The following is a 228,686-nucleotide window of genomic DNA, read 5'->3' on the forward strand; positions in this document are numbered from 1 at the left end:
ACATAAGGTTCTCAGTCCTCCAGCTGCTGCGGGGTCCCGATGTTTTTCCACAGCCCGCGGAATACTTCGCCCGTGACCCGCCCCTGGTCGCAGAAACGGTAGAGCCAGGGAAAGAGCTTGCAGGGGCGAATCTCGACGTCCCTGAAGATTCTGGGCGAGTAAAGCCCGATGCTGGCGAAGGTGTACTGCCGCGGAGTGCGCCGCACCAGCCCGGCTGTGAGCGCCATGTCGCCCTGCGGGTGGAAGCTCGGGTTATCCACGAGCACCAGATGCGCGTCGGCCTCGCCCCGGGCGAGCTTGCCGGCGCGGGCCGCGAGGGCCCCATAGTCGAAGTCCGTGACGATGTCGCCTGCGGCGACGATAAAGGGGGTTTGGCCGTCAGGCGAGAGAAGCGGAAGCGCCCGCGCGATGCCGCCCAGGGTTTCGAGCGCGTCGGCCTCCGTGTCGCCCTCTCGGGAGTACTCGATCATCAGGCCGCGGTCCGATCCGTCTCCCAGCGCGGCCGGAAACTGATCTGCCAGGTGGGCGGTGTTCACAACGAAATGCCTCACGCCGCCCCTGGCCATGGCCTCTATCTGCCAGTCTATCAGGCGCTTGCCGTGGTACCGGAGCAAGGGCTTTGGGGTGCGGTCTGAAAGCGGGCGCATCCGCTTCCCTCGGCCCGCCCCCAGGATCAGGGCCCGTACGGGCGGGTTCAGTAGGTCCACTGTTCGCTCCCCGAGGGACCTTCAAGACGGTCGAAGATTGTGAGCAGGGGGCGCAGTTGCCCGTAACGGCCGGCCACATGCCGAACGTACGCCACGAACCGGGGCGTGTCCTTGAGGTAGCGGGGCTTGTGATCCCTGTAATTCAGCCGTGCGAAGATGCCCAGAACCTTGAGGTGGCGCTGCAGGCCCGACCATTCAATCTGCTGCCAGAACTGCCTGAAATCGCGGGGCACGGGCAGACCAGCCCGCCTCGCCTTCTCCCAGTAGCGGATTGAGACGTCGAGAGTAAAGGATTCGTCCCACGAGATGAAGGCGTCGCGCATGAGGCTCGCGATGTCGTAGGAGACGGGGCCATAGAGCGCGTCCTGGAAGTCAAGGACTCCGGGCATGGGATCGGAAACCATCAGGTTGCGCGGCATAAAGTCGCGGTGGACGATGACGCGGCCCTCCGAGAGCATGCTCGAGACCAGTCTGTCGCAGACTCCCTGCCAGATTTTTTCCTCGGTTTCGTCAAAGTCGCTGCCGCGGTGCCGCCGCACGTACCACTCGGGGAAAAGCGAGAGCTCGCCGCGGAGCTTTTCCTCCGAGTATTCCGGGACGATGCCCGGTTCGCTCACGGTCTGCAGCGCGGTCAGGGCTGTGGTGGCCGCGTCGAAGAGGCCCGGAGCACAGCCCCGGTCTTTGAGAAGGCGGTCCAGGCAGGTTTCCCGCCCAAGATCGGAGAGCAGCATGAATCCCTGCCGGGGATCGGCCTCGTAGATGTGCGGTACGTTCAGCCCTGCCCTTACGCAGACAGCGTCCATGCGGATGAAGGGGGCGATCGGTTCTTTTTCGGGCGGTGCGTCCATCACGATGTAGGACTGCGGCTGCGTCCCGGAGGCGATGCGGAAATAGCGCCGGAAGCCGGCATCTGACGAGGCCGGGGCGATGGTTTCCAGCCTGAGGCTGTAACGTTGCGCGTGGCCCGAGAGCCACCCTTTCAGCAGTCCGAGACGTTCATCTGCGGTTTTTATATCTTCTGGCATGGCTCCTTTGCGCCTTCTTGCTTTCGTGATTCTGAAATTCTACGAATTTGGGACTGACAGTGGAACTTCCGGCCCGCCCGAATCGCCGGGGTTCCGTGTGAGGCCCGCCTTCAGCCCGTATAATCCACTTGTTTGCTTACAACGATCCGGGTTTACCGGCAAATGGGCGCTAGCAGCTTGAATCAATCAGCCAAAATCAGATTCCCGCGGGGAGGCGGCCTGGCCGCAGCTGTGGCCGCGGCGTGCATGGCCCAGCCGGCTTTCGCCGCGCTGCAGCTGCACTCCATCTCGGAGCTCGATGAGTCCCCGGCGGGCGTCGTGGAAAACCCTTCGACCTATGCACGCGCCAACGACGTCACCGGCAGTCCCCAGGACGTGCTCCACCTGATCGGCAACGCGGAGATCCGCCGCGGGGGCGCCACGCTCAAGGGCGACCGCCTCACCTACACGCAGGAGACCGACGAGGTGGTGGCAAGGGGCGGCGTGCTGCTGTCCAAGAACGGCGCCACTTTTACCGGTCAGGAGGCAAACTACCGGATTGACGCGCAGTCCGGCAGCATGCCCGACGCGGACTATACCTTCGAGGCCCGGGGGCTGCGGGGCTGCGCAAAGCAGGTGGAGTTCATCGACGGCAGCCATATCTCAATGGCCGATGCGCTGATCACATCGTGCCCCAAGGGCAGCAAGTCCTGGTGGGTGTCGCTTGATCAGCTGGACCTCGATCAGGGCGACTCCTCGGCCCTGGGCCGCTGGGCATCGCTCTATCTGGGCGGCGTCCCCGTCTTCGGCTTCCCCTGGTTTGACTTTCCCATCGGGCAGGAGCGCAAGTCCGGGTTCCTCACCCCCAGCATGACGATGAGCACCAGCAAGGGCCTGCAGATCAGCATCCCCTATTACTGGAACATCGCCCCCAACTATGACTACACGCTCATTCCTGACATCATGACCAAGCGCGGCGTGATGCTGGAAAACGAGTTCCGCTATCTGCAGCCTAATTACTCCGGGAAGATCAATTACAACTGGATGTACCACGACCGGGACCGCGACGAGCGCCGCTACGGGCTGCATTTCGAACACCGCTACAGCCGCAGCGGCTTCTATGCGGGTGTGAACTACAACCGGGTTTCCGACGACAAGTTCATCGACGACTTCTCGGGCACTATCCGCGAATCGTCCGAAAAGGTGCTCAACCAGGATGCCTGGATGGGATACGGGCAGGACTTCTGGAATTTCAACGCCCGCGTCACAAAGAACCAGACGCTTGAGAACAAGGGCTACTGGGAGCCGTACTCGCGCGTCCCGCAGTTCACCTTCAACACCTACAAGGGCGACCTCTACGGCATAGAGTACACGGGGAAGATCGAGGCAACCCGCTTCACCCACCCGAGCAGGCAGCGCCCCGACGGCGACCGCTTTGTGATCGACCAGGCCGTAAGCTACCCGCTTCGCGGCTCCTGGTGGTTCATGGAGCCCAAGGCCCGGTGGATCGGCACTTGGTACAACATGAAGGACAGCCACCCGGTCATGGGCGCAACTCCTCTGGACAGCAGTCCGAGCCGTACTCTGCCGATATTCTCTATCGACTCAGGGCTGATTTTCGACCGCGAGACCTCCTGGCTTGGGCACAACGCCGAGCAGACCCTGGAGCCGAGGCTGTTCTATTCCTACATTCCCTACCGCGACCAGAGCAGGATGCCCGTGTTCGACACGACAGTGTCGGATCTGAACATCGCGCAGCTTTTCCAGGAAAGCGTCTTTTCGGGGTATGACCGCATCAGCGAGGCGAACCAGCTCACCGCGGCCCTTACGTCGCGCTACCTGGACTCCGCTTCGGGCATCGAGTGGTTCCGCGGAACGATCGGCCAGCGCTTTTACTTCTCCGATCAGCGCGTTGCGCTCCAGGATTTCTACACCGGGGCCCGCGGGGGCGTCCGCACGGATTCCCACAGCGACCTGCTGGGAAGCGTGGGGGTCCGCTTCACGAAAAGCCTGACTGCCGACGGCACCATCCAGTACTCGTCGTCTGACAAGCGCATCTCGAGGGCCTATGCGGGGTTCCGCTGGAATCCCCGCCCGTCTTCCACCCTGAGCCTTTACTATCGGTACAACTACGCTCCCGGTGACTACTACAACAACATCAAGCAGGTCGATTTCGGCGTGCAGTGGCCGCTCACCGGCAACCTTTACGCAGTGGGGCGCTGGAATTACTCTTTCCGGGGCAGTCACATCATCGAGGCCCTTGGCGGCGTCGAGTACCACGGGGACTGCTGGACGCTCCGGACCGTCCTCCAGCGCTACGTGACCTCCACGGACAAATACGACAACACTTTCTTCATCCAGCTCGAGCTGAATGGCCTGGGTTCGATTGGCACCAGCCCTGTCTCAGAGCTTCGCAACGGCATCCCCGGTTATCAAAACGCAAGCCCCGTTCCCAGTGCAACAGGGCGCTATGAATACTATGACTAAAAAGATCTTCGCTCACCTTCTTCTGACCGCGGCGCTTGCGGCTCCTTTTGCCGCCGGGGCGGCGGATCCGGCTCCTGCGGCGGGCACGGCGCAGCAGCCTGCCGCCGCGCAGCCCGCGAGGCAGGCCGAGGGCCGTCCCCTTGATGAAATAGCCGCCGTGGTCAACGATGACGTGATCACCGAGTACGAGCTCCAGCAGCGCATCCATATGGCCGCGCTCAACCTGCGGCGCCAGAACATCAAGCTGCCGCCCATGCAGAGCCTGCGCAGCCAGGTGCTCGACCAGCTCATCATCGACAAGGCCATCCTGCAGCGCGCCCATGAAACGGGCATCCGTGTCGATGACCAGATGGTAAGCGCCGCCATAGAACAGATCGCGGCCAACAACAAGGTGACGGTCGAGAAGATGCGCAGCGAGCTTGCAGCTGACGGTGTTCCGTTCCAGGCCTTCCGCGAGCAGATCCGGCGCGACATCATCGGCCAGCGGCTCAGGGAGCGCGAAGTGGACTCGCAGATCCATATTCCTGAGTCTGAAATCGACGCTTACCTTGCCGAGCAGAACGGCTTTGCGGGAGGCGAGGGCTCGGCCACGGAGTACAAGGTGAGCCACATCCTGATCCCGCTGGAGGCGGGAACGGACGCGGCCAAGGCCCAGGCCGAAGCTGAGTCGGTCCTGAAGCGGGCCAGGGCGGGAGAGGACTTCGCCTCGCTGGCGGCCTCCTACTCCCGGGCGAGCGACAGCATGCAGGGCGGCGAGCTCGGATGGCGCACGAGCCAGGCCATGCCCACGGTGCTCTGGGACGCCGTGAAGTCCAACCCCGCCAAAGGCGTCGTAGCGATGAGCCGCAATAGCTCGGGCTTCCACATCGTGAAGATCAGTGATGTCCGAAACGGCATGGCGGCCCGCGCGGCGGCTCATACGGTGCAGATGACGCATGCCCGCCACATCCTCATGCAGGTCTCTCAGCTCACCCCTGAGGCCACGATCCTGTCCCGGCTCAATGACATCCGCAGCAAGATCGTCTCCGGACAGGCGGATTTCCAGACGATGGCGAGGCTGCATTCCGTCGACGGCACCTCCACCCGCGGTGGCGATCTGGGATGGCTGCAGGCCGGAGATACGGTTCCGGAGTTCGAATCGGCCATGAACAAGCTGAAGATTGGCGAGATCTCCCAGCCGGTGAAGTCCCGCTTTGGCTATCACCTGATCCAGGTCGAGGAGCGCAAGCAGGCTCAGTCCGACCCCAGGCGCGAACGGCTCGCGGCCATGCAGGCCCTTCGCGAAAAGAAGCTCGGCGAGGCGGTGAACAACTGGCGGCGCGAGCTGCGCGACAAAGCCTATGTCGAAATCCGCCACTATGACGACTAGCCTTCCGGGCCGCTGAGCAGCCTGAAGCCGGTTTTTCCAAAAGGCGTCTTTTTATGCCGCTTAAACTCGAGGGCCATCACGCCAGAAAGCGTTTCGGCCAGAACTTCCTGAATGACCGGCACTGGATCGGCCGGATCATCGACAGCATCGATCCCCGCCCGGGTGAGGCACTGGTGGAGATCGGTCCGGGCCAGGCCGCTCTCACGAAAGAGGTGATCGGGCGGGCCGGGCACGAGACCGCCGTCGAGATAGACCGGGATCTGGCCGCGTGGCTGCGCGGTCTTTTCACCGAGGCAGAACTCACGCTGATTGAGGCTGACGCGCTTGTGCTGGACTGGAGGTCGATCCTTCCGGGCCGTAAGCTGAGGATTTTCGGCAACCTTCCCTACAACATCTCAAGTCCGATTCTTTTTGCTCTCGCGGCAGTTGCGGACCGGGTCGAGGACCAGCATTTCATGCTCCAGAGAGAGGTCGTCGAGCGGATGGTATGCCCGCCGGGCAGCAGGACCTACGGGAGGCTCTCTGCCATGCTGCAGCGCAGCTACAGGATGGAGAAGCTTTTCGACGTGCCGCCCGGGGCTTTCACCCCGTCCCCCAAGGTGACATCCTCTGTCGTGCGCATGGTGCCGCTCGCGAGAAACCCCGGGGTGGACGACGAGCTGTATGCCGAGGTAGTGGCGGCAGCGTTCGGCATGAGGCGGAAGACTCTTCGAAACGCGCTCTCGAAACTGCTGACGGCCGAGCAGATCGAATCCGCAGGAATCGACCCGGGGGCCCGGGCCGAGACTTTGTCAGTCGGCCAGTTCGAGGCGCTCGCCGCTGCTCTTGGGCGGACCAGGGCCTAGGACGGGAGCTGACGCAGCCTCACGCGGGCCAGCTCGCGGCGGGACTGCTCGTAGTTGGGCTTGATCGCCTTCACCTGCTCCCAGAAGGCCCTGCTGTGGTTCATCTCGATCAGGTGGGCGAGCTCATGGGCCGCCACGTAGTCGATCAGGTCATTGCTCAGGTAGATGAGTTTCCAGTTGAGCCTGATCGTGCCGTCGCTTCTGCAGGTTCCCCAGAGTGTCTGGGCTGAGGAAAACCTGAGCGCTCTCGCGCGGCGCGGAGCGAAGCCCTGCATGAAGGCGAATCTTTCGCTGATCACCCGCTCCGCTTCGGATTTGATCCACTCGAGCGCACAGGCCCGGATCCGCTCTTCGGAGCTGCCGGCGGCAAGAGGAAGTTCGAGCACGCAGGGGCCGCCCGGCTCCTGGGGCGTCTCCATCCGTGCGAACGCGGCGCCAGGCCGGAGGGCAAGGCGTAGCAGCCTGCCGCGGAAAGGGAGCGTTCCCCCGTCCTGGAAATAGGGTTGCCGCAGGCCGTTGGCGGTCCGCCAGCCGCGCACTTCCTGGAGTTTTCTGTAGATCCAGTCTGCTTTCTGTTCGAGCATGGCCTCAATCTGCCGCCGCGGCACCCAGGCAGGCGCCGTCACGACCAGCCCGCGCTCGTCCAGCCTGAAGCCAACGCTGCGGCGCCTGCGGCGGATCAGCCTGTAAGCGATCGCCTCAGCTGCGTCGCCGGAACCGGGCTGGTACAGGCACTCCTGCACGGCGTCGCCCGAAGAAGGCCTGCCCATGTTCCTCAGTTCCTGCCGGAGCGCAGCAGCCTCGTGCTTTCCGCCTCTATCCAGGCTTCAGCTTCTTCGTTGACTTCCCTGGCCGAGCGGCCGCGGGTTTCAATGGGTCTGCCGATGGAGACGGTGACTACGCCGGGGCGTTTGGCGATTGAATTCTTCGGCCACACAAGGCCGGAATTAAGAGCGACAGGGACAACCGGGACGCCGGCCATGACGGCGAGTCTCGCTCCGCCGCTCTTGTATTTGACATGAGAGCCGGGCGCAACGCGCGTGCCCTCGGGGAAAATGACGACGCCCCAGCCCTGACGCAGGAAGCTCACGCCCTTGGTCGCGAAGGTTTGGAACGCTCCCCGGCCGTTGCTGCGGTCGATGCCCAGCAGTCCGACGGACCACAGCGCCCAGCCGAAGAAGGGGATCCGGTTGAGGGACTCCTTGTATACGTACGCGCACCGGAACGGCAGTTCGCAGCCCAGCCAGAAGCATTCCCAGGCCGACTGGTGCTTGCTCAGCACCACGGCGGAGGATGCAGGGCAGTTCTCCATTCCCAGCACCCGGGTGCTGATGCCGCAGGTTCGACGCAGGACTGTCAGCATCAGGCGGCCCCAGGCGCGGATCATGTCATAGCGATCCGCACGGCTGGTGAAGGGGATGGAAAGTAGAAGCAGAAGGGACAGAGGGATCACCGTGAGTCCCAGGACAAAATAAAACAGCAGTCCGCCGGCAAGCGACATGACCTCTCCTCCTTTCTGCCCGGGCCTTTACTTCGCGAGGCGCGAAAGCTCGGCCACCTGGTTCATCAGCCCGTGGAGCTTCTGCAGCAGGGCGAGCCTGTTGGAGCGGAGCTGCGGGTCTTCGGCATTGACCATCACCTTCTCGAAGAACTCGTCGACCGGGGCCTTGAGAGCAGCAAGTCTCGAGAGCATTGCTTCATAGGCTCCGGAGGCGAAGTCTGCCTCGGCTTTGGGCCTGACCTCCTCGATGGCCGCGAAGAGCTTCTTTTCGGCCTCATCGGCCAGCAGCTCCGGGCGCACCTCGGGGGCGGCGGCGCCCTGCGCCTTCTTCAGGATGTTGCTGATGCGCTTGTTGGCTCCAGCCAGCGCTTCGGCCTCCGGCAGAGCCTCGAAGGAGCGGACCGCCTTGAGCCGTGCGGGAATATCCATGATCAGGTCGGGCCGCGGTGCGAGCACGGCCTCCAGCTCCTGCGCCGTGTAGCCGGCGTCCTTGAACATGACGCGCAGGCGGTCGTAGAAGAAGGACGCGAGCTCGGACCGGAAATCGCCAACTCCCTGTACGTGGCGCTCGACCTCGTAGGTGAGCTCCAGGATCTTGGTGAGCTTTGCGGGGATCTGTTTTTCGATCAGCATGCGCAGCACACTGATCGCGTGGCGGCGCAGCGCATAGGGATCCTTCTCCCCGGTGGGAGCCTGCCCGATGCCAAACATGCCTCCCAGGGTGTCGAGCTTGTCGGCCATAGCCACGGCAATCGAGATCGGGGTCGACGGGAGTCTGTCGCCGGCAAAGCGGGGCAGGTAGTGTTCGCGGATCGCGAGTGCGACCTCCGCGGGCTCGCCGTCGTGCAGCGCGTAGTACTGCCCCATGATGCCCTGCAGCTCGGGGAACTCCCCGACCATCTGCGTGCGGAGGTCGGCTTTGGCGAGGTAAGCTGCGCGGGCAGCTTTCTCAGCGTCGGCGTGCAGGAACATAGCGATGAAGCCCGCGATCGCGCGGACGCGCTCCATACGCTCAAGCTGGCTGCCGAGCTTGGCGTGGTAGACCACGTTGGAAAGTCCGGGGACCCGGCTCGCGAGCGTCTCCTTCTGGTCGGTTTCATAGAAGAACTTCGCATCGGCCAGGCGGGCGCGCACCACGCGGGCGTTGCCGCTGCTGATTTCCTTGCCGCCGTCGCGGGCGACAAGCTGCGAGACCAGCAGGAACTGGTTCATAAGACGGCCAGAAGCGTCGCGCAGCGGGAAGTACTTCTGGTTGAGCTGCATGGTGAGAATCAGGCACTCCTCGGGGACGCTGAGGAATTCCTTCTCGAAGGAGGAGGAATACACCACGGGCCACTCGGTAAGCGCCGTCACCTCGTCGATCAGTCCTTCGGGCATGATGGGGGTGCCGCCGAGCTCCTTCGCTTTGGCGTGCAGCAGCTCGACGAGCTTCGCCCGGCGCTCTTCGTAGGACACCATCACAAAGGCTTCTCGCATCTGCGAGGCGTAGCTGTCGGCCGAGGCGATCTCCATCTCCGGAGGAGCCATGAAGCGGTGGCCGCGGGTCGTGCGGCCGCTTTCCAGCCCGAAAAGTGAAATCGGCACGATCTGCTCGCCGTACAGGGCCGTGAGATAGCGCACCGGCCGCACGAATTCAACCGTTGTCACTCCGTCGGGGAGCTGGTAGCTCATGACTCTCGGGATCGGCAGGTTGCGGCAGGACTCCCCGACGGCCTTTTCCAGGCCGGCGGCGAGCTCGACGCCGGGCAGCTTCCCTTCGACGTAGAGGAACTCTTTGCCGTTTTCCTGTTTCGTGCGCAGCGAGGACAGATCCTTGCCAAGGCCGAGGGCTTCCATCTTCTTCAGGAGCGGGGCGGAGGGCTTTCCGTCTGCGGAGAAGCCGATCGCCTTCGGCATCAGCTTTTTGCTGAAAGGCTTGTCCTCGGAGCGGGGGAGCACGTCAGTGATGTGCACCGCGAGCCGCCTCGGGGTCGCGTAGATTTCGGAACGGGATCCCCCGCTGAGCAGCCCCTGACCGCGCAGGCTCTTTTCAATGCCGCGGCCGAAGGCCTCAGAGAGTTTTTTCAGAGCCTTCGGGGGAAGCTCTTCGGTCTGCAGTTCTACCAGTAAGCTAGTCATTTCAAGCTTCCTCCTTCTGTGAGTTCTTCTTCAGCATGGGGAAACCCAGCCGTTCGCGGGAGTCGTAGTAGGACTGCGCCACGGAACGGGAAATGCTGCGGATGCGGGAAATATAGTGTGCGCGCTCGGTAACGGAGATTGCTCCGCGGGCGTCGAGCAGGTTGAAGGTGTGGCCGGCCTTGAGCACGTGCTCGTAGGCGGGCAGCGCAAGCTGCAGGTCCATCAGGCGCTTGGCCTCGGACTCGAAGTAATCGAAGAGCTTGAGCAGCTTGGAGGCGTCTGAATACTCGAAAGTGAACTTCGACTGCTCCACTTCGTTCTGGTGGAATACATCTCCGTAAGTGAGCGTGCGCCGGTTCTGCTCCTCGCCCCAGCGCGTGTAGACCAGATCAAAGACGTTGTCGCAGTTCTGCAGGTACATGCAGAGCCTTTCCAGACCGTAGGTGATTTCTCCGGTGATGGGCTTGCAGGCAAGACCGCCCACCTGCTGGAAGTAGGTGAATTGGGTGACTTCCATTCCGTCCATCCAAATTTCCCATCCAAGGCCCCAGGCTCCTAGCGTCGGGTTCTCCCAGTTGTCTTCCACGAAGCGGATGTCGTGGATCGTGGTGTCGATGCCCAGCGCCCGCAGGCTGCCCAGATACAGGTCAACGATGTTCATCGGCGCGGGCTTGAGGACCACCTGGAACTGGTGGTGCTGGTAGAGCCGGTTGGGATTTTCGCCGTAGCGCGCGTCCTTCGGGCGGCGGGAGGGCTGCACGTAGGCGGCCCGCCAGGGCTCCGGCCCTAGCGCGCGTAGAAACGTGGCCGTATGGGAGGTACCCGCGCCCACTTCAGTGTCGATTGGCTGCAGAAGCGCGCAGCCTTGCTTATTCCAATAGTCCTGCAGACGCAGGATCACTTCCTGAAAGGTAATCATCTTTTTCCATCAGACCCTTGTATGAAGGGATCGGGCAGCCGTCATGCAGCCGCGTTTCGAACAAACAGGTTTGACATTTTAAAGACTTGCGGTCTTTTTGTTTTTTCTGAACCGCTCCCGCAGGGCGAGCCATAGGGCTAGGCCGAGCGCGGCCAGCACGGCAGGCAGGCTGCCGAACCGGACATAAGGGGTTTCAGAACCGAGGGCCGGGCTTACGGATACGGCAAGCGAGGCTGCTCCCGGGCCGGCCTCCAGCAGGATCTCGCCTCGGCTGCCGACCAGGGCCGAGGAGCCGTTGTTGTTGACGGAGACAAGGGGTCTGGCCGTCTCCCGCGCCCTCATCCGGCTGAACTGCAGGTGCTGGAACTGGATGGAGGGCGAGAACCAGGACAGGTTCGAGGAAACAAGCAGCAGCCCCGGGCCCGGGGCTGTTCGCCAGAACTCACGCAGCTCGGCGCCGAAGAGGTTTTCGTAGCAGATCATCGGTGCGATTACCATGCCGCCCAAGCGGAAGGCCGGCTGCGAGGCCGCCCCCGGCTTCTGATCGCTCATCGGGATGCCCAGTGCGTCGACCAGCCAGTGGAATCCCGCCGGTACGTATTCTCCAAAAGGCACGAGATGGCGTTTGTCGTAGCGCTGCAGCCCCCGGGTTGCTGAGAACAGGAACAGGGAATTGCTGATCTCCCCGCGGGCCGACTCCGAGAAAGCATTGAAGGCTAGGGACTCCCCGCGCTCGACAAAGGGCTCGAAGAGCCGCTCGAGCAGTGCGGGCGGGATCCGTTCAAGCGGGGCTGCAACCACTGACTCGGGCCAGACCACGAGCGTGCCCCGCGGGTCGTCCCCGCTTAGTGCGAGCGCCCTCGACACCCTTGCCCCTAGGCTGAGCGGGGGCGCTCCAGGGACGCCGGCGACCGGAAGATCGGGCTGCACGAGCCTCACCCGCAGGACCTCTCCCGAGGGCTGGGACCAGGTCAGGCCGTCCGCGAGGCACCCCGCTGCTATAAGAACTGCGGCCGCGGCAAGGCAGCCGAGCCTCCCCTTTGGACTTTGCCGGAAGGCAGCGGCGGCTAGGCAGCCGAGGATCAGCAGAGCCGCGAGCTCCACCCCGTAGGCCCCGGCAAGCGGGGCGAACCCGGCAAGCGGCGTGTCGGGCAGCGCGTAGCCGAGCGAAATCCAGGGAAAGGAATTGACGGCTTCCCCGCGGATCCAGTCGGCGAGCAGCAGCAGGGCGGGCAGCCCCGCCGCGCACCGCAGGGCGGGGGACGGGATCCGAGAGGCGGCCGCAGCGGCCGCTGCGGGGAAAAGCGCGTTCACTGCGCCAAGTGCCAGAAGGGCGGCAAGGGCGAGAGGCGCAGGCAGCCCCCCGTAGTAGTGGATGCTGTGCCAGACCCAGGACAGCCCGGCGCCATAGGCTGCGAGTCCGAACAAAAAGCCGCAGGCTCCGGCAGCAGCCGCGCCGCGCGCACGGGAGGCTATGACGAGAAAAAGAGCAGTCCCGAACAGCCCGCAGGGCAGGCCCAGCGCCCCGCAGTCCGGGAAAAAGGCGAGTGCGAAGAGCCCCCCCGAAGCTGCGGCGGAAACAAGGCGCAGGCAGGAAGCGTTCATTTGCGATCGGGGGCCGGGGGCAGCGCCGGGGCGGACAGCCGCTCGGCCTGCAGCAGCTTCACCTGGCGATCATTGGCCGAAAGGACCGTGAAGCGGAAGCCTCCGGCCTCTACGCTGTCGCCGCGGCGCGGCATCCGCTCCAGCCGGTCGGCCACGATGCCGCCGATGGTCTCGCAGTGCGGGTCCCTGATCGAGGTGTGGAAATATTCGTTGAACTGCTCGAGCAGCGTGACGGCCTTCACGCGCCATCTGTTCTTCCCCTCGGGAACTATGTTTTTGGCCTCGGAGTCCTCGGTGTCGAACTCGTCGTCGATGTCTCCCACAATCTGCTCGATTACATCCTCGATCGTGAGCAGCCCGGCTATCTCCCCGAACTCGTCCACCACCAGCGCGAGGTGCTGCTTCTCGGTCTTGAAGTCCTTAAGGATCTGGTTGAGAGCCATCGTCTCGGTGACGAACTTGACCGGCCGCAGGTGCTCTCTCGGCTTGTAGTCGGGGTCTAGCAGGGAGTAGAGGAGGTCTTTCGCGTGCAGCAGTCCGATCACGTTGCTGAAGTCCCCGTCTATCACCGGAAAGCGCGAATGCCCGCTTTCGCGGGCCTCGCGCATCCACTGCTCCCGCGGTTCGTCGAGGTTGATCGCCTTGATGCGGCTGCGCGGGATCATGATGTCCGAGGCGCAGAGCTCCGAGATCTTGAGCACGCCCTCCATCATGCTGAAAGAGTCCTCGCCTATCACTCCCTTCGCCCGGGCGTTCTGCATGGCGGACTGAAGCTGCTTGGCAGCGTCGCCGTCCTCGCTCTCGTCACGGAAGAAGGCACCGATCCGGTGAAAAAAGCTGCTGTCCGCGGAGTCTTCGGGCCCGCGGCCGCCGTTGTCTTGTGTCATGGGAGGGGACGCCTCTGAGAGTCTTCCGGTTGTTCGCCGCGGTCCTGATAGGGGTCCTCGAAGCCGATCTTCTGGAGAATTCGGATCTCGAGGGGTTCCATGACGTCAGCCTGCTCCTGGGTCACGTGGTCGTAGCCGTGGGCGTGGAGGGTGCCGTGCACGATCAGGTGGCAGAGATGAGCGAGAAAAGTTTTGCCCTGCTCGCGCGCCTGCCGTACGAGAACCGGCACGCAGATGGCGAGATCCGCCCTCACCACAGGCTCATGCTCGTAGTCGAAGGTGAGGACGTTGGTAGCGTAATCCTTGTGGCGGTAGCGGCTGTTCAGATCAAACCCCTCAGCCTCGTCGACGAATCGGATGGTGATCTCCACGTCGCGCTCGGCTGCGGCCGCGACCCAGGCGGTCATTGTCTTCTCATCGGGGAGCTCGGGGAAGAGTTCGCGCTGCTGGAACTCGACGCTCACTCGGGGCTCAGTCATGGTCCTGGTTTTCTCGTTCATGGTCTTTTGAATACTTTTCATATGCCTCGACAATTCGGGCGACCAGCGGGTGCCTCACGACATCCGCCGCAGTGAAATAGGTAATGGAGATGCCGCGTACGCCGGCGAGCACGTGCTGGGCCTGGATGAGCCCGCTTTTCGTGCCGCGCGGCAGGTCGATCTGCGTCACGTCTCCGGTAATGACGGCCTTTGAGCCGAAGCCGATGCGCGTGAGGAACATCTTCATCTGCTCCGGGGTCGTGTTCTGCGCCTCGTCCAGGATTACGAAGGCGTTGTTGAGGGTTCTGCCTCGCATGTAGGCAAGCGGCGCGATTTCGATGGTCTGCCGCTCAATGAATGAACGCGTCTTCTCAAAGCCCAGAAGGTCAAAAAGGGCGTCGTAGAGGGGGCGCAGGTAAGGGTCGACCTTCTGCGCGAGGTCTCCGGGCAGGAACCCGAGCCGCTCGCCGGCCTCGACCGCCGGGCGGCACAGGATGATCCTCTCGACCGTGTTGCGCTCGTAAGCGTCCACCGCTGAGGCGACTGCGAGGTAGGTTTTTCCGGTTCCCGCAGGGCCGATCGCAAAGGATATGTCGTGGGCTTGAATCGCGTCGATATAGTCTTTCTGCCGCGGCGTGCGTCCCTGGAGGTCGCTCCTGCGGGTCTTCAGGACCGCGCCCCGGGCCCCGCCGCCCTCGGCCTCCGATTTTTCAGAGACGAAGAACAGCTGCAGGTCCTGTACGGACAGTTCCCGGCCTGTCGAGCGCACCTGCGTAAGCAGCCTCTGCAGAGCGTGCACCGCCCTGCGGGCCCGGTCGGACTCCCCGCTTACACGAAAAAGGCTGCCGCGCCTGCTGATGGCCACATCAAGAATGGTTTCAATCTGGCGCAGGTTTGAGTCAAGCGGGCCGGTGAGGTTGGCCAGCGACGTGTTGTCCGCGTCTGCAGAGAACTCGATGCGGCGCAGGCCTGCGTTTTTTCCCTTGTCTTTCGTTTCCATTGAATCTCTTCTTAGGCTCCGGCAGGCTCCCCGGCGAGTTCGCCGGCGAGAGTGTGGACCCGGACCTCCGTCACGAGGACCTCCACCATCCTGCCGAGCAGATCGAGGCTCCCCTTGAAATTCACAACGCGGTTGTTGTCCGTCCTCGCGGCGAGCATTCCGCCGCCCTTGCGGCTCATGCCCGTGACGAGGACCCGCTGCCGGGTGCCGACCATCGCCTCGGAGATGGCGGCCGCACGAGCGTCGTTTGCCTTCTGGAGCCTCTGCAGCCTCTCGAGCTTCACGCTCTGGGGCGTGTCGTCCTTCATTGAGGCCGCGGGAGTGCCCGGGCGCGGGCTGTAGACGAAGGAAAAGCTCGCGTCGAATCCAACCCGCTCGACCATTCCCATTGTCTGTTCGAAGTCCTCCTCGGTCTCGCCGGGGAACCCCACAATGAAGTCCGAGGTGATGCAGATGCCAGGCCGCGCCTGCCTCAGGCCCTGGACGATTTCCTCGAAGCGCTCCGCGGTGTAGCCGCGCTTCATGAGTCCGAGAATGCGGTCGGAACCGGACTGCACGGGCAGGTGTACGTGGCTCACGAGCTTGGGCAGCCGCCTGAACGCGTCGATCAGCCTCGGGGTGAACTCCGACGGATGGGAGGTCATGAAGCGGATCCGCTCGATGCCGTCAAGCGCGGAGATGAGCTCAAGCAGCATCGCAAAGTCGATCTCCTCGCCGTCAGGCAGCGTCCCCCGGTAGGCATTGACGTTCTGCCCGAGAAGGGTGATTTCGCAGACGCCCTGGTCGGCTAGCTCCTTGATTTCCCGGATCACGTCTGAGACCGGGCGGGAGAGCTCCTGGCCGCGCGTGTAGGGAACCACACAGTAGGTGCAGAACTTCGAGCACCCCTCCATGATGGATACAAAGGCGGCTGCGCCATCGACGTGCGGCCGGGGCAGATAGTCGAATTTCGCGATGCCCGGAAAGCTCACGTCGACCTGAGAGCGGCGGCAGTGCGCGCACTTGTCGAGCAGTGCGGGCAGGCGGTGCAGGGTCTGCGGCCCGAATACCACGTCCACAAAGGGGGCGCGCTCGATGATTGCACGGCCCTCTTGGCTTGCGACGCAGCCGCCCACGGCGATCCTGAGACCGGGGTTTTCTTCCTTGAGGTGTCTGATGCGCCCGAGCTCCGAATACACTTTCTGCTGCGCCTTGTCACGTATCGAGCAGGTATTGAAAACAATGAGGTCGGCGTCCTCCGGGGTTGCAGTCTTCTCATAGCCGCAGCCGCCCGTCATGAGGTCCACGATTCGGTTCGAATCGTATTCGTTCATCTGGCAGCCGAAGGATCTGATGTAAATTTTTTTCGCAGTCACGGTTTTTATCCGGTGGCGGCCGGGCTTCCCGTCCGGGAGCCCGGTGAAATTGTGGATTTTATAAAAATATATAATTTTAAAGGTTTTAATTATTTAAGGGGAGCCGGAGCGGGCAAATTTGTGACACTGACCCGCGATGGTCGTCTCCCCGGTTCCGGAGCGAGTCCATTCATGCCGGTCAGCTGTACGCTTTGCCCCCGAAAGTGCTGCGTCGACAGGGGAAATCCATCCCAGATTAAGAGAGCCCTGTGCCGGGCGGGAAACCGGGCGGAAGTCTCACTCGTGTCGCTGCACAAGTGGGAGGAGCCCTGCATTTCGGGCGAGGCTGGCGCGGGCACGGTGTTTTTCGCCCACTGCAATCTGCGCTGCTGCTTCTGCCAGAACTATGAGATCAGTGCTGAGGGCCGCGGCATCGAGGTTTCCGACGAGCGCCTCGCGGACATCTTTCTGGAGCAGCAGGACCGCGGGGCCACCTGCCTGGAGCTCGTGACGCCGACACACTATGCGGACAACATCCTGCACGCTTTGCGGATCGCCCGCCGCGGCGGTCTGCGGCTGCGAGTGGCCTACAACACGAACGGCTACGACTCGCCCGAAGTCCTTGAGAGGCTGAGGGGCTTCGTCGACATCTTTATGCCGGATCTTAAGTACTTCGATTCCCGGCTGGGAGAAAGATACTCGGGTGTTCCGCAGTATTTCGAGCGGGCCTCCGAGGCGATCCGCCGGATGTTCGAAATCACGGGCCCGGCGCGCTTTGACGACAGCGGGCTCATGGCCTCCGGAGTTCTTGTCCGTCACCTGATACTGCCCGGGCACTGGGAGGACAGCTGCAGGTGTGTCCAGTGGCTTTGGAATGAGTTCGGCGATCAGGTGTACCTGAGCCTGATGAACCAATACATGCCTCTTTACAAGGCGAGCCGCCACCCGGAAATCAACCGCAGGCTTCTCACGCTCGAGTACCAGAAGGTGGTGCGCTTCGCCCGGAGCCTGGGGATCAAACACTGCTATATTCAGGTCGGGCACACGGCGGAGTCCCGGTTCATCCCCGTGTTCGACGGAGCCAATGTCCTGCACGGCCCCCGGTCGTGACAGAGGCGGCCCGCTGCGGGCGGCCCCGGTTATGGTAAAACGGCATCAGAGTTTTTTAGGCCGCGCTGCGCGCCGGCGCGGCCTTCCGGCAGAGGCTTTCGGATATGACAGAACAGTCGTTGAAAAACAATTTCCTCGTGGCCATGCCTAGTCTTAGAGACCCCAACTTCTCCCAGACCGTGGTCTATGTGCTTGGTCATGATCAGCAGGGGGCCCGGGGAGTGGTTATTAACCGGCCTACGGGCCTCGCGCTGTCGGAGGTCCTGAAAAAAACGGGAATCCGCGCCAAAGAAGGTGTGGAGATTCCCGACGCGGTCTACATCGGCGGCCCGGTTCAGACGGAAAGAGGCTGCGTGCTGCACGAGCGGGCCCGCACCTACATGCTCTCCGAGCAGGTGACCGACGGGCTTGTCTTCACGATTTCCAAGGACGTGCTCGAGGATATCGCGCAGGGCAGAGGCCCCGCGAAGCGGCTCTTTTTCCTGGGCTACGCGGGCTGGGAGCCCGGGCAGCTCGAGGCGGAGCTTGTGGCGGGGGACTGGATCACGGTGGAGGCGGATCCCGCTGTCATTTTCGACGTGCCGCCGCAGCAGCGCTATGAGGCGGCCCTGAAACTGCTCGGGCTGGACATGCAGGCGCTGCAGTTCTCCAGCGGAAAGGCCGGCCATGCCTGAACAGTGCCCCGCCCTGCCTGCTACCGTGCTCGCCTTCGACTTCGGCCTGGCAAGGATCGGCTCCGCAGTCGGCAATACTTTCACGGCAACCGTGCAGCCTCTGAAGATCCTTTCCGCCCGGACCAACGCCGAGAAATGGCCCGCGGTGACGCGGCTGATCGAAGAGTGGCAGCCGGACGCCCTGGTGGTCGGCGTGCCGCTTAAAACGGACGGCTCACGCCAGGAAATGACCCTGCGGGCCGAGCGCTTCGCCCGGCAGCTGGAGGGGCGGTACCGCCTCCCGGTTTACCGGGTCGACGAGCGCTACTCCTCGGTCGAGGTCGAGCACGGCCGGGAAAAAATCGATGACATGTCGGCCGCCGTCATTCTGCAGCAGTGGTTCGGCGAGAACGGACTTGTTTAATTAAGGGATACAAGATTTCAAGGGCGGGAGCTTGGTTACGAATGAACTACGCAGTGGGACTTTATCGCTTCATCAGGATGATCCTGATGATTCCCTTCCTGGTGGTGATCGCCGCCTATGTTTTTCCTAGAAAGGACGAGCAGGAATACCGCCGGCTCGTGCAGCTCTGGAGCCGCAGGCTCCTCGCGAGCATGGGCATCGGGCTGCGCCTGAAGGGGCCTGAGCTCCGCTATGAGGAGCCCGGGGAAACGGGACTGTTGCTGCTGTGCAACCACACTTCGTTTCTCGATATTTTCGCAGTTGACGCTTTTTTGTGCTCCCGCTTTGTGGCGAAGGCCGAGATCGGCCGCTGGCCGTTCCTTGGCTCCATCGCGAGGGGCGTCCGGACGATATTCATCGACCGGAAGAACAAGCGGGGCATCCTCGGGATCCTCGAGCAGATGGAGCTCGCGCTTAAAAAAGGCGAGAATGTGATTTTCTTTCCTGAGGGCACGACAAGCCCCGGCGACAGGCTGCTGCCGCTGCACTCTAATCTGTTCGAGGCGGCGGTCGCCTCGGGGGCGGACATCCAGCCGCTGGTGCTGCGCTATACCGAGCGGGGTGAAAAAACTACCCGCATGGCCTATGTGGGGCAGATGTCCATTTTCCGGTGCCTGTGGCACGTCGTGACGACGCGGGACGCAGCCATCGAGGTGGAAGTGCTGCCCCGGTTTTCTGTTGACGGGATGAACCGCCATCAGCTCTGCCGCAAGGCCTCCCGAGTGATGTCCGAAGGACTGGGCGTTGCCGACCCGGCAGACGGGGCCTCCCTGCCCCTGGAGACGGCGGCGAACTGCAAGGCAGGAGACTAGGCTCCTCCCGGCTTCCTCCAGAGTGGACTTCTGACGGTGAAAAGCCTCCGGTCCGACATGCGCACCGCCGACAGCGTTCCGCCCCAGAGGCAGCCCGTGTCAACGGCGATCAGCCGGGGCTTCATCATGAGGCCCAGCATGGACCAGTGGCCGAACACGATGAGCTCGCCGCGCAGTTTCCGGTCCTGCTGCTCGAACCACGGCTCGAGGCTGGCCGGAGCCTGGGCAAGTCCCTCGCGCACGCTGAAATTGAGCTCCTTGGTCCTGCGGTCAATGAACCTGATCCGGGTAAAGGCATTGAGGATCGCTCTCATGCGGGCGGTCCCCGCGAGCCCCTCGGACCACTGGGTGTCTCCGTACATGTCCCGCAGGTAGTCCTTCCAGCCCGGTCCCGAAAGCTGCTCCTCCGCCTCTCGGGCGAGCCCGAGCGTCTGCTCGAGGCTCCAGTCCGGATGGACTCCCGCGTGGACGAACAGGGCGCCCTCGCGGTAGAGGGCGAGGTGCTGGCGACGCAGCCAGTCAATCAGTGCGCCGCAGTCCGCAGCCTCGAGGATCGGGGCGATGGTGTCGCGCCCGTGCGGCCGGGCGTGGCCCGCGGCGACGCACAGCAGGTGCAGGTCGTGGTTGCCGAGCAGGCACTGTGCGCGCCCGGACTCCTCGAGTTTTTTGACGAACCGCAGCGTTTCGAGCGACTGCGGCCCCCGGTTGACTAGGTCGCCGAGGAAAATGAGCTGCGGTCGGCCCGGCAGCTGCGAGAGGAGTTGCTGCAGGCTCTCGAGGCAGCCGTGAAGGTCGCCGACGGCATACAGGCTTTCGCGGCAAAAAGGCGCCTCGCGGGTCATTTCTCTGCCCCGCCCCTGATCTTTTTAAGCAGCGCTGTGGTTGAGCGTTCGAATTCGAAGGCGATGGTACAGGATCTGCCGCCCCACGAGGCAACGAGACGGGCCTCCGGGAGGTCCTCGACCTCGTAGTCTCCGCCTTTCACGTAGATGTCGGGGCGGACAGCGGCGATCGGTTCGAGCGGCACCTTATCACTGAATATCGTCACCAGCGAGACGGATTCGAGGGCAGCGAGGACCGCCGCCCGGTCCTCCTCGCGGTTCACCGGCCTGTCATCGCCCTTGCCCAGCATCCGCACTGAAGCGTCGGAGTTCACCGCGACGACGAGGCTCGCCCCGAGCGTGGCCGCCTGGGCGAGGTAGGTGACGTGGCCGCGGTGGAGAATGTCGAAAACGCCGTTTGTCATGACGATGGGGCGGGGAAGCCGCTGCACGGCCTCCCGCAGGCGCTCTCCCGAGACGATTTTTTTCTCAAAGGACGGCGCGGGAAAATGCTTGCTCATGAGGAAATCCTTCTGCAAAACGAATGAAACCAGCTGCTTTGGGCAGCTTCGAGCAGGTTTCTGAAGGACGCGGTCGCCGGCGCTGCGAGCGCAGGACGCTCGGTCCCGTTTTTCCCGAGCAGCACGCGCTCGGCCAGCCCCGCTGCGCAACCGGCCTGCACATCGGAAAGGCTGTCGCCGAAGATGACGCTCCTGGCGGGATCAATCCCAAAGTCCCGTATGGCGGCTTCAATCATGCCGGGTGCGGGCTTGCGGCAGCCGCAGACCTTCCTGTATCGAGGAATCGCGGCCTCGGGGTGATGGGGGCAGAAATAGACCTTTTCAATTTCGGCTCCGGCCCGGGCCATTTCGGCCAGCATCCACTCGGTGAGCTTCGAGAAGTCCTGCTCGGAAAAATAACCTCGTCCGATGCCTGACTGGTTGGTGACAACGAACAGGCGGAACCCCTGCTGCCGGAACAGCCTGCAGGCGTCGAGGGTGCCCGGGACAAAGGAAAAGTCCTCTATGCGGTGCACATAGGCTCGGTCCACATTGATGACGCCGTCCCGGTCAAGAAACACTGCCTTCATGGAATGCTCCGCAGGCCCTTATGGGTTCGGATAGCGCTTCAAAAGGTCCTGCATGTAAAGCGCAGTGCCTTCCTGTACGGACTTGAAGCGCGTGGTGCAGCCCGCAGCCCGGAGCTTGGTCTGGTCAGCCTGCGTGTAGGCCTGATACTTGCCCTTGAGCGCCTCTGGAAATGCGATGTAGCGGATATAGCCCTTCCCGACTGCCTCTTCGAGCGAGAGGGGAGCGCTGATTTTGCCTTCGGCCTGCAGCAGTGTGTTCACGACGGTGAGAGAAATGTCGTTGAAGGGCTGGGCCCGCCCGGTTCCCACGTTGAAGATCCCGGTCGCGGGCTTTTCGAAGAATCCCATGATCGTGGCCACCACGTCGCCCACGTAGACGAAGTCGCGCATCTGCTCACCGTTGCCGTACCCGAGGCAGCCTTCGAAGAGCTTCACAAAACCATCGCGGCGGAACTGGAAGTACTGGTGGAAGGCGACCGAGGCCATCTTGCCTTTGTGCTGCTCGTGCGGCCCGTAGACGTTGAAGTAGCGCATGCCGGTCACCGGGGCGGTGATGCGGCCCGCGGCGATATCGCGGCGGAGCACCTGGTCGAAGAGGTACTTGGAGTAGCCGTAGCAATTAAGCGGCCCCTCGTTGCGCGGATCCTCTACGAAAGTGGTGTGTGCTCCGTAGGTGGCGGCCGAAGAAGCGTAGATGAACGGCACCCGCTCCCTCTGGCACCAGTGGTAGAGCTCCAGAGTGTAGCGGTAGTTGTTGTCCATCACGTAGCGGCCGTCGGATGCCATCGTGTCGGAACAGGCCCCCTGGTGGAATACGGCCTCCGGGCGAGGCATCTTTCCAGCCTTCACGAGGTCAATGAAGTCGTGCTTGTCCATGTAATCGGAGATCTGGCACTCCGAGAGGTTCAGGAATTTGTCGGCACGGGTCAGGTTGTCGACGGCCAGGATGTCCGTGAAGCCCTTTTTGTTGAGGGCGATGGTGTTGTTGCAGCCAATGAAGCCGGCGGCTCCTGTGACGATGATCATTCAATGACTCCTTTGGGAAACAGTTCTTGAAAAGAAACGGTTGCGGTGCCCAGTTTGCCCACCACGATCCCGCCCGCCCTGTTGGCGACCTGCACTGATTTTTCAAGCGGAACGCCGGCCGCCATCAAGGAGGCGAGCACGGCGATGACCGTATCGCCGGCGCCGGAGACGTCGTAGACCTCGCGTGCCTGAGCCGGGACGGAAAAGCGCCCCCGCTCCGTAAAGAGCGTCATGCCTTCCTCGCTTCGTGTGAGCAGCAGCGCCTTCAGGCCGAGCTTTGTACGAAGACCCTGGGCCTTGTCGGTGAGTTCGTCTTCCGAATTCCAGGCACCCACCACCTGCGCGAGCTCCGCCCGGTTCGGCGTAATGATGGAAGCGCCTTCATAGCGGCTGTAGTCGGAGCCCTTAGGGTCGACGAGCACGGGCTTGCCCATCGCCCGGGCGAGCTCGATCATGCGCTTGATGTGGGAGAGTCCGCCCTTGCCGTAGTCGGAAAGGAGAACAGCCGCGTGGCCTGGCAGCTCGCGCTCGTATGTCCCGAGATGGGCCAGAAGGATCTCCTCGTGCGGCAGGTTCTCAAAATCTACCCGCAGCATCTGCTGCTGCCTTGCGATGATGCGCAGCTTCACCGTCGTCTCGAGCCTGGGGTCGAAATGCAGCAGCGGGCGCACGCGGGCCGCTTCGAGCAGCTTCGCGAGATGTTCGCCCGCCTCGTCGCGGCCCACGACCGTGAGCAGCGATGCTTCTCCGCCCAGGGCAGCGATGTTCCGGGCAACGTTGGCCGCGCCCCCAAGACGCTCTTCCTTGCGCGCTATCCGGACGACAGGAACCGGCGCTTCCGGTGAAATTCTCGAGGCGTCGCCGAACCAGTACTGGTCCAGCATGGCGTCTCCGACAACCAGAATTTTCCGAAATCTGACAGGCTCGGCCACAGGGCTCTCCTTTTCTTTAAAACGCGACAGTGCCATTGTAGTGGCAAGTCCGCGCCGGGCGAAGCGCCTCTTCCCTTTGGCTGGCGAAGGAAAGCGGGCCTGCGGGGGCACTGTGGGCGCCGGCCTCAGGCGTTAAACTTAGCTACTCCGGAGAATGGTCTTATAGCGTTTGAATCATGAAGAAACTGGATCCGAGCCTTTTCAAGGCGTATGACATCCGCGGCGTTGCGGGCGATAACCTCACTGCAGAGGTCGTGGAGCAGGTGGGCCTCGTGCTGGGGACCCTGGCTTTTGAACAGGGCGTGCCCGCCCTTTGCGTGGGGCGCGACGGCAGACTTTCGAGCCCGGAGCTTTCCGAAGCCCTGATCCGCGGCATCGCTGGCGCGGGCACCGATGTGTACGACATCGGCATGGAGCCCACTCCTGTGCTGTATTTCGCCACTCACTATTTCAAGACGGGTTCGGGCGTCGCGGTGACCGGCAGCCACAATCCCAGCCGTGACAACGGCCTCAAGATGATGATGGGCGGCAGGACGCTTTTCGGACCGATGATCCAGGACATCCGCCGGAGGGTTGAGCTGGAGGACTGGCGCCGCGGCTGCGGGAAGGGCCGTGTGGAGCGAAGGGACGCGGAGACCCCGTACTTCGAAAAGATTGCGGGAGACATCTCGCTCAGCCGTCCCATGAAGGTCATGCTGGATACCGGCAACGGCGTGACCGGGCCTCTTGCGATGAAGCTCTACAGGAAGATCGGCTGCAGCGTCACGGGGCTTTTCACCGAAATTGACGGACACTTTCCTCATCACCACCCTGATCCGTCCAAGCCAGCCAATCTTCAGGATCTGATCGCAGGGCTTCGGAATTCGGATGCGGAAGTGGGGCTCGCCTTCGACGGGGACGGCGACCGCCTCGGAGTCGTGACCAAGGACGGGGAGATCATATACCCCGACCGTCAGATGATGCTTTTTTCCGAAGATATCCTGAAAAAGCATCCAGGCAGCCAGATCATCTACGACGTGAAGTGCACCCGCAGGCTTGTCGACTGGATCCGGGAGCATGGCGGCAGGCCGGTCATCAGCCGAACGGGACACTCCTTCGTCAAGGCTCGCCTGCACGAGACGAACGCTCCTCTCGCGGGGGAGATGAGCGGGCACCTGTTCTTCAACGACGGGAGATGGCCGGGGTTCGACGACGGACTTTACGCCGGTGCGAGGCTGCTCGAGATCCTGTCGCGCAGCAGCAATCCTTCCGCTGTGCTGCACGCCCTGCCGACGGCGCAGAACACCCCGGAGCTTCAGATCCCGATGGCCGAAGGCGAGAATAAGAAATTCGTCCAGAGGATCCAGGAGGAGCTCCATTTTCCTGATGCCGTTGATGAGATTCGGATTGACGGTCTGCGGGTGGAATGGAAGGACGGATTTGCGCTCGCCCGTGCCTCCAATACGACTCCGGTGGTTGTCGTGAGACTCGAGGGCGACACGGTCCAGGCTCTCGACCGGATCAAGAAGGTCTTCGGGGAAGCCCTCAGGCGCATTTCGCCGGACATCAAGCTTCCTTTCTAAACCTTGAACGGGTGGACACTGCCATGACGGCTGTATCAATGACCATTCTGCCTTTCCTTCGCGACAGCGAGGGAGTGGTCGCTTTTGAGGCCTGCGGACTGAGGCTCGATATCGGGCGCCAGAGGCTCACCCAGGAGGATCTCCAGAGGCTGATCGCCTTTGCCAAGGACCGCCGGCTGATGGAGTCGCACCTCGCCATGATGCAGGGCAAAGAGGTGAATACGACTGAGCACCGGGCGGCGCTGCACACGTCGCTGCGTTCGCCGGATCCGTCCGCGCCTCACTTCGCCGAAGTGCAGAAGGCCCGTGAAAAAATGTACGCGTTCGCGCGGGGAATCCGCAGCGGAAAGATAACCGGCTGCAGGGGCGATACGTTCACGGACATCATCAACGTGGGCATCGGGGGCTCTGAGGTGGGGCCCAAGGCGCTCTACCACGCGTTCCGCGCAGTGAATCCTCCCATTCGGGTTCATTTTCTGCCCGGCGCCGATGGCATTACGTTTGACCGCATTGTCGGTCCCCTCGATCCTTTCAGGACGCTCATCATTGTTTCGAGCAAGAGCTTCCGCACGCGTGAAACTCTCGTCAATGCGGCCGAACTCGACAAATGGCTCGCAGGGGCGGGGATTGCTGGGGCAGACCGCGCCCGCCATGTTGTCATCGCCTCGGCAAACGAGCAGGCGCCCTCGATTCTCGGGCTGCCTGAGGAGAACCTTTTCCCCATGTGGGACTGGGTGGGCGGCCGGTTTTCCGTTTGGGGCTCCGTCGGGCTCGCGGACGTCATAGCCCTGGGGCCCGAAGTTTTCAATGAATTTCTGGCCGGAGCCTACGAGATGGACTGCCATGTGGCGCGCACGCCGCTAGAGCGGAACCTCTCGGCACTCATATGCCTCATTTCATACTGGAACGCCACCCGGCTCGGCATTATGCTGCAGTGCGTTCTGCCTTACGACGAGCGGCTCCGGGTGTTCGTGGCCTGGGAGCAGCAGCTGGAGATGGAAAGCCTCGGCAAGACCCGGGCGGCCGACGGCACGCCCATTGTCGGCTATACCGGGCAAGGCGTCTGGGGCGGACACGGCGACGAGTCCCAGCATTCCTTCTACCAGTGGCTGCGCGAGGGCACCGGCCGTACAAGCGTGGACATGATCTGGTGTGAAAAGCCGGGCCACAAACACATGGAGCAGCACCGCGTCCTCACGGCTAATGCCCGCGCTCAGGCCGAGGCACTGGTGACACGCGATCCTCTGAGCCCATACTTCAACGGGGTGACGACAATCGCGATCGACGAGCTTTCTCCCCGGAGACTTGGGGCCCTGATGGCTATGTATGAACATAAGACGACCATGCTGGGCACGCTTTTCGGCATCAATCCTTTTGATCAGCCCGGAGTCGAGTATGGAAAGAAGCTTTCACTGGAGGCTGAGGGGATCCTCAGCCGCCGTCCTTCCAGGCTCGCCAAATGAAGCTGCTTGTCATTAAATCCTCATCAATGGGCGACGTGGTGCATGCGCTGCCGGTTGCCCAGGATATTGCGGAGCATTTTCCCGAAGCCCAGATAGACTGGGTGGTCGAGGAAAGCTTTCGGGACATCCCGGTGCTCTCGCCCCGGGTGAACAGAATTGTGGTGACTGCTTTCAGGCGCTGGCAGAAGCATCTGCTGGAACGCAGGACTTGGGCGGAAATCGCGGCGGTCCGTCAGCAGGTGCGAGAAGGTGCCTATGACCTCGTCATCGACCTGCAGGGGCTCATCCGCACGGGGATTGTCGCGCACTGGGCCGGGGCTCCGGCGGCGGGGTTCTCCTTTCAGACGGTGAGAGAGAAGCCCGCGGCGCTGGCCTACAGTCCTCAGCTTCGTTTTTCCATCCCGGAAACCGTCGGAGCAGTCAACCGGTACCGCGCGCTGGCGGGAGCCGCTCTCGGCTACAAGCCAGAAGGCAGGCCGAGGTTCGGGCTGAGGACCGCGAGCGAATCTTCGTTCCAAATTGAAGCTCCGTATGCCGCTCTTGCAGTCAACACAAGCCAGAGCAGAAAACTCTGGCCTGAGCGGCACTGGCTGCAGGTGGGCTCCTATCTGTCCGGACGGGGGCTGAAGTGCGTCCTGTTCTGGGGCAATGAGGAAGAGCGCCTGCGTGTGAAGCGCCTTTCGGCCGGAATACCCGGCAGCCTTGTGGCCCCGCGACTGGCCCTCGCGGACCTGGCCGTTGTCCTGCGGGGCGCGGCCATCGTGGTCGGCGTGGATACGGGGCTGTCGCATCTGGGCGCGGCGCTCGGTCGTCCGACGATCGGCATTTTCGTCCAGACTTCGCTCGAGAAGGTTCCGATTGTCGGCGACGGGCTGTACGTCAATGCAGGCGGGCCGGGGCAGATGCCTCAGCCCGATGAAATCATTCGGTATTGTGAGGAGTTTCTTCGGTGAATATCGGGTTGAACGGCTACAGGGTTCTCACACGGCTTGCGGTGCCCGCCGCGATGGGCTACCTCCTGTTCAGAAGCCGCAGACAGCCGGCATACCGAAACTACTGGGGAGAAAGGTTCGGTTTGTCTCAGTATCCGGCTCCCAGAGGCTGCCCCAGGGTCTGGATTCATGCCGTGAGCGTGGGCGAGACCAATGCCGCGCGACCCCTTGTCGCCTCCATTTTGAAACAGTGGCCTGAGTGCGACATCCTCCTCACGCATATGACTCCTACAGGGCGTGAAGCCGGCCACAGGATTGTGAACACTGCTCCCGACCGCATCTGCCAGTGCTACCTGCCTTATGACACGCCCGAGGCGATGTCGGCCTTTTTCCGTGAGACGGAGCCTTCGCTCGGCATTGTGATGGAAACCGAGATCTGGCCCAACATGCTCGCGGAGGCGCAGCGCTGGGGCGTGCCGATGGCTCTCGTTAATGCCCGGGAATCCATGAAGAGTCTCAGGCAGGCTCTGCGCGTGCCGCGGCTGATGGGCGAGGCGGTCAGGCGGTTTTCCGTCATTCTCGCCCAGTCTGAGCAGGATGCGGCTAATCTGCAGCGCCTGGGGGCCGAGCGGATCGCAGTGGCGGGAAGCCTGAAGTTCGATATCCGGCCTGATCCCGCGCAGGTGGAGAAGGCGAAGCGCTGGAAGGCCGCTATAAGGAGGCCTGGCGTGATGCTTGCAAGCACCAGAGAGGGGGAGGAGGCCGCTTTCCTAGAGGCCTATCCCCGTTACAGGGAGGCCTTCAGAAAGCACCGGGCGCTTCTGATTCTCGTGCCGCGGCACCCCCAGAGGTTTTCGGCGGTGAAAAAACTCCTTGAGCTCTCGGGAATCCGCGTTCAGGCGCGCAGCGCGCTGCATTCACCGGAGGATCTCGGAGCGGACACCGAAGTCCTGCTGGGAGATTCGATGGGGGAGATGTCTTTTTACTGCGGGCTCGCTGACGAGGCGATCATGGGTGGCAGTTTCCTTGACTTCGGCTGCCAGAACCTGATTGAGCCCTGCGCTCAGTCCGTGCCGGTCATTCTGGGGCCCAGCGTGTTCAATTTTTCCGAGGCTGCCTCGAACGCTCTGGCGATGCATGCGGCCTGTCAGGTGAAAAACTGTGGTGAGGCGTTTGCAGAGGCTCTTTCCTGGCTTGACCAGCCGCAGCTTCTAGCGGATCTTTCCGCAAACTCGCTCAAATTCGCCTCGAGATATGTCGGCGCAACCCGGGTCACTATGGGTTATCTGGACAAATTATGGAAAAAAGAGCCTCTCGGAGAATTCCAAACGTACTGAGCCTCGCGGGCGTTGATCCTTCAGGTGGCGCCGGGCTGCTTGCGGATATCAAAACAATCAGCGCCCTCGGGGCCTATGCCTGCGGCGTGGTGACTGCGCTGACCGCTCAGAACACGCGCGAGGTGAGCGGCATTCAGGATGTTCCGCCGGACTTCATCCGGCTGCAGATGGAGACGCTTTTCAGCGACGTCGCCATCGATGCTGTCAAGATCGGAATGCTGAGCCGTACTGAAACGATCCTGGCGGTGGCGCAGGAGCTGCAAAAATTCTCGCCGCACCATATTGTTCTCGATCCTGTCATGGTGGCAAAAAGCGGGGCATGCCTCCTAAGCAAGTCGGCTGTCCAAGCCCTCAGAACAGAAATGCTTCCTTTGTGCAGCGTGGTGACCCCGAATCTGCCAGAAGCGATGGTGCTGCTCGGGGAGCAGGCAAACCCGGAAGCGAAAGATATGCCCGAGATGGCAGGGCGGCTTTGGGAGCTTTGCGGAAGGAAAGCTCTTGTTTATCTCAAGGGCGGACATCTGAACGGATCGCAGGTCACCGACGTTGTTTTCGACGGCGTTGAAATGAGGCGTTTCGAGGGCGGGCGCATCTGCACGAAAAACACACACGGAACAGGCTGCGCGCTGTCTTCCGCCCTAGCGGCGCTTCTCCCGCAGTCGGACAGCCCGTGGTCGGCAGCCAGGAAGGCGCACGATTACCTGCGCGAGGCGATCGCCCATTCCGGGAACCTTAGCGTTGGTGAAGGATACGGGCCGGTCGATCATTTTTGGAGTTCCCGCTGAGAGGAAAAGAACAGCACTTGACTTTTTATAATTTTCGGCGCAAAATAATCTCCTCTTTGGCGGGTTAGCTCAGCTGGTTAGAGCAGAGGAATCATAATCCTTGTGTCCGGGGTTCGAGTCCCTGACTCGCCACCAAATGCCTCAAAAAAGCGTCAAGCGATTCAACAGCTTGGCGCTTTTTGTTTGCCCTCTTGTTTATAACTATTTGATTTTATTGAAATTTATAAATTGCTCCGACTTCCTTGATGTTCCCTGACGTTGCTTGCGGAGGCTCTGTGGATGGGTATACTTTTTGGTATACCCTGTGTTCCGTTAAATAAGAACCATCCCCAGAGGGGTAATCCTTCGTACGTTTGACAGGGCAGGCAAATTCATGATTTTGGAAAGTTCTTTTATCTTTCCAACAATTTCACCAAATATCTTGTTACCCTAGGATTCGTTTCTATAAATGTTATTGAACTTAGCCAGAAGCTCGTAATCGTTGTCGAAGAGCAGCCTGAATGGGACGCCGCTGCCTCTGACGCGGTTGTAGAACCTGACGCGCGCGCACACCATTTCGCTGATGGCAGTCGCCAGCATCTGCAGAAAGGGTTTGCCTTCCATGTCTAAGTTGAATGGACTCTGATCCGGTTGCAGGAAAGCCTGGATTCGAGTGTATTGAAGGCATATTCGACTTGATTGCGCTCTTTATAGACCACGCGGTCCTCCACGGCCCTAAATCGCATCGCTCATCAGCATGTACTCGACGGAGAGCCTGGCGGGTAACTCATTTTGCACAGTGACAAGTATTCGAGGAGCTTCTACTACTACGGTGTAGTGAGAAACATCCCCACGCACGTGGGGAAAAGGTTTTCTGAATGAACGATGATTCCACCATTTAGGAAACATCCCCACGCACGTGGGGAAAAGTACGAGAGTAAACGAGCAGTCTGTTTACTCTGTGGAAACATCCCCACGCATGTGGGGAAAAGCAGGAACGGCGTGACCGATCGGATGTCAGCCGGGGAAACATCCCCACGCACGTGGGGAAAAGAGCTAAAAGCAGACCTAGCGGGCGCGCTTCAAAGAAACATCCCCACGCACGTGGGGAAAAGCCGCTCTCGAATGAGAAGAACGCTGACAAGCTGGAAACATCCCCACGCACGTGGGGAAAAGAGCTAAAAGCAGACCTAGCGGGCGCGCTTCAAAGAAACATCCCCACGCACGTGGGGAAAAGGATCCAAGATGGTCGTCGCAGATTACTCAAATAGAAACATCCCCACGCACGTGAGGAAAAGCGGCCCACAGATTCCCAAGGCTCTTCCATAGTTGAAACATCCCCACGCACGTGGGGAAAAGTCTCCTGCGTGAACAAGAGCCTGGAGCAGGGCGGAAACATCCCCACGCACGTGGGGAAAAGGAGTATCGGCGCTTGTCAAAGTGTTCTCTTTTGGAAACATCCCCACGCACGTGGGGAAAAGGGGGCGCCGGCACCTGGCCGGTGCTGTCGTCCAGAAACATCCCCACGCACGTGGGGAAAAGCGCCTGGCGGCGGTCATCGGCCGAGCCGACAAAGAAACATCCCCACGCACGTGGGGAAAAGCTTCCAAACTCGTGAATGAATCCGAGCTCATGGGAAACATCCCCACGCACGTGGGGAAAAGAGCGCTGTCATTTACGGTCGCAGACCTATGCCAGAAACATCCCCACGCACGTGGGGAAAAGCTTCTTTCCTGGACTCAACCGACAGAATGGAGGGAAACATCCCCACGCACGTGGGGAAAAGCTGTGCGCGTACTGCGTCCACGAGGCTGACGAGGAAACATCCCCACGCACGTGGGGAAAAGGGCTTTGTCTCGGGCCGCCAGCGCATCAGCCAGGAAACATCCCCACGCACGTGGGGAAAAGCCTCTGCCTTTCTCGTTCCTGCCTACCCATGCGGAAACATCCCCACGCACGTGGGGAAAAGTGCAATTTACGGTTGTGCAGTTCACGGTCGTACAGAAACATCCCCACGCACGTGGGGAAAAGTGATCTTCCTCGTCGCTGTCGACGTCCTCGGGGGAAACATCCCCACGCACGTGGGGAAAAGTCCGTCAAAAGAGAACCATCAGTGGCTGCCAGAGAAACATCCCCACGCACGTGGGGAAAAGCTGTCGGGCCGCCATATCTCTGGCGGACAAGTAGAAACATCCCCACGTGTCAATATTGAAAACTAAGCACCCCCCAAAAAAGTGAAAACTTGGGGACCACCCCGACGTACGATGATCAGCTGGTTTGAGTGTTTTCTGCCCCCACCTCCTTTGCTTTAGTTTTCTTAAATTTCCGCATCCTGCCTTCGTGGATCCTGTAGCTCTCGCCTTTAATTGCGATGGCGGTGCAGTGATGGAGCAGCCGATCCAGGATTGCGTTTGAGGCCGCTTTGTCCCCCATGAACAGCTCCCACTGGCCGGCTGGCCGGTTGCTGGTCACAATGACGCTCTTCTTTTCGTATCTCAGAGCCACCAGGTGGTACAGCAGCTGCGTCTGCACCGGCGACAGCGGCGTATAGCCGAGTTCATCGATGATCAGCAGCCTGGACTTGTTGATTTCCTTGAGTTTGTTTTCAAAAACGCCTTCGCTGTAGGCCTTTGAAAGAACTTCAATTAAATCCTTGGCACTGAAGAAACGAACCGTCATGCCGGCGCGAACGGCGCTGACTCCCAGACCGATGGCCAGATGCGTCTTCCCCACTCCCGGAGGCCCGACCAGGACGACATTTTCCCCGTTGCCGACCCATTCCAGGCTGCACATTTCACGAAAAAGGCCAGGGTCGATGGACGGCTGAAATGTCAGATCAAAATCCCTCAGTTCCTTAATGACCGGAAAATGAGCGCCGCTCATCCAGAGCGAGCAACGGTTGGCATTGCGCCGCCTGATTTCCTCTCCGAACAGAAACGCAAGGGCCTCCCTGACCGTCATTAATGAGATGGTCAGCCCCCTACAGCGGGGCCTTACTCGCGGTGACCGTCCATCATGAAAACCGTAGCTGAAAACAAAAAGAGCGCCCTTGCTTCTCAGAACATAACCCCGCCCGGGGCTATAACTGAGGTATACCCAACCAAGGAGCGCTCCGCCATGAATTCTACCCTCTCAAACAATCCCGCTGTTGTCATCGGCATCGACCTTGCCAAAACTCAGTGTGATGTTGTTGGTTTTGACAAAGATCGGAAGATAGCCCTGAAGCTGCCCCGCATTTCGAAGGAAAAGCTGCTGGAAAGGCTTGCGAACATGCCCCGGGCCTCCGTTCTGATGGAGGCCTGCGGCGGAAGCCACTGCTTCGTCCGCAAGGTGAAAGCGCTGGGGCACGACGGACGCCTCCTGAACCCCGGGGATGTGAAGCGCATACGGTGCGGGCATCAGAAGAACAACATGCTTGACGCCGCCTACATCGCCTGGGCCTGGTACATTCCAGGCATCAGCTATGTGGTCCCGAAAACCCAGGCGCAGCAGGATCTCCAGTCCCTGCAGCGCATCTATCAGGGCTACATGAAGACCCGCATAGAATTCGGAAACAGAATTCACGCCCTGCTGCTCGAATATGGTTTAAGCAGTCCTCAAACAAGCCGGTTCATAGCCGAACAGCTGCCGGAGTTCATAGAGACGCATACGAAGGATCTGACGCCTTTGGCAGGGGAAGCCCTCCTGATGCTACGGGACTCCTGGCTCGAGGCCTCTGAATGGGAGAAAAAGGCCGGACAGAAATATGACGAACTCGTGCGTGCAAACGAGGCCTCGAAGCGTCTGATGACAATTCCGGGCATTGGCCCCAAATGCGCCGGCGCTCTCCTCACGCACTGCGGGGAAGCCTCCCGCTTCCGCGACAGCCGGCAGTTTGCGGCTTCTCTCGGCCTTGTGCCCCGCCAGAACTCGACTGGAGACAGGGACACCCTGGGCCACATTACGAAGAGAGGACCGAAACACCCCAGATCCATGTTAGTTCAGGGGGCCTCGGCTTTGATGATCATGGCTGACAGGCTCGAGGGAGCTCTTGGCGAATGGGTCCGGAAGATCAAGGCGTCCGGAAAGAAATACGGCGTCAAGGTCTGCGCCATCGCGGCAAAGCTCGCCCGCATCGCCTGGAGAATACTCTGTGAGAAAGGCATGGAATACAGACCTCAGCCCATCAAAGCCGGCAGATCGAGGGCTGCGGCTTAAACCGGAGAACAGCTAAGAATATTTTCTCAGGACCACGAAGGCCAATGATGTAGTGACGATCCGGCTCAAGGCGGCGGGAAAACGCAGGTGAATACAATAGTTTAAGTTTATGAAACTGCGACGTTTATAGTGCGATCCCGCCGCACCCGAATATCACTAGGCGGCGAGGAAGAGAAAACCTTCCTCATGACGACCGCGGACGTATTGCTGTGAAGCCTCCTCATCACACGAAGAGCTGGCGCTACAAGTGCATCGGCAGGGATGGTTATGAGAATCAGGTTGTGGCGGCAGATGGAATTCGGTGCTCGCCGCCGCAATAATGGGCGCGCGCAAGTGTTTTGATCATGCGCGCGCTGGTGCGGCGGCTCGATGCTGATTCTTCGATTTGAGCTTTTTAATTGAGATTTTTAAAGTTGGGGCATGCTTGCGCATGCCCCGTTAGGGAAACTACGCCTCAACAGTTTGGGCTGACCACGTATTTGTTTTCAGTGGCGCTCTTGAGCAGGTCTTCAAGATTGTCCCGAATGAACGTCAGCTTCAAGCGGGCCGCACAGGCCTTAAGCTCTTTGTCTGTTTCCCTCATGGCCGAACTCCTTCGGGTTCAGCCCCAACAAAAAGCAGGTTGTATTGCGCAGAGTTTCCCGGCATGCCCGCACCAGCTGCCTGATACGCCTGATAAACGGGATCTTTCTGAAGGATTTTTTTTTCTTCCTCAAAGGCTTTTGCAGCGTTCCTCGGGGTTGACAACGGCTGCTGGCGAGGCGAATATGCATCTGCGGTTTTATCCAGGCAGATGATCCGTTTCTGTCCACAGTACACCTCGAGGTTTTGTGAGCTTACATGGAGTCGGACCTCTTGCAGCCGACAGGCATCGGGGAGTCGATAGCAGCGGTTTTCCAAATGGATGAAACCGCATTTGTCTGCCTTTCTCGTCACCCAGATCGCTGAATACTGAGGACCGCACGGCAGCGGCCTCAGCGCTTTCTTTTCTTCGGGCCAGCGCTCCAGGGGCGTGTGCTGGAAACTGGCCAGCACACGCCGGTCGGCCGTCTGGCCGCACCAGGCCCGCAGGTTCATGTTCAGCTGTTCAAAAGATTTATAGCGCACCCCCACCAGTGCATTGTGCTTGACGTATCCGACGCTGCGCTCAACCTTGCCTTTGGACCGGGGCTTGCGGACGGCAGTGGCGACAGGGGTGAAATCGTACTGGTCTGCCAGAAACTGGTACCGGTCAGTGAAGCGAACCTCACCCCGGCGTTGGTGGAAAGCCACCAGCGAGGCTGCGTTGTCGCTGATCACCTGCCTAGGAACTCCTTGAAAATAAATAAACGCCTGCTCTATGCCCTGCAGCCAGGCCTCCTGGGTCTCTCTTTCAAACGCCATGGCGAAAATGCGCCTCGAATAGCCCAAAATGGCGACAAAAACATGCACATGCGTCATCTGGCCTGCAATTTCAACGTCTTTTTCGCCAAAATCAATCTGCATCTGGTCGCCTGGCTGGGGCTCAAACCTGTCGGGCGAAGGCATGTTCTGAAGCTTGACCTGATGCCGGAAGCCTCTGATGAAGCGGTTGAAGACGTCCTGCCGCACTTCCACTCCATATTTTTCCTGGATCAGCCGGATGGTCACCGGGCCGCTGCATTCTGCCCTGAGAAAAAGTGCCTGGGCATCTTCAGTATGGGCCTGGAGGAAGGCAAGGCTGGGGCCGGGACGCCGGCCGACTTTCAGTGGAACAACGCCCTTGATGTACCGCCTGATGGCCTTGCGGGACACGCGCAGCGTGCGATGGATGTACCTGATGCTCTGCCCTTGCTCATGCAGAGCCAGAATGCTTTGCTGAATTGATTTTGAGAGCATGAAGTCGGACCTTTCATAATGTGACTTTCTGCTCTGATGTTTTAACGAATTGCGATCCACAACGGAACCCTCTCATAAAAAAAATTGGGAGGGGTGGTCTCTTGGTTCTGAATAATTTGGTGGGTACTTTATTTCAATTCACGACACCCACGCACGTGGGGAAAAGGAAAGCTCGATCGTGTAATCGACACGGTACCCGGAAACATCCCCACGCACGTGGGGAAAAGCGGCTGCTGTGGCAAAAGTGAAGCGCGAACTGGAGAAACATCCCCACGCACGTGGGGAAAAGTACTGGAACTACCACGGACACGAACTGCCGTGGGAAACATCCCCACGCACGTGGGGAAAAGGGCGACTGAGCGCGTGTACACGATTGCGCAGGGGAAACATCCCCACGCACGTGGGGAAAAGGCAACGGCGCCCGCGTCCTCGCGCGAGCCCACAGAAACATCCCCACGCACGTGGGGAAAAGCTGCATGCCGTCGTCCTGATACGCCATACGCTTGAAACATCCCCACGCACGTGGGGAAAAGTCTTTGACCCAAGCGTGGCCCGCCCCGTAGGGGGAAACATCCCCACGCACGTGGGGAAAAGGGGGTCGTCCTTGACATCGGACTTTGGCTGCTGGAAACATCCCCACGCACGTGGGGAAAAGGCGTCGCAGGTCGTCTCAAATACCGAGCAGGCGGAAACATCCCCACGCACGTGGGGAAAAGCCCTTGAACCCCAAGCTAGCCAGAGCATTGGCAGAAACATCCCCACGCACGTGGGGAAAAGCGGCAAGGAAATACCGCCCATCGGCGCTTGTGAGAAACATCCCCACGCACGTGGGGAAAAGCCAGAAACAGAGGCTGTGGTCTCGGACCACTCGGAAACATCCCCACGCACGTGGGGAAAAGTTCCTGCATAAGCGAAGCAAGAACATCTTTAAGGAAACATCCCCACGCACGTGGGGAAAAGCCTGCCGATCGACTTCCGCGAGCCGCCGATGTAGAAACATCCCCACGCACGTGGGGAAAAGCTCGAAGATCGAGACACGCTCCACTTCCTCGGGGAAACATCCCCACGCACGTGGGGAAAAGCGTGCTTCTTTGCCGGTCGATCAAACTGCTGCAGAAACATCCCCACGCACGTGGGGAAAAGCCGGTTGGCTTCAAGCAATGCTGAGAGGTGAGAGAAACATCCCCACGCACGTGGGGAAAAGCCAGGCGAGCGCCTCGTTCACCGGCCCCAGCGTGGAAACATCCCCACGCACGTGGGGAAAAGTACGCAGGCGCAGGGCGGGCCAGTTCCCTTGCTGAAACATCCCCACGCACGTGGGGAAAAGCCTCCCGGATCGTGTCGACCTGTCGGCGCAGCGGAAACATCCCCACGCACGTGGGGAAAAGCCTCTTGGGCTTTATCCCCGCCACTTTTCGTTAGAAACATCCCCACGCACGTGGGGAAAAGCAAACCGAGATCGATAAGTTCCCGTATTGCCTTGAAACATCCCCACGCACGTGGGGAAAAGGCAGCCTGGGGCAGGTCGGGGATCCCCCAGCGGGAAACATCCCCACGCACGTGGGGAAAAGGACGTGGAAACCAATGTCCGGCGTGAAGTAACGGAAACATCCCCACGCACGTGGGGAAAAGCAGTCAAGTCTCTGGTCGATCCTGATCTTCTGAGAAACATCCCCACGCACGTGGGGAAAAGACCTTTTCTGACCTTTCAGGGTCGAGCCTTCTGGAAACATCCCCACGCACGTGGGGAAAAGACAGGGGAGATGGAGGAGAGGAAATGACAGAGGGAAACATCCCCACGCACGTGGGGAAAAGCCGCCTTAGGGCGGCTTTTCTTTTATCTATTTGGAAACATCCCCACGCACGTGGGGAAAAGTGCTCGTCGAGGCTGCGCGCCAGGCCAGGGAGAGAAACATCCCCACGCACGTGGGGAAAAGGGGCTGAGATCGGCAGGTGGACGAAGCTATGCAGAAACATCCCCACGCACGTGGGGAAAAGGCTGTCAATGGCCGTTGGAGCTAACGGTGAATAGAAACATCCCCACGCACGTGGGGAAAAGCCGACGCGCTCGCGCTCACCTTCGCTACAGATGGAAACATCCCCACGCACGTGGGGAAAAGTTACTCACCAGAAGGTCGCCGACGCGCTCGGCGGAAACATCCCCACGCACGTGGGGAAAAGCTTCCGCGGCTTCGTCACCGACTACCAGTGGAAGAAACATCCCCACGCACGTGGGGAAAAGTTCAAAATGTTGTATAAAGTGCAAGATATTAAATCAATATTTAGTGGTCCCAGTTGTTAAAGAGCTCAAGGATTACGTGCCGGCCTTTTCTAAAACAAGTTGCAGACCATTAAAGTCAACCACTTTCTTTGAAGGAATCCCTAAGGTATACAGCCTGTAAAAGGGAGGTTTAGAAAGATCCTTAAATATGATTAAACCGGACTCTGGCGGACAATTTTGCAGAAGATAACTAATAACCTTGTCTGCCACATAATCTGTGATTCCTGAAACAAACACATTAGCTCTTGGTTCTGTAAACCACAGTTTCAGTCTCCCCCTTATTTTCATGGGAAGGTCATTTGCTACCAATACAACCACTGCGTCCTCCTAAAACTTTAGGTATATCGGTGCACATCTTCTGCAAAAGGTTCATATCAATAACTCTTTGCCTGAAATTATTGAGGACTTTAATTCGGTCATATTCACCTCCCAGCAGTTTAGTCAATGAAAAGGCTAAGTCGATAGACACATCAGCTTTGTAAAGATCGGAGATGTCGTATACAAAAGGAAGAGGAGAGCCTGAATGGATGAAACCTATATGAGGCGAATAGCCTAAAGCGTGAATTACTGATGAAGTAATTCCGTAAAGAGCCGCATTGCAAGCAGTTAAAATCTTATTAGTGGTATCAGAAAAACAAAATTTTTCAGGAACAAAAGACCGCCCTTTCCAACCGACGTGATATTCCATCGCCTTTGCAATATAAAGCGCTTTAACTCTCTTTCCCTCCATCCCTCTGAGTTCACTAAGACTTCTCCCGTCAAGATCCGCCTCCGGGAAGCGTTCCCTCAACATATTCACCGCAACCGCAAGTCTTTTTTGAGGGTTGGCGGCGAGTTCCATTTGGAGGCGAAATTGTTTCGTATCGGCTGTGGGGGTATCTCCGAATGCGTAAAACAAAAGAGAATCTTCTCCTGCCCAGCACAGCATACAGTTCGAAGCTGCACAGACCTTCACAGCTTCATGGGTGACGGAAGTGCCAGGGCCTAGAATCAAGCAGCTGATAGTGGCTACAGGAATGCGCACGAGATTATTGTCACTATCAATCCATTTGATGCTGCTGTCATCAACCACTACTCTGCCGTGTTCCAGATATAAAAAGGGAAATTTATCTCGAACTTTGGGCAGAGTATCTCGCGTTATTTTGACGAAAATTCTAGGGCCGGCGGTCATGGCTATTTCCTGATCTACTCCTGTACCCTGTTTAAGGTGACATACCGACTCTGATAAATTTTTTTTATTCCGAATGAAACCGGTACATCCTTAAGAAGGAACACTTCCCCAGAGTCAGGGTGCGCCCCTTCAATTACTTGGAACAGAAGCTGACGCCCTTTTTCTTTTGCTATTTCGTCTGCTTTTGCTTTTGCGTCTTTTACAGATCCAAAAATCCCTTGGAAAATCAACTCAGATGGGACACAACTTCTTCGACCTAAAGATAAAGGCCAAGTAGGTTGTTGAAGTGCCTCGGCAAGTTTTTCAACAAAGGTGTCTTCCTCATAGGTAAGAAAAACAGCAAAGGCTCCCGACTGCAGAAAATAGCGGTACGTTAATTTTGATCCTGTGACTCCTGTTGGCTTTTTCCCATTGCTAGTTTTGGGTATAAATAAAGTGAGCCATGGATTATTAGAGGGATACCCACTCCCCACCATTTGGAAATCGCAGAGCTGAGGGGGTTGCCGGTGGGCGTCACCGTATGAAAAAGCCTCCCATTTTCCAACGGTAAGTTTTTTTAGAAAGTCCTTCTGGGGGCCTCCCAGCCCTAACGCGGCGCAAAGGATCCCGCATACTCCGGAAAGGGTGGGAAAGGGCAACGTTTCCCGGCGATCAAATCGAGAGTTATATCCCCAGCTCTGCAGTGGCCCTTCTAGCCATAGGAATAAGGTTTTCATAACTCGCCTTATAAATTCTTCTGGAGGTCAGAAATTAGATCGTCGATCGAGTAATCGGCGTTTTCTCCCCATTCAAATTCGGCTTTTTTCCCAAACAAAGTACCGGCCATTTTTTCCTTTTTTGCAAGGTTGTTTTTCAGGCTTTCAATGCTAGGTTTAAGGAAACCGTCTTTTGACTTAACGGGTTGCTCGAAAGAAAGCTGCATTCTTTGTCCTTTGCGGATATACACCTTGGCAAAGTCCCATGGGCAGGCTCCAGATTGGGTGCTTTGCCGTGCTGCGGGGACAGCAATGAAAAGCGCTTTTACAAAAGCCTCGACAGCTTTCCCCATCAAACCATTAGAGTTGTCTTCGAGGCCCAAGGTATTCGCGAGAAGTCCAAGATCCAGACTGATATATCGATAGTATGTTGCGGAAGAAAATTCGAGCGTGCCCATGTGAGCACCGCCTCTTTCTCCCTCTTCGGGCAGGTCGTCGAGCGCGGTAAAGAAGTCAATTTCCGGTGATGATTTATGGGTGGAAATCGCATGGGAGAAACTGGCAGCAGCCTGAACGTCGATTTCTGGAGCCTGTGCAACCATGCGGCCAAAAAGAGCTATGTCCAATGCATCGAAATTTTTATTGAGGATTTTTTTCGAAATTGCAGACAAACTTTTTATTAAGTTTTTATCCTCTTTGATGTCAAAATTCTGTTCTTTTGCAAACTTTGCGAAAGCTTCACATTCTGCCGGGCTTATAAAAAGCAAAGTGTCCTTCGTTAATGCATCCCCAATGATCTGTCCGCATTTATCGGCTTTGTCCTGAGTTGCTCCCAGGTTGCAGCACGCAGCAGAAATCAGTTCATTAACATGTTTAGTCCTTACGCCAAGGTGGATGCCCAGTTCCTTTTGCTGGTCATGAAGTGCCATTCGAACTTGACGTTTCCAGCACTGAGAGCTGACGCGGGCTCTTTGAACTCCGCCTATGATGGCAGTTTTCGGGCTGCCAACGTCATCTCGATTAAGGCATGTAACAGGAAAACTTTGAAGGATGTGGAATTCGATAATTTCACCAGCGTACTTATTATTCATAATGAACCTCGTTTAAAAATTAGAAACCGGGACAATTTGAAGAAGGCCGCATCCAAAAGCTTTGCCTCGACCAATTCCAGAATAAAAAGCTCTTGAGAATGCGGTTCGATCAGTTACTTTTAAAGCTCCAGAAAGGTCTGCCTGGAAAATGGTGACTTGACCATCTTTTTTATGAGGAAAAGTCACGACTCTGCGTGGGCCGATTTCAATCCGAAGCGGGTCTACTTCAAACCCCCAACGGGGGCTCTTTTTCACAAACCAGGAACGAATGTCATCGTTGGAGGTTACAGGTCGGATCTTTCCAGATTTTTGAGGGTTCCCTGCGTTTCGGGATCTTACGGTTGGATTGATTCGAACTGTAAATCGGTAGAAATCATAACTAAGGAAATCTTCGGGAATTTCTTTAGTGTCAACTTGTCCTAATTGCTTTTCGGGAAGTCTGTCAGAGAGCAGAAGGATGCGAACCCCTACTTGCGGCTTGTATCCAACCACTCGCCAAAGAATTCCACCGTTAATTGGGTCATCAGGATTTCGCTCGTTTGGATAAAAAATACTGCAGACGATACGGTGTAGGCTGTAGGCGTCCGTAACTTTCAGCCACGCGCAGTCAACGGGACTCAGTGAAACGAGGCTGATGTAATGCTTAAGAGCCATTTGACTTTGTCTCCTCTTTTTTGCGAGTATCTTCTCCGTAAAAGCTATACGCCCAGATCTCCTTTACTCGATCACGGTATGCATCAGACTGGAATAGTTTCAAATCCCAAAGAAGTCGACTATAAGAAAGACTCGCTTTCTCTCGGCTTTGAATTAAATGAATGATTGGGCGGACAATCTGACAGGCTTCGTCTACAGTGTCACACGAGAGAAGTCGACGAAGTCGCGGTTCCCCCTGATTTTCACTATCTTTGTCAAAGCTTGCCCTGAGAGCTTCACCAAGATTCTGAGTTCCGTCTTCCTGTACTTTGCCGCGCGCTAGGGCTGCTGCAATGACAAAATAGGCGTCTCGATCAGGTCGCCGGATGTCAATTCCTCCACGAATTAGGGTCGGCCACGCCTTGTAAGAGGTGACAGGGTTGTCGGCTTGGCGGAGATCGGCAGCAATACCTTTATCAGAAATGCGTTTAATCAGGTATTTGACAGTATCTTCGCACTGTTGCTGGAGAGACTTTTTTCCTTCCATTGTTCAACTCCAAAAATCATTTAAAAAAACGTGACAAATTAGGCCGGCACTGAGCCCAGGCTACGATCTGGCGCGCCGTATTGGAAGGGCAGGCTTCGTTATAAGACTGCATAAGGAAACGCGAAACCCGTTGCTTTATTTCCTTTAATAAGTCGGGATCATCACAGTGATCAATAATCATCTGCTTCAGAGGATCGCATTTTTCCCAGAAATTCCTTTCGGCCCGAGCAGCAAATGAACTATCCTGTATACCTAATTTTTTAAAATAACCGTTCGTGCAGCCATAAAGAATTTTCCCCATGGCTTCGAAATCCTGCATGGCAACCTTGTATGCATTAAACCAGTCCTCATTTGGCTCTATCGTGACCGATGATTCTACGGAGTCATTGGAGGCTGAAACCTTCTGCTCACCTGTTGAATTGGTAACTCTAAGCCCGCCAGACCAGATGCCAATTTCTTCTCGGCTGAACCCTAATTTTGATAAGCAGACGGAAATCTGTTGACAGTCAGTGTCATGCCCGCTTTGCGAGTCTAGGAATGAAGTGATGGCTGTCAGATCACGCCAGGGTTTTCTATCTGGATTCGTCCAGCGCAGCTTGATGCCATCAGGCTGCTTGAGTGTGAGCATTGATGGATCAAATCCTGCTTCTTTAAATCCGGGATATCTGATGCCCTCAGTAAAGTGAACCTCGTCCTTCTTTTCAAAAAGGCAGAAGCGACTGAGCGGGACTAGGCGTCCCATCAAAGAAGATTTCAGATCTTTTGCTACAGAGTCATCTTCACCAGAAGGCATTTTTTCCCAAGGGGGTACTCCGAGTCCCTTAGGAAATTGAGGCAGCCGTGCTATGTCTTCTAAAGTAAATGTGTTCAGCCAAATGGTTTCGAGAAGAGAAGTCCCGAAACAAAAGCTGTGCAACGCCCCCATGAAATCCATTCCTGGCCCCGGTTTCGCAGATTTCTTTATGTAACCAGGGGTTAAGCATATAGTCTTGTCCGGCCGTTTTCCTGCAAGCGCCATACTTTGCTGAATGATTAATATCAGGGCCTTTTCTGCGTCGGAGTGGGGCGGGTGATCCACCTGAATTTGTGTCAGTCGGGCATTATTTCCCATGGCGATTTCGGGAATTAGCACCCCGACGGGTTTTGCGGCTGCTTTTATGACGGACGGAAACTGCAGAAAGGGGCGGTCCCCGTAGAGAAAAAAAGTGTCCCTCCACCGGTTCAGATACTTCAGGCAGTTTTCTCCGAATTGGTCCAAATGTTTCCCTTCCAACAGCCACTCTTCCGTATTCGCAGGCGTGTGAGCTGCCTGTGAAATTGCTTGGAGTAATTTCATCAGTGCAATGTTCTCGACAGGGGTGCCTGCGAGATGCTTAAGGGACAAATCCGAGAAAACATCACGCAAAGATACAAGGCCGCGGTATGCAGTCGGTATCCAAGGGTCATCAATAAGGCAAAAATTATTTCGCATTGCTTTCCTTACACCGGTACCAACCGATTTTTGATGAATAAATTGTATCATGCTTAAGACACGTTTTCAATCCTGTTGTGACAGTCCCGGTCTTTTGGCAAAGAGCCAGATAAAGGCCCCCTGCTTTGTCATCAGCAGCCAGATAAATAAAGTTCCCAAACCCCAATTTTTTTGCTATTTCTGATGGAATTTTTAATTCTTGAGCCTGCGATAGCGGAAGTTTTACTGTACAGTTTCGCGTTTCGGAAGCAGTTTTGCACCATTCCCTTGGCGTTTGGCTGTCATATTTCCATGGGAATTTAATTTTTTCCCCGTCTAAGGTGTAAAGGATGGTCGACGAACATTGTTTAACTGGCTCTACTTCTTTCACCAGAAGGACATCGACTGTTGGCATGTCCGAGTAGCGTGTTTGGGCCGCAGAATCGTCAATGTTGGAAAATTCGGGATTCTCTACCTGTAGCGATGCGCGATTAATGAGTTCGCGGATGCCGATTCGGTGGTGACATTTGTCCCCATTTTCCAGTTCATTTTTCCTAACGGAAAATAAACCGGTTTCATTACGCTCCCCCAACGCAGATTCAATCATTACAGGAATATCGGATGGGATGTTCAGTCCAGATCTATCTTTGAACACTTCGATTGTCCGGCAGAGGATATAAGGGCTGTATACGTAGGCTGAAGCGCCAAAAGCCTGATAGGGCTTTTCTAAAGCATCTTGCAGATTAGGAGAAAGTATCCATATTTCTGCTCGAGCAGCCGCAGATCGAATCGTGTCCCTGTGTCTCCACAGCCGCCCCAGTCTTTGAAACAGCAAGTCGGCCGGTGCAACTCTAGAAATCATGAAATCAGCATCTAAATCTAAGCTTTGCTCTAAAATCTGCGTCCCAATTAAAACTCTTCCTTTTTCATTTCTGAGGGTATGGAAATTCTTGTGGGCGCCCCCTTTAGGTTAATCGAAGAAAGGTGCGATCCTGTCTCCGAACTCAATGGTTAATTCTCGCATGGCAGTTTTCCAATAAGGTGATGGCCTCACCCATCTCCTCTCCACCTTTCGGATCGCCAGGTAAAGCAGCTTCAGCGCAGCGGTCTCGCTTGGGAAAGAAGCTCTTGTCTTGACAACCTTTCGCAGGTCCCGGTTCAAGCTTTCAATGGCGTTGGTGGTGTAGATCAACCGCCTGACGGCGGGTGAGAACTCAAAGAAAGGAATCACGCGATCCCATGCGTCCAGCCAGATTTTTTCGATGTAGGAATATTTTTTCCCAAGTTCCGACTGGGCAAAATCGTTCAGCGCCTGACGTGCTTCCTCGGCGTTGACAGCACGGTAAACAGGCTTCAGCGCAGCAACAACCGCCTTGTAATCCTTGTAGTTGACCATTTTGAGGCTGTTGCGGATCAAATGGACGATGCAGGTCTGCAGCATCGTTTTCGGAAAAGCCGTCTCCAAAGCCTCCTGCATCCCTTTAAGCCCGTCCGTGACGGCGATAAGAATGTCGTTGACGCCTCGATTCTTCAGCTCGTTAAAGACTTTAAGCCAGTATTTGGCACTTTCATTTTCGGCCATCCAAAGACCCAGGACATCCTTCTTTCCATCGGTATCCACGCCCAGGGCGATATGGACTGCCCGGGGAGTGACCACCCCGTTTTCGCCCCTTGTCTTGATCCTGATGGCGTCAAAGAAAATCACCGGATAGACAGGGCTGAGAGGACGGTCCTGCCATTTCTGAAGCTCGGGAAGTATGGCGTCGGTCACATCGCTGATGAACTCGGCGCTGGTTTCCATCCCATATTCGTCGTAAAGATAGCCCTGGATTTCCCGTGTCGTCAGGCCTCGGGCATAAAGGGCCAAAATTTTTTCGTCGAACCCATCCAGCGTCCTTTTGTGCTTCGGAACAATCCGGGGTGTGAAGCGGCCTTTGCGGTCCCGGGGTACGTCCACATGGATGGTTCCAAGCTTGGGAGACTTCAGGGTTTTGGAGCTGTGGCCATTGCGCTCATTGTCACCCGGACGTGCCTGGCCCTTTTCATAACCCAGATGATGGGTCATTTCGCCCTCCAGCATTTTCGTCAGCAGCCGCCCCAGCAGGTGGGCCATGAAATCATCCGCTTCCCCGGAGGATTTGATTTCCCGGCCGGACTTCTTCAGGTCTTCCAGAATCTGTTCCGCGAGTTTGTCAAAAGGATCAGGTGTGCGTCTCATATTTAGGCTCTCCAAGAAGCATTATCTCAGAGCGCCCACAAAATTCTTTACACCCTCTCATTTCTGTCTCGTCTGCCTGATTTGTCAAAATAGGAAACCCATTTATTTTCTATTTTCTGGCGATCGGAAAAAGTGAATCGCGAATGCAAAAGGCCGCAGTCACAATGGAGTTCAGCGCAACGAGCCGCAAGCTCCATATATATCCTTTGACTGGAAGCGACATCGTTTTCTATCCAAATGATCTGTTGCCCTTCACTGGCTCGTACAAGAACTTCATCAATTGCTGTCTGCTCCGCATTTTTCGTACTAAGAAAAGATATTTTTATGGTTCTATCTTTCAGAGCAGGAAGGCTGATATGGTTAGTTTCCCCAGAATGCCGCCGGTAGGAAATTTGAGGGTAGCTCGCAGCCTCGATTTTGGCTCCTCGCAGCAGCGATGTCCTAGTTTTGGAAGTTAAGGTTGCAGAAAGAAGAACAACTGTGCAACAGAGGCTGTCGAGGGTTTCAATTAATTTTTGCAGGAGGTAGCCGGTATATGCATCGTAGCTGTGCACTTCATCGATAATGACAACTTTTCCTGCCAGTCCGAAAGTACGCACAAAGTTATGCTTGACTCCCATAATTGAAAGAAGGGCTTGGTCTAAGGTCCCTACAGCAAAGGGGGCTAGTAGCCCTCGTTTTTTTCCTGAAAACCAGCTTCCACCAGGAGCCGTTTCTCCTCTGCCCATGTTTCGACTTTCAAAAAATGCGTCAGCTCCAGCAAACAGTAGTCGTGGAAGTGATGATCCAGGGACGGCAAAATTTAGAAACGAACAGAACCTTTCATATATTTTTGTAGCAGTAAGCTGAGTTGGCAGAGCAAAATAAATGCCTCTGGCTCTTCCAGTGGATAAAGCTAAATAGGCAGCAAAAAGAGCTGCTTCTGTTTTGCCGGCCCCCATCGGAGCCTCAAGAATATAAACACCAGGCGAAGAGGCTATGCCTGCCAGCGCTTTTTGTGTTTTTGTAGGCTCATATTTGGTGCCATTTATGTCGCTGAAAAGATCGCCGAAGGCCAAACCTTTTGTGATGATCGGGGATATAAATCCAGCCTCTTGAATACTTGCCGAGACCAAAGGTTTCCAGTTTCTCGAAGGGTCGTCAAAAAAAGCGCCGGATCCAAGCCAATCAGCGACGGTTGTTAGGCCAGATAGCAGTTGCATCTGACTTATCGAAATACTTTCTGGAAATTGCGTCCGGAAAATATTTTCTAGCTCTTCAACTAGCCTTTCCCTCTCTTTTTCCCATAGCGGTCCGCCAAAATCTTTTTGATCAGGATTTTGGCTTTCAAGAGATTTAGGCAGATAGCCATGGTGCTGCCCGACAATAATGGCCAGCCTCTTTTGGCCAGTCATTTTTTTGACAGTTGCGTAGCTGACTCCAGGGTGCCCACCCCATCCTGCAGATTCGTAATCGCGAATAGCCAGCGGAGATTTTGGGAAACCCGTTTCGTTGAGAAGTTGGTTGGCGCTGGTTGCGAGTCTTTGGCTCTTTGTTTGAAGGGCGATTCTTAGGAAAAAAGACGGGCTGAGTTTGCCAATATCGTGAGTTGCCGCAATGAGATCTGCACCGTCGGGAAATAAATTCCTTAGCCGCGGCGGAAATAGCTGTATGAGTTCTTTCGCTATTGCGCCAACTATTAGACAGTGATCTTTCACAGATCTGCCGGGTAGAACTTCTCCGGCCGAAACCCATGTTTTTGCTGGGCAGTCCTCAGCTGGTATGTCGACGGTTATCATGAAGCTGCGGGCTTGTTTTGTGCGTTTCATGATCTTTGTTTGAAAGCCGTTGCTGTAAACTTCGACGCAGTCAAGATAACATCAAACAAGGGTAATTACTAGCGCGTTTCCCCTTCATCTCCAAGGGGGTGTTCCCGTGTCATAAGCCTGCAGAGTATGCGACTTGGGTGTTTCCCCACCGTTGTGGGGGTGTGTTTTGGCTAAAACTTATCCTTCTTCAAAACAGGAAAGTTGAGCAGCTTGAACTTTGGTTGGCGTACGCGTCAGAGCTGATCTCACAAATCGCGAGCAATCCTCTGATTAATCGCATAATCGTGAAAAGTAGGGGCCGTCAAGGACGTTGATGCTTAAAAAATAAAAAGAGAATTTCGGTTTCTAAAATTAAGCTTTTCCCGTTGGGCGCGGAAGCTTGCCAAAAGGTTCGCTAATGCTTGTATACCAAAGGTAAGGGGATTTAGATTTTTTACAGATATTTTCCTGTAAGGCTTTGCGGAAGGGATTTGATATAGGACGGCGTTCCCTCCCCGGCCAGCCAACCTCCCTCTGGCCCCCGTCCGCCGAGATCAATTACCCAGTCGCAAGAGGCGATGATCTGTGGTTCGTGTTCAGTCAGCACGACGGTGTTGCCCGCGTCGCAGAGTTTTTGAAATATGTTTGAAAGCACTGCAATGTCCGACATATGGAGCCCTGCTGTGGGTTCGTCAAAAATGTAGAGAGTCCGCCCAACGTCCGGCCGGGCCAGTTCCGCGGCGATTTTGATTCTCTGACACTCTCCGCCGGAAAGTGTGTGGGAAGGCTGGCCCAGATGGATATAGCTCAGCCCGACTTCGGCCAGAGCCCGGAGTTTTCTCATGATGGCGGGCCTGGCCTTGAAGTGCTCCATGGCCTGCTCAACGGTGAGGTCCAGCACTTCAGCAATGTTCAAACCCTTGTAGCGTACTTCAAGCGTCTCACTGTTGTAACGGGTTCCGTGGCAGGTGTCGCAGGGAACGAACACATCGGGCAGCAGCTGCATTTTGATTTGTCGTATGCCCTCGCCCTGGCAGGTTTCGCACCGCCCGCCCGGAATGTTGAAACTGAACCGACCGGCTGTATATCCGCGCTCCTTCGCCAGAGGCATTTCCGCAAACACTTCGCGGATGAGCTGGAAAAGGCCAAGGTACGATGCAGGGATTGAACGAGGCGTTCGTCCTATTGGAGACTGATCGACCATGAGGACCCGGCTGAAATTTTCAAGTCCCTCGATGCCTGTGCAGGCGACCGGGTCCGCGCCATCGGCATGGTTGAGCATCCGGGAAGCGGCCTTGTATAGAACGTTGTTGACCAGAGAAGATTTTCCGGATCCGGACAGCCCGGTGACTGCTGTGACGCAGCCCTCGGGGATCCGCACACTGATGCCCTTCAGGTTATTTGCTCGGGCTTCGCGGATGGTGATCCAGGTCTTGCCCGGGACACGGGGCTTGACCGGGAGCGGCATTTTTTTTCTGCCCGACAGGAAGGCTCCGGTAAGGGACGCAGGTGAGGCCATGACCTCCTTGAGTGTCCCGGCCGCACAGACCATGCCTCCGTGCTCTCCGGCTCCGGGGCCCATATCCACCAGATAGTCTGCCGCCTTCATGGTTTCTTCCCTGTGTTCCACCACGATGACGGTGTTGCCCTGGCCTCGCAGGCTGAGCAGCGTGTTAATCAGCCGGTCGTTTTCAGCGGGATGAAGGCCCGCGGAGGGTTCGTCCAGAACATAAGTGACGCCGGAGAGCCGAGTGCTCAGCTGCGCGGCCAGGCGTATGCGCTGAGTTTCGCCTCCCGAAAGTGTGTCCAGCGTTCTTGAGAGCGAAAGGTAGCCGAGGCCCGCTTGAATGAGGAATCCTGCCCTAGCCTTTATTTCCTGAAGCACGGGGTCGGCGATGGCGGCCCGCGCATCTTCAAACTTCAAAGTTTCAAAGAAAGCCCCGAAATCTGACAGGGTACGGGACAGTAAAGCGGGGTAGTTCGGGCCTTTCGGGGAGCCAAGGAAAACGTGCAGCGCGGCCTCTCGATCCCCTGCGTCCGATTCTGCCGGAGCCGCTTGAGGGCTCAGCGAAGAAAAGAGGGAAGGCTCGAGCCTGGAGAAGGAGAAGTCGCATTCCGGGCAGCTGTAATTCGTGGAAAAGCGCAGCTCTTCGCCCGTCCTGTAGTGCATGACTCCGACTTTGCCGCCCGAGAGGCTGGCGGCGAGCTCCAGGCTCTCACTCAGCCTATCCCGGGAGCCCGGACGGAGTTTGAGGCGGTCGACGACAATGTCCAAGCGGCCGGGAGGCGACGCGGTGAGGCTTTCAGGGTTGATTTCGTCAAGGAGCATGATGGCGCTGCCAACGCGGAATCGCTGAAAGCCAAGTGAAGCCATGCGGCGGAAAAACTCTGAAAAATCGAAGCCGGTACCGAAGGTGACCGGCGAGAGTACAAGCACCGGCGTTTCCTGAGGCCATTCGAGAATGCTGGAGGCCATGGAGGAAATCGGAGTGGCCTTAAGTTCTATGCCGTGGATCGGGCAGCACGGGGTTCCGGCCCTGGCAAAAAGCAGCCTCAGGAGTTCCGCGATTCCCGTGGAGGTTGCGACGCTTGACAAGGGGGAGCCTCCCCTGGTGAGCTGCCGCACAGCGATTGTGGGCGAGAGCCCATCGATGGAGTCGACATCGGGTCGTGGCAGCAGCGTGAGAAACTGCCTGGCGAATCCCGTGACCCCTTCTAGAAAGCGCCTCTGCCCTTCGGCGTAAATCGTGTCAAAGGCCAGTGAGCTCTTTCCGGAGCCTGAGGGGCCCGTGATGACGATGAGCCGGCCCTGAGGCAGGCCGAGGGAGATGTTCTTGAGGTTGTGGGTTCTGGCGCCGGAAATCTGCATGGACGTTCAAGCCTCCCGGGTTCTGGCCTGCCGCTCGAGGATCCGGTTGCGCAGGCATTCATAAACAGGCCGCGTGCCGGTCGCGTCCGCGATCCAGCCGGAGATGAGCGATGCGGCCACAATGACGGGGAAGCTCGACCAAGCTCCGGTCATCTCCAGCAGCAGCGCCGCTGCGCAAAGCGGCGTCCTTACGACGGCGGAAAAAAATCCCGCGATGCAGGCCGCCATTACGGTTCCGTATTGGGGTTCTGAAATGAGCCCGAAAAACAGAAGCGCCTTGGCGCAGGCAGAGCCCGCGACGGCCCCCGCCATGAGAATGGGCATCAGGATGCCGCCTGAAACCCCGGAGGCGAAGCTCAGGCAGGAAAAAGCCGATTTGACGAGAAAGAGGACGGCAAGCGAGGCAAGGGTGAGGCTGGTCATTTCAAGCCCAACCTGCGACGGCCCGAAGCCGACGAGGACCGTGGGGTAGGCGTAGAGAAGGGCACCGGAGAAGAAAAAAGGCAGGGCGAGGCGTTTCCAGCCGGTGAGCCGTGCGCAGCGGTCCTCCCACAGGGTGCAGCCGATCAGCGCCCGGCTGTACGCGGCGCCCAGCGCTCCCATGAGGCAGGCCGCAGGCAGGATGATCCAGGCCTGGCCCAGGGTGAGGATTTCAAGCCGTGAGAAAGGCATGACCAGGGGCAGGTGCAGAATGCCGCTCACAGAAGCCCAGGCCGTCAGGGCGGTGATGGCCAGAAACAGGAACATTCGCCGGTCAAGCACGATGCGCATGTCTTCGATCGCGAAGAGCACGCCCGCGATCGGGGAGGAGAAGGCAGAGGTCATGCCGGCCACGGCCCCGCCGCTGAGATAGCGGTGCATGTCCTGGGCGTGCCGGCCGTGGAAGAAGCTGCCTACTCCGACGCCTATGGCTGCTCCCATCTGAATGCAGGGCCCTTCCCTGCCCACCGACAATCCGGCCGTGAGCGAAGTAAGCGTGGCGAGAAATTTGGCCGCGAGCACGCGGTACCAGATCATGGGGGGGTACTTTCCCGCCTGGGCGAGCTCCACCTGGGGGATGCCACTGCCTCCGATCATGGGTTCAATCCGAAGCAGCAGGCCGGAAAGCAGGCAAAGCGCCGCGAGGCACGCCGTGATGATGGCCAGTCCTCTCCATCCCATGAGGAGCCACTGCGAGGCCCTGAAGACGGAGGTGGCGTTAAGGGCCGAATATGCGAGTCTGAAGACCCCGATGGTGAGGCCCGAGAAGAGCCCGATCGCTATGGCCTGAAGGACAAGCCCTGCGGCTCCGACTGCGCCGAGCAGCTGAGATTCTCGGAACTGGTGCCGTAGCTCTGCGGTGAGTTGCGTGCGTTCGGGTGGGATGGGTTTCATGGGGAAAAGTTGACGGCGGCCTCAGAGCAGGGATGATAAGGCAGCCGCTTCCGGGGCGAAAGGACGGCGGTTTAAAAATCGATTTTTAAACCGCGGGATTTTCCTTGCAACGCTCATATAATTCCCTGCATGGCTCTCCCCGGGCGAACGCAGGGCGGCCTCCTTATTTTTATCACGTGTACGAGAGAAAAAACATGGCATCAGTCAACAAAGTCATTCTGCTAGGCCGCCTTGGCCGGGATCCCGAGACGCGCTACGCCTCTGAGGGCGGCACTCCCATTTGCCATCTGGCCGTCGCTACTTCCCGGCGCTACAAGGACCGCGACGGAAACCGCAGGGAGGAAACCGAATGGCACAACGTCGTGCTCTTCGGCCGGTCGGCAGAAATCGCGCAGCAGTACCTCCAGAAAGGCAGCGAAGTTTACATTGAGGGCCGGCTGCGCACCCGCAGCTATGAAAAGGACGGCGTTAAAAAATATTCGACCGAGATTATCGGAGAGTCCATGCAGCTTGGCGCTCGCGCCAACGCCGGCTCGGCGCCTTCGCAGAGCGATGCGCCCGCGGGATTCGAGTCCGCACAGCGCCAGAACCTGAATCAGCCGCACGCGGCCCCTGCTGCTGCGCCGAAGCCCGCGGCTCCGGCCAGTGATGTGGACAGCCTGGAAGAGGACATCCCCTTCTAAGGAAAGAAGTTTCTCCGCGGCAAATACACCCCCGTCTGGCCGCGGGGCGGCTTCCGGCTGCAGCTTCCTGCAGAGCGGAACGCCCCGCCGGATCAGGACGGGGGGAATTTTTTTCCTGCGCCCGCCGCCGGGAGCGGGCGGCAGGCATTAGGGGCTCAGGCCGCGTCGGGGGTTGTGGAATCCCCGGCCCGGATGATGAGCAGCGGCACGTTGCCTTCGGCAGCGATATGGGTGGCGGTGGAGCCCATGACGGCCGATTTGAACCGGGTGTAGCCGTGGGAGCCCATCACCAGGATGTCCAGCTTGCTCTTCTTGGCGTAAGCCGCGATCTCATCGCTCGGGTTGCCGACCAGGCAGACCTCCTTGGGCTTGATGCCCGCATTAGCAAACAGCGGGCGTAGCGGCGAAACAGTCTCGGCGAATTCTTTTTTCTGCAGCTCGAGGATCTCGTCCTCGGAAAGCGCGGGCAGGGCCATGCCGGCCATGTCGGGCATGACGGCACCCGCATAGTCGTTCACCACGTTGATCAGGAAAAAGCTCGCATCTTTGCCGAACAGTGCACGGTCCTTGAGGACGTGGTCGACTGCAGCCTGGCCGTATTTGGAGCCGTCGACGGCGATGCCGACTCTCAGGGCATCGGTGGTCGGAGATTCTTTGCCGCGCAGCAGCAGCACGGGGCACTTGGTGCGGGCGAGCACGCCTGTGGTGACCGAGCCGAGGAAGAGCCCCTTGAGGGGCGTGAGACCGCGAGAACCCATTACGATAAGGTCGGCGCCGAGCTTTTCAGCTTCGGCTGCAATCTTTTCGTCCGGCGCTCCGACGGCGAAATTCTCCGCCACTTCGATGCCGTTGCGCTTAAGGGATTTCTTCGCGACTTCAAAAACCTTGTCAGCCTCTTCCTTGTAGTACTTGTCCAGTGCCTCGCGGCCCACCAGGCGGCTTGCCCGGGCCGGCAGAGGCACCTGCACGTTCAGAAGCTCGATTTTGGGATTGGTCCCAAGAAGCGTTGTGCGTGAAGCGACGAAGTCGATGGCGTTTTTGCTGTACTCGCTGCCATCAATCGGGAGCAGGATCTTCATAAGTGGCCTCTTTAATCTGTCTGCGGGATCCGTAAAAGGAGCCCGGTAAAGAACAGAACCCGGCCTTAAATCCCTTGCAGCGCCGGGTTCAGGCTTAATATCACTTTACCGCAACTAAAAGCAGTTGCGCTACATTTCTTCCGGCTGCTTTCCGTCCCGGAACGGCATGCCGGCAGCCACAGGAACGAACCCATGGGAACAACAACAGACAAGAGGCGGTTCGGCGGCATCGAAAGGGTGTACGGCCCCGCAGCCGCTCATTATTTTCAGCAGGCGCACGTCATCGTAGTCGGCATGGGCGGCGTCGGATCCTGGGCGACCGAAGCGCTGGCGAGGGCCGGCGTCGGCCGCCTTACCCTGGTCGACGGCGACGTAAGCGAGGAGAGCAACACGAACCGCCAGTGCCACGCTCTCGACGGGGCCTACGGACGACCCAAGGCGGAGCTGATGGCCGAGCGCGTCCGGCTGATCAACCCGGACTGCCGGGTGCAGGGACTCTGCACGGTGCTTGAAGCGGAGCGCATTGATGAGCAACTGCCTCAGGCCGACGGACTGATTGATGCCATCGACTCTCTGCGCGCCAAGGCCGCCCTGATCGCCTGGGGCCACGGCAGGGGACTTTTCACGGTGACGAGCGGGGGAGGGGCGGGCCGGGTTGATCCCGGGAAAATCCAGGCGGCCGATGTGGCAGACGTCAGGTCCGACCCCCTTATCGCGGCGTTAAGGCGCGAGCTGCGGTCGCGGTACGGCTTTCCCCGGGGAAGCGCTAAGGGCCGCTCCGAGCGCTTTCACGTCACGGCGGTTTATTCCACAGAGCCCCTGCGCAGGCTTCCGCCGGAGGAGGCGGCGAAGCTTCCTCAGGGCGCTGGCCTGGGCACCGTCATGACGGTGACGGCCAGTTTCGGACTGAGGCTTGCCTCCCTGGTGCTTGGTGAACTGGCGGCCCGGGCGCGCGCCGGGGCGCCCCGGAACCAGGTCTGAGAAGGAGGAAAAACAATATGTTTAAAAAAATTCTTGCGACAACGGACGGCTCGGAGCTTGCCCAGAAGGGCATCGACCAGGCTATGAAGCTGGCGAAGCAGCTTGGGGCGCAGCTTTTGGTGGTTTCGGCCGAGGAACCCTATTCGTATGCGAACGTAACGGCTTATAGGCCCGAGAGCTTCGAGTCCTACAACGACCGCGTGAAGGCAGAGACCACAGAAAGGCTCGAGGAGGCCAAGCGACTTGCGGAGCGCAACGGCATGACCGCGGAGTTCCTGCCGGTTAAAGGCAATACGCCTGCCGAGGCTATTCTGGAGGCGTGCCGCAGCCGCGGCTGCGACCTCATCGTCATGGCGACCCACGGGCGAAGCGGGCTGTCGGCTGTGCTCCTGGGCAGCGTGACGGCCAGGGTCATCAAGGAGTCTCCGGTGCCCGTCCTCGTCGTCCGCTGAAAGTCCCGCCGGCCGGCCCGGCGGATGTGCGGGTGCTTCGCCGCGCGCCGAGCTCCTCGGCTGAATGTGGGATAATGTAAGCTTTGCGCTACAGGGCCTTTCCTTTAGCTGAGGGGCCTCTTTTAACAGAAAGGATGAAAGAGAACATGGCGGATTTGAGCGGACTCAAGGCAGAGATGGATGCCGGCAACCTTTTCGAGGAAAAAATCATTTCTGACCGCAAGGTAGGAACGATTCGCGTGCTGACGCCCGTCAAGGCTGACGGCACGGCCGACGCCTCGAGGACTCCGGTTTTCATGGGTGAGGTTCAGATCATGACCCACATGGGGGCGCTGCCGATCAGCTTCGAGATCAAGGCCGGCACGCTCGCCGAGGCCGTGGCGTCCTACGGGGAGGCCGCCAAGCAGGGCGTCGAGGACACGCTCAAGAGACTTGAGGATCTTCGCGAGCAGGCCGCGCACCGCATCGTGACTCCCGGTACGGAGGGCTTCCAGGTTCCTCCTCAGGGCGGCAGCGGCATCTCCGGCAGCGGCCTGGTTGGCCTCTGATCGCTGAATGCTTTCGCAGCAGCCTTCCGGCGGCCGCGCCTTTACAAGGGCGGAGATGGAAGCCGGGCCCCTGAAGCTGCTCCGGGAGGGGCATGCGGCCAACGCGCGCGTGTCCCTTTTTTCCTGCCGAGGCAGGGACTGGACGGTGAAGGATTTTTCAAGCCGCTCTTTTCCTGTCCGTGTGTTCCTCGCCCCGTTTCTTTTCTGGCGCGAGTTGAGGGCGATACGGATTCTGAAGGGCGTCGACGGCGTGCCCTCCGAAGGTTTCAGGATCGACCGCAGCGCCATCGCAGTTTCCTTCGTGCCGGGCGAGTCGCTCTCCCGGGTGCTCGCGCGCGAGCCCGAGCGGATGACTGTGGCATTCCTGAAGGCCATGGAAGACCTGATGGAGAGGGTGCACCGGGCAGGACTCGTCCACCTCGACGCCCGCGGAACCGGCAACTGGGTTGTCCGGCCTGATGGAACGCCGGGACTCATTGATTTCCAGGCGGCCGTGAGCACCCGTTGGCTGCCCCGCGGGCTGCGCCGCATTCTCGAGGACATCGACATGAGCGGCGTGCTGAAAAAGTGGCAGGAATGCCACCCCGAGGCCATGGGGCCGGAGCGGCTGGCGCGGCTTCGCCGCGGCAACCACCTGCGCAGCCTCTGGCGCATCAAGGGCTACCTTGGGCTTCGCAAGTAGGACCGCGGCAACGGGCGCCTGCCGCCCGCTTCAAGGCAGGACCTTCTTTTTACAGTTAGTGAGAGACACCGTATGCCTCAGTATGTTTTTTCCCTGAATCGTGTTGGGAAGATCGTTCCTCCCAAAAAACAGATTCTGAAGGATATTTCCCTGTCCTTTTTCCCGGGGGCGAAGATCGGCGTGCTCGGCCTGAACGGAGCGGGCAAGTCCACGCTCCTCAAGATCATGGCCGGAGTCGACAAGGACTTCGAGGGCGAAGCCATTCCCCAGAAGGGGCTCAAGATCGGCTATCTGCCTCAGGAGCCGGAGCTCGATCCCGAGGCGACGGTGCGCGAGGCGGTCGAAGCCGGCATGGGCGAGGTGATGCAGGCGAGAAAGAGGCTCGAAGAGGTATACGCCGAATATGCTGATCCGGACGCGGATTTTGACAAGCTGGCCGCCGAGCAGGCGCAGCTTGAGGCTGTCATTGCCGCGGCGGGAACCAACGCCGAGACTCAGATGGAAATCGCCGCCGACGCGCTGAGGCTGCCGCCCTGGGACGCCCGCATCGGCAATCTCTCGGGAGGCGAGCGCCGCCGGGTGGCGCTTTGCCGGCTGCTGCTCTCCCAGCCCGAGATGCTGCTGCTTGATGAGCCTACCAACCACCTCGACGCGGAAAGCGTCGAGTGGCTGGAGCAGTACCTGCACCGCTTCCCCGGAACTGTTGTGGCCGTCACCCACGACCGCTATTTCCTTGACAACGCAGCTGAATGGATTCTCGAGCTCGACCGCGGCGAAGGCATTCCCTGGAAGGGCAACTACTCTTCCTGGCTCGACCAGAAGGAGAAGCGGCTGGAAGTCGAGCGGCGGCAGAACGAGGCGCGCAGCAAGGCAATCGCCCGCGAGCTCGAGTGGGTGCGTCAGAACCCCAAGGGCCGGCAGGCGAAAAGCAAGGCCCGTCTCGCCCGGTTTGAGGAGCTGTCCTCCTACGAGTATCAGGAGCGCAACGAAACCAACGAGATTTTCATCCCTGTGGCGGACCGGCTGGGCAAGTCCGTGATCGAGTTCGATCATGTGAGCAAGGGCTTCGGCGACAGGCTGCTGATCGACGACCTGTCGTTTGTCATTCCCCCGGGGGCTATCGTCGGTGTGATCGGTCCGAACGGCGCGGGCAAGTCCACGCTCTTTCGGATGATCACCGGCAAGCAGCAGCCCGATTCGGGCCAGATCCGCATCGGGCCGACCGTGAAAATTGCGGCCGTGGACCAGCTGCGCACGGCGCTGCCCAACGACAAGACCGTTTTCGAAGCCGTGAGCGGCGGACTCGACGTGATCCAGGTGGGCAAGTTCGAGATGCCTTCGCGCGCTTATCTCGGCCGCTTCAATTTCAAGGGCCAGGACCAGCAGAAACGGGTGGGGGACCTTTCGGGCGGAGAGCGCGGCAGGCTGCACCTGGCGAAGACCCTGCTTGCGGGCGGCAACGTGCTGCTGCTCGACGAGCCGTCGAACGATCTCGACGTGGAGACTCTGCGGGCGCTGGAAGACGCGCTGCTCGAGTTCCCGGGCTGCGCGATGGTGACCTCCCACGACCGGTGGTTCCTCGACAGGATCGCCACCCACATTCTCGCCTTCGAGGGGGATTCCAAAGTGGTCTTTTTCTCGGGCAACTTCCACGAGTACGAAGCCGACAAGGTCCGCCGCCTGGGCGAGGAGGCGGCGCGGCCGCACCGCATCCGCTTCAAGCCGCTCAAGCACTGAGAAGAGGGCTCTCCTTCATTCTTTGGGACCGGAATCGGGGCCGTCCGGATTCCGGTTGGCGGCTTTTTTACGCGAAATGCGCTAAAGTGGCGGCTTTCACGGGAGGACCGCGTGCGCCCGCCCGGTCAGCGGATTTCTGAAAATGGACGTTTTTTATCTCTTCCAGGTTGTCATGATGGGCATCGTCGAGGGGCTCACGGAGTTTCTCCCCATCTCGTCGACCGGGCACCTGATCGTGGCAGCGGGAGTCCTCGGCTTCCGTCCGCCCGACAAGGACACTTTCATCGTTTCCATTCAGGCTGGGGCGATCCTCGCCGTCTGCTGGCATTACCGCAGCAGAATACTGCTGGTTCTGGAAAACCTCTTTCGTCCGGGCATCCAGCGCAACCTCGCCGTGAACACGGTGGTCGCCTTCCTGCCCGCGGCCCTGGCGGGCGTTCTGCTGGCCGGGTTTATCCAGAGCAGGCTCTTTAACCCCGTCACGGTGTCCTCGGCGCTGGTGGTTGGCGGCGTCATCATTCTCTGGGTGGAAAACAGGATCAAGCGGCTCGGAATCCGCCCGCGCGTTGCCGCCATGGACGATATGACGTGGCGCGATGCGCTGAAAGTGGGCTGCATGCAGTGTTTCGCGCTCATTCCCGGCATGAGCCGCTCCGGGGCCACGATCATCGGAGGCATGCTCTGCGGCTTGTCGCGGCAGGCCGCGACGGAGTTCTCTTTTTTTCTGGCCATTCCCACGATTTTCGGGGCGACGGTCTACGATCTGTGGAAGAGCCGCGCCGATCTGGTGGAGGTCAACTTGCTGGGGCTTTCCATAGGCTTTGCAGTGTCCTTCCTGTCGGCTCTCGTTGTAGTGAAGTGGCTCCTGAGGTTCGTCGCCCACAACAACTTCCGGGGCTTCGGCTGGTACCGCATCGTTTTCGGGCTGGTGGTGCTGGGCTACTGCGCCTTCCTGCCCTGACGGGGCCCGCGCCGGAGACGCGGGGCCGCCCTGCCTTTTGTGCAGGGGCGCCGCCCCCGCCGTCTCAGGGCCTGCGGATGTAGACGAGGTCCCAGATTCCGTGGCCCAGCCGCTCGCCGCGCTGCTGGAACTTGGTGCTCGGGCGCTCGCACAGGGGGTTGGCCATCACCGGACAGTAGCCGCATCCCTTCCAGTCCTGCAGCGCCGGCTCGTGCGAGAGCACGTCGAGCATCTGCTCGGCGTAGTTCTCCCAGTCCGTCGCACAGTGCAGGTAGCCGCCCGGCGCAATGCGGCTGCAAAGCTTCGAGATGAAGGGCTGGGCTACCAGGCGGCGCTTGTGGTGCCGGGCCTTGCGCCAGGGATCGGGAAAGAAAATGTGGACGCCGGCAAGGGAGTCTTCCGGAATCATTTTCTCGACCACGTCAACCGCATCATGGCGGATGATCCGCACGTTGGTGAGTGACATCTCGCTCAGCCGCTTGGCAAGAGCCCCGACGCCCGGCGGGAACACTTCGCAGCCGAGGAAGTTGATCTCGGGGTGGGCCTGCGCGATGGCGGCCGTGGTCTCTCCCATGCCGCAGCCGATTTCAAAGACAAGCGGCGCCTTGCGGCCGAAAATCGTCTCGAAGTCGGCCGGACGTTCCTCATAGGCGACTTCATAGAGCGGGAAGAGTTCGTCGAGGGAGCGGCGCTGGGCGTTGCTGATGTGCCCGCGGCGCATGCTGAAGCTGCGGATGTGGCGCTTTTTCAGCTCCTCGAGCTGCTCCGGAGTGAGGTCTGTGCTCATGGCTCGAAGTTTTCCTTTGTCAGACGAAAAAACCGACGCGTTCAATCTGGCGCGTCGGTTTCGAAACTGGAGCGGGTGAAGGGAATCGAACCCTCGTAGGTAGCTTGGGAAGCTACAGCTCTGCCATTGAGCTACACCCGCATGAGTCCCTAATGATATCAGGGATTGGACATTTTTGCCAATCCCTGACAGGCCGGGCGGGCATCTCAGCGGTGCGAGACCTTTCGGACGGTCCAGTCGCCGAGCGACTGCATGCCCTGCACGAAGAGGATCAGCACGATCACGACGGTGTACATGATCTCGGGCATGAAGCGCTGGTAGCCGTAGCGGATGGCGAGATCGCCCAGGCCCCCTCCGCCGATCGCGCCGGCCATGGCCGAGGCGCCCACCAGCGAAACCAGAGCGATGGTGATGCCGGCGATGATGCCGGGCAGCGCCTCGGGCAGCAGCACCTTGCTCACGATCTGCAGGTCGGTCGCTCCCATGGAGAGGGCCGCCTCGACCAGGCCCCTGTCGACTTCCCGCAGGCTCGACTCGACCAGCCTCGAAATCATGGGGGCTGCGGCGATCGTAAGCGGCACGAGGGCAGCGGCGGTGCCGATCGAGGTGCCCACGATGAGGCGCGTGAGGGGCTGGATCGCCACCAGCAGGATGATGAACGGGGTCGAGCGGATGGCGTTGACGATGATGCCCGTGACGCGGTTGAAGGCTCCGGCGGGGCGGATGCCCTTCGGGGAGGTTGAGAACAGCAGCACCCCGAGCGGGATGCCGATGGCCGCCCCGATGCAGCCCGCGATCGCCACCATCTCGAGCGTCTCCAGGAACGAGTCGAACAGCATCTTCCACATTTCAGGCGACAACAGCATCGTTTAACTCCTCAATCTGAATATGGTTGGCCAGGAGAAAGGCGTGGACCCGATCGTAGGCTTCCGGCGAGCAGGAGGCCACCACGGTGAGGCTGCCGAAGGTTTTTTCCTGGATTTCGGAAATCTGCCCGGCAAGAATGTTGAAGTTGACCCCGTAGTCCGTCGCGCAGGTGGAGATGACAGGCTGCGTGGCCTCCTCGCCGACGAAAGTGAGCCGCAGGGCCTTGTTGCACTGCCCCGGGTGGGCGGCGAATTCGGCGCGGATCTTTTCAAGCACGCTGGGCGGCAGCTCCGTGCAGAGGATGCCGCTCAGCATGCTGCGGGTCGTGGGGTGCTTCGGGCTGCGGAAGACATCGAGCACGGACCCCCGTTCGATGATCTCGCCGTGATCCATGACGACGATGCGTTCGCAGATCTGCTTCACCACCTCCATCTGGTGGGTGATCATCACGATGGTGACCCCGAGCTCCCGGTTGATCCTGCGCAGCAGCGCGAGCGTCGAGACGGTCGTCTCCGGGTCGAGGGCCGAGGTGGCCTCGTCAGAGAGGAGCACCTTCGGGTCGTTGGCGAGCGCTCGGGCGATGCCCACGCGCTGCTTTTGTCCGCCTGAGAGCTGCGAGGGGTACTTGTCGCGGTGCTCCGTGAGCCCGACGAGCTTGAGAAGCGGCTCCACCTTCTGCCGGATCTTGTCCTTCGGCATTCCGGTCAGCTCGAGCGGCAGGGCGACGTTGCCGTAAACAGTCCTCGAGGAGAGGAGGTTGAAATGCTGGAAAATCATGCCGATCTTGTGGCGCACGGTCCGCAGCTGCGCGTCGTCCAGGGCGAGAAGATCCTGGCCGTCGACCAGAACTTTGCCGCGCGTCGGGCGGTTCAGCAGGTTGATGCAGCGCACCAAAGTGGATTTTCCGGCTCCGCTCCTGCCGAGGACGCCGAAGATCTCTCCGTCCTCGATCGTGACGGAGACGTCCTTCACGGCATCCAGGGTGCCCTTGCCGTCCGGGGAGGGATAGGTCTGCCAAATGTGTTGTAGTTCAATCATGTCTTTTTTCTTCCTGAACCGCCGCATGCCGCGTTCCCTTTGACGGGGCGGCCTCGAGTCTGCAAGTTTAAAGGCTGCGGGCGGGCCGCGGGGCGGCCGTGGAGAAGGCTTTTGCCGTATTACCCGGTGGTCCGGGGGAGAAGCGCGGAAAAGTCCGGCGAAAAAGGCGCCGTATGCCCGGCTAATGGACCGGGGCGAGGAAAAAGCCGCAGCGTTCGTGCGAGCCGTCGTCCGAATTCATCCGGGCATGCATGAGAAGCACCATCTGCATGGATCCACGCAGTCTGAGCCCCAGCGCCTTGATTTGCTTCAGGGCAAAGCGCGAGCGCTCTTCAAGCACATCCTCCCAGTCTCCGCGGTCCGGCTCCGAGAAGTGCAGCAGGAAGGCTCTGCCGGGCGGAATGCGCGTGACGGCTTCGTTCAGAGGGATGCCGTAGCGGTGCGCATCGGACTCCTTCACGATGAGCCCCCAGCTCAAGGCCAGCTCCTGTGAGCCAGTTCCTGCGGGGGCGCCTTCGGCCGGAGGTTCGATTGAAAGAGAGGATTTGACAACGGGCATCCAGTCGATCCACCGGGGCAGAATGCCGCGGATCCTGGGATCGTCGAGAAAGGACAGCCCGGTGGAGTGCGGCAGGTACAGCCAGGCCTGAGTTTCGCGGACCTCCCAGTCGCTGCCCCAGCGGGGCCTGCCCGCCGCCTCGGCGGCCCGGGCGGCGTCCCTGCGCCCTGCAAACCAGGCCTTCAGGCGCTCGTGCTCGGCCACGACCGCACTGTCGCGTTCGATCCTGCGGCGAAGAGCCTGCGTTTTCAGGTCGAGCTGCTCAAGAGCCTCCTCGGCCGGAAGTTCGTCGATGAGGGGGCGCATCTCCCGGACGGTGACGCCGTAATTCCGAAGCCTCATGCACTCGAGGATGACGGGAGACTGGTGGAAGGCGTAGAAGCGGTAGCCCCCGCCCCGCTGCTTCGAATAGAGCAGCCCGTTCTCCTCGTAGTGCTTCAGAAAGTCGGGTGTAACACCCATGCTGCGGGCGTATTCGCCGATTCTGTAGATGTCCTGCCCAGAGCTTTTGTCCCTTCCTTCCATTGCAGCGTCCTTCGTGTTTTATAAAACGCTTTGATTTTATTTTTATTTTATTTATGCCACGCCAGGACCGGGCCAATGGGCCAGAAGAAGAATAACGGCTTGGGCCGGTGTCATAAGTGGAAACCCTCATTCAAACGGCGGCCCGGGGCTTCGAGTGCGCAGCGGCGGGGCTTTCGGGTAGTCCGGTAGAAGTGCCGAGCCTTGTCATCCCGACCTAGTCCTTTCGTTGACTTGCGTCCTGCACCCGGGTTCAAGATGCCTGTAAAGAATTCAAGCCCCAGCGGCTTGAGATGAACAACCACAGGAGCATAGCATGGACAAGATCGTTTCCCGAAGGAGTTTCCTGCGCAGCAGCCTTTTCACCGGAGCGGCCGCCGCGGTGCCCTCCGTAGCCTCCGCCAGGGGCCTGTACAAGCCCGGGGTTTATTCCGCCAAGGCTTCGGGCATCGGCGATGTCATCGTCACGATGACCTTCAGCGAGGACCGCATCACGGACGTGGTGCTCGACGTCTCCCATGAGACTCCTTCAATTGGACAGGCCGCCGGAGCGCGCCTGAAGGCGAACCTTCTGAAGGCCCAGTCCGCAAAAATCGATGCCGTCTCCGGAGCGTCCATCACCTCCAAGGCTGTGAGCCAGGCTGCAGCGAAGTGCATCGCGCAGGCAAAGGGCGAGATTCCGGTCGAGGTGATCACGAAGGGCGAGTCCTCCGACAGCGGCGACTGGCTCGGCAAGCCCCCCGAGATTGCCGAGAAGGACATCGCCGCGACCTATGACACGAACGTCCTCGTAGTGGGCTGCGGCACGGGCGGCATGTTCGCCGTGGCCGCCGCCGCGGAGGAGGGCGAAAAGGTGATTGGCATCGACCGCTTCCCCACCGGCACCGGCATCCGCGATGATCTTGGCGCCATCAATTCCAGGTATCAGAAGGCCTACGGCACGAAAATTGACAAGTTCGACTTCGTCACCGCCGCCACCCAGTACGCCGCCGGGCACCTCAGCCAGGACCTGGTCAAGCTCTGGTGCGACCGCTCGGGCGAGGCGATCGACTGGTACGGCGACCGGCTCGCGGAGCGCGGCATCAAGCTCGTGCACGAATCCGGCGACAAGGTGGACCAGTCCCGCTACCATCATTTCCCGACCGGGCACTCGCCTGCCTGGCCCTATTCCATCGGCGGCGGCAAGATCCAGTCCGCTTCCAAGGGACCGGTTCTTACGGGCAACATCATCCTTCACGACTATGCGGTGAAAAAGGGCGCGCGCTTCGACTACGAGACCACGATGGTGAAGCTCGAAAGGAAGGGCGGCCGCGTGACGGGATGCATCGCGAGGAACTCCGAGGGCAAATACGTCCGGTACAACGCCCGCAAGGGCGTCGTGGTCGCCACCGGCGGCTACTCCCAGAACTATCCGATGATGGAGGCCCTCCAGCCCTGGAACCTGCGCATCATCGGCCGCAACGGCTCCATGCCCGGCGCCCGCGGCGACGGCATCCGGGCCTGTCTCTGGGTCGGCGCCAAAATGGATGAGACGCACAGCATGATGATGTTTGACCGCTGCGCGCTGCGTCCCGACCAGAAGGTGGGTGTGGAGACCGCCAAATCCGGCGACAACGGCTTTTTCTGGATGGGCTCCCAGCCCTGGCTCAAGGTGAACGCCGACGGCCACCGCTTTTTCAACGAATCGGGCACCTACGAGGGCATTCTGCACGCCGACGAGTATCAGAAAGGCCACTGCCACTACACCCTTTTTGACAGCAACTGGACCCGCTACGTCCAGCAGTTCAAGCAGCACGGCTGCTCGCGCCTGTATCCGTTCGAGAACGGCGCCGCGCCCAACATTCCGTGGCAGACCGTCGAGAAGATGCTGCCCGGGCTGATCGAGAAGGGGTTCCTCATCAAGGCGGACACGATCGAAGACCTGGCGAGGGGTCTGAAGCTGCCGCCCGAGGAGCTGAAGAAAACTGTTGCCCGCTACAACGAGCTTGTCAGAAAGGGCAAGGACGAGGACTACGGGAAAGAGCCTTTCCGTCTGTCTCCCGTCGACAAGCCCCCGTTCTATGGAGCGAAGAACTGCGGCTACATCCTCTGCACGATGGACGGCATCCAGATTGACACTCACATGAATGCGATCGACACGGAGGGCAATCCGATTCCCGGCCTCTATGTCGTAGGAAATGACTCGGGCTCTTATTTCGCCAATACCTACCCGAATCTCGTGACCGGCATGGCCTGCGGCCGCACGGTGACTTTCGGACGCCTGGTCGGCAAGTACCTTGCCCGGCGCAAGGCCTGAGAGCCGCCGGCAGACAGGGCCGCGGCCCGCTCTCCCTACCCCGCGTGCCCCGTTCTGAAGCCTTCTCTCCATGCGCCCGCGCACCGTCCTCGAAAGGGGCGGGGCGCGGGTGATTTTCTGCCCGGTCCTCTCCCAGGGGCGGCTTTGCCGCGGAAAACACCGCCTGAAGGCGGCCAGCAGGGAACCGGGAAGGCGGGAAAATGCATAAGAAAAAGGGTAGAACGCAGTTGCGTTCTACCCTTCGAATTGGTGGGTGCGCAGGGGCTCGAACCCTGGACCGACGGATTAAGGGTCCGCTGCTCTACCAACTGAGCTACGCGCCCAAATCGAAAAGCCTTACGGCTTTTTCTTTGAATTATGGTGGGTGCGCAGGGGCTCGAACCCTGGACCGACGGATTAAGAGTCCGCTGCTCTACCAACTGAGCTACGCGCCCATAATTCCTTTGCAAGCCGCCCATCGTGGTGGGTCGTGCGAGGCTCGAACTCGCGACCAACGGATTAAAAGTCCGCTGCTCTACCAACTGAGCTAACGACCCAAATCCAAGCTCGTCAAGCTTCACGTTTCGGCTAGCTAGGCCAAGAATTTTAGTACTTTTTATTTGCTTTTGTCAAGAGAAAAAATCAACGGGGGAATCGCCGGCTGTTTTTTTAAAAACTCAGGTCTCGTTTATTAGGGTAACCTCTAATAAAAATGAAATTTTAAAAAACTGATCCCCTTCAGAAATAAGGGCAAGATATAGAAAAAGGCACAGGCGGGATGCGCGGCCTGGAGAAAAAAGAACAAAGGCGGCGTGTTTCGCACGAATCGATTTCATTAACGCAGCAGGGGCCCTTCGGGAGCCCCTTCGGAGAACACTGATATGGCAGCAGACAAGAAAAACAAGGACAAGGCGTCGACCCGCGCGGTCCGGATCGTGGAGAAGGAAGAGCGCCAGAAGGCGCTGAATGCGACTCTTTCCCTCATTGAAAAGCAGTTCGGGAAAGGCTCCATCATGCGGATGGACAGCAGCAGCGTGAACCAGGACATCAGCGTCGTCTCGACGGGTTCGCTCGGGCTGGACATCGCGCTTGGAGTCGGCGGGCTGCCCCGGGGCCGCGTGATTGAAGTCTTCGGCCCCGAGTCTTCAGGCAAGACGACGCTCACCCTCCAGGTTGTCGCGGAGATGCAGAAAACGGGAGGCACCTGCGCGTTCATCGACGCTGAGCATGCGCTCGACCCGCAGTACGCGGAGCGCATCGGGGTGGACCTGCAGAAGCTGCTGATCTCCCAGCCTGACAACGGCGAGCAGGCGCTCGACATCTGCGATGCCCTCGTGCGCTCCGGCGCGGTGGACCTCATCGTGGTGGACTCGGTGGCGGCCCTCACCCCCAAGGCCGAAATCGAGGGCGAGATGGGCGACGCGCTTCCCGGCCTGCAGGCCCGCCTGATGAGCCAGGCCCTGCGAAAGCTCACGGCTTCCATCAACCGCACGCAGTGCATGGTGATCTTCATCAACCAGATCCGCATGAAAATCGGCGTTTCCTACGGCAACCCCGAGGTGACGACCGGCGGGAACGCCCTCAAGTTCTACAGCTCCGTGCGAATCGAGATCCGCCGCAGCGGCTCGATCAAGAAGGGCGATGACATCATCGGTTCGGAGACCCGCGTCAAGGTGGTGAAGAACAAGGTGGCCCCGCCGTTCCGCACTGCGGTTTTCGACATTCTGTACGGCGAGGGCATTTCCCGTGAGAGCGAGATTCTCACGATCGGGGCAGACCTCGACATCGTCGACAAGGCTGGCGCCTGGTACAGCTACGCGGGCGAAAAGATCGGCCAGGGCAAGGACAAGGCCTGCGAGTACCTGAAGGCCCACCCGCAGGTGGCCCGCGAAATTGAAAACAAGATCCGCGCGATCAAGGGCATCCGCAGCCTCGACGCTCAGGGCTCCGGGACGGCCGCGGGCGAAGCGGCGGCCGCAAAGCCCGAGGCTCCGGCCAAGGATGCGGACAAGCCCGCCGAAAAGCCCGAAGCGAAGGAGGAGAAGGCCGGAGGAGCAGAAGACTCCGGCGCGAAAGCGAAGGAAAAGGAGAAGGAGAAGGAGGAGCCCGCTGAGTCGACCGTGGTGCTCGATCCCGAGGAAGACTTTTCGCCTGAAGAGTTCCTGTGATGCGCAAAGAGGAGAGCGGGGCCCCCGAAGACGCCCTGCGGCAGACCCGGTCTGGGAAAGGGAAGACCCCGTCGAGGCGCGGCAGTCTCCTTGCGGAGGCCGTGGCGGCCCTCGCCCGCAGGGAGTATGCGCGGGCGGAACTGCGGCGGAAGCTTCGCCGCCGCTTCCCCGACAGCGCGGAGCCGGAGCTCGAGGCGGTGCTCGACCGGCTCGAGTCGCTGGGTTATCTCTCGGACGAGCGCTTTGCTGAGAAATTCGTGCGTCAGAAAGGCGGCCGCCTCGGGGCGGCGCGCCTGCGCATGGAGCTCAGACAGCGGGGAGTCCCGGCAGAGGCGGCGGAGGCGGCTCTCTCGCAGCTCGGCGGTACCGAGGAGGAGCGGGCCTATCAGGTCTGGTCGAAGAAGTTCGGCAACCTGCCCGAGGACGAGCGGGAGCGGGGGCGGCAGATTCGCTTCCTTCTGTCCAGAGGATTCGGGTATTCTATTATCCGCGACGTCTTCGACCGCGCGCGCCGCGGTCTAGACTAAAAACCTTTAGGCAGGGTTTTGAAATAATTTCATATTTTGCAGCACAACCTCCGTCTCCGTCCGCGAATCCGTGCGGCGCGAAATGATTTCTTCTTATGAAAGTTTACGAATATCAGGCCAAATCAATTTTGGCTAAATACGGTGTCCCGCTGCTGCGGGGCGTTCCTGTGTTCGAGGCCGGGGCCGCGGCGCAGGCGGCTGAAGGTCTGAGCGCTTCCGGCCCCTGGGTGGTCAAGGCTCAGGTTCACGCCGGCGGGCGCGGCAAGGCGGGCGGTGTGAAAATCGCGCGCAGTCTGCAGGAAGTGACCGACATCTCGCGCGCCATGCTGGGCTCGAAGCTGGTCACACGTCAGACCGGACCGGCGGGGATTGCGGTGCACAGGCTCTATATTGAAGAGGCCTGCGACATTGCCCGCGAGCTCTACGCCGCCATTCTTATTGACCGTTCGAGCCAGAAAATCTGCGTGCTCGCCTCAGCCGAGGGCGGCATGGAGATTGAGGAGCTTGCCGAGAAGCGCCCCGAGGCGATCCGGCGCATGCTGATTGATCCCCTGCAGGCTCCCGGAGCCGGCGCTTTCGAGACCTTCGCCTCTGAGCTCGGACTTGAGGACGGGGTGCACGAGCGCTTCGGGGCCGCGCTTCTGAAGCTCTACGAGGCTTTTGTCCACGAGGATGCGTCGCTGCTCGAAATCAACCCCATGGTGATCACCCGCGGCGGCGAGGTGATTGCCCTTGACGCGAAGCTGATCGTCGATGACAACGCGCTGTTCCGTCATCCCGAGACGGCTGTGATGCTCGACCCCCAGGCCGAGGACAGGCTGGAGCTGCTCGCAAGGAAGTCGAATCTCAGCTACATCGATCTCGACGGGGACATCGCCTGCATGGTGAACGGCGCGGGCCTGGCCATGGCGACCATGGACATCATCAAGCTCTACGGGGGCAGCCCCGCCAATTTCCTCGATGTCGGCGGCAGCGCCACGGTCGAGAGAATCACGGCTGCATTCCGCATCATGCTCGAGAATCCCAACATCCATGCGATTCTGATCAACATCTTCGGCGGAATCATGCAGTGCGATATCGTCGCTCAGGGGCTGGTGGAGGCCTCCAGGACGCTCAATCTCAAGCTGCCCATGGTGGTGAGGATGCACGGCACCCATGAGGAGGAAGGCCATCGGATCCTCAGGGAGTCGGGCCTGAGCTTTATTTCGGCTGAAACAATGTCTGATGCGGCGGAGAAGGCCGTCAGAGCGGCAAGGGAGGCGGCGCAATGAGCATTCTTGTCAATGAAAACACCCGCGTGATCACGCAGGGCATCACCGGGCACGCCGGGCAGTTCCATACCCGCGCCTGCCGGGCCTACGCCAACGCGGCCGACCGCTTTGTCGCGGGCGTGAACCCCCGCAAGGCCGGCCAGCAGATGGACGGCATTCCGATTTTCGCGACAGTGCGCGAGGCAAAGGAGCAGACCGGCGGCAACGCGAGCGTGATCTACGTCCCGCCGGCGTTCGCCGCGGGGGCGATCCTGGAGGCGGTCGACGCCGATCTGGATCTCGTGGTCTGCATCACGGAGGGCATCCCGGTGCAGGACATGCTGCGGGTGCGGAACTACATGAAGGACCGCAAGAGCCACACGCTGCTGCTTGGGCCGAACTGCCCGGGGCTGCTGGTGCCGGGGCTGCTCAAGCTGGGCATCATGCCGGCGAGCATCCACCGCCCGGGGCGCATCGGCGTGGTCTCCCGCTCGGGCACGCTCACCTACGAAGCGGTGGATCAGATTACGGCCTGCGGCCTGGGGCAGTCAGCTGCGGTTGGCATCGGCGGCGACCCGATCAACGGGCTCAAGCACATCGACCTGCTGAGGATGTTCGAGGAAGATCCGGGCACGGACGCCGTCGTGATGATCGGCGAGATCGGCGGCAGCGATGAGGTGGAGGCCGCCCGCTGGGCCCGCGACCACATGACCAAGCCCGTCGTGGGCTTCATCGCCGGGATCACCGCCCCTGCGGGGCGCCGCATGGGCCACGCGGGGGCGATCATCGCCGCGGGCGTGGACACGGCCGAAAGCAAGATCCGCATCCTTGAGGAGTGCGGCATTCCCGTGGCGAGGAATCCCGCGGAGATGGGCAGCCTGCTGCTTTCCGTTCTGAAGAAGAAGGGAATCTGCTGACTTTTTTGACCGGAGCCGACTCAATTGATTGACTGGATTGTTGACGTATTTACGACCATGCACTGGGCGGCCGTGGGCCAGATCATCCTGATCGACGTGCTGCTGGGCGGCGACAACGCCGTGGTGATCGCGCTCGCCTGCCGGAACCTGCCGCACAGCCAGAGGGCGAAGGGCATCTTCTGGGGCACGGCCGGCGCCATCACGCTGCGCGTCATCCTGATTACATTCGCCGTGATGCTGCTCAACATTCCGGGACTGAAGCTGGCGGGCGGCCTCATCCTCCTTTGGATCGGCTACAAGCTGCTGCTGCCCGACGACGGCAAGCCCGAGGAGGTCGAGGGCAGCACGAAGCTGCTCGGAGCGATCAAGACCATCATCGTGGCCGACCTGATTATGTCCATCGACAACGTGATCGGCATCGCAGGGGCGGCGCAGCAGGCCCACGAGGCGCACCAGACCATGCTCGTCATTTTCGGCCTGCTGGTGTCCGTGCCCTTCATCGTCTTCGGCAGCCAGCTCGTGCTGAAGGTGCTTGACCGCTTCCCGGTGATCATCCTCCTGGGCGGTGGGCTGCTCGGCTGGATCGCGGGTGGACTGTTCATTTCCGACAGCTTCGTCGCGGACCGGGTTTCCGGGATCGATTCCTGGCATCTGCCGGTATCGCTCTTTTGCGCGCTGCTCGTGGTGGCCGCGGGGCTTTTCGCCCGGCGCCGCTCCGGGGTGGACCTCATCACCGGGCAGAAGAAATAGCCTCTGGCCGTCCCTTTTCGCGCAGAGACGGCCGCGGGCCCTTTTTCAGCGGGCCTCGCCCGTCTCCAGTCCCTCGATGAATCCGCCGCCCAGGCAGACGTCGCCGTCATAGAGCACGGCGCTCTGGCCCGGGGTGACGGCCCACTGCGGCCTGTCAAAGCGAAGCGAGAACTCGTGCTCTCCGGAACCGGTGAGCACGGCGGGGCAGTCGCTCTGGCGATAGCGGGTCTTCACCCCGAAGCGCCCGCCCTGCCGGGGCGGCTTTCCCGAGATCCAGGAGGGCTCCGAGGCGTAGAGGTGGTCTTTGAGCAGCCAGGGGTGGTCGTGGCCCTGCACCACCCAGAGCACGTTGCTGCGGATGTCCTTGGCGGCCACGAACCAGGGCTTTTCCTCCAGGCCCCGGGCGCCCCCTATGCCGATGCCCTTCCTCTGGCCGATCGTGTAGAAGGCGAGCCCGATGTGCCTGCCGACGCAGCGTCCCTGCGGAGTGCCGTCCGGCGTCCGGATTTCGCCCTCATGAGTGGGAAGGTAGCGCTCGAGGAACTCCCTGAAGGGGCGCTCCCCGATGAAGCAGATGCCGGTGGAGTCCTTTTTGTCCGCTACGGGCAGACCGATCCTGCGAGCGAGAGCCCGCACATCCTTCTTGTACATCCCGCCCACGGGAAAGAGCGCCCGGCTCACCTGGCGCTGCGAGAGGCGGTGCAGGAAGTAGCTCTGGTCCTTGGAGGGGTCGACTCCTTTGAGCAGCTCCGTGGTGCCGTCCTCGGCCCTGCGGGTGCGGGCGTAATGTCCGGTGGCGATCCAGTCCGCTCCCATCTCCATCGCCCGGTCCAGGAAGGCCTTGAACTTGATCTCGGAGTTGCACAGGACGTCGGGGTTGGGCGTTCGTCCCGCGGCGTATTCCTTGAGAAAGATGGAGAAGACCCGCTCCTTGTACTCCCGGGCGAAATTGACGGCCTGCAGGTCGATGCCGATCACGTCCGCCGCGCTCGAGGCGTCGATCAGGTCCTGGCGGCTCGTGCAGTACTCGCCGTTGTCGTCGTCCTCCCAGTTCTTCATGAAAAGGCCGATCACCTCATAGCCCTGCTGCTTGAGCAGCCAGGCGCTCACCGCGGAATCGACCCCGCCGGACATCCCCACAATCACTCTAGGCATTTTTCACCACAAACCAAACGCAGCATCAGAAAAGGCCGGAAGATGAGCCGCGGGCCCGCCCCGTCTCATTCGGCTAGTATGATCTTAACGGTTCGGGCACTGCGCTGCTCGGGTCAGGAGGGAGAGGATGCAGGCACAGGAAGGCATGATGAGGGCGGCGGCCGAACGGGCCCGGCGATTCTGCGAAAGGCTGGGCATCGAAATTCCGCTGCTGTCGGCCCCGATGTCCGGCGTGAGCACGCCGGAGCTTGCCGCCGCGTTTTCCTGCGCCGGAGGGCTCGGGGTGCTTGCGGCTGACCTGCTCGAGCCCGAGGACATCGAGCGCGAGGTGAGGCGTGTGCGCGAGATCACGGACCGGCCGTTCGCGGTCAATCTGCGCATCCCGCCGCGCGACCGGGGCGACCGCGGCCAGGCCCTGAAGGTGATCTACGCGCTGGGCGAGCTCAGGCGAGAGCTGGGGCTGCCCGAACAGGTCGACCTGGACGCCTTCCGGGAGCCTGATTTCGAGCGCCAGCTCGAGGCGCTCCTCGACTGCGGAGTGAAGGCGGCGTGCTGCTCCTTCGGGGGCTACAGGGAGGCCTATGAGGAGAGGCTGCATGCGGCCGGGGTCTTTATCCTCGGAGCGGCCACTACGCTGCGGGAGGCGAAGGTCCAGCGCTCGGCGCGCGCCGATGCCGTGATCCTGCAGGGGGCTGAAGCCGGCGGCCCCAGGCTTTATTTTGAAAGCGAGCCGCAGGAGTCTTCGGTCGGGCTTTCCGTGCTGCTTGCGGGCGCGGGACGCGCCGTCAGCCTGCCGCTGGTCGCCTCGGGCGGCATCTCCACGCCGGCAGGCGCGGTCGCGGCCCTGGTGGCAGGCGCTTCCGCCGTCATGGTGGGCACCGCCGTAGCCTGCAGCCACGAGTCGGCGGCTCCCGGACTGATGAAGCGTTCGATGATCGCCGCCTCCGACACGGCTACGTGCCTGAGCGACCAGCTCTCGGGCCGGCTCGAGCGGGTGATGAAAAACGGCCTGATCGAGGCCCTGAAACGGGCCGGCGTGGCCTCCTCGGGCTATCCCTGGCAGCGCTTCATCATGCAAGATCTGATGGAGCGGGCCGCGCAGCTGGGGCGCGCGGATCTGCTTCGAATGCCCGTCGGGCAGGGGGCGGACGTGTTCTGCTGCAGGAAGGCATCGGAAACCATCCGAATCCTGGGGCAGGCTCTGCGGGAGTTCATGAGCGGCCAAAGCGCCGGCCCGGCAAAGGAACAATGAAGGGAAAAAACAATGGAAAAAACGGTTTTTGAGCTCAAGACGGAATTCATCAAGCTCGACTCCCTGCTCAAGGCGGCGGGCGTGTTCTCAACCGGCGGAGAGGCCAAGGAGGCGATTCAGGCCGGCCGGGTGCTCGTGAACGGGCGCAAGGAAACCCGCCGCGGCGCGAAGCTGCGCGGCGGGGAGACCGTCGCCGCGCAGGGCAGGGAAATCGAGGTGAAGGCCGGCGCGTCAGCTTCCTAAAGCGAGCGAAGCTCCCGGCGAAGGATTTTGCCCACCGGGGATTTGGGCAGGCTCTCGACGAAGATGATCTTCCTCGGGCGCTTATAGCCGGTGAGCCTCTCGCGGCACCAGCTTCTGACCTCCTGAACGGTGAGCGAGGGGTCCTTTTTCACGATGACGGCCTTGATGGTCTCATCCGAGGTCTTGGACTTCTCCCCCACGACTCCCACCTCGAGCACCTTGGGGTTGGAGGCGATCACGCTTTCCACCTCGTTGGGGTAGACGTTGTAGCCTGAGACGATGATCAGGTCCTTTTTCCGGTCGGTGATGGTGACCCTGCCGTCCTTGTCCATCCAGCCGATGTCGCCGGTGTGCAGCCAGCCGTCCTGCAGCACCCGGGCGGTCTCCTCGGGCTGGTTCCAGTAGCCCTTCATCACCTGGGGGCCCTTTGCGCAGATTTCTCCCGTGTGCGCCTCGATCTGAGCGGGGTCCGCGCAGACGCCGAGGTCTTCAAAGCGGTCGCTGCGGATCGAAATCACGGTGCTGGGCAGGGGAAAGCCCACTGAGCCGTCCCAGGGGGAGTCAGGCAGGTTCCCGCAGATGCCGGGCGAGGCTTCCGTGAGGCCGTAGGCCTCGAGGATGGTGTGCCCGGTGACTTTCTTCCATTTTTCGGCCACGGGCCGCTGGACTTGCGCACCACCGCCCACGGTCATTTTGAGCTGCGAGAAGTCGAGGCCGCGGAAGCGCTCGCTGTTTAAAAGTGCGTTGAAAAGCGAGTTCACGCCCGGGAAGGCCGTGGGCTTCCATTTCTCGAAGGCGTCGATCACGTTGTTGATGTCCCTCGGGTTCGCGATGAGCAGCTGGGCGCTCGCCCGCTTCAGGAAGCACAGCGTCGCGGTGAAGGAGAAGATGTGGTAGAGCGGCAGCGCGGTGAGCGCCCGTTCTTTTCCGATCTGGAACGTCTGCGAGATCCAGCGCCCGGTCTGCTCCACGTTGGCCAGGACGTTGCGGTGCGTGAGCATCGCGCCCTTGGAGATTCCCGTGGTGCCGCCCGTGTACTGCAGCAGTGCGACGTCGGTGTTTTTGACGGCGACGGGGCGGAAGCCGCGCGAACGGCCTTCGGCGAGCGCGCTCCGGAAGGGGACGAGCCCCTCGATGGAGAACTCCGGGATCATCTTCTTCACATGCCGGAGCGCGAAATTGACGATTGTGCGCTTCATGAGTCCGAACAGGTCGGCGATTCCCGTGGAGATCACGAGCCGGACCCCGGTGCCCGGGAGCGCCTTTTCCAGCGTGCGGCCGAAATTCTCAGCAATGATGACGGCGCTCGCCCCGCAGTCGAGCAGCTGGTTGTGCAGCTCGCGGGCGGTGTACAGGGGGTTGACGTTGACCGCGATGAAGCCGGCCTTCAGCACGCCGAAGAGCGAAACGGGGTACTGAAGGATGTTGGGCATCATGATCGCGACCCTGTCGCCGGGCTTCAGGCCGCGGGCCGACTGAAGGTAGCCGGCGAGGTCGGAGGCGCAGTCGCTCACCTGCCTGAAAGACAGCTTCTGGCCCATGCTGACGAAGGCCGTATGGTCGCCGAACCGGCGGGCGACGTCGTCGAGAAGCGCGGGGATGCTGGGACAGAAATCAGGGTCGATTTCCGCCGGAATTCCCTTTTCGTAGTGAGCAATCCACGGATAAGTTGGCATAAACGGGTCCTTGCAATTCTTACTGTTGCCCTGTGCCCGCAGGGGCGCAGGCGCACCGCCTCCGGCGGCCCTCTCTTAAAGCCGCCGCAGGCCGCGCGCGCACTCTGCCCCTTCAAGAGCGCAGGAAGCGCGTGCCTCTCACGCGAGCGTGAGGCAGTGCCTGGCGTATGCCCTGACGTCGTCCCAGTCGGTGTAGTCGCGGACCACCGTTCGGTCCGTGGGGCCCTTGGTCATGGACATGATGAGCTGGATCTGCACGGCGTCAAACCAGCTCCAGTTCGGATAGTCGACCTTGCCGGCGATGCACTTGACCTCGCGCGGCTTCCAGAGGCTGTTCTGGACGAACTTGCGGGCATAGACATTGCCTTCGAGGGTGGCTTTCTCCGGTTTGCGGGCAATGAGCGTGATGTTGAAGAAACTGTTGGGCTTGGCATCGATTTCAGCCGCGTGCTTGTTGACGAACTGAACGAACGTCTTGTTGAAGCGGCCGTACCGGATGGCGGCGCCCAGGATCAGCACATCGTAGCGGCCCAGGTCAACTCCCTCCCGGTCGGCTTCGATCACGCTCATCATTTCGGCATTGTGGCCTTCGGCCCGGATGGTTTCACAGATGGTTCTGGAAACGCGGGCCGTGTGGCCGTCGTGGCTCCAGTAAAGCACCAGCACATTCTTCATTGTTTACAGCTCCTGCCAGCAACGCTGACACTGCAGGATGAAAGACTAAGAGAGGCGAAAAGGAAAAAACGAAAGCGAAAATAAGGGTTTTCACTTATAGGCTCAAAACCGGGGACCCGTCTGCCTTTCGTGCGCCGGTCCTGAGGCCCGCAGGTATTTTAAAAGAAAGGATTATTTTTGCGCTTAAGGCGGCTTTTGCGCTCCGCGCAGTGAAAAATCCCTGTAAAATCCGCTTTTGTTCTGCCTGCCTGGATGCGCGCGGCGTTTTTCGCTTTCGGCGCGGACTCCCGGGCAACCGGCGGCGGGGTTGCCGCCCGTGCGGAACTCATTTTTATTTTGTATAGGAAACAACGCAGGCGGCTTCGCCGCGGAGGGTCTCCGCGCTCCGCCTCCTCAATATATGGCAAAGGAAGACCTTATTGAAATGTCCGGGCAGGTTCTGGAAGTCCTGCCTGATGCCCGCTACCGCGTCAAGCTCGACAACGGGCACGAGCTGATCGCCTACACGAACGGCAAGATGCGCAAGCACCACATCCGGATTCTGGCCGGAGACAAAGTGTCGCTCGAGCTCTCTCCCTACGACCTGTCGAAGGGCCGCATCACATTCCGTCACATTGAGGGCCGCGCCGCGGGCGCCCCGACGGGCTCTCCGACTCATCAGCAGCGCCGTCACTGATTTTTCCCGACGCGCCTCGAGCTGCGCCGCTTTTCCGTCCGGGCGGTTCGTCCCGCCGGGCCGGAGGCGGCGCTGTTTTTTTCAGCAGTTGCGGGTGCGGCGGTCGCGCACGGCCCGGGCGAGCCGCTCGAGCAGCGCCTCGGTGTCGTCCCAGCCGAGGCAGGCGTCGGTGACGGACTGCCCGTAGACCAGCGGCTGCCCGGGCACGATGTCCTGGCGGCCCTCCACGAGGTTGCTTTCAATCATGACGCCCATGATGCTGCGGCTCCCGTCGGCCACCTGGCCCGCGATATCCTCCACCACGGGGATCTGGTTGCGGCAGATCTTGCGGCTGTTCGCGTGGCTTGCGTCGATCATGAGGTAGGGGGCGTGGCCCGCCTTGGAGAGCGCTTCGGAGGCCGCCTTCACGCTGGCGGCGTCGTAGTTGGGAGCGTGGCTGCCGCCCCTGAGGATGAGGTGGCAGTCCTCGTTGCCGGTCGTGGTCACGATGGCCGAGATGCCGCCTTTGGTAACTGACAGGAAGCTGTGCGGGTGGTTGGCCGCCCCGATCGCGTCGACGGCGATCTTGGTGTTGCCGTCGGTGCCGTTCTTGAAGCCGATCGGGCAGGAAAGGCCCGAGGCGAGCTCGCGGTGGACCTGGCTCTCAGTGGTCCTCGCCCCGATGGCGCCCCAGGAGACGAAGTCAGCGATGTACTGGGGGGTGATCATGTCGAGGAACTCCACGCCGATCGGCAGTCCCATCTCCGTGATGTCGAGGATCAGGCTGCGGGCGACGCGCAGGCCGTGGTTGATGCGGTAGGAGCCGTCGAGGTCGGGGTCGTTGATGAGGCCCTTCCAGCCCACCGTGGTGCGGGGCTTCTCGAAGTACACCCGCATGATGATTTCCAGGTCGTTCGCGAGAGCCCGCCGCACCTCGACAAGCCGCTTCGCGTACTCGCGGGCGGCCTTCGGGTCGTGGATCGAGCAGGGGCCGACGATCACGAGCAGGCGGTCGGACTCGCCGTGAATGATCCGGTGGGCCGCGTTCCGGGCGAGCTGCACAGTGGCCGAGGCGGTGTCCGAGCATGGAAATTCATGCATCAGGTGCGCGGGGGGCGTGAGTTCCCGGATTTCCTTGATCCGGAGGTCGTCGGTCATGAAGCGGTCAATTTCCTGGTCCATTTTGTTTTCCTAGAGGGGGTCGGAGCCGACGGACAATAAAAAAACCGCCGGGCTCTGGGTCCTGGCGGTTGGAGAATGTGCGAGTGTTCAGAAATGTTCAAACGCCCTCAACGACTCTTTCCGCCTGACAGCGAAAAAAGCCGAAGCTAAAACAAAAGCGGGCGCTGCGTATCATGCTGAAACTCATTAAAGAAAGAGGTTCGACATCCGCGTGGGATGACGCAATCTATGGGGAGTAATGTACTCCATGACACCGTTCCGGTCAATACGCCCGTTCTGCCTGTTAGAGCAACGCGATAATGTCACGGAAAACTACGGGACTATGTCATGGTCCGGCAACGCGACTCTGTCATAAGCCGGCAATCTGCATGACAGCCCCCGGCAAAGCGATTTTGTCACACAATCACTTCAGAGAGCCTGTTTTTTAGGAGTCGCACATGAAAAACTCGCTTCCTGAAAGAGCCCCGAAGTCCCAGACCGGCACAGAGGAGATTTTCGAACAGGTCGCCTACGGCCTGCTCTCGGTGCCGGAGGCAGCCAAAGCGATGAAGCTGAGCATTCGCCAGTTCTATCGCAGGCTGGCCGCCTGGAAAAGGGGCGAAGCCGCAGATCCGCCCCATGGCAACAAAGGGCGGCCCCCGAGCAACCGCCTGCCAGACGATATTCGTTTAAAAATCATAGAACTGGCAGTTACAAAATATCAGGATTTCCCTCCGACGCTCCTGACTCAGTACCTTGTGAAAAACGAAGGGATCAAAGTGTCGAAGGAAACTGTTCGAAAGATTCTGAGAGAACTCAGCCCTCAGGCCTCAGAGCAGGGGCTCAGAAGAGCCGGTCATTTTCTGAGGCGCAGAAGGTCAAGGTTCGGCGAGCTGGTTCAGATCGACGGCAGCCCGCACAGATGGTTCGGCCCCGGTCAGAAAGAGTGCTCATTAATCGCGTTCATTGACGATGCGACCGGCAGAATCGCCGCTGCCGGGTTCTTTCCCTCGGAGACCGCGGCGGGCTATATGACCGTGCTGCTCCAATACATCAGGGCGCACGGAATCCCCCTTGCGCTATACAGCGATCGGCACGGCACTTTCCGCGCGTTGGCTCAGGGCCGGTCCAAAAATGTAGAGGGCACACAGTTTCAGAGAGTCTGCGACAAGCTTCAGATCGAGCAGATATTCGCTCAGAGCCCGCAGGCAAAAGGCCGGATAGAACGCCTGTTCAAGACGCTGCAGGGGCGCTGGCCGCATGAGTTCAGGGTCATGGGAATCGAAGACATGGCCACCGCCAATCAGCGCATGGACGAACTGATCAGGGATTTCAATCAGCGGTTTGGAATCGACCCAAGAGAACCCCTGAGCGCAAACTGTGCGGTGGCTGAAGAAAGTATGCCCGAGATTGAACGCATATGCGCCTGGTGGCACGAACGCGTTCTGAGCAAATCTCTGAGCGTCTCCTTCGGGGGGTCGATCCTGCAGCTCAAGAATGCGAGCGCTCGGAAGTTTGAGCTGATGGGCAAGAAAGTCAGCGTCATCGAGTACCCGGATGGCCGTGCGCCGGAAATGGTCTACCGGGATGCACGGGGCAAAGAACATCTGCTCTGCTTTGAAGCCCGGAAAAGAAAAACGCTCGAGCGCACGGAATACCTTGAGTCATCGAAGACCATAGACGCATGCCTGGATCGAATCATTGAGAAGGAAGATTTGCGACCCAACGGCTTCGTCATGAAGCTGGAATGCGAAATGGCTGAAGCGAAGCAACGGCAGGCCCAGAGAAAAGAGCGTGACCAAAAGGCCCGTGAACTCGAAGAAAAGCTGAAGCAGCGGAAAAACAGATCTGGCAAATAATGAAATCAACACAGGCTCTCAGAAGATCTTTTTTCCCAACCTGCCCACAGCCCGCACGGGCTTCAGCCCATTTGAGGCGAGCGCCCGACAGAGCGTGGGCAGGGTGTTCTCCATGAAGACGATAAAGGGCCCCAGGGGGCTCTCAATTTCTGTCTTTGGCGGAGAATTTTTGGTGTCATAATCGCTTTGCTAGGGTGTGACATAGTCCCGTTGTGCTGGCATGTGACATTTTCCCTTTGCTCTAACAAATACGCCCGTTCTGCCTGTTAGAGCAACGCGATAATGTCACGGAAAACTACGGGACTATGTCATGGTCCGGCAACGCGACTCTGTCATAAGCCGGCAATCTGCATGACAGCCCCCGGCAAAGCGATTTTGTCACACAATCACTTCAGAGAGCCTGTTTTTTAGGAGTCGCACATGAAAAACTCGCTTCCTGAAAGAGCCCCGAAGTCCCAGACCGGCACAGAGGAGATTTTCGAACAGGTCGCCTACGGCCTGCTCTCGGTGCCGGAGGCAGCCAAAGCGATGAAGCTGAGCATTCGCCAGTTCTATCGCAGGCTGGCCGCCTGGAAAAGGGGCGAAGCCGCAGATCCGCCCCATGGCAACAAAGGGCGGCCCCCGAGCAACCGCCTGCCAGACGATATTCGTTTAAAAATCATAGAACTGGCAGTTACAAAATATCAGGATTTCCCTCCGACGCTCCTGACTCAGTACCTTGTGAAAAACGAAGGGATCAAAGTGTCGAAGGAAACTGTTCGAAAGATTCTGAGAGAACTCAGCCCTCAGGCCTCAGAGCAGGGGCTCAGAAGAGCCGGTCATTTTCTGAGGCGCAGAAGGTCAAGGTTCGGCGAGCTGGTTCAGATCGACGGCAGCCCGCACAGATGGTTCGGCCCCGGTCAGAAAGAGTGCTCATTAATCGCGTTCATTGACGATGCGACCGGCAGAATCGCCGCTGCCGGGTTCTTTCCCTCGGAGACCGCGGCGGGCTATATGACCGTGCTGCTCCAATACATCAGGGCGCACGGAATCCCCCTTGCGCTATACAGCGATCGGCACGGCACTTTCCGCGCGTTGGCTCAGGGCCGGTCCAAAAATGTAGAGGGCACACAGTTTCAGAGAGTCTGCGACAAGCTTCAGATCGAGCAGATATTCGCTCAGAGCCCGCAGGCAAAAGGCCGGATAGAACGCCTGTTCAAGACGCTGCAGGGGCGCTGGCCGCATGAGTTCAGGGTCATGGGAATCGAAGACATGGCCACCGCCAATCAGCGCATGGACGAACTGATCAGGGATTTCAATCAGCGGTTTGGAATCGACCCAAGAGAACCCCTGAGCGCAAACTGTGCGGTGGCTGAAGAAAGTATGCCCGAGATTGAACGCATATGCGCCTGGTGGCACGAACGCGTTCTGAGCAAATCTCTGAGCGTCTCCTTCGGGGGGTCGATCCTGCAGCTCAAGAATGCGAGCGCTCGGAAGTTTGAGCTGATGGGCAAGAAAGTCAGCGTCATCGAGTACCCGGATGGCCGTGCGCCGGAAATGGTCTACCGGGATGCACGGGGCAAAGAACATCTGCTCTGCTTTGAAGCCCGGAAAAGAAAAACGCTCGAGCGCACGGAATACCTTGAGTCATCGAAGACCATAGACGCATGCCTGGATCGAATCATTGAGAAGGAAGATTTGCGACCCAACGGCTTCGTCATGAAGCTGGAATGCGAAATGGCTGAAGCGAAGCAACGGCAGGCCCAGAGAAAAGAGCGTGACCAAAAGGCCCGTGAACTCGAAGAAAAGCTGAAGCAGCGGAAAAACAGATCTGGCAAATAATGAAATCAACACAGGCTCTCAGAAGATCTTTTTTCCCAACCTGCCCACAGCCCGCACGGGCTTCAGCCCATTTGAGGCGAGCGCCCGACAGAGCGTGGGCAGGGTGTTCTCCATGAAGACGATAAAGGGCCCCAGGGGGCTCTCAATTTCTGTCTTTGGCGGAGAATTTTTGGTGTCATAATCGCTTTGCTAGGGTGTGACATAGTCCCGTTGTGCTGGCATGTGACATTTTCCCTTTGCTCTAACAAATACGCCCGTTCTGCCTGTTAGAGCAACGCGATAATGTCACGGAAAACTACGGGACTATGTCATGGTCCGGCAACGCGACTCTGTCATAAGCCGGCAATCTGCATGACAGCCCCCGGCAAAGCGATTTTGTCACACAATCACTTCAGAGAGCCTGTTTTTTAGGAGTCGCACATGAAAAACTCGCTTCCTGAAAGAGCCCCGAAGTCCCAGACCGGCACAGAGGAGATTTTCGAACAGGTCGCCTACGGCCTGCTCTCGGTGCCGGAGGCAGCCAAAGCGATGAAGCTGAGCATTCGCCAGTTCTATCGCAGGCTGGCCGCCTGGAAAAGGGGCGAAGCCGCAGATCCGCCCCATGGCAACAAAGGGCGGCCCCCGAGCAACCGCCTGCCAGACGATATTCGTTTAAAAATCATAGAACTGGCAGTTACAAAATATCAGGATTTCCCTCCGACGCTCCTGACTCAGTACCTTGTGAAAAACGAAGGGATCAAAGTGTCGAAGGAAACTGTTCGAAAGATTCTGAGAGAACTCAGCCCTCAGGCCTCAGAGCAGGGGCTCAGAAGAGCCGGTCATTTTCTGAGGCGCAGAAGGTCAAGGTTCGGCGAGCTGGTTCAGATCGACGGCAGCCCGCACAGATGGTTCGGCCCCGGTCAGAAAGAGTGCTCATTAATCGCGTTCATTGACGATGCGACCGGCAGAATCGCCGCTGCCGGGTTCTTTCCCTCGGAGACCGCGGCGGGCTATATGACCGTGCTGCTCCAATACATCAGGGCGCACGGAATCCCCCTTGCGCTATACAGCGATCGGCACGGCACTTTCCGCGCGTTGGCTCAGGGCCGGTCCAAAAATGTAGAGGGCACACAGTTTCAGAGAGTCTGCGACAAGCTTCAGATCGAGCAGATATTCGCTCAGAGCCCGCAGGCAAAAGGCCGGATAGAACGCCTGTTCAAGACGCTGCAGGGGCGCTGGCCGCATGAGTTCAGGGTCATGGGAATCGAAGACATGGCCACCGCCAATCAGCGCATGGACGAACTGATCAGGGATTTCAATCAGCGGTTTGGAATCGACCCAAGAGAACCCCTGAGCGCAAACTGTGCGGTGGCTGAAGAAAGTATGCCCGAGATTGAACGCATATGCGCCTGGTGGCACGAACGCGTTCTGAGCAAATCTCTGAGCGTCTCCTTCGGGGGGTCGATCCTGCAGCTCAAGAATGCGAGCGCTCGGAAGTTTGAGCTGATGGGCAAGAAAGTCAGCGTCATCGAGTACCCGGATGGCCGTGCGCCGGAAATGGTCTACCGGGATGCACGGGGCAAAGAACATCTGCTCTGCTTTGAAGCCCGGAAAAGAAAAACGCTCGAGCGCACGGAATACCTTGAGTCATCGAAGACCATAGACGCATGCCTGGATCGAATCATTGAGAAGGAAGATTTGCGACCCAACGGCTTCGTCATGAAGCTGGAATGCGAAATGGCTGAAGCGAAGCAACGGCAGGCCCAGAGAAAAGAGCGTGACCAAAAGGCCCGTGAACTCGAAGAAAAGCTGAAGCAGCGGAAAAACAGATCTGGCAAATAATGAAATCAACACAGGCTCTCAGAAGATCTTTTTTCCCAACCTGCCCACAGCCCGCACGGGCTTCAGCCCATTTGAGGCGAGCGCCCGACAGAGCGTGGGCAGGGTGTTCTCCATGAAGACGATAAAGGGCCCCAGGGGGCTCTCAATTTCTGTCTTTGGCGGAGAATTTTTGGTGTCATAATCGCTTTGCTAGGGTGTGACATAGTCCCGTTGTGCTGGCATGTGACATTTTCCCTTTGCTCTAACAAATACGCCCGTTCTGCCTGTTAGAGCAACGCGATAATGTCACGGAAAACTACGGGACTATGTCATGGTCCGGCAACGCGACTCTGTCATAAGCCGGCAATCTGCATGACAGCCCCCGGCAAAGCGATTTTGTCACACAATCACTTCAGAGAGCCTGTTTTTTAGGAGTCGCACATGAAAAACTCGCTTCCTGAAAGAGCCCCGAAGTCCCAGACCGGCACAGAGGAGATTTTCGAACAGGTCGCCTACGGCCTGCTCTCGGTGCCGGAGGCAGCCAAAGCGATGAAGCTGAGCATTCGCCAGTTCTATCGCAGGCTGGCCGCCTGGAAAAGGGGCGAAGCCGCAGATCCGCCCCATGGCAACAAAGGGCGGCCCCCGAGCAACCGCCTGCCAGACGATATTCGTTTAAAAATCATAGAACTGGCAGTTACAAAATATCAGGATTTCCCTCCGACGCTCCTGACTCAGTACCTTGTGAAAAACGAAGGGATCAAAGTGTCGAAGGAAACTGTTCGAAAGATTCTGAGAGAACTCAGCCCTCAGGCCTCAGAGCAGGGGCTCAGAAGAGCCGGTCATTTTCTGAGGCGCAGAAGGTCAAGGTTCGGCGAGCTGGTTCAGATCGACGGCAGCCCGCACAGATGGTTCGGCCCCGGTCAGAAAGAGTGCTCATTAATCGCGTTCATTGACGATGCGACCGGCAGAATCGCCGCTGCCGGGTTCTTTCCCTCGGAGACCGCGGCGGGCTATATGACCGTGCTGCTCCAATACATCAGGGCGCACGGAATCCCCCTTGCGCTATACAGCGATCGGCACGGCACTTTCCGCGCGTTGGCTCAGGGCCGGTCCAAAAATGTAGAGGGCACACAGTTTCAGAGAGTCTGCGACAAGCTTCAGATCGAGCAGATATTCGCTCAGAGCCCGCAGGCAAAAGGCCGGATAGAACGCCTGTTCAAGACGCTGCAGGGGCGCTGGCCGCATGAGTTCAGGGTCATGGGAATCGAAGACATGGCCACCGCCAATCAGCGCATGGACGAACTGATCAGGGATTTCAATCAGCGGTTTGGAATCGACCCAAGAGAACCCCTGAGCGCAAACTGTGCGGTGGCTGAAGAAAGTATGCCCGAGATTGAACGCATATGCGCCTGGTGGCACGAACGCGTTCTGAGCAAATCTCTGAGCGTCTCCTTCGGGGGGTCGATCCTGCAGCTCAAGAATGCGAGCGCTCGGAAGTTTGAGCTGATGGGCAAGAAAGTCAGCGTCATCGAGTACCCGGATGGCCGTGCGCCGGAAATGGTCTACCGGGATGCACGGGGCAAAGAACATCTGCTCTGCTTTGAAGCCCGGAAAAGAAAAACGCTCGAGCGCACGGAATACCTTGAGTCATCGAAGACCATAGACGCATGCCTGGATCGAATCATTGAGAAGGAAGATTTGCGACCCAACGGCTTCGTCATGAAGCTGGAATGCGAAATGGCTGAAGCGAAGCAACGGCAGGCCCAGAGAAAAGAGCGTGACCAAAAGGCCCGTGAACTCGAAGAAAAGCTGAAGCAGCGGAAAAACAGATCTGGCAAATAATGAAATCAACACAGGCTCTCAGAAGATCTTTTTTCCCAACCTGCCCACAGCCCGCACGGGCTTCAGCCCATTTGAGGCGAGCGCCCGACAGAGCGTGGGCAGGGTGTTCTCCATGAAGACGATAAAGGGCCCCAGGGGGCTCTCAATTTCTGTCTTTGGCGGAGAATTTTTGGTGTCATAATCGCTTTGCTAGGGTGTGACATAGTCCCGTTGTGCTGGCATGTGACATTTTCCCTTTGCTCTAACAAATACGCCCGTTCTGCCGCGTTAGAGCAACGCGATGGTGCTGCCCGGAAGCCGGTGCGAATGAAATGGGCCGCAGGATGAGCTCATTTCCCCGACAAGAACTGCGCGGCATTGCGGAAATATCTTTTCCAGTCAATGCATGGCAGGCTGCTTCGCCTGCCGCCCTCGCGGAGGCGGGGGAAGGCTGCAGCGGAAACGGGATCAGACAGAATCGCTGAGCATTCCGCCGGCAGTCTGGCTCTGCCCCGGGAGGTTCCCCGGCGTCTCATCAGGGGGCGGTTCTGCGGCTTCAGAGGCGCGGATGAACTCACTGGTTGCGGGCGCGGCGGTCGCGCACGGCGCGGGCGAGCCGCTCAAGCAGCACCTCGGTGTCGTCCCAGCCGAGGCAGGCGTCGGTGACGGACTGCCCGTAGACCAGCGGCTGCCCGGGCACGATGTCCTGGCGGCCCTCCACGAGGTTGCTTTCAATCATGACGCCCATGATGCTGCGGCTCCCGTCGGCCACCTGGCCCGCGATATCCTCCACCACGGGGATCTGGTTGCGGCAGATCTTGCGGCTGTTCGCGTGGCTCGCATCGATCATGAGGTAGGGGTCGTGACCGGCCTTGGAGAGCGCTTCGGAGGCCGCCTTCACGCTGGCGGCGTCGTAGTTGGGAGCGCGGCTGCCGCCCCTGAGGATGAGGTGGCAGTCCTCGTTGCCGGTCGTCGACACGATGGCCGAGATGCCGCCCTTGGTGACGCCGAGGAAGCTGTGCGGGTGGTTGGCCGCCCCGATCGCATCGACGGCGATCTTGGTGTTGCCGTCGGTGCCGTTCTTGAAGCCGATCGGGCAGGAAAGGCCCGAGGCTAGCTCGCGGTGGACCTGGCTCTCGGTGGTCCTCGCCCCGATGGCGCCCCAGGAGACGAAGTCAGTGATGTACTGGGGGCTGATCATGTCGAGGAACTCCACGCCGATCGGCAGTCCCATCTCCGTGATGTCGAGGATCAGGCTGCGGGCGACGCGCAGGCCGTGGTTGATGCGGTAGGAGCCGTCGAGGTCGGGGTCGTTGATGAGGCCCTTCCAGCCCACCGTGGTGCGGGGCTTCTCGAAGTACACCCGCATGATGATTTCCAGGTCGTTCGCGAGGGCCCGCCGCACTTCGACAAGCCGCTTCGCGTACTCGCGGGCGGCCTTCGGGTCGTGGATCGAGCAGGGGCCGACGATCACGAGCAGGCGGTCGGACTCGCCGTGGATGATCCGGTGGGCGGCTTCGCGGGCCTGGTGGACGGTGGAGGAAGCGGCGTCTGTGCAGGGGAATTCGTGGATGAGGTGCGCGGGAGGCGTGAGCTCGCGGATTTCCCTGATCCGGAGGTCGTCGGTCATGAAACGGTCAATGTGGTCAGTTTCCTGAATCATTTTGTTTTCCTAGAGAGGGGGCCGGGCCGCCGGGCAATAAAAAACCGCCGGGCTGACTCCGCCGGGCGGTGAGTGGACTGCGCTGAAACTCCTGCTGCTTCAGATACGCCGAACCCTACCGCCTCGGGGGCGATAAAGGTAGTAGCCGTAATAGTAGAAGTCTGAAGCGAAGGACATCAGTGTCTGTATCTCTTTATGCCGGATCCGCGCTCCGGCAACGCAGTGAAACTACTTTACTCCTCGGTGCCGGGAGGCGCAAACCGCTCAGTTCATGAAAAAAATGACGATCAGGTGGTAGAACACCGGGGCCGCGAATGTGAGGGGCGCCATGCGCTCGAGCACGCCGCGCGTGATGTAGACGTCGTCTTCGGCGCTGCGGTAGCTCGCCCCCAGGCTTTTCTTCACCGAGGAGATCACCAGATCACCCATGAGAGCGGCGATGATGATGGCAAGCGTCATGAGCCCGGCCTGCCAGAGCCTGAAGGGCGTGAGCCAGAACAGGGCCAGACCGCAAAGCAGCGTCATCGCGCTGCCGGCGAGCGTTCCCTTGACCGTTTTGTTTGGGTTGGACTGCAGCGGGCGCCCGCCGAGAATGGAGCTCATCAGCACGGCGAACAGGTCGGCAAAGAACACCATCATCAGAAAATAGACGAGCATCAGCGGGCCGTTGCTCGAAAACCTGTTGAAATCGAGCAGAGAGATGGCCGGTGCGTGGCTCACGCAGAAGATGGCGAGCATGATGCCCCACTGGACCTTGGCGACGCGCTCGAGGTAGCGGTCCGTGTCGTGGCTTGCGGCCATGACCACGGGCAGCAGCAGGAACAGGTACACCGGGATGAAGATTGTGAAAAAGAGGTACTGCTCGTAGGCGATCAGCAGGTACTGGACCGGGATGGCCACATAAAAGGCTATGACAAGCGCCCAGTGATCCGTGTAGTGCGTCGGCGTGAGCGCGATGAACTCGCGCAGGAGGAAAAACGAGATGAAGGCGAAGACAACGAGCAGCGCTCCCTGCCCGAGCCAGAAGGCAACGGCGAAGATTCCGATAAGCCACCACGAGGAGCGCACGCGGGAGTTGACGATCCGGATGCGCTGCTGCTGCTGGATGCTGGCCGCCCGCGAGGAGGCCCACTGCCCGTAGCCGGTCGCGATCGCTGCAAAAAAGATCAGGCAGGTGAGGATCAGAAGATAAGCCGCTTCAATGGGAATGCCAAGTCGCATCATGATCCGTCCTCCTTTAGGAACTCGCCAGTTTGATCACGGCGTCGCGGGCACGGTTAAGGAACTCCTCCTTGCCGTCCTCGACGCTGTGCGGCAGAGGCGCACCGAAGCGCACCGAGCAGATGGTCGGCGTCGGGATCAGGGTGCCCTTGGGCATGGAGCGATGGAGGTTCTCGATGTAGACGGGGATCAGTTCGACCTGCGGGAATTCGCGCATCAGCCTCCACAGCCCGCTCTTAAAGGGCGAGGGCAGCGGCTGCGGCCGGCGGGTGCCTTCCGGGAAGATGATGAGGGAGTCGCCCTGGCGCAGCGCTTCCTTGAGCGGGTCAAGAGGGTTGGTGTGGCCGGAGTGAAGCCGGTCGATCAGAACCACACGCAGCTCCTTGATGGCGATGCGGCGGCGAAGCGCGCCCTTCTCCCAGTAGTCCTTGGCAGCCACGGGCCTGGTCTTCTGCCGCAGCTCGGGCGGCAGTGAAGACCAGACCACGATGGCATCCATGTGGCTCGAATGATTCGCAAAATAGATCCGCTGGGCGCGCGACGGCGCACAGCCCTGCCACTGCGGGTAGGCCCCGACCAGCAGCTTCGTGAGCAGGGTGATCCCGGTAACAAGTCTGATGGAGTCAAACATCGGCTTTTGTTCAATAACACGATGCCTGCCATTATCCCACGAAGGCCGCGCGAGTCCAAAAGCAGCCCCGGCCGTCAGTTGCCGGCAGAAGAGTTCTGCGCGGAGGGCGCGGCGGAGGTTTTCTCAAACGAGAGGTGGTCCCACGGGCCCTTCACGGTGTATTCCGTCGCGAGAATGTAGGAGATTGGCTTTTTGAGGGCGAACTGGGCGATGAAGCTGCCGACTCCGACCAGCGGGTTGGCCAGGGCGAGCGCAAGGGCGGGAGCCTCGGTGTGCACCTCCGGCAGCACGAGCAGCTTCGCGTCCATGCTTTGGCGGGCGAGATCCACCGAGCCGCTGACTGCAATGGAGGCGGCCGAGCCGTCCACCACGAGGTCATCGGTGGTGAAGACCCCGTTCGTGGTGGTGCCGTTGAGCTTGATGGAGTTAAAGGAGAAGCCCCGCCCGAACACGTCCTTGAAATCGAGCGTGAGCCGCTTCATGAGCGACTGCATCGACAGCAGCGACATGAACCGGCCGACCACGCCGGGCTCAACCTGCATGAAGCGGCCTCCGCCGATGTCGGCCGAGAGCCTGCCGTTGAGATTCCTCAGCGCAAAATCCTGAGGAGCGCCCTTCCAGTTCGCCTCGAGCTCGATTTTCCCCGGCGCGTCGCGGACGACGTCGGAGGGCAGATCAAGCGACTTGAGCAGCCGGCGGCTGTCCTTGACGACGAGGCTTCCCTTGAGGCTCGTGAGGCTGCGGCCGGACGCTCCGCCCCGCTCCCACTGCCCCGATGCAGTGAGGGCTGCCTCGGGGAGGCGCGCGGCAAAGGACTCAAGCCGCCAGCGGTGATCCTTCAGGCTCGGGTCGGAGGCGCGGGCCTTGAGCGAGATGCTGCCAAGCGAAGCGCCGCCCGCCTTGAAGTCTCCGATCCGCACGTCCATCGAGGGGAGGCGCTCGGCCGGAGTGTCTGAAAATATTTTGTGGAATCTTCTGCGGCTCTCCTCCGGGATATAAAGCCGTGTGAGGTCAAGCGACAGGTAGGCCGGAGTGTGGCCTGTTCCTGGTTGGTAGAGGCCTTTGCCCGAAGCCTGAGGGGAGCGGAGTTCCGCTTCCCAGACCGAGTTTTTCTGGCCGGGCTGGCCGTGCCGCACCGACAGCGTGACATCTGGGAAGCTGCGCGCCTTGAAGATGAGCTGCCGCGTCCTGATTCTGGCCGACACCGGCCCCAGGCTCTCGGAGAGGGCAGCCGTCCGAGAGCGGCCTGCGGCGTTGATCACCGGCTCGAGCGTTTCCTGCCAGGGCTCGATCGGAATGTCGGGCAGCGTCGCTCGAAGCGACAGGCCCCGGGCCGGAAGCTGCGCCTGCTCGCCCGCGGCGAGCGCGGCCTGCACGAGCCTCAGGCCCGAAGGTCCGGCGGCCAGCCGTGCGATCCCGTTGGCCTTGTCGCCGTACCGGGCCGAAATTTCAAGCGGCGCTCCGTCGCGGGAGATCCAGTTGAAGACGGAAGGGACTTCTTCTTCAGAGTGCTTGCCGAACGGCCTCGGAAGCCTGACGGAGAGCCCCTGCAGGCTGCTTGTCACCCGCACCTGCGTGGAGTGGTCCGAAATGAGGATGCGGGCGGAGGCTTCGGCCGAGCCCTGGATGCGCTCCAGCATCGCGAGCGCTTCCGGCTGAGCCTCAAGCAGCGGCCTCGCAATCTCCGGAGACACCCTGGCCGAGGCGAGGATTTCCGTGTCCCCGCCGGCGGTGCGCGTCAGGCGCCCCGAGGCCCTCATTCCCCAGACGTTCGCCGTGAGCTTTTCGCCCCAGTAGTGATCCTGCGTGAAGTGCAGCCGCCCGCTGGCCTGTCCGAGCTCTGGAATGCCGCCTCCGAAGGCAATGTCGTTGCCGCTGAAATCGAGCTCTCCGGCGACCCGGGAGTGTTCGGGCTCGTCGAGCGGGATCTGCAGCGAGAGCTCGAGCGAGGCGTTCCCCGTGGCGCGGGCGGAGTCAAGGAAGTGGCCGAGCCAGCCGGACACGGGGCTTGCGGCCGTGTAGCCGATCATGTCCTGCGCGGCCCCCCGCGCGCTTCCGCGCACGTACAGGTCGGAGTGCGGCGTGTACAGGCCCATCGAGGGGATCTCAGCGACCGCCTCCGGGATCCGCACGCCGAAGCTTGACGCATCCTGCGCGGTTATCACCATGCGGTCGCCGTGGAACAGGAACTGCCCCGAGGCCTGCTCGATGACGGGCCACTGCCCGCCCTCGCTCCACTGGCCCGCGCTGTTTTTCTGCCCGGTGGGCAGGAAGTCGAGCTTTGCCCCGCTGTAGCTGCCGGTCACGAGGAACTGTCCGCGGCCCGCGTCCCGGCCGGTGTAGGGGAAGGCCGAAAGCGGGCCGTTCCACTCGACGAACGCCCGGTCGGCAAGCCCCCCGCGGAGCGCCTGCTCGAGCCAGGTCTGGATGGTGCGCCCGGCCACGATGGGCATGTAGCGGTACAGGGCCGGCATGCGGGCGCGGGAGGCCTCGCCCGAGACGCGGATGATGCCGCCTTCGTCCGCGTCGCGCCAGTCGGCGTCAGCCGAGATTGCGAGGTCGTCGTTGATGAGCTTCAGGTCCCGGAAAGCGAGTCGCAGGGGTCCGCGTGCATTCCAGAAGACGCTGCCCGTAAGACGCCTGAAGGGGACTTCCCGGTATTCGAAAATGCCGGGAAAGGCAGCCGTTCCTCCGGCTGAGTCAAGCTGCACGGCGCCCTGCTCCGCATTCATCCAGAGGTGGCCGCTCAGGCGGCTGGCGCCAGGAATTCCGGGGTCGTCGTGCCGCTGCTCGGGCTGCGCGGCGAAGGAAACGTCGTGGAAATCGGCGCTTGCTTCCCACTGAGGCGCGTCCCAGGAGCCGCTAAGCCGGAGAGAAACCTGCTTCAGGGAACCGCGGGGAGCCATTCTTGAGAGCGTCTCGGTGAGGCGCCCCGGGCCTGCGGCGGCCCGCGCCGCGCGCGACAGGGTTTCGAGGTCTGCGGAAGAGGCCGAAAGCACGAGCGTGTTTTGGTCTTTGTCCTTCGGGTGGCTTTCCAGCGTGAAGGAGACCGCAGCGGTGCGTCCGCCAGGCCCGATCGGGAGGCTGATCCCCGGAGAGGAGGCCCGAAGCCCGCCGTCGCGGCCGCGCGAAAGCAGCACCCGTCCCGACACTGAGGGGACGTCAAGCGGGGCCGCCCCCCGTGCAAGTTCGACCCGCAGCCCCGAGACCCGGGCCTCGGAAATAAGCGAAGAGAGCTCACCGCCGTCAAACTCGCCCCAGGCCTTCGCTGCGGCCCGTCCGGCCAGAATGTGCGGTGCGGCCTGCCGCGCGTCCGACAGGCCGGTGAGCGAAATGTCGCCGGCGCTCGCGTAGAAGCGCCCCCTCCAGGTCTTCCAGTTTGATTTTCTCATGCCGAGGGAACGGCCGACCTGCAGCCTCAGGTCGATGAGCGAGGGCTCGCGCCCTGGCGCGAGCAGTGATCCCTGGAACCCGGCCTGCCACCCGGAGAGCGTCTGCCGGAGGGCAAAGCCCGTGCCCACGAGTCTCAGCAGCGGGGCGTCCCCGGCTGTTTCGTCCCGGTAGGTGATCGAGGCCTGCCGCACGGACACGCCCGACTGAGACATCAGCCAACTGAGAAACCGCGAGTCCTCGCTGCCTCCCGACAGGTCGAACGTGAAGCCGCCCGCGCTGTAGAGTCCGTCGCCTGTTTTCCTCACGTCGAGCTGCGGCCCGGTGATGCTGAGGCTGCTGAAAACGGGCTGAAGCCGCAGCAGGGAGCTCGGGTCGAGCACCGCCTCGGCCTTCTGCACGCGGATGCCGTCTGCCGAACCCGGCTGCCGCACCTCCAGCCCCTCGATGGTGAAGCGGGGGAGGATGGAGCTGCCCGACGGGACGAGCCTGTCGGCGCTGATCTGCACTCCGGTCTTCGAGGAGAGGTAGCTGCAGAGGCTCTCGCGGTAATCGTTGATATGGGGCAGAAAGAGGTAGCGGAAAAGCAGAATCGGCGCGGCGGCCAGAAAGTACAGGCAGATAAGCCCCGCTGCTGCCGCCCTGAGCAGGCTGCGGGGTTTGAAAAAATGGACTCTGCCTGTCATGCACTCCCTCTGTGTTTTTGCTGCATGCCGCCGCGACCACTCTAGCACAGCGGCGCCGCACCATAATGGGATACACTTTCCCGATACTTCGTTGCGGGCGAACAATCGATGGAAAACAGCCAGTTCAAATCAATTCTCAGCTATTCCCCGTTTCTGCGCCGCTCGCTTGCCGCAGTATGCGGCAGCGAGGAAGAATCCGCGCAGATCGAGACGATGAAATCGCTCGCTGCGGCCGCGCCGGACATGGAGGCGATCCGCGCTTCCCTGTCGGAGGTGCGCGACGAGGAGGAGCTCGCCCTGCGGATGCGCGAGCTCAGGCGGGGGCTGATCATGCGGCTGCTGGTGCGCGACGCTCTCAGGATCGGCGGCTACCCGGAGGTGGTGTCCTCCATGACGCGGTTCGCTGAGATCACCGTGCAGGCCGCCGTGAAATGCGTGGTGACGAGCCTGGCCGAGCGCTTCGGCGTGCCCTGTTCGGAAACCACGGGGCAGCCCCAGGACCTGCTGGTTGTCGGCATGGGCAAGCTCGGCGGCGCCGAGCTTAACGTCTCCTCGGACATCGACCTCATCTTCCTTTACGACGAGGACGGCGAGACGCAGGAGAGCGGCGGCTTCAAGCCGCGCAGAAGCATTTCGAACCGCGAGTTCTTCGAGCGGGCCTCTCGCAGAATAATTCCCCTGCTCTCCGACATCCGGGGCTGCGGGTTCGTCTTCCGGGTCGACATGAGGCTTCGGCCGGACGGCGACTCCGGGCCCATGGCCTGCTCGAGCGGCATGCTCGAGGAGTACCTCTATACAGAGGGCCGCGAGTGGGAGCGGTTCGCCTGGATCAAGGCGCGGATCGTCTCCTCGCCGGTTTTTTCTTCCGAGCAGCAGTTCCGCGGCCAGTGCTCGTCCGTGGCTTCGCTTGTGCGGCCCTTTGTGTACAGGAAGTATGTGGACTTCAGCGCCGTCTCTTCCCTGGCCCGCCTGCACGACATGATCCGGGCTGAGTCCCGGCGCAGGGAGCTGCAGCACCGGGGCCGCGGCGTCGACATCAAAATCGGGGCCGGCGGAATCCGGGAAATCGAATTCATCGCCCAGACCTACCAGCTCATCCGCGGGGGCAGGGATCCGCAGCTGCGCTCGAGAAGCACGCTGCAGACGCTGACCTACCTGTCCGAGCGCGGCATCCTCACGCAGGAGAAGTCCGAGCGGCTCAAGCGCGGCTATGTGTTCCTGCGCAGCCTCGAGCACGCCATCCAGTACGTCGACGACCAGCAGACGCAGCTCTGGCCTTCCGATCCGCAGGCCCGCGCGCGCGTGGCCGGGCTGATGGGCGAGGACCCCGGGCGGCTCGATGCGAAGCTCTCCGAAATCCGCGGGTTCGTCTCGGAGACTTTTGACTCTATTTTTCACGCACGCGACGGGGAGGACGGCGCCGCTCCCTCGGGCTGGCCGGAGGGCTGGCTTTCCGGGGCGCCGGGAGTCGAGAAGGATCTCGCCGCCAAAATCGCCTCGCTTGGCTACGACCACGCCCCGGAGCTGGCCGAGCGGGTGCTGCTCATGATGCGCTCGAAGACGCTCGGGCGCAGCAATGGAGCGCTTGAGCGCATGGGCAGCGTCGTGGAGACTGTTTTCGAGCACTGCGCGGGCTGGGCCGGGCAGGACTCGAGCACGGTGGGCAGCGGCGAGGAGCTTGACCGGTGCCTGAGGCTGCTGGAGGTCATAGCGGGCCGCCCCACCTACGTGGCGCTGCTCTATCAGTATCCCGATATGCTTCGGCGCGTGGGCCGCGTTCTTGCCTCAAGCCGCTGGGCGGCCGACTATCTTACGGAGCACCCGATCATCCTCGATGAGCTGCTCGACCAGCGCGTGGAGGAGTTCAGCAACGACACGCCCGTCGACTGGAGCCGCTGGCGGCAGGGGCTCGAGCGCGATCTGGAGGCGTTTGGAGACGATCAGGAGCGGCAGCTCAACCTGCTGCGAGACGCGCACCACGGCGCGGTTTTTCGCCTTCTCATGGCGGATCTCGACCGGAGGCTGAGCACCGAGCGGCTCGCCGATCAGCTCTCGGCGCTTGCCGACACGGTGATCGAGCTGGTGATGGACCTCGCCTGGAAGTCGCTCTCGCGCCGCTTCGAGGGCGAGCCGCGGTTTGCGGTGATTGCCTACGGAAAGCTCGGCGGCAAGGAGCTCGGCTATGCCTCAGACCTTGACCTGATCTACCTGTATGACGACGATCGGCCCGATGCGGAGCTCGTTTACAGCCGGCTCGTGCGCCGGATGATGAACTGGCTGTCCATGCAGACCTCCTCGGGCAGGCTCTTCGAGGTTGACCTGAGGCTGCGGCCCAACGGAGACGACGGTCTGCTCGTTTCGCCCTTCGATCTCTGGAAGGCCTACGAGCGCAACGAGGACGGCAAGGGCGCCTGGACCTGGGAGCTGCAGGCGCTCACGCGGGCCCGCTTCTGCGCGGGAGACCGCTCGATCGGAGCGAGGTTTGAAAAGGAGCGCCGCGAGATCCTCCGGATGAAGAGAGACCGCGCGAAGCTCGCCCGCGAGATTCTGGAGATGCGCGAGCGCATGCTCGAGGGGCACCGCAACCCCACGCCCCTGTTCGACATCAAGCATGACCGGGGCGGCATGGTGGACATCGAGTTTGCCGTGCAGTATCTGGTGCTCGCCTGCTCCTGCGACAAGCCCGAGCTGCTGGACAACCTGGGCAACATCCGGCTGCTGGCGATCGCGGGAGAGCAGGGGCTCATTCCCGGGGAGATCGCCGCGGGAGCTGCCGCGGCCTACCGCCGCTACAGGGAGATACAGCGCGAGGTGCGGCTCGCGCGGGGCGACGGCCCGGTCCGGGTGGAGCCCGGGCAGATGGGGCCCGAGCGCGAGGCCGTCCTGCGTCTCTGGTCGGCCGTTTTCGGTGTTGCGGGGCCCTCCCCTGCGAAGTGAGGAACTGTTCACATGCCAGTGCTGATTTCCGACTACAGTGCCCCCTCCTGGGCGAAGGGCACCCAGATTCAGACCGTGATACCGGCCAAGCTCTCACATCGGCCGAAGGTGTCCTACCGCTGCGAGCACTGCGACACCCCGGACGGGGATTTCGAGCTTTTCTTCTGGGCTCGGCCGGAGCCTGGCGACCCGCGGGCTCCGGTGCTGGTGCTTTTCCACGGGCTCGAGGGCGGGCCCGAGAGCCATTACGCGGTCGCCCTGATGCATGAGGCGGCAGGGCGAGGCTGGCGCGGCGTCGTGCCCTGCTACAGGACCTGCGGCGGAGAGATGAACCGGCTGCCGAGGGCCTACTTCGCAGGAGACACGGATGACTGCGGGTGGGTGCTGAAGACAATTCACGGGAGGTTCCCGAATGCGCCGCTTTATGTTGCGGGCATGTCGCTCGGGGCCAACTACATCGCCAAATATCTGGGCGACATGGGCTCCGAGGCCTCGTTCGTGACGGCCGCCGCTGCGGTGGGAGGGCCTTTCGACATCGTGGAGGGCTACCGGGTGATGGACCACGGCGTCATCCGGCTCTACGACGAGATGTTCCTGTCCACCCTGCAGGAAAAGGTGGAAAGGAAAATCGCCCGGTTCGGGGCCTTCATCGATGTCGGCAGATTCCGCCGGGTGCGCCACATGTACGAGTTCGACGAGGTCTACACCGCGCCGGCCCACGGCTTTCGCAGCGGACTCGATTACTGGAGGCGCTGCTCGGCCAAGCCGGTCCTGTGCGACGTGCGGGTGCCGCTGCTCGCGCTCAATCCGCTCAACGATCCCTTTCAGCCGGTCTCGGCCCTTCCGCGCGAGCAGGACGTATCCTCCTTCGTTTACCTGGAGCAGCCTGAGCAGGGCGGGCACATCGGATTTCCGACCGGAAAGTGGCCCGGGGAGATCACTTACCTGCCGCGGCGCATCCTGCGCTTTTTCGACACGGGACGCTGAGGCTCAGCTCCTGTTAAGATTGGGCCCTTAAAATTTTTCGAGGCTGCTTTGGGAGACCATCCCACTGTGGCTGGAGGCAGGCGGATATGTTTCATATTCAGCATGAAGACGGGGCGGCGGCCGGGCGCCGCAGCCTCGCGGCGGGGTTGCTTTTTCTTTGTCTTTACGTCCTGACGATTCCCCTGGGGAACTGGGTCGTGATGAACGTCGGGCTCGTCTGCCCGGCGCAGGGGCAGCCCTGCCTTGTGCCGGTCTGGCCGGGCGTGATGGCGCCTTCTGGCGTGATGGTGGCCGGCGCGGCCCTTGTGCTTCGCGACGGGGTGCACCACTACCTTGGAGTGAAGGCGGCCTTTGCGGCAATTCTGGCCGGCGCGCTGCTGTCGGGATTCCTTTCCCCGGCCTCCCTGATTTTTGCCTCGACCGCGGCTTTTCTGTTTTCAGAGACGGTGGACCTGCTTGTCTACCAGCCGCTTCGGGGAAGGTATCCGAGTTCCGCCATTCTCGCCTCCGGCCTGGCCGGCGCGATGGCCGATTCGGCGCTTTTTCTTTTCTTCGCCTTCGGCAGCCTGGAGTTTTTCTGGGGGCAGGTGATCGGCAAGCTCTGGATGTCGGTGGCAGCGGCGGCGGTGCTGTTCGCGCTGCACCAGCGGGCGGGCCGGTCTTCGGCCCACGCTGCGGCCTGAAGGCCACAGGGACACCGGCGGGGTTTTATGCGGCGCTCAGACATTGCGGTTCTCCTGATCAATACGGGCACTCCGGACAACCCCTCGGTCGGGGCGGTGCGCCGCTACCTGAAGGATTTCCTGAAGGATCCCCGGATCGTGGAGATGCCACGGGCGTTCTGGCTGCCCATCCTGTACGGCGTGGTGCTGCCTTTCAGGCCGGCGAAATCGGCCGTGCGCTATGCCAGCATCTGGACGAGCGAAGGCTCGCCGCTCGATGTTCACATGAAGGCGCTCGAGGCGGGGCTGCAGGAGCGGCTCGGGGGCCGGGAGCCCCGGCTCCTGGTGCGCCGCGCGATGTGCTACAGCGCGCCGAGGCTTGACGAGCAGATCGACCGGGCGGTGCGCGACGGCGTCGAGCAGATGCTTCTGCTGCCTCTGTTTCCCCAGTATTCCCCCCAGACCGTGGGCTCGGTGATGGACGCCGCGGCGCGCTACTGCCTCGGCCGCAGGAACCCGCCGGCCGTGAGGACCGTGAAGCGCTTTTACGACCGCCCGGGCTGGGCCCGCGCGGTTGCCGCGCAGGTCCGCGCCTTGTGGCGCGAGAAAGGGCCGCTGCCCGGGCTTTCGGGCCGGCTCCTGCTCAGCTTTCACGGCATTCCGCTCGAATGCGTGGAGGAAAAGGGCGACTCCTACCGCAGGGAGTGCGAGGAATCGGCCGCGCTCATCGTCCGCGAGCTGGGGCTTGCAGACGGGGCCTGGGAGGTGTCGTTTCAGTCGCGTTTCGGCCCCCACGAGTGGCTGCGGCCCTACACGTTCGAGAGGCTGCGGGCCCTGGGCGGCGAAGGCGTGAGCCGGGTCGACGTCGTGTGCCCGAGCTTTGCGACCGACTGCCTGGAGACCTGCGAGGAAATCAACATCGAAGGGCGGGCGGCTTTCCTGGCGGGCTGCCCGGGGGGCAGCTTCAACTACGTGCCCTGCATCAACGAGTCTGAGGAGGCCCTCTCCTTTTACGCCTCCCTCATTGCCGAGGAGCTGAAGGGCTGGATATAAGAGAGAGCCCGGGGCGCTCCTCTCTATTGGTGGTTTTACTTATGTGAAAGGCGGGTTTCGAACCCCATATAGGGTTAAAGCCTTTTTTGTGAAAAGTTTACTTTTCGGAGAACCACCTTATGACGGAATCAGCAGCTCAGCAGCAAGACAAGCCGGCCGCCGCGGCCAAGGAGCCGGCGCAAAAGAAGGAAGAGGCTCTGCCGGAAGCCCCGGAGGCCGTTCCTGCCGGCGAGGCGCCGCAGAAGCCCGCGGAGAAAAGCGCTGAGCAGCTTCTGAAGGAGCAGCTCGAGGCGGCGGAGAAAAAGATCGCGGAGAACTACGATCTCTACGTCCGGGCCATGGCAGACCTTGAAAATACCCGAAAGCGGGCGAACGCCGAGGTGCTGAAAGCTCATAAATACGGCATTGAGAAGTTCGCCGCCAACCTGCTGCCCGTCATCGATTCGTTCGAGAAGGCGATCGACCATGCCGCAGACGATCAGGGGCCCCTCAAGGAAGGGCTGCTTGCCGTCTACAGGCAGATGGTTCATGCGATGGAAATCTCGGGCATGAAGTGCTTCGACCCGAAGGGCCAGAAATTCGACCCCAACTTCCACCAGGCCGTGTCCATGGTTCCGGCCTCCGAGAGCGCAGCCCCCGGAACGGTGGCCGTCGTCTTCCAGAAGGGATGGATGATTCAGGAGCGCGTGCTGCGCCCCGCCATGGTCGCGGTGGCGCAGGGTTGAAAAAACAAAAAGGCGCCCCCATATAGGGGGTACAGGCAGGAGCGAGCTCCTGCCGCGAAAGGATTCAAAGTTCGGCATGAGGCCGCAGCGCCTCGTAGAAGAAGGATTAGAAAATGGGCAAGATCATAGGCATTGACCTTGGTACGACGAACTCTGCCGTCGCCGTGATGGAAGGCGACAAAGTTCATGTCATTGAAAACAGCGAAGGCGCCCGCACGACTCCCTCCGTCGTCGCCTACATGGACAGCGGCGAAGTGGTCTGCGGCATTCCGGCGAAGCGCCAGGCCGTGACGAACGCCAAGAACACGATTTTCGAGGTGAAGCGTCTGATCGGGCGCCGCTACGATGACCCGGCCGTGCAGAACGCTATGAGCCATCTCCCCTACAAGATCGTCAAGGCCGACAACGGCGACGCCTGGGTCGAGGTGCAGGACGGGCGCAAGCTCGCTCCGCAGCAGGTGTCTGCTGAAGTTCTGCGCAAGATGAAGAAGACGGCCGAGGACTATCTGGGCGAGCCCGTCACCGAGGCGGTCATCACGGTTCCGGCTTACTTCAATGACAGCCAGCGTCAGGCCACGAAGGACGCGGGCCGCATCGCCGGTCTGGAAGTGAAGCGCATCATCAACGAGCCGACGGCCTCCGCGCTCGCCTTTGGCATGGACAAGGGCGGCAAGGGTGACCGCAAGATCGCTGTGTACGACCTGGGCGGCGGCACGTTCGATATCTCCATCGTCGAGCTGGCTGACGTCGACGGCGACAAGCAGTTCGAGGTGCTCTCCACCAACGGCGACACGTTCCTCGGCGGCGCAGACTTCGACCGCCGCATCATGGAGTACCTGATCTCGGAGTTCAAGAAGGACACGGGCATCGACCTGTCGAAGGATCCGCTTGCCCTGCAGCGCCTGAAGGAAGCCTCCGAGTCCGCCAAGATCGAGCTTTCGAGCCGTCAGGAGACGGAAATCAACATTCCGTACATCACGGCCGACGCCACGGGTCCGAAGCACCTCACCAAGACGCTCACCCGCGCGAAGTTCGAGGAGCTTGTTGAGGATCTGGTGCAGCGCTCCATCGAGCCCTGCCGCAAGGCCCTCAAGGATGCCGGCCTGACCACCTCGGATATTTCCGACGTGATCCTGGTGGGCGGCCAGTCGCGCATGCCGCGCGTCCAGCAGGTGGTGAAGGAGTTCTTCGGTCAGGAGCCGAGGAAGGACGTGAACCCGGACGAGGCCGTCGCTATCGGTGCAGCCATTCAGGGCTCGGTGCTCTCGGGCGACCGCCGCGATGTGCTGCTTCTCGATGTCACTCCGCTTACGCTGGGCATTGAAACGCTCGGCGGCGTGATGACCCCGATGATCAAGCGCAACACCACGATCCCGGCCAAGCACCAGCAGGTGTTTTCGACCGCCGAGGACAATCAGCCCGCCGTGACCATCAAGGTCTATCAGGGCGAGCGCCAGATGGCCGAAGGCAACAAGCTGCTGGGCGAGTTCAACCTCGACGGCATTCCGCCTTCTCCTCGCGGACTGCCCCAGATTGAGGTGACCTTCGATATCGACGCGAACGGCATCCTGCACGTGAGCGCCAAGGACAAGGCCACGGGCAAGGCGAACCACATTGAGATCAAGGCAAGCTCCGGGCTCTCCGATGAAGAGATCGACCGCATGATGAAGGAAGCCGAGGCCAACAAGGCCGAGGACCAGAAGCGCTTCGATCTCGCCCAGGCGAGGAACCAGGCCGATGCCGCCGTCTCTCAGGTTCGCAAGACCCTTAAGGATCTGGGCGAAAAGGTTGACCCGGCCGACCGCGCCGCCTGCGAGTCCGAAATCAAGGCGGTTGAGGAGGCTCAGCGCGGCGAGAACAAGGAGGCGATCGACAAGGCCGTTGAAAAGCTGATGGCGGCGGCCCAGAAGATCGGCGAAAAGCTTAATGCAGCCGCGCAGCAGCAGTCGGCCGCCAAGCCTGCCCAGGAGCAGGCGAAGAAGCCGGGCGGCAAGGACGATGACGTGGTTGACGCTGACTTCAAGGAAGTCAAGCACTGACCGCAGGCGCATCTCTGAACGGAGATGAGCTGCAGGGGGTCGATTCCCTATGAACGGGGACCGACCCTTTTGCGGTTTTAAGAATTCTGTTCCGGCGCTCCCCCGAAAAGGGCGCAGGGGCTTAGTGGACTAAGAACTATGGCAGACAGGGATTATTACGAAGTGCTGGGTGTGTCGCGCGATGCTTCTGCGGAAGACATAAAGAAGGCATACCGGCGCCTTGCCATGAAATACCATCCGGACCGCAATCCCGGCGACGATACCGCCAAGGAGAAGTTCGAAGAGGTGGGCGAGGCGTACTCCGTGCTTTCCGACGCCCAGAAAAGAGCCGCCTACGACCGCTTCGGCAAGTCTGGAGTCGACAGCGGGGCGGCCGGCGGCTCCGGCATGGGCGGCATGGGCGGAATGAACGGCGCCGATATCTTCGGCAGCGTGTTCGGCGATATTTTCGGCGACATGTTCCGCAATCAGCAGGGAGGACACTCGGGGCCGCAGGCTTATTCCGGAGAGGACCTCCAGTACGAACTCACCATTACGCTCGAGGACGCGGCCAAGGGCGTCAAGCCTGAAATCCGCGTCCCGGTCTGGGAGACCTGCGAGACCTGCCACGGCACGGGCTGCCGTCCTGGGACCCACAAGGTCGCCTGCCCGCACTGCGGCGGACGCGGCACCGTGCGCATGCAGCAGGGGTTCTTTTCCGTGGAGCAGACCTGCCCGAACTGCCACGGCAGCGGACAGGTCAACCAGTCCCCTTGCCCTGACTGCAACGGCACGGGCCACCAGCGCAAGACCAAGACGCTGCAGGTCAACATTCCGGCCGGCATCGACGAGGGCCAGAGAATCCGCCTCTCCGGCATGGGCGGCCCGGGCGTCAACGGCGGCCCGGCCGGGGATCTTTATGTGGTCGTGCACATCAAGGATCACGAGCTCTTCCGCCGCGACGGCTCGAATCTGTACATTGATCAGCCGATCTCCTTCGTGACGGCGGCCCTGGGCGGAGAAATCACGGTTCCGACGCTCGACGGCGAGTCGCGCATCACCCTGCCCGAGGGCACGCAGACCGGCCAGGTCTTCAGGCTCCGCGGCAAAGGCATCAAGAGCCTGCGCTCCGGCGTAACCGGGGATCTCTTCTGTCGCGTCTATGTGGAAACGCCGGTGAACCTCACTTCCTCGCAGAAGAAGCTGCTGCGGGAATTCGGCAAGGAAATCGGCGAGAACGGGGCCAAGCATTCTCCGAAGAACCAGAATTTCCTCGACAAGGTGAAGGCTTTTTTCGCTGACTGAAGACAGCAGGCAGGCCGCCTGCTTTCAGGGACAATGGGGGCTGACGCGTTAAGCCTGAACTCCCGGGGTTTCTAGTCTTTAAGAACCCTGGGAGGAACGGGCAGACCAAGCATCGTGAACAAATCACGATGCTTTTTTGCTAACTGCTGGCTGACCCATTTGTTGTGAGTCTTCAACTTCGTGGCCTGGACGTTCCTGAGTTTGGCCAGTGCGAGGGTCAGGGAATTGCCCGGGAGCTTCAGATCAGAATTGCTTTGAGTCTGAGCCCTCGCACTGAAGGACATCCTGGTCCTGAGGGTCTGCGCGAGGATGTAAATGAACAGCCGGCCGATGTAGGTGCTGTCCGTCGAGCGGATCCTGTCGCCGTGGATTTCGTTTTTAAACTGGTCAAAGGACTGCTCGACCACATTCCTTTCCCGATAAATTTCCAAAGCGGCGAAAGGATCCGCAATCTCATTGGTGCGGATGACAAAGCAGCCGTAATAGCGCGTTTCCTTTTCGATTGCTTCGTAGTCAGGCTTCCATACCGGACGTCCTGAGTCATCCTTTGTGCAGGTCAGAAAATTTTTAACGTCCTGCCAGGCCTGGCTGTCGACAGAACGCCCTTCATTCTTCTTTTTCAAGGCTTTCTCGATGGCCTTGAGCAGGTCAAAAGATTCCTTTGCTGCCCGGATGTTGTTTCTGTAGAGATGGAGGGCAACCTTGACGTCCTGGCGGTTGGAGCGCCATTCGGCGTCAGGCGCGGTGACGGCGGCAACCTCCAGCAGGCCTGACTGGCAGGCAGGTTTTTCAAAATCCTTCCTGTGTTTGTCGAACTTTCGTTTGACCGAGTCCTCGACGACCCGCACGCCCTGGACGAACCGCAGGTTCATCTCCAGGGATTTCTGGGTGTTCATGATGCTGCTGTAGCCGCGGTCCGTGACAAGGAGCATCTTGTCCAGTTCAATGCCTTCGTCCCGCATCTGGAAAAGGATTTCACGGAAAGAGGCCGCGTCATTGATGGACCCCTCGTAAATGTGGGCGAAGACTGCCTCTCCGGTGACGTAGTCGCAGACGAAGGCGAGGTTGACCTGTCTGAGTTCCGGGTTCTGTTTGGCATGACCGTAGGCGGCGTCTCTGATCGTCTCGGAGTAGGTGGAGATGCTCGTGCTGTCCAGCGCCAGCATTTGCGGCGGGACATAGCTGCCGGGCTTGAGCGAGGCTTTGATCAGGGCGCTGCGCTGCCGGGCTTCCTCGGCAGAGCGTTTGAAGCGGAGCTTGAAATAGGCCTTGAGCTTGTCGCGGTCCACCTGTTCCAGAACTTCGGAAATTCTCTGGCTGGACAAAGGCCGGGCCCCCGGCAGATAAACCCCTGAGAGCCAGTCGCTGTAGAGCATCATGGCCTGGCCGGCGTCAAACTGGAAGATGGCCAGATCCATGAGCTTTTCAGCAAGATCCGCGCCAAACACGGACTTCAGGTCATCCCTGATGCCGTGGAGAATGCAGTATTCCCGGGCCGCCCAGGTGCAGCCCATGGAAACGGTCTCGTTCTGCTCCCAGCCTTCATCGGAAGCCGGTTCCTGCGGCTCCGCTTCTCCGACGTCCTGTGCGCTGACCAGTGAGTTTCCAGCCCAGTACCAGTCCCTGCCGGCGTATTCCGGATGAAGGGCAAGAAAGGCTTTTCCCACACGGACCTGGCGGGTCTGCGGATCCAGCCTGCCGACATGATGCCGCTCCGCAATGCGCGACTGATGCTTCTTTGGATCCCACTTGTTGCGGTAGGTGTAGACATAGGTCCTTCCCTGTTTGTCCGTGTAAGTGGAAAAGTTCATTTTGCCGGAGGCGTTTTCAGAAGAATCCATGGCGATAGCATGTTTTTATTAATTATAGACTATGTTACCATAAAATAAATATCCCGGCAAATTCAAATCATTGAATTTCCGGGACATTTGAAGTTAATTTGGCCTAAGTTTGTCCTGTGTCAACCCCTTCTGGAGCTAGGATAGCGGGAGTTTCCGGTTAAGCGGCGGCCCCCATTGTTGCTTTCGGGGCAGGCCTTTTGGGATGCCGCCCTGCGCTCCCGCCGGGCCTCTCCCTGGGGGAGGGGGTCAGCGCCCTGCGGAGCGGCCGAAGTCCACCGGATTGCCCCGGCTGTCCTGCTCGGGCCGCTTTTCAAGGTAGCAGCGGCAGAGCTGAGCGAGCGCCCAGGTTCCGAACCCGGCCGCGCCGAGCACGATTCCCGTCGAAACCGCAATGTCTCCGATGCCGGCCAGGGGGGAGACGATGCCTCCGGTGACGAACCCCGACGCTCCGAGCACGGCCGAGGCCGCCCCCGCGAGCTTTCTCTGCCGGCTCATCGCGACGGCCGAGGCTGTCGGGAAAGTGAGCCCGAGCGCCATGAGGGTCAGGAAGAAAAGGGGCTCGAGGAGCAAAAGCGGTGCCTGCAGGAAGAGGGCGGCCGCGGTGAGCAGCGAGCCGCACATGACGGCGGCCGAGCCGTGGCAGAGCGTTCTCAAGGGGCTGCCCTGGCGGCCCGCGTAGGCGGCTCCCAGGCCGATCCCAAGGGCGTTGAAGCCGAAGCACAGGCTGAAGCCCAGGCCCGAGAGCCCGTAAATTCGCTGCAGGATGAAAGGCGAGGATGCGATGTAGCCAAAGAGCAGGGCAAAGGCCATGCACTGCTGCGCCACGATGAGGCTGAAGCCTCTGTCGCGGAAGACCGTAAAAAGCGTCCCGAAGACCGCAAGAAGGCCGCGCCGGCTTCGCCTGCCCGGTTCGAGCGTTTCCGGAATGCGCAGCGACATGGCGAAAAGCGCCGCACCGATCAGGCAGAGGACAACGAAGATGCCTCTCCAGTCCGTGACCGAGGCGAGGGCCGCGCCGATGATCGGCGCCGTGACCGGCGCGATGCCGTTGACCGAGCCCATCGTGCCCATGGCGTTCACGAGGTCCCTGCCTTCAAACCGGTCGGTGGCCATCGATCTCGACAGCACGATGCCGCTCGCGCCGGCCGCGCCCTGCAGAAAGCGCCATCCGATGAAGCTGTCAATGTCCGCGGAGAAGATGGCGAGCACGGTGATCACGGTGAAGACGGCGAGGCAGGTCAGCAGCAGCGGCCTGCGCCCCCATCGGTCGGAAAGCGGCCCGATCACGAGCTGCCCGGCCGCGAGCCCCATCATGCTGGAGGTGAGCCCAAGCTGGACCTTCGCGGGGACCGTGCTGAAGTATTCGACCTGCTCGGGCAGCGACGAGAGGTAGAGATCCGTGATGTACGGTCCGAACGCGGTGAGCAGCCCCAGCGTCCAGAGCAGGTAGGTTCTCGAGGGCTTCACGGTTTTTCCCCTGAGGCTCCCGCCCCAAGCGCTTCGTTGAAGCTCACATAGGCGTAGAGGCGCTCCGAGCGTGCGTCGGCCAGGCTGGCTGCGGCGCTGTTGAAAGTCCTTTGGGCGGTCAGGACCGTGAGGAACCCCTCGCTGCCCAGTCTGTAGCGGTCAAGCGCCTGCAGCAGGGCGCGCTGCGAGGCCTCGAGCGAGGCGCGGCGTGACTCCTCGATGTCCTTCAGGTAACGGGTCGAGGACAGGGCGTCCCTTACGTCCCCGTAGGCCTGTTCGGCAGCTTGGCGGTAAGCCTCGAGGGCCGCCCGCTCCGCGGCCCTGGTCTCTTCGTAGCGCGCGGTGCGCCGCCCGAAGTCGAATATCGGCAGGTCGAGCGACACTCCCAGCGACCAGATGGAGGCACCGAAAAGGCCGCTGAGCTCGCGCGACTGCGTGCCGGCGGAGCCGGTGAGCGAGATGCTGGGGAAAAAGGCCGCGTAGGCCGCGGCGATTTCCGCATGGCTGCTGCGCAGGGCGGCCTCAGCCTGTCGCACGTCGGGCCGGTTCTGCAGCAGTTCGCTCGGCAGCCCCGGGCGCACGGCCGGGCAGGGCAGTTCGAGCGCCGCGGGCCTTCGCAGCCGCAGCTCCGGGCGGGAGGCGAGCAGGGCGAGCGCGTGCTCATGCCGTTCGGCCTCGAGCCGAAGCGTGTCCGCGTCCGCCTTCCTCGAGGCGAGCTCCGCCTCGGAGCTGCTCACGTCCACGTCGGTTGCCGTTCCGAGGCCGCGGCGGGAGCGGACGATCTCAAGGGTCTTTTGCATCGTCTCGAAGCTGTCGACCGCCAGATCGAGCTTGCGCAGCGATCCGAGCCAGCCGATGTATTCGCGGGCGATGCTCCCGGCAAGCGAGAGCCTTACGGCCCGCGCCGCCCACAGGCTCTCGTCGGCCGAGGCGAGGGCCGATTCCCTAAGATTTCTGTTTTTGCCCCAGAAGTCGAGCTCCCAGGACGCGCTTGCCGCCGCCCTGAGATAGTGGGGCCGCGACACGGCGCTGGTGGAAGTGCTGCGGGTTTTGCTGCGGCCTGAGTCGGCAGCCAGGCCGATTTCGGGATAGAGGTCGGCCCCGAGCTGTCTTGCGTAGGCCCGGGCGGCGTCGAGCCGGGCTGCAGCGGCCTTCACGTTGTGGGCGTCGCGAAGCGCCGATTCGATGAGGGAGCTGAGTTGCGGGTCACGCAGCTCGGACCACCAGTCGTCTCGCTCCGATGCGACGCTGCCCTGCAGCGCGGGAGCCTGCCAGCCGGCGGGAAGGTGCGCTTTTTCAGCGGGCAGCGTCTCGGGCAGCCCCGGTGGGACTGAACAGCCGGAAAGTCCGATCAAGCCGAGGCTCGCAGCCACAAGCAGAGCAAAGGAGCGCTTCATTTTTCCCCCTTCCCTTTCTTTTCAGCAGGCGAGCCGCTTCCGCCGGACCGGCGGCGGCCCAGCGAGGCGAACCAGGTGAAAAACACCGGAACGAACAGCGTCGCGATGAATGTGGAGAGCAGCATCCCGCCCAGTACGCCGGTTCCCATCGAACGGCGGGCGGCGGCTCCGGCTCCGCTCGCGATCGCAAGCGGCAGCACGCCCAGCATGAACGCGAGCGAGGTCATCAGGATGGGTCTGAAGCGAAGCCGCGCAGCGTCGACCGCGGCTTTCCCGGGCTCTTCGCCTTCGGCCATTTTCTGGAGGGCGAACTCCACGATCAGAATGGCGTTTTTGGTCGCCAGTCCGATCAGAACGAGCAGGCCGATCTGGAAATAAATGTCGTTGCTGAAGCCTCTTAGATCCACTGCGAGGAAGGCCCCGAGCAGCGAAAACGGCAGCGCGAGCACCACCGCGACAGGCAGAGACCAGCGCTCGAATAGGGCCGCAAGAATGAGGAATACGACGAGGATGCCGAACCCGAAGGCAGTCGAGGAGGAGCTGCCGATGCGCTTCTCCTGCCAGGCCTGGTCCACCCAGCCGATCGTATAGCCTTCCGGAAGCACCTCGTCGGCGACTTTCTCGACCAGGCTGATGGCGCTGCCGGAGCTCACCCCCTGAGCCGCGGCGCCCATGAAGCGCGCGGCCAGGTAGCCGTTGAGCCTCGTCATGCTGATGGGGCCGGAGGTCCTCTTTACCGTGACCAGAGTGGAGAGCGGGATCATCTCCCCGGAGCTGGAGCGTACCCAGGCCCGCCCGATGTCCTGCGGATTCATCCGGTAGGGGGCGTCGGCCTGGACGATGACGCGAAGCAGCTTGGAGTCCCGGGGAAAATCGTTGACGTAGGTGCTTCCAATCAGGGTGCCGAGGGTGTTGTAGACCGTGGCGATGTCGACTCCCATCGCGGCCGCTTTCTCTTCATCCACCTCGGCGGAAAGCTGCGGGGATTCGGCCTGCAGGAAGCTGCGCAGCGATGTGAGTTCGGGATGCTCCCGGAGCGCCGCAATGAAGTCGTCGGTCACTGCCTGCAGGGCTCTCGGATTGTCGCTGCCGCGGGCTAGGATGAAGCCGGTGAAGCCGTTGGTGCTGCCCAGACCCGGAATCGCCGCGGGAAGCGTTGCAGTGCCGACTCCGTCCGTGCGGGCTCCGGCGATTGACTGCATCCGGGCTCGGATGTCCGAGGAGGTGACGCTGCGCTCGTCCCAGGGCCTGAGCTTTGCCGTGAAAGAGGCGATGTCGGGCCTGAAGTCCGATGTGGTCGAGTCTCGCCCGGTTTCAGACACGACAGAGTCGATGCCCGGTAGCTTTCGGATTTGGTCGGCGATTTCCGTGGCGGCCCTGTAGGTCCTCGGGAAAGCGGTTCCGTCAGGCATGCGGAAGGTCATCCTCACGAGCCCCTGGTCTTCAGTGGGAATGAAGGAGGTCGGCGTGACCGCCATCAGTTCCCAGACAAGCGCCGAGACGGCCAGCAGCAGCACGAAGCAGAGCTTCCCGTGCGCGAGCAGCCAGCTCACGATGCGGATGAAGAAATCCGTGGAGGCGGCAAGGATCCGGTTGAAGGCGAGGAAGAAGCGCGGCTTTTTCCTCGAGGCGTCCCCGGGCTTCAGGAAGAGGGCGCACAGCGCCGGGGTAAGGGTAAGCGCATTGAAGCCCGAGATGATCACGGCCATGGCGACCGTAACGGCGAACTGCCTGTAGAGCTCGCCCGCCATGCCGCCCAGGAAGGCGACCGGGATGAAAACCGCGGAAAGGACGAGCACGATGGCGATGAGCGCGCTCGAGACCTCCTTCATGGCCAGCTGCGCGGCCTGTCGCGGCGGCAGGTGCTGCTGGGTCATCAGCCGGTCGACGTTTTCGAGCACGACGATGGCATCGTCCACCACGATGCCGATCGCGAGAGTCATGGCGAAAAGCGTGAGCGTATTGATGGAGAAGCCGCACAGCCACAGCCCAGCGGTGCAGCCAATCAGCGACACCGGCACGGAGATCATGGGGATGAGGGTCGCGCGCCAGCTCTGCAGGAACAGAAACACGACTCCCAGCACCAGCAGGAAGGCCTCTCCGATTGTGATGAGAACCTCGCGGATGGAGGCCTTCACGAAGACGGTGGTGTCGTCGGTGACGTTGTAGGCGAGCTTGCCTTTCGGAAAATGCGCGGAGAGTTCCTCGAGCCTGGCCTTTACCGCGTTGGCCGCGGCGAGGGCGTTGCCGCCCGACTGCAGGAACACGGCGATGTTGGCCGCGGGGGCGCCGTTCTGACGGCTTACGAATTCATAGTTGCGGTTGCCGACCTCCACCCGGGCGACGTCGCGCAGGTGGACCACCCCGAGGCTCGGGTCGCTTTTGATGACGATGTTCCGAAATTGATCCGGATTGACGAGCTGGCGCCGCCCTGTGACCGTGTAGAACAGCTGCTGGCCCTCCACGGTGGGGGCCGAGCCGGTGCGCCCGATGCCGTACTGCATGTTCTGGCTGGAAATGGCGTTCTGGATGTCAGAGGTCGTCACCTTCAGCTTGGCCATCCGCAGCGGGTCGACCCAGATGCGCATCGAGGATTCCACGTTGCCGAAGATGGTTACGTCGCCGATGTCCTCCACGCGCTTGAGCTCGTCGACGATATTCACGTTCGCGTAGTCGGCCATCTCGATCGGCGACATGCTGCCGTCGGGTGAGGTGAGAATGACGCGCAGGAGGTTGTCGGAGCTTCTCTTGCGGACCGTCACGCCTACGTTGCGCACGGCCTGCGGCAGCTTGCGCTCAACGGTGCGGACCCGGTTGTTGATCTCGAGGACCGCGTCGTTTGGGTCGATGCCGATGTCGAAGGTGCAGTCGATGCGGACCTCTCCGCTCGAGCGCAGCGTCGTCCTGTAGTAGAGCAGGCCCTGAATGCCGGAGAGCTGGGCCTCGATGGGCTGTGCGACCGTGCGCGACAGGGTGAGGATGTCCGCCCCGTCATAGGAAGCGCTGATCATGACCGAAGGGGGCGTGATGTTCGGGTACTGCGAAACGGGCAGCACGCGGATGGAAATCAGCCCCGCCAGGATGATCAGTATCGCCATGACGGTGGAAAAGATGGGGCGCTTGATGCAGAACTGGGAGAGCATGTCCGGAGCCTCGATTTACTGAGCCGGAGAGGAGCCTGCCGCGGCGGCCGGGGAGGCCGCCTTGACCTCGCGGCCGTCGCGAAGCCTCAGGATCTGATTGACAATCACCTGGTCGCCAGGCTTCAGGCCGGAGCGGACAATCCAGTTTGCATCGTCCCATGCGCCCACGGTTACCGCAGTCTTGTGCGCCTTGCCGTCTTTCATCGTGTAAAGCGCATAGGTGCCGTCTGACTGCTGGAGCACGGCCCCCTGAGGCACGAGGTAAACCCCTTTCTCCACTCCCGTCTGCAGCCTCACCCGGACGAACTGACCGGAAAGGAGCCCGGTCGTTTTCTGCAGCTTGGCACGCAGCTGCCTCGTCCCGAGGTCGTCGTCAACCGCCTGAGAAACATAGTCGAGCCGCGCAGGCAGCCTCGCTCCTTCCGGATTGACCACTTCCACGGCGCTGCTGCGCGAGATTCTTGCTTCGCCCAGATCGCGGTCGCTGATGGCGAAAACGACTCTCAGATCGCCTTTCTGGGTCAAAGTGGTGAGCAGGGTCGTGTGCTGCGTGACCAGCGCCCCCGCATGGACCAGCGAAAGTCCGGCCACCCCGGGGGAAGGAGCCCGGATCTGAGTGTGGGCGAGGTCCACTGCAGCGCTCTCGACCCTGGCCTGCGCGGCGGAAAGCGCTGCCTTTGCCGACTGTTCGGCGGAGAGCGCATCGTCGAGCTCCTTCCTTGAGGCGGCCTGAGCGACCTCAAGGCCCTGGGTTCTTTTGAGCTCGCGGGTGGCCTGCGCGGCCTGCGCGGCGAGCTGGTCCCTCTGCGAGCGCGCTTCTTTGAGCGCCGCCTCGCAGGCCGAGGGGTCAATGACGAACAGAAGCTGGCCGGCTTTCACCGGAGTGCCCTCGGCGTAGGCAATGCGCTTGAGGATGCCGGAGACCTGCGAGCGGATTTCCACCTGCGAGGTGCCCTCCGTCTTCCCCATGACTTCCTGCCAGTGGGGAACATCCACCGGAGCCACCGTAACGGTCGAAACTTCAACGGGTTTCACAGCGGGCTTTTTTTTCCCTGAATCGCTGCAGCCCGAGGCCAGCGCGGCCGCGATCGCGGAAATAACCAGCGGTTTGAGCCAAGAAATGTTCATGGGTCCTCTGTTTGAATGAAAAACGCGGCCATTTTTCTGGGAAAGATACGCCGGAGAAAGTAAAAAAATCGTCGACGGCTTGCAAAAAAACGTCAAGACTCCGTAAATGATCGTTAAAGGCTCATGCGCATCTCTGCTTCAGGATTCCCTGCGGGGTCAGAACCATTCGGTGGACTTGAGCAGCCAGTCGAGCGCCTCGCCTTCCACCCGGTCCTGGAGAGCCTCACGGACCTGGCGGTGGTAGCGGTTGAGCAGCGCGATTTCTTCTGACTTCATCATCCGGGCCACGATGAGGCGCGTGTCGATGGGGCACAGCGTCAGGGCCCGGAAGCCCATGAAGCGCCCGAACTCGCTTTCCGACCTCACCTCCGGGGTGATGAGGCTTTCAATTCGGATGCCCCAGCGCCCCTCCCTGTAAATCCCGGGCTCGTCCGACACGACGATGCCCTCCACCGTGCGGGTGGCCTCCGAGGGCAGGCTGCGCGGGGAAATCGAATAGGGCCTCTCGTGCACGTTCATGAAAAAGCCGACGCCGTGGCCTGTGCCGTGGCCGAAGTCCGCGTCAGTCTCCCAGAGCGGGGCGCGGGCGAAGGTGTCGAGCTGCGAGGCGTAAGCCCCCTCGGGGAAGTACGCGTTGAGCAGATGAAGGTGCGCACGGAGCACGGCCGTATAGTCCTTCCGAAGCGCCTCCGGCGGGCGGTGGATCGCCGTGACGCGGGTGATGTCCGTCGTGCCGCTCTGATACTGTGCGCCTGAATCGATCAGCAGCACCGTGTCGCCCGCAAGCGGACTGCAGTGGGCTTCGTCGGGCGTGTAGTGTGGAAGGGCCGCATTGGGGCCTACCGCCGCAATGGTGCCGAAGGACTCGCTCACGTAGCCGCTTTCCCGGGTCCGTTCTTCATGGAGCCTGCGGACCACGTCCATTTCAGTGAGGCCGCTGCCTCGGGCGAGCTCCCCCTCAAGCCAGGCGTAGAACCTGCAGAGCGCCGCGCCGTCTTTTTTCATGGTTTCTTCAATCAGGTGGATCTCTTCTTTTGTCTTGCGTGTCTTGAGCAGCGCGATGGGCGACATCCCCCTGATGATCTCCACCTGCCTGCCTATGGCGCCGGCCGCCGTGGAGGAAATCACCGAGGGGTCGATGAAAAGCCTCAGGGCGGGCAGGGCCCGCAGGCTGTCCCTGAACGCGTCGTAGGGGCGGACGCAAAAGCCCTCGGCTTCAAGCTTCGGGCGAAGCTCGGCGGGCAGGCTGTCTTCATTGAGAAAGACAAAGGCCCGGTCTTTCAGCACGAGCAGATGCGACAGGAAAACGGGGTTGTAGTCCACATCCGAGCCGCGCAGATTGGTGAGCCAGCCGATTTCGTCCAGCGCCGAGGTAGCGAAGGCGTCGGCGCCCTTTTCCGCCAGCTCTCCGCGAAGCCGCTCGAGCTTGCGGCCCGCTGGCTCCGGGGCGAGCGTGTTCTCGTAAATCCGGCTGTGGGGAAGGGCGGGGCGGTCTGTCCATATTTCGGCGGCCAGGTCCAGGTCGGTTCTCAGCGAGATGCCCCTGGGGCTGAGCGCCTCGCGCAGCCTCGTCTCAAGCTCGAGCGGCAGGCTCTCGCCGGAGATCCCGGCGCTCGAGCCGGAGGCCAGGTTTTCGGCGAGCCACTCGATCCAGCCCCGGACGTCCGGCGCACCGAGCTTCATCAGCGCAATGCCGGAGCCCTCGAGCTGGCGCGAGGCCTGGACCCAGTAGCGGCTGTCGGTCCACAGCAGCGCCTCCGAGGCTGTGACGACAAGAATGCCGTAGCTGCCGGTGAAGCCCGACAGCCAGGCCCTTTCCGCCCAGCGCCCGGGGACGTACTCCGAGGCGTGGGGGTCGGAGGTGATCGAAATCCAGGCCGAGAGGCCCTGTTTCACTAAATGCTCCCTGAGCTTTGCGATCCGGCTGGCTGATTCTTGCATGTTCGTGCGTACCCCCTTCTCAATAAGACAGCAATCAATTTAAAAGAGCTTTCTCAGCGTGACGCTGAAAGGCAGGGTCACGACCCCGTCGGGAGTTTTCGATTCCGTCATCCGCAGTTCCTCTATTCGCCAGCCCGCGTCCCGGAATTCGGTGATCGTGGCCGACACATGCAGCCCGCGGCAGATGAGCCTCGTGTCGCCGAAGCGCTCTCCCGAGACGAGCGGTTCGGCAGCGCGGCAGGTGGCGAGCGTCTGGTACGGGGCATCGATCAGGGGGTCGGCGGGGAACTGTTCCTGCGGAGCGGCGGGCTTTGCTGACGGAGAAGCCTGCGGGAGCCGCTCGGCGGGCGCCGCCGCTGCGGGCTGCCGGGGGGAGGCCGCAGCCTGCTCCTGGGGCTTTTGCGGGGCCGTTGTCGAGCAGCCGGCCAGCAGGAATGCGGCGGCAAGGAGGAAAGAGCGTGTCAGGCTGGCTTTCAAGGCGTCTGCTCCAGGAAAAGGAAACCAACGGACTATTTTAAGCGCGGGAGAATCCGGACAGGCGCCGCGGGAAAGAGGGGCCGCCGGCTCTTTTCCCGCGCTTCGTCAGTGCCTGCGGCCGCGGCTGCTGCGCCGCGCGATCATTCCGGGGGGCAGGTTGCTTCGGGTGTTGCTGTCGCTGTAGCGGGAGTTCTGCTCGAAGTAGTCGGTGCTGCGGGCGGGGCGGGGCTGACCGCTTCTGCGGGAGCGGCCTTTGCCCGGGCGCGAGGAGGCCCCGCGGGGTTTCCCTCCGGCAGGATAGGGCGCCTCGCCCGGCATGTTCTGCGGCAGGAACAGCGCCTGCTGCTCCGGCGCGAAGGGATCCTTCGGCTCATAGCGCCCGATGGAGGCGCTGCGGCCGCGCCGCGCGGGCTTGCGGGGGCGGTAATGAATTGAATTGCCGAAATTGTCCGGGTCGAAATCGGGGCCTGCGGCCTTCTTTCCGGCAGAGGCAGCCGAGCCGCGGGCGGGTTTTCTGCGGCCGCGTCCGGCAGAGGGATCGCGGTCGGAGAAGCCGCGGTCGCCTTCGCCGGCGGCGGGAAGCGCCTCGGCGACAGCCTGGGCTGAGCCGCTGGGCAGGGGCTTGCGGGGCTCTTTCTTCCTGGCCCTGCGGGCCTCGCTCTGGCGGGCGAGCTGCCGGCGGCGGCTCTGCTCAGCCTTTCGGTCGTCTTCGGCCATGTCCTCGGGCTGCGGTCCGTCATAGCCTTCGGGGGTGATGAGCTCGATTTTTTCCTTCAGCAGCTTTTCAATGGCGGCAAGCTGCGGGCGGTCTTCCGGCGAGACGAAGCTCACGGCGTGTCCCTCAACGCCCGCCCGGCCTGTGCGGCCGATGCGGTGGACATAATCTTCGGGGACATCCGGCAGCTCGTAGTTCACCACATGCGGCAGCTGCTCTATGTCAAGGCCGCGGGCGGCGATGTCCGTGGCGACGAGCACGCGCACCTTCTTCGCCTTGAAGTCCGCCAGGGCGCGCGTCCGAGCGTTCTGGCTCTTGTTGCCGTGAATGGCGGCCGCGGAGATGCCGTCGCGGGTAAGCTGCTGGCAGAGACGGTTCGCGGCGTGCTTCATGCGGGTGAACACGAGCACCTGGTCCCATCCGCCGTCGACAATCAGATCGCGCAGCAGCTCGCGCTTGCGGTTTTTGGCGATGCTGTAGGCCTGCTGGCGGATCAGGGCCGATTCCTTGTTCGGGGAGATTTCGACCGATACGGGGTTGGAGAGGAGCGTGTCGGCAAGGCGCCGGATGTCAGGGCTGAAGGTGGCCGAGAAGAGCAGGTTCTGCCGCTTTTCGGGCACGAGCTTCAGGATGCGGCGGATGTCGTGGATGAAGCCCATGTCGAGCATGCGGTCGGCTTCGTCGAGGACAAGATAGCGCACGGCGGAAAGGTCCACGTTGCCCTGGCCCGCATGGTCGAGGAGCCGCCCCGGCGTCGCAATCAGGATGTCGACGCCTCCGGCGAGGGCTGCAGTCTGCGGCTTGATGTTCACTCCGCCGAAGACCAGCGCGGAGCTGACTCTGGTGTAGCGGCAGTACGAGCGGATGTTTTCGTGGATCTGCGCTGCGAGCTCGCGCGTCGGCGCGAGGATGAGCGCCTTCACCTGCTTGGGCTGGACGGGGGCCTTGTCGGCCGAGATTTTCTGGATCAGGGGCAGGCTGTAGGCGGCGGTCTTGCCGGTGCCCGTCTGGGCTGCCGCGAGAATGTCCCGGCCCTGGAGGACGGCGGGGACAGCTTTTTGCTGTATCGGGGTCGGCTGCTCGTAGCCCATGTCGGCTACGGCGCGGTTCAGGGGCTCGATGAGCCCCAGATCTGCAAACGGTTGGTTCACTTGGAGGAAAACCTTAAGGCGCTCCGATGCCAGCCGCGGCTGCGGGCTGGCCCAGGCAGTGGAGTGCTCTGTTAGTTAATCTATCATCAGACGGGCGGTTCCCGGTATATTGAGGAAACCGTGCCGGCCCGATGGCCGGCTGTGGATCCCGGGCGGCCTGGCTGCCCGGTATTGTCTGGCAGTTGCGCTGACGGCATTGATTTTCCGCGCAGCGGCTCTGCATTTTACCTGATTGCCGAAAAGCAGGGAAAAGTCTCCCGGCGCTCGGCTGCGCAAGGAAGCGTGAAAATGACCGAACTCAAAATTGAGGTTCTCCGGACCGGAGAGGGGGAAAAGGCGGAGCCCGGAGACGTGGTCTCCGTGCACTACACCGGCTGGCTCGAGGACGGAACGCAGTTTGACTCAAGCCTGGAGCGCGGGGAGCCCATCGAGTTCCCGCTCGGGGCCGGGATGGTGATTCCGGGCTGGGAGCAGGGGCTCGCCGGCATGAAGGTGGGCGAGAAGCGCAGGCTTCGCATTCCTCCGGAACTTGCCTACGGGGACTCGGGTGCAGGCGGAGTGATTCCGCCCGGGGCCACGCTCGTGTTCGAGGTGGAGCTTGTCGGCGTCCGCAGCGCCGGCGAGCCGCAGCCCGCTGATGACGGCGGACTCGAAATTGAGACGCTTCGCGAGGGCTCGGGGCCAGAGGCGCGGCAGGGGGACGTGGTCTCCGTGCACTACACCGGCTGGCTCGAGGACGGAACGCAGTTTGACTCAAGCCTGGAGCGCGGGGAGCCCATCGAGTTCCCGCTCGGGGCCGGGATGGTGATTCCAGGCTGGGAGCAGGGACTCGCCGGCATGAAGGTGGGCGAGAAGCGCAGGCTTCGCATCCCCCCGCAGCTTGCCTACGGGGACTCGGGTGCAGGCGGAGTGATTCCGCCCGGGGCCACGCTTGTGTTCGAGGTGGAGCTTGTCGGCGTCCGCAGCGCCGGCGAGCCGCAGCCCGCAGATGACGGCGGACTCGAAATTGAGACGCTTCGCGAGGGCTCGGGGCCAGAGGCGCGGCAGGGGGACGTGGTCTCCGTGCACTACACCGGCTGGCTCGAGGACGGAACGCAGTTTGACTCAAGCCTGGAGCGCGGGGAGCCCATCGAGTTCCCGCTCGGGGCCGGGATGGTGATCCCGGGCTGGGAGCGGGGTCTCATCGGCATGAAGGTGGGCGAGAAGCGCAGGCTTCGCATCCCCCCGCAGCTTGCCTACGGGGACTCGGGTGCAGGCGGAGTGATTCCGCCCGGGGCCACGCTCGTGTTTGAGGTGGAGCTCATGGGACTGCAGGCTCAGTCCTGAAAGGGCCCGCAGCCGAATTCCCTCAGCAGGGCTGCCGTTTCGTAGACCGGCAGTCCCATGATGCCGGAGTACGAGCCCTCTATTTTTTCAATGAACACGGCCGCGAGGCCCTGCACGGCGTAGCCTCCGGCTTTGTCGTAGGGCTCGCTGCCCGAGGCGTACGCGAGCATGTCCTCGGGGGTGATTCTGCCGAAAGTGACGCGGGATTCCGACACGAGCCCGCGCAGGTTCGCTTCGTCCGTGCCGGCGAAAACAGCGGTGCGCACGATGTGCGTCTGGCAGGAAAGGCGGCGCAGGAACTGAAGCTCTTCGGCCTTGTCCCGGGGCTTGCCGAGGATGTCCTCGCCCAGCACGACGGTGGTGTCGGCGGCCACGACCGGCCGCCGCGGCAGATTCCGCGACCTGATTTCCCCGAAGGCCTGCAGTGCCTTGGTCCGGGCGGTTCTCAGCACATAGTCGGTGCTGCTCTCGCCGGGAGCGCGTTCTTCGTCGCCTGCAAAGGCGAAGGGGGAGCTGCCGCCCTGAGGCAGGGGCGCGACGGCGTAGCCTAAATTTCTGAGAATCTCGAGACGACGGGGGCTTTTGCTGGCGAGATAAAGGCAGGCGGGCATGTTTCAGGCTCTGTGGTAAGGGTGATTGTTAAGGATGGACCAGGCCCTGTAGAGCTGCTCAAAGAGCACGACCCGCGCGAGCGCATGAGGCAGGGTCATCGAACTCAGGCGGATCAGCATCCGGCAGTCTTTTTTCAGCGCGGCGTCGATTCCGTCGGTGCCTCCGATAATGAAGGCTGGAAACTCGCCTTCCTCCTGCCAGCGCCTGAGCTCCGCGGCGAACTGCATGGTGGTGAGATCCCTGCCGCGCTCGTCAAGTGCGATAAGGATGGAATTCTTTGGGACCGCCCGTCTGATGCGTTCGGCTTCCGCCGCCATCAGCTTCTCCCGGGGCTGGCCCCGCCGGGGTTCTTCCCGGACGGTCCTGAGCTCCACCTTCCAGTCGCGCGGAAAACGCTTGGCGTAGTCCTCGCAGGCCTGCGAGGCCCAGGCCGGGGACCTCAGGTCAACGGCGACGATGCACAGCTTCATGGTGCCTTAGAGCTTCAGCGCCGCTTTTTTGGCGGGCGAGAGCAGGGCGAACTCCGGGTCGATCTTCATGTTGACCTTTTTGCCGCCCCAGATTTCCTCCAGGTTGTAGTACTCGCGGATCTGGGGCTGCATCACGTGGACGATCGCCGCGCCGCAGTCGACGAGCACCCATTCGCCCGTCTCGCGCCCTTCCACTCCCACGATGTCTCCTCCCGCTTTTTTCACTTCCTCCCGGACATTTTCGGCCAGCGCCACGGCATGCCGGCTGGAGGAGCCTGTGGCGATGACCACGCGGGCGAACTGATCGCTTAATTTTTCAGTATTGAACACAACGATGTCCTGTCCCTTCAGGTCCACGAGGGCATCGACGATGGTGCGTTGAAGCTTGCGAATATCCATAGATGTTATCTGCCGGAGGCGTACAGCCTCTGTTGAAAAATATACCGGGCGACTTCCGAAGGAAGCCATTTTTCCAGTTTAGCGGTATTTTCCGCCGTTCTGGGGAGCGAGAGCAGGCGGCGGATCGCCGTCGAGCTCGCCTCGTGCGGCGGCATGTCGAAAAAAGAGATGAAGCCGCAGGGGCTGCGGTTGAGCGCCTCCCGCGGAACGATCCTCGGAGCGGACCAGCGCATCTGGCTTTCGGGCACGGAGGGCTGCGCCTCGCCGCGGTTGAAAACCGCGAGGTCGGCGTAGTCAGTGAGCGTTTCCCAATTCTTCCAGGTCGTGAGATTGGCCCACTGATCCATTCCGATCAGCAGAACGAGCGGCTCGGAGGCCCCGCAGCGGCGGCGCAGCTCCCGCAGGGTGTCCACGGTGTAGGTGGGGCCGTCCCTGAAGACTTCCGTCAGGTTGACCCGCATCCCTTCGCGGCCGGCCAGCGCCAGGGCGAGCATCCTGGCCCGGTCGGAGATGGAAGTGAGGACGCGCTTCTGCCAGGGCCTGGCGGCCAGCACAAAGTCGACGCGGCCGAGCCGCAGGGACTCCAGCGCCTGCTGCGCCAGGGCCAGGTGCCCGTTGTGGACGGGGTCAAACGTCCCTCCCAGCAGCCCCGTGCCCCGGCGGGGGAGCAGCGGGCCGCTCATGGGTTGGTCACTTGGCTGGAGAAGATCCGGGCGGCCTTTCCATTGGAGGCCTGGATGCCCGTCCAGTTGATCTGAATACGGGTGTTGCTGTACTCCTCGATCGTCTTGTACTGCGACCAGAAATACCAGCCGTCATCGGAGGAATACGTCGGGCTGCCAAGCCTGGCCAGAGCATCGCTCAGCTTCATTCCCGGCACGATCCCGCCGATCGAGGCCGCTTCGAACTCGCGGGGCAGCGCGTAGCACTTCCCGGGCTTGCCTGAGGCTTCGGACTGGGCAGCCATCTGAACTTCGGTCACGGCCGCCGAATCCGAGGCGATGATCCAGACCGCGTGCCTGCCGTTTTTAAGGCAGGTCCAGTCTCGAGTGAAATCGCCTTTGCCTTCGCGAGCGAGCGGGGCGCCGAGACGCCTGGAGAGCTCGCGGATGGGCGTTTTCTCCAACTCCACCTTAAGCGTGCCGAAGCTCATGCCGGGAGCCGTCGCCTTGCCCTTCACGGGCTGCCCGGACAACAGGCTTTCCGGGTAGGCGAAAGGCTCAGCGATCGCCACAGCCGAAGCCGAGGAGGAAAACGCGGCAAGCAGCGGAACGCACGAGGAGAGGATAAAAGATTTTGTTTTCATGACAGGCACATCAGTGCTGCAAAGGAAAATTCTTTACGGCTCCTACCTTATCAAGAATCCCGGAGAGGAGGGAGCCTCTCCGGTTGGAACTATCACTTAAGGGCGCGCCAGCCGATGTCGGAACGGCACTGCATGCCGTTCCAGCGGGTCTGGGCCACGGCCTCGTAGGCTTTGTCCCGCGCTTTGCGCAGGGTGTCGCCCAGGCCGACGACGCACAGCACCCGGCCGCCGTTCACCACCATCTGATGCTTGTCGTTCCAGGCCGTGCCGGCATGGAAGACGAGGTGGTCGGAATCCACCCGGGGCAGCGACTCGATGACATCGCCCTTCCTCGGGTGCTCAGGGTAGCCCGCCGCGGCGCAGACTACGCCCAGAGCGCTTCTGGCGTCCCAGTCGATCCGGGCCTGGTCGAGCCGGCCGCCGATGGCGGCTTCAAAGACGAGCGACAGGTCGCTGCGGATGCGGCTCATGATGGGCTGCGTCTCGGGATCCCCCATGCGGCAGTTGAACTCAAGCACGCGGACGCTGGGGGTTCCGTCGGCTTTCCGGCCGATCATGAGGCCGGCGTAAAGGAATCCGGTGAAGGGGTGGCCTTCGGAGGCCATGCCCGCGACGGTCGGGAGAATGACCTCGCGCATGACGATGTCGTGGATCTCCGGGGTGACGACGGGTGCGGGGGAATAAGCTCCCATGCCTCCCGTGTTGGGGCCCTGGTCGTGGTCGAGCAGGCGCTTGTGGTCCTGAGAAGTCGCCATCGGCAGGACATGCTGCCCATCGCTGGCCACGATGAAGGAGGCCTCTTCGCCCTCGAGGAAGTCCTCAATGACTACGCGCGAGCCCGCGGCCCCGAATTTATTGCCGGAGAGCATGTCCCTGACGGCATGCAGGGCCTCCTCGACGGTGGCTGCGACGACGACGCCCTTGCCGGCCGCCAGCCCGTCGGCCTTGACGACGATGGGGGCGCCGTGGCGGCGGATGTAGCTCTCCGCGGCCTGCAGGTCGGTGAAAGTTTCGTAGGCCGCGGTGGGAATGCCGTGGCGTTTCATGAAGGCCTTGGCGAAATCCTTCGAAGACTCGAGCTGCGCGGCCGCCTTCGTGGGCCCGAAGATCTGCAGGCCCTTTGAACGGAACAGGTCGACGATGCCGGCCGCAAGAGGGGCCTCGGGGCCGACCACGGTGTAGTCGACGCCGTTGTCGCGAGCGAAGGCCGCCAGGGCCTCGAGATCCGTCGCCTTGACCGCGACATTGGTCAGCAGCGGGTCTGCGTCGGTTCCGGCGTTGCCCGGAGCGACATAAACGGTCTGAACCCGATCGCTTTGTGCGATGCGCCAGGCGAGGGCGTGCTCTCTTCCGCCGCTGCCGACAACCAGAACTTTCATTTCAGCCTCCCAGTGTCAGGGATTTGTCATAAAAAAAAGCGGATTCGTTGAGGAAATCCGCTCTTCGGTCTTCCCGAGGCCCGGCGCTGCAGCGGCGCCGGAGCTTCTCGGATCAGGCTTCTTCTTCGGGAAGATCGAGTGTGGCGGAGCAGTAGACCTTGCTCACGTCATCGTTGTCTTCCAGCTCGTCGATGAGCCGCTGCATTTTGACCGCATCCTCGCCGGACAGAACGGTCTCGTTGACCGGCTTCATGGTGATCTCTGCATACTCAGGGGTAAAGCCCGCGCCTTCCAGGGCTTTCTGCACCGCTTCGAATTCCTGGATCGTCGGAGGAGTGATGACTTCGAGGGTCCCGTCTTCGTTGGCCACCACGTCTTCCGCGCCGGCTTCGAGGGCTACTTCCATCACCTTGTCCTCATCGGAGCCGGAGGGCAGGACGATGAGTCCGCAGTGCTTGAACATGAAGGCGACGGAGCCCTCCGTTCCCAGCGAGCCCCCGTTGGAGGTGAGGATGTGGCGGACATCAGACACCGTCCGGACGCGGTTGTCCGTGGTGCAGTCGATGATGAGAGCGGCGCCGGCGGCACCGTACCCCTCGTAGCGGACCTCCTCGTAGTTCACTCCCTCGAGTTGTCCGGTGCCCTTGAGGATGGCGTTCTTGATGGTGTCCTTCGGCACGTTAGCGGCCTTCGCCTTCTGCAGAGCCAGGCGCAGGCGCGGGTTCATGTCGGGGTCTCCGCCTCCGCCGACGCGGGCGGCGATGATGATCTCGCGGACGACCTTCGTCCAGATGTTTGAGCGCTTGGCGTCCTGACGGCCCTTGCGATGCTGTATGTTGGCCCACTTGGAATGACCGGACATGATTCTACCTGTATAAAACGATGGACTGAGGCGGGAAAGCCGCCCCAGCTCATAAAGGAAAAAATAAACAAGTGCCGGTATTTTAGCCACTAAAAGCCCGCGGCGTATTAAATCTTTGGAACTTCTCATTCCCCTTATGGGGGAGGGGGAGAAATTCTCCCCTGGCCTCTGTTTTGCGGCGGCAGCCCCGGAATACTTTCAAATATCTTGATCTGAGTATGCCTTGACTGCTGAACAGACGACTACTAAAGTAGTAACCTTCTATTGCTTAAGTGACATTTGTGCGCGATTCCTTGCCTGCCGGCGCAGAAATTCGCCTGGGGCTGATGGCCCGGCTTATGCCCGGTCGGCAGGCGGAAGCGTTTTTTTCAGACAAGGATTTTCATATGGGAGCGGACGATAGCCAGAAAACCATTCTGATCGTGGATGAAAACCCGATATACCGCCTTGCCCTTGCTGATCTCCTTCAAAAACAGGGGCTTGCTCCGAAAGTCTACAGCACCGGCTCGGTGGAGGAAGCGCGTCAGGAAGTCTCTGCGCGGAGGCTGAAGCTCGTGATTCTGGATCTGTCGCTGCCGGATCACGCCGCACTCGACCTGCTGCAGTTCGTCAAGGAGCAGCAGCCTGCCTGCAGGGGCATCATGCTGCTGCAGGGACGCTTCAACGATGAGCTGATGGCGGCCATCCGGATGGAGGCGGACGGTTTTCTGACAAAGAACCATACCCCGGAGGAGATGGTCACCCTGGTGCGCAGGGTCCTTCAGGGCCAGATGGTGATCAGCGACAGCCTCACCAATATCCTCGCTCTCACCCTGCGCAACGGCGGGACCGAAAACGAGGAGAAAAATACAGACAGCCTCACCTCGCGCGAGCAGGAGGTGCTCGGCTACATTGCCAGCGGACTGAGCAACAAGGCCATTGCCGCCCGGCTGTCCATTACGGACGGAACGGTGAAGGTGCATGTAAAGCACATGCTCAAGAAGCTGGGGTTCCGCTCGCGCGTCGAGGCCGCCGTCTGGGCGAGCGAGCGCGGGTTCAGAAGCCCCGGGGCGGGAGTGCCGGATCCCGGAAGAAAGTTTTGATCCATGGATTTTTAGCCTAACGGAAAACTGAGATGACGACCAAACAGTATGATTTCGCATACGGCCGCGGCCGGATGAAGTTCGACCTTGACGAGGATCTTGTCCTGCAGGAGATCCGCACCGAGGACTACCCGGTGATGCAGGACGTGAAGGCCGGGGTGCTTGAGGCGATCAGGCACCCGATCGGCTGCCCTTCTCTTGACGACATTGTGAAGCCGGGGCAGACCGTTGCCTTTATCTGCAACGATCCCACGCGCGTGGCCAACTCCTTTGACTTCATGCCGGTGCTCGTCAACGAGATGAACCGGCTGGGCGTGCCCGACGAGAATATGAAGATTGTGTTCTCGCTTGGCACGCACCGCCTGATGACTCATGAAGAGATGGTCCAGGCGGTCGGCGAGGACGTGGCCTCCCGGCTGAGAATGTACAACTCGGACTGCAGGGCTGACGAGGACTTCCGCTATTTCGGCCAGACTTCGCGCGGTACGCCCGTTCTCATCAACAAGCACCTGTGCGACGTCGACCACGTCATTTTGACAGGCACCATCGTCCATCATTATTTCTCGGGCTACGGCGGCGGCAGGAAGGCTATTCTTCCGGGATGCGCCGCGATGGAGACGGTCCGAAAAAACCACAGCTTCATGCTTGACCCGAACGCGGGCCTGGGACGCACGACGGGCAATCCGGTCTACGAGGACCAGATGGAAGGCGTGGCGCGTTTTGCGAAGGGCCGCTCGCTGTTCCTCTTTAATGCGATCCTCAATGCGAAGCACCAGTTCCTGAAGATGTTCGCCGGCGATTACATCGCGGCCCACAAGGAGGCCTGCCGTTTTGTCGACGAGGTGTACGGCGCCCCGATCAAACGGGAGGCCGATCTGGTCATCGCCTCCTGCGGCGGCTATCCGAAGGACATCAATGTCTACCAGATGCAGAAAACCATGGACAACGCCGCCCTGGCCGTGCGGCAGGGCGGTGTGGTGGTTCTGCTGGCTGACTGCGAGGAAGGCAGCGGCTCGGCCAAGCTCGAGGAAACCTTCAGGAGGCTGAAGACTCCGCAGGCGATTGAGGCCGAGCTGCGCGAGAATTTCGTCATCGGCGCGAACAAGGCCTTTGCCATCACGCGCCCCATGAAGAAAGCGAAATTCATTCTGGTGACTCGGCTGGATCGCCAGATGGCGAAGGACATGCTTTTCACCGCGGCCGTGAGCTCGGTGCCTGAGGCGCTCGAGTGCGCGAAGCAGTATGTGGGTGAAAGGCCAAGCATCATCCTGATGCCGGAAGGCTCCCTGACGGTTCCCCGCCTCGTGAAGTAGGCTCGTCCCTGTTTTTTTGTGAAGGACACAGCCCGGGAGCCGGGGCTCCCGGCAGAAGCAGCGGGAGAAGATCCCGCTGCTTTTGCTTCATGGGGTTCGGGCCGCGGGCGCAGGCGGTCTCGCGGCCCCGCGGCGTTTGTTTTAAAGTGGACACGGCCCCTGAAGCCCGGGCGTCTGAAGCAGCCCTGCGGCACAGGTTCGCCCGGCCGGCAAGGAGAGACCTCTTTGAACACCATTTGTTTTGACTACGACAGGCGCAGCCGCGTCGGCCTTCCTGAGGCTGTTTTCTGTGAGGGCAAGGATGACGCGAGCCTCATGATCCTTTTGAAGCGCTTCGTCCGAGGCAGCGGGCACCCCGTTCTTTTTACTCGTCTGGCCCCCGAACGGTTCGAAGCCGCTCCTTTGGAGGTCAGGCGCCTTTACGATTACGATTCTCTCTCGCGCACGGCCTATGGCGACTCGCTGCGGCCTGAAGGCGTGGTGCGCGGCGCAGTGGCCGTTGTGACTGCCGGGACCTCGGACGCCGCTGTGGCGCATGAGGCGGGCCGAACGCTTGAATACTTGGGAATCGAGCACCGGTATTTCGAGGACTGCGGCGTGGCCGGGCTGTGGCGGCTGCAGGAGCGGCTCGAGGAAATAAATGCCTGCTCGGTCGTCATCTGCTGCGCCGGGCTGGACGCCGCCCTGGCCTCCGTGCTCGGCGGGCTCACCTCGCGGCCGCTTCTGTGCGTGCCGACTTCCGTGGGTTACGGAGCGGCCCGGGCCGGGGAGACCGCGCTTTCGGCGATGCTCTGCTCCTGCGCTCCGGGGCTGTCCACTTTCAATATCGACAATGGTTACGGCGCGGCCTGCGCGGCGGCGCGGATACTGAATCTGGGGGCTTCATGACAATTTCCTCAAAAGGCTCAGAGCTGATGGAGCGGCTGCGCGTCGTCCTGCAGCGCGTTGCCCCAGAGCGCCGGTTCGCCCTTGCGTACTCCGGCGGCCTTGACAGCCGGTTTCTTTCGCATGCATCCCGGCTTCTGGGCTTTGCTCCCCTTTTGATCCACGTGACGGGCGTTCACGTCGGAGGCGATGAGAATCTTGCACTTTCGTGGGCCCGCCGCCAGGGCTTCAGGCTTAAGCTCATAGAGCTTGACCCCCTGGATGTCGAAGAGGTGGCCCGGGGCACGCGTGAGCGCTGCTACGGATGCAAGAAGGCCACTTTTGCCGCTATCCGGCAGGAGGCGGAAGGCCTGCCCGTATGCGACGGAACGAACCACTCGGACGTGAGCCCCGGGGTGTGGAGGCCGGGAATTCGCGCATTGAAGGAGCTCGGCATCGAGTCGCCCCTGCAGGAGGCGAGGCTCGGCAAGCCGGAGATCCACTTCCTCGCGGCTGAAACCGGCATGGAGCGTCCGGATCAGCTCCCGGAGCCGTGCCTTCTCACGCGGCTGCCCTACGGGCGCGCCCCGACGGTCGGGACGCTGCTGAAGCTGAAGCGGGCGGAGCAGGCCGTCAGAGAAGCCCTCCGGCGGGCAGGCGCACCGCGGCTGCCCTTCCGGCTGCGGCTGGTGGCTCCGGGCCGGGCGGAGCTCCATTTTTCAAGAGCCTTTGCCAAAGAGCTCACTCCGGCTCTGATGGAATCTGCCCGTCAGGCTGCGGCCTCCACCGCTCCGGAGGAATTCTCAGGTCTCGCCTGCAGGGTTCTTGATACGCTTTCAGGCTACTACGACCGTCAGAGTCAGGGCTGAAGCAGGATACCGCTCAGCCCTTTCTTTCTCTGCTCACGAGCGCCCTCACTTCAGCGGCGCTCAGGCCGCTTTCCCTCACCAGCCGCTCTATGTCGTCGAATTCGGGCTTGGATTTCTCCGTGCCCCAGCCTCGGGCGGTCTTGACCCGCACGGGGCCAAGCGCTGTGTCCACGGTTTCAATGCTTCTGTCCAGGACGGCTCGCCGGAGGATTCTGCTGCGGACCCCGAGTGTGCTCGTATGCTTGAAAAAGGCCTGTCTAATCCGGGCGGCCTCAGGGGGAGCGCAGAGGGCGCAGAGCATGGAGCCGGGACGGCCTTTTTTCATGGCGAGGGGGATGACCCATGCGTCGAGGGCTCCGTCGTCAATCAGCAGTTCCCTGGCGAGTGCGATGTCCTCCGCGGTCATGTCGTCGATGTTGGCCGACAGTTCGCAGACCGAATCGCAGGGGCCGGCCTCGGAGTCCCCGTCGGGGGCAGTCCCCCAAAGTGCCCTGAGGCAGTTGGGCTGGGAAAATTCCCTTGAGCCGAGGCCGCAGCCCTCCTTGAGCAGCGTCATTTCCGGCATCGGTCCGAACGCATTCGAGAAGTGCGAAATCAGAGCTGCGCCGGTGGGCGTGCAGAGTTCGCCGGGAAAGTCGCTTCCATAAGACGGGACGCCGTGAAGAAGGCGGGCTGTGGCCGGGGCCGGAACCGGAAGGAAGCCGTGTGCGGTGTAGGTGAGGCCGCTGCCGACGCAGACCGGCGAGCAGACGACTCTGCCGGGATTCAGACGCTCCATGAGCAGGCACACTGAGACGACGTCGCAGACGGCGTCGGCGGTTCCGACTTCATGGAAATGGACTTCGCCTGGCGTGCATCCGTGAGCCTGCGCCTCGGCCTCGGCAATCCGGCTGTATATCGAACAGGCGTTCGCTCTGACCTTGCCGGATACGGGCAGAGAGCGGATGAAGCCGAGAATTTCATCGAGCCGCGCGTGGGAGTGGCCGTGCACGGTGCCGTGGCTGCGGGGATGGGCGTCTTCTTCCCGGTCGTCGATTTCTATTCTCGCCCTCCAGCCTGCCATGCCGCGGGAGGAGCCCCGTTCAAGCGAAGCGCAGACGCGGGGAATTCCGAGTGAGTTGATGTCGCGGGCAAAGCCGGCAGGATCGGGCAGCAGAGAGGCCAGGGCGGCGGTCAGCATGTCTCCCGAGGCGCCCATGGCGCACTGCAGGTAAAGGACATTCATGGTCAAGGTCGTGCCAGGGAAAGGAATGTTTTTGGTGGCTTCATAATAAACAAGCGGGACTCTTTCCGTGAAGAGTCCCGCTGTTGGCCTGAATTCACTCAGTAATGTGATTTATTGAGGAATAGCCGGCAGGTCAGATCCATCCATAGAGCCAGCCGAGCAGCGTACCCACGAGAGTGGCGGTGATCACGCCGATCAGGCCCGGGATGATGAACGAGTGGTTGATCACGAACTTGCCGATGTGGCAGGTGCCGGAACGGTCGAACTGCAGGGCGGCCAGATCAGACGGATAGGTCGGCAGGATGTAGTAGCCGTAGCAGGCCGAGATCATGGACACCGCAATGCCGGTGGGCACGCCCACCTGCAGCGCGACCGGGAGGATGATGGCCACGGCCGCGGCCTGCGAGTTCACAAACTTGGAAACCACCAGCAGCACAACTGCATAGAGCCAGGGGTAGGTCTGGACGGCACCGGTGAGCGAAGCCTTCAGGGCAGGCAGGTGAGCCTGGAAGAGGGTATCGGACATCCACGCAACACCGTACACGGCGGCGATGGCGATGGCGCCGGCGCGGAACACGGAGCTCTTGCCGACGTCAGCAGCGCGGGTGTTGCAGAAGATCACCATAAGGGCGCCAGCGACCAGCATCATCATCTGGATGATGAGGGTCATCGACATTGCCTTTCCGCCAAAGACGGGGCGAAGGCTCTTGTCGGCGCCGAAGATGGCCACGATCGCAACGCATCCGAGGAAGATCCACAGAGCGGCCCACTGGGACTTGGCAAACTTTTTGCCAATCAGGGTCACGGAATCACCGTAGACGTATTTCTTCTGCTCCGGATCGGAAATCAGCTTCTGGAATTCCGGATCCTTGTCCAGGTCCTTGCCGCGGAACACCGAGTACGTGGCCTCGGCGAACACGCCGATGGCGCCGGCAGGGATCGTCACGGAGAGGATCTTCATCATGTCGACGGAGCTTCCATCAGGCAGGACATGGCCGTCCAAAATAGCAACGGCGGAGACGAGCGCCACGGAAGCCGGCGAGCAGATGATGCCCATCTGAGCGGCAATCGTAGAGGCTGCCATCGGGCGCTCCGGACGGATGCCGGTCTTGATGGCGACGTCGTAAATAATCGGCAGGAGAGTGTAGACCGTGTGGCCCGTGCCGCAGAGGATCGTGAGGATCCAGGCGCAGTACGGGGCGATGTACACCACCAGGCGAGGATGAGAGCGAAGAGCCTTTTCAGCAACCTGCAGCAGGCAGTCAAGGCCGCCTGAAGCCTGCAGCGTGGCCGAGCCCATGATCACGGCCAGAATGGTCAGAATCACGGAGACCGGCGGAGTGCCGGGTTTCACATGGAAGACGAAGACCAGAATCAGCAGGCCGATACCTGAGACCAGGCCCAGAGCCATACCGCCCTTGCGAGCGCCATAAAACAATGCGGCGAGAATGACGCACAGCTCTATCCAGAATACTGTTGGAATCATTTTTTTCTCTTCTCCGAGGTGAATCAGACTGAACAAAGTTTCTCATAAAGTGGTAGCGAGCGATAAGAAAAAATGACTAAGCCTTGACATAAAACGGATGATTAAGAAATATTCAGTTACTTTTTATGACTCAGAACTAAAAAACTAATATAAATTACCTAGTTCAGATTTTTAAGTACGGACATAAATGTGTTAGAGCAACGCGATAATGTCACGGAAAACTACGGGACTATGTCATGGTCCGGCAACGCGACTCTGTCATAAGCCGGCAATCTGCATGACAGCCCCCGGCAAAGCGATTTTGTCACACAATCACTTCAGAGAGCCTGTTTTTTAGGAGTCGCACATGAAAAACTCGCTTCCTGAAAGAGCCCCGAAGTCCCAGACCGGCACAGAGGAGATTTTCGAACAGGTCGCCTACGGCCTGCTCTCGGTGCCGGAGGCAGCCAAAGCGATGAAGCTGAGCATTCGCCAGTTCTATCGCAGGCTGGCCGCCTGGAAAAGGGGCGAAGCCGCAGATCCGCCCCATGGCAACAAAGGGCGGCCCCCGAGCAACCGCCTGCCAGACGATATTCGTTTAAAAATCATAGAACTGGCAGTTACAAAATATCAGGATTTCCCTCCGACGCTCCTGACTCAGTACCTTGTGAAAAACGAAGGGATCAAAGTGTCGAAGGAAACTGTTCGAAAGATTCTGAGAGAACTCAGCCCTCAGGCCTCAGAGCAGGGGCTCAGAAGAGCCGGTCATTTTCTGAGGCGCAGAAGGTCAAGGTTCGGCGAGCTGGTTCAGATCGACGGCAGCCCGCACAGATGGTTCGGCCCCGGTCAGAAAGAGTGCTCATTAATCGCGTTCATTGACGATGCGACCGGCAGAATCGCCGCTGCCGGGTTCTTTCCCTCGGAGACCGCGGCGGGCTATATGACCGTGCTGCTCCAATACATCAGGGCGCACGGAATCCCCCTTGCGCTATACAGCGATCGGCACGGCACTTTCCGCGCGTTGGCTCAGGGCCGGTCCAAAAATGTAGAGGGCACACAGTTTCAGAGAGTCTGCGACAAGCTTCAGATCGAGCAGATATTCGCTCAGAGCCCGCAGGCAAAAGGCCGGATAGAACGCCTGTTCAAGACGCTGCAGGGGCGCTGGCCGCATGAGTTCAGGGTCATGGGAATCGAAGACATGGCCACCGCCAATCAGCGCATGGACGAACTGATCAGGGATTTCAATCAGCGGTTTGGAATCGACCCAAGAGAACCCCTGAGCGCAAACTGTGCGGTGGCTGAAGAAAGTATGCCCGAGATTGAACGCATATGCGCCTGGTGGCACGAACGCGTTCTGAGCAAATCTCTGAGCGTCTCCTTCGGGGGGTCGATCCTGCAGCTCAAGAATGCGAGCGCTCGGAAGTTTGAGCTGATGGGCAAGAAAGTCAGCGTCATCGAGTACCCGGATGGCCGTGCGCCGGAAATGGTCTACCGGGATGCACGGGGCAAAGAACATCTGCTCTGCTTTGAAGCCCGGAAAAGAAAAACGCTCGAGCGCACGGAATACCTTGAGTCATCGAAGACCATAGACGCATGCCTGGATCGAATCATTGAGAAGGAAGATTTGCGACCCAACGGCTTCGTCATGAAGCTGGAATGCGAAATGGCTGAAGCGAAGCAACGGCAGGCCCAGAGAAAAGAGCGTGACCAAAAGGCCCGTGAACTCGAAGAAAAGCTGAAGCAGCGGAAAAACAGATCTGGCAAATAATGAAATCAACACAGGCTCTCAGAAGATCTTTTTTCCCAACCTGCCCACAGCCCGCACGGGCTTCAGCCCATTTGAGGCGAGCGCCCGACAGAGCGTGGGCAGGGTGTTCTCCATGAAGACGATAAAGGGCCCCAGGGGGCTCTCAATTTCTGTCTTTGGCGGAGAATTTTTGGTGTCATAATCGCTTTGCTAGGGTGTGACATAGTCCCGTTGTGCTGGCATGTGACATTTTCCCTTTGCTCTAACAAAGTACGGACATAAATGCCCTATATACAGGCTTGCCCGGGCGTTTTCACCGCATTGAGATGCTTGGGCAGCCGCGGCGGGGGCTGCAGCAGGAGTTCTTCCTGCACTCTCCCGCCTGCGGGCGGATGTTCATCCGGAGTACAGACGTTGGGCCTAGTTTTACCGGTATACCACCTAATGTGTACAGCACTACCCTACCTTGTTCCTTGTCAGTGCTTGAGCTCAGGGACTTCCGCCCGCAAAGCTCTTTCAGCATAAAGAGGGTTGTCCCGTACGCTCGTCATTTTGACGGCCAGAACCGACGCGGCCGGGGTTTCTGGCTCGGGCGCTGAGCAGGAGGCCTTTTTTCAACGGCATGGCCAGTGTTCCGGTCTCCTTTGTGTCCCAAAAATCGATACCACTTCAGCTTCCACGGTCGCTGTGCAGCATGGCCCCGGGGGCAAACTTGCGGAAAGACAGGATCTGCAAAGTGGAGACCGCCAGCGCGTTGTCTTGGGTTCTCGAGAATACCCAGGCAACAATGGACCGATCAAACAGGTCCTGGACTAGAGAAAGGTATCCCCAGTGCCATTCGTCGTTTTCAAAGTACGGGATGTACGTGACGTCCGTGACCAGGCGAAACATGGGCTTGTCCGCATGAAATTCACGATCGAGCTTATTGACCGGAAGCTTCTGCTGAGTTGCTTTTCCTGCCTGCGGCTTAGCCTTGCGGGTTCGGCGGATGAGAGCTCCCTGATGGTTGCGGCTCATGATTCGCTGCAGGGTGGTTTCGCACACCTCTGTCCCGTAGAGGCGCTTGAGCAGCGCCCCATGCGGCGGCCGATCGTGAAGAAATACTTGTTTTGAATCTCGGTGATTTTCTTTACCAGATCCGCATCCTTTTTCTCCTTTTCAGTCGATTCCTGAGAGGCGTAAAAAGAGCTTCTGGGCAATTTCAGGATTCGACAAACTCGAAGGATTTCAACGCCTTTCTGGTGAGCTGCAGCTGCCGCTTCAATTCTTTTTTTTTAAATTCGTCCCTGCAGCCTTCAATGGCGGTCTCCAGCAGGGCTTCCGCACAGATCAGGCGAGCCTTGGCGTCCTTGACTTCTTCGAAAAGCGCTTTGCGTTCCGCGGCGGTCAGCGGGCGGTCGGCTGGAATATCCGACAGTTTCTCGATGGCCATTTTGAATTCCCCAAGTGAGTCTGCTGGCTTCTCATCCCAGAAACGAATGCGTTTCGGGCGCAGCTGCTCAGGAAGTTTAGCAAGGTCCTTTTGGATGGCTGCATAAAGACCGGAGGGCCTGATGCCGTGGAGCCTGGCCACGTCGCTGTAGCCAATCGGATAGTGATCCAGCCAATAGTGAACAGCTTTATGAAGCAGCTCCCTGCGGGTGTTAATGAGATGGTCAGCCCCCTACAGCGGGGCCTTACTCGCGGTGACCATCTATCATGAAAACTGTAGCTGAAAACAAAAAGAGCGCCCTTGCTTCTCAGAACACAACCCCGCCCGGGGTTATAACTGAGGTATCCAAAACCAAGGAGCGCTCCGCCATGAATTCTACCCTCTCAAACAATCCCGCTGTTGTCATCGGCATCGACCTTGCCAAAACTCACGGTGATGTTGTTGGTTTTGACAAAGATCGGAAGATAGCCCTGAAGCTGCCCCGCATTTCGAAGGAAAAGCTGCTGGAAAGGCTTGCGAACATGCCCCGGGCCTCCGTTCTGATGGAGGCCTGCGGCGGAAGCCACTGCTTCGTCCGCAAGGTGAAAGCGCTGGGGCACGACGGACGCCTCCTGAACCCCGGGGATGTGAAGCGCATACGGTGCGGGCATCAGAAGAACAACATGCTTGATGCCGCCTACATCGCCTGGGCCTGGTACATTCCAGGCATCAGCTATGTGGTCCCGAAAACCCAGGCGCAGCAGGATCTCCAGTCCCTGCAGCGCATCTATCAGGGCTACATGAAGACCCGCATAGAATTCGGAAACAGAATTCACGCCCTGCTGCTCGAATATGGTTTAAGCAGTCCTCAAACAAGCCGGTTCATAGCCGAACAGCTGCCGGAGTTCATAGAGACGCATACGAAGGATCTGACGCCTTTGGCAGGGGAAGCCCTCCTGATGCTACGGGACTCCTGGCTCGAGGCCTCTGAATGGGAGAAAAAGGCCGGACAGAAATATGACGAACTCGTGCGTGCAAACGAGGCCTCGAAGCGTCTGATGACAATTCCGGGCATTGGCCCCAAATGCGCCGGCGCTCTCCTCACGCACTGCGGGGAAGCCTCCCGCTTCCGCGACAGCCGGCAGTTTGCGGCGTCTCTCGGCCTTGTGCCCCGCCAGAACTCGACCGGAGACAGGGACACCCTGGGCCACATTACGAAGAGAGGGCCGAAACACCCCAGATCCATGTTAGTTCAGGGGGCCGCGGCTTTGATGATCATGGCTGACAGGCTCGAGGGAGCTCTTGGCGAATGGGTCCGGAAGATCAAGGCGTCCGGAAAGAAATACGGCGTCAAGGTCTGCGCCATCGCGGCAAAGCTCGCCCGCATCGCCTGGAGAATACTCTGTGAGAAAGGCTGGAATACAGGCCTCAGCCTATCAAAGCCGGCAGATCGAGGGCTGCGGCTTAAGTCGGAGAGCAGCTAAGAATATTTTCTCAGGACCACGAAGGCCAATGTTGTAGTGACGATCCGGCTCAAGGCGTCGGGAAAACGCAGGAAAATGCAATAGTTCAAGTCTATGAAACTGCGTTTTTTATAGTGCGCTCCCGCCGCACCCGAATATCACTAGGCGGCGAGGAATGTCGTGAATTGAAATAAAGTACCCACCAAATTATTCAGAACCAAGAGACCACCCCTCCCAATTTTTTTTATGAGAGGGTTCCGTTGTGGATCGCAATTCGTTAAAACATCAGAGCAGAAAGTCACATTATGAAAGGTCCGACTTCATGCTCTCAAAATCAATTCAGCAAAGCATTCTGGCTCTGCATGAGCAAGGGCAGAGCATCAGGTACATCCATCGCACGCTGCGCGTGTCCCGCAAGGCCATCAGGCGGTACATCAAGGGCGTTGTTCCACTGAAAGTCGGCCGGCGTCCCGGCCCCAGCCTTGCCTTCCTCCAGGCCCATACTGAAGATGCCCAGGCACTTTTTCTCAGGGCAGAATGCAGCGGCCCGGTGACCATCCGGCTGATCCAGGAAAAATATGGAGTGGAAGTGCGGCAGGACGTCTTCAACCGCTTCATCAGAGGCTTCCGGCATCAGGTCAAGCTTCAGAACATGCCTTCGCCCGACAGGTTTGAGCCCCAGCCAGGCGACCAGATGCAGATTGATTTTGGCGAAAAAGACGTTGAAATTGCAGGCCAGATGACGCATGTGCATGTTTTTGTCGCCATTTTGGGCTATTCGAGGCGCATTTTCGCCATGGCGTTTGAAAGAGAGACCCAGGAGGCCTGGCTGCAGGGCATAGAGCAGGCGTTTATTTATTTTCAAGGAGTTCCTAGGCAGGTGATCAGCGACAACGCAGCCTCGCTGGTGGCTTTCCACCAACGCCGGGGTGAGGTTCGCTTCACTGACCGGTACCAGTTTCTGGCAGACCAGTACGATTTCACCCCTGTCGCCACTGCCGTCCGCAAGCCCCGGTCCAAAGGCAAGGTTGAGCGCAGCGTCGGATACGTCAAGCACAATGCACTGGTGGGGGTGCGCTATAAATCTTTTGAACAGCTGAACATGAACCTGCGGGCCTGGTGCGGCCAGACGGCCGACCGGCGTGTGCTGGCCAGTTTCCAGCACACGCCCCTGGAGCGCTGGCCCGAAGAAAAGAAAGCGCTGAGGCCGCTGCCGTGCGGTCCTCAGTATTCAGCGATCTGGGTGACGAGAAAGGCAGACAAATGCGGTTTCATCCATTTGGAAAACCGCTGCTATCGACTCCCCGATGCCTGTCGGCTGCAAGAGGTCCGACTCCATGTAAGCTCACAAAACCTCGAGGTGTACTGTGGACAGAAACGGATCATCTGCCTGGATAAAACCGCAGATGCATATTCGCCTCGCCAGCAGCCGTTGTCAACCCCGAGGAACGCTGCAAAAGCCTTTGAGGAAGAAAAAAAAATCCTTCAGAAAGATCCCGTTTATCAGGCGTATCAGGCAGCTGGTGCGGGCATGCCGGGAAACTCTGCGCAATACAACCTGCTTTTTGTTGGGGCTGAACCCGAAGGAGTTCGGCCATGAGGGAAACAGACAAAGAGCTTAAGGCCTGTGCGGCCCGCTTGAAGCTGACGTTCATTCGGGACAATCTTGAAGACCTGCTCAAGAGCGCCACTGAAAACAAAATGACGGTCAGGGAGGCCCTTGCGTTTCTGTTCGGAGAGGAAATCAGGCGGCGCAATGCCAACCGTTGCTCGCTCTGGATGAGCGGCGCTCATTTTCCGGTCATTAAGGAACTGAGGGATTTTGATCTGACATTTCAGCCGTCCATCGACCCTGGCCTTTTTCGTGAAATGTGCAGCCTGGAATGGGTCGGCAACGGGGAAAATGTCGTCCTGGTCGGGCCTCCGGGAGTGGGGAAGACGCATCTGGCCATCGGTCTGGGAGTCAGCGCCGTTCGCGCCGGCATGACGGTTCGTTTCTTCAGTGCCAAGGATTTAATTGAAGTTCTTTCAAAGGCCTACAGCGAAGGCGTTTTTGAAAACAAACTCAAGGAAATCAACAAGTCCAGGCTGCTGATCATCGATGAACTCGGCTATACGCCGCTGTCGCCGGTGCAGACGCAGCTGCTGTACCACCTGGTGGCTCTGAGATACGAAAAGAAGAGCGTCATTGTGACCAGCAACCGGCCAGCCGGCCAGTGGGAGCTGTTCATGGGGGACAAAGCGGCCTCAAACGCAATCCTGGATCGGCTGCTCCATCACTGCACCGCCATCGCAATTAAAGGCGAGAGCTACAGGATCCATGAAGGCAGGATGCGGAAATTTAAGAAAACTAAAGCAAAGGAGGTGGGGGCAGAAAACACTCAAACCAGCTGATCATCGTACGTCGGGGTGGTCCCCAAGTTTTCACTTTTTTGGGGGGTGCTTAGTTTTCAATATTGACAGCGAGGAAGAGAAAACCTTCCTCATGACGACCGCGGACGTATTGCTGTGAAGCCTCCTCATCACACGAAGAGCTGGCGCTACAAGTGCATCGGCAGGAATGGTTATGGGAATCAGGTTGTGGCGGCAGATGAAATTCGACGCTCGCCGCCGCAATAATGGGTGCGCGCAAGTGTTGATCATGCGCGCACTGGTGCGGCGGCTCGATGCTGATTCTTCGATTTGAGCTTTTTAATTGAGATTTTTAAAGTTGGGGCATGCTTGCGCATGCCCCGTTAGGGAAACTACGCCTCAACAGTTTGGGCTGACCACGTATTACATAGGGTTTGGTAACCCAGTCAAAAAAGCCATACTGGATAAAAATGGACCAGTCCCGAATGGCTCCTGTTGAAATCCCCAACTCTCTGGCCAGAGCCTTTTTCGGTTGTCCATGTAAAAGCCCCTCGAAGGCTCGCTCTCTTATTTTCAGTGGTATAGACATTGATTTGGACCCCTTTGTGTCCAAAAAATCGATACCACTTCAATACCACTTCACAAAAAAATCCCCTTCGTGCTATTGCCCGAAGGGGATCTGCCGAATCAGCAGGCTGAAAGTTTATTTCTGCATCTGATCGATTTCATACCAGGGATTGACGGGCTCGTACTTCGTCGTCTGTCCCGCGTTGACCAGCTGGGCGCCGATGCTGTAGAACTTCCAGGCGGTGGCGGCGCCGCAGAGAATCATCAGAGCGGTGATCACGAGCATCGCCTTGCGCAGGCCTTCGCGCTCGCCCTTCCAGATGCCCCACTTCACGAGGACGCGGTAAAGGCCAATGAGGCCGTGAGTCTCAGCGGCGACCAGGAAGATCAGCGTATAGAGCAGACCGTCGTGATAGGCGTGGATGCCGGAAAGGTTCGGGCCAATTCCGCTCGGATTGGTCAGCATGGAAATAACGTGCGGGAAGACGCAGACCAGCAGCACGACGGCGGTCAGGATCTGGACGGCCCACAGCGTGGTGTCGAAATGGTGCAGGAGACGGACGTGTCCCTTCATGTCGCGGCACTGGCGATAGCTGCTCGGAAAGCGGCGCAGGGCGGTGAGTCCGTGCAGGCAGATCAGCAACGTGATGAAGCCGATGAAAATGACGTGGGCCCAGGCGTGCTCCGTTCCTCCGATGAAGGTCAGCCCGGAGGTGGCCACCAGGTTCCAGAACAGATCCTTGGAGACCTGGATGGAGCTGGTGAAGGCCATGTGGCAGAACAGGAACAGGGCGAGCAGACCGCCGGTGACGGACTGAGTGACGTCCGCCCAGGCCGTCCAGCGGGACTGGCGCTTCGCGTCCTTCAGGTTGGTTCCGTTGATGTTGTCCTCAGCGGTCGGGGTGTGGGCACGCAGGACATTGTCTGGGAGCTGCATGGAAAATCTCCAAAATAACAGGCTGATCTCTGCAGCCTGACTTATCGTTGGTATAAAAAGTGCTTTTCGGTGAGCACCATTGTGCTCTTCAGACTGGCTTAATCATTTAACCCAGATCAAATAAACGGGGCTATTTCCAATCGGTCGGGCCTTTTTCAGGTCTTGATTAAGGGTAAATACCATATAAAAATGCTTTAATTTCCAGATTTATTGGTAAATACCCTTAAATTTTGCTGAAAATCTCTTCAGCCCACGGTTCCGAAAATTCTGTCGCCCGCATCTCCGAGGCCGGGCACGATGTAGGCGTTTTCATTCAGCTTTTCATCGACAGCGCAGGTGTACAGGTCAATGCTGGGATGGGCCCGGAAGAAGAAGTCGAGCCCTTCGGGAGCGCTCACGAGGGACATGAAGCGGATATTGGATTCGGATACGCCGCGCTTGAGCAGGACATCGACCGCATGGACGGCCGAGCCGCCGGTAGCCACCATGGGGTCGGTAATGATGCAGGTGCGGTCCTCCAGATGCTTGGGCATGCGCACCAGGTATTCGACCGGCTGCTTGTTTTCATCGCGGTAAAGCCCGATGTGCCCGACGCGTGCTGAGGGAATCAGCTCGAGCAGCCCGTCAGTCATTCCGAGGCCGGCCCTCAGGACGGGCACGATGACCACTTTTTTCCCGGAGAGGAACGGGGCCTCCATGGGGGCCACGGGAGTCTCGATGTGACGGCGGGTCAGGGGGAAGTCCCGCGTGAGCTCATAGCCCACCAGCAGGGAGATTTCGCGTAGCAGCTGCCTGAAGTCCTTGGTGGGGCAGTTCCTGCTTCTCATGATGGAGAGCTTGTGCTGCACCAGGGGGTGGTCGATGACATGCAGATGCGGGTAACGGGTGTTCAGGTTCAAGGCTCTCTCCTTCAGGTTGGCGGATATTCCGCTGGCGCAAATTCTAATGGCATGATCCTTCCCCGGCAAAGGAGCTTCGCAGAGGCAGGCCTTTGTTTGCGGGGCAACAGATGAATATCCCCCTGGAGGGGGTAATTTGTCATATGTTTACCTCCTTTGCTTTAGGATTAGAGAAAAGGCCGCGGCGCGTTTTCGGCCAGGCCGGTTCCGGAAGGGAGGTGCCCAGTGACATTCAGATCTATCGCCGTGTTAATCGTTTTCCTAGCATCCGTGCTCTTTGTGATCGCCAACTGGGGGCCGATCATGACCACGATGCCCGTGAGCTTCATCCTGTTCACGGTCAATGCGCCCTTCGGTCTGCTTCTGATCCTGGGCGGCAGCCTCGTGTTCCTGATTTGCCTGCTGTGGATGCTTTGGAAGCAGGCCACCGCGCTGGTGGACCTCCAGAAGGCGAACCGCGAGGCCCGGAAGGCCCGTGAGGAAGCGGAAAATGCGGAGGGCTCCAGGGTTGTCAAATTCGAGGACAGCCTGAAGGCCCGGCTCGACGCGATGGATCAGCGGCTTGTGAGGCTGGATGAGAAGTTGGCCGCGCCGTCGGCCTCGGCGCTGCAGGGCGGCGGTCAGACGCTGCAGGAGCTTCAGGCGGTCTTGGCCGAGATGAAGAAAAGCCAGGACTCCCTCGGGAAAACGGCCTCGAGGCTGGAGGAGCTGTCCGACCAGAGGCTGATCTGAATAAAAAGGAGGCCGGAGAAGCTCTGGAGCTTCCCCGGCCGAAAGTTAGTCTACGGCTTTCCGGGCAGCGTCAGTCCTGCCGGCGGTGCAGCCCCGTGACATAGTCGACTTCTTCTGAGGAACCCATGAAGACGGCCACACGCTGGTGGACTTTCTCAGGCTGGATCTCCAGAATGCGCTGCAGGCCGTTGGTAGCCCGTCCCCCGGCCTGCTCCATCAGCAGGGACATAGGGTTGGCCTCGTACATCAGCCGCAGCTTCCCGGGACGCGAAGGAATGCGGTCGTCCTTCGGGTAAATGAAGATACCGCCGCGGCTCAGGATGCGGTGAGCTTCGGCGATCATGGCCGCAACCCACCTCATGTTGTAATTTTTTCCTCTCGGTCCGGTCTCGCCCGCAAGAAGCTCCTTCACATACTGCTGGACCGGCTTTTGCCAGTGCCTCATATTGGAGCAGTTGATGGCGAACTCGGCGGTGGACGGCGAAACGGTGATGTGCTCGCGGGTCAGGTAGAACTCGCCGACCGCAGGATCGAAGGTAAAGGCGGACACGCCGTGGCCCAGCGTGAAGACCAGCTGGGTCTGAGTGCTGTACATGGCGTAGCCGGCGGCCACCTGGTTCACTCCAGGCTGCAGGAAATCCTTCTCTGTGACGCTGCGCTTCGCGCCGCCCGGGCACGGAAGAACTGAAAAAATAGTGCCTATCGGCGCGTTGATGTCGATGTTGCTTGAGCCGTCAAGCGGGTCGAAAAGGATGAGGTAGGGGCCGACCGGATACTCGGAGAGCACGCCCATCACCTCCGTCATCTCCTCGCTGGCAAAGCCCGAGAGGGTGCCGGAGGGAGCGTTGGCTCCGCACATGATTTCGTTGCTGATGACATCGAGCTTTTTCTGGTCTTCGCCCTGAACGTTTTCCGTTCCTGCCATGCCGAGCACGCCGGCGAGTGCTCCTTCCGTAACCTTGGAGCGGATTTTTTTACAGGCATCGGCGACTGAAAGGATCAGTTCGGCCAGTTCTTCCGGAACGCCGTTTTCCCGCTTCTCGCGGACCAGGTACTGGTGAAGCGTCATCAAAGCCATGGAGTATCTCCTCAAATCATGAAAAAAAGGTGCATCATTCGCCGGCCTGTTTTCCGAGGGCCTTGTCAAGAACCTCCCTGACGCCGGTGGGCAGATTGGGAAGGCTGTCGGCAAGCTTCAGCGCATCGTGCATCTGGCGGGCCCGCTCCGGGGTGTAGCGGCGCCAGTTGTCCATAACCCTCGCAATCCTTGCCGCGATGAAGGCATTCACCTTGCAGAGCTTTTGAATCATCTCAAGCCAGAACCTGTAGCCCGATCCGTCCGGACGATGAAATTCCGGGGCGTTGTTGCAGAAAGCGAGGATCAGCGCGTAGACGCTGTTCGGGTTTGCAATGTTGAAGGCCCCGCTGGCCATGAGTTCGCGCACTCTGCTGAGCACAGGCACTTCCCCGGGCTGAGCGATGGCCGAGGCCTGCACTGTAAGCCACTTATTGATCAGCACGGGAACGCCGTTCCATTTCCGCGCGGCATCCACCAGCATGTCGAGTTTCGCAGGGCTGGCGGAATTGACGATGGAAGTAAGCGCCGAGAGCTGGTCGGTCAGGTTGTTGGCCTGCTCGAACTGACTGCGCAGCGCGAGCAGCGCCTTGGGGTTGCCTCCGGCCAGCAGGTAGCTGAAGGCGAGATTCTTCAGGGCGCGCTTTCCGGCGGATTCAGCGTCGGGCGAGTATTCGCCGGGCGTCTGGTAGTTCTCGGCGATCTTCAGCAGGACCGAAGAGTACCGGCGGCCGATCACGGAGCGCAGCTCTTCCCGGGCGGAGCGTATGGCCTCGGGGTCGATGAGGGTGCGGCGCTCTCCGATGAGCTGTTCGTCTGGCAGCGTGAGCGAGATCGCGCGGAAGGCGGGGGCAAGCCTCTCGTCTGTCAGCATCTGCTCGAAGGCAGCCAGCAGATCCTGGTCCACGCTCGGGCGGGCCCCGGTCTCAATCGCGTCGACCATGTCGTTCAGGGCCTCGAGCATCAGCCGGTTCATGGCGTCCCACCGGTTGAACGGATCCGAATCGTGGCGCGCGAGGAAAGCGAGTTCGCTGCGGCTGTAGGGATAGTTGAGAATGACGGGAGCCGAAAAATCACGAAGCAGGGACGGGATGGGCTTTGCATCTATGTTGACGAAAGTCCATTCATTTTCTGCATCACGCAGCTCAAGAACGCGCGTCGTGCCCGCAGGCTCTGTTTCATCTTCGAGCTGCAGGGGGATGTCTTTTCCAGAGGGATCGAGCAGTCCGACGGCAAGCGGGATCAGGAACGGTTTTTTATCGGCCTGCCCGGGAGTCTCCGGCGTGCTCTGGCTCGCGACCAGCGTGTAGGTGTGCGCTTCGGGGTCCCAGAAGCTCTTGACGGTCACCCGCGGGGTGCCCGCCTGGCCGTACCAGCGGAAGAACTGTCCCAGGTCCCGCTCGCTTGCCTGCGCCATCGCGTTGATGAAGTCCTCGCAGGTCGCAGCCCGGCCGTCGTTGCGCTCCAGATACAGCCTGAGGCCTTCCTTGAATTTCTCCCGTCCGAGAAGGGTCTGGAGCATTCGGTAAATCTCTGCGCCCTTTTCATAGACCGTTGTTGTATAGAAATTGTTGATTTCACGATAACTTTCCGGGCGAACGGGGTGGGCCATCGGACCCGCGTCCTCTGGGAACTGCCGGGACCTCAGGAAACGCACGTCCATGATGCGCTTGATGGCCGCCGCCTTGCCCAGCATGTCGCGCGAAAATTCCTGGTCGCGGAAGACGGTCAGCCCCTCCTTCAGCGTGAGCTGGAACCAGTCCCGGAGCGTCACACGGTCCCCCGTCCAGTTGTGGAAGTATTCGTGGCCGACCACTGACTCGATGTTGAAGTAGTCCAGATCCGTGGCGATCTGAGGGGAGGCGAGCACGTAGCGGGTGTTGAAGATGTTAAGGCCCTTGTTCTCCATGGCTCCGAAATTGAAGTCATCGGTCGCCACCAGCATGAACCTCTCGAGGTCGTACTCGAGGCCCCAGCGCTGCTCGTCCCAGCGGATGGCCTTCTTGATGGACTCCAGGGTGTGGGCCGTGCGGTCCTTGTTCTGGGGCTCCACCCATACCTGCAGCAGGCAGTCCTTGCCGTTGGCGAGTTTGATCTTTTCCTCGCGCTTGACGAAATTGCCGGCGACCAGCGCGAACAGATAGCAGGGTTTGAGTGAAGGGTCATCCCAGACGGCGAGATGCCGGCCGTTTTCAAGCTCGTCGCGGCGAACCAGGTTTCCGTTGGACAGCAGGACAGGGTATTTTTCCTTGTCTGCGCGGATTTCCACGTGGAAGTGGGTGAGGATGTCCGGATGGTCCGGGAAGTAGGTGATGCGGCGGAATCCCTGGGATTCGCACTGGGACATGAAGTTGCCGTTGGAGATATAGATGCCCGACAGCAGCGTGTTGGCCAGCGGATGGAATTTGTTGACGATGGTGAGTGTCGCCGGCTTGTTGATGCCGTGCACGGTGAGCGCCTTTTCAGTGAGGCTGTAGCGCTCCTGCGGCAGCTGCACGCCGTTTTCGTAGATGGACACCAGCTCGAGCCCGTCGGCATCCAGAACAAGTTCAACGGGCTGCGCCCCCAGGGGCGACACCTTCATGGTGTTGAATACCGTTGAAGTCTGAGGATCCAGGTCAAAAACAAGGTTTACGGACTCAATGCGGTAGTCGGGCTCTTTGTAATCAGAACGGTAGACAACAGACGAACTCATGCTTTCAAAACTCCAACAATGACAGCGGTTTTCTCATTCTAAAGACAAGAAGGATCCCTGTACGGCGCTTTTAGAAACCCCAAAGCTTCCTTGCGAACTCTCCGGGCCGCCCTTTGGGACATGAAAATCCCCAGAAAGTGTCTCACCTTCTGGGGACTGTCCGCCCTGACGGGCGTAACTTGCTTCAGATCCGTGCTGTCTGCTTACTTGGCAGCGGCGGAAGAGGAAGCGGCATCAGAGGCTGCGGCGGAAGCGGCGTCAGAGGCGGCCTCAGAGGCGGCAGCCGCGGAGGCGGCAGCAGCCGGAGCCTTGCCGGCGATGATCGCATCGGCGTCAGCCTGGGTGTTGATGTTCGCGTAATTGTGGCCGGCCGTCTTGTGGCACTCAAGGCAGTTGGCGGACTTGTCGTTGGCGAAGACAGCGTGGAAGGCGGCGACATCGGGGTTCTTGTCGTTCTTCATCTTCGACAGGTCATGGCAGGAGCGGCAGTTCTGGAAGCCGGTGGAAGCCATCCACTGGATGACGCTCTTGCTCATCTCGGGAGCCTTTTCCTTCTGTTTGTCAAACGTGGAGATCGAGCCGGTGACCTGGCCGATGAAGGAATGGGTGCCGGACTGAGCCTTGTGGGCGAGCATTCCAATGTACTCGAAGCCGCCGACATTGTGCTGGGCGCCGTATTTCAGATGGCAGTCGGAGCAGCCCGCGGTTACGCCGGACGGGGTTTTGAAGTGCTGCCCCTGATGGTAGGCTGCGTAGACATAATCCATGGTGTGGCAGAAAGTGCCGCAGAACTGGGTGGAGCCGGCCCAGTGGACAACGGAGTTGAACACACCGAAAGCGACAAGACCGATGACAGCACCGACGAGGCCGATAAGGATGGTGCCTTTTTTGCAGTTTTTCATGATCAAATTTCCTAGAAATTTCAAGCCAATGGATTCAGCTTGCTTTCTTTTTAAAAACTTATGTTTTCAGAGGCGGACCTCTCCATATCCGGCTCAGCCGACATCATAGGCCCTTGCTTTTTGGAACTGTGCGCTCTGCACTTGATCATGATCAAACAACTTAAGGATGACTTAAGCTTTTGAAGCCGCAGAAACTAGTCCTAAGACAATTGCCTTAGAGGGAACCGATGCTTCCGCCGCCATGCCCATGCTTAGCTTGTGGCCGCGGCGGGCAAAGCCGACGACAAGGAGTCCGCTGGGCAGCTTCAGGGTGACCTCGCCGCCCTTTTCAGATCTGGCGCAGCGGGTGACCGTTCCCCTGAGGATGTTCTCATAGCGCTCGTCGGGGAACACCCTTGCGATGTCGATGGCCGTCGCCTTTGTGGCGGCGAGCATGCGCATGCCGATGGAAACCCCCAGCAGCTGGGCGCTTTCCTGCGTAATGGAGGACTTGATGACGTTGTGCTCGTCGAGCCGCAGGTAGACGACGACCTGGGCCGGCCCGTGGTGGATGTCCTCGACCGTGCAGGGCAGAATATTCCTCATGCTGGTGAGAAGGCTGCCCGTGTGAAGCTGCTCGGCCAGCGACTGGTCTTCCCTGGAAAATCCGGCGAGTATCTGGGCCCGGGCCTGGGCGAGGCGGTCGGAGATCCGAATCACCTGCCGGCCTGTAGCTGTGAGTCTGGTGCCGCCGCCTTTTGCGCCGCCGACCGCCTTTTCTGCCAGCTTCCCTCCTGCGAGGTTTTCCAGGGACTCAAGCGCCTGCCAGGCCGCCTTGTAGGAGATTCCTGAGGCGCGCGCCGCCTCGGAAATGGACCCGGTCTCCCCAATGCGCCTCAGGATGTCGATTCTTCTGTCGCTGACAGCCGACAGGGAGCGTGCAAGCGAAAGCGAAGCGGCTGAATTCAGATCCTCGCCGCCTTCGGCAGGGGGCATTTCCGGCGGGACGGAGGTCTTGGAAAGATTTTCGGACATGGTAATAAGGGAGAGACTTTGCTGTAGAATGGAATTTATTCCAAAAACGAATAGCGTATGCTGAATAAGGAAATATTCAACCCTATTCATTGTAAGGAGATTTCCATGCAGAAGCTTTGCGCCGCCGTCGCCGCGGCTGTCGTCCTCGCAGTGGCTCTTCCCGCTCAGGCCGAAGAGATCCATGTGGCCGTTGCCGCCAACTTCACTGCCCCGGCAACGGATCTTGCTCCGGTGTTCGAGAAACAGACCGGCAACAAGGTGAAGCTCTCCTTTGGCAGCACCGGGGCTTTTTACGCCCAGATTAAGAACGGTGCTCCGTTTGACATCCTGCTGGCTGCCGATGCCAAGACTCCGGCTAAGATCGAGGCTGAAGGGCTGGGCGTCAAGGGCTCCTCCTTTACCTATGCCCAGGGCAAGCTCGTCTTCTGGTCTTCCGACGCTTCCCGGGTGGATGCCGCCGGCAAGGCTGTGAAGGAAATGAAGTTTGACAAGTGCGCCGTGGCCGATCCGCGGCTCGCCCCCTATGGCGAGGCTGCCTACCAGACCCTCGAGGCCCTTCACCTGCTCGACCAGTACAAGCCGAAATTCGTGACCGGCAACAACATCGGCAAAACCTTCCAGTTCGTGAAGACCGGCAACGCCCAGGTGGGCTTTGTCGCACTTTCCCAGGTCTATAAGAACGGGAAGATGACCTCGGGCTCCGGCTGGATCGTCCCCGCTCAGTACTACAAGCCGATCAAGCAGGATGCCGTGCTGCTCAAGCACGGCGAGAAGAGCGCGGCGGCCAAGAAGTTCATGCAGTTCCTGCGCTCCCATGAAGCCAATAAGGTGAAGCTCCACTACGGCTACGCCGTCAAGTAAGCCGGGGTTTCGCTCAAGGGAAGGTCATGGAGGAAGTTCTTTCGTCATTTACCGTTGAGGAGCTCTATCCGATAGTCGTCAGCATCAAGCTCGCTCTGATGACGACGCTCTTGCTCCTGATCTTCGCCACACCGGTGGCCTGGTGGCTTTCCCGCGGCCAGAGCGCCCTGCGCTCGACCCTCAGTTCGGTGCTCACGCTGCCTCTGGTCCTCCCGCCGTCTGTGCTCGGCTTTTATATGCTCATTTTCATGGGGCCGAACGGGCCGCTGGGAAAGCTCACGGAGTCGCTGGGGATTGGACTGCTCACCTTCACTTTTCCGGGGCTGCTGATCGGCTCGATGGTCTACTCGCTGCCCTTCATGATCCAGCCCCTGCAGACGTCCTTCGAGTCCCTCGGGCCGCGGCCCTCCGAGGTGGCCTCAACTCTGGGGGTTCGGCCCTTCACGACTTTTGTGAAAGTGGTGGTGCCTCTTTGCCGTCCGGGGTTCCTGACCGGGATAGTCCTTACCTTTGCGCACACGATCGGGGAGTTCGGCGTGGTGCTTTTGATCGGCGGCAACGTGCCTGGAAAGACGCAGGTCGTCTCCACCGAGATTTATTCCCTGGTCGAGGCGATGGAATACGGCAAGGCCCATGTTCTGGCCGGAGGAATGCTGGTGTTCTCCTTTATCGTGCTGCTGGCTCTGGCGCAGCTCAACAGGCAGGCGGGAAGGATCTTTAAATGAGTGCTCAAAACGAAATGGGGGGGCGGGTGGCCCTCAGGCTTTCCCGCGGGAAGGATTTCTCGCTGGATGTTGATTTTGAGCTTCTGAGCACGGGCATTACGGTCCTGTTCGGCCCGTCGGGCTGCGGCAAAACCACCATTCTCAGGTCAGTGGCTGGGCTGGAGCGGGCCCGCGGAATCGTGAAGATTGGTGACGAGCTCTGGCAGGATTCCGACAAAGGCGTTTTCGTTCCGACCTGGCAGCGATCGCTCGGCTATGTCTTTCAGGAGGCGAGCCTTTTCCCGCATATGACGGCGAGGGAAAACATCCAGTTCGGTCTGAAGTTCGGCCGCGGCGGAAGCAGCCGGGACCGGATTGACGAGGCTGTGGAGCTGCTCGGGCTGTCCAAGCTGCTGAATCACCGGCCTTACGAGCTGTCCGGCGGCGAGCAGCAGCGCGTTTCCATTGCGCGGGCTCTGGTTCTCAACCCGAAAATCCTGCTGATGGATGAGCCTCTGTCGGCCCTTGACTGGTCAAGGCGCCAGGAGATCATGCCCTGGATAGAGAAAATCCGCGATGAGCTCCAGATTCCGGTTCTTTATGTGACGCATTCCGCCGAGGAAGTGGCAAGGCTCGCAGACTTCATCATTCTGATAGAAAACGGCGTCATCACGAAGCGCGGACCCGCTTCCCGCCTGATTTGCGAAATCTCGGCCCCGGTGGAAATCGAGACCGACCGCGTGAGCTTTCTGCACGGGCGTATTTCCGGCACTGACGAGAAGTACGCTCTCGCCTGCGTAAGGCTTGATTCCGGCGGAACGCTCTGGATTCCGTCGGCCCGCACCGAGCCGGGCGAAGAGGTCCGCGTGAAGATCTTTGCCCGCGATGTGGCGCTGTCGCGGACTGCGGAGGCAGCCAGCAGCATCCAGAACTCGCTTGAATGCACAGTCAGGGACATAGAGCCGGACGTAAGCCCGGCGCAAAGTCTGGTCGATCTCACCTGCGGTTCGAGCCGCCTGATGGCCAGAATCACCCGACGGGCCGCGGAAAATTTGGGCCTGGAGAAGGGGCAGAAGGTCTGGGCGCTGATTAAAACGGCGGCCCTCAGCGTCTGAGGGCCGCTCCTTTGGGGTGCGCCGGACCCGAAGGGGGCGGCGAGCCCCCTGGCGGTTACGCCCTCCGGGCGAGTTCCGCGGCTTTCCCAATGTAGGTCGACGGGCGCAGCTTCAGCAGCCTGTCCTTGGCTTCGTCCGGGATGGCCAGCGTGCGGATGAAGTCGGCCAGAACCTGCTCCGTGATGCCCTCCTTGCCCCGCGTGAGAGCCTTGAGCTGTTCATAGGGCTTCGGAATGCCGTAGCGGCGCATAACGGTCTGAATGGCTTCCGCGAGGACTTCCCAGGCGCCGTTGAGATCCGAGGCGATTCCCGGCAGATTGATCTCGAGTTTTCCAAGCCCTCTGGTAAGGGCGTTGTAGCCGACGAAGCAGTACCCGAAGGCCACGCCCATGTTGCGCAGAACGGTGGAGTCGGTGAGATCGCGCTGCCAGCGCGAAATAGGCAGCTTGCCGGCCAGGTGGTTCAAAAAGGCGTTGGCCATGCCAAGATTGCCCTCGGAATTCTCGAAGTCGATGGGGTTCACCTTGTGCGGCATGGTCGAGGAGCCGACTTCGCCCGCCTTGAGCTTCTGGTGGAAGTAGCCGAGGGAAATATAGCCCCAGACATCGCGGTCCAGATCGATGAAGAGGGTGTTCGCACGGGAGATTTCCTGAAACAGCTCGGCCATGTAGTCGTGCGGCTGAATCTGAGTCGTGTGCGTGTCAAAGTGCAGCCCCAGGCGGGTTTCGACCACTTTTTTGGCGAAGCCCTCCCAGTCGTATTCCGGGTAGGCGATCAGGTGCGCGTTGAAGTTGCCTACCGCTCCGTTCATCTTGGCCAGAATCCTGACGTTTTCAATGGCCTCGATGATGCGCTGCAGCCGGACGGCGAATACGGAGAATTCCTTGCCGACGGTTGTGGGCGAGGCGTGCTGCCCGTGGGTGCGGGCCAGCATGGGGACGTCGGCCCACTGATGGGCGAAGTCCGCCAGCGTCGCATGGATCTTCCTGAGGAAGCTCACCAGCTCGGCGCGGCCTTCCTTGAGCATGATCGCATGGCTGGTGTTGTTGATGTCCTCCGAAGTGCAGGCGAAGTGCACGAATTCGGAGGCGCGGGCGAGCTCCTCGTCGTGAGCCACCTGCCGCTTAATCCAGTATTCGACGGCCTTCACATCGTGGTTGGTGGTCTTTTCGATGTCTTTGATTGCCTGGCAGTCCTCGAGCGAGAAATTGACAGCGAGGCCGCGCAGGAAGGCTTTGCCGTGATCGGAGATGTTTTTGAGTTCGGGCAGGCCGAATTCGGACAGAGCGATCAGCCACTCGGTTTCGACGCGGACGCGCGCGCGCATGAAGGCGTATTCGGAAAAAATGTTCCGGAGGACGTCGGTCTGACTGGCGTAACGGCCGTCGAGAGGGCTCAGGGCGGTCAGAGCAGAAAGTTCCATTTTCGAGATCCAGGAAGGTTAAGAGAGGTAAGGTTTCCGCTCCATGAGCAGAACCATTAAATTTTAGCTCAACCGTCCCGGAGGCCGTCCGCGGACAGAACCGGGGCGCCGCGGGAAGTCCTGGCGGCCAGGCTTCGTGATGTCTGCTATGTTTATAGCAGATGCGGGATGCCGGAGCGGCGGGCGCCCGGGCCGCTTTCCTTTTATTCTGCGGGGTGAGAAATGGCGGGTTTTGATCTGTTCGAGGAGGAGCAGGACGCAGTCCCCATTGCGCCTGAGCCGCCCTCCGAGTCTATGAGGCGCGCGGCGAGGATTATTCCCCGTTCGGTGCATCTGGGCTCGTCCTCCTGGGCCTTCCCCGGCTGGAAAGGCATCGTCTGGAGCCGTTTCAGCAGCACCCGGAATCTGGCTCAGGAAGGGCTGAGGGCCTACAGCGCCAACCCCATTTTGACCACGGCCGGCGTCGACCGGGCCTACTACAGGCCGCTGCCCATGCTTCAGTACGCCCGCTTTGCCGGGCAGGTTCCGGATAATTTCAGGTTTCTGGTGAAGGCGCCGGCTGCCGTGACCGACTGCATGAAGCGCGGAGCGGGCGGCAGGCCTCTGGGAGAAAATCCGTTTTACCTGAATGACAGGAAGGCCGCCGAAGAGTTTGTGCTGCCGGTTCTCGAAGGGCTGGGCGGCAAGGCGGGCCCGCTGGTTTTCGAGTTTTCTGCTTTGCCCCGCGGGTGGCTCAGGGATCCGCAGGACCGGGTCCGCCAGATCGAGCGCCTGGGAGAGTTTCTCTCCAGGCTGCCGCCGATTTCCGAGCGCTCGCCCGATGCCTTCTACGCCGTCGAGATCAGGACGCCCGCCATTTATACGCCTCGGTTCTTAAACGTCCTGAGGGAGTCCGGGGCGCGGCTTGTCATCGGTCTGCACCCGAGCATGCCCGACATTGCCCGACAGACCAATGCGCTCTTCGCCCTGGACCGCATCGGTGAGTCCGGGCCCCCGGCGGGGCTCAAGGGTCCACTGGTGGTGCGCTGGTCTCTTGCCCTTGGGGACCGCTTTGACGACGCGAGGCAGCGTTTTGAGCCTTTTTCCAGCATCCAAAGGCCCGATCCGGTCACCAGAGAGGGCATCGTGAGTCTGATACTGTCAGCGCTGCGGGGCAGGCAGAACTCTTTTGTTGTCGCAAACAACAAGGCCGAGGGATGCGCCCCGCTTTCCATGTTTTCGCTGGCCGAAAGGCTGGCCGAGAGAATCTCAGAAGAGCGCGACCGGCAAGGCGGTGCTGCAGGCTAGTCCCGCAGCAGCTCCGGCCAGGCCTGGTCGAGCGGCTTCATGGCGACCTCCCCGGGCCAGAGCCTGCGAAGGACGCTGGTGTGGACATCTGCGCGGCCCGTGCACCAGAATTCAACCTGGCCTTCGGCTGAGCGGCCTGATAAAAGAGAATTTTCCTCAAGCCTTTTCTTCAGAAACCGTGCCACCGCGGGGCTGGGATCGATGATGGCGACGCCTTCTCCCGCTGCGCGCCGAATCTCGTCGGCCAGGAACGGGTAGTGTGTGCATCCGAGAACCAGCGTGTCGATGCCCTGCTTGAGCAGGGGGCCGACGTAGCTCTCGATGAGCCGGCGGGTTTCTTCCGAGTGGAAATCTCCCGCCTCCACCCGGTCCATCAGCCCGGGGCAGGCCATCAGGATGACCCTGTCATTTCCCGCAAAGCGCCTGATGAGGCTCTGCAGGCGCGGCGAGTGAATGGTTCTCGTTGTGGCAAGGACGCCGACTATGCCGTCGCGGGAGAGCGCGACGGCCGGTTTGACTGCGGGCTCGATCCCTATGATCGGGAAGGGCAGCTCTCGCCTGAGTGTGTCGACTGCGGCCGCTGTCGCGGTATTGCAGGCGACGACCAGGGCCTTGATCTTTCTTGAGGCAAGAAAGCGAACGATTTTTTCAGTACGGGCGGTGATCCAGGCGTCCGTACGGTCTCCCCACGGAGCCTTGCCGCAGTCGCCTGCGAAAATGAGGTTCTCGTGTGGCAGCAGCCTGCGCATTTCCCGCAGGACGGAAAGCCCGCCCAGGCCGGAATCCAGAGCTCCAATGGGCAGATCAGCGTTTTTCCAGTCGTAGTCAAGCTTCATTTCTGCCCCCGTGGCGCTCCAGCCCGCGCCAGCCTGTCGTTGACCGCAGCCCAGATCGAGCCTGTGGGCGGCTTGGCCACAAGGATATGTGTCGCGCCGGACGCGTCCAGCAGGTGCAGGCTGCTGTAGAGCCGGGCCGCGTATGCAGGTTCGTCCTCGGGCGCCTCCAGCCTGAAAACGACATTGCCGGGACACCGGTCCAGGATCTGCCTCGGCGCCATGACAGCGCAGGACTGCGGATTGAGTGCGGCCGCAGCCTCGGGCAGCTTCTCGGCCTCTACCAGCGTGAGGGGGGTGCGTGGCGCATAGTGGCTCTTGAGCTGGCCGGAGACTCTGGGAGAGCCAGCCCGGGGGTTGACCACCGGGCGGCCGAGCGCTTCCTGAAGCATTTCTCTCGTGATCGCGCCGTAGCGCAGCAGCTCGGGCTCGCTGCCCGAGAGGTTGATGATGGTGGACTCGACGCCAACGGTGCACGGGCCCCCGTCCAGGATGTAGTCGACCTTGCCCGACGGCCTGAGGCCCAGATCGTCAAGGACATGCTGCGGCGTGGTCGGAGAAATCCTCCCAAAGCTGTTGGCCGAAGGACCCACGACCCCCCGGTGCGCGGGGCCAGAAAAGGCCTTGAAGAGCGCGTGCCCGAGCGGGTGCGAAGGGCACCGGAGCCCTACGCTTGACTGTCCTCCTGTCACCCAGGGGCCGCACCTGCGGGCCCTGGGCAGGACCATCGTGAGAGGGCCCGGCCAAAATTTTTCCGCGAGAACAACGGCCTCCTTCGGCACGGACGAGGCCCACCAGGAGAGGCTGTCGGCATCGGGCAGGTGAACAATCAGAGGGTGCCAGGTCGGTCGTTTCTTCGCTTCGAACACACGGCCTACGGCGCGTTCATTGTCAGCGTCCGCACCCAGTCCGTAGACAGTTTCCGTCGGGAAGGCGACAAGCCCTCCGCGTTCCAGCACCTCGCAGGCCGTCTCCACGGCCTTTTCCTGTTCAGGGCTCAGAGTCATGGCGTGCGTCGTCCTCAGAACGGTTCTGGTAGCTGCAGGATGCGGGCCACCTTTTTTGCCCGCTCAAGCGCCTCGTCCAGCGTTCTGCCCAGGCAGGCGGCGTGCCCCATTTTCCGGCCATGCCGGGGCTCTGCCTTGCCGTAGAGGTGCAGCTTCACGCCCGGGATGGCGAGGACGCGTGCCCAGTCGGGCTCGCCGCCAGCTTTTTCCCAGGCGTCGCCCAAAATGTTGAGCATGATGCCGGGCGTTTTAAGCGAAGTGCTGCCGAGGGGCAGCCCCGCCATGGTTCTCACCTGCTGCTCGAACTGGCTCGTCATGCACGCTTCGATGGTGATGTGCCCTGAATTGTGAGGCCTCGGCGCCGTTTCGTTGGCGATGACGGAGCCGTCCTCGAGCACGAAGAACTCGATGCAGAGAACGCCGACGTACTTCATCGCGTTGGCAATCCGGATGGCGTCCGCTCTTGCGAGGGCCTCAGTTTCATCGGGAATTCTCGCGGGGAGAACCGTTTCGGCAAGAATCCCGTGCAGATGGTGGTTTTCAAAAACAGGGAAAGTGGCCGTCTCTCCATCAAGCCCTCGGCAGACAATGACGGAGCACTCTGTCTTCAGCGCGAGCTTTTTCTCGAGAATGCACTCCACTTTCCCGAGCGACAGATACGCCTGTAGAAGCTGTTCCTTTTTGCCGACGACGACCTGCCCCTTTCCGTCATAGCCGAGCCTGGCTGTCTTCAGAATGCCGGGAAAGAGCTCCGCCGGCGCCTCCTGGCAGTCAGATTCAGACAGGATGGGGGCGTGGGGGGCGACCGGAACTCCGGCGGCCGCTATGAAGGCCTTTTCCCTGTTCCGATCCTGAGAAACGGAGACCGCCTCGGCAAGAGGCGCGGTGCGGCAGCCTTTTTCAGCCAGATAGGCGAGCGAGGCGGCCGGGACGTTTTCGAACTCCGTGCTGACTGCGGGACACAGCGAGGCCATCTGATCCAGCGCTTCACGGTCCTTGTAGCTTTTTTTAATCCGAAGCGCGGAAACTTCACCGGCCGGGCTGACCTCGCCGGGATCGAGGACTGCGACGTGGTAGCCGAGGCGGCTGGCTTCCACGCTGAACATGCGCCCGAGCTGCCCGCCTCCCATCATGCCAAGCCAGCTGCCGGGCAGCAGGACGTGTGAATCAGTCATTTTTCAGCATGCCTCCTTGAAGTCGCCCGTAGGAAGGGACATGTTCCGGGCGGCCTGGTTCTGGGAGGCCATGAATTCCGTCATTTTCCGGGCCAGCACGGGATCGCTCGCCGCGAGCATCCGGACAGCAAAGATCGCCGCGTTGGCGGCCCCTGCCTCGCCGATGGCAAATGTGGCCACGGGTACGCCTTTCGGCATCTGGACAATGGAGTAGAGCGAATCCTGGCCTCTGAGATACTTGGAGACACAGGGAACGCCCAGAACCGGCAGCGTGGTTTTGGCCGCCAGCATTCCGGGCAGGTGCGCAGCTCCGCCGGCGCCGGCAATGATGCATTTGATGCCGCGGCCGCGCGCGGACTCCGCATAGGCGAACATTTCGTCGGGCATGCGGTGCGCGGAGACGACGCGCGCCTCAAAGGGAACGCCGAACTGCTCCAGGATCCGGCAGGCGCCGCTCATGACCTCCCAGTCGGAGGCCGATCCCATCAGAACACCAACCACGGGTTGTTTGCTGTTGTCCATTTCTTCAATCCTGCAAATAGAGAGAGGGATTAAAAAACGGAGGAGGGGGATTCGCATCCCTCAGCCTCCGTTCAAACCGCTGCGGTTCAGATCCCATCAGCCGAGCTTGATGCCGGTGAGGCGGAAGAGGGCCTCGCGGTATTTTTCGCTCGTGCGGTTGATGACGTCCTCGGGCGGAACCGGAGCAGGGGCTTTCTTGTCCCAGCCGGTCGACTCAAGCCAGTCGCGGATGTACTGCTTGTCGAAGGAAGGCGGAGAAATGCCGACGTTGTACTGGTCGGCGGGCCAAAAGCGGGAGGAGTCCGGAGTAAGGACTTCGTCCATCAGGCGGACCCGGCCTTCGTTGTCAATGCCGAACTCGAATTTCGTATCGGAGATGATGATGCCCCGGGTTGCGGCATAGTCAGCGGCGCGGCGATAAAGCTCCAGGGTCGCATCGCGAATGGTCTTTGCAATGTCTCCGCCATAACGCTTCACGCACTCTTCGTAGCTGATCGGCTCGTCGTGCGTGCCGACCGGCGCTTTGGCCGACGGCGTGAAAATCGGCTCGTCGAGCTTCTGAGACATCTGCAGGCCCTTCGGCAGCTTCACGCCGGAGACGGAGCCGCTGGCGACGTATTCCTTCCAGCCGCCACCGGTCAGGTAGCCGCGGGCCACGCATTCGATCAAAATGGGCTTGAGCTTCATGGCGACCACGGACCTGCCTTTGATCTGCTCCACTTCGTCGGGAGCAACAACAGACTCAGGCGCAATGCCGGTCAGATGGTTCGGCAGAACGCCTTTTAATTTCTCAAACCAGAAGTTGGTGAGCGCTGTCAGAACCTGTCCCTTGTAAGGGATGGGGGCCCCAAGGATGAAGTCGAAGGCGGAAATGCGGTCAGTGGCCACAAGCAGCAGCTTGTCATCGCCGACGGCGTAGCTGTCCCTCACTTTTCCGCTGTAAACGAGCGGAAGCGACTTCAGGCTGGTTTTCAAAAGGCCTGTCATGGATGGTTCTCCATAAAAGAGATTGCAAGGACACGGAAGCGGAATCATTTTAACCCTGCTGAAGCGGGGGAAACGCCGCTGCTCACCAAAAAGCGTCGAGCAGAACCAGCACCCAGATCAGGGCGTCCGCCGCCAAGGTGAGAAGCACGGCTAGGCTGCCGAGATCCTTTGCCTTTTTGGAAAGAGGATGAATTTCCGGCCCGATCCGGTCAATGGCAGCCTCAATGGCTGAATTCAGGGTTTCGACGATCAGGAGGAAAAAAAGCGAGAAGACGAGCAGGGCGCTCTGCGTCCTGCTGACCGGCAACAGAACCGCAACGGGAATCAGCACGACGCTGAGCCAGAATTCCTGCCTGAATGCCTGCTCGGAGGACCAGATGGCCCGGAAGCCGTCAATGGAGTAGCCGAAGGCGTTGACCAGCCTGCGCAGCCCTGTCCTGCCTTTGAGTTCGCGAGCGTCACCTGACATGTCAAATTCCAAAAAAAGAGAGGCGGATCAGCGCGAAGGATCCGCCTCGGGGGCTGGGGGTTCCCAGAGTTTAGATGACCTTCTGGGAAATGGAGCCGTCCTCGTAGCCTTTTGCGAACTTGGACAGGGGAATCGGGTGAATCTTCGCTCCCTGTCCCTCGCAGCCGAAGGCTATATAACGGGATTTGCACATTTCCTGCTCGGCCTTTCTCGCGGCCTTCAGATAGCTCCTGGGATCGAAGTCTCCCGGATGCTCAACCAGGAAGCGGCGGACGGCGGCGGTCATGGCAAGGCGGATGTCGGTGTCCACGTTCACCTTGCGCACGCCGTGCTGAATGGCCGTCTGGATTTCCTTGACGGGGACGCCGTAGGTTTCCCTCATGACTCCGCCGTAGCGGCGGATTTCGGCCAGGAACTCCTGCGGGACGGAAGACGAGCCATGCATGACGAGATGGGTGTTGGGCAGCCTTGCGTGTATCTCCTTGACGCGGTCGATCGCCAGGATTTCTCCAGTGGGCTCACGTGTGAATTTATAGGCCCCGTGGCTGGTCCCGATCGCGATGGCCAGGGCGTCGAGCTGGGTTTCGCGGACGAAGTCCGCGGCCTGCTCGGGGTCGGTGAGGAGCTGCTCGCGCGTGAGGGAGCCTTCCGCTCCCTGCCCGTCTTCCTTGGCGCTTTTCAGCGTCTCGAGCGAGCCGATGCAGCCCAGTTCGCCCTCAACGGAAACGCCAATGCTGTGGGCTGTTTCAACGATGCGGCGCGTGGTTCTGACATTGTATTCGTAGCTCGCCACGGTCTTGCCGTCGGGCATGAGCGAGCCGTCCATCATCACTGACGTGAAGCCGTAGCGCATGGCGCTGAAGCAGGCCGATGGACTCCTGCCATGGTCAAGGTGCATGGCGACGGGGATGTCCGGATAGGACTCGACGGCCGCCTTGATGAGATGCTCGAGAAACAGCTCGCCTGCATAGCTGCGGGCTCCGGCAGAAGCCTGAAGAATGACGGGAGCGCCCGTTTCTTCGGCCGCGGACATAATGGCCTGGACCTGCTCGAGATTGTTGACGTTGAATGCGGGGATGCCGTAATTGTTTTCAGCCGCGTGGTCAAGCAGCTGACGCATTGCTACAAGAGCCATCTAAAAGACTCCGAAAAGGTGCTTAGGGTGGCCCTTATTCTATCAAAGCGCTGTGTCAGTTTTCCTGAGGCCGCAGGGGGCGGAGGTCAACCCTGCAGAAGGGACTTGTCCCTGCCGATCTGCTTTTTGATGCCTTCCAGGATGCCCTGGGCGAGCTGCCACTGGTAGTCCTCGTTTCTCAGCCTCTGTTCTTCGGAGGGGTTGGAGATGAACGCCGTTTCAACAAGGATGGAAGGGATGCCCTGCCCCTTGAGGACGGCAAAGCCGGCCTGCTCCACATTGTGCTTGTGGAGGTTGTTGAGCTTCGAGAGCTGTCCTAGAACGCTTTGCCCCAGGGCAAGGCTGTAGCTGATTTTCCAGGAATTGGACATGTCAACGATGACATTCTGGACTTTGCGGTTGACCCCCCTGAGGTTGATGCCGCCTATCAGGTCGGCCTCGTTTTGCTTCTGGGCGAGCCATTTGGCCGCGGCCGAGGAGGCGCCTCTTTCGGATAGGGCAAAGACTGAGGATCCGCTAGCGCTGGGGGAAATCCAGGCATCGGCGTGAATGCTCACCAGGAGGTTGGCCCTAGCTTTCTGAGCGAGACGGACACGCTCGCCGAGCGGCACGAAATAATCGCTGCCTCTGGTTTTAAAGCACTGGATGTCATTTTCCTTCGCAACCAGTTTTTCCAGCTTCTGTGCGATGGAGAGAACGACGTCTTTTTCGTGGGTTCCCGCACTGCCCGTGGCGCCCGGGTCCTCGCCGCCGTGTCCCGGGTCGATCATGAGAGTGATCCGCGGAGAGCCGGAGGAAGGCGTGCCGGAAGAGCTGCGCGAGGGGCTCTCGGCCGCAGGCTGCCGCCTGCCGCCAAGAGCCGCGGCTATCGGGTCGTCCTCGGCTTCGGCGGAGTCGACCGGCCGGGGAGACTTCGGATAAAGATCCATAACCAGACGCCGGTTGTAGTTCGCAATCGGTGCCAGTTCAAAAATCTCAGGGCGGATGTCTTCCTTCACGTCGATGACCAGCCGCACGACGTTGGCCTTGTTCTGGCCGATGCGGATGGCGGAAATGGTGGGGCCGCTGGGGCGGACTTCGCTGATCTTCTTCTTCAGACTATCGGAAAGTGCGAGCCCTTCGATGTCTACGACCATCCGGACGGGGGATGAATCTCGGACGACAAATGAGCGGAACTTGAGGTTGCCGTTGTGTTCAATGGTGATGCGCGTGTATTCACTCGCGGGCCACAGCCGCACGTCAAGAATGTCTGCGCCATAGGCGATGTCCCACGGCAGAAGCGAAAAAAGGAGAATCCCGCCGCTGCGGGCGAGAAAATCGCGACGAACTAAATCCATTGCCTACAAACCTCTCGAGCGGCCGCTTCCCCGGCCTCCCCGCAGGGCTCCAGCCGGGCTTTTCTTCCGTCTTTGAACAATGAAAGAAAGATGGTCAGGTCGGGCGCGGGGAGGAACGGCAGGGCTTTCTCGGACCATTCGCAGACCGTGAGCTTGCCCGGTCCGAAGAGATCGCGGAAGCCAGCGTCGTCGAACTCCTCCGGGGACTCAAACCGATAGAAGTCAAAGTGGTGCACCGTGAAAAGGGGCGCGTCGTAGGTCTCAACCAAAGTGAAGGTCGGGCTTTTGACTCTGCCGGTGATCCCCAGCGCGCGCAACATGGCCCGGGTGAGGGTGGTCTTGCCCGCGCCCAGGGTTCCGTCCAGCCTGAGATTGAAGCCGCTCTCGGCTATTTTCCGGCTCAGGCCGCAGAATGCGCCCGCAAGCAGGCTGCCCAGCCGGATAGTTGCCGACTCATCCTCCAAAACAAGGGGCGAACAGGAACTGACGGTTGCCATTGTGGACGGAGTAACTTAAAGGGGAAGATAAAAAAAAGCTGAAAATCCAGCCGCGGGTATTTTAAATTTAAACCCGCGGACGGAATGTCTTGCTATTTTATTTATTGTTGAATATAATACAAACCTCTTTCTGCTCAGACAAGCAGAAAAGCAGGCCGGTGTAGCTCAGTTGGTAGAGCAGCGCATTCGTAATGCGAAGGTCGGGAGTTCGACTCTCTTCACCGGCACCAGATTTCCATCCCGGATCGCTCACAGGCGACCCGGGTTTTTCTTTTTTCCCCGCACCAGTTCCACGCGGCCCGTTGCCGCGGAAGCCCCCGGAGAGACCGGGGAAAACATCGGGGATGCCGCTTTTATTCCCTTTTTCTGTGCAGATCCCGGGCTGGCTCCATCCCGGCTTACTTTCGCTGCCTTTATTTGGCCGGGCTGCTGGATCTGTCCGGATGTAAATCTGATTCAAGAAAGTATATACAATTTAGTACTGAATTTTGTATTGTTTCGTTGTATAACTTCCAGAAGCTGAAAATAAAGGACTAGCACGCTTCAACCCGTCAGTCCAACGACTCGAATTGAGGAGAAACTAATGCGCAGTGACAAGATGAAAAAGGGCCCAACGGCTGCCCCCCGGCTTGCTTTGCTGAAGGCCCTGGGCCTGACGGATGAGGAGATTGAGCGCCCGTTGATCGGCATTGTCAGCTCCAAGAACGATATCGTTCCGGGACACATGAATCTGGACAAGATCGTGGACGCCGTCAAGCAGGGAGTCGCCCTGGCCGGCGGCGTGCCCATTGTTTTCCCGGCGATTGCGGTCTGCGACGGCATTGCCATGGGACATGAGGGCATGAAGTATTCCCTGGTTTCGCGCGAGCTGATAGCGGACTCCACGGAGGCGATGTCCATCGCGCACCCCTTTGACGGCCTGGTGATGGTGGCGGCCTGCGACAAAAACGTTCCCGGCCTGCTGATGGCTGCGGCCCGCATCAATATTCCGTCCATCGTCATTTCCGGCGGCCCCATGCTCGGCGGCTGGTTCAAGGGCCACAAGGTGACGGTGTCCTCCGTGTTTGAGGCGGTCGGCACGTTCCACGCAGGCAAGATGACTGCGGAAGACCTCAACGGGCTCGTGAACTGCGCCTGCCCGACCTGCGGGTCCTGCGCCGGCATGTTCACCGCCAACTCCATGAACTGCATGAGCGAAGTTCTCGGTCTGGCGCTGCCTGGCAACGGAACCATCCCTGCCGTGATGAGCGAGAGAATCCGTCTGGCTAAAAAGACCGGCATGCGGATCCTGGACCTGGTGAAAGAAAACGTCAGGCCCCGCGACATCATGACCGCCGAGGCCTTCGAAAACGCTCTGATGGTTGACATGGCGCTTGGCTGCTCAACCAACTCCATGCTCCATCTGCCGGCTATCGCTCACGAATGCGGCATTGAGATCGACCTGGGCTATGCGAATGAAATTTCGAAGCATACGCCCAATCTCTGCCACCTCTCCCCGGCCGGTGAGGCGACGATGCTCGATCTCGAGCAGGCCGGTGGCATTCCGGCTGTGATGCACGAGCTGTCCAAACTGGGCAGACTGCATCTCGATTGCCGCACTGTCACGGGAAAGACGGTGGGAGAAAACATCGCCGGGCACGAGATACTGAACTCCGAGGTGATTCGCCCGATTGACCATCCGTTCATGAAAGAGGGGGGCATCGCGGTTCTCAAGGGCAATCTTGCTCCCGACGGCTCGGTGGTGAAGCGCTCAGCGGTCGATCCCTCAATGATGAAGCACCAGGGCCCGGCCCGTGTTTTCGATTGCGAGGATGACGCCATCGCCGCCATTCTGGGCGGCAAGATTCACCCGGGCGATGTCGTGGTGATCCGCTACGAGGGTCCCAAGGGCGGTCCGGGGATGCGTGAGATGCTCAACCCGACTTCGGCTATCATCGGAGCGGGGCTTGGCAGCACTGTGGCCCTGATCACTGACGGGCGTTTCTCGGGCGCGAGCCGCGGAGCCTCCATCGGACACGTTTCGCCCGAAGCTGCCGACGGCGGCCCGATCGCTCTGGTGCACGAAGGCGATCAGATAGCCATTGACATCGAGGCCAACACCCTTACGCTGTGCGTGCCCGACGAGGAGCTTGCGCGCCGCAAGGCGGCATGGAAGCCCCGCCAGCCGAAGATCACAACGGGCTACCTGGCCCGCTACGCGAAGCTGGTCAGCTCCGGCATGAAGGGCGCGGTTCTGTCCTGATCATCCGGGACTTAGCCCGCTTTTGACATAAAGAGTCTTTTTCCGGGGGAGCCATTCCTCCGGGAGAGGGCTCTTTTTTTCACTACAATGCTCGGGTTTTGAAAATTAAGAAGATCTCGCCATGCTGATTCATCCACAATTTGATCCGGTTGCGTTTTCGATCGGGCCGGTGTCAGTCCGCTGGTACGGCATTATGTATCTGGTCGGGTTTGCGGCTTTTTATCTGCTGGCGAGGCTGCGCTGCAGAGAAGAGTGGAGGGGGCTGAAGGTTTCCGATCTTGAGGATCTGCTGTTTTACGGCATTCTTGGCGTTGTGATAGGCGGGCGGCTTGGATTCTGCTTTTTCTACCAGCCTGACTTTTACATCCATCACCTGGAGCGCGTCTTTGCGATTTGGGAAGGCGGCATGAGCGTCCACGGGGGGATGCTGGGCGTTGCGGCTGCCATCGCTTATTTTTCTGTGACGCACCACAAGAGCTTCATGAAGACGGCGGACTTTGTCATCCCCCTCGCGCCGGTCGGGCTGTTTTTCGGACGGATAGGAAATTTCATCAACGGAGAACTGTGGGGCCGGGTGACCAGCCCTGACTTTCCTTTTGCCATGGCCTTTCCCCAGTCGGGGGACATGTTGCCGCGGCATCCCTCCCAGCTTTACGAATGCGGCCTGGAGGGCGTCCTGCTTTTCACTCTGACGTGGTTCTATTCAAGAAAGCCCAGGCCTCAGGGGGCTCCGACCGGAGTCTTCCTGCTCGGCTACGGGGTGTGCCGTTTTCTTGTCGAGTATGTCCGCGAGCCGGACTGGTTCCTCGGCATCAGGGCGCTCGGGTTCACCAGGGGACAGTGGCTGACCATGCCGCTTATTCTCCTCGGTCTGGTGCTCCTTCTGCACGGCTATCTCGGCAGGAGGTCCCGCGGCGCGTCCTGACGGGACGGCGCGGCGCCGCATGAAAAAGCGCGGAATAAAAAAAAGCGGAAGGCTGATCGGCCCTCCGCTTTTTCACAACTGGGATCCCTGCGGCTGTCCGGGAAGGATAAGTATCCTGAACCGAGGGTTCAGGGCGGTCGCCTCCACGGCGGACGAGGCTCGGACATCGCGTGTCCGAAAGCGCTTTCGGCCAATGAGATCAGCGGCCTAGCACGTAGTGCATTGGTTCTGGAACATTAAATCCTTGGATCCGGCCAGCGCAGGGAAAACTTTCATGGCGGCCCGAGGGGACTGCGCCTTCTTCCGGGGCCGCGCACCTTCCTTTGTCATTCTAATCCCGCGGCAGAGAGGCATCCACAGCCTCCGGCGCGCTTTCCGCCGGGGTCTGCTCGGGCTGATTGCGGGCAATCGCCGCTTCGCATTCGGCCCGAAGCTGCTCGATTTTGCTGGAAGCTTCTTGCTGCCTGCTTTTGTTGATCCTCGCCTCTTCGTCCTTGTCGAACCCGGTCCATATGAGATCGAGCGCCACCATGACCGCGATCTGGTCATAGCCGAGAACCCTGCCGGATTCCCTGATTTCGCGCATTCTCCGATCGAGCTCCGCGCCGCAGCGCTGAAGTTTTTCAGCATTTTCCGGAGCCACCGCAAGACGGAAGGTCCGGTCCATGATATTCAGAGAAAGATCTGACATAGGCGGTCTGTCCCGCTATCGCTCAGCCCGGGGGTCAGGCCGCCGCGTTCTGCTCCTGAGTCTGGTCGGAGGAATCCTCCTCCACGATCGGCTCGATGTTGGTGTCGCGCGTGAGCTGCTCGATCAGCAGGCCGATCCGAATGCCGGTGTCTTCCAGCTTTCCGCGGGTTTTGGCCAGCTCGTCCTTGGTGCTGGCCAGCTCCGCCTGGGTGTCGGAAAGCTGCTTTTTCAGCTCATCGTTTTCCTGATGGAGGTGATCCGCGCGCTGGACGAGCTGCGTGACGATGGAATCGAGTGCGTCAAGTTGTTCTTGCATTTTTTACTGCCTAATCAAGAGAAGAAACTCTGCGGTCCTTTGCTGCGGGCCTGCAGATCAAACTTTAACTGATTTACCGGGGAATTCCGAGTACGTCGGCCATGGAGTACAGGCCTGCGGCCTGATTCACGAGGAAACGCGCCCCGACAAGGGCGCCGTCGGCGTAGCCTTCCCGGGTGGTGCTGTGATGGGAGATCTCAACCCTTTCCCCGGTTCCTGCGAATATGACCTTGTGGATTCCCACGACATCGCCTCCGCGGAGGGCGGCAAAGCCTATTGTCCCATTCTTTCGCGGGCCTGTGTGGCCTTCGCGGGAAAGAATGGCTACTTCATCGAAATCCTGGCCTCTGGCCCGCGCGATGCACCGCCCCATTTCAAGCGCGGTCCCGGAGGGTGCATCGACTTTGTTGCGGTGGTGCATTTCCACAATTTCCACATCCGTGTCCGGTAGCAGCCGGGCGGCCTCGGCGACCAGGCGGAAAACAGCGTTGACGCCAACCGAGGTGTTGGGTGCGAGAATGACGGGAATCGACCGGGAAGCCTCTTCAATCGCTTTTTTCCCTGCGGCGTCAAAGCCTGTTGTTCCGATCAGAACGGGCTTTTTAAGCCGAACGCACTCGGGCAGGATCGCCAGCGTTCCTTCAGGACGCGAGAAATCAATGACAACGTCGGCCTTGCACAGCTCCTGCGGGTCATCGGAGACCGAAACTCCCGTCGCAATGCCGCTGGGGGCGCCAGCGTCTTTGCCGACGCCGGCGCTTCCGCCGTGCCCCAGGGCGGCGCAGAGCTCCATGTCCTTTGCGGCCGCGAGGGCCCTGACGAGCATCTGGCCCATCCGGCCGCAGATGCCTGAAACGGCTACCTTAATCATTTGGATTCCTTTACGGGCTCGGAGGGCTGCCCGGCAGTGCCCTTGGCCTTGTCAGCCGGGGCCGGGGCGGAGGCGGCCTCCTGTTTTTTCTGCTTGTTCTTCTCAAGGGCATCCTTGTCGTTGAGAATCAGCAGGTCTGCCGTCGTTTCGTCCGGCATTTGATCTGCAGTCCACCTGGAGACGCGGCCGTCGTTGCCGAAGTACACCGTGAGCTTGCGGATCTCGGTGTCGCCGCTGCGGCGGTTCAGATAGTAAACGTAATCCCAGCGGTCTTTATGGAACACGTCCTGGAGCAGCGGCCGGCCCAGGAGAAATTGCACCTGCTCGGGAGACATGCCTTTTTCCAGCTGCCCGATCATCTCCGAGGTGACGAGGTTGCCCTGATGGACGTCCGGGCGGTAGGGATGTAGGAAAGTCGGGGTCCACGCGACGGCGGAATCCCAGGCTCTGGACATGGTCTGGCAGCCTGCCAGCAGTGAGCAGGCAGATGCAATAACGGTAGCTGCGAGCAGCTTATGCGGGAGTGCCATATGTATCCGACGAGAAAGATGCCTAAGTGATCTGTTTATAAAACTTCACGTATCATAAGACAAAAGAGAAAACTTCCGCAGAGACTTTGCATATGAGTGAAAGCGATAAGCGGCATGATCAGCTGGCAGAGCTGAAGCAGGCGGGCCTGAAGGCAACCGGCCCGAGAATGAAGATACTTGAAATTTTCCAGCGCGAGTCCCAGAAGGGAAGCCGCCATATGTCGGCCGATGACATTTATAAGGAGCTGCTTGCTGAAAATATGGATATCGGCCTTGCCACGGTATACCGCGTGCTCACCCAGTTTGAAGCTGCGGGGCTGCTGACGAGGCATCATTTTGGGGAAGATTTCGCGACGTTCGAACTCGATGACGGCTACCATCACGACCATTTGGTCTGCACCCGGTGCGGCGCGGTAGAGGAATTCGTGGACCGCGACATCGAAGAGCGTCAGAAGGAAATAGCCAAACGGTTCGGCTTCCGGCTGGAAAGCCATTCCCTGTCGCTTTACGGCATCTGCCCGGCCTGCCAGAAGAAAGAGCGGGAGAAGTCCGGCCGCTGAAGCCGCTCTCCGCTCCGCGGATTAACCTTTATTTTTTCAGTTCGTAAATGACCGCAGGGTCATCCTTGAGCTTGCCGTAATCGCGGTTGCCGAAGACACGCACCCGGCTGTCGTCCCTGCGCCCCCAGAAGTCTGCCTCGGGGTCTGCAGGGAAAGTGGAGGTGCTGATGCCGAGCCACTGGGCGAGCCCCTGAAGCATTCGGAAACCGCTGCGGGCTGCCGGATTGACCTCGTGGGTCGTGCTGGTGCTTGAGATGGAGAAAAGCGGGACGTCGTAATTCTGTTTCGCATCGTAGCCATGCTCAAGCTCCCTGCCGGTTTCCGTACCGGGCTTGGGTTGCATGGACAGGCCGTGATCGGCGAAGTAAAGAAGCGACCAGGTCCTGCCTCTGCTGCCGAGCATCCCGACGATTTTTTCAATCATCTCGTCCATCATCCGATAGGTCGTGAGGTAGCAGGACATGCTGGGATCTCCCACGTCCCATTCGACGGCGCGGCCCGAGAGGCGCGTGCAGAAGGTCGGGTGGGAGCCCATCAGATGGAGCACGAAAAGCCTGGGGCCGTCCGCGGGTGAGTCGAGCGCCTCGCGCAGCTTGGGCAGCAGCTCGAAGTCGTCCACGTTGGGATCCGCGTAATTGCCCTTGAGCCAGGCCGTGTGCTTGGCCCGAACGCCGATCTGGGCGATGGGGTTGTCATAGGCTCCGCCGCGGCCCTGGTTAGAAAGCCACCAGGTGTCAAATCCGGCGCTGTTGGCCAGCGTGAGGACATTGTTGGCGCTGTTGAAGCTGTCCGTTCCGGGCTTGTTCAGCGACAGGAGTCTGGGCAGCGAGATCCCGGTGTTGCCGCCGGGGGCGACGAAGTGGCTGAAAAAAATGCCGGGAGATTTCCTGAGAAAGGGGGTCGTGTCCAGCGGGTAGCCGTACACCGATGCATAGTCTCTTCTCTGGCTTTCGCCGATCACCAGGACGTAGTCCTGAAAGCGGGGCTTTGCGGTGACGTCAGCCCAGCTCGGTTCCGGTGCAGAAGCCTCGTCGCGGAGCTCCTGCGCTCCGGACCAGGCCGAAACGGCCAGATCCCTGGCAAAGCCGGCGGCCTGGATTGAATCAAGATCCCGGCCGCGCCCGTAAATCTGGATCAGGACGGCAGCGGCGAGCGCGATGGCGCAGCAGCACACGGGCGCGGCCCTCAGCTGCAGATTCCGGCAGGCCCGGATGGCGGCCAGCCCCAGAACCAGCATGCCGGCTGTCCCCAGGAACAGCCAGGGCGGTGTATTGGAGGCAAACTCGGCGGCTTCCGCCGGGTTGGTCTGAAGCAGGGCGACAGATATCAGAATATTGGGTCTGCCGTAGAGCATGCCTGCAGGAAAATACAGAGCAGCGACTGCGACGGCCGGGATGGCGATCAGCCGTCTGGTCAGCCAGTGCTGGGAGAGAATCAGCAGGGCCAGCACCGGGGCGAGGAAGTTCACCGGGTCGAGACTTTTCCACGGCATGTCTCCGGAGTGCGAGTAGCCCATGGCGGCAGGCAGCGCAAGGCTGAAAGCGGACGACAGAATCAGGGCGAAGGCCCAGCACCATATGTTTCTGCGGGAGAACGGGCCCGGCCTGAGGCGGGAGAAAATCGACATAACCAGCGGCAGCTAGATAAAAAAATACCTGAAAAACCGCATTCTAATCGGAAGCCCCTTTTGAAGGGGCGGAGTTCTTCAGCATCTCACTGGCATGAATGATCGTGGCCTGGGTCATTCGAATGCCGCCCAGCATTCTTGCGATTTCCGTGACTCTTTCTTCTTCTCCGAGGGCTTTCACAGAACTCGTGGTCACTCCGTCCGCGGTCTGCTTTTCGACATGCAGGTGCCTGCCGGCGCAGCAGGCGACCTGGGGCTGGTGCGTGACGCAGATCACCTGCCTGTCTCTGCCCAGCGTCTGCAGGAAACGTCCCACCACCTCGGCTACGGCCCCGCCGATGCCGGCGTCCACTTCGTCGAAGATAAGGGTTCCCACGGGCGTGGCCTTGGCTGTAATGACGGCAATGGCGAGGCTGATTCTTGAGAGTTCACCGCCGGAGGCAACCTTGGTAAGCTCGCGGGGCGTCACGCCCGCGTGTCCCGCGACCAGGAAGTCGCAGCGCTCCAGCCCGAACGGGCCGGGTTCGGTTTCGCTCAGCTTCACTTCGAGCCGTCCGCCCTCCATCGACAGGACCTGCATGGCTTTGGTCACTTCCCGGGACAGGGAGGCCGCGGCTTTTTTGCGGTTTCGCGACAGATCTGCGGCGGCCTGCATATAACGCCCGCGCGCTTCCTTTTCGGCCTCGGAGAGCCCTTCGGTGTCGATGCCCTGCTCCAGCGCGGCAAGCTTTTCCTTCACCTGGCTGCGAAGCTGCGCCAGGTCCTCGGGCCTCGCGTGGAATTTGCGGGCCGTGTCATAAAAGGCCGAAAGCCGGCGGTCGAGCTCGGCGAAACGCTCTTCGTCGAGGTCGCTGGAGTCGAGATACTGCCTGAGGGTGCTCACGGCGTCATCCACTATGCTGGAGGCGTCGGAGAGCTGCTGCACGAGGTTCTCGAGCCTCGGGTCGTAGCGCGCCAGAGACTCGAGCCTGCTGCTGGCTTGGCCGATGCAGGAGGCGGCTGACGCGTCATCATCGTCGGAGAGCGCCCCCAGCGCTTTCCCCACCCCCTCGACGATGGAGGATGCGTTGGCCAGCCTGGTGTGTTCTTCGGAGATCCTCTCCCACTCGCCCGGCTCCGGGGCCAGCGCCTCGAGGTCTTCGCTCATCCAGGACAGGCGGTTCATTTCCTCTTGCAGCGACGCGAGCCTGGAGGAGGCAGACTCAAGCCTGCGGCGGGCTTCCTGCCAGGTTTCGTAAAGCTCCCGGACGGCGTTTCGCTTGTTCAGGATTTCGCCATGGGCGTCCAGCAGCCGCAGCTGTTCCTGGGGCTTGAGTAGCGATTGGTTGGAGTGCTGGCCGTGGATGTCGACGAGTCTTTCGCCCAGGGCGCGCATCTGCGTCGCCGTGGCCGGCGAACCGTTGATCCAGGCCCGGGAGCGCCCCGACGAGTCCAAAGTGCGGCGCAGCAGCAGTTCCTTGTCCGGGTCAAATCCGTTCTGGGCGAGCCAGTGCTCCAGCCTTTTGCTGGAGGAGAAGATGGCGCTGACCTCGGTTTTCGGTGCTCCTTCCCTAATGACGACCGTGTCGGCGCGGGCTCCGAGAAGCAGCTGCAGGGCGTCGATCAGGATGGACTTGCCGGCTCCTGTTTCGCCGGTGAGCGCCGTGAACCCCGGGCCGAGCTCGAGGCTGAGGTGAGGAACAATGACGAACTCGGAAAGCGATAGGCACTGCAGCATCGTCAGTTCTCCAGAAGGCGCCGCCCCGCGCTCACTCTCCCGAGGTTTCCTGCTGGCTGAAGCCGGGGTTGGTCGGCATCAGGTTCCATTTCAGCTTTCGCCTCAGAAGGTCAAAGTGGTTGTATCCGGCGGGATGCAGCAGCGTAAAGTGATTTTTCCCGACATGGATGTGAAGCACGTCGCCCTCGTCCATGGGCCAGAATTCCTGCATGTCGAAATACGCCTGGCCGTCCTTGACTTCCGTCAGTTCGATGTCGACGACCGAGGACAGCGGCAGGACGATGGGCCGGTTGGTCAGCGTGTGCGGCGCAACCGGGACGAGCTCGGCGCCCAGCAGCGACGGGTGCAGTATCGGGCCGCCGGCTGCGAGCGCGTAGGCCGTAGAGCCAGTGGTCGTGGCGTAGATGATGCCGTCGGCCCTCTGCGTGGACATGCGCTGCCCGTCGACATAGATCGTGAACTCCACCATTCCGCCGATCCGCCCGTGGGTGATGCCGGCGTCATTGATGGCGTTGGACTCGTAGACCTTTTTCCCTTTGTGCAGCACCGCACCCTCGATGACGGGACGGTCGTCGCGGACGAACCGCCCCTCCATCATCTGCGGGATGATCTGCTCAACCTCTTCGAGGACGATGTCGGTGATGAACCCGAGCCGGCCGGCGTTGATGCCGATGATGGGCCTGCCGTAAGGGGCGAGCAGCCGGCCCACTCCCAGGGTTGTGCCGTCGCCGCCGAGCACGATGGCGACGTCTGCCTTCTCGCCGAGCTCCTGCGGGCCGTGCGGCTTCCAGCGGCAGCCTTTCCCCATGGTTTTGAAGGCAGCTTCGTCGAGCAGGGGCTCGACTCCCGAGCGGCTGACCACGTCGAGCAGCCTCGCAAGAAGCGGCCGCGGCAGTCCGGACTGCTTGACGAAGATGGCCGCTTTCTTAAAGACGGGCATTGCGTTACTGCCCCGCATCGACTCCGGCGGCAATGTGATAGCCGGCGTCCACGTAGACGATGTCACCGGTGATGCCGCTTGCCAGATCCGACAGCAGGAAGGCGGCCGCGTTGCCGACTTCTTCGGTTGTCACGTTCTTCTTGAGCGGAGAGGCCTGCTCCGTCTGATGCAGCATTTTCCCGAAATCCTTGATCCCGGCGGCGGCCAGCGTCTTGATCGGGCCGGAGGAAATGGCGTTGGCCCTGATTCCGTCCGCTCCGAGGGACAGCGCGAGATAGCGTGTGGAGGCCTCGAGGGCGGCCTTGGCGAGGCCCATCGTGTTGTAATTCGGGACGGCGCGCTCGCTGCCCAGATACGTAAGCGTCAGAACGGAGGCCTGCCTGCCCTTCATGAGCGGCAGAAAGGCCTTGGCCAGGGCCGGGAAAGAATAGGCGGAGATGTCCATGGCCGTGGCGAAGGCGGAGCGGGAAAGCCCCTCAAGGAAGTCCCCGGAAATCGCCTCGCGGGGCGCGTATCCGATGGAGTGGACGAAACCGTCGAGTCCGCCCCAGCGCTCCTTGAGCAGGCTAACGGCGGCGGCAATCTGGTCATCCTGAGTGACATCGAGCGGGAAAATCACGTCGCTGCCGAATTCTTCAGCAAATTTCCCGATTCTTTCCCTGGCGTGCTCGCCGGCATAGGAAAAAGCGAGTTCAGCACCTTCCCTGCGGCAGGCTTTCGCAATGCCGTAGGCAATGGAGCGGTTGGAAAGCACGCCTGTGATCAGAAACTTTTTTCCGTTTAGGAATCCCATAATGCTCACTCAGAAAAATACAAGAAACTCCCCGCAATGCAAACCGGGGGATCGATGCCGACATTGTAGCAACTGAACGGAAGCCCTCAGCCCCGCTCAGTCCTGACGCCGTGCGGCCTTTTTATTTTTTTTCCTGTTCTGCACAGGGCGCTTGGCGGACGGCGCCGAGCTTTTGCGCTTCGCATTCCCGGCGGCGCTCTTCTTAGGCGCGGAGGCTTTTTTCGAGACCTTGCCCGAGGCGGTGGAGCGCCTGGCCGATTTTTTCGGGGGATTGGCGTTCAGGCGGTACCGGCGCGATTCCCTGTAGGCTGCATTTTCCGCAGAAATGCGCTCAATGTCCGGCGCGCGGTTGATGACCGGCACTGTCAGCGTAAGGCTCTGGCCCTTGCGAATCTTCGCTTGGCGCAGGCGGTTGGTCACAATGATCGAGCGCTTGGTGATGTGCATGCGGTCAGCGATGTCATCGAGCGTGTCGCCCTTGCGGACGCGGTAGCGTATCTGGCGGTAGCGGACCTTCGGCACCGAGGGCACGGGCTCGAGGCGGAAGAAAGCGCCTCCGGCCTCAATCTCATCCCGGGGTTCTCCGGAATCCGCCCTCACAAGGAGCAGTGAGTTTTGGGCAACGCGCCGGTTGCTCGGAATGCGGTTGACCTCGCGGATCTCCTCGATGGTCATGCCGTTGTTTTCCGCGATGTTGAGGAGGCTCTCGCCGGGCTGCATCCGATGGGTCTTCCAGGAGGAGACCCGGCGGCCGTTGGAGCGCCAGCGAGCGAGGTTTTCCATGAACTCATCGAGATTGTCCGCGGGAATCAGCATGGCGTTTTCATGGGCGCCCACGATGACGGGGCGGTTGAACCCCGGGTTGAGCATCGTGAAGTCCTCGAGCTTCATGTTCGCGAGCCTCGCGGCGGTCTTGATGTCGATGTCCTTGTCCCTGAAAACCTGGACGAAATAAGGCTCGCTGCCGATGTCCGGAAGAGTGATGCCGTAGCGGGCGGGGTTCTGCACGATGCGTTTGACGGCCTCGAGCCTGGGCACGTAGTTGGCCGTCTCGGAGGGCATCCTCAGGTGCTGGTAGTCGGTTGGAAGCCCCGCGGCGGCGTTTCGGTCGATCGCCCTCTGGACATTTCCTTCCCCCCAGTTGTACGCGGCGAGCGCGAGGTGCCAGTCATGGAACTGATCGTAGAGCTTCTGAAAATAGTCAAGGGCAGCCCGCGTGCTTTCAATGACATCTCTCCGCTCGTCCTTCCAGAGGTTTTGCTCCAGCGAATAGGTGGTTCCGGTGCTGGGGATGAACTGCCACAGCCCCGAGGCTTTGGCCGGAGAGACGGCTGTCGGCATGAAGGAGCTTTCCACGAAGGGCAGCAGCGCCAGCTCCATGGGCATGCCCCGGGATTCGACCTGGCCGACGATGTGATAAAGATACAGACCGGCCCTTTCCGCCGAGCGCGTGAAGCTCTGAGGGTGCCTCGTGAGCGACCCGAGCTGGCTGTCGACCCTGGGGCTGTCCAGCGGCGGCATCTTGAAGCCGCGCCTGATCCGCCCCCAGACCTCCGGTCCGGCGGCTTCCTCCGACTGTGCAAGCGGGCCGCGGAGGGCATCCGCGCCAGGAGCCGGGGCTGCCTGGGCCTTCGGCTCCACGGAAGGCGAACCGCCGGCCTGGACGCTCTGAGCCTGTCCGGCGGAGGCAAGCAGCAGGCCTGCCAGCACGGTGAATGCGGTGCGAAGAAACATCGAAAGAAAAGCGAGAACAGTTTGCAGTGGTTAGATGGTACTCTATGTGCTGTCCCAAGCGATAGAAGCAAATGTGCTATTTGGTAAACGGTTCTTTTTCTGTGACGGTGCGGCGGCAGTGGGCAAAAGAAATTTAAAAATATGCGATTTTCTGCATACTCCGGCCGGCCGGCTGGCCTTCGAATGGGAGGAGGCCCGCGTTGCCAGGGTGGTGGAGGACAGCTTCGGATACAGGGCCCTGCAGGTGGGGATTCCTCAGATTGATTTTCTTGCGGCCAACCGGATCGCCTCCCATGTCTGCACCGTGTCGGGGGAAAAAATTCCCGCCTATCCCGGTCTGCAGCAGAGGGGCTTCGTTTATGCGCGGCCCTTCGAGCTGCCTTTCGCCTCAGAAAGCATGGATCTCATTGTCCTGCCGCATGCTCTGGAGCTGTCGGGCAGCGTCGAGCGGGCCCGCCGGACCCTGAAGGAAGCCGCCCGGGTGCTTGTTCCGCAGGGGAGGCTTGTCATAACGGCTTTCAATCCGCTGAGCCTCTGGGGCCTGAGGCAGCGCCTGAGCGGCATCGGGCTGGGAGGGCCCTACCTTCCGAGCGGCTCCTCGCTCGTCACTCTCGCGCGGCTCCGGGACTGGTTCGGGCTGCTGGGGCTCGATATAGACCGCGGCGCCTTCGGCTGCTACGAGCCGCCCTGCCGGAGCGCCTCGGCCATGCACAGCTGGCGCTGGATGGACAAGGCGGGAGACCGCTGGTGGCCTTCGCTCGGAGGCGTCATGATGCTTTCGGCAGTGAAGGTGCTCGAGGGCATGCGCCTTATCGGGCGGGTGTCGTTCAGCGATCGGAAAATAACTGTCGCCGGACGGCGGTTTGCGGCTCAGGCCGGAGCCCGGCGGGAAGCCGGCCGATAAGCGGCTGCAGGGGGTGCGTCAGAGTATGCCAGGGATCGGAACCGGTGAATTGGAAATCTGGAGCGACGGGGCCTGCAAGGGCAACCCGGGGCCAGGCGGATGGGGGGCGAGGCTGATCTACGGCCGCCACACGCTCGACCTTTACGGAGGAGAGCCCGTCACGACAAACAACCGCATGGAACTCGCGGCGGTGATCGCGGCTCTCTCCAGCCTGAAGCGCCCTTGCCCCATAGTGATTCACACGGACAGCCAGTATGTGAAAAACGGGATCAACGAATGGCTTCCCGCCTGGAAGGCCCGGGGATGGAAAACCGCGGGACGCAAGCCCGTCAAAAACGAGGCCTACTGGAAGAAGCTCGATGCCCTGGTGCAGCGGTTTGACATCCGATGGCAGTGGGTCAAGGGGCATGCCGGGATCGAGAACAACGAGGCGGCCGACCGGCTGGCCAACTGGGGAGTGGAGGCCGCTCAGGGCCGACGGCCCGGCTGTGACAAGGTGTCCGCCGAGCTCGCCGCCCTGCTGAAGTCTCTTGGAGAATGAAAATGGCCATGAGGCAGATCTGCCTTGATACGGAAACAACAGGGCTCAACGCCGATAAAGGCGACCGGCTGGTAGAGATCGGCTGCGTGCAGCTCGACGGGAGAAAATTCACTCTCGATTCGAAGTTCCTCTACCACGTGCTGATCAACCCCGAGCGGGAAGTCCCCGAGGAGGTGGTCAAAGTGCACGGACTGACGACCGAGAGGCTCGCCAGGGAACCCCGCTTCGCAGAAATCGCGCCTGATTTTCTCAAGTTTGTCGAAGGCTCCGAGCTCATCATTCATAACGCCGAGTTTGACGTCGGATTCATCGACATGGAGCTGCGGCGCGCCGGGCTGCCTCCGCTTGAAAAAAGCTGCAGGATAACCGATAGCCTTGCCATCGCGAGAAAAAAGTTCCCCGGACAGAGAAACACGCTCGACGCGCTTTGCTCCCGGTTTGGAATAGACAGCACCGCAAGAACACTGCACGGAGCGCTGCTCGACGCGCAGCTGCTGGCCGAGGTCTATATCGCGCTCACCCGCGGCCAGGACAGCTTCAGGATCGACCTGGGAGCGATGGAAGGCGGGAAGGAAAGCCTGCCGCCGCTGCCGGACGCCTCGCTGCTGAAAGTGATCAGAGCCTCGAAGGAAGAGCTGGCAGCCCATGAGGAGCAGCTCGACAAAATTGACAAAGCCTGCAAGGGAGTGTGCCTCTGGAGGCTTGATCCTGATGCGGTGCCGGACGGCGAGCCTGCCGGAAAAGCCGGTTAAGCTCAAAAATTTGACAGATGCTGAAAAAACACATAAAATTGAAAATCTATTCAGTTGCGCAGTTAGCTCAGAGGTAGAGCATCGCCTTCACACGGCGGGGGTCACAGGTTCAATCCCTGTACTGCGCACCATAACGATTTCCCGGACTGTCCTGCGACGTCCGGGTTTTCTTTTGTCTTCAGGTCTTTGCCTCGCACCCCCTGCAGTTCCAGCCAGTCCGGCTTTCCCTGCCTTTGCCCCGCAGATATCCGCACGGCGGGGGCGAAGCCCTGCTCCCGCTGTAGGGCATTTCAGAAAAATGAACGGAACTGAGGGCGGGAGCGCGCCGCCGGTTCCGTGACCCCGGGGCCAGGGCGGGCCGCCCTGAAGCTGTTCCCCCTGTCTTCCTTTTCGCTCGCCTTCAGCTCCTGTTGTTTCGGGAGGTCTTCAGGTTCCTGGACATCTCGATCAGCATGGCGTGCTTGACGAAAGCGTAAATGCACCCGCCTGCGGTGTAGATGAAGCCAGGAAACCCGTCCAGAAAGCCAAGCTTGAAAAAATAGGATTTGATGAAGCGGAAAACGGGGCTCACGCACAGACGCAGAATGCCCGAGGGGGCTTTCTGAGTCATCAGGTAGTCTGCCCGCAGATGGGCGAATTTCATCTGCTTGATCAGGAATTCCTCAATGCTTTTGGACGGATAGTGAAGCAGGTCTCCGTCGAGAACTACGGGCTCTTCCTTGGAAACGAGCTTTTCTTCGATGGGATCGTCGGTCCAATTCGCATAGCGGCGGTTGAAGAACCGGGTCTGGCGGTCCGGATAGCCGCTGCCGTGATGCAGAAACCTTCCAAGGAACCAGTTTCGGCGCGAGCACGCGTAGACGTGCGGACCGCCGTCGTCGCCCTCAGTGCGGCCGGCCAGGGCCTTTCTGATGGACTCGGACAGCTTCGGGGTGAGCCTTTCATCCGCATCGATGCAGAACACCCAGTCGTGGGCGGCCTGCGTCACCGCAAAGCGGCGCTGGGGCCCGTAGCCCATCCATCCCTGATTGATCACGTATGCGCCGAAGGATTTTGCAATTTCGATGGTGCGGTCCGTGCTTCCGGAGTCGACGACGAGGATGTCGTCCACCCACTGGCAGCTCTTCAGGCAGTCCTCGAGCTTGTCCTCCACGTTTTTCGTGAGGATGACAATGCTGAGCGGGAAAAGCTCCCGCTGCGTCGAATTCGAATCCATAAGCTCACTGCTCGTTCAAATAACTGAAAAAGACTTTTTCAACGCCGCGCACATGGGCGATCCTGTCGAGGATCGACTGCTCGGCCGACACCAGCTGAGGTCTGGAGACGGCCATCTGGCCGACGCTGCCGCCCGCGCTGATTTCAAACAGGACGGGGCAGCCGGAAGACTTCTGCTCCGATTCTTTCAAAAGGCTCTCGAGTCCGTCAAGGTCGGCCCCCTCGGTGAGCGAGACCGACAGAGAGGCCAGGTGTTCGGCTCTGAAACGGGGCATGTCCGTGGCTGAGTCCACAACGAAGGAGACGGCTTCGTTTTTTTCGTCCCAGCGCGAGAAGCCGCTCACGATCGCGATTTCATCGGTCCTGAAGGCGTCCCGGAACTGATCCCAGACTTTTGAAAAGCAAAGCGCCTCAATGGAGCCGGTGCCGTCGTCAAGCGTGACGGCCCCCATCTTGCCGCTTTTCCCCATAATCTGGCGGATGTTCGTGACGACGCCTGCGATTTTCACGGTCGCCCTTCTACGGTACGCATCCTTGCCCTTGGGGGCGGAGCCTTTGCCTCCGGCATTGACTTTCTGGATCGTCGTCGGGATGAAGCGGCGGATTTCGCTGCGGCATTCATCGAAAAGGTGGCCTGTGAGGCAAAAACCGATGAACTCCTTTTCATAGAGCAGTTCCTCGTGTTTGCTCCAGGGCTCGGCGGGAACCCAGTTGACGATCGCCTCAGCGCCGCTTGCATCGCCGAAAAGGCTGCCCTGTCCGGAGAATTCGACCATATCCGCGGCCGCTTTCATCGCCTGGGTCAGGTTGCCGAACAGCTTTGCCCGGTCCCTGTCGACGGAGTCGAACGCACCGGCCTTGATGAGCGCCTCGAGGGCCCGCCGGGACATGCCCGCGCTGTCGCGCGCCTTCAGGCGCGAGCAGAAGCTGAAAAGGTCCTCGAAGGGGCCGTTTTCCTCCCGCTCCTTCATCATCGAGTTGATGAAAGCCTCGCCGACGCCCTTGATGCCGCCCAGCCCGTAGCGGACGGTTTTTTCATCGGGCACGGTGAAGAACCAATCGCTCTTGTTGATGTCGGGGGGAAGCACTCTGATGCCCCAGAGCTTCAAATCCTCGATGAAGGAGTGGATTTTGGCCGACTCCGTGAGGATCAGGCACATGTTGGCCGCCATGAAGGCGGCGGTGTGGTGCGCCTTCAGGTACGCCGTCTGATAGGCGACGTAGCTGTAGGCGACGGCGTGCGACTTGTTGAAGCCGTAGCCTGCGAACTTCGCCATCAAGTCGAAGATTTCGTTTGCGACCTTTTCGCTGACGTTGTTCTTGGCCGCGCCTGCCACGAAGATGGCCCGGTGCCGGACCATCTCCTGCTTGAGCTTTTTGCCCATCGCCCGCCGGAGAAGGTCGGCCCCGCCCAGGGTATAGCCGCCGATCACCTGCGCTACCTGCATCACCTGCTCCTGGTAGACCATGATGCCGTAGGTTTCCTGCAGCACGGAGCTCATGCGGTCGTCGAGGTAGGTGACCGGCTCGCGGCCTGACTTGCGGGCGAGGTAGGTCGGAATCATCTCCATCGGGCCGGGGCGGTAGAGCGCGTTCAAGGCGACGAGGTCCTCAATGCGGTCCGGATGCGCCTGGCGCAGCAGCTGCCTCATGCCCGGCGATTCAAACTGGAAGACGGCGGTGGTGTTGCCCTCCTGGAACAGCCTGAGGGTCTCGGGGTCGTCGGTCGGAATCCTGCGCAGGTCGAACCGGGCTTCAGGGTGCAGCTTGTTGATGTACTCGACGCATTTGTTGATGATCGTGAGCGTCGTGAGGCCGAGGAAGTCGAATTTCACAAGCCCGACGTTTTCGACGTCGTGCTTGTCGAACTGGCTGATGGTGTTCTCCGGCGCGCCATCCTGGTTGTACAGCGGGCAGAAGTTTGTGAGCGGCCCCGGGGCGATCAGCACCCCGCCGGCGTGCATGCCCAGATTGCGGGTGATGCCCTCCAGCGGCATCGCGAGCTTCATGAGCTCCTGGTACTGCTCATCGCCTGCGATGGCGGCGGCGAAATCCGGCTCCATCTGTTTGGCGCTTTCGAGCGTGACGTCCTGTCCGGGAGGCGCGGGAATGAGCTTGGCCAGGTCATCGACCTTGCCGTAGGACATTCCGAGCACGCGTCCGACGTCGCGCACGATCGCCTTCGCCTTCATCGCGCCGAAGGTCGCGATCTGGCTCACGGCGCTTGCCCCGTACTTCTCCTTCACGTGCTGAATGGTCTTGTCGCGGTTCCACTGGCAGAAGTCGACGTCGAAGTCCGGCATTGAAACGCGCTCCGGATTCAGGAACCGCTCGAAGAGCAGGTTGTAGTGCAGCGGGTCGATGTCCGTGATGCGCAGCGAATAGGCCACGAGCGAGCCAGCGCCGGAGCCGCGGCCCGGGCCGACCGGCACGCCGTGATTCTTGGACCAGTTGATGAATTCCTGCACGATGAGGAAGTATCCCGGGAACTTCATTTTCTTGATGATCCCGAGTTCGTATTCCAGCCGCTGCAGATAGCGCGGAGATTCTTTCTTGAGGGTCTGCTCGTCCGGATACAGGAATTCGAGCCTTTCCCTGAGGCCCTCGTGGGCGAGCTTGTCGATGTAGTCGTCCAGAGTCATCCCCTCCGGGGTTTCGAAGAGGGGCAGCTGGGGCTTGCTCAGAATGCCGTCGACGTTGCACCGCTTGGCGATTTCAACGGTGTTGGCCACGGCGCTTGGAATGTCGTGGAAGAGCTCGATCATCTCCTGCGGAGACTTCAGGTACTGATCCTCAGTGAAGAGCCTGGGCCTGCGGGGATCGGCCAGCGTGTAGCCTTCGGCAATGCAGACGCGCACCTCGTGGGCTATGAAGTCCTTCGCTTCCATGAACTGCACGGGATGAGTCGCCACCACGGGCAGGCCCTCTCGCGCCGCCAGGGCGCAGAGAAAGCGCACTCCCGCCTCGTCTCCCGGGCGTCCTGCCCTCTGCAGGTCAAGGTAGAAGCGGTCCGGGAAGCAGCCGGCGAGCCGAAGGGCCGCCTCTCTTGCGCGCTCGGGCTTGCCGCGGGAAAAAAGCCTCTGGACTTCTCCCTCCGGCCCCCCCGACAGGGCGATGAGGCCTTTGCTGCCGTCGCCCTGCAGCCATTCGCCGCGCACCTCGCCCCTTCCCTTGACGACCTGGTTTTCAAGCCAGGCGCGGGTCAGCAGCACGCAAAGCGAGTGATACCCGTCATGGTTCATGCAGTAGACCGTGAGGCGGAAGGGATGCTGCCGGTCCTCGTCGTTGGTGATCCACAGGTCGCTGCCCAGAATGGGCTTGATTCCCGCCTTATGGCACTGTTCGTAAAAGCGAACGCTGCCGAACATGTTCATCAGGTCGGTCAGTCCGAAGGCGCCGATGCCCCACTCCTTCATTTTGTTCACGGCGGGGCCGAGCCGGACGATGCCGTCGGTAATGGAGTACTCCGAGTGAAACCGAAGGTGGACGAACGCAGGCTGCATGTTTTGAAGCTCTCTCAGATGTCGAGCAGTTCCTTGATTTTTTCGAAAACTTCCTCTTTTTCGGGCCAGGCCCCGTTGGTTCCGAGCACCGTGGCCCGCGGGTTCCACGGACCGGTGCGGTCCCGGTCGGTCACTCCGATCAGCGTGACCTGCCTGGCGCCGACGCCGGCAGCCACGTGGCTGATCCCGGAGTCATTGGCCACGACGAGGGCGGAGCGCTCGCACAGCGCCGCGTAGTTGCCCAGGGTCGTGGGCGGCAGGATGGTTGCCGAGGGGCAGGCTCGCCGCGCGTCCTCTTTCTCGCTCGGGGAGGGCAGGATGAGAGGCGTGTAGCCCAGAGCGCGGAGAAAGTCTGCAAGCTCGTTGAAGTGCGGCCAGCATTTGTTCTTTCCTTTGTGCTTGCCGCGCGCCGTCGGTGCGAGCAGGACGTAGGGCTGCTTGACGGCGTGGTCCCTGAGAATGTTGCGGGCCGCCGCACGGTGCCGGGCGAGCAGCTTCAGCCCGAGCTCGGGTTCCGGCGCGCTCCTTGCCGGGGAGCCCCCCCAGGCTTCGATGGCCTCGCGCGCCACGGTGAAGAAGCGCTCGACTTCGTGCATCCGCCCGGGCTCCGGCACAGGCCGGTCAAGAAAGAGCCTCCGGCCGTCGGTGGGAAAGCCCGCCGACCTGACTCCGCCGATCCAGAAGAGCAGGGCCGAGCCGAGGGAATTCGGAAAGAGCAGCCCCCAGGGATGACCGCCTAAATCGCGGGCGAGCTCTCTGATCCTTGAAAAATCCTCCGTCACGTGGCCTTCGATGGGATCGAAGCGCCAGCCCATGCCCAGCATCAGGTCCTCGGCGAAGCGTTTGCCGGTCAGGCAGGGAGTAAAGCCGCTGTCGGCCAGCAGCCGGAGGGCCGGGAGGGTCATGACGCAGTCGCCCACGTGGTTAGGCAGGCGGCAGAGGACGGTCTTGGGCATTTTCATTGCAAGCGGGAATGATGCGGAAAGCGCAGTTTAGGGGATGCAGAAAGTCAGGTAAGGATATGATAGCGGCTGCGCCCGTTTACAAAAAGCACCCTCCCACACTCCCGCCTGGATAAGCATGGCAAAAAAAATACTCCCGAAGAGAAGCATCCGCGATCCCAATATCCTGAGGCTCCTCAAAATGATGCTTCCTTACCGAAGGTGGATCTATGCCGCTGCCGCCGCTCTTGCCGTGACGGCCGGAACATCCTCGCTTATTGCCATGCTTCTCGGAAAGCTCACGGACATGGGGTTCTACGACCACAATCCGAACGTCATCTACTGGGCGCCCGCGGCTCTTCTGGGCATAGCCCTGCTGCATGGGAGCTCCACCTTCCTGAGCGGCTACTGCCTGCAGGCCGTGTCCCAGTCGGTCATGATCGATCTGCGGGAAATGATGATCGGCAACGTGCTCTACTGGCCGGAGAGCGTTTTCCAGAAATATTCCACCGGGAAAATTATTTCGAAGTTTCTCTATGAGGCCTCCAACGCGCTTTCGGGTGCCTCGGGACTGCTCACCCTGATCATCCGCGATGTGCTGCAGATTGCAGCCCTGATGTGCCTGCTGATCTATCAGGACTGGAAGCTCACGGCGGTCACGCTCGTGATGGCTCCGCTCATCGCCGTCATTCTCCGCTGGGTCAGCCGCCGCATGCGCCAGTACACCAAAATGATGCAGGGCACAATCGGGGAAATGTCAGCCTCGCTCTTCCAGCTTTTTGACGCGCACAAGATCGTCAAGATCTACGGCGCCCAGGAATTCGAGAAAAGGAAGTTTTCTGCCGTAAGCGAGAAATTCAAGCGCCTCAACCTGATGCAGCAGAAGGTGGCGGGCGCGGGCACCCCGCTCATACAGCTCGTGACGATGGGGGCTGTCGCGGTGGTTCTGGTGGTCGCGCTGCTGCAGGCGCAGGCCGGAAGGCTCACGATGGGACAGTTCACGACCTATCTGGCGGCCCTGCTTCTGCTGATGCCTGCGATCCGGCATCTCTCGGGCCTCAACGGTTCGCTCGCCAAAATGGGCGCTGCGGCCGACTCTATCTTTGACATGCTCTCGGAGCCCCTCGAGCGGGAGACCGGCAGCAGGGAGCTGTCGTCCTGCCGGGGCGAGATCGAATTCCGGGGCGTCAGTCTGCGCTACGGAGGAGAGGCCAGGGGCGCCCTTGAGGACTTTTCCCTGAAGGTGAAGCCCGGGGAGAAGATTGCCCTTGTGGGTCCTTCCGGGGCTGGGAAATCGACGGTGATCAATCTGATTCCCCGCTTCTGGGAGCCTGACTCGGGCAGCATCCTGATCGATGGCGTGGACGTGAGGGACTACACGCTGCGGTCGCTTCGCAGCCAGATCGCCCTGGTGAGCCAGGAAGTGGTCATCTTCGATGACACGATCGCCGCCAACATCGCCTACGGAAGGCCCGATGCGTCGATGGATGAAATCCGGAAGGCGGCTCAGGCGGCCTTTCTCACGGATCTGATCGAGGAGCTTCCCGAAGGGCTGCTCACGAGGGTCGGAGAGGCCGGCTCCAAGCTCTCCGGAGGGCAGAGGCAGAGGATTTCCATAGCGCGGGCGCTGCTCAAGAATGCCCCCATCCTGCTTCTCGATGAAGCGACAAGCGCGCTCGATACGGACAGCGAGAAATACATCGAGTCCTCGCTTGAGCGGCTGATGGGCGGCCGCACCGTCTTTGTGGTGGCTCACCGGCTCTCGACCATCCGCGATGCGGACCGGATCGTCGTGCTCGACAAGGGCAGGATCTGCGAAACCGGAACTCACGAACAGCTTCTGGCCCTGGGCGGTCTTTATGCTCATTTGTACAATATCCAGTTTAAAGACGGCATCGGCAGGGCCGCAGCTGCAGGCTGAGGGGGTTCTTTTCTCAGGCGCCGGCGCCGCGGCGGGGGAGTCAAAAGTGACAGTCAGTGGGCAAGGTACGGAACAAAAAGGCGGGTTCATCTTCAAGGCCCCTCGGGATATTGAGGCCGAGGTTCTGCCCGGAGCCTTCATCAGGGATTTTGCCGGAGCCGGATTTGCCCAGACGAAGGGCGAGGAGGGCAGGAAGCTCCTGCGCAGGCTCCTTTCCGCGGATGCGGACAAGTTCGCCTGCGGCGAGGCGTTCCGGTCGGCGCTTCTCAACGCTTCGGGCGGCGTCATGCTTGAGGCCAGGGTGCTCGCAGGCAGGAATCAGTGGCTGCTGGTGTTCCCTCCCGAAGAGGCGGGCTCGGGCCAGGCCTGGATGGGTCAGGTCGCGGTGGCCTTTGACGCCGAAGTGGAAAGGCTGCAGGGCCGCGAAGCGTTCTGGCTCGGGGGAAGGCAGGCCGGGGAAGCGCTTCGCCGGGCGGGCGCCGAGCCTCCACGCGACGGCGCCTGGGCAGGCGTCGGGGGATACCGTTCGCTCAAGGCCGCGGCATTTCCGGATTTTTACCTTCTGGAGGGCGAAGCCGCCGAATGCCGTGAATTTCGCAGCCGGCTCGAGGCTCAGGGGGCTGTCCAGGCTTCGGAAGAAGTCTGGCGGTGCGCCCGGGCTCTGCACTGCGAGGCAGCTCCGGGTGAAGACTACGACGAGTCCTCCTCTCCGCTGGAATGCGGCTTTGAGGACTGCGTGGACTTCAGCGATCCGTCGCGCATGTTCATCGGCAGGGCCCTCGCCGAGGCGAGGGGCAGGGCCGGCGCGCGGTGCCGCCTGGGGCTTCTGGCCGTGGACTGCGGGCTGAGCGCGGACGAACTGGCGCAGTCGCCTGAAATTACCATCGAGGGCAACAGTCAGGAGGGCGGGCTTGCCACGACCTGGGCCCTCACGCCCCAGGGCGTTCTGGCCCTGGCGCTTCTGCCGGCGGGAACCGCTCCGGGCGCGGCCGCCTGGGTCACGGTCGGCCAGAGAAGCTTCCCCGCCCGGGTTCTTCGCTGCGGATTTTGAATCGGGGGACATCATGGCCATCAGTGTGTTTGACATATTCCGCGTTGGAATCGGTCCGTCTTCTTCGCACACGGTCGGGCCGATGAGGGCGGCTAGGCTGTTCGTCAACTCGCTCACGCAAAAAGGGCTGCTTGAGAAGACGGCCCGCGTCCGGGTGGAGTTCATGGGCAGCCTGGGTGCGACCGGCATCGGACACTCCACGGACACGGCCTTCGTTCTGGGGCTGATGGGTCTGGACCCGGAGACGGTTGATGTGGATGCGGCTTCCGCGGAGATTGCGCGGGTGCGCTCCGGCGGGACGCTTCTTCTGGCCGGCAAAAAGGAAATTCCCTTTCTCTGGCCGCGCGACATTGCCTTCAGCCCAGAGAAGATCTGCAGCTTCCATACGAACGCGCTCAATGCGGAGGCCTACGCCGGAGACGGCCGGCTCCTTTACGAGAGGCGCTACTACTCCGTGGGCGGGGGCTTCGTAGCCGCCGGCGTGGAAGGCAATCCGGATTCCGTCGAAGTTCCGGCATCCTTCCGCACGGCGGCGCTGCCCTACCGCTTCCGCCACATGTCGGATCTGATGGTGTACTCCGACCGGGACAAAAAGAGCCTGCCGGAAATCGTCCGCAGCTACGAGAGGGCCTGGCGCACGGATGCTGAAATCGACGCCGGGCTGGACCACATCTGGGAGGTCATGCGCGAATGCATCGAGCGCGGCTTCAGCCGCGACGGCGAGCTGCCCGGACCATGGCACGTGGCAAGGCGCGCGTCCTCAATGAAGCGCAGGCTGGAGCAGCAGCCCGCAGGCTCCGACCCTCTGGCGGCCCTCGACTGGGTGCAGGCGTTTGCCTTTGCGACCGGTGAGGAGAACGCGGCCGGGGGACGCATCGTGACAGCGCCGACAAACGGCTCCGCCGGCGTTCTTCCGGCTGTTTTGGAATACTATTCGCGCTTTACGCCGGGGGCGTCTCCCGAGGGCGTGCGGGATTTTCTTCTGACGGCCGGCGCCATCGGGATCCTCTTCAAGACGAACGGGTCGATTTCCGGGGCCGAAGTGGGCTGCCAGGGCGAGGTCGGCGTCGCCTGCTCCATGGCCGCCGCGGGGCTTACCGCAGTGCTGGGCGGCACGGCTTACCAGATCGAGAACGCCGCTGAAATCGGCATTGAGCACAACCTTGGCCTCACTTGCGATCCCGTGGCAGGGCAGGTTCAGATCCCCTGCATCGAAAGAAATGCCATGGCCGCGGTGCAGGCGGTGTCTGCCTCAAGGCTTGCGCTGCACGGCACGGGCCGCCACTATGTTTCGCTGGACGAGGCCATCAGGACCATGCTCGAGACAGGCCGCGACATGTGCAATAAATACAAGGAGACGAGCACGGGCGGCCTTGCGGTCTGCATCGTGGAGTGCTGACGCCAGCCACGGGGCGGCCCGCTGCTCAGACTGCAATGGGCGCCTTAATTGCGGGCCAGGGGTTGTAGCCTTCGAAGGCGAAATCCTCGTAGCGGTAGGAGAAGATATCCTTCGGCTTTCTCAGAATCCTGAGAGTGGGGTAGCGCCGCGGGCTCCTTGAGAGCTGCTCGCGCACCTGCTCGAGGTGGTTGAGGTAGATGTGGCAGTCGCCTCCGGTCCAGATGAAGTCGCCGGGCTGCAGGCCGCACTGCTGCGCCACCATATGGGTGAGCAGGCTGTAGCTCGCGATGTTGAACGGAACCCCGAGAAAGATGTCGCAGGATCTCTGGTAGAGCTGGCAGGAAAGCTTTCCGTCGGCAACGTAGAACTGGAAAAGGCAGTGGCAGGGCGGAAGGGCCATGCGCCGGATTTCTCCTACATTCCAGGCGCAGACGATCAGCCGCCTGCTGTCCGGGTGGGTTTTGATCTGCTCAATGAGTTCGGCGATCTGGTCGATTTTCTCTCCCGAGGCGGCTCTCCAGCTTCGCCACTGCGCGCCATAGATGGGCCCGAGGTTGCCCTGGGCGTCTGCCCATTCGTCCCAGATTGTCACGCGGTTGTCGTGAAGATATTTGATGTTGGTGTCGCCGCTGAGGAACCAGAGCAGCTCGAAGATAATGGAGCGCAGGTGCAGCTTTTTGGTCGTCACAAGGGGAAAGCCCTCTGAGAGGGGGAAGCGCATCTGGTAGCCGAAGACGGAAAGTGTTCCCGTGCCGGTTCTGTCGGTTTTCTCCACGCCGTTGTCAAAAACGTGCTTCAGCAGTGTTTCGTATTGGTCGTACATAAAGGGCTTCAGCTCCCGGGCGGGCCGGACGCGGGTTGGGTTCCGGCGCTTTTGTTTTTAAAATGACTGGCAGATTACACGGATATTAATCAATCGGCCAGGCGCGGACTGCCGGGGGCTGTCCGGGTCCGGGCTGGGGATTGGAGATAAAAGGTAGCGCTTTGGAAGAAGTCTTGATCAATTATTCCCCGAGGGAGACCCGCGCCGCGATTCTCTCCGATGGCATTCTGGAGGAAATCCATCTGGAGCGCGAGGTTTCCAGGGGGCTTGTGGGCAATGTATATCTGGGCCGGGTGGTGCGCGTCCTGCCGGGAATGCAGTCCGCGTTCATCAACATAGGGCTGGAGCGCACGGCGTTTCTCCATGTGGCCGACATTGAGGAGGCGCACCGGTCCGATGCCGTGCTGCCCATCGAGAGGGTTCTCCACGAGGGCGACGCCGTCATGGTGCAGGTGGCTAAGGATCCCATCGGCACCAAGGGCGCAAGGCTGACCACGACGGTGTCTCTTGCCGGCAGGAAGCTGGTTTATCTGCCGAAGGAGCCCCACATCGGAGTGTCCCAGAGAATAGACGATCCTGAGCTGAGGGAACGGCTGCGCGAGCAGGTCGCCGCCATGAGGCCGAAGGACGAGAAGGGAGGCTACATCGTCCGCACCTCCGCGGAGGAGGGTGTGACCGAAGAGGAGTTCCTCAACGACATGAGGTATCTGAAGCTGCTCTGGGAGAAGATCCGCTACAGCGCCTCGCATCAGCCCGCCCCGTCCCTTCTTTACCAGGATCTGTCGCTCGCGCAGCGCGTGCTGCGCGACATGGTGCATGCCGAAACGCAGGCGATCTACGTGGACTCACAGGACATGTATCAGTCGCTGCGCAGCTTCGCCGATACCTTTGTGCCGGCGGCGGCCGGCAGGCTGCGGCTTTACCGCGGCGACGCCTCGCTTTTCGAAAAGTTCAAGGTTGACGAGGAAATCGAGAAGGCGCTTCGCCGGCGAGTCGACCTGAAGTCCGGCGGATACCTGGTGTTCGATCAGACGGAGGCCATGACCACCATTGACGTCAACACCGGCGGCTACGTGGGTAAAAAGGATTTCGGGGATACGGTCTTCAAGACGAATCTGGAGGCCGCGCAGACCATTGCACGGCAGCTCCGGCTGAGAAACCTGGGCGGCATCATCATCATCGACTTCATCGACATGGACAGCGATGAACACCGCGAGGCGGTGCTCGCCGAGCTGCGCCGCGGCATCGCGCGCGACCGCACCCGCATGACGCTCAGCAATTTCACGGAGCTCGGGCTGGTGGAGATGACCCGCAAGCGCACCCGCGAGAGCCTCGCCCACATGGTCTGCGAGCCCTGCCCGGTATGCGGAGGCCGCGGCGAGATCAAGACGGCGCGCACCGTGTGCTATGAAATCATGCGCGAAGTCGTGCGCGAATGGCGCCAGTACAAGGATGCGAAGGAGTTCAAGATCCTTGCCTCCCAGTCAGTGATCGACATGTTCCTTGACAGCGAGTCGCAGGCGCTCGAGCTGCTGCACGAGTTTATTGGGAAGCCCGTGTCCCTGCTTGTGGAGCCTGAGTACACCCAGGAGCAGTTTGACGTCATCATCGCCTGACGGTTCAGGCGGAAGGAAGCGGCCATGCCGGACTCTTTTTACTGGTTTGATTACGAGACTTTCGGCCTGAGGCGCGGGGAGGCCTTCCCCGCCCAGTTTGCAGGGCGCAGAACGGATCTGGAGCTCAATCCCCTTGACGATGGGGAGGTCTTTTACTGCAAGCCGGGAATCGACATGCTGCCTTCGCCGCAGAGCTGCGCGCTCACGGGGATTCTGCCCCAGTACTGCGAGAGGCACGGGCTGCCCGAAGGGCTTTTCGCAAGGGAGGTTCTTCGGCGCCTCGGAGCCCGGGGCACGGTGGGCATCGGCTACAACAGCTTCGCGTTCGACGACGAGGTGACCCGGTTCCTCCTGTGGAGAAACCTCCTGCCGCCCTATGAGAGGGAGTTTAAAGACGACTGCGGGCGCTGGGACCTCTACCCGCTTGTTCTCGCGTACTGGGCGCTGCGGCCGGAAGGCGTGAACTGGCCGCGGTGGCGGGAGTGCATCGGCTTGTTGAATGAAAAGCGGCTGCTGAAGCTGCCGGAGCCGAAGAACCCGGACGCGTTCTGCTTCAAGCTCGAGTGCCTGAGCCGGGCGAACGGGCTCGGGCATGAGAAAGCCCACGATGCACTCTCGGACGTGAACGCCACCATTGAGCTTGCGCGGCTCATCCGAAGCCGAAATCCGAGATTCTGGAGCTGGGCGTTCGAAAATCAGACGAAACCGAAGGTCATCGCACAGATCAATCATCCAGCCGTGCTGTGGCTCGACCCGCACCAGAGGCAGGACAGGGGCTATCTTCGGTTTGTGAGGCAGATCGGAGTCGACAGCGTGAATCCCAACTCGGTCTATCTCTGGGATTTGACGCGTGACCCGACCGAACTTCTGGATCAGACGCCGGAGAGCATCCGGCAGAGGACTTTCAGGAAAACAGGTGATCTTCCCGAGGGAGTCTCGCCGCTGCCGATTTACAGGCTTGCGGTCAACCGTCATCCCTTTGTCTGCTCGGCCATCCATGTGCTCGGCCCGCGGCGCGCAGAAGAGTTCGGCTGGGATTTCAGTCAGATTCAGAAAAACGCCTCCTGGTTCACGGCCGAGCGGCTCAGGCTGGCAAGCGACCTGCTTTCCAGGGCTTTCACTGCCCGCGCCGGGGACGAGGCTGAGCCCGAAGACGCCGACGTTGCGCTTTATTCATCTGGATTCCCCTCGGACCGGGACCAGGGCATGCTGAAGTCCCTGCAGAACCTTTCGCCGGGAGAGCTCGAGCAGAGGGTTCATTCGGGTAGGGTCATTTTCGAGAAGCCGGTTTACTACGAGCTGCTTCTGCGCTATCGGGCGCGCAACAATCCCGAGTACCTCAACGCGGAGGAACTGGGCAGGTGGAAGGCGTTCGTGAGGCAGAAGATGCAATCGAGCCTGCCGCGGTTCGAGTGCGAGGTGCAGGCTCTGGAGGAAAGCCTCGCGGGGCGGGGCGGGGACATTGTGGCGCAGCTCCGGCAGTGGCCTAGGCGCGATGCCCTCAGGCAGATTCTTTCGGAAGAAGGCGTAAAAGGAGGACAGCGGGAAAATGAAGGACAGGAACTATGAATCTGTGACGCCCCGCAGGGCCGCTTTCGTCGGCCTTGGGGTGATGGGCTACCCGATGGCCGGCCACCTGCGCCGCGCTGGACACATTGTGACGGTTTACAACCGGACGGCCTCGAAGGCGAGGCGCTGGGTGCAGGAGTTCGGCGGAGAGATGGCTGCGACTCCGGCCGAGGCGGCAGCGGGAGCGGACGTCGTTTTTCTCTGCGTCGGCAACGACGATGACGTGCGCTCCGTGGTGTACGGAGACGACGGGGTATTCGCCTCGATGAAGCAGGGGGCCGTGCTGTGGGATGACACCACGGACTCCGCTCTGCTCGCCAGGGAGCTTTCCGCCGAGGCGGCGAAGCGGGGCCTGCTGTTTGTCGACGCCCCGGTTTCCGGAGGCGAGTCCGGCGCCCAGCAGGGAACTCTTACCGTGATGTGCGGTGGATCGGACGAAGCCTTCGAAAAGGGCGAACCGGTCGCCCGTGCCTTCGCCTGCGCGGTGACGCATCTCGGCGGGGCTGGCAGCGGGCAGCTTGCCAAGATGGTGAACCAGATCTGCATTGCCGGCGTAGTTCAGGGGCTTGCCGAGGCGCTCGCCTTCGGGGAGAACGCTGGGCTTGATATGGAAAAGGTGCTGCCCGTCATCGAACGGGGGGCCGCCGGATCCTGGCAGATGTCCGCGCGGGGAAAAACCATGCTCGAGAGGCGGTTTGACTTCGGCTTCGCGGTAGACTGGATGAGAAAGGATCTGGGAATCGCGCTGCAGGAGGCGAGGAGAAACGGCTCGACGCTGCCCCTCACCGCGCTGGTCGACCAGTTCTACGGAGACATTCAGAAGGCCGGGGGAGGAAGGCTCGACACTTCCAGCCTCATTGCCCGGTTCCCTCAAAAGCCGCCGGTCCGGCGCGGTTCCGAATCCTGAAGCCGATGACGCTAGAATAATCACTTTACATTGAACACTCCTGCTCCAAGGGATCAGACAGTCATGAGCAATACTGGTGACAACAAAACGGTGGAAACGGCTGAGGCCTCCAATTTCATTGAGAAGATCATAGAGGAGGACCTTTCGCGCGGTTCGACGGTTCCGAGAAAATGGTGCGGACACCCTGCGCCGTATTCCGAGCAGGAGAAGGGGCAGGAGGACACGGCGAGGATCCGCACCCGCTTTCCGCCCGAGCCGAACGGTTACCTGCACATCGGGCATGCGAAGAGCATCTGCCTGAACTTCGGCCTGGCCAGGAAATTCGGAGGGTGCTGCCATCTTCGCTTTGACGACACCAACCCCGGCAAGGAAAGCTCGGAATATGTCGAGTCCATCAAGGAGTCGGTGAAGTGGCTGGGGTTCGACTGGGAGGAAAACGGCAGGAGCAATCTGTTTTTCGCGAGCTCTTACTTCAAGTGGATGTACCAGTTCGCCGAGTATCTGATTCGCATCGGCTATGCCTACGTCGATGAGCAGACTCAGGAGCAAATGAAGGAGAACCGCGGCACGCTCACCGAGCCCGGGCGGAATTCGCCGTTCCGCGACAGGGATCCGGAGGAAAGCCTGCGGCTGTTTCGCGAGATGAAGGAAGGCAAGCACCCCGAGGGCAGCATGGTGCTCAGGGCGAAGATCGACATGGCGAGCCCCAATGTGAACCTCCGCGATCCTGCGATCTACCGCATCCGCTTTGCCGAGCATCAGGAGACGGGCAACGAATGGTGCATCTATCCGATGTACACCTTTGCGCACCCGATCGAGGACTCTCTCGAAAACATCACTCATTCCATCTGCACGCTCGAGTTTGAAGACCAGCGCGCTTTCTATGACTGGGCTCTGGAGCGCATCGTGCCGCTGCTGCGCACGCCGCAGTTCGAAGAGGCGGGGCGGGTGCTGCGGGCCATGGCCAGCGGGTCCGATGACCGGGCCGATGCATTTTTGGCCGCCTGCGTGGCAAACCGCGCGAAACTCGGCAGCTCGGAGCCTGAGCGCCGGGCGGCTGCGATCCTCGACAGGCACGCCGAGGCCGGCACGTCTCCGGCCCGCGGTACTGAGGACGCCCGGTCTTTGTTTGCCCTGATGCTGGAGCGCACGGAGCTTTTCACGCCGCTTCTTCAGCATGCGCTCGACGTCGTGCGGCCGAACTTCTTCCTGCTGTCGCACCAGCATGAGTTCAACCGTCTCAATCTCTCCAACGTGGTCCTTTCCAAGAGAAAGCTCATTTCTCTGGTGAAGGAGGGGCTGGTGGACGGCTGGGACGATCCCCGCATGCCCACCCTGATGGGACTTCGCCGCCGCGGCTACACGCCGGCCTCCGTGCGCAACTTCGTCAAAAAATGCGGCGTGTCCCGCGTGGCCGGCGGATCCATCGACTATTCTGTTCTGGAAAACAGCCTGCGCGAAGACCTGGACGACAAGGCGCCCCGCCGCATGGCCGTTCTCAGGCCGCTGAAGCTCGTGATCGACAATTATCCCCAGGGGGGCTCGGAGCTCGTGCGGGCGAGCAACCACCCGAAAAAGCCGGAGATGGGGGAGAGGGACGTCCCCTTCTCGGGCGAGCTGTGGATCGAGGAGAGCGATTTTGCGCTGGACCCGCCGAAAGGCTTCAAGCGCCTCACGCTCCCCAAGGACGGATCGCCGGCCCGAAAAGTGCGTCTGCGCGCCGCCTACATCATCGAGCCTGTCTCCTGCGAGAAAGACGAATCGGGCCGCGTGACCGTGGTCCATGCCCGGTATTTTCCGGAAACAAAGAGCGGCACGGCCGGCTCGGAGACTGTGAAGGCGAAGGCGACCATCCACTGGGTCGACGCGAAGCAGGGCGTTCCGGCCGAGTTCCGGATCTATGGCCGGCTTTTCGAGGTGGAGCACCCCGAAGCGGAGGACGCGGATTACCGCACGCTCATCAACCCGCACGCCAAGCAGGTTCTGAAGGGCTTCGTCGAGCCCGCGCTTGCGCAGGCCCGCGGCGATGACAAGTTCCAGTTCGAAAGGACGGGCTATTTCGTGGCCGACCGCGTGGATCATGCGGCCGGGCGCCCGGTGTTCAATCTGGCCGTGACGCTGAGGGACTCCAAGGGAAAGCTGTGAGCGTCCGCAGGCAGAATGCATTTGGCCTAAAGAATTAGCCGGAACGGCTTAAGGAAAGGTTTGAATGCAGAGTGCCTGCGAACGTATTATGATTAGCGCTACTTGACTGAAGTGCCTTCAAAAAAGAGTGCTTTGCTGTCAAGCACGTTGGGAGGCTTGGGCCTCTTCACTTTCAATAGGAAGAAATCGCATCATGAAAAAGCTGATTGTTCTGGCCGCTGCTGCTCTCCTCGCTGCTGGTGCCAATGCTGCTTACAAGGACGGAACCTACACTGGCGTTGGTCAGGGCAAGGCTGGTCCTGTCAAGGTTCAGGTGACCGTCAAGGGTGGCAAGGTTGCCGCCGTCAAGGTTCTTGAACAGAAAGAAACCCCGATGATCTTCAAGGGCGCTGAGTCCGGCGTTGTCCCGGCCATCGTCAAGGCCAACGGCACGAAGGGTGTTGCCACCGTTTCCGGCGCCACCCTGTCCTCCAAGGGCATTCTGGCCGGTGCTGACGCTGCTCTGAAGCAGGCCAAGTAATTTCTTTGGTCGCAAGACCGGAGAGGTAAACTCCCTCGGGAGTTCGGAAAGGGTGCGTTCGCGCACCCTTTTCTAATGTCTGGAGAATCCATGCTATCCCGTCGAAACTTATTGAAGTCGCTCGCGGCCTGCTCTCTTCCGGCGCTGCCGGCTGCGGCTGCGGAAACCGGATCCGGGGAGCCGCAGCTTTATCAGGCGGAGAAAAACACTTTTTCGATGGGGACCCTGATCGGTCTGAAGGTTTACGCTCCGACGGAGGACAAGGCCTCGGCCTGGCTCGAGGCGGCTGACGAGGAAATGAACAGGCTTGCCGGCATCCTGACCGTTCACGGCGACTCGAGCCCGATGATCGAGGTGATCAGGCAGTCGGGCCGCCCGGTGGCGGTTCCGGAGGAGGCTGCGGAGGCTGTAGCCGCGGCGCTCAAGGTTGCGAAGGAATCGGATTCAGCCTTTGAGCCGACCATCGGCAAGCTCGTCGATGTCTGGAAGATCGGATTCGGCGGGAAAGCCGTTCCCTCCGACGGGGAGATCCGGCGCGCCAGGTCCTTTGTCGACTGGCGCCGCGTGCGGGTGTTCCGGCGCGGAGAGCAGGATTATGTCCAGATCGGCCGCGGCCAGGACATCGATCTGGGCGGAATTGCAAAGGGTTATATCGGCACTCGCATGGCGCTCTACCTCAAGGAGCTGGGAGCAAGGAAGGCTCTTTTCAATCTGGGCGGCAACGTTGTTGTGATCGGCAGTTCACCGGCCGGGCGGCCCTGGAGAATCGGGCTGCAGCATCCCGCCGAGGAGCGCAACGATTACTTTGCCGTTCTCAGCGCTGAGGACGAGTCAGTCATCACTTCGGGCGCCTATGAGCGCAAGCTCGTCATCAATGGCAGGCAGTACGGGCACATCCTCTCGCCAAAAACCGGCTATCCGGTGCAGACGGATCTTTCTTCCGTGACCATTGCGGACAGGGACGGGGCCAAGGCGGATGCCTGGTGCACGGCCCTTTTTGCCATGGGCCGGAAGAAGGCTTTCGGGATCCTGCGCCGGAGGCCGGACATAGAGGCGGCTCTGATGAGCAGCGACTACCGCACCGTCTGGCTGACCCCCGGTCTTGCGCGGCGCTGCGAGGTGACCGACCCGGCCGTGAGGAAAGTGATTCTGCGTCGCTAGCCTCGGGCGCCTCGGACTTTTCCCCTTTTTCAGGGGTCGAGTCTGATGTCGTCGTCGAAGGGCTCTTCGCCGTCCAAGGGCTGCTGGCCGGAAACAATGGCGCGCAGCCCTGTCGCGTTCAGGATCTGAACGTGCTTTTGGTTGACCTGAATGAGCCCGTCGTGCGAAAAGCGCGACAGGACCCTGCTCACGGTCTCCAGCTTCAGGCCCAGATAGGATCCGATTTCAGCGCGGGTCATGCGGAGCACGAACTCGCTGCGGCTGTATCCCCTTGATTCAAACCTTTGGGAGAGGTTCAGCAGAAAAGCGGCGAGGCGCTCCTCGGCGTGCATGGATCCGAGCAGCAGCATGATGCCGTGCTGCCGGACGATTTCCCGCGACAGGATCTTATGGAAGTGCTGCCCCATGGAGCGCATGGAGGTGGTGATCTCCAGCATGCGTTCATAGGGCAGGACGCAGACTTCCGTATCCTCGAGGGCAATGACGTCGCAGGAATGGACGTCGCTTGCGATGCCGTCGAGCCCTACCAGTTCCCCGGCCATGTGAAAGGACGTGACCTGCTCGCGTCCGTCGCTGGACATGACGGTGCTTTTCAGGAATCCGAGCCTGATGGCAAAGAGGTTGTCGAAATGGTCGCCCGTTCTGTACAGGGCCTCCCCCCGCTTGATTCTCTTGCGGGTGGACACCATGTCCTCAATGCGTTCGATTTCCTTGAGCGAGAGGCGAAGGGGCAGGCAGAGCTCCCTGAGGTTGCAGTTCGAGCACGCCACCCGGAGGGCGGATAAAGAGATCTTTGAGGTCGTCATTCAAAAAGCCAGAAATGCCTATGACCGGTGCTGATTTAACGCGGCCCTAATGTTCGAATAAGCCCCAGCCGGTACAATGCATCCAGTTTAGATGCTATATATGACCCGGACCCGCTTGAGAGCCGGGGAGCATTGAACGGGCGGTTTTGACGTCTGTCAATAAGTAAGCTCTCGCCGGCAATAATAACAGGAACTTTAATCTAGGTCATGTTTTTGGAGAAATCATCCATGGGTATCCCCGCAACGAGCTACGTTGAACTGCCCGATCTGGCCCTCCTGAGAAAGTTTGATATCCCGGCCCCCCGCTATACCTCCTATCCGACTGCTGATCGGTTCACCCGGGAGTTTGGCCCCGAAGATTACGAGGCGGCGCTTCAGTCGCGCCAGGACGAACCCCTCCGCAAGGCTCTCTCGCTGTACGTGCACATTCCATTCTGCAGCGATGTCTGCTACTACTGCGGCTGCAACAAGATCGTGACCCGGGATCACGCCCGGGCGGCGCAGTACCTGGAAGTTCTTGGGAAAGAGATGGACTTGGTGGGAAAGTTCCTGACCGGGGACCGCGAGATCGAGCAGCTGCATTTCGGGGGCGGTTCGCCCACGTTCCTCGACAACGACGAGCTCGAGCGGGTCATGACGATGATCAGGCAGCGATTTCCGCTGCAGAAGGACGGGGAGTTTTCCATTGAAGCGGATCCCCGCTCGACGCCGGCCGACAAGATCGCCAAGATGGCCGAGCTCGGGCTGAACCGCATGAGCCTCGGTGTACAGGACCTCAATGCCGAGGTTCAGAAGGCAGTGAACCGCATCCAGCCCTTCGAGCTTGTCCGCGACACGATGCAGGCCGCCAGGGCAAACGGCTTTCACTCCATCAACATGGATCTGATCTACGGCCTGCCCCTGCAGACCGAGGCTTCCTTTGCGAGGACGATCGAGCAGGTGATCGAGCTTTCGCCCGACCGCATCGCCTTGTACCACTACGCGCACCTGCCCAACATATTCAAGCCCCAGCGCATGATTCGGAACGCCGACCTGCCTTCGACCGAGACAAAGGTCGAGATCATGTTCAACGCCATCCGGACGCTTACGGCAAACGGCTACCGCTACATCGGGATGGACCATTTTGCCAAGGAGACGGACGAGCTCTCGGTCGCGCAGAAGAACGGCACCCTGCAGCGCAACTTCCAGGGCTACTCGACGCGCGCGGACTGCGACATGGTGGCGCTGGGGGCTTCCTCCATCTCCAAGGTGGGCCGCGTCTATGCCTGCAATCCCCGGGATACGGAGAGCTACTATGCGGCCATCAACGGCGGCAGGCTTGCGACCATGAGGGGCTTCCGGCTTTCAGACGAGGATGAGCTGAGGCACTGGGTCATCATGAAGATCATGTGCCAGTTCGAGGTGAAAAAAAGCGAGGTCGAGGAAAAATTCGGCGTGGACTTCGACAGCCACTTCGCCTGGGAGCTGAAGCATCTCGCCGCCTACCAGAAGCACGAGCTGGTCAGTCTGCACCCAGATCGAATCGTCGTGACGCCCAAGGGCAGGATCTTCGTGCGCGCCGTGGCCATGCAGTTCGACAAATATCTGCGGGAGTCCGACAGGGCGGGCGGCTACTCGACCATCGCCTGAAGACGGGCTGCACTGATCCTGATCGGGGAGCGAAGGGTATGTCTTGAGAGGAGGGGCTTTTTGCCCTTCTTCACAGAGCGTTAAAATCTATCCTCTGTATCCGGATCATTCCGGTTTGATTGAACCTTTTACTGTTCCGGCCCGCCTCAGGCTTCACAGGCCAGAGGCGCCGGCCTCACGGACCAATCTGATGAAATACATGAAGGCTTCGGAGATAAGGAACGCTTATCTTCAGTTTTTTAAGAGCAAGGGGCACACCATTGTCGCCTCCAGCCCGGTCGTTCCAGAGGATGACCCGACGCTGCTGTTCACCAACGCCGGCATGAACCAGTTCAAGAACTGCTACCTCGGCATTGAAAAGCGCAGCTACACGCGGGCAACGACCAGCCAGAAGTGCATCCGCGCCGGCGGCAAGCACAATGACCTTGACAATGTGGGCTACACCGCCCGCCATCATACGTTCTTCGAGATGCTGGGCAACTTCAGCTTCGGAGACTATTTCAAGCAGGATGCGATTCCGTGGGCCTGGGAGTTTCTGACCAAGGTGCTCGAGCTTCCGCCCGAGAGGCTGTGGGTGACGGTCTACATCGATGACGACGAAGCCTACGACATCTGGAACAAGCAGATTGGGATTCCTGCCGAGCGCATCATCCGCATTGGCGACAACAAGGGCGGCAAATACCTATCTGACAATTTCTGGATGATGGGCGACACCGGTCCCTGCGGCCCCTGCTCGGAGATCTTCTTCGACCGCGGCCCCTCGGTTCAGGGCGGCCCTCCGGGGAGCCCCGACGAGGATGGCGACCGCTGGCTGGAGATCTGGAACCTCGTGTTCACGCAGTTCAACCGCGACGCCTCCGGGAAGATGAACCGCCTCCCCCACCCCAACATTGACACGGGCATGGGCCTGGAGCGCATCGCCTCGGTTTTGCAGGACGTGCCGACCAACTACGACATCGACCTGTTCCAGAACCTGATGAAGGCCGCCAAGTCGGCCGTGGAGGCTGCTGGAGCCGTCAACGTCGTCCCGGGAACCCCGTCCCTGAAGGTGATCGCCGACCATATCCGGGCCTGCGCCTTCGCCATCGCCGACGGCGTGACCCCCGGCAACGAGGGACGCGCCTACGTGCTGCGCCGCATCTGCCGCCGCGCCATCCGCCACGGCTACAAGCTCGGTGCCCGCAAGCCGTTTTTCTACACGCTCGTCAAGCCTCTGGCCGAGGAGATGGGCGATGTCTATCCGGAGCTCAACAAGCCTTCAATCGCTCAGGTGATCAAGGCCGAGGAGGAGCGCTTCTTCCTCACTCTCGCCAACGGCATGGAGATTCTCGAGGACGCCATTTCCAAGACCACCAACGGGGTGCTCAACGGAGACGTCGTCTTCAAGCTGCATGACACTTTCGGCTTCCCTGCGGACCTCACGGCCGATGTCTGCCGCGAGCGCGGCATCCGCGTCGACACGGATGCCTTTGACCGTGCCATGGACGAGCAGAGGGCGAAGGCCCGCGCGGCCGGGAAGTTCAAGATTGCAGCCGGCCTGATCTACAACGGCGAGGGCAACGAATTCCGCGGCTACAGCGAGCTTGTCACCGAGGGTGCCAAGGTCATCGCCCTGTACAAGGACGGCGTGCCCGCCGAAGTGGCCGAGGCCGGGGACGAGGCGGTGCTGGTGTTCGACAAGACGCCCTTCTACGCGGAGATGGGCGGCCAGGTCGGCGACAGCGGCACGGCCGAGAACGCCTCGACTTTTGTGAAGATCCTCGACACCTTCCACATCAAGTCGAACGTCTACGCGCACGTGTCCCACGTGGCCGAAGGCTCGGTCCGGGTGGGCGACGTTTTCAAGCTGCAGGTCGACGCCGAGCGCCGCGCCGCCATCGCCCGCAACCATTCCGTGACCCACCTGATGGACAAGGCTCTCAAGTCGGTCTGCGGCGAGCATGTTTCCCAGAAGGGCAGCCTTGTGACGCCGGAGTTCACGCGCTTTGACTTCACCCATGACCGTCCCGTCACGGAAGAGCAGATCGCTGAGATCGAGGACCTGGTCAACCGGGAAATCCTCGAGAACACCCCGTCGAAGACGGAGATCATGTCCATCGAGGACGCGAAGAAGACCGGCGCGATCATGCTCTTTGGCGAGAAGTACGGCAAGGAAGTCCGCGTCGTCACCGTCGGCACTTCCAAGGAGCTGTGCGGAGGCACACACGTGGCCCGCACGGGCGATATAGGCTGCTTCAAGATCGTGTCGGAATCCGGCATTTCGGCCGGCGTGCGCCGCATTGAGGCGGTGACCGGCCTGAACGCGCTGCACATGCTGCAGAGGAAGACCCGGCTCGTGAACGACGTGCTGTCTCGCTTCCGCGGCGTGCCGGAAGACGAGATTCCCGCCAAGGTCGACTCCTGCTTTGATCAGATCCGCCGGCTCGAAAAAGAGCTTGAGACCGTCAAGGAGAAGCTTTCGACCCAGGCCGGCGCTGAGCTCGCCTCCAGGGCCCGCGATGTCAAGGGCGTTCAGGTCCTTGCCGTGGCGCTTGAAGGCGCCGATGCCCGCTCGCTGCGCGAGACGGCGGACAAGGTCCGCGACAAGCTGAAGAGCGCCGTGGTGGTTCTCGCTGCGAAGAACGGCGGAAAACTCCAGATCTGCGCCGGCATGACTCCGGACATCGTCAAGCGCGGCCTCAAGGCGGGCGAGCTGGTTCGCTTCGTGGCCGAGCAGGTGGGAGGCAAGGGAGGCGGAAAGCCGGATTTCGCCATGGCCGGCGGCTCCGACCCGGCGGCCCTGCCTGCGGCTCTTGAGTCCGTTTACGGATGGGTGGAAAAGGCCCTGTGATGCAGGAGCTTCGCTCGCGCCCAGCGCCTGATCGGGAGCTCAGCGTGGACGGCAGCTGTCCCGAGCCCGTCCTCAGGACGGCCCGGGCGCTGCGGGCCATGTCTTCGGGCCAGATTCTGCGCGTAGTCTGCCAGGATCCGGCTTCAGTCCACGACCTGCAGGTTTTTTCCGAGCAGACAGGAAACCGGCTGCTCGCTCAGGAAACCGAGGAGCGTGCGCAGGGGAAGGTCTTTGTCCACTGGCTCTCGAGGCGCTGAGCCGGAAAACCGGACGGTGAGGAAGCGCAGGATGAAACCTAAACTCCCGGTTAACTGATCCCTAACGCAGGACTTTAGGCGGGAAGGGCACCGACAGAAGCAGCGAGAGAAAATCCCGCTGCTTCTTCGTTATGGGCCGCGTCACCCAGGCATTGCCGCTGGGGCGTTTGTCCGCCTTGATGCACCTTAGCTTTGCCAGCAGGCAGTCAATCGAGTTGTGCGGGAGAGAGACTCCCGGAGCAGCACAGTCGCGGGCCCGCTTCAGCATCATGAGCCTGATGGCGGCGGCCAGAGTGCAGATGAACAGCTTTCCAATGTACCCGGTCTGCGAGCAGCGCAGACGGTCTCCGTCTACCTGGTTCTTGAACTGGTTGAAGTCGAGTTCGACCCGTCCCCTCAGGCGATAAGCCCAAAGAGCGCGGAAGGGATCCTCTTCCTCATTGGTCCGCAGAACAAACATGCCGGCATAGCGGCAGGCGTCCCGCATTGCGTCATCTTTCCTGACCCATCTCAGCGCTCCGTTCCTGCCAGAGACCTTTTCTACAAAGCGCCCGCAGCTTCTCCACAGGTCATCGGGCCGCCTGCCGCCTTCATTGAGGATGTCCAGCAGATCCTCGATTCTGGCCGCCAGCTGCTTCATCTCAAGCTCATCTCCTCCCGGAAAGCGGTAAAGGTGGACGTAGACCGGTTTTCCAACGGGGCCGAAATCCGTATTCCGGGTCCAGTCTTCCTTGATCGTCCTTGCGTACACCTCGAGCCTGGGGTTGTAGAAGCTCACGTCGCGCAGAGACGCGCTGTAGCGGTCAAGCGCACGCAGGACTGAGTCTTCGGCCCTGCGGACGCCTTGAATGAAGCGCAGCTCGAGATCGAGCATCTTCTGCACGTTATAGAGGCTCCCATAGCCTCGGTCCGTCACAAGAACCGTGTCTTCAAGGTCAAATCCGGCGCTTTTCATCCGGTAAAGAATGTCGCTCAGGGCGGTGACGTCATTGACGGAGCCCGCATAGGCATGCGCATAGGCAATGTCGCCGGTGGCCTGGTCGCAGACAAAGGTGTAGTTGATCTGCCTGAGCTCTGGATCGCGTTTGGCATGCCCGAATTCAGCATCATCGATGGTAGTCGAGTACGTGGAGACGGAAGTGTTGTCCAAGGCGTAAAAAGTCTTCTCCTGCCGGCTTCTCGCCTGCTCGAGAATCCTCTGGTGCCGCAGGGCAAAGTAACTCTCGACATTCTTCTGCTTCACGCTTTCCATCAGTTCGCTGATGCGCTGGGAGCTGAGCCGGCTGCGGGTCTGGAGGTAAACGTTGCGCCGCCAGTCCTCGCAGGCGGCCATTGATCCCCCGTTGTCAAGCTTGTAAATGGCAAGCGCCAGCAGGTCATTGGCATCGTCTCCGAAGACTGCTTTCAAATCGCTGCGCATCCCGGATTGATCGGCAATGGACTCGGCCGCCCAGGTCACGCCGGCGCTGAGCGTCTCATCCAGCTCCGGATCTTCCTCTGGCTTGGGTCCGGGTGCGGCCGGAAAGTCCTGCCGGTAGGTCACTTCATCCACGAGGGTTTTGTCGACTCCGTAAAAGAAGTCACCTTCGGCATAGGCGGGAAAATCAGCCAGGAAGCGCTTCCCAAACGACACTCTGCCATCCTCATGCAGCCGCCCCGCATAGCGTTTCGCGCTGCGGCGGGACTGCTTTTTCACTGGATCCCAGCGTGTCTGATAGGCATAGACGTAAGAAAGTCCTTGGGCGTTTGTTTCAACAGTGAAATGCCATCTGTCAGGGTTGTTTCGGCGCATGGGACAGCCTTTATGATCATTATTAATAAAATATGGATCATTTTACATTATAAAAGAAAACTCCACAATTTCTTTTTCAAAGAAATCACGGAGTTATCAACTTTAATAAGAGGTTGTTTGACTTACGTCATCCTTTTTCTTGATCAGTTAAATGGGAGTTTGGGATGAAAATCCTGCGCTTTTTTTCAACTCTGAAACCCCAACTATTCTGGTTTCCCTAATATTAGGGACAGAGTTAAAAGCCGCCGGCTGGGCTTCCCGGGCCGCTGCGCCCCTGCAGCAGAGCACCAGGCCGAGGCAGGAGCCCCGTTTTGTTAGAATCATAAAAATATTTCTTGTGTTTTTGCCGGGGGCCCATTCGGTCCGCGGCAGGTTTCAGGTCAGGGTCTATGTCGACAGAAGACGCTAGCAGTTTGCCGGAAGGCTCTTCCGGGAATGATTCCGGGGCAGCCGATCCCGTTTCTCTTCACGAGGACATTCATCAGGTCAACATTTCCGACGAAATGGAGGAAGCGTACCTGAACTACTCCATGAGCGTGCTGATCGGGCGCGCCCTCCCCGACGCGCGAGACGGCTTCAAGCCCGTGCACCGCCGCGTGCTCTACGCGATGTGGAGGCTGGGCAACCGCCACGATGTTCCCTATAAAAAATCAGCCCGCGTCGTCGGCGACGTCATCGGCAAGTACCATCCGCACGGCGACACCGCTGTCTACTACACGATCGTGCGCATGGCGCAGCCCTTCTCGCTTCGCTATCCCCTCGTCGACGGGCACGGCAATTTCGGAACTATTGACCGCGATCCGGCGGCAGCGATGCGTTACACGGAGGTCCGTCTGTCGCGTATTGCCGAGGAAATGCTCACCGACATCGACCGCGACACGGTCGACATGACGCCGAATTTCGACGGCACTGAAAAAGAGCCGTCCGTGCTTCCCGCGCGCTTTCCGCAGCTTCTGGTCAACGGCAGCCAGGGCATCGCCGTGGGCATGGCGACCAACATCCCCACGCACAACCTGGGCGAAACCATTGATGCGTGCCTGTACGCGCTGCACCATCCCGAGGCCACGGTCGACGACCTCATCAGGTTCATGCCGGCGCCTGACTTCCCGACCGGGGGCATCATTTTCGGGCTCTCCGGCGTGCGGCAGGCCTATCGGACGGGCCGCGGGAGCGTGCTTATCCGCGCGAAGGTTCACGAGGAGACGGACGACAAGGGCAGAACGTCCATCGTGGTCGACGAGATCCCCTACATGGTGAACAAGGCCGAGCTGATCAAAAAGATCGCCGCGCTCAGAAACGAAAAAAAGATAGACGGCATCACCGACCTCCGGGACGAATCGTCGAAAGAAATCCGCATCGTGATTGAGCTGAGGCGAGACGCCCACCCTGAGGCCGTCAAGAACAATCTCTTCAAGCTGACCGATCTGCAGACGACTTTCGGGGTCAACATGGTGGCCCTCCTCGACGGCAGACCCCAGCTGCTTAATTTGAAGCAGCTGGTCGACGCCTTCATCGGGCTGCGCCGCGAGGTGGTCACCCGCCGGACCCGCTTCCTGCTTGCCAAGGCCCGCGCCGAAGGGCACCTGCAGGAGGGGCTGGCCATCGCGCTGGCCAATATCGATGAGTTCATCGAGATCATCAAGTCTTCCTCAGACCGTGCCGAAGCGACCGATCGTCTGATGAACCGGGGCTGGAAGGCTCAGATCGTCAACGAAATGATCGCCTCGGTGGCGGGCAGCTACCAGGACTATCGGCCGCAGGACATCGAGAGCGACCGCGGACTGAGGGCCGACGGCCTTTACTGGCTGTCGCGCGAGCAGACGGACCGCATTCTCGACATGCGCCTGCAGACGCTGACGGCGACGCAGCAGGAGAGCATCATTGCGGCCTACAAGGAGCTGTGCGCGCAGATCACTGATTATCTCGACATCCTGGCCCATGACGAGCGCATCGTCAAAATCATCAACGACGATCTGCTTTACATTAAGGAGAAGTACGGCGACGCCCGCCGCACCGCGATCGATCCGTCCGGAGACCCTGACTTCGACGAGCTCGATCTCATACCGCAGAAGGATTTGGTGGTTACCTTGAGCCGCGACGGCTATGTCAAGAGCCAGCTGCTGTCCGACTACCAGGCCCAGAGGCGGGGCGGGCAGGGCAGAAAGTCCGGAAAATTCCGCGACCAGGACGCGGGCGACCAGCTGATTGTCACCAACACGCATGATCAGCTCCTGTGCTTTACAAGCTTCGGGCGCATGTACCTGATCAATCACGCCTACATGGTGCCCACGGGGACCGCCGGCTCGAAGGGCCGCCCGATCCAGAACCTGATCGCCCTGCAGCAGTTTGAAAAGAGCAACGGCAGGGGCGGCACCGTGAAATCGCTCGAGAAGGTCACGAACATCCTGGCCATTCCGACGCCCGACGAGAATCACTGCGTTTTCTTCTCCACCGCAAGGGCTCCGGTGCGCAGCCAGCTGCTGCGCCTGAGCCGCGACGAGGTCCGGCTGCAGGAGCTGCCGGCCGATGTGAGCGAATCGATCCGCAGGGACGTGGCGGCGTTCAAGTCTGAGCTGCCGCAGATCTCTGCAGAGAAATGGGACGCGACGGCGCTCGCTGATCTTCCCGCTACGGCTCAGGCCGAGATCAAGGGCATTCTGAAGTGGGGCACCGAAGAAACCGAGGCCGCCCGAAAAGAGGCCGGACATTCGAAGACCTGGAGCGAAATGAAAGTGTCGGACCTGCCCGCAGAGCTTCGGGCCCAGGCTCGCTCGATCTGCGACCGGGGACTTGGAGAGCTCGCCGCACTGAAGGGCGAGGACTGGGGGCGCGTGACACTGGGCGAGTTGCCCGTCAAGGCCCGCAACACGGCCCGGGACGCCTTCCGGCTGAGCCTGCTTTCCGATTTTGCCCGCGAGCACTTCGTCTTCTTTGCCACAGCGCGCGGCATCGTCAAGAAGGTCCCGCTCAGCGAATTCTCCAAGGTCCAGAACGGAGGCACTTCGGCTGTCAGCCTGGATCCCGATGACCAGCTGATCGGGGCCGAGCTCACCGACGGGCACCACGACATCATGCTTTTCTCCGATGCCGGGAAAGCTGTCCGGTTCGATGAGAACGACGTTCGTCCGATGGGCCGCACCGCCCGAGGCGTCGGCGGAATGAAGATCCGAGACTCCGACAGGATCATCGCCCTGATCGTAGCGGGTGACGAAGACCGCATGGTGCTCACCGCCACGGAAAACGGCTTTGGAAAGCGCACCCCGATCGCAGAGTACACGCGCCACGGCAGAAACACCCAGGGCATGATCGCCATCGCGACGACCGAGCGAAACGGCCGCGTGGTCGGCGCCTGCCTTGTTTCCGAAGAGGACGAAATCATCCTGCTGTCCGAGAAGGGGCACATCGTGCGCACGCCGGTGGCAGACATTCGGGTCTGCTCGAGAGCCGCGCAGGGGGTCACTCTGATCGGGCTGAAAGACGACCGGCTGGTAAGCGTGACTCCCGTGCAGGCCGGCATGCGGGGAGAAGAGCCCGCGGAGAACGGGGAGGCTGAGCCGCAGAACGAAGGCGCCGGGCTCCCCGACGATGAATGAATTTCTGCCGAAGGAGGCAGCCATGAGATGCTTTAATTTCGCCCCGGGGCCGGCCACGCTGCCGCTCGAGGTGCTCGAGGTGATTCGCGACGAACTTTTTGATTTCCGCGGCGAGGGCGCCTCAATCATGGAAATCAGCCACCGCAGCCCGGCTTTCGCGAAGGTCATCGAAGAGGCTGAGAGCGGCATTCGCACGCTGCTCGGGGTGCCTGAAGGCTACGACGTGCTGTTCATGCAGGGCGGAGGACACCAGCAGTTTTCGGCGGTTCCTCTCAATCTTCTCGGAACCCGCAGGAAGGCCGACTACATCGTGAACGGCACCTGGTCCCGGAAGGCATCGAAGGAGGCGCAGAAGTTCTGCGAGGTGAATGTGGCGGCTCTCGATGACGGCACGAGGGCTCCGCGCCAGCAGGAGCTTCGGCTCGACCCCGATGCGGCCTACGTGTACTACTGCGACAACGAGACGGTTCACGGCGTCGAGTTCGATTATGTGCCCGAGACGGGCGGCGTCCCGCTGGTGGCCGACATGTCGAGCAACATCATGACGCGTCCGGTGGATGTCTCCCGCTTTGGAGCCATCTGGTTCGGCGCCCAGAAAAACTTCGGCATCGCCGGGCTCGCGATTGCCCTTGTCAGGCATGATCTGATCGGGAGGGCCGGGCCGGCCTGCCCGGTCATGCTCGACTGGAAGACCTATGCGCAGTCAGGCTCGCTTTTCAATACGCCCCCGGTGTTCGCCATCTATGTCTCTAGCCTTGTCTGCCGGTGGCTTCTCCGGCAGGGCGGCGTGAAAGAAATGCAGCGCAGGTCCGCTCTGAAATCCGGACTTCTTTACCGGACGATAGACGAGTCCGAAGGGTTTTACCGCACGCGGGTGCAGAAGGACTCCAGAAGCCGCATGAATGTGACATTTGCTCTGCGCGACGAAAGCCTGAACGAGCCGTTCCTCGCGGGGGCGCTCGAGCGCGGCCTGAAGGGCGTCAAGGGCCACCGCAGCGTGGGCGGGATGAGAGCTTCCCTGTACAACGCCGTTCCCCAGGAAGGGGTCCAGGCCCTGGCCGATTACATGAAGGAGTTCGCCCGCCGCCATGGATGATGCTAAAAGGGTAGAGGATCTCGGCGCGCTGCGCCGCCGGATCGACGCAATAGACGATGAGATCGTGAGGCTGCTCGACCAGCGGGCGCAGGTCGTCCGCGAGGTCGGCGCTCTCAAGGGCAGTCAGGGCGCCAGCATTTTCAGGCCGGAGCGCGAGGACATGATCCTCGAGCGGACGGCAGGTCTGTCCGCACAGTTTTCCCCCAAGGCCATGAAGGCGGTTTTTCGGGAGATTCTCTCGTCGTGCCGGGCGCTCGAGAAAAAGACGACCGTCGCGTACCTCGGGCCGGCGGGAACCTTCACCGAAATGGCGGTTCTCAAGAGGTTTGGGTCAGCCGTTGAGGAGCTGCCCTGCACGACGGTTCCGGACGTGTTCGACGCGGTCGAAAACGGGAGGGCGGATTTCGGCGTTGTGCCAAGGGAGAACAACTCGCAGGGCTCCGTCATGCTTACTTTGGACAAGCTGCTGACAACGCCGCTGCTGATTGTGGGCGAGGTGTCGGTCCCCGTCGTGCACAACCTGCTGTCGCTGTCGGGCAGCCTTGGGAAAGTGCAGAGGGTGCTCGCTCATCCGCAGGCTCTCGCCCAGTGCCGGCAGTGGCTGTCGAAAAACCTTCCTCATGTTCAGCAGCAGGCCTGCTCGAGCAATGCGGAGGCGGCCAGGCTTGCCGCGCAGGATCCGTCGCTCGCGGGCATCGCCGCCAGCCGCGCCGGCGATCTCTACGGCCTGAAGGTGGCCGCAGCGGGCATTCAGGATTCCAGCCAGAACCGCACCCGGTTCCTGGTGCTCGGGCAACAGAAGACGCACCGCCGGGGCGGGGACCGCGGCGACAAGACGACGTTCATCTTTGCCGTGCGAAACCGCGCGGGTGCTTTGTTCGAGATTCTCAAGCCGCTGGCCGACGAGAAGGTGGACATGCTGCACCTGGAGAGCCGCCCTGCCAGAAATGGGCTTTGGGAATACAATTTTTTCGTGGACATCAGCGGCCACGTGGAAGACGAGCCTGTACGCCGCGCTTTGGAAGCGGTCAGGAAGAACGCGCTCGTTTTTAAATTCCTCGGGTCGTATCCGAGGGCGGCCGACTGAGCCGCTTACTGGTTTCAAAGGATAAGGCATGGCAGAAAAATTCAGATCCCCCGCTTATATTGACCTGATCGAGCCCTACAAGGCCGGAAAGCCTATCAGCGAGCTGGCCAGGGAGAAAGGGCTCGACCCCGATTCGATCCTGAAGCTGGCGAGCAATGAGAATCCGCTGGGGGCTCCCGCCTCCGCGCTGGAGGGGGCTAAAAAGGCGGCGTCCCGGCTTTCGCTTTATCCGGATGGGAACGCCTATGAACTGAAATCTGCCGTCGCAAAGCGCTTTGGCGTTCCCGTCGACTGGGTCGTGGTCGGAAACGGCAGCGACGAGCTGATGGGCATCACCTGCGAGGCTCTGGTCGAGCCTGGCACGAAGACGCTCTTTTCCCAGTACTATTTTTCGGTTTACCGGATCGATACGCTGGCCAACGGCGGCGAGCCCGTTGAGATTCCCGCACGTGGATTTGACATTGACCTGGACGCCATTGCGGATGCGGTGGACGACAAGGTGAGGGTGATATTCCTCACTACGCCGAACAATCCCACCGGCAGGATTCTCACCGGCGCTCAGATGGAAGAATTCATGGAGCGGGTGCCCTCTTCGGTCATCGTGGTGCTCGACGAGGCTTACAGGGATTTTGTGCCCCCGGAGCAGCGTTTTGATTCCATTGCGATGGTGAAGCGCTATCCCAACCTGATGGTGACGCGCACCTTCTCCAAGGCCTACGGACTGGCCGGACTGAGGGTGGGCTTTGGCATTGCCCAGCCCGAGCTCGTCGCTTTTCTCAACCGCATCCGCCCGCCCTTCAACTGCAATGCCATCGCTCAGGCGGCCGCCGCCGCATGCCTGAATGACGACGCGTTCCTCGAGCGGGTTTACAAAATGAACCGCGAGGGCGTACGCCAGCTGCAGGAGCGCTTCGCAGCCCTGGGGCTCGAGTTCGTGCCGAGTCTGAGCAATTTCGTGCTGGTGAAAATCGGCCCGAAGGCCCCTGAGCTCAACCAGTGGCTGCTCGACCGCGGCATCATCATCCGCCCCTGCGCGAGCTTCGGCCTGCCCGAGTGGATCAGGGTGTCGGTCGGCACCGGCCCGCAGAACGAAAGGTTCCTTTCCGCTCTGGCCGAATTTCTGGCCGGGGCCTGAGGTCGGCGGGAAGAATCCGTGAAGCTGGTCGTTATAGGAATGGGGCTGATGGGCGGCTCCGCCGCCCTGGCAATGAGGCGTTCGGGTGCCGTGACGTCGGTCTACGCCTGCGACGTTTCGCCGCAGTCCGTGCAGAAGGCGGTCGCCATGGGAGTTGCCGAAAAGGGCGGCTGCGACCCCTGCGAGGCTGCCCGCGGAGCCGATGTCGTGATGGTGGCCACGCCGGTTCTTTCCATGGAGTCCATCTTCCGGAAGATCAGGCCGGTTCTTTCCCCCGGAGCGGTGGTCACCGACCTCGGTTCGGTCCGGGTGACTGTCCAGCTGGCGGCGAGGCGGTCGCTGGGCGAAAAAATCGCCCGCTACGCTCCCTGCCACCCGATTGCCGGAGGCGAACAGACCGGCGTAGAGCATTCAAATCCCGACATGTTCATCGGCAAGCGGGTCATCAGTACGGCCGAACCCGATTCAGATCCCGATGCCGTCCGGATTATGGAGGCTCTTTGGAAGGGGTGCGGGGCGGAGATTCTGCGGATGTCTCCGGAGCGTCATGACAGGATTTTCGGCCTGATGAGCCACCTGCCGCACGTGCTGGCCTATGCCATGGTGGCCATGATTGCAGAAAGCCGGGAGCCGGAGCTGCTCCTGTCGATGGGCGGCAGCGGCTTTCTTGACTTCAGCAGAATCGCAGCCTCCAGCCCGGTCATGTGGCGGGACATCTGCCTTGCCAACCGCAGAGCCATATCCGATGGGCTGCGCCGCTACAGGAAAGAGCTTGAAATCTTTCAGAAGGCGCTCGACGAGGGAAACGCCGACACTCTGGTGGCGGAGTTCGCGCTCGCGGCGCGAGCCCGGCGCAGGCTTTCCAGCCCCGCGCCCAAGACCAAGGAGAAAGGTCAATGAAGGTCTATCCCCCGAGCCTGCTGATTCCGCCTGTGTCCCGGGCCTGCGGAACCGTTGTTCTTCCCGGCTCCAAATCGATTTCCAACAGGGTTCTTCTCCTGGCGGCGCTGTCGTCTTCGGTCTGCAGGCTCTCGGGTGTCCTCGAGGCTGAGGATACGGAGCGGATGAAGGAGGCCCTGTCCGCGCTCGGGGTAGACGTCCGCCGGGATCCTTCCGATGCTTCGGCCTACACGGTCCGGGGCTGCTCCGGACGCTTCCCTGTCCGAAGCGCACGAATTTTCCTGGGCAATGCCGGCACGGCGATGCGCACGCTCTGCGCCACTTTGGCGCTCTACGGCGGGGATTATGTCCTCGACGGGGTGGAGCGCATGCGCCAGAGGCCGATCGGCCCCCTCGTTGATGCGCTGCGCGCTCTAGGAGCCGATGTCCGCTGCCTTCAGGGCTCGGGCTGCCCGCCGGTGCAGATCGGACCGATGGCGGGAATTGGCCCGCGCTGTTCCATCACGGGCTCCGTTTCGAGCCAGTTCATATCGGCGCTGCTCATGGCCGGCCAGGTTTACGCGGGTCCTCGGGGGCTGGTCATCGATATCGACGGCCCCCTGATCTCCAAGCCCTACGTGGAAATGACCCTGCGCCTCATGAAGCGCTTCGGGGCCGAGGTGGAGGACCGGGGAAATTCCTTTTTCGTCCCGGGCGGAGCCTACAGGCTGGATGCGCCCCTGAGGGTGGAGGGCGACGCTTCGGGCGCCTCGTATTTTCTTGCTCTGGGCGCCCTGGCCGGCGGTCCGGTGCGCGTGGAGGGGGCGGGAAGCGCCTCCATTCAGGGCGATGTCGAATTCGCACGAGTTCTGGAGAGAATGGGCGCCCGCATTTCATGGGGGCCGGACTGGATCGAAGCCCGGGCGCCCGAAAGTGGGAAACTTCGAGGAATAGAGGTAGACTGCACGGCGATTCCAGACGCGGCCATGACCCTGGCGGCGGTCGCGCTCAAGGCGGAGGGTCCGACGAAGCTCACAGGCATAGGCTCCTGGAGAGTCAAGGAGACCGACCGGATAGCGGCCCTGCAGACGGAGCTTCGCCGCGTGGGCGCGAAAGTCGCCAGCGGCGAGGACTGGCTGACCGTAGAGCCGCCGCAGGCGCTGCGGTCGGCCGATGTCAGAACTTACGGGGATCACCGCATCGCGATGACCATGTCGCTCGCCTCCTGCGCGGGAGTGCCCGTGCGGATCCTGGAGCCCGGCTGCGTGGCGAAAACCTATCCCACCTATTTTGATGAGTTCGCGGCTGTGACCGGCTGCGAGTTTTGATTTTTGTTTTGAAGGCGTGAGGAAATGATGAACGAAGCGGCTATCCCCGTCATTGCCATTGACGGGCCAACAGCAAGCGGCAAGGGAACCGTGGCCCAGCGAGTGGCCCAGACTCTGGGATTCCATTATCTGGACTCGGGTGCCCTGTACCGCATCGTGGGCCTGGCCTGCCTGCGCTCACATGTGGATTTTTCGGATATGGCGGCGGTGACGGCTCACGCCATCGCGATCGCTCCGAGATTCGTCTGCGGACGCGTGCTGCTGGGCGATGAAGACATCTCCAAGGAAATCCGCACCGAAGAGGTCGGCACGGCCGCTTCCCTGGCAGCTCAGATTCCGTCGGTCCGCGACGCGCTTTTTGAGCTTCAGCGCCGTGAGAGAAGGCAGCCGGGCCTTGTGGCCGACGGCCGCGACATGGGCTCTGTCATCTTCCCCGACGCCTGCCTCAAGGTTTTTCTGACGGCATCGGTGGAAACCCGTGCGCGCCGCCGTTATAAGCAGTTGATAGAAAAAGGGATTGACGTTAAACTAGATGCTCTTGTCTCTGAAATGGCAGAAAGAGACCGCCGGGACATGCAGCGCACGCACGCGCCGCTCGTCCCTGCCGAAGGGGCTAAGATCCTGGACTCCTCCTGCCTGACGATTCAGGAGACCGTAGTGAAAATCCTGCACTGGTACGACCAGGTTTCACTCGGCGGGGCGGACTGATCCGCGTTTTCAAGTCGTGCCGATGACCGGCGGGACAAGGCCTTCAGGGCGTTTGTTCTCGCTTTTTTAACTAACTCGCCTTCGCGCGCTAGAGGCGTGAAGGGCGTTTTTATTTTTTCATGTCCAACACTGAAACCAGCAAAACCGAATCCTTTGCCGAACTGTTCAACCAGAGCCTTGCCTCCCAGGAGATGCGCCCTGGTGAAGTGATTTCTGCGGAAGTGGTCCGCGTTGACTATAACTTCGTGGTCGTCAACGCCGGCCTCAAGTCCGAAGCCTACATTCCGATTGATGAGTTCAAGGATGACCAGGGCAATGTCACCGTCAAGCCCGGCGACTTTGTTTCCGTGGCCATTGAGTCCGTTGAAAACGGCTACGGCGATACGATCCTGTCGCGCGACAAGGCCAAGCGCCTCGCGGCCTGGATGAATCTCGAAAAGGCCCAGGAGTCCGGTGAGCTGGTCACTGGCACGATTACCGGCAAGGTCAAGGGCGGCCTGACCGTCATGACCAACGGCATCCGCGCGTTCCTGCCGGGCTCCCTCGTGGATACCCGCCCGGTCCGCGACACGACTCCCTATGAGGGCAAGACCCTTGAATTCAAGGTGATCAAGCTCGATCGCAAGCGCAACAACGTGGTGGTCTCCCGCCGCGCCGTGCTCGAGGCGAACATGGGCGAGGAGCGCAACAAGCTGCTGGCCACCCTGAAGGAAGGCGCCATCGTCAAGGGCGTCGTCAAGAACATTACTGATTACGGTGCGTTCGTTGACCTGGGCGGCATCGACGGCCTGCTCCATATCACCGACCTGGCCTGGCGCCGCGTCCACCACCCGAGCGAAGTGGTTCAGGTGGGACAGGAAATCGAAACCAAGGTTCTCAAGTTCGACCGTGAGCGCGCCCGCGTGTCCCTCGGCCTCAAGCAGCTGGGCGAGGATCCGTGGATCGGCATCGCCCGCCGCTATCCTGCCGGCACCCGGCTGTTCGGCAAGGTTTCCAACATTACCGAGTACGGCGCCTTTGTTGAGATCGAGGACGGCATCGAAGGCCTGGTTCACGTCTCTGAAATGGACTGGACCAACAAGAACGTTGATCCGCGCAAGGTTGTGACGCTTGGCGAAGAAGTTGAAGTGATGGTGCTCGACATCGACGAGGAGCGCCGCCGCATCAGCCTCGGCATGAAGCAGTGCAAGGCCAATCCGTGGGAAGAGTTCGCTCAGACCCACAAGAAGGGCGACCGCGTCAAGGGCCAGATCAAGTCCATTACGGACTTCGGCGTGTTCATCGGCCTTGACGGCGGCATTGACGGCCTGGTTCACCTCTCCGATCTCTCTTGGAAGGAACCCGGCGAGCAGGCCATCCGCAACTACAAGAAGGGCGACGAGGTCGAGGCGGTTGTTCTGTCCATCGACACTGACCGCGAGCGCATCAGCCTGGGCATCAAGCAGCTCTCCGGCGATCCGTTCTCTGACTTCGCGGGCTCTCACGAGAAGGGCTCTGTGGTTGAGGGAACCGTCAAGTCCGTGGATGCCCGCGGTGCCGTGATCGACCTCGGCAATGACACGGAAGCCTATCTGCGCGCCTCCGAGATTTCCCCGGATCGCGTTGAGGACGCCACCACCCAGCTCAAGGTGGGCGACAAGGTCTCTGCCGTCATCATCAGCGTTGACCGCAAGACCCGCAACATCCAGCTGTCCATCAAGCAGAAGGAAGCCGCCGAAGCCCGCCGCGCCATGGAACGCATGAACAGCGACGCTCCGTCTGCCGGCACTACCAACCTGGGCGCTCTGCTCAAGGCCAAGCTGGGCAATCACTGAGAGTGACTGCAGGCCATTCAGGGGCTGAGAGTTCTGAATGACCTGAAAAATAAAAAAGGACGCAGCTTGCTGCGTCCTTTTTTTAGGCGTCCTGTGCGGGTTAGGGCCCTCGGGGGCTCTTCATGCAAGAGCCGAGCTTCTGCCCGCACCTGAGGAACAGGCGCGGGCCCTGCCGCCGGACAGCCGCTAAACTTGAACTACCATAGGGCGGGACATGCCCCGGTGAGGCCAGCCAGGGCCGCCCTGGCGAGGCTGCCGGCGCCGCCCCTTTCCACATTCACCCGCGGCAAGTCTCTGCCGCAGCACTCTCTTAAAATCAGCAGTGTTGTTCAGCCGGAACGGAAAAAAATGGAACTTGAACTCTGGTATTTAATTATTGTCCCGGTGCTTTTCGCCGCGGGGTGGTTTCTGCGCGGTTTTGATGCGAGGCAGCGGCAGGAAGAGAATAAAGACCTTCCTGACAATTACTTCAGGGGCTTGTCGCTACTGCTTTCAAACGAACCGGACAAGGCGATCGACGCCTTCATCGAAGTGGCCAAGGTGGACTCCGAGACAGTGGAACTGCACCACGCCCTGGGCAATCTGTTTTGCCGCCGCGGCGAGTTTGAGCGCGCCATCCGAATCCACACCCACCTGATAAACCGAGCGGACCTTAGCGATGAGGACCGGCTCAGGGCGCTTTCCGAGCTCGCGCTCGACTATCTGAAGGCGGGCATCTACGACAAGGCGATCGAGTGCTACGAGAAGCTGTCGGGAAGCCCCTCGTATCACCTGGAGGCGCTCAGGCAGCTTTTGAAAATCCGGTGCACGGAGCATGACTGGACGGAGGCCATAGCGGCAGCGAAGCGTCTGGAAAAGGAGGCCTCCGAAGACCACAGCGCCGATATCGCTCATTTCCACTGCGAGAGAGCCGAGGAGGCCGCCAGGAGCAAAAACATCCAGGCCGCCAGAGCCGAAATCAATGCGGCCCTGGCTGTCCGCCCGAGGGCGCCGAGGGCGCTTATGCTCAAGGGCGACATGCTGGCCCAGGAGGGAGACGATCAGGGAGCTGTAGAGGCTTGGAATGAAATTCGCAGGCATTCTCCCGATCATTATCCGCTGGTCGTCTCCCGCCTTGTGAAGACTTATGAAAAGATGGGAAAACAAAACGAAGCCGAGGCCGTGCTCCGGGAAGCCCTCGAAAAGTTTCCTTCCGCCGAGGTGGTCGACCTCGCCATGAACGAGGCGCTTGCCTGCCACGGCGAGAAGGCTGCTGCACAGGTGGTGAGCGAGGCGATGGAGGGGCATCCGTCCCTTGGAATTCTCTCCATTGCGATGGAGCTTCGCAACCGTTTGAACCCGGAGGACAAGCAGCTCCAGGGGCTGACTGCTCTGCTTAAGAAGGAGTCGGACCGCCAGGGCCGGTTCCAGTGCAGAAAATGCGGCTTCCTGTCGCACAGTTACCTCTGGCAGTGCCCGGGCTGCGGCGAATGGGACACCTATCCGACCCTGCGGGTGCAGGACCAGGCCTCGATGAAGAAGTGAGCGCCGATTCTTCTATAAGATTGTTTACATTTTTAGCCGACAGGAAACGTTTGATATTTGACTATTTCTTAAAATAGTCATCTAGAGTTCCGTTCCGTGGAGTCTGCGGCGGACTTGTGATTTAGCGAGAAAGGAAAGAAATGTTAAAGCGCATCGGCCTGTTTATTTTGACCAACCTTGCCATCGTTGTGATGCTGAACCTCGTGCTCACGGTGATAGGGGTTCTTTTCGGAATCAACTGGGGCGACATGGCTGGGCAGTCCATCAACCTTTCGACGCTGAGCGTCTTCGCCCTGGTGGTGGGCTTCGCCGGGTCGATTATGTCGCTGCTCACCTCGAAGATGATCGTAAAGGCGACGATGGGTCTGCAGATGATTGATACGGAACATCCCGCGACCAATCTTGAAGCCTGGCTTGTGAGCACGGTGAGGGGGCTGGCTGAAAAGGCCAACGTGCCCATGCCTGAGGTCGGCATCTACGAGGGCGCGCCCAACGCCTTTGCAACAGGCCCGACCAAAGGCGATTCGCTCGTGGCGGTTTCAACCGGTCTGCTCCAGCTGATGAACAAGAAGGAAGTCGAGGCGGTGCTCGGCCATGAGATGAGCCACGTGGCCAACGGCGACATGGTCACGATGACGCTGGTTCAGGGCGTAATGAACACCTTCGTCATTTTCCTCTCCCGGCTTGTCGGCTGGGTGGTCGACCGGCAGGTTCTCAGGAATGAAAGCGACGCTCCCGGCGCAGGGTACTACATCACCTCGATGATCCTGAACATTGTTCTGGGCCTGCTTGCCGGAATGGTCGTGGCCGCGTTTTCGCGCTGGCGCGAATACCATGCGGACGCGGGTTCCGCCATGCTGCTGGGCTCTCCGGACGCTATGATCGCTGCGCTCCAGAGGCTCGGCTCCATCACTTCCGAGGAGCTTCCGGGCGCCGCGCGCGGCTTTGGAATCACCGGCGGGGTCGGCTCTCTTTTCGCCTCTCATCCCTCCATTGAGGACAGGATCGCGGCTCTGCGCAACCTCCAGGCCTAAGGAAGCAGGCGCGAGAGAAAAGCCCGCGATCGATTCTTCGATTCAGCACCCGGAAGGCGCCAGAACGCTTTCCGGGTGTTTTTGCAGTCGGATTTTGAGAAAAGAATCAGGCTAGGGCCCTTTGGGCAGCCAGGGGCGCGCAGCGGGACCGGCGCTCATTGCGGCTGCAGGGGGGAGTGGAAGCCCGGGCAGGTGGCTGCCCGGGCAGAGGAAAACGCAAGGGCCCGGCGGAACGCTGCGAAATTTTCAGAGAATGCGCGTGGGGCTGCGGCCCGCCTTTCCCCAGCTTCAGCTGCGGGCGTTCAGGCGGGTGATGCTCCGCGCGTGCGCCAGTGCAAAGCCTGCCAGGCACAGCGCGGCAAGAATAAGGCCGGCCGAGCAGGCAATCCAAAAGCCCAGCGCCCCCATCGGCCCGCCCAGCGGAGAGCCGCAGAAGCCGAGGTAGTAGCCTCCCCCGAGGCCCAGGCACCACAGTGACAGCCCTGAGACAACCATGGGCACCCAGGCGATCTTGTAGCCCCTGAGGATGAAGCTGCTCACGGACTGAGTGGCGTCGAAAGTGTGATAAATCACGCCGCAGAGGATGAGAGTTTGGGCGAGGGCCGCAACGCTGCCCTCGTGCGTGTAGATGCCGATGATCTCTCCTTTGAAGCAGTACAGGAGCGCACTCGCTGCGGCCGCGGCGAGGATCGTGAAGCGAAGGGCGCGGTGCGTCATCTCTTCAGCCGCTTCAGGGTGTCCGGAGCCCAGGCTCTGGGCTACGAGAACGCTTGAGGCAATGCCGATGGAAAGGGGCACCATGTACAGGGTGGAGGTGATGTTGCTCACGATCTGGTGGGCGGAAATCGCCGTTGCCCCAAGCCGAGAGATGAAGATGGCCATCAAGGTGAAGGAGCTCACCTCGAAGAAAACGGAAAGTCCGATCGGAAGTCCGATGCGCAGCTGGGCGCCCATGGCGCGCAGGTCCGGGCCGGACAGGCGCTGCGCGCGCATTTTCCTGCAGGCGGGGTCTTTGCAGAAAATCATCAGGTACAGCAGGGCCGAGGCGAAGACAAGCACTGCGTTGGCCAGCCCGGCTCCGGCGCCGCCCAGGGCCGGCAGGCCGAATAGACCGTACATAAACACCGCGTTGACCGGAGCCTTGAGCGCGAGGACCAGCAGGGAGACCCACATGGTGGTCCGGGCTCGGTTGATGGCTGCGTTTACGGAAATGAAGACTCGGCTGATCAGGGCGAAGGGCAGGGCGATCGCGGAAAAAAGCAGATAAAGGGAGGCTATCCTTGCGATGTTTCCAGTGACCTGCCCGAGCGAAGTCCACAGGCCGGTCCAGGCAAGGATGGGGGCGCCGAGCAGCGACAGCAGGCACACGATGTAAAAGGCCTGGTTGATCTCATAGCCGATGAGCTCGAATTTACGGGCTCCGAAGTGGTGTCCGCAGATGGGCGAAAGCCCCTGGATGATTCCGATCAGCAGCATGTTCAGGCAGGCCGTCGAGGCGCCGCCCAGCGCTATGGCGGCAAGGTGCTCGGCGCCCATGCGGCCGGCCATGATGGTGTCGATGGTGACATTGCCCATGACCGCCATGTTGGCCACGAAAAGGGGGCTCGCCAGCCGTATGAGGCCCCGCAGGGAAATATCGGGCGGCGCGAGGCGCCGGGGCTGGATCTCAGTTGCCTTTGACATGCTGCGCGTTAGACTGCTGAAGGGGTTTGGAGGCGCCAGGGCGGATCAGGTACGCTTCTTCGCTCCGGGGGTAAAACGTCGGAATTCCGATGGCGTCAGAGGGAATCGCGTCACGTTTCTTTATCTTCGAGAGGGTGAAGCGGCAGGCTTTTTCCCCCGTCCCGAAATGAACGCCGGAGTAATAAAGCAGACCCCGCAGGTTTGAAGGGATCGCGTCGGAGAAAACGCAGTCGGCCGAAGAGTAGCCGAACAGCCTCAGCTTGCCTGAAATTTCCCGGGCTACGGGTGTGTATGAGCGGTAGGCGTCCAGCACCGGACTGAACAGGGCGGTCGCCTCCACCCAGAAAAGCGTGATGCCCAGGGCCGCGAGCCAGGGGCCGCGCCACAGGGCCTTGGGACGCCGCCTCAGCCTTTTCGCCACAATGGCAAACCACAAGACGGTCACGGCGGCTGTCGCGAAAAGCAGGGAGCCTTCAACCCAAGGGACGACTCCCGGGGCCAGACGCTCGACGCTGTTGGCCATCTTGGGCGGGAAGCCGGTCCGCCAGGCGATGTAGTAGCACCACAGGCCGACTGCGCCCAGGGAGAAGATGGTCGCCGAGAACCAGTCCAGGAGATTTTCGTAAGAGCGCCGTTTGAGGGCCGCCAGACCGAACGCTGCGAGAATGGCCACCGAGGGGGCCATGGCGAGCAGCGACAGCTCCGGGATTCCGGCGGCGAAAAGCGGCGCCACGAATGCTGCGCCTGCCGAAATGAGCGGGAGCATGATCTGGGTGCAGCCGATGACGCGGTGCCAGGCGTACAGGGCATAAACGGCAAAAGGCCACATCGGGCAGAGGTACCAGATGAAATTGCGCAGCAGCCATGTCGCATGGTTGGGCGTGATCCAGGCAAAGGCGCTCGACTGCACAGCACTCCAGGCCCCGGCCCAGGCATCGAAGGGAACGCCTGCAAAGTGGGCGGACAGGGGCCAGATCAGGACAACGGCAGCCATGGATCCGCAGGCAATGCCCGCCCTTGAAAGCCGCCCGCCCCTGAAGGAGCGCACGAAGAAGATGACCGCCAGCTCCGCCGCCAGCAGGCACCCGCCCCAGGCAATGTTGCCGCAAAGGGTCATCAGACCCGCGGCTGCGCCGGCGGCAACGGCGCCAGCCTTCTTGTGCGCGAGAGACCAGATGACGCCGGCCGTGCCCATGGACCAGCAGCCAAGCACCACGATAGGCAGCCCAATTTCATGGATGCGGCTGAGCAGCCCGAAAGAGGCCACGAACAGCAGCGTTGCAGAGTCTGCGACCGTTCTGCTGTAGTCGCGGGGACTTGCTTCCTCACCAAACAGCATGGAGATCGGCTGCGCCTCCTCCCGGCGGGCAAGATGCCAGGTGCCGTACCAGACGGAGCTGGCGGCCAGGGCAAACCAGAGTAGCCCCGAAATCTTCGCCATGGGGAAAGGGGGAAGCACTGAAAGGCTCAGCCGGATGAGGGCCGCCCCCAGCCAGGCGATGCCGGGACCCGTTGCAGAGTACTCCTGTCCGGCGATGTTGGGCAGCACCCAGTCCGCCCATGTTCCCCGGGCCATGGTCCACATCAGCCCGAATACCTGCTCGTCCCTGGCAATCCAGAAGAAATGCCCGCTGAATCCGGCCAGAGCAAGGGTTGCGAGCAGAACGAGGAGGGCCCAGCGTGGGAGCCGCGCCGCGGCTGATGCTGAAATAATGAGAGGAGACTGGTGGGAGCTGAGCATTTTGACTTCTTAACGACCAAAAAAGGGGCAGTTTTTAAAACTGCCCCTCTAGACTTCTTCCGCAGCGGCTTGAAAGCTGAATTACTTGGCAGCCTTCGCTTTGGCGGCGGCCTCATTCACGGCCTTGGTCTTGGCGGCGAACTTGGCGCGGAACTTCTCAACGCGGCCGGCCTCGACGATGCGGGTCTGGGCTCCGGTGTAGAAGGGATGGCTCTCGGAAGAGGTATCAATCTTGAAGAGCGGATAGGTCTTGCCGTCGATCTCGATGGTTTCCTTCGTCTGCACGGAGGAGGCGATGATGAACGTCTTGTTGATGGAGATGTCGACGAAGGCGACCTCTCTGTATTCCGGGTGAATGCCCTGCTTCATTTTCTTTTAAATTCCTAGTTGAAATGTCGGTCGCCCTGGCGGCCTTGCGAACCTGCCCGTGCGAAACGGGTCTTACAGCAGGCATGCAGCCCACGTGCCAGACTGGGAAAGTTAAATATTATGTACCTTTTTCAAATTTGAATCAACAGGGAATGGAGCATTCCCTGCTGGGACAGGGAAATCAGCTCGCCCTTTTCATCATGTCAAAGAATTCGGCATTGTTTTTCGTCGCCCGGATCTTGTCGAGAAGGAACTCCATGGCTTCGACCTCGTCCATGCTGTACAGAACCTTGCGCAGGATCCACACTCTCTGGAGGATGTCCGGGGGCAGCAGAAGCTCTTCGCGGCGGGTTCCGGAGCGGTTGACATTGATGGCGGGATAAACGCGTTTCTCCGCCAGGCGCCGCTCGAGGTGGATTTCCATGTTGCCGGTGCCCTTGAATTCCTCGTAGATCACGTCGTCCATGCGCGATCCCGTGTCAACCAGAGTGGTCGCCAGGATGGTGAGCGAACCCCCTTCCTCAATGTTCCTCGCGGCTCCGAAAAAGCGCTTGGGCCTCTGCAGAGCGTTGGCGTCCACGCCGCCCGTGAGGACTTTGCCGGACGTGGGGACGACCGTGTTGTAAGCACGGGCCAGACGGGTGATGGAGTCAAGCAGGATGACCACGTCTTTTTTGGATTCGGCCAGACGCTTGGCCTTCTCTATCACCATCTCCGCGACCTGCACATGGCGGGCTGCCGGCTCGTCGAAGGTGGAAGCGACCACTTCGCCGCGGACGGATCGCTGCATTTCCGTCACTTCTTCCGGGCGTTCGTCGATAAGCAGCACAATCAGGACGCACTCCGGGTGATTGGCCGTGATGGCATGGGCGATGTGCTGCATCAGCACGGTCTTGCCGGACTTCGGAGGAGCCACGATCAGGCCGCGCTGGCCCTTGCCGATGGGGGCGATGATGTCAATCAGACGCCCGGTTAGGTTCTCGTTGCCCTTCATGTCGCGCTCGAGCTTGAGCGGTTCATTCGGGAAAAGCGGGGTGAGGTTCTCAAAGAGCATCCTGTGCTTGAGGGCCTCGGGGGGCTGGCCGTTTACCGTGTCGACCTTGACCAGGGCGAAATAGCGCTCGCTGTCCTTGGGAATGCGGACCTCGCCTTCGATCGAGTCGCCGGTATGCAGGTTGAAGCGGCGGATCTGCGAGGGGGAGATATATATGTCGTCGGTGCTGGCAAGGTACGAGGATTCCGGAGACCTCAGGAACCCAAAGCCGTCCGGAAGCACCTCCAGGGTTCCGTCGCCGAAGATCTGTTCGCCGCTTTTGGCTTTTCTTTTCAGGATGGCGAACATGAGTTCCTGCTTGCGCATGCGCTGGGCGTTTTCAATGCCCAGTTCCTGGGCCCGGTCGAGCAGCTCCGTAATGCGCAATGATTTAAGTTCGGAAAGATGCATGGTACGAGAAGAGGGACCCCGCAAGCGGAGACCTGAGGGAGTCAGGCCGCAGCCGTTCAATGAGCGGTTTTTTGTGAGGGTCCCCGCAGTTTAAGAAGGGAAATTAGAGATTGGACTGTATCCAGTCAGTGAGCTGGTCCTTGTTGACGGCGCCCACCTGGGTGGCGACGGGCTTGCCGTCGCGATAGATGATGACCGTCGGGATGGAGCGGATGCCGAGTTCAGCGGCTATGTTGCCGGACTCGTCGCAGTTGTATTTGCACACCTTGATCTTTCCGCTGAATTCTTCCCCGGCTTCCTCGATCAGGGGGGAAAGCATCCTGCAGGGACCGCACCACGGAGCCCAGAAATCAACGAGAACGGGCGTCGTCATGGAAGCCTGAAGGACTTCGGCATCATAGGTGTCGTCAGTGACGTTAGTGAAGGACATAATGGTTTTCCTTGGGTAAAGATAAGCCGGCAATCCGGACACTTAACAATTAAGGATCTCCGCCGTTGACAGCGGGCGGACGGCTTACTGACAGATAACTGATGAACGGACCCACGGAATGGATCCGCAGTGAAAAAACTTCGTGCGTGGTGCATAGTAGCACTTTCAGGCGGACAGCATCGGATTTTCTCCCCGTTCGGGACGGATTCCCGCGAATTTGGATCCGGGTGGGATGAGCCGCCGGCCATGATATGCCAGATGATTGAATTTTTTATTTTTTATCTGATCCATGCAGCCCAGCGGCCGGGTCCGGCACAAAAGAAAGAGGATTCCGGCTGGCGCCGGCTCCCCGGAATGCGGCAGCCCGGCTTTGAGGTGCTCCGGAAGCAGCACCCGCCCGGCCTCCCGCGGGCGTCGGTCTCTCCCGCTTTTGGAATACCCGCGGCGATCGTGTACAATGCTTGGTCGGCGGGTCCCCTCGCATGCGGGCGCCACGAATCTGGTCAGGTCGGGAACGAAGCAGCCATAGTGGAGTGCCAGCAGTGCCGAGGATAAGGCTCGCCATTTTTGTATCTGCACTCCGGGTGCGCGGGCTCTTTCCTTCCCCCCGCTACAATAAATGAAGCGGCCTTCCCGCTCTATCCGCAGACATCGCGGGAGTCTCGGCGGGCGGGCTGCGGGAAAAAACAAGGACCAGCAGATGTCTTATCAAGTTCTAGCCCGAAAATGGCGGCCGCGCGATTTTGACGACGTGGTCGGCCAGGAGCATGTGGTTAAGGCGCTGAGACATGCTCTTCGGGAAAAAAGGCTGCACCACGCATATCTCTTCACCGGCACGCGGGGGGTTGGGAAGACATCCCTGTCGCGCATCCTTGCCAAGTGCCTCAACTGCACGGGTCCTGACGGCAAGGGCGGCATCACGGACAAGCCCTGCGGGGTCTGCGAATCGTGCCGGGCGATCGATGAAGGGCATTTCGTCGATTACATCGAGATGGACGCAGCGAGCAACCGCGGCGTGGAGGAAATGACGGCGCTGCTCGAACAGGCCATGTATCCGCCGACCAATGCCCGCTTCAAGGTATACATGATCGACGAGGTCCATCAGCTCTCGAACACGGCCTTCAACGCGATGCTGAAGACTCTGGAGGAGCCTCCGGATTACGTCAAGTTCATTCTGGCGACGACGGACCCCCAGAAAGTTCCCGTCACTGTGCTCTCCCGGTGCCTGCAGTTCAATCTGAGGAACATGTCTCCCCAGGAAGTAGCCGGGCACCTCTCGCACATTCTTTCAATCGAGAAGATCGAATCCGAGCCCGCCGCCCTGCGCCTGATCGCGGCGGGGGCCCGCGGCTCGATGCGCGACGGGCTGTCGCTGCTCGACCAGGCCATAGCCTTCTCGGATGGAAAGATCACGCTGCAGGCCGTTCAGTCGATGCTGGGCGTAGTGGACTCCTCCGTGCTGGTCGAGCTGCTGCGCGACCTGAAGAAGGGGGATGCCGCCGCGATGATCGGCATTGCGGACCGGATGGGCGAGCGCAGCTTCTCCTATGCCCAGGGGCTCCGCGACCTGGCCGGGCTGCTGCACCGCGTGGCCATCGCTCAGCGGGTGCCTGAGTCCGTCCAGAACGATCCCGAGGCAAAGGACATCCTTTCGCTCGCGAAGGACTTTTCTCCCGAAGAGGTGCAGCTTTACTACCAGATCGTCATCAACGGCCGCAACGACCTTCACCTCGCGCCCGACGAGTACGCCGGCTTTACGATGACGCTGCTGCGGATGCTTGCGTTCAAGCCTGCCGGCAGCCGCGCGGCGGCCCGTCTGGCGGCTCGGGAGCCGTCCCGGGGAGGTGGTGGGGAGAGCCTTCCTGCCGCCGCACCGCCGGCCCCGGAAAGACCTGCGGATCCTGCTTCACAGGGAGCGGCCTCCCCTGCCGTGGAGAACGGCGCGGAGCCGGACCTGCCGCCCGTGCCTCCGCTGCCGACCGAGGAGGTGCCGCCCTGGGAACAGGGCGGGCCAGTTGAGGAAGAACCTCCTGCGGATTATTCCGCCGAGCCCCAGGAGCTCAACTGGCGAGGACTGCTTGCAGCGGTGAATCTTGGCGGAGTGGAGCGGCAGGCGGCCACCCGTTCCCAGTGCGTCGAGCTGCGTCGAACCGGGGTGGTGCTGCGCAACGACCTGAGCAGTCTTTCCACGGACAGCATCAGGAAATCGCTTGAAGAAATTTTTACCCGCCATTTCGGGCACCGCTTTACGGTGACCTTTGAGAAGGGGGCGGCTCAGGGCGACACCGTGTGGAATCAGGAAAACAGGGCTAAGATCGCCGAGCACGCGGCCAGAGTCCGGAGCTTTAAGGACTCCCCCGTGGTCCGGGACGCCATGAAGCGCTTCGGCGGCGTGGTGCTGGAAGACACCGTAAGGCCTGTCGAGGCCGCGGGAAATCCTCGAAACAAAAGGAAAGAAGCATGAAAGGAAATTTCAATTCACTGATGGCCCAGGCGGCCAAGATGCAGCAGAACATTCAGCGCCTGCAGTCCGAGCTGGGGAAAATCGTGGTCACCGGCGAAGCGGGAGGCGGTCTTGTAAAGGTGACCATGACCTGCAAGTATGACTGCCGCCAGATTCAGATCGACCCTTCCCTGTATGAAGAGGACCGGGACATGATCGAGGATCTGGTGACCGCAGCCGTGAATTCCGCCCTTAAGGCAGTCGAGGCCACGACGCAGGAGCGCATGCGCCAGGCCACGGCCGGGATGCCCCTGCCGCCCGGGATGAGGTTCTGAGCGGAGGGCCGGTCAAAGTGCCCGTTTTAAGCCCAAGCGTCCAGAGGCTGATTGACGCGTTCAGGGCTCTGCCCGGCATCGGGCCGCTTTCCGCCCAGCGCATTGTGTTTCACCTGCTGATGGAGGACGGGCGCGCCCAGGCCGCTTCGCTTTCCAGCGCGCTGCAGGAGGCGGTTGAGAAGGTTCATCACTGCCCGGTCTGCAACACGCTCTGCGAGTCAGAGCTCTGCCCGATTTGTGCCGACGAGTCCCGCGAAAGAGACAAAATCTGCGTGGTGGAGACTCCCGCCGACCAGCTGGTGATAGAAAATTCCCTTGCCTACCGGGGGCTGTACTTCATCCTTGGGGGGCGCATCTCCCCGATTGACGACATCGGGCCCGAGCAGCTTGGCTTCAGAAAACTGCTCGAGAGAGTCGAGAAGGGCGGGGTGAAAGAGGTCATCATTGCCACTTCATTCACGGCTCAGGGCGACGCCACCGCGCATTTCATAGCCCGCGCCATTGCCCGGCACCGCCCCGAGGTCCGGGTGACACGGCTCGCGCGCGGAATTCCCTCGGGCGTGGAGCTTGAGTACACGGACGTGGCCACGGTGGCTCAGGCGGTTATTTCGCGGCACGAAACCTTTTCCTCTGAATAATTAGGCAAAACATCCTAGATTTTGCCAAACGAATGAAAAAGGTATATTGTCGGATACATTGTTTTTGGTTCAGGGACTGAGGATGGAATTCATCCGCCACATTTCAGCAGTCATCGCCTGCAGCGCCGCATGTGCCGCCGGCCTGCTGCTGTCCCTGCTGCTACTACGCGGCTCGCTGCTGTCTGCGCGCCGTGTCGTTGCGTAACAAGAGGTTGCCGATTCAATTCAGCAGTCGGTGAAACAGTTTCAAGCAGCGGATACACGGATCGCGTCAGCGAGTTGTGTATCCGCTTTTTTATTATTGATGGTTCAGCAGCCAGCACTTTGGAGAATGAAATGAGCATTTCCCGCCGTGAGTTCCTTACCGCCGTTTCCGCAGCGACGGCCTTGTCCGCCTTCCCCTTTGGAACGGCAGGCGCCGCCTCCCTTGAGAAAAAAAGCGTCAAGATTGCCGTAGGCGGCCGCCAGCTGATTTACTACCTCCCGCTTTCAGTCGCGGCAGGCCTCGGCTACTTCAAGGACGAGGGCCTGAACGTCGAGATCATCGATTTCCAGGGCGGCTCGAAGTCCCTGCAGGCTGTCGTCGGCGGATCGGCCGACATCTGCTCGGGTGCTTTTGAACATACCGTGGTGATGCAGACCCGCGGCCAGAGGATGCAGGCCTTTGTGCTTCAGGGGCGCGCTCCCCAGTGCGTCCTCGCCATCAACAACCACACGATGAAGCACTACAAGAGCCTTGCCGATCTGAAGGGCAAGAAAATCGGCGTGACCGCGCCGGGCTCCTCCTCGCAGATCATGGCGAATTTCTGCCTGCATTTCGCCGGCATCAAGCCCTCCCAGGTTTCCTTCATCGGGATCGGCACTTCCTCGGGAGCGATAGCCGCCATTCGTTCCGGCCAGGTGGACGCCTTCGTGCAGCTCGACCCCGTGATCTCCATGCTGATGGAGCACAAGGAAATCACCATCGCCGTGGATACCCGGAAGGTCAATGTGAGCGACAAGCTCTACGGCGGACCGATGGTGGCGGGCTGCCTGTATGCCCCTGAAGCGTTCATTAAAAAGAACCCCAACACGGTTCAGGCCATTGCCAACGCCATCGTCCGCGCCGACAAATGGATTGCGAAGGCAAAGCCGGAGGATGTGCTTAAAGTCGTTCCTCAGAGCTACCAGCTCGGCAACCGCAAGCTCTACATCCAGTCGTTCCTCGCCAACAGGCCGGCCCTGTCGAAGGACGGTCTGATTCCGGCCCAGGCTCCTGAGACCGCCAAGCGGGCCCTTGCCACTGTGAATCCGCAGATCGCCAACGCGAGGATTGACCTTTCGGCGACATTCACCAACCGCTTTGCGGAAGCCGCCAACAAGCGCTATCGCTGATAAGGAACAATCAGGCGGCGGCCCCGGGACGTTCAGCCCGGGCAGCCGCCGCTGCCTGAATGCAAAATGAAAACTCCTGCCATCGAAATTAAAGACTTGGCCTGCACGTATGTTTCCGAAGACGGAAAAAACGAAGAGCACTATACGGCGGTCAAGGATGTCACACTGAATATCGCCGAGGGTGAATTTGTAAGCATCGTGGGGCCCACGGGCTGCGGCAAATCCACAATTCTCAACATGACGGCCGGGCTGCTCCAGCCCTCGCACGGCACCATCCGCATTTTCGGCGAGCCGCTGATCGGGCTCAACAGAAGGGCCGGCTATATGTTTCAGGCGGAAAACCTGATGCCCTGGCGAAACGCCCTCGACAATGTCATTGCGGGCCTCGAATTCAAGGGCGTGCCCAAAAGTGAAGCCGAAAAAAGCGGCAAGCAGTGGCTGAGGAAGGTGGGGCTGGCCGGTTTTGAAGACCGCTACCCGCACCATCTTTCCGGCGGCATGCGCAAGAGGGTCTCCATGGCCCAGACGCTCATCATGGACCCCGACATCATTCTGATGGACGAAAGCTTTTCCGCGCTTGACATCCAGACCAGGCAGCTCATGGAGAATCTGCTGCTTGATCTCTGGTCGGCCAAGAAAAAGGCCGTTTTGTTCATCACCCATGACCTGGATGAGGCCATCTCCATGAGCGACCGGGTGATCGTCATGTCAGCCGGCCCGGGATCTCATCCGATAGGCGAGTTTGTCATTGACCTTCCCCGGCCCAGAGACGTGACGGAAGTGCGCGCGGATCCGCGCTTTGTTGCGCTTCACAGAGCGATCTGGAGCGTGCTCCGCGAGGAGGTTCTCAAGGGTTACGAGCGGCAGAGCCAGCGTCGGCAGGGAAAGTAGGTCATGTTTAAAAACAAGTGGATTCTTCATTTTTGGCAGCTCGTTCTGCTCGCTGCCGTCTTTGTGTTCTGGTGGGCGATGACCAAACCGGGTCTCATCCCCCCCTTCTTTTTCGACAGTGACACGCAGGCGGCGTTTTTCTTTGGCGAACCGGTCGTTATCTTCCAGAGAATCTGGAATTGGTTCGTCGTTGACCGCGACATTTACGAGCATCTCGCCGTCACTCTTTGGGAAACGGTGCTCGCCTTCGGCATCGGCACGGTTTCCGGCCTTCTCGTGGGGCTGTGGCTGGGCCTTTCCCCCCGGGCCGCTGCCATTGCGGATCCCTTCATCAAGGGCCTCAATTCCTGCCCGCGTGTGATTCTGGCGCCTATTTTTGCAGTGTGGTTCGGCCTCGGGCCAGCCTCGAAGGTCGCCCTCGGCGTCACCATCGTGTTTTTCATCGTGTTCTTCAACGTGTTCCAGGGCGTCCGGGAGGTCAACGTGAACGTCCTCAACTCGGTCCGGATGCTGGGCGCAAGCCGCACGCAGCTGCTGACGGCGGTGTACCTCCCGTCGGCCATGAGCTGGGTGTTCTCCTCGTTGCACTCTTCGGTGGGCATGGCTTTCGTGGGTGCCGTGATCGGCGAGTATCTGGGGTCGGCCCGCGGCGTTGGCTATCTGATTCTTCAGGCCGAGGGGGTTTTCGACATTAATACCGTCATGGCCGGAATCCTTGTGCTCACGCTGTTTGCCGTTATTCTCGACTGGTTCGTCGGGCTGGCCGAATCCCGCCTGATGCGCTGGCAGCCCAAGGCTTCGGCGGCAAGAACCGAAAGGATATGAGCGCAGGAAAGTCCCCGGGCGGCCCGCCGGGGGCTTCCTTATAATCCCTTCACCAGCTTTTACACGCATGAGGCGCAACAAGTGAAAGAAGATCTGACAGAAGTCGTGGCCAGGGATCTCAGCGACGCGGCGAGCGCGCTGGAGGCCCTGCGCAGCCGCCCGGAGATGCTGGCGGCCATAGCCAGCGCCGGCCGCCTTCTCGCGGAGTCCATGGACAAGGGCGGCAAGGTGATGAGCTGCGGCAACGGCGGAAGCCTTTGCGACGCCATGCACTTTGCGGAAGAGATGACCGGCCGGTATCGCAATGACCGGAGGCCCTACGCTGCAGTCTCCATGGGGGACGCCTCTCACATGTCCTGCGTGGGCAATGACTACGGCTACGAACAGGTGTTCGCAAGGTATGTCGAGGGCCTCGGCCGGCCGGGCGACGTCCTGCTCGCCATCAGCACGAGCGGCACGAGCCGCAACATTCTTCTGGCGGCGCAGGCGGCCAGGGCAAAGGGCATGAAGGTTATCGGCCTGACGGGCAGGGAGAATTCCCCGCTCGCCCAGGCCTCTGACATCGCCATAGTGACTCCTGCCGGAAGATACGCCGACCGTGTCCAGGAGCTGCACATCAAGGTCATCCATATCCTGATTGAGATCACGGAGCGGCTCAGGGATCCGCAGAATTATTCCGACGCCGGGTGAGCCCGGCCGCAAGGAAGCAGTTTGAGTCTTTGCAATGCGGGGAAATTACGTGCAAAATAGCATGTACTGGTGAAATGACGACTTTCGGCAGACGCGGAGACGCGTTCCGCCTTTAACTGGCGGGGCGGATGGATTTCCGCGCGGAGCCGGCCGAAGGTTTTTCCTCTTTAATTTTTTAATTCCCCTGCCTGCCGCCTTGCAGGAAGGAGAGTTTTTTACGCTTGGAAAGGATTGAACGACAATGGAACGAATTCCGATAACCGTGGCCGGGGCTGAGAAGCTGAAGGCTGAACTCGACCATCTGCGCCGGGTGGATCGCCCGGAGGTTGTGGCCGCTATTGAGGAGGCCCGTTCGAAAGGCGATCTTTCTGAAAACGCGGAGTATGACGCGGCCCGTGAGAAGCAGAGCTTCATCGAGGGCCGGATAGCGCTGCTGGAAGGGCGGATTCCTGCCCTTCAGGTCATTGATCCGAAGACTCTCAACGCCGGCTCGAAGGTTGTCTTCGGCGCCACCGTGACGCTGGTCGATGTCGAAACGGACAAGGAAGTGACCTATCAGGTCGTCGGTGTTGACGAAACAGACATCGAGCACAACAAGGTTTCCGTTTCCAGCCCGATCGCCCGGGCGCTCATCGGCAAGTCTGAAGGCGATGAAGTGGTGGTGCATGCGCCCCGCGGCGATATTGACTACGAAATCCTGTCTGTCCGCTATATCTGACTGATGCCGCCGCGAGGGCCTGCTATGACTGAACTCATTATTGATCGAGACGAACGCTTGAAGCTGAGGGCTCAGAGCCACGACCTGGCCCCCGTGGTCCTGCTTGGGCAGAACGGCCTCACGGAGGCGGTGCTCAAGGAGATAGACAAGGCAATGAATGCCCGCGGCCTTGTCAAGATTCGCATTCCCGGCGACGACCGCGAGGCACGCTCGGAGATCATCGCCCGGATACTTGACCAGCTGAACGCTGCGCTCATTCAGGCGATCGGCAAAACGGTGACCGTCTGGCGCCCCATTGCCGAGCAGAAGAACGAAGAGAAGAACGAACAGCGCCCGGATCGGGAGGCGCGCAAGCCGAGAAGCCGGGGCGGAAAGATCCTGAAGACGGACAAGAAGCGCCTGGCGCAGGCTAAAAAGCCTGTCCGCAGGGCTCATCCGAAGCGCGGGAGGCTTGTGAAAAAGGCGATGGGGGCAAAGCAGTAAACTGCTTCGAAGGAGTCTCAATGCCGGTAGCCACCAAAAAACTTCGCTCAAACAGGGCATGGCTTGAGCGGCACCTGACAGACCGCTGGGTCAAGCTCTCGCAGAAAGAGGGCTATCGCGCTCGCTCTGCCTACAAACTTATACAGATCAACGAAAAGGAACACATTTTCCGGCCGGGTCTGACCGTTGTGGACCTCGGCGCTGCTCCCGGCAGCTGGTCTCAGGTCGCCAGAAAGCTGCTGACCGGTCGGGATGGGAAGCTCTCGGGGCGCATCGTCGCCATGGATATTCTTCCCATGGACCCGATAGACGGCGTGGCGTTTCTGCAGGGGGATTTCCGGGAGCAGTCGGTGTGTGACGAGCTCGCCCGGATCGTCGGCGATGACCGGGTCGATGTCGTGATGTCCGACATGGCGCCCAACCTTTCAGGCATAGCGGCGAGCGATGCGGCCCGCTCAATGCTGCTGTGCGAGCTCGCCCTGGATTTTGCTCTGGAACACCTCAAGAAAAACGGCTTTTTCATCACGAAGGCCTTTCAGGGCTCCGGCTATTCCCAGTTCGTGGAGGCCGTGAAGCGCTCTTTTGTGAAGGTTCACGCCCTGAAGCCCGAAGCAAGCCGGGATTCGTCCCCCGAGCAGTACATTGTCGCCAGGGGATTGAAGTAGCAGCCCTGCCCGCGCGTCGGAAGTGCTAGGGTTAAAGGCAGTTTGGCGGTCTCCCCATCAGCCGCTTTTTCCATTAGGCTTATAACTCGACAGCCAGTAAATAGCCGGTTCTGTCTGTTGAGCCTGGCAAGGTATGCCTGCACCGGCAAAGCTTTTTATGCATGGAGTTTGGCTTTGGATAATAAATTGCTTGGACGCGTAGCGATCTGGGTCCTCGTTGCCGTCGTTTTATTTACGGTGTTCAAACAGTTCGACAACCGTACCACGGCAGCTGTCGACACGACGAGCTACACCCAGTTCATGGATGACGCCAAGGCTGGGAAGATAAAGCGGGTCGACATTCAGGGCCACAAGATTTTTGTGAAGCCCAACTCCGGGGCCGAATACCAGATCACTTCTCCGAACGATCTGTGGATGGTGGAGGATCTTCGCAAGGCGGGCGTGGCGGTCTACGGCAAGGCCGAGGAGGAGCCCTCCGTCTGGACGACGATCTTTGTGTCATGGTTCCCCATGCTTCTGCTCATCGGCGTGTGGATCTTCTTTATGCGCCAGATGCAGGGGGGCGGCAAAGGCGGCGCGTTCTCCTTCGGAAAGAGCAAGGCCCGTATGCTCGACGGCTCCAACAACACGGTGCGCTTCTCCGATGTGGCCGGCTGCGACGAGGCCAAGGAAGAAGTGCGTGAGGTGGTGGATTTTCTGCGCGATCCCTCGAAATACCAGAAGCTTGGCGGCCATATCCCGCGCGGCATCCTTCTCGTGGGTTCTCCGGGAACCGGCAAGACGCTGCTTGCGAAGGCGATAGCCGGCGAGGCGGGCGTTCCTTTCTTCACCATTTCAGGCTCGGATTTCGTGGAAATGTTCGTGGGCGTCGGTGCGGCCCGTGTCCGCGATATGTTTGAAAACGCCAAGAAGAACGCCCCCTGCATCATCTTCATCGATGAAATCGATGCCGTGGGCCGCCAGAGAGGCGCGGGGCTCGGCGGCGGGAACGATGAGCGGGAGCAGACCCTGAACCAGATGCTGGTTGAGATGGACGGCTTTGAAACGGGCACCAACGTCATCGTCATCGCGGCCACCAACCGCCCCGACATTCTGGATCCGGCGCTGCTGCGTCCGGGGCGCTTTGACCGGCAGGTGGTCGTTCCGCTGCCGGACATCCGCGGCAGGGAGCAGATCCTGAGGGTCCATATGCGCAAGGTGCCGATCGGTCAGGATGTCCGCGAAGACATCATCGCCCGCGGGACTCCCGGCTTCTCCGGCGCGGATCTGGCGAACCTCGTCAACGAAGCGGCGCTTTTCGCCGCACGGAGAAATGCACGTCTTGTCGAAATGGTTGACTTTGAAAACGCCAAAGACAAGATCATGATGGGGGCGGAGCGCCGGG

The 228,686-nt window shown here is 60.7% G+C and carries 193 protein-coding genes, 7 tRNA genes, 1 other RNA gene, 4 pseudogenes and 2 CRISPR repeat arrays (2 of these 207 only partly in view); of the genes and pseudogenes, 100 read left to right on the forward strand and 105 right to left on the reverse strand.

What is annotated here, in order from left to right; all coding sequences use genetic code 11:
• The 3 genes in view from dusB to MUN46_RS03215 are tightly spaced (at most 7 nt apart) and all read right to left on the reverse strand, a layout consistent with a single transcriptional unit that may run on beyond the window.
• A protein-coding gene (gene dusB / locus MUN46_RS03205) for a tRNA dihydrouridine synthase DusB (RefSeq protein WP_243376481.1) crosses the window boundary here: on the reverse strand, positions 1-4 show its 5' portion. Its footprint begins 965 nt before the window's first position; the window shows 4 of its 969 coding nt (coding positions 1-4); the start codon lies at positions 2-4; its stop codon lies off the left edge, out of view.
• Positions 5-11: 7 nt separating this feature from the next.
• The gene (locus MUN46_RS03210) at positions 12-707 is read right to left on the reverse strand and encodes a nucleotidyltransferase family protein (protein WP_340309660.1); all 696 of its coding nucleotides are present in this window, start codon (positions 705-707) and stop codon (positions 12-14) included.
• The gene (locus MUN46_RS03215) at positions 695-1,732 is read right to left on the reverse strand and encodes an aminoglycoside phosphotransferase family protein (RefSeq protein ID WP_243376482.1); all 1,038 of its coding nucleotides are present in this window, start codon (positions 1,730-1,732) and stop codon (positions 695-697) included. Before MUN46_RS03215 ends, MUN46_RS03210 begins: the two co-directional genes overlap by 13 nt.
• Before the next feature lie 246 nt (positions 1,733-1,978).
• Here MUN46_RS03215 and MUN46_RS03220 point away from each other — a divergent pair, with 246 nt between their 5' ends.
• The 3 genes from MUN46_RS03220 to rsmA are packed head-to-tail and all read left to right on the forward strand — an operon-like array spanning position 1,979 to position 6,412.
• The gene (locus tag MUN46_RS03220) at positions 1,979-4,198 is read left to right on the forward strand and encodes an LPS-assembly protein LptD (RefSeq protein WP_243376483.1); all 2,220 of its coding nucleotides are present in this window, start codon (positions 1,979-1,981) and stop codon (positions 4,196-4,198) included.
• Positions 4,191-5,567: a peptidylprolyl isomerase gene (locus tag MUN46_RS03225; protein ID WP_243376484.1), complete on the forward strand. Its 1,377-nt coding sequence runs from the start codon at positions 4,191-4,193 to the stop codon at positions 5,565-5,567. Before MUN46_RS03220 ends, MUN46_RS03225 begins: the two co-directional genes overlap by 8 nt.
• Positions 5,568-5,620: 53 nt before the next feature.
• On the forward strand, positions 5,621-6,412 hold the full coding sequence (gene rsmA / locus MUN46_RS03230; protein WP_243376485.1) for a 16S rRNA (adenine(1518)-N(6)/adenine(1519)-N(6))-dimethyltransferase RsmA: 792 nt from the start codon (positions 5,621-5,623) through the stop codon (positions 6,410-6,412).
• On the opposite strand, the gene MUN46_RS03235 is transcribed toward rsmA, so the two are convergent.
• The 9 genes from MUN46_RS03235 to miaB all read right to left on the reverse strand — a co-directional run bounded on the left by MUN46_RS03235 (position 6,409) and on the right by miaB (position 16,276).
• The gene (locus MUN46_RS03235; RefSeq protein ID WP_243376486.1) at positions 6,409-7,182 is read right to left on the reverse strand and encodes a M48 family metallopeptidase; all 774 of its coding nucleotides are present in this window, start codon (positions 7,180-7,182) and stop codon (positions 6,409-6,411) included. The two genes, rsmA and MUN46_RS03235, sit on opposite strands and share 4 nt — an antisense overlap.
• Positions 7,183-7,187: 5 nt before the next feature.
• Complete coding sequence (locus MUN46_RS03240; protein WP_243376487.1) at positions 7,188-7,913, reverse strand: lysophospholipid acyltransferase family protein; 726 nt, start codon at positions 7,911-7,913, stop codon at positions 7,188-7,190.
• Between the two features lie 27 nt (positions 7,914-7,940).
• Complete coding sequence (gene glyS / locus MUN46_RS03245; protein WP_243376488.1) at positions 7,941-10,031, reverse strand: glycine--tRNA ligase subunit beta; 2,091 nt, start codon at positions 10,029-10,031, stop codon at positions 7,941-7,943.
• A 1-nt stretch (position 10,032) separates the two neighbouring features.
• On the reverse strand, positions 10,033-10,950 hold the full coding sequence (glyQ, locus tag MUN46_RS03250) for a glycine--tRNA ligase subunit alpha (protein ID WP_237977928.1): 918 nt from the start codon (positions 10,948-10,950) through the stop codon (positions 10,033-10,035).
• 78 nt (positions 10,951-11,028) lie between these two features.
• Entirely contained in the window at positions 11,029-12,555 is a 1,527-nt protein-coding gene (lnt, locus tag MUN46_RS03255) for an apolipoprotein N-acyltransferase (protein ID WP_243376489.1), read from the reverse strand.
• A complete protein-coding gene (locus tag MUN46_RS03260; RefSeq protein WP_243376490.1) occupies positions 12,552-13,442 on the reverse strand; it encodes an HlyC/CorC family transporter in 891 nt (296 codons plus the stop codon). The genes lnt and MUN46_RS03260 overlap by 4 nt, the downstream gene beginning before the upstream one ends.
• Positions 13,439-13,921, reverse strand: coding sequence for an rRNA maturation RNase YbeY (gene ybeY / locus MUN46_RS03265; RefSeq protein WP_243376491.1), 483 nt, complete (start codon positions 13,919-13,921; stop codon positions 13,439-13,441). Before ybeY ends, MUN46_RS03260 begins: the two co-directional genes overlap by 4 nt.
• Positions 13,914-14,921 (reverse strand): PhoH family protein, encoded by a 1,008-nt coding sequence (locus MUN46_RS03270; protein WP_243376492.1) that lies wholly within the window; start codon positions 14,919-14,921, stop codon positions 13,914-13,916. Before MUN46_RS03270 ends, ybeY begins: the two co-directional genes overlap by 8 nt.
• 11 nt (positions 14,922-14,932) lie before the next feature.
• Positions 14,933-16,276, reverse strand: coding sequence for a tRNA (N6-isopentenyl adenosine(37)-C2)-methylthiotransferase MiaB (gene miaB, locus MUN46_RS03275; RefSeq protein ID WP_243376493.1), 1,344 nt, complete (start codon positions 16,274-16,276; stop codon positions 14,933-14,935).
• 282 nt (positions 16,277-16,558) lie between these two features.
• Here miaB and MUN46_RS03280 point away from each other — a divergent pair, with 282 nt between their 5' ends.
• The 4 genes from MUN46_RS03280 (at position 16,559) to MUN46_RS03295 (ending at position 19,293) form a co-directional block, all read left to right on the forward strand.
• Positions 16,559-17,365: a radical SAM protein gene (locus MUN46_RS03280; protein ID WP_243376494.1), complete on the forward strand. Its 807-nt coding sequence runs from the start codon at positions 16,559-16,561 to the stop codon at positions 17,363-17,365.
• A gap of 104 nt (positions 17,366-17,469) precedes the next feature.
• Positions 17,470-18,039, forward strand: coding sequence for a YqgE/AlgH family protein (locus MUN46_RS03285; protein ID WP_243376495.1), 570 nt, complete (start codon positions 17,470-17,472; stop codon positions 18,037-18,039).
• A complete protein-coding gene (gene ruvX / locus MUN46_RS03290) occupies positions 18,032-18,442 on the forward strand; it encodes a Holliday junction resolvase RuvX (RefSeq protein WP_243376496.1) in 411 nt (136 codons plus the stop codon). The genes MUN46_RS03285 and ruvX overlap by 8 nt, the downstream gene beginning before the upstream one ends.
• 41 nt (positions 18,443-18,483) lie before the next feature.
• A complete protein-coding gene (locus tag MUN46_RS03295) occupies positions 18,484-19,293 on the forward strand; it encodes a lysophospholipid acyltransferase family protein (protein ID WP_243376497.1) in 810 nt (269 codons plus the stop codon).
• Here the strand turns inward: MUN46_RS03295 and MUN46_RS03300 are convergent.
• Genes MUN46_RS03300 through rfaE1 form a run of 5 tightly spaced genes read right to left on the reverse strand, consistent with a single transcriptional unit; the run spans position 19,290 to position 23,198 of the window.
• Positions 19,290-20,135, reverse strand: a complete 846-nt coding sequence (locus MUN46_RS03300; protein ID WP_243376498.1) for a symmetrical bis(5'-nucleosyl)-tetraphosphatase — start codon at positions 20,133-20,135, stop codon at positions 19,290-19,292. The two genes, MUN46_RS03295 and MUN46_RS03300, sit on opposite strands and share 4 nt — an antisense overlap.
• On the reverse strand, positions 20,132-20,635 hold the full coding sequence (rfaE2, locus tag MUN46_RS03305) for a D-glycero-beta-D-manno-heptose 1-phosphate adenylyltransferase (protein WP_243376499.1): 504 nt from the start codon (positions 20,633-20,635) through the stop codon (positions 20,132-20,134). Before rfaE2 ends, MUN46_RS03300 begins: the two co-directional genes overlap by 4 nt.
• Complete coding sequence (gmhB, locus tag MUN46_RS03310; RefSeq protein WP_243376500.1) at positions 20,632-21,204, reverse strand: D-glycero-beta-D-manno-heptose 1,7-bisphosphate 7-phosphatase; 573 nt, start codon at positions 21,202-21,204, stop codon at positions 20,632-20,634. The genes rfaE2 and gmhB overlap by 4 nt, the downstream gene beginning before the upstream one ends.
• Before the next feature lie 18 nt (positions 21,205-21,222).
• Positions 21,223-22,230 (reverse strand): ADP-glyceromanno-heptose 6-epimerase, encoded by a 1,008-nt coding sequence (gene rfaD / locus MUN46_RS03315; RefSeq protein ID WP_243376501.1) that lies wholly within the window; start codon positions 22,228-22,230, stop codon positions 21,223-21,225.
• On the reverse strand, positions 22,227-23,198 hold the full coding sequence (rfaE1, locus tag MUN46_RS03320; RefSeq protein ID WP_243376502.1) for a D-glycero-beta-D-manno-heptose-7-phosphate kinase: 972 nt from the start codon (positions 23,196-23,198) through the stop codon (positions 22,227-22,229). Before rfaE1 ends, rfaD begins: the two co-directional genes overlap by 4 nt.
• A 140-nt stretch (positions 23,199-23,338) precedes the next feature.
• Between rfaE1 and MUN46_RS03325 the strand changes: the two genes are divergently transcribed.
• From MUN46_RS03325 to MUN46_RS03350, 6 genes are all read left to right on the forward strand, one after another.
• Positions 23,339-24,724 carry a phosphomannomutase/phosphoglucomutase gene (locus MUN46_RS03325; protein WP_243376503.1) on the forward strand — a complete coding sequence of 462 codons (1,386 nt, stop codon included), beginning with the start codon at positions 23,339-23,341 and terminating at the stop codon, positions 24,722-24,724.
• Between the two features lie 23 nt (positions 24,725-24,747).
• On the forward strand, positions 24,748-26,187 hold the full coding sequence (locus MUN46_RS03330) for a glucose-6-phosphate isomerase (RefSeq protein ID WP_243376504.1): 1,440 nt from the start codon (positions 24,748-24,750) through the stop codon (positions 26,185-26,187).
• Complete coding sequence (gene waaC / locus MUN46_RS03335; protein ID WP_243376505.1) at positions 26,184-27,140, forward strand: lipopolysaccharide heptosyltransferase I; 957 nt, start codon at positions 26,184-26,186, stop codon at positions 27,138-27,140. Before MUN46_RS03330 ends, waaC begins: the two co-directional genes overlap by 4 nt.
• Positions 27,137-28,456 (forward strand): 3-deoxy-D-manno-octulosonic acid transferase, encoded by a 1,320-nt coding sequence (locus MUN46_RS03340; RefSeq protein ID WP_243376506.1) that lies wholly within the window; start codon positions 27,137-27,139, stop codon positions 28,454-28,456. The genes waaC and MUN46_RS03340 overlap by 4 nt, the downstream gene beginning before the upstream one ends.
• Positions 28,417-29,241 (forward strand): bifunctional hydroxymethylpyrimidine kinase/phosphomethylpyrimidine kinase, encoded by an 825-nt coding sequence (thiD, locus tag MUN46_RS03345; protein WP_243376507.1) that lies wholly within the window; start codon positions 28,417-28,419, stop codon positions 29,239-29,241. Before MUN46_RS03340 ends, thiD begins: the two co-directional genes overlap by 40 nt.
• A 58-nt stretch (positions 29,242-29,299) precedes the next feature.
• Positions 29,300-29,376, forward strand: a tRNA-Met gene (locus MUN46_RS03350).
• Positions 29,377-29,670: 294 nt separating this feature from the next.
• Here MUN46_RS03350 and MUN46_RS03355 read toward each other — a convergent pair.
• Complete coding sequence (locus MUN46_RS03355; RefSeq protein ID WP_243376508.1) at positions 29,671-29,844, reverse strand: hypothetical protein; 174 nt, start codon at positions 29,842-29,844, stop codon at positions 29,671-29,673.
• A 217-nt stretch (positions 29,845-30,061) separates the two neighbouring features.
• Positions 30,062-31,373: a CRISPR direct-repeat array (repeat unit 28 nt; unit sequence GAAACATCCCCACGCACGTGGGGAAAAG).
• 115 nt (positions 31,374-31,488) lie between these two features.
• On the reverse strand, positions 31,489-32,181 hold the full coding sequence (istB, locus tag MUN46_RS03360; protein ID WP_285230547.1) for an IS21-like element helper ATPase IstB: 693 nt from the start codon (positions 32,179-32,181) through the stop codon (positions 31,489-31,491).
• Positions 32,182-32,337: 156 nt separating this feature from the next.
• Between istB (MUN46_RS03360) and MUN46_RS03365 the strand changes: the two genes are divergently transcribed.
• A complete protein-coding gene (locus tag MUN46_RS03365) occupies positions 32,338-33,417 on the forward strand; it encodes an IS110 family RNA-guided transposase (RefSeq protein ID WP_285230548.1) in 1,080 nt (359 codons plus the stop codon).
• Positions 33,418-33,871: 454 nt separating this feature from the next.
• On the opposite strand, the gene MUN46_RS03370 is transcribed toward MUN46_RS03365, so the two are convergent.
• The 14 genes and pseudogenes from MUN46_RS03370 to MUN46_RS03435 form a co-directional block, all read right to left on the reverse strand.
• Positions 33,872-34,000, reverse strand: a complete 129-nt coding sequence (locus tag MUN46_RS03370; protein ID WP_285230549.1) for a hypothetical protein — start codon at positions 33,998-34,000, stop codon at positions 33,872-33,874.
• Positions 33,997-35,274 carry an IS21 family transposase gene (istA, locus tag MUN46_RS03375; protein WP_285230550.1) on the reverse strand — a complete coding sequence of 426 codons (1,278 nt, stop codon included), beginning with the start codon at positions 35,272-35,274 and terminating at the stop codon, positions 33,997-33,999. Before istA (MUN46_RS03375) ends, MUN46_RS03370 begins: the two co-directional genes overlap by 4 nt.
• Before the next feature lie 199 nt (positions 35,275-35,473).
• Positions 35,474-37,516: direct repeats of the CRISPR family, unit length 28 nt; unit sequence GAAACATCCCCACGCACGTGGGGAAAAG.
• Between the two features lie 72 nt (positions 37,517-37,588).
• On the reverse strand, positions 37,589-37,843 hold the full coding sequence (gene cas2e / locus MUN46_RS03380) for a type I-E CRISPR-associated endoribonuclease Cas2e (protein ID WP_243377737.1): 255 nt from the start codon (positions 37,841-37,843) through the stop codon (positions 37,589-37,591).
• A gap of 7 nt (positions 37,844-37,850) precedes the next feature.
• Complete coding sequence (gene cas1e / locus MUN46_RS03385) at positions 37,851-38,726, reverse strand: type I-E CRISPR-associated endonuclease Cas1e (RefSeq protein WP_243377730.1); 876 nt, start codon at positions 38,724-38,726, stop codon at positions 37,851-37,853.
• 14 nt (positions 38,727-38,740) lie between these two features.
• Positions 38,741-39,442, reverse strand: a complete 702-nt coding sequence (cas5e, locus tag MUN46_RS03390) for a type I-E CRISPR-associated protein Cas5/CasD (RefSeq protein ID WP_243377731.1) — start codon at positions 39,440-39,442, stop codon at positions 38,741-38,743.
• An 8-nt stretch (positions 39,443-39,450) separates the two neighbouring features.
• Positions 39,451-40,512, reverse strand: a complete 1,062-nt coding sequence (gene cas7e, locus MUN46_RS03395; RefSeq protein ID WP_243377732.1) for a type I-E CRISPR-associated protein Cas7/Cse4/CasC — start codon at positions 40,510-40,512, stop codon at positions 39,451-39,453.
• Between the two features lie 12 nt (positions 40,513-40,524).
• Positions 40,525-41,166, reverse strand: coding sequence for a type I-E CRISPR-associated protein Cas6/Cse3/CasE (gene cas6e, locus MUN46_RS03400; protein ID WP_243377733.1), 642 nt, complete (start codon positions 41,164-41,166; stop codon positions 40,525-40,527).
• On the reverse strand, positions 41,156-41,692 hold the full coding sequence (gene casB / locus MUN46_RS03405) for a type I-E CRISPR-associated protein Cse2/CasB (RefSeq protein ID WP_243377734.1): 537 nt from the start codon (positions 41,690-41,692) through the stop codon (positions 41,156-41,158). Before casB ends, cas6e begins: the two co-directional genes overlap by 11 nt.
• A gap of 16 nt (positions 41,693-41,708) precedes the next feature.
• Complete coding sequence (gene casA / locus MUN46_RS03410; RefSeq protein ID WP_243377735.1) at positions 41,709-43,163, reverse strand: type I-E CRISPR-associated protein Cse1/CasA; 1,455 nt, start codon at positions 43,161-43,163, stop codon at positions 41,709-41,711.
• Positions 43,153-44,064 (reverse strand): annotated as a pseudogene (locus MUN46_RS03415) (hypothetical protein); the annotation flags it as partial. The gene casA and the pseudogene MUN46_RS03415, both read right to left, overlap by 11 nt.
• A 48-nt stretch (positions 44,065-44,112) precedes the next feature.
• On the reverse strand, positions 44,113-45,360 hold the full coding sequence (locus MUN46_RS03420) for an IS256 family transposase (protein WP_285230521.1): 1,248 nt from the start codon (positions 45,358-45,360) through the stop codon (positions 44,113-44,115).
• Positions 45,361-45,407: 47 nt separating this feature from the next.
• Positions 45,408-47,168: a CRISPR-associated helicase Cas3' gene (gene cas3 / locus MUN46_RS03425; RefSeq protein WP_243377297.1), complete on the reverse strand. Its 1,761-nt coding sequence runs from the start codon at positions 47,166-47,168 to the stop codon at positions 45,408-45,410.
• A gap of 433 nt (positions 47,169-47,601) precedes the next feature.
• Complete coding sequence (locus MUN46_RS03430) at positions 47,602-50,016, reverse strand: excinuclease ABC subunit UvrA (protein ID WP_243377298.1); 2,415 nt, start codon at positions 50,014-50,016, stop codon at positions 47,602-47,604.
• Between the two features lie 6 nt (positions 50,017-50,022).
• Positions 50,023-51,390, reverse strand: coding sequence for a chloride channel protein (locus MUN46_RS03435; protein ID WP_243377299.1), 1,368 nt, complete (start codon positions 51,388-51,390; stop codon positions 50,023-50,025).
• 194 nt (positions 51,391-51,584) lie between these two features.
• Between MUN46_RS03435 and MUN46_RS03440 the strand changes: the two genes are divergently transcribed.
• Positions 51,585-52,073 (forward strand): single-stranded DNA-binding protein, encoded by a 489-nt coding sequence (locus tag MUN46_RS03440; RefSeq protein WP_243377300.1) that lies wholly within the window; start codon positions 51,585-51,587, stop codon positions 52,071-52,073.
• A gap of 155 nt (positions 52,074-52,228) precedes the next feature.
• Here MUN46_RS03440 and MUN46_RS03445 read toward each other — a convergent pair whose 3' ends face one another.
• Positions 52,229-53,152: a universal stress protein gene (locus tag MUN46_RS03445; RefSeq protein WP_243377301.1), complete on the reverse strand. Its 924-nt coding sequence runs from the start codon at positions 53,150-53,152 to the stop codon at positions 52,229-52,231.
• A 192-nt stretch (positions 53,153-53,344) separates the two neighbouring features.
• Between MUN46_RS03445 and MUN46_RS03450 the strand changes: the two genes are divergently transcribed.
• The 6 genes from MUN46_RS03450 to MUN46_RS03475 all read left to right on the forward strand — a co-directional run bounded on the left by MUN46_RS03450 (position 53,345) and on the right by MUN46_RS03475 (position 58,513).
• On the forward strand, positions 53,345-54,133 hold the full coding sequence (locus tag MUN46_RS03450) for a tRNA threonylcarbamoyladenosine dehydratase (RefSeq protein WP_243377302.1): 789 nt from the start codon (positions 53,345-53,347) through the stop codon (positions 54,131-54,133).
• 17 nt (positions 54,134-54,150) lie between these two features.
• The gene (locus MUN46_RS03455) at positions 54,151-54,585 is read left to right on the forward strand and encodes a universal stress protein (protein ID WP_243377303.1); all 435 of its coding nucleotides are present in this window, start codon (positions 54,151-54,153) and stop codon (positions 54,583-54,585) included.
• 134 nt (positions 54,586-54,719) lie between these two features.
• Positions 54,720-55,133 carry a hypothetical protein gene (locus MUN46_RS03460; protein WP_243377304.1) on the forward strand — a complete coding sequence of 138 codons (414 nt, stop codon included), beginning with the start codon at positions 54,720-54,722 and terminating at the stop codon, positions 55,131-55,133.
• 55 nt (positions 55,134-55,188) lie between these two features.
• Positions 55,189-55,815 carry a protein kinase family protein gene (locus tag MUN46_RS03465; protein ID WP_243377305.1) on the forward strand — a complete coding sequence of 209 codons (627 nt, stop codon included), beginning with the start codon at positions 55,189-55,191 and terminating at the stop codon, positions 55,813-55,815.
• Positions 55,816-55,887: 72 nt separating this feature from the next.
• The gene (gene ettA, locus MUN46_RS03470) at positions 55,888-57,552 is read left to right on the forward strand and encodes an energy-dependent translational throttle protein EttA (protein WP_243377306.1); all 1,665 of its coding nucleotides are present in this window, start codon (positions 55,888-55,890) and stop codon (positions 57,550-57,552) included.
• A gap of 142 nt (positions 57,553-57,694) precedes the next feature.
• Positions 57,695-58,513, forward strand: a complete 819-nt coding sequence (locus MUN46_RS03475; protein ID WP_243377307.1) for an undecaprenyl-diphosphate phosphatase — start codon at positions 57,695-57,697, stop codon at positions 58,511-58,513.
• Positions 58,514-58,577: 64 nt separating this feature from the next.
• Here MUN46_RS03475 and trmB read toward each other — a convergent pair whose 3' ends face one another.
• From trmB to MUN46_RS03500, 5 genes are all read right to left on the reverse strand, one after another.
• Complete coding sequence (trmB, locus tag MUN46_RS03480) at positions 58,578-59,300, reverse strand: tRNA (guanosine(46)-N7)-methyltransferase TrmB (protein ID WP_243377308.1); 723 nt, start codon at positions 59,298-59,300, stop codon at positions 58,578-58,580.
• A 67-nt stretch (positions 59,301-59,367) separates the two neighbouring features.
• Positions 59,368-59,441 (reverse strand) — tRNA-Gly (locus MUN46_RS03485).
• Between the two features lie 65 nt (positions 59,442-59,506).
• The gene (locus MUN46_RS03490; RefSeq protein ID WP_237978029.1) at positions 59,507-60,160 is read right to left on the reverse strand and encodes a methionine ABC transporter permease; all 654 of its coding nucleotides are present in this window, start codon (positions 60,158-60,160) and stop codon (positions 59,507-59,509) included.
• Positions 60,150-61,205, reverse strand: coding sequence for a methionine ABC transporter ATP-binding protein (locus MUN46_RS03495; RefSeq protein WP_243377309.1), 1,056 nt, complete (start codon positions 61,203-61,205; stop codon positions 60,150-60,152). Before MUN46_RS03495 ends, MUN46_RS03490 begins: the two co-directional genes overlap by 11 nt.
• Before the next feature lie 181 nt (positions 61,206-61,386).
• Positions 61,387-62,289, reverse strand: coding sequence for a MerR family transcriptional regulator (locus MUN46_RS03500; RefSeq protein WP_243377310.1), 903 nt, complete (start codon positions 62,287-62,289; stop codon positions 61,387-61,389).
• Between the two features lie 313 nt (positions 62,290-62,602).
• Here MUN46_RS03500 and MUN46_RS03505 point away from each other — a divergent pair, with 313 nt between their 5' ends.
• Positions 62,603-64,582 (forward strand): FAD-binding protein, encoded by a 1,980-nt coding sequence (locus MUN46_RS03505; RefSeq protein ID WP_243377311.1) that lies wholly within the window; start codon positions 62,603-62,605, stop codon positions 64,580-64,582.
• A gap of 247 nt (positions 64,583-64,829) precedes the next feature.
• Here the strand turns inward: MUN46_RS03505 and MUN46_RS03510 are convergent.
• The 3 genes from MUN46_RS03510 to MUN46_RS03520 all read right to left on the reverse strand — a co-directional run bounded on the left by MUN46_RS03510 (position 64,830) and on the right by MUN46_RS03520 (position 65,118).
• Positions 64,830-64,905, reverse strand: a tRNA-Lys gene (locus MUN46_RS03510).
• Between the two features lie 35 nt (positions 64,906-64,940).
• Positions 64,941-65,016: transfer RNA gene (locus MUN46_RS03515), tRNA-Lys, on the reverse strand.
• Between the two features lie 26 nt (positions 65,017-65,042).
• Positions 65,043-65,118: transfer RNA gene (locus tag MUN46_RS03520), tRNA-Lys, on the reverse strand.
• A gap of 324 nt (positions 65,119-65,442) precedes the next feature.
• Between MUN46_RS03520 and recA the strand changes: the two are divergent.
• From recA to MUN46_RS03545, 5 genes and pseudogenes are all read left to right on the forward strand, one after another.
• Positions 65,443-66,564, forward strand: a pseudogene (gene recA / locus MUN46_RS03525) (recombinase RecA); the annotation flags it as partial.
• Between the two features lie 164 nt (positions 66,565-66,728).
• Positions 66,729-67,256, forward strand: a complete 528-nt coding sequence (gene recX, locus MUN46_RS03530; protein ID WP_243377312.1) for a recombination regulator RecX — start codon at positions 66,729-66,731, stop codon at positions 67,254-67,256.
• Between the two features lie 95 nt (positions 67,257-67,351).
• Positions 67,352-68,527, forward strand: coding sequence for an ADP-forming succinate--CoA ligase subunit beta (sucC, locus tag MUN46_RS03535; protein ID WP_243377313.1), 1,176 nt, complete (start codon positions 67,352-67,354; stop codon positions 68,525-68,527).
• Positions 68,524-69,423, forward strand: a complete 900-nt coding sequence (gene sucD / locus MUN46_RS03540; protein ID WP_243377314.1) for a succinate--CoA ligase subunit alpha — start codon at positions 68,524-68,526, stop codon at positions 69,421-69,423. The genes sucC and sucD overlap by 4 nt, the downstream gene beginning before the upstream one ends.
• A gap of 36 nt (positions 69,424-69,459) precedes the next feature.
• Positions 69,460-70,173, forward strand: a complete 714-nt coding sequence (locus tag MUN46_RS03545; protein WP_243377320.1) for a TerC family protein — start codon at positions 69,460-69,462, stop codon at positions 70,171-70,173.
• Between the two features lie 45 nt (positions 70,174-70,218).
• On the opposite strand, the gene mnmA is transcribed toward MUN46_RS03545, so the two are convergent.
• Positions 70,219-71,328 (reverse strand): tRNA 2-thiouridine(34) synthase MnmA, encoded by a 1,110-nt coding sequence (gene mnmA / locus MUN46_RS03550; protein WP_243377315.1) that lies wholly within the window; start codon positions 71,326-71,328, stop codon positions 70,219-70,221.
• Positions 71,329-71,455: 127 nt separating this feature from the next.
• Between mnmA and MUN46_RS03555 the strand changes: the two genes are divergently transcribed.
• Positions 71,456-72,580, forward strand: a complete 1,125-nt coding sequence (locus MUN46_RS03555) for an NAD(P)H-dependent flavin oxidoreductase (RefSeq protein WP_243377316.1) — start codon at positions 71,456-71,458, stop codon at positions 72,578-72,580.
• A gap of 12 nt (positions 72,581-72,592) precedes the next feature.
• Complete coding sequence (locus tag MUN46_RS03560; RefSeq protein ID WP_243377317.1) at positions 72,593-72,823, forward strand: RNA-binding S4 domain-containing protein; 231 nt, start codon at positions 72,593-72,595, stop codon at positions 72,821-72,823.
• On the opposite strand, the gene MUN46_RS03565 is transcribed toward MUN46_RS03560, so the two are convergent.
• Both MUN46_RS03565 and hemG read right to left on the reverse strand, forming a co-directional pair.
• Positions 72,820-74,499, reverse strand: a complete 1,680-nt coding sequence (locus MUN46_RS03565) for an AMP-binding protein (protein ID WP_243377318.1) — start codon at positions 74,497-74,499, stop codon at positions 72,820-72,822. The genes MUN46_RS03560 and MUN46_RS03565 overlap by 4 nt on opposite strands.
• 138 nt (positions 74,500-74,637) lie before the next feature.
• The gene (gene hemG / locus MUN46_RS03570; RefSeq protein ID WP_243377319.1) at positions 74,638-75,174 is read right to left on the reverse strand and encodes a menaquinone-dependent protoporphyrinogen IX dehydrogenase; all 537 of its coding nucleotides are present in this window, start codon (positions 75,172-75,174) and stop codon (positions 74,638-74,640) included.
• A 400-nt stretch (positions 75,175-75,574) separates the two neighbouring features.
• On the opposite strand from hemG, the gene infA reads away from it, so the two are divergent.
• On the forward strand, positions 75,575-75,850 hold the full coding sequence (gene infA / locus MUN46_RS03575; protein ID WP_237977974.1) for a translation initiation factor IF-1: 276 nt from the start codon (positions 75,575-75,577) through the stop codon (positions 75,848-75,850).
• Positions 75,851-75,931: 81 nt separating this feature from the next.
• On the opposite strand, the gene aroG (MUN46_RS03580) is transcribed toward infA, so the two are convergent.
• Positions 75,932-77,011 carry a 3-deoxy-7-phosphoheptulonate synthase AroG gene (gene aroG, locus MUN46_RS03580; protein WP_422732582.1) on the reverse strand — a complete coding sequence of 360 codons (1,080 nt, stop codon included), beginning with the start codon at positions 77,009-77,011 and terminating at the stop codon, positions 75,932-75,934.
• A 437-nt stretch (positions 77,012-77,448) separates the two neighbouring features.
• On the opposite strand from aroG (MUN46_RS03580), the gene MUN46_RS03585 reads away from it, so the two are divergent.
• From MUN46_RS03585 to MUN46_RS03600, 4 genes are all read left to right on the forward strand, one after another.
• Complete coding sequence (locus tag MUN46_RS03585) at positions 77,449-78,849, forward strand: ISNCY family transposase (RefSeq protein WP_285230533.1); 1,401 nt, start codon at positions 77,449-77,451, stop codon at positions 78,847-78,849.
• Positions 78,850-79,269: 420 nt separating this feature from the next.
• On the forward strand, positions 79,270-80,670 hold the full coding sequence (locus MUN46_RS03590) for an ISNCY family transposase (RefSeq protein WP_285230533.1): 1,401 nt from the start codon (positions 79,270-79,272) through the stop codon (positions 80,668-80,670).
• Positions 80,671-81,090: 420 nt separating this feature from the next.
• Positions 81,091-82,491, forward strand: coding sequence for an ISNCY family transposase (locus MUN46_RS03595; protein ID WP_285230533.1), 1,401 nt, complete (start codon positions 81,091-81,093; stop codon positions 82,489-82,491).
• A gap of 420 nt (positions 82,492-82,911) precedes the next feature.
• Positions 82,912-84,312, forward strand: coding sequence for an ISNCY family transposase (locus tag MUN46_RS03600; protein ID WP_285230533.1), 1,401 nt, complete (start codon positions 82,912-82,914; stop codon positions 84,310-84,312).
• Positions 84,313-84,865: 553 nt separating this feature from the next.
• Here MUN46_RS03600 and aroG (MUN46_RS03605) read toward each other — a convergent pair.
• The 4 genes from aroG (MUN46_RS03605) to MUN46_RS03620 form a co-directional block, all read right to left on the reverse strand.
• On the reverse strand, positions 84,866-85,954 hold the full coding sequence (gene aroG, locus MUN46_RS03605) for a 3-deoxy-7-phosphoheptulonate synthase AroG (RefSeq protein WP_422732583.1): 1,089 nt from the start codon (positions 85,952-85,954) through the stop codon (positions 84,866-84,868).
• Between the two features lie 264 nt (positions 85,955-86,218).
• Positions 86,219-87,178 carry a phosphatidate cytidylyltransferase gene (locus MUN46_RS03610; RefSeq protein ID WP_243377675.1) on the reverse strand — a complete coding sequence of 320 codons (960 nt, stop codon included), beginning with the start codon at positions 87,176-87,178 and terminating at the stop codon, positions 86,219-86,221.
• Between the two features lie 13 nt (positions 87,179-87,191).
• Positions 87,192-87,806 carry a lysophospholipid acyltransferase family protein gene (locus tag MUN46_RS03615; protein ID WP_237977976.1) on the reverse strand — a complete coding sequence of 205 codons (615 nt, stop codon included), beginning with the start codon at positions 87,804-87,806 and terminating at the stop codon, positions 87,192-87,194.
• A gap of 74 nt (positions 87,807-87,880) precedes the next feature.
• Positions 87,881-91,882, reverse strand: coding sequence for a YhdP family protein (locus MUN46_RS03620; protein WP_243377674.1), 4,002 nt, complete (start codon positions 91,880-91,882; stop codon positions 87,881-87,883).
• A gap of 108 nt (positions 91,883-91,990) precedes the next feature.
• On the opposite strand from MUN46_RS03620, the gene glnE reads away from it, so the two are divergent.
• The 7 genes from glnE (at position 91,991) to dnaJ (ending at position 101,569) form a co-directional block, all read left to right on the forward strand.
• Positions 91,991-94,819, forward strand: coding sequence for a bifunctional [glutamate--ammonia ligase]-adenylyl-L-tyrosine phosphorylase/[glutamate--ammonia-ligase] adenylyltransferase (glnE, locus tag MUN46_RS03625; protein ID WP_243377673.1), 2,829 nt, complete (start codon positions 91,991-91,993; stop codon positions 94,817-94,819).
• A 12-nt stretch (positions 94,820-94,831) separates the two neighbouring features.
• The gene (locus MUN46_RS03630; protein WP_243377671.1) at positions 94,832-95,806 is read left to right on the forward strand and encodes a YheT family hydrolase; all 975 of its coding nucleotides are present in this window, start codon (positions 94,832-94,834) and stop codon (positions 95,804-95,806) included.
• Positions 95,807-95,892: 86 nt separating this feature from the next.
• The gene (locus tag MUN46_RS03635) at positions 95,893-96,489 is read left to right on the forward strand and encodes a VUT family protein (RefSeq protein ID WP_243377669.1); all 597 of its coding nucleotides are present in this window, start codon (positions 95,893-95,895) and stop codon (positions 96,487-96,489) included.
• Positions 96,490-96,516: 27 nt separating this feature from the next.
• Positions 96,517-97,521 (forward strand): ferrochelatase, encoded by a 1,005-nt coding sequence (hemH, locus tag MUN46_RS03640; protein ID WP_243377667.1) that lies wholly within the window; start codon positions 96,517-96,519, stop codon positions 97,519-97,521.
• 119 nt (positions 97,522-97,640) lie between these two features.
• Complete coding sequence (gene grpE / locus MUN46_RS03645; RefSeq protein ID WP_243377665.1) at positions 97,641-98,246, forward strand: nucleotide exchange factor GrpE; 606 nt, start codon at positions 97,641-97,643, stop codon at positions 98,244-98,246.
• A 113-nt stretch (positions 98,247-98,359) separates the two neighbouring features.
• Complete coding sequence (gene dnaK / locus MUN46_RS03650) at positions 98,360-100,285, forward strand: molecular chaperone DnaK (protein WP_243377664.1); 1,926 nt, start codon at positions 98,360-98,362, stop codon at positions 100,283-100,285.
• Between the two features lie 138 nt (positions 100,286-100,423).
• On the forward strand, positions 100,424-101,569 hold the full coding sequence (dnaJ, locus tag MUN46_RS03655; RefSeq protein WP_243377663.1) for a molecular chaperone DnaJ: 1,146 nt from the start codon (positions 100,424-100,426) through the stop codon (positions 101,567-101,569).
• Between the two features lie 71 nt (positions 101,570-101,640).
• Here dnaJ and MUN46_RS03660 read toward each other — a convergent pair whose 3' ends face one another.
• The 8 genes from MUN46_RS03660 to MUN46_RS03695 all read right to left on the reverse strand — a co-directional run bounded on the left by MUN46_RS03660 (position 101,641) and on the right by MUN46_RS03695 (position 114,829).
• A complete protein-coding gene (locus tag MUN46_RS03660) occupies positions 101,641-103,410 on the reverse strand; it encodes an IS1634 family transposase (RefSeq protein ID WP_285230523.1) in 1,770 nt (589 codons plus the stop codon).
• Between the two features lie 246 nt (positions 103,411-103,656).
• Positions 103,657-104,877, reverse strand: a complete 1,221-nt coding sequence (locus tag MUN46_RS03665; protein ID WP_243377448.1) for a multidrug effflux MFS transporter — start codon at positions 104,875-104,877, stop codon at positions 103,657-103,659.
• On the reverse strand, positions 104,874-106,274 hold the full coding sequence (locus MUN46_RS03670) for an efflux transporter outer membrane subunit (RefSeq protein WP_243377447.1): 1,401 nt from the start codon (positions 106,272-106,274) through the stop codon (positions 104,874-104,876). The genes MUN46_RS03665 and MUN46_RS03670 overlap by 4 nt, the downstream gene beginning before the upstream one ends.
• Positions 106,271-109,417, reverse strand: coding sequence for an efflux RND transporter permease subunit (locus MUN46_RS03675; protein ID WP_243377446.1), 3,147 nt, complete (start codon positions 109,415-109,417; stop codon positions 106,271-106,273). The genes MUN46_RS03670 and MUN46_RS03675 overlap by 4 nt, the downstream gene beginning before the upstream one ends.
• Positions 109,418-109,432: 15 nt before the next feature.
• Entirely contained in the window at positions 109,433-110,545 is a 1,113-nt protein-coding gene (locus MUN46_RS03680; RefSeq protein WP_243377445.1) for an efflux RND transporter periplasmic adaptor subunit, read from the reverse strand.
• Between the two features lie 156 nt (positions 110,546-110,701).
• Positions 110,702-112,486, reverse strand: a complete 1,785-nt coding sequence (locus MUN46_RS03685) for a M24 family metallopeptidase (protein ID WP_245398958.1) — start codon at positions 112,484-112,486, stop codon at positions 110,702-110,704.
• A 39-nt stretch (positions 112,487-112,525) separates the two neighbouring features.
• Positions 112,526-112,963, reverse strand: coding sequence for a hypothetical protein (locus MUN46_RS03690; protein ID WP_243377443.1), 438 nt, complete (start codon positions 112,961-112,963; stop codon positions 112,526-112,528).
• A 105-nt stretch (positions 112,964-113,068) separates the two neighbouring features.
• Complete coding sequence (locus tag MUN46_RS03695) at positions 113,069-114,829, reverse strand: DEAD/DEAH box helicase (RefSeq protein WP_243377442.1); 1,761 nt, start codon at positions 114,827-114,829, stop codon at positions 113,069-113,071.
• 288 nt (positions 114,830-115,117) lie between these two features.
• Here MUN46_RS03695 and MUN46_RS03700 point away from each other — a divergent pair.
• The 3 genes and pseudogenes from MUN46_RS03700 to MUN46_RS03710 form a co-directional block, all read left to right on the forward strand.
• Positions 115,118-115,438, forward strand: a pseudogene (locus tag MUN46_RS03700) (FKBP-type peptidyl-prolyl cis-trans isomerase); the annotation flags it as partial.
• Positions 115,421-115,789 (forward strand): annotated as a pseudogene (locus MUN46_RS03705) (FKBP-type peptidyl-prolyl cis-trans isomerase); the annotation flags it as partial. The pseudogenes MUN46_RS03700 and MUN46_RS03705, both read left to right, overlap by 18 nt.
• Positions 115,772-116,155: an FKBP-type peptidyl-prolyl cis-trans isomerase gene (locus MUN46_RS03710; protein WP_285230626.1), complete on the forward strand. Its 384-nt coding sequence runs from the start codon at positions 115,772-115,774 to the stop codon at positions 116,153-116,155. The pseudogene MUN46_RS03705 and the gene MUN46_RS03710, both read left to right, overlap by 18 nt.
• Here the strand turns inward: MUN46_RS03710 and MUN46_RS03715 are convergent.
• The 7 genes from MUN46_RS03715 to MUN46_RS03745 form a co-directional block, all read right to left on the reverse strand.
• Positions 116,146-116,766: a Maf family protein gene (locus tag MUN46_RS03715; protein WP_243377441.1), complete on the reverse strand. Its 621-nt coding sequence runs from the start codon at positions 116,764-116,766 to the stop codon at positions 116,146-116,148. The genes MUN46_RS03710 and MUN46_RS03715 overlap by 10 nt on opposite strands.
• Positions 116,767-116,769: 3 nt before the next feature.
• Complete coding sequence (gene rlmH, locus MUN46_RS03720; protein ID WP_243377440.1) at positions 116,770-117,237, reverse strand: 23S rRNA (pseudouridine(1915)-N(3))-methyltransferase RlmH; 468 nt, start codon at positions 117,235-117,237, stop codon at positions 116,770-116,772.
• Positions 117,238-117,243: 6 nt separating this feature from the next.
• Complete coding sequence (gene rsfS, locus MUN46_RS03725) at positions 117,244-117,636, reverse strand: ribosome silencing factor (protein WP_237977993.1); 393 nt, start codon at positions 117,634-117,636, stop codon at positions 117,244-117,246.
• 5 nt (positions 117,637-117,641) lie between these two features.
• On the reverse strand, positions 117,642-118,319 hold the full coding sequence (gene nadD / locus MUN46_RS03730) for a nicotinate (nicotinamide) nucleotide adenylyltransferase (RefSeq protein WP_243377439.1): 678 nt from the start codon (positions 118,317-118,319) through the stop codon (positions 117,642-117,644).
• Entirely contained in the window at positions 118,316-118,942 is a 627-nt protein-coding gene (locus MUN46_RS03735; protein WP_243377438.1) for a hypothetical protein, read from the reverse strand. The genes nadD and MUN46_RS03735 overlap by 4 nt, the downstream gene beginning before the upstream one ends.
• A 92-nt stretch (positions 118,943-119,034) precedes the next feature.
• Positions 119,035-120,321, reverse strand: coding sequence for a phosphoribosylamine--glycine ligase (gene purD, locus MUN46_RS03740; protein WP_243377437.1), 1,287 nt, complete (start codon positions 120,319-120,321; stop codon positions 119,035-119,037).
• A gap of 112 nt (positions 120,322-120,433) precedes the next feature.
• On the reverse strand, positions 120,434-121,183 hold the full coding sequence (locus MUN46_RS03745; RefSeq protein WP_237977997.1) for a YebC/PmpR family DNA-binding transcriptional regulator: 750 nt from the start codon (positions 121,181-121,183) through the stop codon (positions 120,434-120,436).
• A 386-nt stretch (positions 121,184-121,569) separates the two neighbouring features.
• Here MUN46_RS03745 and MUN46_RS03750 point away from each other — a divergent pair, with 386 nt between their 5' ends.
• From MUN46_RS03750 to MUN46_RS03765, 4 genes are all read left to right on the forward strand, one after another.
• Entirely contained in the window at positions 121,570-122,265 is a 696-nt protein-coding gene (locus tag MUN46_RS03750) for a LuxR C-terminal-related transcriptional regulator (RefSeq protein WP_243377436.1), read from the forward strand.
• A 32-nt stretch (positions 122,266-122,297) separates the two neighbouring features.
• On the forward strand, positions 122,298-123,578 hold the full coding sequence (locus tag MUN46_RS03755) for a nickel-dependent lactate racemase family protein (protein WP_243377435.1): 1,281 nt from the start codon (positions 122,298-122,300) through the stop codon (positions 123,576-123,578).
• A 225-nt stretch (positions 123,579-123,803) separates the two neighbouring features.
• The gene (larB, locus tag MUN46_RS03760) at positions 123,804-124,466 is read left to right on the forward strand and encodes a nickel pincer cofactor biosynthesis protein LarB (protein ID WP_243377434.1); all 663 of its coding nucleotides are present in this window, start codon (positions 123,804-123,806) and stop codon (positions 124,464-124,466) included.
• Positions 124,463-125,311: an adenine nucleotide alpha-hydrolase family protein gene (locus MUN46_RS03765; RefSeq protein ID WP_243377433.1), complete on the forward strand. Its 849-nt coding sequence runs from the start codon at positions 124,463-124,465 to the stop codon at positions 125,309-125,311. The genes larB and MUN46_RS03765 overlap by 4 nt, the downstream gene beginning before the upstream one ends.
• A gap of 13 nt (positions 125,312-125,324) precedes the next feature.
• On the opposite strand, the gene larC is transcribed toward MUN46_RS03765, so the two are convergent.
• Together larC and MUN46_RS03775 are read right to left on the reverse strand one after the other, a co-directional pair.
• On the reverse strand, positions 125,325-126,536 hold the full coding sequence (gene larC / locus MUN46_RS03770) for a nickel pincer cofactor biosynthesis protein LarC (protein WP_243377432.1): 1,212 nt from the start codon (positions 126,534-126,536) through the stop codon (positions 125,325-125,327).
• A gap of 133 nt (positions 126,537-126,669) precedes the next feature.
• Complete coding sequence (locus MUN46_RS03775; protein WP_243377431.1) at positions 126,670-128,022, reverse strand: anaerobic C4-dicarboxylate transporter; 1,353 nt, start codon at positions 128,020-128,022, stop codon at positions 126,670-126,672.
• A 346-nt stretch (positions 128,023-128,368) separates the two neighbouring features.
• Here MUN46_RS03775 and MUN46_RS03780 point away from each other — a divergent pair, with 346 nt between their 5' ends.
• Positions 128,369-129,769: an ISNCY family transposase gene (locus MUN46_RS03780; RefSeq protein ID WP_285230533.1), complete on the forward strand. Its 1,401-nt coding sequence runs from the start codon at positions 128,369-128,371 to the stop codon at positions 129,767-129,769.
• Positions 129,770-130,417: 648 nt separating this feature from the next.
• Here MUN46_RS03780 and MUN46_RS03785 read toward each other — a convergent pair.
• Both MUN46_RS03785 and MUN46_RS03790 read right to left on the reverse strand, forming a co-directional pair.
• Positions 130,418-130,792, reverse strand: a complete 375-nt coding sequence (locus tag MUN46_RS03785) for a DDE-type integrase/transposase/recombinase (protein ID WP_285230551.1) — start codon at positions 130,790-130,792, stop codon at positions 130,418-130,420.
• 157 nt (positions 130,793-130,949) lie between these two features.
• Positions 130,950-131,180: a hypothetical protein gene (locus MUN46_RS03790; protein ID WP_285230552.1), complete on the reverse strand. Its 231-nt coding sequence runs from the start codon at positions 131,178-131,180 to the stop codon at positions 130,950-130,952.
• A 368-nt stretch (positions 131,181-131,548) separates the two neighbouring features.
• Here MUN46_RS03790 and MUN46_RS03795 point away from each other — a divergent pair, with 368 nt between their 5' ends.
• The 3 genes from MUN46_RS03795 (at position 131,549) to istB (MUN46_RS03805) (ending at position 135,016) form a co-directional block, all read left to right on the forward strand.
• Complete coding sequence (locus MUN46_RS03795; RefSeq protein WP_285230553.1) at positions 131,549-132,643, forward strand: IS110 family RNA-guided transposase; 1,095 nt, start codon at positions 131,549-131,551, stop codon at positions 132,641-132,643.
• 301 nt (positions 132,644-132,944) lie between these two features.
• Complete coding sequence (gene istA / locus MUN46_RS03800) at positions 132,945-134,222, forward strand: IS21 family transposase (RefSeq protein ID WP_285230550.1); 1,278 nt, start codon at positions 132,945-132,947, stop codon at positions 134,220-134,222.
• Positions 134,219-135,016, forward strand: coding sequence for an IS21-like element helper ATPase IstB (gene istB, locus MUN46_RS03805; RefSeq protein ID WP_285230554.1), 798 nt, complete (start codon positions 134,219-134,221; stop codon positions 135,014-135,016). The genes istA (MUN46_RS03800) and istB (MUN46_RS03805) overlap by 4 nt, the downstream gene beginning before the upstream one ends.
• A 661-nt stretch (positions 135,017-135,677) precedes the next feature.
• On the opposite strand, the gene MUN46_RS03810 is transcribed toward istB (MUN46_RS03805), so the two are convergent.
• Together MUN46_RS03810 and upp are read right to left on the reverse strand one after the other, a co-directional pair.
• Positions 135,678-136,478 carry a succinate dehydrogenase/fumarate reductase transmembrane subunit gene (locus MUN46_RS03810; protein ID WP_243376962.1) on the reverse strand — a complete coding sequence of 267 codons (801 nt, stop codon included), beginning with the start codon at positions 136,476-136,478 and terminating at the stop codon, positions 135,678-135,680.
• A 245-nt stretch (positions 136,479-136,723) separates the two neighbouring features.
• Entirely contained in the window at positions 136,724-137,377 is a 654-nt protein-coding gene (gene upp, locus MUN46_RS03815) for a uracil phosphoribosyltransferase (protein WP_237978005.1), read from the reverse strand.
• Positions 137,378-137,623: 246 nt separating this feature from the next.
• On the opposite strand from upp, the gene MUN46_RS03820 reads away from it, so the two are divergent.
• The gene (locus tag MUN46_RS03820; protein ID WP_285230555.1) at positions 137,624-138,109 is read left to right on the forward strand and encodes a hypothetical protein; all 486 of its coding nucleotides are present in this window, start codon (positions 137,624-137,626) and stop codon (positions 138,107-138,109) included.
• A gap of 70 nt (positions 138,110-138,179) precedes the next feature.
• Here MUN46_RS03820 and MUN46_RS03825 read toward each other — a convergent pair whose 3' ends face one another.
• From MUN46_RS03825 to MUN46_RS03840, 4 genes are all read right to left on the reverse strand, one after another.
• A complete protein-coding gene (locus tag MUN46_RS03825; protein ID WP_243376960.1) occupies positions 138,180-139,187 on the reverse strand; it encodes a class 1 fructose-bisphosphatase in 1,008 nt (335 codons plus the stop codon).
• A 34-nt stretch (positions 139,188-139,221) separates the two neighbouring features.
• Positions 139,222-141,879, reverse strand: coding sequence for an aminopeptidase N (gene pepN, locus MUN46_RS03830; RefSeq protein ID WP_243376959.1), 2,658 nt, complete (start codon positions 141,877-141,879; stop codon positions 139,222-139,224).
• Positions 141,880-142,082: 203 nt separating this feature from the next.
• Positions 142,083-142,781: a cytochrome c3 family protein gene (locus MUN46_RS03835; RefSeq protein ID WP_243376958.1), complete on the reverse strand. Its 699-nt coding sequence runs from the start codon at positions 142,779-142,781 to the stop codon at positions 142,083-142,085.
• Between the two features lie 171 nt (positions 142,782-142,952).
• A complete protein-coding gene (locus MUN46_RS03840; protein ID WP_243376957.1) occupies positions 142,953-143,795 on the reverse strand; it encodes a TOBE domain-containing protein in 843 nt (280 codons plus the stop codon).
• Between the two features lie 105 nt (positions 143,796-143,900).
• Between MUN46_RS03840 and modA the strand changes: the two genes are divergently transcribed.
• The 3 genes from modA to modC are packed head-to-tail and all read left to right on the forward strand — an operon-like array spanning position 143,901 to position 146,475.
• On the forward strand, positions 143,901-144,656 hold the full coding sequence (gene modA, locus MUN46_RS03845) for a molybdate ABC transporter substrate-binding protein (RefSeq protein ID WP_243376956.1): 756 nt from the start codon (positions 143,901-143,903) through the stop codon (positions 144,654-144,656).
• A gap of 26 nt (positions 144,657-144,682) precedes the next feature.
• Positions 144,683-145,381, forward strand: coding sequence for a molybdate ABC transporter permease subunit (modB, locus tag MUN46_RS03850; RefSeq protein WP_243376955.1), 699 nt, complete (start codon positions 144,683-144,685; stop codon positions 145,379-145,381).
• Complete coding sequence (gene modC / locus MUN46_RS03855; RefSeq protein WP_243376954.1) at positions 145,378-146,475, forward strand: molybdenum ABC transporter ATP-binding protein; 1,098 nt, start codon at positions 145,378-145,380, stop codon at positions 146,473-146,475. The genes modB and modC overlap by 4 nt, the downstream gene beginning before the upstream one ends.
• 55 nt (positions 146,476-146,530) lie before the next feature.
• Here the strand turns inward: modC and purB are convergent, their stop codons facing one another.
• Positions 146,531-147,898 carry an adenylosuccinate lyase gene (purB, locus tag MUN46_RS03860; RefSeq protein ID WP_243376953.1) on the reverse strand — a complete coding sequence of 456 codons (1,368 nt, stop codon included), beginning with the start codon at positions 147,896-147,898 and terminating at the stop codon, positions 146,531-146,533.
• A gap of 222 nt (positions 147,899-148,120) precedes the next feature.
• Here purB and MUN46_RS03865 point away from each other — a divergent pair, with 222 nt between their 5' ends.
• On the forward strand, positions 148,121-149,185 hold the full coding sequence (locus MUN46_RS03865; protein WP_243376952.1) for a DUF72 domain-containing protein: 1,065 nt from the start codon (positions 148,121-148,123) through the stop codon (positions 149,183-149,185).
• Here MUN46_RS03865 and murI read toward each other — a convergent pair.
• The 9 genes from murI to tsaE all read right to left on the reverse strand — a co-directional run bounded on the left by murI (position 149,182) and on the right by tsaE (position 157,147).
• Positions 149,182-150,021: a glutamate racemase gene (gene murI / locus MUN46_RS03870; protein WP_243376951.1), complete on the reverse strand. Its 840-nt coding sequence runs from the start codon at positions 150,019-150,021 to the stop codon at positions 149,182-149,184. The two genes, MUN46_RS03865 and murI, sit on opposite strands and share 4 nt — an antisense overlap.
• Positions 150,018-151,025, reverse strand: a complete 1,008-nt coding sequence (locus tag MUN46_RS03875) for an L-threonylcarbamoyladenylate synthase (protein ID WP_243376950.1) — start codon at positions 151,023-151,025, stop codon at positions 150,018-150,020. The genes murI and MUN46_RS03875 overlap by 4 nt, the downstream gene beginning before the upstream one ends.
• A 14-nt stretch (positions 151,026-151,039) precedes the next feature.
• Positions 151,040-152,200: a 5-(carboxyamino)imidazole ribonucleotide synthase gene (locus MUN46_RS03880; RefSeq protein WP_243376949.1), complete on the reverse strand. Its 1,161-nt coding sequence runs from the start codon at positions 152,198-152,200 to the stop codon at positions 151,040-151,042.
• A 3-nt stretch (positions 152,201-152,203) separates the two neighbouring features.
• Positions 152,204-152,722: a 5-(carboxyamino)imidazole ribonucleotide mutase gene (gene purE / locus MUN46_RS03885; protein WP_243376948.1), complete on the reverse strand. Its 519-nt coding sequence runs from the start codon at positions 152,720-152,722 to the stop codon at positions 152,204-152,206.
• Positions 152,723-152,818: 96 nt separating this feature from the next.
• Positions 152,819-153,709 (reverse strand): phosphoribosylaminoimidazolesuccinocarboxamide synthase, encoded by an 891-nt coding sequence (locus MUN46_RS03890; protein WP_243376947.1) that lies wholly within the window; start codon positions 153,707-153,709, stop codon positions 152,819-152,821.
• Between the two features lie 82 nt (positions 153,710-153,791).
• On the reverse strand, positions 153,792-154,178 hold the full coding sequence (locus MUN46_RS03895) for a diacylglycerol kinase (protein ID WP_243376946.1): 387 nt from the start codon (positions 154,176-154,178) through the stop codon (positions 153,792-153,794).
• Positions 154,179-154,248: 70 nt separating this feature from the next.
• Complete coding sequence (gene fba, locus MUN46_RS03900; RefSeq protein WP_243376945.1) at positions 154,249-155,313, reverse strand: class II fructose-bisphosphate aldolase; 1,065 nt, start codon at positions 155,311-155,313, stop codon at positions 154,249-154,251.
• Between the two features lie 86 nt (positions 155,314-155,399).
• Positions 155,400-156,650, reverse strand: coding sequence for an N-acetylmuramoyl-L-alanine amidase (locus MUN46_RS03905; RefSeq protein ID WP_243376944.1), 1,251 nt, complete (start codon positions 156,648-156,650; stop codon positions 155,400-155,402).
• Entirely contained in the window at positions 156,641-157,147 is a 507-nt protein-coding gene (gene tsaE / locus MUN46_RS03910; protein ID WP_243376943.1) for a tRNA (adenosine(37)-N6)-threonylcarbamoyltransferase complex ATPase subunit type 1 TsaE, read from the reverse strand. The genes MUN46_RS03905 and tsaE overlap by 10 nt, the downstream gene beginning before the upstream one ends.
• Positions 157,148-157,301: 154 nt before the next feature.
• Here tsaE and MUN46_RS03915 point away from each other — a divergent pair.
• From MUN46_RS03915 to lgt, 3 genes are all read left to right on the forward strand, one after another.
• A tRNA-Thr gene (locus MUN46_RS03915) sits at positions 157,302-157,377 on the forward strand.
• Positions 157,378-157,730: 353 nt separating this feature from the next.
• Positions 157,731-159,389, forward strand: coding sequence for a dihydroxy-acid dehydratase (gene ilvD, locus MUN46_RS03920; protein ID WP_243376942.1), 1,659 nt, complete (start codon positions 157,731-157,733; stop codon positions 159,387-159,389).
• 121 nt (positions 159,390-159,510) lie between these two features.
• Positions 159,511-160,314: a prolipoprotein diacylglyceryl transferase gene (lgt, locus tag MUN46_RS03925; RefSeq protein ID WP_243376941.1), complete on the forward strand. Its 804-nt coding sequence runs from the start codon at positions 159,511-159,513 to the stop codon at positions 160,312-160,314.
• Positions 160,315-160,645: 331 nt separating this feature from the next.
• Here the strand turns inward: lgt and MUN46_RS03930 are convergent, their stop codons facing one another.
• From MUN46_RS03930 to MUN46_RS03945, 4 genes are all read right to left on the reverse strand, one after another.
• Positions 160,646-160,981, reverse strand: a complete 336-nt coding sequence (locus MUN46_RS03930) for a cell division protein ZapA (protein ID WP_285230556.1) — start codon at positions 160,979-160,981, stop codon at positions 160,646-160,648.
• A 58-nt stretch (positions 160,982-161,039) separates the two neighbouring features.
• Positions 161,040-161,321, reverse strand: coding sequence for a hypothetical protein (locus tag MUN46_RS03935; RefSeq protein ID WP_243376940.1), 282 nt, complete (start codon positions 161,319-161,321; stop codon positions 161,040-161,042).
• Between the two features lie 73 nt (positions 161,322-161,394).
• Positions 161,395-162,192, reverse strand: coding sequence for a 4-hydroxy-tetrahydrodipicolinate reductase (dapB, locus tag MUN46_RS03940; protein ID WP_243376939.1), 798 nt, complete (start codon positions 162,190-162,192; stop codon positions 161,395-161,397).
• Entirely contained in the window at positions 162,189-162,722 is a 534-nt protein-coding gene (locus MUN46_RS03945; RefSeq protein ID WP_243376938.1) for an outer membrane protein assembly factor BamE, read from the reverse strand. The genes dapB and MUN46_RS03945 overlap by 4 nt, the downstream gene beginning before the upstream one ends.
• Positions 162,723-162,814: 92 nt before the next feature.
• On the opposite strand from MUN46_RS03945, the gene fur reads away from it, so the two are divergent.
• Complete coding sequence (gene fur, locus MUN46_RS03950) at positions 162,815-163,282, forward strand: ferric iron uptake transcriptional regulator (RefSeq protein ID WP_243376937.1); 468 nt, start codon at positions 162,815-162,817, stop codon at positions 163,280-163,282.
• Between the two features lie 28 nt (positions 163,283-163,310).
• Here the strand turns inward: fur and MUN46_RS03955 are convergent, their stop codons facing one another.
• The 5 genes from MUN46_RS03955 to MUN46_RS03975 form a co-directional block, all read right to left on the reverse strand.
• Positions 163,311-164,909, reverse strand: coding sequence for a phosphoethanolamine transferase (locus MUN46_RS03955; protein WP_243376936.1), 1,599 nt, complete (start codon positions 164,907-164,909; stop codon positions 163,311-163,313).
• Between the two features lie 43 nt (positions 164,910-164,952).
• Positions 164,953-166,626 (reverse strand): DNA repair protein RecN, encoded by a 1,674-nt coding sequence (recN, locus tag MUN46_RS03960; RefSeq protein WP_243376935.1) that lies wholly within the window; start codon positions 166,624-166,626, stop codon positions 164,953-164,955.
• Positions 166,627-166,657: 31 nt separating this feature from the next.
• Positions 166,658-167,566 (reverse strand): NAD(+)/NADH kinase, encoded by a 909-nt coding sequence (locus MUN46_RS03965; RefSeq protein ID WP_243376934.1) that lies wholly within the window; start codon positions 167,564-167,566, stop codon positions 166,658-166,660.
• Between the two features lie 4 nt (positions 167,567-167,570).
• Positions 167,571-168,359, reverse strand: coding sequence for an enoyl-ACP reductase FabI (locus MUN46_RS03970; protein ID WP_243376933.1), 789 nt, complete (start codon positions 168,357-168,359; stop codon positions 167,571-167,573).
• 96 nt (positions 168,360-168,455) lie between these two features.
• Complete coding sequence (locus MUN46_RS03975; protein WP_243376932.1) at positions 168,456-170,093, reverse strand: transglycosylase SLT domain-containing protein; 1,638 nt, start codon at positions 170,091-170,093, stop codon at positions 168,456-168,458.
• Positions 170,094-170,211: 118 nt separating this feature from the next.
• Between MUN46_RS03975 and MUN46_RS03980 the strand changes: the two genes are divergently transcribed.
• The 4 genes from MUN46_RS03980 to MUN46_RS03995 all read left to right on the forward strand — a co-directional run bounded on the left by MUN46_RS03980 (position 170,212) and on the right by MUN46_RS03995 (position 172,421).
• Positions 170,212-170,997 (forward strand): class I SAM-dependent methyltransferase, encoded by a 786-nt coding sequence (locus tag MUN46_RS03980; protein ID WP_243376931.1) that lies wholly within the window; start codon positions 170,212-170,214, stop codon positions 170,995-170,997.
• Between the two features lie 25 nt (positions 170,998-171,022).
• Positions 171,023-171,538, forward strand: coding sequence for a ribonuclease HI (gene rnhA / locus MUN46_RS03985; RefSeq protein ID WP_243376930.1), 516 nt, complete (start codon positions 171,023-171,025; stop codon positions 171,536-171,538).
• Positions 171,539-171,546: 8 nt separating this feature from the next.
• Positions 171,547-172,290 (forward strand): DNA polymerase III subunit epsilon, encoded by a 744-nt coding sequence (dnaQ, locus tag MUN46_RS03990; protein WP_243376965.1) that lies wholly within the window; start codon positions 171,547-171,549, stop codon positions 172,288-172,290.
• 56 nt (positions 172,291-172,346) lie between these two features.
• Positions 172,347-172,421, forward strand: a tRNA-Val gene (locus MUN46_RS03995).
• A 269-nt stretch (positions 172,422-172,690) separates the two neighbouring features.
• Here MUN46_RS03995 and MUN46_RS04000 read toward each other — a convergent pair.
• From MUN46_RS04000 to MUN46_RS04010, 3 genes are read right to left on the reverse strand one after another with little or no spacing between them, the layout of a single operon-like run.
• Entirely contained in the window at positions 172,691-173,506 is an 816-nt protein-coding gene (locus MUN46_RS04000) for a glycosyltransferase family 2 protein (RefSeq protein ID WP_243376929.1), read from the reverse strand.
• Positions 173,507-173,510: 4 nt separating this feature from the next.
• The gene (gene dnaE / locus MUN46_RS04005) at positions 173,511-177,008 is read right to left on the reverse strand and encodes a DNA polymerase III subunit alpha (RefSeq protein ID WP_243376928.1); all 3,498 of its coding nucleotides are present in this window, start codon (positions 177,006-177,008) and stop codon (positions 173,511-173,513) included.
• A 14-nt stretch (positions 177,009-177,022) separates the two neighbouring features.
• Positions 177,023-177,964, reverse strand: a complete 942-nt coding sequence (locus tag MUN46_RS04010; RefSeq protein ID WP_243376927.1) for a glycosyltransferase family 9 protein — start codon at positions 177,962-177,964, stop codon at positions 177,023-177,025.
• Between the two features lie 124 nt (positions 177,965-178,088).
• Here MUN46_RS04010 and msbA point away from each other — a divergent pair, with 124 nt between their 5' ends.
• Genes msbA through MUN46_RS04025 form a run of 3 tightly spaced genes read left to right on the forward strand, consistent with a single transcriptional unit; the run spans position 178,089 to position 182,320 of the window.
• Entirely contained in the window at positions 178,089-179,870 is a 1,782-nt protein-coding gene (msbA, locus tag MUN46_RS04015; protein WP_243376926.1) for a lipid A export permease/ATP-binding protein MsbA, read from the forward strand.
• Between the two features lie 46 nt (positions 179,871-179,916).
• A complete protein-coding gene (locus MUN46_RS04020) occupies positions 179,917-180,921 on the forward strand; it encodes an aminomethyltransferase family protein (RefSeq protein WP_243376925.1) in 1,005 nt (334 codons plus the stop codon).
• Positions 180,922-180,934: 13 nt separating this feature from the next.
• Complete coding sequence (locus MUN46_RS04025) at positions 180,935-182,320, forward strand: L-serine ammonia-lyase (protein ID WP_243376924.1); 1,386 nt, start codon at positions 180,935-180,937, stop codon at positions 182,318-182,320.
• Positions 182,321-182,345: 25 nt separating this feature from the next.
• Here MUN46_RS04025 and MUN46_RS04030 read toward each other — a convergent pair whose 3' ends face one another.
• Positions 182,346-183,143 carry a thymidylate synthase gene (locus tag MUN46_RS04030; protein ID WP_243376923.1) on the reverse strand — a complete coding sequence of 266 codons (798 nt, stop codon included), beginning with the start codon at positions 183,141-183,143 and terminating at the stop codon, positions 182,346-182,348.
• Between the two features lie 161 nt (positions 183,144-183,304).
• Between MUN46_RS04030 and rng the strand changes: the two genes are divergently transcribed.
• From rng to MUN46_RS04060, 6 genes are all read left to right on the forward strand, one after another.
• Positions 183,305-184,759, forward strand: coding sequence for a ribonuclease G (gene rng, locus MUN46_RS04035; protein WP_243376922.1), 1,455 nt, complete (start codon positions 183,305-183,307; stop codon positions 184,757-184,759).
• 24 nt (positions 184,760-184,783) lie between these two features.
• Entirely contained in the window at positions 184,784-186,328 is a 1,545-nt protein-coding gene (sbcB, locus tag MUN46_RS04040; protein ID WP_243376921.1) for an exodeoxyribonuclease I, read from the forward strand.
• The gene (locus tag MUN46_RS04045; RefSeq protein ID WP_243376920.1) at positions 186,309-187,235 is read left to right on the forward strand and encodes an NAD(P)-dependent oxidoreductase; all 927 of its coding nucleotides are present in this window, start codon (positions 186,309-186,311) and stop codon (positions 187,233-187,235) included. Before sbcB ends, MUN46_RS04045 begins: the two co-directional genes overlap by 20 nt.
• A gap of 231 nt (positions 187,236-187,466) precedes the next feature.
• The gene (locus tag MUN46_RS04050) at positions 187,467-189,380 is read left to right on the forward strand and encodes a glutamine--tRNA ligase (protein ID WP_422732592.1); all 1,914 of its coding nucleotides are present in this window, start codon (positions 187,467-187,469) and stop codon (positions 189,378-189,380) included.
• A 193-nt stretch (positions 189,381-189,573) separates the two neighbouring features.
• Positions 189,574-189,900 (forward strand): FMN-binding protein, encoded by a 327-nt coding sequence (locus MUN46_RS04055; RefSeq protein WP_243376918.1) that lies wholly within the window; start codon positions 189,574-189,576, stop codon positions 189,898-189,900.
• A 90-nt stretch (positions 189,901-189,990) separates the two neighbouring features.
• A complete protein-coding gene (locus MUN46_RS04060) occupies positions 189,991-191,061 on the forward strand; it encodes an FAD:protein FMN transferase (RefSeq protein WP_243376917.1) in 1,071 nt (356 codons plus the stop codon).
• Positions 191,062-191,090: 29 nt separating this feature from the next.
• On the opposite strand, the gene fnr is transcribed toward MUN46_RS04060, so the two are convergent.
• Positions 191,091-191,867, reverse strand: a complete 777-nt coding sequence (fnr, locus tag MUN46_RS04065; RefSeq protein WP_243376916.1) for a fumarate/nitrate reduction transcriptional regulator Fnr — start codon at positions 191,865-191,867, stop codon at positions 191,091-191,093.
• Positions 191,868-192,095: 228 nt separating this feature from the next.
• Here fnr and hemN point away from each other — a divergent pair, with 228 nt between their 5' ends.
• The 3 genes from hemN to MUN46_RS04080 all read left to right on the forward strand — a co-directional run bounded on the left by hemN (position 192,096) and on the right by MUN46_RS04080 (position 196,583).
• On the forward strand, positions 192,096-193,496 hold the full coding sequence (gene hemN / locus MUN46_RS04070) for an oxygen-independent coproporphyrinogen III oxidase (protein ID WP_243376915.1): 1,401 nt from the start codon (positions 192,096-192,098) through the stop codon (positions 193,494-193,496).
• A gap of 199 nt (positions 193,497-193,695) precedes the next feature.
• Complete coding sequence (alaS, locus tag MUN46_RS04075) at positions 193,696-196,326, forward strand: alanine--tRNA ligase (RefSeq protein ID WP_243376964.1); 2,631 nt, start codon at positions 193,696-193,698, stop codon at positions 196,324-196,326.
• Positions 196,305-196,583 (forward strand): sulfurtransferase TusA family protein, encoded by a 279-nt coding sequence (locus tag MUN46_RS04080; RefSeq protein ID WP_285230557.1) that lies wholly within the window; start codon positions 196,305-196,307, stop codon positions 196,581-196,583. Before alaS ends, MUN46_RS04080 begins: the two co-directional genes overlap by 22 nt.
• A 61-nt stretch (positions 196,584-196,644) precedes the next feature.
• On the opposite strand, the gene MUN46_RS04085 is transcribed toward MUN46_RS04080, so the two are convergent.
• The gene (locus MUN46_RS04085; RefSeq protein ID WP_285230558.1) at positions 196,645-198,375 is read right to left on the reverse strand and encodes an IS1634 family transposase; all 1,731 of its coding nucleotides are present in this window, start codon (positions 198,373-198,375) and stop codon (positions 196,645-196,647) included.
• A 503-nt stretch (positions 198,376-198,878) separates the two neighbouring features.
• Here MUN46_RS04085 and MUN46_RS04090 point away from each other — a divergent pair.
• From MUN46_RS04090 to htpX, 10 genes are all read left to right on the forward strand, one after another.
• Entirely contained in the window at positions 198,879-201,968 is a 3,090-nt protein-coding gene (locus MUN46_RS04090) for a DNA gyrase subunit A (RefSeq protein WP_243376798.1), read from the forward strand.
• 22 nt (positions 201,969-201,990) lie between these two features.
• The gene (serC, locus tag MUN46_RS04095; RefSeq protein ID WP_243376797.1) at positions 201,991-203,064 is read left to right on the forward strand and encodes a 3-phosphoserine/phosphohydroxythreonine transaminase; all 1,074 of its coding nucleotides are present in this window, start codon (positions 201,991-201,993) and stop codon (positions 203,062-203,064) included.
• Entirely contained in the window at positions 203,057-204,151 is a 1,095-nt protein-coding gene (gene pheA, locus MUN46_RS04100) for a prephenate dehydratase (RefSeq protein ID WP_243376796.1), read from the forward strand. Before serC ends, pheA begins: the two co-directional genes overlap by 8 nt.
• Before the next feature lie 28 nt (positions 204,152-204,179).
• The gene (gene hisC, locus MUN46_RS04105) at positions 204,180-205,286 is read left to right on the forward strand and encodes a histidinol-phosphate transaminase (protein ID WP_243376795.1); all 1,107 of its coding nucleotides are present in this window, start codon (positions 204,180-204,182) and stop codon (positions 205,284-205,286) included.
• 18 nt (positions 205,287-205,304) lie between these two features.
• A complete protein-coding gene (locus tag MUN46_RS04110; RefSeq protein ID WP_243376794.1) occupies positions 205,305-206,186 on the forward strand; it encodes a prephenate dehydrogenase in 882 nt (293 codons plus the stop codon).
• Positions 206,183-207,493, forward strand: coding sequence for a 3-phosphoshikimate 1-carboxyvinyltransferase (aroA, locus tag MUN46_RS04115; RefSeq protein ID WP_243376793.1), 1,311 nt, complete (start codon positions 206,183-206,185; stop codon positions 207,491-207,493). Before MUN46_RS04110 ends, aroA begins: the two co-directional genes overlap by 4 nt.
• 24 nt (positions 207,494-207,517) lie before the next feature.
• A complete protein-coding gene (cmk, locus tag MUN46_RS04120) occupies positions 207,518-208,201 on the forward strand; it encodes a (d)CMP kinase (RefSeq protein WP_340309667.1) in 684 nt (227 codons plus the stop codon).
• Between the two features lie 119 nt (positions 208,202-208,320).
• Positions 208,321-210,015 carry a 30S ribosomal protein S1 gene (rpsA, locus tag MUN46_RS04125; protein ID WP_243376792.1) on the forward strand — a complete coding sequence of 565 codons (1,695 nt, stop codon included), beginning with the start codon at positions 208,321-208,323 and terminating at the stop codon, positions 210,013-210,015.
• 348 nt (positions 210,016-210,363) lie between these two features.
• Positions 210,364-211,539: a lipopolysaccharide assembly protein LapB gene (locus MUN46_RS04130; RefSeq protein WP_243376791.1), complete on the forward strand. Its 1,176-nt coding sequence runs from the start codon at positions 210,364-210,366 to the stop codon at positions 211,537-211,539.
• Between the two features lie 140 nt (positions 211,540-211,679).
• Positions 211,680-212,573: a protease HtpX gene (htpX, locus tag MUN46_RS04135; protein ID WP_237979786.1), complete on the forward strand. Its 894-nt coding sequence runs from the start codon at positions 211,680-211,682 to the stop codon at positions 212,571-212,573.
• Between the two features lie 288 nt (positions 212,574-212,861).
• On the opposite strand, the gene MUN46_RS04140 is transcribed toward htpX, so the two are convergent.
• The 5 genes from MUN46_RS04140 to trxA all read right to left on the reverse strand — a co-directional run bounded on the left by MUN46_RS04140 (position 212,862) and on the right by trxA (position 218,240).
• The gene (locus MUN46_RS04140; RefSeq protein WP_243376790.1) at positions 212,862-214,256 is read right to left on the reverse strand and encodes an MATE family efflux transporter; all 1,395 of its coding nucleotides are present in this window, start codon (positions 214,254-214,256) and stop codon (positions 212,862-212,864) included.
• Positions 214,240-215,997, reverse strand: coding sequence for a hypothetical protein (locus MUN46_RS04145; protein WP_243376789.1), 1,758 nt, complete (start codon positions 215,995-215,997; stop codon positions 214,240-214,242). The genes MUN46_RS04140 and MUN46_RS04145 overlap by 17 nt, the downstream gene beginning before the upstream one ends.
• An 81-nt stretch (positions 215,998-216,078) precedes the next feature.
• On the reverse strand, positions 216,079-216,366 hold the full coding sequence (locus MUN46_RS04150) for a type B 50S ribosomal protein L31 (RefSeq protein ID WP_237979778.1): 288 nt from the start codon (positions 216,364-216,366) through the stop codon (positions 216,079-216,081).
• Positions 216,367-216,547: 181 nt separating this feature from the next.
• Positions 216,548-217,810 carry a transcription termination factor Rho gene (gene rho, locus MUN46_RS04155; protein ID WP_237979766.1) on the reverse strand — a complete coding sequence of 421 codons (1,263 nt, stop codon included), beginning with the start codon at positions 217,808-217,810 and terminating at the stop codon, positions 216,548-216,550.
• Between the two features lie 103 nt (positions 217,811-217,913).
• Entirely contained in the window at positions 217,914-218,240 is a 327-nt protein-coding gene (gene trxA, locus MUN46_RS04160; protein WP_237979755.1) for a thioredoxin, read from the reverse strand.
• 467 nt (positions 218,241-218,707) lie between these two features.
• On the opposite strand from trxA, the gene ffs reads away from it, so the two are divergent.
• The 13 genes from ffs to ftsH form a co-directional block, all read left to right on the forward strand.
• An RNA gene (gene ffs / locus MUN46_RS04165) (signal recognition particle sRNA small type) lies at positions 218,708-218,806 on the forward strand.
• Between the two features lie 134 nt (positions 218,807-218,940).
• Positions 218,941-220,704, forward strand: coding sequence for a DNA polymerase III subunit gamma/tau (gene dnaX, locus MUN46_RS04170; protein ID WP_243376788.1), 1,764 nt, complete (start codon positions 218,941-218,943; stop codon positions 220,702-220,704).
• Entirely contained in the window at positions 220,701-221,018 is a 318-nt protein-coding gene (locus tag MUN46_RS04175; protein WP_237979741.1) for a YbaB/EbfC family nucleoid-associated protein, read from the forward strand. Before dnaX ends, MUN46_RS04175 begins: the two co-directional genes overlap by 4 nt.
• Positions 221,019-221,035: 17 nt before the next feature.
• Positions 221,036-221,656, forward strand: a complete 621-nt coding sequence (recR, locus tag MUN46_RS04180; protein WP_243376787.1) for a recombination mediator RecR — start codon at positions 221,036-221,038, stop codon at positions 221,654-221,656.
• Between the two features lie 82 nt (positions 221,657-221,738).
• Positions 221,739-221,861 carry a hypothetical protein gene (locus MUN46_RS04185; RefSeq protein WP_285230559.1) on the forward strand — a complete coding sequence of 41 codons (123 nt, stop codon included), beginning with the start codon at positions 221,739-221,741 and terminating at the stop codon, positions 221,859-221,861.
• 131 nt (positions 221,862-221,992) lie between these two features.
• Positions 221,993-223,030 carry an ABC transporter substrate-binding protein gene (locus MUN46_RS04190; protein ID WP_243376785.1) on the forward strand — a complete coding sequence of 346 codons (1,038 nt, stop codon included), beginning with the start codon at positions 221,993-221,995 and terminating at the stop codon, positions 223,028-223,030.
• A gap of 66 nt (positions 223,031-223,096) precedes the next feature.
• Entirely contained in the window at positions 223,097-223,921 is an 825-nt protein-coding gene (locus tag MUN46_RS04195; RefSeq protein WP_243376784.1) for an ABC transporter ATP-binding protein, read from the forward strand.
• A 3-nt stretch (positions 223,922-223,924) separates the two neighbouring features.
• Positions 223,925-224,746: an ABC transporter permease gene (locus tag MUN46_RS04200; RefSeq protein WP_237979706.1), complete on the forward strand. Its 822-nt coding sequence runs from the start codon at positions 223,925-223,927 to the stop codon at positions 224,744-224,746.
• An 81-nt stretch (positions 224,747-224,827) separates the two neighbouring features.
• A complete protein-coding gene (gene gmhA, locus MUN46_RS04205) occupies positions 224,828-225,436 on the forward strand; it encodes a D-sedoheptulose 7-phosphate isomerase (protein ID WP_243376783.1) in 609 nt (202 codons plus the stop codon).
• Between the two features lie 241 nt (positions 225,437-225,677).
• Entirely contained in the window at positions 225,678-226,154 is a 477-nt protein-coding gene (gene greA / locus MUN46_RS04210) for a transcription elongation factor GreA (RefSeq protein ID WP_243376782.1), read from the forward strand.
• A gap of 24 nt (positions 226,155-226,178) precedes the next feature.
• Positions 226,179-226,637 (forward strand): YhbY family RNA-binding protein, encoded by a 459-nt coding sequence (locus MUN46_RS04215; RefSeq protein ID WP_243376781.1) that lies wholly within the window; start codon positions 226,179-226,181, stop codon positions 226,635-226,637.
• Positions 226,638-226,657: 20 nt separating this feature from the next.
• On the forward strand, positions 226,658-227,302 hold the full coding sequence (locus tag MUN46_RS04220; protein WP_237979689.1) for an RlmE family RNA methyltransferase: 645 nt from the start codon (positions 226,658-226,660) through the stop codon (positions 227,300-227,302).
• Positions 227,303-227,476: 174 nt separating this feature from the next.
• Positions 227,477-228,686, forward strand: partial view of an ATP-dependent zinc metalloprotease FtsH gene (ftsH, locus tag MUN46_RS04225; RefSeq protein ID WP_281069868.1) — the 5' portion only. Its footprint extends 770 nt past the window's final position; the window shows 1,210 of its 1,980 coding nt (coding positions 1-1,210); its start codon is at positions 227,477-227,479; its stop codon lies beyond the right edge, outside the window.

Origin of the sequence: Mesosutterella faecium (genome assembly GCF_022809315.2) — a bacterium.
Taxonomy (GTDB): Bacteria; Pseudomonadota; Gammaproteobacteria; order Burkholderiales; family Burkholderiaceae_F; genus Mesosutterella; species Mesosutterella faecium.

Coding starts and splice junctions, on each gene's coding strand:
- MUN46_RS04195 (WP_243376784.1), top strand. CDS start 223,097: ATGAAAACTCCTGCCATCGAAATTAAAGACTTGGCCTGCACGTATGTT.
- hemN (WP_243376915.1), top strand. CDS start 192,096: ATGGGTATCCCCGCAACGAGCTACGTTGAACTGCCCGATCTGGCCCTC.
- MUN46_RS03285 (WP_243376495.1), top strand. CDS start 17,470: ATGACAGAACAGTCGTTGAAAAACAATTTCCTCGTGGCCATGCCTAGT.
- waaC (WP_243376505.1), top strand. CDS start 26,184: ATGAAGCTGCTTGTCATTAAATCCTCATCAATGGGCGACGTGGTGCAT.
- glyS (WP_243376488.1), bottom strand. CDS start 10,031: ATGACTAGCTTACTGGTAGAACTGCAGACCGAAGAGCTTCCCCCGAAG.
- MUN46_RS03475 (WP_243377307.1), top strand. CDS start 57,695: ATGGACGTTTTTTATCTCTTCCAGGTTGTCATGATGGGCATCGTCGAG.
- MUN46_RS03685 (WP_245398958.1), bottom strand. CDS start 112,486: ATGCAAGAATCAGCCAGCCGGATCGCAAAGCTCAGGGAGCATTTAGTG.
- MUN46_RS03365 (WP_285230548.1), top strand. CDS start 32,338: ATGAATTCTACCCTCTCAAACAATCCCGCTGTTGTCATCGGCATCGAC.
- casA (WP_243377735.1), bottom strand. CDS start 43,163: ATGCGAAATAATTTTTGCCTTATTGATGACCCTTGGATACCGACTGCA.
- MUN46_RS04130 (WP_243376791.1), top strand. CDS start 210,364: ATGGAACTTGAACTCTGGTATTTAATTATTGTCCCGGTGCTTTTCGCC.
- MUN46_RS03585 (WP_285230533.1), top strand. CDS start 77,449: ATGAAAAACTCGCTTCCTGAAAGAGCCCCGAAGTCCCAGACCGGCACA.
- greA (WP_243376782.1), top strand. CDS start 225,678: ATGGAACGAATTCCGATAACCGTGGCCGGGGCTGAGAAGCTGAAGGCT.
- MUN46_RS03270 (WP_243376492.1), bottom strand. CDS start 14,921: ATGGAAACGAAAGACAAGGGAAAAAACGCAGGCCTGCGCCGCATCGAG.
- purD (WP_243377437.1), bottom strand. CDS start 120,321: ATGAAAGTTCTGGTTGTCGGCAGCGGCGGAAGAGAGCACGCCCTCGCC.
- MUN46_RS03670 (WP_243377447.1), bottom strand. CDS start 106,274: ATGAAGCGCTCCTTTGCTCTGCTTGTGGCTGCGAGCCTCGGCTTGATC.
- rsfS (WP_237977993.1), bottom strand. CDS start 117,636: ATGGATATTCGCAAGCTTCAACGCACCATCGTCGATGCCCTCGTGGAC.
- MUN46_RS03295 (WP_243376497.1), top strand. CDS start 18,484: ATGAACTACGCAGTGGGACTTTATCGCTTCATCAGGATGATCCTGATG.
- MUN46_RS03590 (WP_285230533.1), top strand. CDS start 79,270: ATGAAAAACTCGCTTCCTGAAAGAGCCCCGAAGTCCCAGACCGGCACA.
- fba (WP_243376945.1), bottom strand. CDS start 155,313: ATGGCTCTTGTAGCAATGCGTCAGCTGCTTGACCACGCGGCTGAAAAC.
- nadD (WP_243377439.1), bottom strand. CDS start 118,319: ATGAGCGGCCCGCTGCTCCCCCGCCGGGGCACGGGGCTGCTGGGAGGG.
- MUN46_RS03220 (WP_243376483.1), top strand. CDS start 1,979: ATGGCCCAGCCGGCTTTCGCCGCGCTGCAGCTGCACTCCATCTCGGAG.
- MUN46_RS03790 (WP_285230552.1), bottom strand. CDS start 131,180: ATGGCCATCGAGAAACTGTCGGATATTCCAGCCGACCGCCCGCTGACC.
- MUN46_RS04145 (WP_243376789.1), bottom strand. CDS start 215,997: ATGCTCAGCTCCCACCAGTCTCCTCTCATTATTTCAGCATCAGCCGCG.
- hisC (WP_243376795.1), top strand. CDS start 204,180: ATGGCAGAAAAATTCAGATCCCCCGCTTATATTGACCTGATCGAGCCC.
- MUN46_RS03600 (WP_285230533.1), top strand. CDS start 82,912: ATGAAAAACTCGCTTCCTGAAAGAGCCCCGAAGTCCCAGACCGGCACA.
- MUN46_RS03675 (WP_243377446.1), bottom strand. CDS start 109,417: ATGCTCTCCCAGTTCTGCATCAAGCGCCCCATCTTTTCCACCGTCATG.
- MUN46_RS03930 (WP_285230556.1), bottom strand. CDS start 160,981: ATGGACCGGACCTTCCGTCTTGCGGTGGCTCCGGAAAATGCTGAAAAA.
- MUN46_RS03435 (WP_243377299.1), bottom strand. CDS start 51,390: ATGAAACCCATCCCACCCGAACGCACGCAACTCACCGCAGAGCTACGG.
- rlmH (WP_243377440.1), bottom strand. CDS start 117,237: ATGAAGCTGTGCATCGTCGCCGTTGACCTGAGGTCCCCGGCCTGGGCC.
- hemG (WP_243377319.1), bottom strand. CDS start 75,174: ATGAAGAATGTGCTGGTGCTTTACTGGAGCCACGACGGCCACACGGCC.
- istA (WP_285230550.1), top strand. CDS start 132,945: ATGCTCTCAAAATCAATTCAGCAAAGCATTCTGGCTCTGCATGAGCAA.
- MUN46_RS03215 (WP_243376482.1), bottom strand. CDS start 1,732: ATGCCAGAAGATATAAAAACCGCAGATGAACGTCTCGGACTGCTGAAA.
- rho (WP_237979766.1), bottom strand. CDS start 217,810: ATGCATCTTTCCGAACTTAAATCATTGCGCATTACGGAGCTGCTCGAC.
- rnhA (WP_243376930.1), top strand. CDS start 171,023: ATGCCAGGGATCGGAACCGGTGAATTGGAAATCTGGAGCGACGGGGCC.
- istB (WP_285230547.1), bottom strand. CDS start 32,181: ATGACGGTCAGGGAGGCCCTTGCGTTTCTGTTCGGAGAGGAAATCAGG.
- MUN46_RS03750 (WP_243377436.1), top strand. CDS start 121,570: ATGGGAGCGGACGATAGCCAGAAAACCATTCTGATCGTGGATGAAAAC.
- dnaX (WP_243376788.1), top strand. CDS start 218,941: ATGTCTTATCAAGTTCTAGCCCGAAAATGGCGGCCGCGCGATTTTGAC.
- rfaE1 (WP_243376502.1), bottom strand. CDS start 23,198: ATGGCACTGTCGCGTTTTAAAGAAAAGGAGAGCCCTGTGGCCGAGCCT.
- MUN46_RS03610 (WP_243377675.1), bottom strand. CDS start 87,178: ATGATGCGACTTGGCATTCCCATTGAAGCGGCTTATCTTCTGATCCTC.
- glnE (WP_243377673.1), top strand. CDS start 91,991: ATGGAAAACAGCCAGTTCAAATCAATTCTCAGCTATTCCCCGTTTCTG.
- infA (WP_237977974.1), top strand. CDS start 75,575: ATGGCAAAGGAAGACCTTATTGAAATGTCCGGGCAGGTTCTGGAAGTC.
- fnr (WP_243376916.1), bottom strand. CDS start 191,867: ATGACGACCTCAAAGATCTCTTTATCCGCCCTCCGGGTGGCGTGCTCG.
- MUN46_RS04200 (WP_237979706.1), top strand. CDS start 223,925: ATGTTTAAAAACAAGTGGATTCTTCATTTTTGGCAGCTCGTTCTGCTC.
- istA (WP_285230550.1), bottom strand. CDS start 35,274: ATGCTCTCAAAATCAATTCAGCAAAGCATTCTGGCTCTGCATGAGCAA.
- MUN46_RS03300 (WP_243376498.1), bottom strand. CDS start 20,135: ATGACCCGCGAGGCGCCTTTTTGCCGCGAAAGCCTGTATGCCGTCGGC.
- MUN46_RS03595 (WP_285230533.1), top strand. CDS start 81,091: ATGAAAAACTCGCTTCCTGAAAGAGCCCCGAAGTCCCAGACCGGCACA.
- rsmA (WP_243376485.1), top strand. CDS start 5,621: ATGCCGCTTAAACTCGAGGGCCATCACGCCAGAAAGCGTTTCGGCCAG.
- MUN46_RS03445 (WP_243377301.1), bottom strand. CDS start 53,152: ATGAAGATCCTGCTCCCGATTGATGGCAGCGAGTACAGCAAAAACGCC.
- pheA (WP_243376796.1), top strand. CDS start 203,057: ATGGATGATGCTAAAAGGGTAGAGGATCTCGGCGCGCTGCGCCGCCGG.
- MUN46_RS04185 (WP_285230559.1), top strand. CDS start 221,739: ATGGAATTCATCCGCCACATTTCAGCAGTCATCGCCTGCAGCGCCGCA.
- MUN46_RS03260 (WP_243376490.1), bottom strand. CDS start 13,442: ATGACACAAGACAACGGCGGCCGCGGGCCCGAAGACTCCGCGGACAGC.
- MUN46_RS03355 (WP_243376508.1), bottom strand. CDS start 29,844: ATGGAAGGCAAACCCTTTCTGCAGATGCTGGCGACTGCCATCAGCGAA.
- MUN46_RS04030 (WP_243376923.1), bottom strand. CDS start 183,143: ATGTACGACCAATACGAAACACTGCTGAAGCACGTTTTTGACAACGGC.
- MUN46_RS03680 (WP_243377445.1), bottom strand. CDS start 110,545: ATGAACATTTCTTGGCTCAAACCGCTGGTTATTTCCGCGATCGCGGCC.
- MUN46_RS03460 (WP_243377304.1), top strand. CDS start 54,720: ATGAAAGAGAACATGGCGGATTTGAGCGGACTCAAGGCAGAGATGGAT.
- lgt (WP_243376941.1), top strand. CDS start 159,511: ATGCTGATTCATCCACAATTTGATCCGGTTGCGTTTTCGATCGGGCCG.
- fur (WP_243376937.1), top strand. CDS start 162,815: ATGAGTGAAAGCGATAAGCGGCATGATCAGCTGGCAGAGCTGAAGCAG.
- ruvX (WP_243376496.1), top strand. CDS start 18,032: ATGCCTGAACAGTGCCCCGCCCTGCCTGCTACCGTGCTCGCCTTCGAC.
- MUN46_RS03895 (WP_243376946.1), bottom strand. CDS start 154,178: ATGTCAGGTGACGCTCGCGAACTCAAAGGCAGGACAGGGCTGCGCAGG.
- sbcB (WP_243376921.1), top strand. CDS start 184,784: ATGCCGGACTCTTTTTACTGGTTTGATTACGAGACTTTCGGCCTGAGG.
- MUN46_RS03780 (WP_285230533.1), top strand. CDS start 128,369: ATGAAAAACTCGCTTCCTGAAAGAGCCCCGAAGTCCCAGACCGGCACA.
- dnaE (WP_243376928.1), bottom strand. CDS start 177,008: ATGCAGCCTGCGTTCGTCCACCTTCGGTTTCACTCGGAGTACTCCATT.
- MUN46_RS04175 (WP_237979741.1), top strand. CDS start 220,701: ATGAAAGGAAATTTCAATTCACTGATGGCCCAGGCGGCCAAGATGCAG.
- ettA (WP_243377306.1), top strand. CDS start 55,888: ATGCCTCAGTATGTTTTTTCCCTGAATCGTGTTGGGAAGATCGTTCCT.
- MUN46_RS04080 (WP_285230557.1), top strand. CDS start 196,305: ATGGGTGGAAAAGGCCCTGTGATGCAGGAGCTTCGCTCGCGCCCAGCG.
- casB (WP_243377734.1), bottom strand. CDS start 41,692: ATGGAAGGAAAAAAGTCTCTCCAGCAACAGTGCGAAGATACTGTCAAA.
- MUN46_RS03620 (WP_243377674.1), bottom strand. CDS start 91,882: ATGACAGGCAGAGTCCATTTTTTCAAACCCCGCAGCCTGCTCAGGGCG.
- thiD (WP_243376507.1), top strand. CDS start 28,417: ATGGAAAAAAGAGCCTCTCGGAGAATTCCAAACGTACTGAGCCTCGCG.
- MUN46_RS03945 (WP_243376938.1), bottom strand. CDS start 162,722: ATGGCACTCCCGCATAAGCTGCTCGCAGCTACCGTTATTGCATCTGCC.
- cas1e (WP_243377730.1), bottom strand. CDS start 38,726: ATGACCGCCGGCCCTAGAATTTTCGTCAAAATAACGCGAGATACTCTG.
- tsaE (WP_243376943.1), bottom strand. CDS start 157,147: ATGGCAACCGTCAGTTCCTGTTCGCCCCTTGTTTTGGAGGATGAGTCG.
- aroA (WP_243376793.1), top strand. CDS start 206,183: ATGAAGGTCTATCCCCCGAGCCTGCTGATTCCGCCTGTGTCCCGGGCC.
- aroG (WP_422732583.1), bottom strand. CDS start 85,954: ATGATTCAGGAAACTGACCACATTGACCGTTTCATGACCGACGACCTC.
- MUN46_RS03505 (WP_243377311.1), top strand. CDS start 62,603: ATGGACAAGATCGTTTCCCGAAGGAGTTTCCTGCGCAGCAGCCTTTTC.
- grpE (WP_243377665.1), top strand. CDS start 97,641: ATGACGGAATCAGCAGCTCAGCAGCAAGACAAGCCGGCCGCCGCGGCC.
- MUN46_RS04190 (WP_243376785.1), top strand. CDS start 221,993: ATGAGCATTTCCCGCCGTGAGTTCCTTACCGCCGTTTCCGCAGCGACG.
- lnt (WP_243376489.1), bottom strand. CDS start 12,555: ATGAACGCTTCCTGCCTGCGCCTTGTTTCCGCCGCAGCTTCGGGGGGG.
- mnmA (WP_243377315.1), bottom strand. CDS start 71,328: ATGCCTAGAGTGATTGTGGGGATGTCCGGCGGGGTCGATTCCGCGGTG.
- MUN46_RS03825 (WP_243376960.1), bottom strand. CDS start 139,187: ATGGCTTTGATGACGCTTCACCAGTACCTGGTCCGCGAGAAGCGGGAA.
- MUN46_RS04060 (WP_243376917.1), top strand. CDS start 189,991: ATGCTATCCCGTCGAAACTTATTGAAGTCGCTCGCGGCCTGCTCTCTT.
- MUN46_RS03890 (WP_243376947.1), bottom strand. CDS start 153,709: ATGACAGGCCTTTTGAAAACCAGCCTGAAGTCGCTTCCGCTCGTTTAC.
- trxA (WP_237979755.1), bottom strand. CDS start 218,240: ATGTCCTTCACTAACGTCACTGACGACACCTATGATGCCGAAGTCCTT.
- alaS (WP_243376964.1), top strand. CDS start 193,696: ATGAAGGCTTCGGAGATAAGGAACGCTTATCTTCAGTTTTTTAAGAGC.
- MUN46_RS03875 (WP_243376950.1), bottom strand. CDS start 151,025: ATGACTCTGAGCCCTGAACAGGAAAAGGCCGTGGAGACGGCCTGCGAG.
- dnaK (WP_243377664.1), top strand. CDS start 98,360: ATGGGCAAGATCATAGGCATTGACCTTGGTACGACGAACTCTGCCGTC.
- aroG (WP_422732582.1), bottom strand. CDS start 77,011: ATGGACCAGGAAATTGACCGCTTCATGACCGACGACCTCCGGATCAAG.
- MUN46_RS03810 (WP_243376962.1), bottom strand. CDS start 136,478: ATGCAGCTCCCAGACAATGTCCTGCGTGCCCACACCCCGACCGCTGAG.
- hemH (WP_243377667.1), top strand. CDS start 96,517: ATGCGGCGCTCAGACATTGCGGTTCTCCTGATCAATACGGGCACTCCG.
- MUN46_RS04150 (WP_237979778.1), bottom strand. CDS start 216,366: ATGAAGCAGGGCATTCACCCGGAATACAGAGAGGTCGCCTTCGTCGAC.
- istB (WP_285230554.1), top strand. CDS start 134,219: ATGAGGGAAACAGACAAAGAGCTTAAGGCCTGTGCGGCCCGCTTGAAG.
- MUN46_RS03970 (WP_243376933.1), bottom strand. CDS start 168,359: ATGGGATTCCTAAACGGAAAAAAGTTTCTGATCACAGGCGTGCTTTCC.
- MUN46_RS04090 (WP_243376798.1), top strand. CDS start 198,879: ATGGAGGAAGCGTACCTGAACTACTCCATGAGCGTGCTGATCGGGCGC.
- ybeY (WP_243376491.1), bottom strand. CDS start 13,921: ATGACTGAGCCCCGAGTGAGCGTCGAGTTCCAGCAGCGCGAACTCTTC.
- msbA (WP_243376926.1), top strand. CDS start 178,089: ATGGCAAAAAAAATACTCCCGAAGAGAAGCATCCGCGATCCCAATATC.
- MUN46_RS03455 (WP_243377303.1), top strand. CDS start 54,151: ATGTTTAAAAAAATTCTTGCGACAACGGACGGCTCGGAGCTTGCCCAG.
- sucD (WP_243377314.1), top strand. CDS start 68,524: ATGAGCATTCTTGTCAATGAAAACACCCGCGTGATCACGCAGGGCATC.
- trmB (WP_243377308.1), bottom strand. CDS start 59,300: ATGAGCACAGACCTCACTCCGGAGCAGCTCGAGGAGCTGAAAAAGCGC.
- larC (WP_243377432.1), bottom strand. CDS start 126,536: ATGAATGTCCTTTACCTGCAGTGCGCCATGGGCGCCTCGGGAGACATG.
- MUN46_RS03775 (WP_243377431.1), bottom strand. CDS start 128,022: ATGATTCCAACAGTATTCTGGATAGAGCTGTGCGTCATTCTCGCCGCA.
- MUN46_RS03865 (WP_243376952.1), top strand. CDS start 148,121: ATGGCGGGTTTTGATCTGTTCGAGGAGGAGCAGGACGCAGTCCCCATT.
- MUN46_RS03755 (WP_243377435.1), top strand. CDS start 122,298: ATGACGACCAAACAGTATGATTTCGCATACGGCCGCGGCCGGATGAAG.
- MUN46_RS03440 (WP_243377300.1), top strand. CDS start 51,585: ATGGCATCAGTCAACAAAGTCATTCTGCTAGGCCGCCTTGGCCGGGAT.
- MUN46_RS03330 (WP_243376504.1), top strand. CDS start 24,748: ATGACGGCTGTATCAATGACCATTCTGCCTTTCCTTCGCGACAGCGAG.
- MUN46_RS03715 (WP_243377441.1), bottom strand. CDS start 116,766: ATGCCCGCCTGCCTTTATCTCGCCAGCAAAAGCCCCCGTCGTCTCGAG.
- cas3 (WP_243377297.1), bottom strand. CDS start 47,168: ATGAAACGCACAAAACAAGCCCGCAGCTTCATGATAACCGTCGACATA.
- recN (WP_243376935.1), bottom strand. CDS start 166,626: ATGCTGCAGTGCCTATCGCTTTCCGAGTTCGTCATTGTTCCTCACCTC.
- dapB (WP_243376939.1), bottom strand. CDS start 162,192: ATGATTAAGGTAGCCGTTTCAGGCATCTGCGGCCGGATGGGCCAGATG.
- MUN46_RS03660 (WP_285230523.1), bottom strand. CDS start 103,410: ATGGATTCTTCTGAAAACGCCTCCGGCAAAATGAACTTTTCCACTTAC.
- serC (WP_243376797.1), top strand. CDS start 201,991: ATGAGATGCTTTAATTTCGCCCCGGGGCCGGCCACGCTGCCGCTCGAG.
- rfaD (WP_243376501.1), bottom strand. CDS start 22,230: ATGATCATCGTCACAGGAGCCGCCGGCTTCATTGGCTGCAACAACACC.
- MUN46_RS04220 (WP_237979689.1), top strand. CDS start 226,658: ATGCCGGTAGCCACCAAAAAACTTCGCTCAAACAGGGCATGGCTTGAG.
- MUN46_RS03420 (WP_285230521.1), bottom strand. CDS start 45,360: ATGAGACGCACACCTGATCCTTTTGACAAACTCGCGGAACAGATTCTG.
- MUN46_RS04000 (WP_243376929.1), bottom strand. CDS start 173,506: ATGGATTCGAATTCGACGCAGCGGGAGCTTTTCCCGCTCAGCATTGTC.
- MUN46_RS04215 (WP_243376781.1), top strand. CDS start 226,179: ATGACTGAACTCATTATTGATCGAGACGAACGCTTGAAGCTGAGGGCT.
- dnaJ (WP_243377663.1), top strand. CDS start 100,424: ATGGCAGACAGGGATTATTACGAAGTGCTGGGTGTGTCGCGCGATGCT.
- modA (WP_243376956.1), top strand. CDS start 143,901: ATGCAGAAGCTTTGCGCCGCCGTCGCCGCGGCTGTCGTCCTCGCAGTG.
- MUN46_RS03935 (WP_243376940.1), bottom strand. CDS start 161,321: ATGCAAGAACAACTTGACGCACTCGATTCCATCGTCACGCAGCTCGTC.
- MUN46_RS04025 (WP_243376924.1), top strand. CDS start 180,935: ATGGCCATCAGTGTGTTTGACATATTCCGCGTTGGAATCGGTCCGTCT.
- MUN46_RS04055 (WP_243376918.1), top strand. CDS start 189,574: ATGAAAAAGCTGATTGTTCTGGCCGCTGCTGCTCTCCTCGCTGCTGGT.
- MUN46_RS03630 (WP_243377671.1), top strand. CDS start 94,832: ATGCCAGTGCTGATTTCCGACTACAGTGCCCCCTCCTGGGCGAAGGGC.
- cmk (WP_340309667.1), top strand. CDS start 207,518: ATGATGAACGAAGCGGCTATCCCCGTCATTGCCATTGACGGGCCAACA.
- MUN46_RS03240 (WP_243376487.1), bottom strand. CDS start 7,913: ATGTCGCTTGCCGGCGGACTGCTGTTTTATTTTGTCCTGGGACTCACG.
- MUN46_RS03965 (WP_243376934.1), bottom strand. CDS start 167,566: ATGCCCGTCTTTAAGAAAGCGGCCATCTTCGTCAAGCAGTCCGGACTG.
- modC (WP_243376954.1), top strand. CDS start 145,378: ATGAGTGCTCAAAACGAAATGGGGGGGCGGGTGGCCCTCAGGCTTTCC.
- pepN (WP_243376959.1), bottom strand. CDS start 141,879: ATGAGTTCGTCTGTTGTCTACCGTTCTGATTACAAAGAGCCCGACTAC.
- MUN46_RS03325 (WP_243376503.1), top strand. CDS start 23,339: ATGAAGAAACTGGATCCGAGCCTTTTCAAGGCGTATGACATCCGCGGC.
- MUN46_RS03835 (WP_243376958.1), bottom strand. CDS start 142,781: ATGAAAAACTGCAAAAAAGGCACCATCCTTATCGGCCTCGTCGGTGCT.
- recX (WP_243377312.1), top strand. CDS start 66,729: ATGCGCAAAGAGGAGAGCGGGGCCCCCGAAGACGCCCTGCGGCAGACC.
- MUN46_RS03635 (WP_243377669.1), top strand. CDS start 95,893: ATGTTTCATATTCAGCATGAAGACGGGGCGGCGGCCGGGCGCCGCAGC.
- sucC (WP_243377313.1), top strand. CDS start 67,352: ATGAAAGTTTACGAATATCAGGCCAAATCAATTTTGGCTAAATACGGT.
- cas7e (WP_243377732.1), bottom strand. CDS start 40,512: ATGAATAATAAGTACGCTGGTGAAATTATCGAATTCCACATCCTTCAA.
- cas2e (WP_243377737.1), bottom strand. CDS start 37,843: ATGAAAATAAGGGGGAGACTGAAACTGTGGTTTACAGAACCAAGAGCT.
- MUN46_RS03465 (WP_243377305.1), top strand. CDS start 55,189: ATGGAAGCCGGGCCCCTGAAGCTGCTCCGGGAGGGGCATGCGGCCAAC.
- MUN46_RS03555 (WP_243377316.1), top strand. CDS start 71,456: ATGCAGGCACAGGAAGGCATGATGAGGGCGGCGGCCGAACGGGCCCGG.
- ilvD (WP_243376942.1), top strand. CDS start 157,731: ATGCGCAGTGACAAGATGAAAAAGGGCCCAACGGCTGCCCCCCGGCTT.
- gmhB (WP_243376500.1), bottom strand. CDS start 21,204: ATGAAGGCAGTGTTTCTTGACCGGGACGGCGTCATCAATGTGGACCGA.
- MUN46_RS03745 (WP_237977997.1), bottom strand. CDS start 121,183: ATGTCCGGTCATTCCAAGTGGGCCAACATACAGCATCGCAAGGGCCGT.
- MUN46_RS04140 (WP_243376790.1), bottom strand. CDS start 214,256: ATGTCAAAGGCAACTGAGATCCAGCCCCGGCGCCTCGCGCCGCCCGAT.
- MUN46_RS03765 (WP_243377433.1), top strand. CDS start 124,463: ATGACAATTTCCTCAAAAGGCTCAGAGCTGATGGAGCGGCTGCGCGTC.
- MUN46_RS03565 (WP_243377318.1), bottom strand. CDS start 74,499: ATGCCAACTTATCCGTGGATTGCTCACTACGAAAAGGGAATTCCGGCG.
- rfaE2 (WP_243376499.1), bottom strand. CDS start 20,635: ATGAGCAAGCATTTTCCCGCGCCGTCCTTTGAGAAAAAAATCGTCTCG.
- MUN46_RS03225 (WP_243376484.1), top strand. CDS start 4,191: ATGACTAAAAAGATCTTCGCTCACCTTCTTCTGACCGCGGCGCTTGCG.
- MUN46_RS03235 (WP_243376486.1), bottom strand. CDS start 7,182: ATGGGCAGGCCTTCTTCGGGCGACGCCGTGCAGGAGTGCCTGTACCAG.
- MUN46_RS03905 (WP_243376944.1), bottom strand. CDS start 156,650: ATGGATTTAGTTCGTCGCGATTTTCTCGCCCGCAGCGGCGGGATTCTC.
- MUN46_RS03975 (WP_243376932.1), bottom strand. CDS start 170,093: ATGTTTCTTCGCACCGCATTCACCGTGCTGGCAGGCCTGCTGCTTGCC.
- cas6e (WP_243377733.1), bottom strand. CDS start 41,166: ATGGCTCTTAAGCATTACATCAGCCTCGTTTCACTGAGTCCCGTTGAC.
- MUN46_RS03560 (WP_243377317.1), top strand. CDS start 72,593: ATGGAAAAAACGGTTTTTGAGCTCAAGACGGAATTCATCAAGCTCGAC.
- purE (WP_243376948.1), bottom strand. CDS start 152,722: ATGGACAACAGCAAACAACCCGTGGTTGGTGTTCTGATGGGATCGGCC.
- MUN46_RS03500 (WP_243377310.1), bottom strand. CDS start 62,289: ATGGAAGGAAGGGACAAAAGCTCTGGGCAGGACATCTACAGAATCGGC.
- rpsA (WP_243376792.1), top strand. CDS start 208,321: ATGTCCAACACTGAAACCAGCAAAACCGAATCCTTTGCCGAACTGTTC.
- dnaQ (WP_243376965.1), top strand. CDS start 171,547: ATGAGGCAGATCTGCCTTGATACGGAAACAACAGGGCTCAACGCCGAT.
- glyQ (WP_237977928.1), bottom strand. CDS start 10,950: ATGATTACCTTTCAGGAAGTGATCCTGCGTCTGCAGGACTATTGGAAT.
- MUN46_RS03430 (WP_243377298.1), bottom strand. CDS start 50,016: ATGCAGATTTCCGGCGCCAGAACCCACAACCTCAAGAACATCTCCCTC.
- MUN46_RS03955 (WP_243376936.1), bottom strand. CDS start 164,909: ATGTCGATTTTCTCCCGCCTCAGGCCGGGCCCGTTCTCCCGCAGAAAC.
- MUN46_RS03795 (WP_285230553.1), top strand. CDS start 131,549: ATGAATTCTACCCTCTCAAACAATCCCGCTGTTGTCATCGGCATCGAC.
- MUN46_RS03735 (WP_243377438.1), bottom strand. CDS start 118,942: ATGAAAACAAAATCTTTTATCCTCTCCTCGTGCGTTCCGCTGCTTGCC.
- MUN46_RS03840 (WP_243376957.1), bottom strand. CDS start 143,795: ATGTCCGAAAATCTTTCCAAGACCTCCGTCCCGCCGGAAATGCCCCCT.
- MUN46_RS03615 (WP_237977976.1), bottom strand. CDS start 87,806: ATGTTTGACTCCATCAGACTTGTTACCGGGATCACCCTGCTCACGAAG.
- MUN46_RS03370 (WP_285230549.1), bottom strand. CDS start 34,000: ATGAGGGAAACAGACAAAGAGCTTAAGGCCTGTGCGGCCCGCTTGAAG.
- MUN46_RS03880 (WP_243376949.1), bottom strand. CDS start 152,200: ATGACTGATTCACACGTCCTGCTGCCCGGCAGCTGGCTTGGCATGATG.
- MUN46_RS04085 (WP_285230558.1), bottom strand. CDS start 198,375: ATGCGCCGAAACAACCCTGACAGATGGCATTTCACTGTTGAAACAAAC.
- MUN46_RS04045 (WP_243376920.1), top strand. CDS start 186,309: ATGAAGGACAGGAACTATGAATCTGTGACGCCCCGCAGGGCCGCTTTC.
- MUN46_RS03450 (WP_243377302.1), top strand. CDS start 53,345: ATGGGAACAACAACAGACAAGAGGCGGTTCGGCGGCATCGAAAGGGTG.
- htpX (WP_237979786.1), top strand. CDS start 211,680: ATGTTAAAGCGCATCGGCCTGTTTATTTTGACCAACCTTGCCATCGTT.
- MUN46_RS03495 (WP_243377309.1), bottom strand. CDS start 61,205: ATGATTGAACTACAACACATTTGGCAGACCTATCCCTCCCCGGACGGC.
- MUN46_RS04010 (WP_243376927.1), bottom strand. CDS start 177,964: ATGCCCAAGACCGTCCTCTGCCGCCTGCCTAACCACGTGGGCGACTGC.
- murI (WP_243376951.1), bottom strand. CDS start 150,021: ATGAAGCTTGACTACGACTGGAAAAACGCTGATCTGCCCATTGGAGCT.
- cas5e (WP_243377731.1), bottom strand. CDS start 39,442: ATGAAAACCTTATTCCTATGGCTAGAAGGGCCACTGCAGAGCTGGGGA.
- purB (WP_243376953.1), bottom strand. CDS start 147,898: ATGGAACTTTCTGCTCTGACCGCCCTGAGCCCTCTCGACGGCCGTTAC.
- modB (WP_243376955.1), top strand. CDS start 144,683: ATGGAGGAAGTTCTTTCGTCATTTACCGTTGAGGAGCTCTATCCGATA.